Genomic DNA, 230,686 nt, shown 5'->3' with positions numbered 1-230,686 from the left:
AAAAACGGAGCCCGAAGGCTCCGTTTTTCATGCAACCAGCCGATCAGGCCAGTTTCTTGTGACGTACCCGGTGTGGCTGGGAAGCGGCATCGCCAAGACGCTTTTTGCGGTCGGCTTCGTACTCGGTGTAGTTACCTTCGAAGAACACCGCTTGCGAGTCGTCTTCGTACGCCAGGATGTGAGTCGCGACGCGGTCAAGGAACCACCGATCGTGAGAGATCACAATGGCGGCGCCCGGGAAGTCCAGCAGGGCTTCTTCCAGCGAACGCAGGGTTTCAACGTCGAGGTCGTTGGACGGTTCGTCGAGCAGCAGGACGTTGCCGCCCTCTTTCAGGGTCAGGGCCAGGTGCAAGCGGCCACGCTCACCACCGGACAAGTCCTTGACGAACTTCTGCTGATCGCCGCCCTTGAAGTTGAAGCGACCCACGTAGGTGCGCGACGGGATCTCGTAGTTGCCGATGCGGATCTGGTCGGAACCGTCGGAGATCTGCTGGAACACAGTCTTGCTGCCGTCCAGGTCTTCACGGCTCTGGTCAACGCAGGCCAGTTGCACGGTTTCACCGACTTCGATGCTGCCCGAATCCGGTTGTTCCTTGCCCATCAGCATGCGGAACAGTGTGGATTTACCCGCACCGTTACCACCAATCACGCCAACGATGGCGCCTTTAGGCATGGAGAACGACAGGTTGTCGATCAACACGCGATCGCCATAGCCCTTGGTAACGTTCTTGAATTCGATGACTTTGTCGCCTAGGCGAGGACCGGCCGGGATATAGATCTCGTTGGTTTCGCTGCGCTTCTGGAATTCCTGCGATTGCATTTCTTCGAAGCGTTGCAGACGCGCCTTGGATTTCGACTGACGGGCCTTGGCGCCTTTGCGCACCCACTCCAGCTCTTCCTTCATGGCCTTTTCATGGGCCGACTGCTGCTTGGATTCGGCGGCCAGACGGTCGGACTTGGCTTCAAGCCAGCCCGAATAGTTGCCCTCGTAAGGAATACCGGCGCCGCGGTCGAGTTCCAGAATCCAGCCAGCAACGTTGTCCAGGAAGTAACGGTCGTGCGTGATCGCAACCACGGTACCCGGGAAGTCGTGCAGGAAATGCTCCAGCCAGGCCACGGAGTCGGCGTCCAGGTGGTTGGTTGGCTCGTCGAGCAGCAGCATGTCCGGGGCGGACAGCAGCAGGCGGCACAGGGCCACACGACGCTTTTCACCACCGGACAGGTGTTCGATCTTCGCATCCCAGGCCGGCAGACGCAGCGCGTCGGCGGCGACTTCCAGCTGGCGATCCAGGTTGTGACCGTCGCCCGCCTGCAGGATGGCTTCGAGCTTGGCCTGTTCGGCGGCCAGTTTGTCGAAGTCGGCATCCGGGTCGGCGTATTCGGCGTAGACCTGATCCAGGCGAGCTTGCGCGTCCTTGATCACGCTGACCGCTTCCTCGACCACGTCACGCACGGTCTTGGTCGGATCCAGCAGCGGTTCTTGCGGCAGGTAGCCGATGTTCAGTTCCGGCATCGGACGGGCTTCGCCGTCGAACTCGGTGTCGACGCCAGCCATGATTTTCAACAGTGTGGATTTACCCGAGCCGTTGAGGCCGAGCACGCCGATCTTGGCGCCCGGGAAGAACGACAGCGAAATGTTTTTCAGGATTTCCCGCTTCGGCGGAACAACTTTGCCCAGCCGATGCATGGTGAAGACGTATTGAGCCATGGAGAACCTAGGGTCAGTGACTGATGAATATAAGCACGGGCGAAGCCCGGGCCAGGCCATACGCGCCGCCTGCGATTGATTGCTATCAATACGTGCGCGCGAAAAAAGCCTGAGTCTAAGAGCTGGAACGCTCCCGCGTAACCGGCAAAGCTACCTTAATGACGGAAGGCAGTCCAGCCGAGAGGGGCTGGCACTTTGCCACAACTCAAGGCATGCTAGCCGCCCTCCGGGCGTCCGGCTTATAGTGCACGTCGCGCCAATCCAGCCAAACCGCAGGATCACAGTTTGTCCAATGTCACTCCGCCTTCGTCCGTGAGCGCACTGAGTTCTGCGACCGGATCGCCCCTGCGCGGCACCTTGAAAGGTGCATTGGCGACGCTTGTCCTACTGTTGATCGGACTGCTGCTTTGGCAATTATTCGACCAACTGAGCGAAACCCAGAACAGCCAGCGCCAGTACACCATTGACTACACTGCCGATCTGGCCGCGCAAGTCAGCCTGAACATGACGCTCAACGCCCAGATCGCACTGAATCTGCTACCGATCGTCGAAAAACCGCAGACCGTTGATCAGCAACAGGCGCTGCTGCGCAAACTGCAGCAATCGCTACCTGATTTACTCAGCCTCGCGCTGCTCAGCCCCTCGGGGAAAATCCTCAGTGACAGCGCCAGCGACAGCCAGGATGCCGGCTACCTGAGCGAGCTGGTCCGGCGCAGTCACGCGCAGGTGCATTACTTCAGCAACGCCAACGACGGCTCGGTGGTGAACCTGTTGCTGCACCAGGCCAGCGGCAGCACGCGCGACTACTGGGTCTTGCGCCTGCGGCCGACGTTTTTCTCTTCACTGACCAAGCAGAGTGACACAGGAATCCGTCCGCTGTGGGTGGTGGAAAACCGCATCAACCAACAGATCGTCAGCCGCGACGACGGATTACCCTCGAACAAACCGGACACGGTAAACGCCAATGACCTGGCGAACAGCGTACTGGTCGTCCCCCTCAGTAACAGCGACTGGCAATTACGCGGGCTGTTTGACCGGCAACGAGTGTTCGAACAACTGCTGCCGGTGTTTATCGGCAAATGCCTGCTGGGTTTGGCCTTCTCGCTGTTACCACTCATCGCATTGTTGAATATGCGCCGACGCCAGCGTCAGGTGCACGACGGACGTCGGCGCTATCGGGACATTTTCGACGGCACCGGTGTTGCGCTCTGTGTACTGGATCTCTCCGGACTCAAAGCCTGCCTCGACAAGGCGCAACTGCACACCAGCGAGCAATTGCAGCGGTGGCTGGAAAACCCCGAACAACGCCGACAGTTGCTACAGGAGTTGCGCATCACCGAGGTCAACCAGGTCGCCTTGCACCTGCTCAACGTCCAGTCCAGCGAGCAAGCCTGGAAGCTGTTGATCGAAGGCGGGCCACTGGATGGCAACGCTATCGGCAACCAGTTGCTCGATGCCGTGCTCAACCAGCAGAAACAGCTGGAACTGGAGATCAAGCTCAGGGACACCCAGGGCCGCGACCAGCATCTGTGGCTGGTATTGCATTTGCCGCAAGCACAGCACGACGCCAAAGCGGTGATCCTCAGCATCAGCGATATCACCAGCCGTAAAATTGTCGAGTTGTCGCTGCTGGAGCGTGAAGGTTTCTGGTCGGATGTCGTGCGTACCGTCCCCGATCATCTCTACGTACAGGACGTGATCAGCCAGCGGATGATTTTCAGTAACCACCACCTGGGCCAGACGCTGGGTTACAGCAAAACCGAACTGCACCAGATGGGCGAATACTTCTGGGAGATTCTGCTGCACCCCGAAGATGCCGATCACTACCACCGCTTGCGGCAGGAACAGCGCCAGGCCGGTTACACCCAACTGATGCAGTGCCAGTTGCGCTTCCGTCACCGCGACGGCAAATGGCGGCGTTTCGAAATCCGCGAACAGGCGCTGGCGCGGGACAAACATGACCAGGTCACCCGCATCATTGGCGTGGCCAAAGACATTACCGATCAGATCGAAGCCAGCGAATCCTTGCGCGACAGCGAGCAGCGTTACCGGATGCTCGCTGAAAGCATCAGCGACGTGATTTTCTCCACCGACAGCAAACTCTCGCTCAATTACGTCAGCCCGTCGGTGAACGCCGTGCTCGGCTATGACGTTGACTGGATCTTCCAGAATGGCTGGCAATCAACCATCGCCAACCCGCAACAATTGACCGGCATCTACAGCCTGATGGACCGGGTCAGCAAAGCCCTGGATAAACCCGAGCAACTGGCGCAACTGCGCAGCCAGGTGCAAACCCAGCTGTTCCTGTTCGACTGCTTGCGCGCCGACGGGCGCAAGATCCCGATCGAACTGCGCCTGGTCCTGGTCTGGGATGAACATGGCGCGTTCGAAGGTGTGCTCGGGGTCGGTCGCGATATCAGCCAGCAGCGCCGCGCCGAGAAAGACCTGCGCATGGCGGCCACGGTTTTCGAGCACTCGACGTCGGCGATTCTGATCACCGACCCGGCCGGCTACATCGTGCAGGCCAACGAAGCCTTCAGCCGCGTCAGCGGTTACGAAGTGGCGCAGGTCCTGGACCAGTTGCCGAACATGCTGACCGTCGATGACCAGCAGGAAGCCCACCTGCGCTATGTGCTCAAGCAATTGCACCAGCACAGCACCTGGGAAGGCGAAGTCTGGCTCAAGCGCCGCAACGGTGAACACTACCCGGCGTGGGTCGGCATTACGGCAGTACTCGATGACGAAGGCGACCTCGCCAGCTACGTGTGCTTTTTCAGTGACATCAGCGAGCGCAAGGCCAGCGAACAGCGGATTCACCGCCTCGCCTACTACGACGCCCTGACCCACCTGCCCAACCGCACCTTGTTCCAGGACCGGTTGCACACCGCGCTGCAATCGGCGGAGCGGCAGAAGTCGTGGGTCGTGCTGATGTTCCTCGATCTCGACCGTTTCAAGCCGATCAACGACTCCCTCGGCCACGCCGCCGGCGACCGCATGCTCAAGGAAATGGCGACCCGCCTGCTCGCTTGCGTCGACGATGACGACACGGTGGCGCGCATGGGCGGCGATGAGTTCACCTTGCTCCTGCAACCGCGTGCCAGCCGCGAGATCGCGCTGAACCGGGCGATTCATGTCGCCGAGCAAATCCTTGCCAGCCTGGTGAAGCCGTTTGTCCTCGAAGGCCGCGAGTTCTTTGTCACCGCCAGCATCGGCATCGCCTTGAGTCCGCAGGACGGCAATGAACTGAGTCAGTTGATGAAGAACGCCGATACGGCGATGTACCACGCCAAGGAGCGCGGCAAGAACAACTTCCAGTTCTATCAGGCGGACATGAACGCCAGCGCCCTGGAGCGCCTGGAACTGGAAAGCGACCTGCGCCACGCCCTTGAGCAAAATGAATTCGTTCTGTACTACCAGCCGCAATTCAGCGGCGACGGTAAACGCCTGACCGGCGCCGAAGCCCTGCTGCGCTGGCGGCATCCACGTCGCGGACTGGTGCCACCGGGAGACTTCATTCCAGTGCTCGAAGAGCTTGGACTGGTGGTGGATGTCGGTGACTGGGTGATCAGCGAGGCCTGCCGTCAGCTCAAAACCTGGCACCAGGCCAAGGTCCGCGTCCCGAAAGTCTCGGTGAACATCTCTGCACGGCAATTCTCCGACGGCCAGCTTGGCACGCGCATCGCCACCATCCTCAAGGACACGGGCCTGCCACCGGCTTGCCTGGAGCTGGAGCTGACCGAAAGTATCCTGATGCGTGAAGTCAGCGAAGCCATGCAGATTCTCGCCGGGCTGAAAAACCTCGGCCTGAGCATCGCGGTCGACGACTTCGGCACCGGCTATTCATCACTGAACTACTTGAAGCAGTTCCCGATCGACGTGCTGAAAATCGACCGGACCTTCGTCGACGGCCTGCCGTCCGGCGAACAGGACGCGCAGATTGCCCGGGCGATCATCGCCATGGCCCATAGCCTGAACCTGGCGGTGATCGCCGAAGGCGTGGAAACCCACGAACAGCTCGACTTCCTGCGTGAACACGGCTGCGACGAGGTGCAGGGTTATCTGTTTGGCCGCCCGATGCCGGCGGCGCGTTTCGAAGCGCAGTTCAGCAATGATGCGTTGTTCATGTTTGACTGAAATCCTTGTGGCGAGGGAGCTTGCTCCCGCCGGCCGGTCCGCGCTCGGGCGAAGCAGCCGCAAAACCACAACCGTGCTGCACCTGACACACCACATTCACCCATTTTGGGATCGCTTCGCAATCCAGCGGGAGCAAGCTCCCTCGCCACAGGCGTTATTCGTCGCCCCAATGGCTCATGAACACCACTTGTCTGCGACATGATGTCCTTTCATATGCCAGACAAAACCCATTGGGTTAGAATGCTTTCCTTTTCTGCCCCCCCGATCCTTGAGGACCGCCATGTTCAGCCGTGATTTGACTATTGCCAAGTACGACGCCGACCTTTTTGCCGCCATGGAGCAAGAAGCTCAGCGCCAGGAAGAACACATTGAGCTGATCGCTTCGGAAAACTACACCAGCCCAGCGGTGATGGAAGCTCAAGGCTCGGTTCTGACCAACAAGTACGCCGAAGGCTACCCAGGCAAGCGCTACTACGGCGGTTGCGAGTACGTCGACGTGGTTGAGCAACTGGCCATCGACCGTGCCAAACAACTGTTCGGCGCCGATTACGCCAACGTTCAGCCACACGCCGGCTCGCAAGCCAACAGCGCCGTTTACCTGGCCCTGCTGCAAGCGGGCGACACCATCCTGGGCATGAGCCTGGCCCACGGCGGTCACCTGACCCACGGCGCCAGTGTTTCCTCCTCCGGCAAGCTGTACAACGCCGTTCAGTACGGTATCGACAGCAACGGCCTGATCGACTACGACGAAGTCGAGCGTCTGGCTGTTGAGCACAAGCCAAAAATGATCGTGGCCGGTTTCTCTGCCTACTCGCAGATCCTCGACTTCCCGCGCTTCCGTGAAATCGCTGACAAGGTTGGCGCCTACCTGTTCGTCGACATGGCTCACGTAGCCGGTCTGGTCGCTGCTGGCGTCTACCCGAACCCGGTGCCATTCGCTGACGTGGTCACCACCACGACCCACAAGACCCTGCGCGGTCCACGTGGCGGCCTGATCCTGGCTCGCGCCAACGCCGACATCGAGAAGAAACTGAACTCCGCGGTATTCCCGGGCGCCCAAGGCGGCCCACTGGAACACGTGATCGCCGCTAAAGCGATCTGCTTCAAGGAAGCGTTGCAGCCTGAGTTCAAGGCCTACCAGCAACAAGTGGTCAAGAACGCCCAGGCCATGGCCGGCGTGTTCATCGAGCGCGGCTTTGACGTGGTCTCCGGCGGTACTGAAAACCACCTGTTCCTGCTGTCGCTGATCAAGCAGGAAATCTCCGGTAAAGACGCCGACGCCGCTCTGGGCAAAGCGTTCATCACCGTGAACAAGAACTCGGTTCCAAACGATCCACGCTCCCCGTTCGTCACCTCCGGCCTGCGCTTCGGTACTCCGGCTGTGACCACTCGCGGCTTCAAAGAGGCTGAGTGCAAAGAGCTGGCCGGCTGGATCTGCGACATCCTGGCTGACCTTTCCAACGAAGCGGTGATCGATGCCGTTCGCGAGAAGGTCAAGGCCATCTGCAAGAAGCTGCCGGTATACGGCGCTTAATCAGCCCGCTTAACCGCAGCAAAAAGAAACCGGCCAGAGATGGCCGGTTTTTTTTCGCCTGCAAAACCGCTCAAGATCGGCCCTTACCGCACAACTGGTAAGACCGGTAAAGCCAATTCGTCATTTTCCGCTTGCAGCCCTCTGAAAACAGCGCCTAAACTGCGCCTGCACTGGACATACCGGTAAGACCACAATAATTAAGTCCTGAATCTGATGCGCACAGCGCACGGCACCCAGGACACTCACCAGGATTCCTCCCATGCTCAGATGGTGCTCGCGCTCAATCTTCCTTCAAGTTGTCCTTGGACTGGTGCTCGGCATCATCTGCGGACTGACCCTTCCCGAATACTCCGCCCAGTTAAAACCCCTCGGCGACGGCTTCATCAAACTGATCAAAATGCTTATCGGCCTGATCGTGTTCTGCGTGGTGGTCAGCGGTATTTCCGGCGCAGGCGACCTGAAAAAGGTCGGACGCATCGGCCTCAAATCGGTGATCTACTTCGAAGTGCTGACCACCATCGCCCTGGTGATCGGTCTGGTGTTCGCATTCAGCACCGGCATCGGCAGCGGCGCGAACATTCATCTGGATCAGCTTTCCACCGCCGACATGGGCGATATCGCCCAGCGCGGCCAGCACATGCACACCACCACGCAATTTCTGATGGACCTGATCCCGACCTCGGTGATTGGCGCCTTTGCCGACAACAACATCCTGCAAGTGCTGCTGTTCTCGGTCCTGTTCGGCAGCGCACTGAACCTGGTGGGTGAAGCAGCCTCGGGAATCTCGCGACTGATCAACGAGCTCAGCCATGTGATCTTCCGCATCATGGGCATGATCGTGCGCCTGGCACCAATTGGTGTGTTTGGTGCGATTGCTTTCACCACCAGCAAATATGGCCTGGACTCCCTGCAACACCTGGGCAGCCTGATCGGCCTGTTCTACCTGACGTGCACGGTGTTCGTGTCGTTGATCCTGGGTCTGGTGATGCGCCTTTCCGGCCTGCGGCTGCTGCCCTTTCTCAAGTACTTGCGCGAAGAGTTGCTGATCGTCCTGGGCACCGCCTCCTCCGACGCCGTGCTCCCGCAAATCATGCGCAAACTGGAGCACCTGGGTATCGGCAGCTCGACGGTTGGCCTGGTGATTCCCACCGGTTACTCGTTCAACCTCGATGGTTTTTCGATCTACCTGACCCTGGCCATCGTGTTCATCGCCAACGCCACCGGCACACCGCTGGCCATGAGCGATTTGCTGACGATCCTGCTGGTTTCGCTGATCACCTCCAAAGGTGCCCACGGCATTCCCGGCTCGGCCCTGGTGATTCTGGCGGCAACCCTGACCGCGATCCCGGCGATTCCGGTGGTGGGCCTGGTGCTGGTATTGGCGGTGGACTGGTTCATGGGCATTGGCCGGGCACTGACCAACCTGATCGGTAACTGCGTCGCCACCGTGGCCATCGCACGCTGGGAAAAAGACATCGATGTCCAGCGTGCCAACAAGGTACTGTCCGGCGAGCAGGGCTACACCTTCCAGTCACGTAAATCAGCACCGCCGGCGCATCAGCAAGAATTTTGACCGAACCTTGTGCCTGTCACTGGCAGGCACAACAATTGAGCGTTTTACCGTCTCTCATGGAGCAAACAGTGATCACCTCGTCGACAGTTGTAAATTCAGTGGTTGAAAAGCTCCGCGCCGCCTTGGCACGCGGGCAGTGGCGCTCGGGCGACATGTTGCCGGGGCAACGCGAACTGGCTGAACAACTGGGTATCAGCCGGCCTAGCCTGCGTGAAGCGGTGATCGTGCTGGAGACCCTCGGCCTGGTGCGCTCCATGCCCGGCAAAGGCGTGGTGGTGCTGGAGGCCAACCTGAACGACGCGCCAGCCAACGACAGTGGCGTAGCCGGCGCCAGTCTCGAGGATGTGCTGCAACTGCGTTACACCCTCGAACCGTTCATTGTCGGGTTGGTTGCCCAGTCCATCAGCAGCAAGGAAATCGGCCAACTGCGCCTGACGCTGATGGACATGCGCGAAGCCCTCGAAGCCAACGACAGCGAAGCCGGAATGAACGCCTACATCGCGTTCCACGAAGAGCTGTTCACCCTGACCTCGAACCCGATTTTCCAGAACGTCGTGCAGCAAACCAGCAACGCCCTCAAACAGAGCGCCGAGATGCTACGCAATTCCCCGGAACACTTGGCCGGGCGGCTGGAAGAAAACGAAGCCGTGGTCCGCGCGATCCGCAGCAAAAACAGCGCCCTGGCCAGCGCCGAAATGCGCCGGCACATCCTTCAGGAAGGACAGCGCATGGGTATTGAACTGAATATCCCGGACGACAATCTGGGCCAATAACTGTTTGTAGAATCCCCTATCGGCAACCGGACTGGAGACTGGCTATGAGTTCCTACGCCTTGAAGAATCCCGTTTTCTCGATTTCCGCCGCCCTGCCCTTGCGCCGCCAGAGCGAAAAGAAGCGTTGCGTCGATGACATCTATCCGCAGATTTTCGACGCCATTCTCGAACAACGCATCGCCCCGGCCAGCCGCTTCACAGAAGAAAGCCTTGGCCAGGCATTCGGGGTCAGCCGCAGTATCATCCGCCAGGTGCTGGCGCGCTTGTCCCATCAGCAGGTGGTCATCCTGCGGCCCAATCATCGTCCGCAAGTCGCGGCGCCCGATGCCGAACAAACCCGCCAGATACTCCACGCCCGCAGGCTGACTGAAACCACCCTGGTGCGACTGGCCTGTCAGCAACCGACTTCCCGGCACCTGCCGCAGTTACGCGAACTGATCGAACGCGAACGCCGCTGTATCGAACAGAACCAACGCGGGCCGGCGATTCGCCTGTCGGGTGAGTTCCACCTGCAGTTGGCGCACGTCGCCGGTAACGCGCCGCTGGCACAATTTCTCGGCAGCCTGGTGCCGCTGACATCGCTGGCTATCGCCTGCTACGAAGAACAGTCGCCCAGTCATTGTGCGTGGCAGGAGCATGCGGCGATTGTCGAGGCGATAGAGCGCGGAGACGCCAAGGCTGCCGTGGGGCTGATGACCGAGCATCTGGATCATCTTGAGAAGAAATTACTGAGCCCGGAATCGGCCCCTGATAGCGTCGCCGGTTAGATCGCCATCGCGGGCACGCCTTACGCCTTGTAGGAGCAAGGCTTGCCCGCGATGACGGCCTCAAACACGCGGAAGATATCCGACCTCACTCAGCTGCCACCCGCGCAAACCCGGCGCGAATTTTCTCTTCCGGCAATTCATCGGCAATAAACACGATCACGCTCTCGCGCCCTTCATCCTCGGCCCACTCGGTATCCCAGTCAAAACCGTACAACTTCAGTACGCCCTGAAACACCATGCGCCGAGGTTCGCCGAGGATGTTCAACACGCCTTTGTAGCGCAGCAGTTGCTTGCCGTGGTCTTCCAGCAGTTCGTTCATGAATTCGCTGAGCTTGTCGATATCCAGCGGTTTGTCGGTCCGCAGCACCAGGCTCGAGATGCGGTCGATAGACGGCGCCTTGCCCACCGGGCGCAGGCTGACACCACCGCCGAGGTCGGCATTGAGGTTGAAACCACGCACGTCGAGCAACTCGGCCAGATCGATCTTGCCGTGCTCAACCACGCGGATCGGCGCACGACGATTGATCCGGGTCAGGCGTTCGCTCAGCGCGCTGAACGTCACTTCGTCGACCAGATCGCGCTTGCTCACCAGCAAGCGGTCGGCAAAGCCGATCTGCGCCTGGGCGATGGTCTGGGTCAAGTGCTGCTCGGCGTGAGCCGCATCGACCAAGGTGATGATGCCGTCGAGGATGTAGCGCTCGCGCAGCTCTTCATCGATGAAGAAGGTCTGCGCCACCGGTGCCGGATCGGCCAGGCCGGTGCATTCGATCACCAGGCGGTCGAAGGCGATTTCGCCGCTGTCCAGACGTTCCAGCAACAGGTACAGGGCCTTGGTCAGGTCGGTGTGAATGGTGCAGCAGACGCAGCCATTGGACAGCGTCATGACTTGCACCGGCTCATCGCCCAAGAGTTGGGTGTCGATGCCGGCGTCGCTGAATTCGTTTTCGATCACGGCGATTTTCAGGCCGTGCTCGGCTTTGAGCAGGTGACGCAGCAGTGTGGTTTTGCCGGCGCCGAGGAAACCGCTGAGGACCGTAACAGGGATAGGGGGTAGCAAAAGAAGATCTCCCAAACGCTGAAAAAACTGTAGGAGCACAGCTTGCTGGCGATAGCGATCTTGAAGACGCCATCGCCAGCAAGCTGTGCTCCTACAGTCGTGTGTTACCTAGACCTCATGCATCAACAGCACTTCGGCCCACCCTTGCCACCGTAACGAGCCTCCTGGCGCTCCCGAAAGAACGCCTCGTAGCTCATCACCGGTTTGTCCGGGTGTTTGGTTTGCATATGCTCGACGTAGGTGTCGTAGTCGGGCATGCCGACCATCAGGCGCGCGGCCTGACCGAGGTATTTACCGAGGCGACTCAGGTCATTGAACATGCTTGCAACCCTCGATTACGCTTCTGGAATAGCCTGGAATGGCGATTCTTTGTCCGTGCGTTCTTTGCTGCCCCAGGCGGAGATACCGACCTTGATCGCATAGAACAGGATGCTGAAGACCACGAACAGGAACAGCGCCGTCAGCGTTGCGTTGGTGTAGGCGTTGTAGATCACGTGCTGCATCTGCGTGATGTCCTTGGCCGGGGCGAGGATCTGACCGTTGGCCAGGGCATCGCTGTATTTTTTGGCCAGCGACAGGAAGCCGATCGCCGGGTTGGCATCGAACAGCTTGATGAAGCCTGCGGTGGTGGTGCAGATCAGCAGCCAGGCGGCTGGCAGCAAGGTCACCCAGATGTAGCGCTGGCGTTTCATTTTGATCAGCACCACCGTGCCGAGCATCAGCGCGATACCGGCCAGCATCTGGTTGGAGATACCGAACAGCGGCCACAAGGTGTTGATGCCACCCAACGGGTCGATCACGCCTTGGTACAGCAGGTAACCCCACATTGCCACGCAACCGGCGGTCGCGATCAGGTTGGCGGTCCAGGACTCGGTGCGTTTAAGCGCCGGAACGAAGGAGCCGAGCAAATCCTGCAGCATGAAACGTCCGGCACGGGTGCCGGCGTCGACCGCCGTCAGGATGAACAGCGCTTCGAACAGGATCGCGAAGTGGTACCAGAACGCCATGGTGTTTTCACCCGGCAGAACACTGTGCAGGATCTGCGCGATACCGACCGCCAGGGTTGGCGCACCGCCGGCACGGGCCAGCACGGTGGTTTCACCGATGTCCTTGGCCACCGCTTGCAGGGCTTCCGGGGTGATCGCAAAGCCCCAACTGCTGACGGTTTGCGCGACTTGCATCACTTCACCGCCGACGATCGCCGCCGGGCTGTTCATCGCGAAGTACACGCCCGGTTCGATCACCGAAGCCGCCACCATCGCCATGATGGCCACGAAGGACTCCATCAGCATGCCACCGTAACCGATGTAACGGGCATTGCTTTCGTTATCCAGCAGTTTCGGAGTAGTCCCGGAGGCAATCAGCGCGTGGAAACCCGAGACCGCGCCGCAGGCAATGGTGATGAACAGGAACGGGAACAACCCGCCCTTCCACACCGGCCCGGTGCCATCGATGAATTGGGTCAGTGCCGGCATTTTCAGCACGGGCATGGTGATCAGGATGCCAATCGCCAAGGCGACAATGGTACCGATCTTGAGGAAGGTCGACAGGTAGTCACGCGGCGCCAGGATCAGCCAGACCGGCAATACTGCCGCGACGAAACCGTAGCCGATCAGCATCCAGGTGATCTGGATCCCGGTGAAGGAGAAGGCCTTGGCCCAGACCGGATCAGCGGCGATCTGCCCGCCCAGCCAGATCGAGCCGAGCAACAGCAGCACGCCGACGATGGAGATTTCACCGATGCGGCCCGGGCGGATGTAGCGCATGTACACGCCCATGAACATCGCGATCGGGATGGTCGCCATCACCGTGAAAATACCCCACGGGCTTTCGGCCAGGGCCTTGACCACGATCAGCGCCAGCACCGCGAGGATGATGATCATGATCAGGAAGCAGCCGAACAGCGCGATGGTCCCGGGGATCTGACCCATTTCTTCACGGACCATGTCGCCCAGGGAGCGACCGTTGCGGCGGGTCGACATGAACAGGACCATGAAGTCCTGAACGGCACCGGCCAGCACCACGCCGGCGATCAGCCAGAGCGTGCCGGGCAGGTAACCCATTTGCGCCGCCAACACTGGACCGACTAACGGACCAGCACCCGCGATGGCCGCGAAGTGGTGACCGAAAAGAATGTGTTTGTTGGTGGGCACGTAGTCCAGACCGTCGTTGTTGACGACAGCGGGGGTGGCTCGCAGCGGATTGAGCTGCATCACATTATTGGCAATGAACAGACTGTAGTAACGGTAAGCGACCAGATAAATGGCGACTGCTGCGACTACGATCCAGAGGGCGTTGATGGCTTCGCCGCGGCGCAGGGCCACAACTCCCAAGGCGCACGCGCCTACGACTGCCAGCACCAGCCAAGGTAAGTGGCGTAGCAGGCTATTATTATTTTTCATTTTTGATTCCAGCCAGAGTGGACAAAAAAGACAGCCACCCCGAGTTTAGCGCTACTGGCGCCAAAGACCATACCCCGACCTAGGTCTAGAGTCGTACCGACAGTGGCAGCCTGCGCGGATGCTGGTCTATAGTCAGCGAACACCCAGAGGATTGCGCCATGAGGGACCACCCCGCCAATCACCGCCGCTTCAAACGCATTGCCTTCGATGCCAAAACCGAGCTCAGCCAAGGCGAGCATCGGTGGGCGGTGAAACTGCTCGACCTGTCACTCAAGGGCCTGTTGATCGAACGTCCCGAGCCCTGGTTTGGGGACGAAGAGAAGATGTTTTCGGTCGACATTCACCTGAGCAGCGACACCGAGATCCGCATGGATGTGCAACTGTCCCATGACAATAACCACCAGTTAGGCTTCGTCTGTCGGTACATCGATCTGGAGTCTGTCAGCAAACTGCGGCGGCTGGTCGAGCTCAACACGGGCGATCAGGCCGAACTTGAGCGAGAGCTGGGTGCGCTGATCCACATTAGACCACTCTTGTAGGAGCTGCCGCAGGCCGCTCCTACAAGGGCTGGGTTTATTCAAATAACGCGTCCAAGGCCTGTTCCAGTCGCGTCACCGCGATGATCCGTAACCCGGCAGGCGCTTCCTTCGGCGCATTGCCCTTGGGCACGATGGCGCGTTTGAAGCCGTGCTTGGCGGCTTCCTTCAAGCGCTCCTGACCGCTTGGCACCGGCCGCACTTCACCAGACAAGCCAACCTCACCAAACACCAACAGATCATGTGGCAATGGCCGATTGCGCAGGCTGGACATCACGGCTGCCATCAACGCCAGATCGGACGCCGTCTCCAGCACCTTGACCCCGCCGACCACGTTGAGGAACACGTCCTGGTCGTGAGTCGGTATGCCTCCATGACGGTGCAGCACCGCCAACAGCATGGCCAGGCGATTCTGATCCAGACCGAGGGTGACACGGCGCGGGTTGGCCAGGTGGCTGTCGTCCACCAGAGCCTGAACTTCCACCAGCATCGGTCGCGTGCCTTCCCACGTCGCCATCACGACGCTGCCCGGCACTTCTTCCTGCGCGCGTGTGAGGAAAATCGCCGAAGGGTTGGAGACCTCCTTCAAACCCTTGTCGGTCATACCGAACACACCCAACTCGTTGACCGCACCGAAGCGGTTTTTCACCGCTCGCAACAGACGCAAGCGTCCATCCGACTCGCCTTCGAAATACAGCACCGTGTCGACCATGTGTTCCAGCACTCGGGGCCCCGCCAACGCGCCTTCTTTGGTCACGTGGCCGACGAGGAAAATCGCCGTGCCGCTCTGTTTCGCGTAACGCACCAACAGCGCTGCACTTTCGCGAACCTGCGATACGCCGCCCGGCGCCGATTGCAGTTGTTCGGTGAAAATCGTCTGGATCGAGTCGATCACCATGACCTTGGGCTTTTCCACCCGAGCCGTGGCGATGATGGTTTCGATGCAGGTTTCGGTCATGACTCGCAGTTGATCCTGCGGCAAGCCCAGACGTCGAGCGCGCATGGCCACTTGCTGCTGGGACTCTTCGCCCGTGACATACAGCGCCGGCATCCGGGTCGCGAGGTTGCACAGGGTTTGCAGAAGGATCGTCGACTTGCCGATCCCCGGATCACCGCCGATCAACACCACCGAGCCGTCGACCAGACCGCCACCGAGCACCCGATCCAGCTCACCGGACGCGGTGGAGAAGCGTGGAATTTCTTCGACACTGACTTCGGCCAGCGTCTTGATCTGCGCCTGCTGTCCGGCCCAGCCGGTGCGACCGCTGGGGGCAGCGGCACCGCCACTTTCCACCAGGGTTTCGGTCAGGGTGTTCCAGGCCCCGCATTCACCGCATTGGCCGGCCCACTTGGGGAAGGTCGAGCCGCATTCGGTGCAGCCGTACATGCGCTTTGCCTTGGCCATCTGAACTCCCGGAAAAAACCGCGATGATAGCTCAGCTGGACACGATCAGCGCGGCGCCGGGGTACGGATTTCACCCGCGGCCAGACGCGCGGCGCTGTTACCCAGCGGATCCTCGGCATTCAGGTCGGCACCCTTGGCAGCCAGGGCGTCGAGCAACTCGACCCGTTTGAACAGGCCCGCATACATCGCCGCTGTCTGGCCTGCGCCATTACGCTGCTCCGGGTTGCAATCGGTCGCCAACAGTCGCCGGGCTATTTGCACTTCGCCCTTGAAGATCGCCCCCATCAGCGCCGTGTTGCCACGCAGGTCCTGGGCGCAGGCATTGGCTCCGGCGCCGAGCAAGCGCTCTACCGCCGCAGACTGACCGTGGTAAGCCGCCAGGATCAACGCGGTGTAGCCCTTGCTGTCGCGAGTATCAAGGGAATAACCCGCCTCGATGAAAGTCTCGAGCATCGGCACATCGCCGCGACGAGCGGCGTCAAAGTAGTAATCCTGCAATTGCGCCTTGAGCGCTGCCGGATCCTTGGTCAGGTCGGCACCCGGCTCTGCATAAACGCTGCACGCCAGGCTGGCCAGAAACAGGCAAAGATACATTCGCATGGCACAGCTCCTGGGCTCTCGCACGGCACTGAGCCGCGCGAGAGCCGGTTGAGGCAATGACGATCAGTCGACCAGTTTGTCCGCGAGCGCCTTGACGCGACTCAGATCTCCCTTGGCGACCTTGGTCACGCCGGTGCCGTATTCCGGGTCAGCTTTATAGAGGAAGGACAGGATGATGTGCTTGCTTTCGTCATCCGTGGTGGCCAGCGAGCCACCAAAACTTTCGATCAGGTCGCTGCGCTCCTTCTTGCTGAACGAACGATACAGATCGCCGGCCTGCTTGAAGTTTTGCTCGCGCTGGATCTTCGCCTGCTGGGTCGTACCCGACAGCGCCGACTGGCTGTAGCGTGCCGCTTGAGGCTCCTCACGTGACTCCAGACGACTCGGCTGATAGTTCACACCGCCGTTGCTGCGACCCGTGTTCATCGCTCCGTCCTGGTTACCGTTGTTCACCGTTACTTTTGGCGCATTGATCGGTAACTGCAACGCATTGGCGCCCAGGCGATACAGTTGCGTATCGGCATAAGAGAACACTCGACCTTGCAACAAACGATCTTCCGAAGGTTCAATTCCCGGCACTAGATTGGCCGGCGCCATGGCAACTTGTTCGGTTTCCTGAAAGACATTAGCAGGATTACGATTGAGCACCATTTGTCCAACTTTTCGCTCAGGGATACCCGGCCAGATCTTGGTAGCATCCAAAGGATCGAAGTCAAACTTATACAAGTCTTGTGGTTTTAGAACCTGAATGTACAAGTCCCACTTTGGAAAGTCGCCTTTATTGATATGAGCCACCAAGTCATCGGTCATATGACTGTAGTCTTGCCCCTGAACCTTGGTAACCGCTTGTGGGTCAAGGTTATTAATCCCCTGCAAACTCTTCCAATGAAACTTCACATAGCTGACTTCGCCTTTGGCATTGACCAATTTATAGGCGTGAACTCCATTACCGTCCATTTCCCGGTAACTCGCCGGCGTACCGGAGTTGGAGTACAACTCGGTCAACGTCCGAGTGGCTTCCGGGACATGGGAAAAGAAGTCGAACCGGCGCGAGTCATCATCCAGGTTGGTGCGCGGGTCTGGCTTGAAGGCGTGGACCATGTCCGGGAATTTGATCGCATCGCGGATGAAAAAGGTCGGGAAGTTATTGCCGACCAGGTCCCAGTTGCCGTCTGCGGTATAGAACTTGGTGGCAAAGCCTCGTGGATCGCGCAAGGTTTCCGGGGAATGGTTGCCGTGCACCACCGCTGAAAAACGCACAAACACCGGCGTCGTCTGGCCAGCGGCAAAGACTTTGGCCTTGGTCAGATCACTGAGATCATCGGTTACCGTAAAACTGCCATGGGCACCCGTACCGCGGGCATGTACGACCCGCTCCGGGATGCGCTCGCGGTCAAAGCGCTGGAGTTTCTGGATCAGTTGCACGTCCTGCAACAGCACCGGGCCAGTGGCCCCCGCGGTCTGCGAGTTCTGGTTGTCGCCCACGGCAGCGCCGTTATCGCGGGTCAGGGTCGCCGCGTGAACGGAGAATGACAGCAGGCTGGCGGTCAAGACGCCGAATACACGGCGCTGGGAAAAAGCCCCTCGGCTAATGGCGGTGGTCATGTCGAACTCCTCTGGTTTTGTGTAGCGCATCCAGGTGCGCTGAACAGAGGCTAGTGACCAGATAGTCAAAACATAAATAGAAAGAACGCAATGCGTCGATTGAGAGTTTTTTCTGGTCTATCAGTGAGTTGGCGCATATTCACGCGCGATTGATGGCACTTTGTAAACTATTTGCCAGTAAGCGGGTCGATAGCAGCGAGCACTGTAAGTAGTTGTGTCGAGCAAGACCCGACTTGCTGATTTACACTGCGTTCACCAACCTCATCTGTAACAAGGAATAACCTATGGGCGTGCTCAGTGAGTTCAAGGCCTTCGCGGTCAAAGGTAATGTGGTCGACATGGCCGTCGGTATCATCATCGGCGCCGCGTTCGGCAAGATCGTTTCGTCGTTTGTCGGTGATGTTGTCATGCCGCCAATCGGCCTGCTGATCGGGGGTGTGGACTTCGCGGACCTGGCGGTCACGCTGAAAGCGGCGCAGGGCACGGTCCCGGCCGTGGTGCTGGCCTACGGTAAATTCATCCAGAGCATTATCGACTTCCTGATCGTCGCGTTCGCAATCTTCATGGGTGTTAAAGCCATCAACCGCCTGAAGCGTGAAGAAGCGGTGGCGCCAAGCCTGCCGCCGGTTCCGACCAAGGAAGAAGAACTGTTGAGCGAGATTCGCGACCTGCTCAAAGCGCAGAACAATAAGCCCTGAAGGCTGGGTTGCGTAATAAACGGCGCCTGATGGCGTCGTTTTTCATTACCAGTAATTTTCCACAGCCACCTGACCAGGTCGCCGAGTCAGACTCAGTTGCATGTCGCGCGCTTTCAGCAAGTTGCGCGTGTCATCGATCATCTGCGGGTTTCCACAGAGCATCACTCGCGAATGTTCGGCCGTAATGGCGACGCCAGCCACCCGCTCCAGCTCGCCATTGTTGATCAACTGGGTGATTCGCCCGCTCAATGCTTGCGGATGCGGCTCACGGGTAACCGTGGCGATAAATTGCAGTTTATGGGCGTGCTCCGCCAAATACTCACGCTCTTCCAACTCAGCAATCAGCGCCTGATAAGCCAGCTCCCGCGTTTCGCGCACGCTATACACCAGAATGATTCGCTCGAATTTCTCCCAGACCTCGAAGTCCTGCAGGATCGACAGAAACGGCGCAATACCCGTCCCTGTGGACAATAACCATAGATCACGCCCATCGACGAAGCGATCAAGGGTCAGGAAACCAAAGGCCTGACGGTCGACCATCAAGGTATCGCCTACCTCCAGACGACTCAGTTCGCTGGTAAATTCGCCACCCGGAACGACGATGGAAAAGAACTCAAGAAACTCGTCATGGGGTGAAGAGACCATGGAATAGGCGCGCCATACCGTACTGCCGTCAGCCTTGGTAACCCCTAGGCGGGCGAATTGCCCGGCACGAAAACGAAAACCCGGATCTCGCGTAGTACGTAGCGTGAACAGGCTGGACGTCAGTGGCTGGACATCGAGCAGGGTTTGTCGGGTGAACTTCTCTGCGCTGGCGGTCATGGGGCGCTCCATAGGTCTGATTGCTCCAGTGTCCCGCAAAGCCGGACGAAGAAACACCGCCGATTTGTAGTGGTATTAATCAACAGATGACTAACAGTTAACTAAAGAGTTAAAGGCAGGGTTCGCAACCTGAATATAAAGATAGTATTAATATCTCTACAGATGTCGGAGCAAATCGCATGATCTGTACAGGTACTGTTTCTCTAATAACCGGTTATTTATTTTGCGAACCTATCAAGAGCAAAAAACTCACTTCGCACCTGTAGGATTTACCCTACACTCGCAACGTACCAATTTTGGATCAAATAAACACCTACGAAGCGAAACACAGGGAGAAGTTTGTATGGATACTTGGAAGGAGACTCGGTTAAAACAGCTGATTTATGAGTCAAGCCTTGAAAAGGCTTACACGATAGCACTTGGCTTCTTTAATAATCTTGGCTACGAATATTGTGCGTTTTCAATGACTTCTCATGCGCCAAATCATTGTGACAATGACCTGAACCTTAATAATTACTCACCTGACTGGAACACACGTTATGAACAAAACAACTACTGCGCAATAGACCCAATAGTAGCTCATTGCAATCATTCAATGCTGCCCATTCTCTGGGACAGTGATACCTTCGCCAACGTCCCCGATCTACGGCGCGCACTCGCGGGTCAAGGCATGCAGCATGGTTGGTCGCTGCCGCTACATGAGCTGAACAACCATAGCAGCGGCATGCTCTGCGTCGCCCGAAGCCATTGCCGTATCACGGCTTACGAACTCTATGAAAACCTCGGTTATGCAACGTTCATCAGCCATAAGCTGCATGTCCTCGCAATGCAAAAGCTGGCCTGCAAGAATCCGGACGGCTTGAGCGCGACTCAATTATCGACGCGGGAAACAGATGTGCTGAAGTGGGCTTCGAAAGGCAAGAACGCATTGGAAACCGGGATAATCCTAAACATCACCCAACGTACGGTAAATTTCCACATAGGCAATGCGATCAAGAAACTGGGTGTCACCAACAAAATTTCTGCGGTGGTACAGGCCGCGAAGTGCAGATATATCTGAGCCTGACCTAATACCAGTGCTTGTCAGCGCTGACCACGACGGAAAACCTGCGAGTAATTCGACGGAAAAAAACGTACCATTTACGCCCCTTCTGAGTGATGAAGCGAACGACACCGCAACGCAGTCCACTCAGACGGTCCCGTCCAGCATTGAATACGTGCAAAACCGCGGGACACCCGTTGATTACCCAGAGTCCCCGCCCCATGCCCCTGCTCGAAAGCCCCTTCGCCCAACTTGACCTGATCCGCCAGCCCGAACAGCAGAACGAACCGCTGCAAGCCTTCGATGCGGCTGACGAGTATCTGCTTAATTTTCTGGCCGAACAGCAGTCGAATGCTGATACCCGGGTTCTGGTGCTCAATGACAGCTTTGGTGCACTGGCGGCGAGCCTTGTCGGCAAGGCTCAGGTCACCAGTAGCGGTGATTCGTTTCTCGCAGCCCAGGCATTGGAAAAGAACCTGGTACGCAATGGCCTTCCCTTTGATGTTGTGTCAGTGCTGCCGGCCAGTGCGCCACTGGTCGGTCCGTTCGATCGGGTACTGATCCGCGTCCCCAAAACCCTGGCGTTGCTGGAAGAGCAACTGATCCGCCTGCAAACGCAGCTGGCACCCGGCGCACAAGTGGTTGCTGCGGCCATGGTCAAACACCTGCCGCGGGCAGCCGGCGATCTGCTGGAGCGCTACATCGGCCCGGTGCAAGCGTCGCTGGCGGTCAAGAAAGCCCGCTTGCTGATTGCCACAGCCGATGCCAGGCAACCCGCGCAGTCGCCCTACCCGACTCGCTACACACTCGACGATCCGGCAATCGAGTTACTCAACCACGCCAACGTGTTCTGTCGCGAAGGCCTGGACATCGGCACTCGGGCGTTTCTCCCTCACCTGCCGAAAAACCTCGGTAACGCGCAGGTCGCCGACCTGGGTTGCGGCAACGGCGTGTTGGCCATCGCCAGCGCCCTGCAAAACCCTCAAGCCCACTACACGCTGGTGGACGAATCGTTCATGGCCGTGCAATCCGCTGCCGAAAACTGGCGGGCCGCCCTCGGTTCGCGCGAAGTCATCGTGCGCGCGGGCGATGGCCTGGCTGGGCAGGAGCCGCAGTCGCTGGACGTGGTGCTGTGCAATCCGCCTTTCCACCAGCAACAAGTGGTCGGGGACTTCCTCGCCTGGCGGATGTTCCAGCAAGCTCGCGAAGCCCTGGTGGTGGGCGGCGCGCTGTACATCGTCGGCAACCGTCATCTGGGCTATCACAGCAAACTGGCGCGTCTGTTCCGGGGTGTCGAGCAGGTCGCGGCAACGCCCAAATTCGTGATCCTCAAGGCCCGCAAATAACGGCCAACGCCCAGGCAAAAAAAACCCTCCAGTGGAGGGTTATAAATCCGTGCCGCAAAGCACGGGATGGGATGTTCGGGTCGATCAGTGAGTGGTCAGGCCTGCAGCATTCATGAACATGCGCATCAGGCTGGCTACGACAAACAGCGCCAGTACGCTGCCGGTCCAGATCATTACCAGCCAGCCAAGCCGCTGCCAGAGCGGCTTCTTTTCAGCCTGTTCGATTTCCTGCAAAGAATGTTTATTAACCATTGCCTCGGTCCTCGGTCTGGGTTTGATGGCGCCTGTCAAGACGCCATCGCGAGCAAGCTTTGCTCCTGCTAGTGATAACCGTCTTCGTGGGTCACCTTGCCGCGGAACACGTAGTAGCTCCAGAAGGTGTAGCCCAGAATGAACGGGATGATGAACAAGGTGCCGACCAGCATGAAGCCCTGGCTTTGCGGCGGTGCGGCGGCGTCCCAGATCGAGATCGACGGCGGCACGATGTTCGGCCACAGGCTGATTCCCAGACCGCTGTAACCGAGGAAAATCAGCACCAGGGTCAACAGGAACGGTGTGTAATGAGCGTTACGCGCCACAGCACGCAGTAAACCGTACATCGTCACCAGCACCAGGATTGGCACTGGCAGGAACCAGAACAGGTTCGGCAGGGTGAACCAGCGCGCAGCGATCTCGGCATGGGCCAGCGGGGTCCAGATACTGACGATACCGGTCACCGCCAACACCACGAACGCCAGCGGGCGGGCCAGGTCGTGCATTTGCTTTTGCAACTTGCCTTCGGTCTTCATGATCAGCCAGGTGCAGCCGAGCAGCGCATAAGCGACGATCAGTGCCACGCCACAGAACAGCGAGAACGGCGTCAGCCAGTCCAGCGTGCCGCCCGCGAACTGCCGATTGACCACCGGAATGCCGTCGATAAACGCCCCCAGCGCCACACCCTGGAAGAACGTCGCCGTCAGCGAGCCGCCGATGAAGCACTTGTCCCAGATGTGTCGTTTGTGGTCCTTGGCCTTGAAGCGGAACTCGAACGCCACACCGCGGAAGATCAAGCCGATCAGCATCAGGATCAGCGGCAGGTACAGCGCCGACAGCACCACCGAATACGCCAGCGGGAAGGCGCCAAATAGCGCCGCGCCGCCCAATACCAGCCAGGTTTCGTTACCGTCCCAGACGGGCGCGACAGTGTTCATCATCACATCGCGGTCACGGTGGCCCTTGATGAAGGGGAAGAGAATGCCGATTCCCAGGTCAAAACCATCCATGACCACGTACATCATGATCCCGAAGATGATGATCACGGCCCAGATCAGCGGAAGATCAATACCCATGACTCAATTCCCCTTGTTCAGGCTGGCGTCGCCGTTTTCGTCGCCTTCATCGGCAGCGGAAAGCGGACGGGCCGGAGTACGTTGCTGCCCGGGACCACCGTGGCTCGGTTCGGCACCTTCGTTGATCTTCGGCCCTTTGCGCACCAGGCGCATCATGTAGCCCAAACCGACACCAAACAGCGAGAAATACACCACGACGAACAGCGCCAGGGTAATGCTCATCTGCAAGAAACTGTGCATGGATGAAGCATCGGCAGTGCGCATCAGCCCGTACACCACCCACGGCTGACGACCGATTTCAGTGGTGAACCAACCGGCAAGGATCGCGATCAGGCCCGATGGCCCCATCCACAGCGCCAGGTAGAGGAACGCACGGTTCGAATACAGCCTGTCACGCTTGCGCAGCCACAGACTCCACAGACCGGTGAAGATCATCAGGAAGCCCAGCCCGACCATGATCCGGAACGACCAGAACACAATGGTCGAGTTCGGCCGGTCTTCAGGCGCGAACTCCTTGAGTGCCGGAACCTGTTTGTCCAGCGAGTGAGTCAGGATCAGGCTGCCCAGGTACGGAATCTCTACCGCGAATTTGGTCTTCTCGGCTTTCATGTCCGGCCAGCCGAACAGGATCAGCGGGGTCGGCTCATTGCCGACGTTTTCCCAGTGACCTTCAATCGCGGCGATTTTTGCCGGCTGATGCTTGAGCGTGTTGAGGCCGTGGAAGTCGCCGATCACCGCCTGAATCGGTGCAACGATCAAGGCCATCCACATGGCCATCGACAGCATGGTGCGAATCGCCGGGTTATCACGGCCGCGCAACAAGTGCCAGGCGGCTGACGAGCCGACAAAGAATGCAGTGGCCACAAAAGCTGCGGTGGCCATGTGCATCAAGCGGTAGGGGAACGACGGGTTGAAAATCACCGCCAGCCAGTCCACCGGAATCACCTGGCCGTTAACGATTTCGTAGCCCTGCGGGGTTTGCATCCAGCTGTTGGAGGCCAGAATCCAGAACGTCGAGATCAGCGTGCCAATAGCCACCATGACCGTGGCGAAGAAGTGCAGCTTGCGCCCGACCCTGTTCCAGCCAAACAGCATGACGCCGAGGAAACCGGCTTCGAGGAAGAACGCCGTGAGCACTTCATAGGTCAGCAGCGGCCCGGTGACGGAACCGGCAAAGTCCGAGAAGCGGCTCCAGTTGGTGCCGAACTGATAGGCCATGACCAATCCGGAGACCACCCCCATGCCGAAGTTGACGGCAAAGATCTTCGACCAGAAGTGATACAAATCACGGTAGGTATCGTTGTGGGTCTTCAGCCACAAGCCTTCGAGCACCGCCAGGTAACTCGCCAGGCCGATGGTGATCGCCGGGAACAGGATGTGAAACGAGATGGTGAACGCGAACTGAATTCGGGCGAGATCAAGTGCCTCCAAACCGAACATAAGTCTTCCTCTGTCTGGTAATACGGCTGCTGGCTGGGAGCCTGCACCCACCGCCCCCACGGTTATGGAGTGTGGCGAATTCAAATTCGTTGTTTTTTTTACAACCATCGCAACGCAGGGAGTCTGGCCATCTGGCCGTCAGAGCAAATCCACCAAGGGTTTTGATCTGGATCAAGTAACGATGAAAGAGTAGTCCCATTTTCAGCGCCCGACTGTGTGGTCTTTTGCCGCGTGACAGGTTGCCTCACCGTTCTGTTCAGGGCTGCGGTATTGGCTGTGGCGAAGACAGGACGCGGGCTTCAGGATAGGTGTCTAGCTAACTAAATTCTCCGCACACGCAACTTCAGGTTACAAGTTGGTGATAATCTCGATTTTTCCTCGCTCAGAACTACCCGCCGATGCCGACCCAAGCCCCGCTGTTGTTGCGCCATCACCGCCCATTCATTGCCTTCTGGCTGGCGCGGGTGTTCACCGCCAGCGGTTTCCAGATGCTTACCGTGGCCATCGGCTGGAATCTCTACCAACTCACCGGCAACGTGCTGGACCTGGGTCTGGTCGGGCTCCTGGAGTTCGCGCCACGGGTGTTGTTCATGCTCCACACCGGGCATGTGGCAGACCGCTATGACCGGCGCAAGGTCGCGGCCATCTGCCAGTCCGTGCAGGCGATGATCGCGCTCGCCCTGGCGATTGGCAGTGCCACTGACCACGTCACCCGCGAGATGATCTTCATCCTCGCGTTCCTGCTCGGCGCCGCCCGTTCATTCGAAATGCCGACCACCCAGGCCTTATTGCCGACGATTGTCCCCAGTGCACTGTTTCCGCGCGCGGTGGCCGCGTCCCAGTCGGCTCAGCAATCGGCAACCATCGTCGCGCCAGCGCTGGGTGGTTTGCTGTATGCCTTCGGCAGCGTCTGGGTGTATGGCCCGACGGTGATTCTGTACCTCATCGCCTGCAGCCTGATGCTCAACCTGCCCGCACGACAAACCCCGCTGAACAAGGGCAAGGCGACCCTGGATTCATTGCTTGCAGGGATTCGCTTCATTCGCAGCCGCCCGGACATTCTTGGCGCGATCTCCCTGGATTTGTTCGCGGTATTGCTCGGGGGCGCCACGGCGCTGCTGCCGGTATTTGCCAAGGACATCCTGCTGACCGGTCCCTGGGGACTCGGGCTGCTGCGCTCGGCGCCAGCGGTCGGGGCCTTGTTGATGTCGTTATGTCTGGCGCGGTTTGCCGTGGAGCGCAACGTCGGACGCGTCATGTTCACCGCCGTCGGGGTGTTCGGCGTCGCAACGATCGCCTTCGGTCTGTCGACCTCGTTCTGGTTCTCGCTGGCGGTGCTGGTGGTGCTCGGCGCCGCCGACATGATCAGCATGGTGATCCGCGCGTCCTTCGTGCAACTGGAAACCCCGGACGAAATGCGCGGCCGGGTCAGCGCGGTGAACGGCTTGTTCATCGGTGCCTCGAACCAGTTGGGCGAATTCGAATCCGGACTCACCGCCCACTGGTTCGGCACTGTACCGGCGGTGGTCATGGGCGGAATCGGTACGCTGCTGGTCACCGGGACATGGATCAAACTGTTCCCGACCCTGGCACAACGCGACCGCATGCATGTGCCGGTAGATGAAACGAAGGCAAGTGCCGAGCGTTTGCCAGGTGAACAAAGCAGCATTTAGGCGACGCAGGGCGGTACATAGTTAGTGCATAAGGTGTAATGTATCGCCTTACACTGACGCCATGATCAAATCCTTTCAGCACAAAGGCCTTCGTGGCTTCTATGAAACCGGTTCGACTCGTGGGATCCGCACCGATCATGCGAAACGCCTGGCCCGCATGTTGCCGTTCATGGATCGTGCACTGAGCCCGGGCGACCTGGACCTTCCCGGTTGGCGCCTGCATCCGCTCAAGGGCGATCTTCAGACCTATTGGTCACTGAACGTTTCCGGGAACTGGCGGCTGATTTTTCGCTTTATCGGTTCAGACATCGAACTGGTCGACTATCTGGACTATCACTGAACAGGAGGCAGGACATGCCTATGCACAACCCGCCACACCCTGGCGAAACACTTCTGCTGGATGTGTTGCCGGAACTCGGCGTCAGTATCACCGAGCTGGCCAAGCGGCTTGGCTACGCCCGCCCGCATTTCTCGCGGGTGCTTCACGGTCATGCCCCTATCAGCCCGGATCTGGCAGTACGGCTGGAGCGCGCCGGTATCGGCAAGGCAAGAACCTGGCTAGGCGTTCAGACTGACTACGATCTCTGGCAAGCCGAGCACCGCGAACAGCCCCCCATCGAGCGTTTCGCCGCCCAGGCGTGAAAGCCGCTACGCCAGCAACTCCCCCGCCACCGCAGCCCTGACGGCTTTGCCACACAGTCGTTCAACCAGCACCAAGGCAAACGCCAGGGCAGCGCTCGAACCTTGAGCGGTGATGCAGTTGCCGTCGATGACCACGGGTTGATCGACGAATGTGCAGCCGAGCAGTTGATGACTGGCCGCAGGCAGACAGGTCATGCGCCGCTGACGCAATACGCCAAAGGCTTGCAGCGCCAGCGCCGGCGACTCGGCGATACCGGCAAACATGCGCCCGGCGGCGGATTGATCCTGGACCAGCTGTAACAAGGGTTGATGAGCCGCCAGGCGCTGTGCGCCGACGGCGCCACCCGGCAAAACGACCAGGTCGAACGGTTGCGCCAACACATCGATCAGCATCGCGTCGGCGGTCAATCGGGTGCCACGGGCGCAGGTGAGCATGCGCCGTGACTCGATGCTCGCCACCACCACTTCGACTTTCGCCCGGCGCAACACGTCGATCAGTGTCACGGCTTGCAGGTCGTCGATACCTTCGGCAAGGGTAATCAGGGCTCTAAAGGTCATGGTCTGCGTCCACAGGGTGATCCTTAAAGCGTAGTCAGCTTTGTCGACAGATGTTCGAGCCTGCTGTTACCCAGTGAAAGTTACTTGATGTACAGCTGCGTCGATATCGTATTGCCCGGTGCATTGATCGAGGTATTGCTGAAGGTGAAAGTGCCTTCCTGCTTACCCGCCAGATCAAAGGTGTAGAGGTTGCCGACGATTTTGCTGGCCACCCCGGAGCATTCCGTCAAATTGCCGTTGCCATAGGCGCAGACAGGCGCCCGCACGCCATTGACTTCAAAGCCGTCCAGCGTTGCATTTGGCAGGCGGCCGTAGCCGATCTCCAGCACGTAGATCTTGATGTTGGGGCCTGCGTGATCGCACTTCGTCTTGTCCTGCCCTGGCGCAATATCTTCAATGCCGCAGGAGGTCGACTGGACCTTGAGCACCTTGACTTCGCTCAGCGGTGGTGCGGACGCTGCCAGTGCGGTGTGCGCACCGAGCAGCATGGCACCAGACAAGCCAAAAGCCAGAATCATCCTGTTCTTTATAGAAGACATATCCACTCCCAAAACCAGCGCGCAGTATGCCCCACTCCCTCAAACTGCAAAACATCGCCGACGATCAACGCCATTAGGCAGCCATAGCCGCACGCTGCTGGTATGATGCGCGGCTTTTTCCGACCGACAGAAAATACTCAGGCGCCTGGCACGGCCTGTGCTTTGCTGTTGAAGTCGATACATTCACGGCGCCGGGTGCGCCACGAGGAGCAGGCATGCTGGAAAGGCTGTTTCAACTCAAGGCACACAACACCAACGTGCGTACCGAGATTCTTGCCGGTATCACGACCTTTTTGGCCATGGCCTACATTCTGTTCGTCAACCCGAGCATCCTCGGCGAGACCGGCATGGACAAGGGCGCGGTGTTTGTCGCGACGTGCCTGGCAGCGGCCATTGGCTCGACGGTGATGGGCCTGATCGCCAACTACCCGATCGCGCTGGCGCCAGGCATGGGCCTGAACGCCTTCTTCACCTACACCGTTGTCCTGCACATGGGCCATACCTGGCAAGTGGCGCTGGGGGCGGTGTTCATCTCGGCGGTCATGTTTTTCCTGTTGTCGATCTTTCGCATCCGCGAATGGATCATCAACAGCATCCCGCTGGCCTTGCGCTCGGCGATTGCCGCCGGTATCGGTCTGTTCCTGGCGCTGATCGCCCTGCACAACGCCGGCATCGTGGTCAGCAACCAGGCGACCATGGTTGGCCTCGGCGACCTGAAACAACCGGCACCGATCCTCGCGACCCTGGGTTTTGCGCTGATCGTCGCCCTCGAAGCCCTGAAAGTGCGCGGTGCCGTGCTGATCGGCATCCTGGCGGTGACCATCGTTTCCATCGCCCTGGGCTTCACACCGTTCGGCGGCGTGATGGCGATGCCACCTTCGCTGGCGCCGACCTTCCTGCAACTGGACATCAAGGGCGCGCTGGACATCGGTCTGGTCAGCGTGATTTTCGCTTTCCTGTTCGTCGACCTGTTCGATAACTCCGGCACCCTGATCGGCGTCGCCAAGCGCGCCGGCCTGATGGGCAAGGACGGCCACATGCCGAAAATGGGTCGTGCACTGATCGCCGACAGCACCGCGGCCATGGCCGGTTCCCTGCTGGGCACCTCGACCACCACCAGTTACATCGAGTCGGCAGCGGGCGTCAGTGCCGGCGGCCGCACCGGCCTGACTGCCGTCGTGGTGGCCGTTCTGTTCCTGCTGGCGTTGTTCTTCGCACCACTGGCCGCCAGCGTACCGGCCTTCGCCACCGCACCGGCCTTGCTGTTCGTCGCCGTACTGATGACCTCCGGCCTGGCGGAAATAGACTGGGACGACATCACCGTTGCCGCGCCCGTGGTCGTTACCGCGCTGGCCATGCCGTTCACTTACTCCATTGCCAACGGTATCGCGTTCGGGTTCATTTCCTGGACCGCCATCAAGTTGCTGTCCGGCCGTGGCCGTGAACTGAACTCGGCGTTGGTGGTTCTGTCGATTCTGTTCGTGATCAAGTTGGGTTGGTTCAACGCATGACTTTCGATTCCCAGGCTTACACGGCTCAGCTCGAAGAAAAGGCCACGCGCTTGCGTGACCTGCTGGCGCCGTTCGATGCACCCGAACTTGCAGTGTTCGACTCACCGCTGGCGAACTTTCGCCTGCGCGCCGAATTCCGCTTGTGGCGCGAAGCCGGCGAGCGTCATTACGCGATGTTCTCCCAGGAAGACAAACGCACGCCGATCCTGATCGAAGAGTTCCCGATCGCAAGCCAGCGCATCAACCAGTTGATGCCGCAGCTCAAGGCCGCCTGGCAAGCCAGCGCCGCCCTGAGCCACAAGCTGTTTCAGGTGGAGTTCCTGACCACCCTGGCCGGCGATGCGATGATCACCTTGTGTTATCACCGCCCGCTGGACGAGCATTGGCACGCGGCCGCGTCGAAACTGGCCGCCGACCTCAACGTCAGCGTAATCGGTCGCTCCAAGGGCAAACGCGAAGTGATCGGCCATGATTATGTGGTCGAGAAACTTGAAGTCGGTGGTCGCACCTTCAGCTATCGCCAACCGGAAGGCGCGTTCACCCAGCCGAACGGTACGGTGAACCAGAAGATGCTCAACTGGGCTTACGACGCTCTGGGTGATCGTTGCGACGATTTGCTGGAGTTGTATTGCGGTAACGGCAACTTCACCCTGCCGCTGGCGACCCGCGTGCGCAAAGTGCTGGCCACCGAAATCAGCAAGACCTCGGTGAATGCGGCGCTGAGCAACCTCAGTGAAAACGCTGTGGATAACGTCACCCTGGTGCGTCTGTCTGCCGAAGAGCTGACCGAAGCGCTGAATGAAGTTCGCCCGTTCCGCCGTTTGCACGGCATTGATCTGAAGAGCTACGAGTTCGGTAGCGTGTTCGTCGACCCACCGCGCGCCGGCATGGACCCGGACACGTGCGAGCTGACCCGACGCTTCGAGAACATTCTGTACATCTCGTGCAATCCGGAAACGCTGGCGGCCAACATCGCCCAATTGCACGACACCCACCGCATCACCCGCTGTGCGATGTTCGATCAGTTCCCGTGGACGCACCACATGGAATCCGGGGTCTTGCTGACCCGGCGTTGATTGCATTCGCCCAATACAAAAAATCCGGCCGAAGCCGGATTTTTTATTCAACCGATCACTGCATCCACGGTGGAGGCGGTTCTTCGGTTTTACCTGGTGGGGCGTCGTCTGCGGCGCGAACCGCTTGCCGTCGCTCCTCGTCAAGGCGTGCGGCCTCGATCTCACGCATGATGCCGCCCACGTCCGCCAGCTCTTCCGGCTCGTCGAACTCACCGGTCAGGACGCTGGCCGGGTGCAGGGTGCCGGCTTCATACAGGGCCCACATTTCCTTGGCGTACTTGGTCCGCTTCAACTCCGGCGCAAAACGCCCGAAGTACGAGGCCATGTTGCCCACGTCGCGCTCCAGCATGCTGAACGCGTGGTTGTTGCCAGCAGCATCGACTGCCTGGGGCAAGTCGATGATCACCGGACCATCCGGGGTCAGCAGTACGTTGAACTCGGACAGGTCACCGTGCACCAGACCGGTACACAGCATCAGCACGATCTGTGAAATCAGGAAGGCGTGGTATTCACGCGCCTGATCCGCTTCCAGCACCACGTCATTGAGACGCGGCGCGGCATCGCCGTACTCGTCCGCCACCAGCTCCATCAGCAGCACGCCTTCCAGGAAGTCGAACGGCTTGGGGACTCGCACCCCGGCACTGGCCAAACGGAACAATGCCGCAACCTCGGCGTTCTGCCAGGCGTCTTCGGTTTCTTTACGACCGAACTTGGAGCCCTTGGCCATCGCGCGAGCCTGACGGCTGTTACGGACCTTGCGACCTTCCTGATACTCGGCCGCCTGACGAAAACTTCGTTTATTCGCCTCCTTGTAAACCTTGGCGCAACGTAACTCGTTGCCGCAGCGCACCACATAAACAGCTGCTTCTTTACCACTCATGAGTGGGCGCAGCACCTCGTCAACCAGACCGTCCTCGATCAGCGGTTCAATGCGTTTTGGAGTCTTCATCAGCTTTTATTGTGGGTCCTTTATTACCAAACACGCGAATGTCACTCGTTATACGGCAATCCTTCCCCGTCGGGGAGGGGTTGCCGACCTATGAACGTTGCAGATGCACCCAATGTGCCAGATTAATCAGGTAAACCCTGTTGAGCGACGAAGATCATAGCCGAGAGTCAGCCGCACGTTGGCGACTGGATCAGCAGGCATTTGCGACAGCGTCTGAGATCAGACAAGCCACTCTTTGTAGGATTTTTACCAATAGTCCTCAATTTCCGCCCCTGGCGGCCGAAGCCATCAAAGAGAAAGGAATTTGTCCGACAATCCGCGGGGCGTCAGCACTACGTGGGCTTAATAAGAAAAAAACTGGAGCGCGGATGAACATCAAACAAAAACTGACGTGGGCGTTTGCAATCATCGCCTGCTTGCCGGTTGTGCTGGTCGCCACCCTGGTGGTCATGAACCTGCGCAGCGATGCCAAAGATAACTTTGTCGACGGCAGCGGTCGAGAGATCCGCCAGGTCAGCAACGCCATGCAACTGTTCTTCGACGGCATCAGCCAGAACGTCAACTACCTGGCCTCCCAGCCGCTGATCAAAAACACCGACGCCAGTCTCAAAACCTACATGAGCGCCAATGCGACGGAAATTTCGCAAGGCGAGATGGACAAGCAGGTGTTTGCCTTGCTGCAAGACCTGGGCGCCAGTCATCCGTCGTACGCGTACGCCATCGTCGGCACCAGTGCCGGGGGTTACGTGTCCTGGCCCGATGACCCGAAACTGGCCAATTACGACCCGCGCCAACGTCCCTGGTACAAGGCAGCGCAAGCCAAACCGGGCAAACCGTTTCGCACCGAGGCTTATTACTGGGCTCAGGATGATGCGACTTACGTCAGCACCGTGCGCACCCTCGACAACAAGCTCGGCGCCAATGGCGGCGTGGTCAGCATCGACGTGACGCTCAAGCAGCTCACCGAGATCGTCAAACAGATCAAGCTCGGTGAAACCGGCTACCTGATGCTGATGGAAAACAACGGCACGGTGCTGGTCGACCCGAAACAGCCAGAGCACAACTTCAAAGCGCTGGGCAGCCTGGGCGACGGTTACGCGCAACTGGCCAAGGCTGGCAAAGGTCTGGTCGAAGTCGAGTTGAACGGCGAGCGCTACATGGCCAACGTCTGGCCGTCGGAGCAACTGGGCTGGACCTTCATCGGCCTGATCAAGCAAACCGACGTGATGAGCTCTGCCACTGCGCTGACTTGGCTGATCGCGATCATCGCCGCCGTACTGGCGGTATTCTTCGCCGTGGTCGGCGCCAGTTTCGCCAGCCTCATCGTGCGGCCGATCCGCAGCGTCGCCAGCGGTCTGGAAGGCATCGCCCAAGGTCAAGGTGACTTGACCCAGAACCTGCAGATCCGTGGCAGCGACGAAACCGCGCAACTGGCCAACTGGTTCAACCAGTTCCTCGCCGCGATTCGCAGCCTGATCCAGCACATCGGCGGCGCTGCGACCAAAATCCTTGCCAACTCGCAAAGCGCGACCCAAGTCTCCAGCGACATGGCCGACGCCGCCGGGCGCCAACGTGAAGCGGTGGACATGGTGTCCACGGCGTTCCACGAGATGGTCGCCACCGCCAACGAAGTCGCGCGCTCCTGTAGCCAGGCCGCCGAGTCGGCCGACAGCGGCCAGCGTCAGGCCCGCGAAGGTCAGCAACAGATCGATGCCGCCGTGCACAGCGTCGACAAGTTGAGCCAGGAAATCGAGCAATCGGCGCAGTCGATGCAGCAGCTGGAACGCGACAGCAATGACATTCAGTCAATCCTTGGCACCATTCGCTCCATCGCCGAGCAAACCAACCTGCTGGCACTGAACGCTGCGATCGAAGCGGCTCGCGCTGGCGAGCAGGGTCGTGGTTTTGCGGTGGTGGCCGATGAGGTTCGCGCACTGGCCAAACGCACGGCCGATTCCACCGCGGAAATCGACGGACTGCTCGGCAACCTGGCCAAGCGCACCAGCCAGGTCACCCAGCAAATGCACGCCAGCCTCGAGGTGTCGCAACAGTCGGTGAGCCGGATCGGCGAAGCGCGCAACAGTTTCGGGCAGATTCGCGAATCGGTGGATGTGATCCGCGACATGAACACCCAGATCGCCACCGCCGCCGAAGAACAGCATCAGGTCGCCGAAGACATCAACCGACACATCAGCCAGATCCATGGCGATGCGCAGTTGGTGGCCGAACTGGCCAACTCGGCACGGCTCGACTCCCAGAGTCTGGCGGGGTTGTCGAATGAGCTGGACGGGTTGGTGCGACGGTTCCGTACTTAATCACCTCGATCGCCCCAGCAGACACTGCCCCCTGTGGCGAGGGAGCTTGCTCCCGCTGGAGCGCGAAGCGGTCCCCATTCAGTCAACGCGGTCTATCAGGTAGGCCGCATTTTCTGGATTACGACTGCTTCGCCCGAGCGCGGACCGGCCGGCGGGAGCAAGCTCCCTCGCCACAATTACTGTTTGAACAACTCTCCCGGGGTAAACCCGAACAGGCTTTTGAACGCGGCAATAAACGCCGACGTCGAGTCATAACCGCTGGACAGCGCCGCCGTGGTCACGCTGTTACCGTCTTCCAGCAAACTCAATGACGACAACAGCCGCATGCGCTGGCGCCAACTGCGGAAACTCAATCCGGTTTCACGCTGGAACAGGCGCATCAAGGTTTTCTCCGACGTCCCCAATCGTTCGGCCCATTCATGCAACGTCACGTTCTGTTCAGGGCTTTCGATCAGTTCGTTACACAACCCAAGCAAACGCGGGTGACGTGGCAACGGCAGAGAGAAACCGACTTCCGGCAGGCTCGCCAGCTGATCCAGCAGCACCTCGACCAGGCGTGCTTCACGGCTGTCACCCTCTGGGTAGTCCACCGGCAGCAGGCAAAAACTCTTGATCAACTCACGCGCCAGCGGCGTAACTTCCAGCACCCGGCAACGCTCGTCCGCCCAGGCACATGCCTCACGCCGCACATAGAGACTGCGCATTTCCGCGCGCATCGAAGTCACCACCTGGTGTTCCAGGTCAGCCGGAATCCAGATCCCCCACTGCGGCGGCGCAAAGAAACTGCCCTCGGCGGTGTGTACGCCGAGCACACCACTGATGGCGTAGGAAAACTGCACCCAATCGTGGCGATGAGGTGGCGTCCACGAGCCGGCGCTGAGGCTCTCCGCACGGGCAAACAGCGGGCGCGGCAACGCTGTCAGGGTCGGGATGGTCCGTTCGAGGGAAATTTGTCCGTTAGCCGGCATTGGTTGGCCTTATGTCGCAAGACGGGCGAAAGTCTTGACCTTAGGCTAGGTCATCCCTTCTGACAATGCCTTCGGTGCCCGTTATGCATGCCTTCAAACACCTCAAACGCGTGGTCACCGACTGGTTCCTGTGCGGGATGCTGATCGCCACGCTGCTGTCCTGGGTCTTCCCGCACTTCGGTGCAACGGGGGGCGCGATGCATGCTGAGTGGGTGATCAACATTGGCGTGTTCCTGGTGTTCTTCCTGCACGGGGTCAACCTGTCGAGCGAGCAAATCCGCCACGGTTTGAAAAACTGGCGCCTGCACCTGATGGTCCAGGGCTTCACCTTTCTGGTGTTCCCGCTGATATGGCTGATAAGCGACAAGCTGCTGGGCTCACACATTCCGTCGCTGCTGATGCTCGGGTTCTTCTACCTGTGCGCCCTGCCCTCGACCATTTCCTCTTCCGTGGCCTTGACCGGCAGCGCCGGTGGCAACGTGCCGGCGGCGATTCTCAACGCGAGCCTGTCCAGCGTACTGGGAATTTTCCTCACGCCATTACTGGTGAGCCTGGTGGTGGGCAGCGGCGCTGGCGGCATCGACCTGGGTTCAACCCTGCTCGATCTCTGTGCCATGTTGCTGTTGCCGCTGGTACTGGGTCAGTTGCTGCGGCCGCCGTTCGGCAAGTTTTTCAGTCGCCACAAGCGCTACACCAACATCGTCGACAAACTGGTGATCCTGCTGCTGGTCTACGCGGCGTTCTGCAACTCGATGGTTTCCGGGATGTGGCAGCAACAGGGCAATACGGTGATTCTCAGCGCATTGCTCGGCAGTGCCATGCTGCTGGCGATCATTCTGTGGATGACCACCCGCACCGCCCGTGCCCTGAAGTTCAGCCCCGCCGATGAGATCGCTGCAGTGTTCTGCGCCAGTAAAAAATCCCTGGCCGCCGGTGCACCGATGGCCGCGCTGATCTTCGGTGCCAACCCGGGGCTCGGTCTGATCCTGTTGCCGATCATGATCTATCACCCGCTGCAGTTGATCGTCTGCTCGGTGATGGCCGAGCGTTATGCCAACCGCAATCGGGTATTGGCCGAACAACAAAACACTGCGGTTCTCAGCGCTCAATAATGGCGGTCACTCCCTGACCTCCGGCGGCGCAGATCGAGATCAATCCGCGGCCCTTCCCGGCGGCGTCGAGCAGCTTGGCAAGGTTGGCGACGATGCGCCCACCGGTCGCGGCAAACGGATGCCCGGCGGCCAGTGAACTGCCTTTGACGTTGAGTCGGCTGCGGTCGATCGAGCCTAGCGCGGCATCGAGGCCGAGCCGGTTTTTGCAGTAATCCGGGTCTTCCCAGGCCTTCAAGGTGCAGAGCACTTGCGCGGCGAAGGCTTCGTGGATTTCGTAGTAGTCGAAGTCCTGCAAGGTCAGGCCGTTGCGTGCCAGCAAACGCGGCACGGCGTAGACCGGCGCCATCAGCAATCCTTCGGCGCCGTTGACGAAATCCACCGCTGCCGCTTCGCCGTCGCGCCAGTAAGCGAGGATCGGCAGGCCGCGCTCTTTCGCCCACTCCTCACTGCCGAGCAGCACCAGCGACGCGCCATCGGTCAGCGGTGTCGAGTTGCCGGCGGTGAGCGTGCCTTTGTCGCTCTTGTCAAATGCCGGTTTCAACGACGCGAGTTTTTCCAGCGTCACGTCCGGGCGCAGGTTGTTGTCGCGGGTCAGGCCGAGGAACGGGGTCATCAGATCGTTCTGCCAGCCCTCGGCGTAGGCCGCGGCCATTTTCTGGTGGCTTTCCAGCGCCAGCTGATCCTGCTCGGCACGGGGAATGTTCCAGGTCTGCGCCATCAACTCGCAATGCTGCCCCATCGATAGCCCTGTGCGCGGCTCGCCGTTACGCGGAAACTCGGGGATCAAATGCCGGGGACGCAATTGCAGGAAAGTCTTCAGCTTGTCGCCGGTGCTCTTGGCACGATTGGCTTGCAGCAGAATCTTGCGCAAGCCGTCGCTGACACTGATCGGCGCATCGGATGTGGTGTCGACACCACCGGCAATGCCGCAGTCGATCTGCCCCAGGGCAATCTTGTTCGCCACCAGCAACGCTGCTTCCAGCCCGGTGCCGCAGGCCTGCTGAATGTCATAGGCCGGGGTGGTCGGTGACAGTCGCGAGCCGAGCACACATTCGCGGGTCAAGTTGAGGTCCCGGGAAAGCTTGAGTACCGCCCCCGCCACCACTTCGCCCATGCGCAGGCCATGCAGGTTGTAGCGTTCGATCAAGCCTTCGAGCGCCGCCGTCAGCATTGACTGATTACTGGCAGTGGCATACGGCCCGTTGGAGCGAGCAAAAGGAATGCGATTACCGCCGATGATCGCAACGCGGCGCAACTGAGTCATGAAAAGCTCCTATTCTGTGAAAGGCATAACCCACAAGCGTAGGCCTTATCTCGTGGGTCGAACGACTGATCGCGATTCATGGTCCACACCTTGAACCCCCACTGCCGGAGAGCCTTCCATGTCTGACCGCTATATCGACTTCGCCAATTCGGCCCTCGGCCACCGCCTGGTCGGGGCCCTTGGCCTGCCGTCGCCGGTTCGTCTGGAACGCTGGGAGGCCGGTCGCCTGCGGCCCGTCAATGGCGCGCTGTTGATCGGTGGCGGCCCGCTGTCACAGAACGTCAGCGCGTTCGCCAACAAACTCACCGAGCAGATTTACAGCTACGGCCCTGAACCCTTGCTGGCCCAGGCATGGATTCCGGGCCACGGTCCCAAGCTCAAGGCCGTGGTGTTCGACGCCAGTGACCTGATGCAGACCGGGCAACTCAAGCAGCTGCGTGAGTTCTTTCAGCCGTTGATGAAAAACCTCGAGCACAGCGCCCATCTGGTGATTTTCGGGCGCGCACCGGAAACCTTGAGCGACCCGTTCGCCGCCAGTGCCCAACGTGCACTCGAAGGCTTCAGTCGCTCGCTGGCCAAAGAGTTGCGTAGTGGCGGCACCTTGCAGTTGCTGTATGTGGGGGCCGGAGCTGAAGGCCAACTCGAAGGGGCGCTGCGGTTTTTCCTCTCGCCAAAGAGTGCTTATGTCTCGGGACAGGTTGTGCGGCTGAACGCTTGCGACACTCAGGTCCAGGACTGGACTCGCCCGTTGGCGGGGCGCACGGCGCTGGTCACGGGCGCCGCTCGCGGGATCGGCGCATCGATCGCCGAAACCCTGGCCCGCGACGGGGCGCAGGTGATGCTGCTCGACGTACCACCGGCCAAGACCGATCTCGATGCCCTCGCCGCCCGCCTCGGCGGCCACAGCATCACCCTCGATATCTGCGCCGAAGACGCCGCTGCGCAATTGATCGAGCAATTACCGAACGGCATCGACATTGTGGTTCATAACGCGGGCATCACCCGCGATAAAACCCTGGCCAACATGACACCGGAATTCTGGGATGCGGTGCTTGCAGTGAACCTGAATGCACCGCAAGTATTGACCAAAGCGCTGCTCGACGGCGGCGCCCTGCACGATAACGCTCGGGTGATTCTGCTGGCGTCGATCAGCGGCATCGCCGGCAATCGCGGGCAAGCCAATTACGCCGCGAGCAAGGCCGGACTGATCGGTCTGGCGCAGGCCTGGGCGCTACTGTTGGCAGCGCGCGGAATCAGCATCAACGCCGTCGCCCCTGGCTTTATCGAAACCCGAATGACCGCACAGATTCCATTTACCTTGCGTGAGGCCGGGCGACGCATGAGTTCACTGGGCCAAGGCGGACTGCCGCAAGACGTTGCTGAAGCCGTCGCCTGGCTGGCCCAACCCGGCAGCGGCGCGGTCAGCGGGCAGGCGCTGCGGGTGTGTGGGCAAAGTGTCTTGGGGGCCTGAACATGGAAACAGATTGGCATTCACAGAGCACTACACCGTACTTGCCCGAGTTGTATTGGCGGGCGGCGACGCGGCGCAAGATCACCGGCACCACCCTGCCCGAGGATGGCTTTCGTTGCTGGGTCAACGTTGACCTCAAGCGTTTGGCAGCCTATCGCAAGGTGTGCGGGTTTACCGATAACGGCCTGTTGCCACCGACCTATCCTCATGTGCTGGCGTTCGCCCTGCAGATGCAATTGCTCACTGCCAGGACGTTTCCGTTTCCGCTGCTGGGGCTGGTTCACCTGGCCAATCGCATCCGTATCCTGCGCCCCTTGGGCGCAGTCGCTCGAGTGCGGGTAAGCGTGCGGGTGCAGAACCTGCAACCCCACGCCAAGGGCGCGGTGTTTGAGTTGATCACCACGATTGACGACGCACTCGGGCCGCTCTGGGAGGCCGAAAGCCAGATGCTCTGCAAAGGCGTGAAACTTCCCGGCGAAGCAATTGAGCCGTCGACGGATTCTGCCCTGACCATGAACGAGGTCACCCGCTGGTGGGCGCCCAGTGAGATTGGCCGGCGCTACGCCAGGGTTTCCGGTGACTACAACCCGATTCACCTGAGCGCTCTCAGCGCCAGACTCTTCGGTTTCCCCCGGGCCATCGCCCACGGTTTGTGGATCAAGGCGCGCACCCTCGCGGCCCTGAGCGGGCATCTGCCGACGTCGAACATCGAGATTGCCGTGCAGTTCAAGAAGCCCGTGCGCTTGCCCAGCGAGGTCTGCTTGCTGACCAGCGTTGCCGGCTCAAACGGTGACTTCAAGGTGATCGGCGCCGGGGATCTGGAACACATGTCCGGCACCTGGCGACCGCTTGCCTGAAACGGCTCAGCCGCGCCGAATCAGCCGCGCCTGATAAAGAACACACCCGCCATAATCAACACCAGCCCGGCAATTTTGCCGGCGCTGACGGGTGCTTCGCGAAACCCGGCCCAGCCGAAATGATCCAGGGTCATCGCCATCCCCAGTTGCCCGGCCAGCACCAGTGCCATGAACAGCATGGCGCCGATGCGCGGTCCGGCGAAAGCCGCCGTGGTAATAAAAAATGCGCCGAGCAGACCACCGCTCCAGTGCCACCAGGTCAGGCTTTTGAGTGTCTCCAATGCCGGGGTTTCACGCTGGACCAGGACCAGCAGAAACAACGCCACGGTGCCGACAAAAAACGAAATCAGCGCGGCGGCCAGTACGCTCGACACCTGTTTGGCCAACTGGCCATTGATACCGGCCTGCAAGGGCAAAAACGCACCCGCGACAAAAGGCAGGCAAAGCAACCACCAGACGGGGGCCGGCATGCTGTTCTCCACTGAGTAAATGAGGCGCGCAGTATACGCCGCCCTCGGATGAACCGTGGGCGGCATTTGCGTGCAGCCACGCCTGATCGCCCCCGGTTAATTGTATATATATAACTTAAGTTTTTCGAAGTGCCTCACGGCTTTCAAGAAAACACCGCTCATTGATTTATAAGGATTTTATTATAAGAAAGCGCACCCTTTCATACCGTTGGTATTAGCCCTCAAGTACAACCCGATCCGCGATATATAAGTGGTTAATACCAAGTTGAGAATGGCATGAGACAGCACCTGCATTAGATAGATAAGCAACGGACGAGGCATTGCCAGCAACAGAACTGGCAGGCCATCGAAAACAGTGATCGTTGTGACAGGTGCAAGGAAACTTACTCATGAGCTCTCACGTTTTGTTGAAAACCAGTACTGCATTGGCGTTGGTCCTGAGTCTCAGCCTGACCGGTTGCAGCAGCGGCGGTGGCGGTCATCACAGCAGTCCCGGCAGCTCATCACCTGATAGCGCCGCGGGTGCCGCAGGTGCAGGCGGCTCCAGTGGTTCGGGTAGCAGCGGCGGTACGGACGGCAGTGGTGGCGGTACGGCGGGTACTGGCGGAACCGGTGGCACTACCGGCGACACGGCAGGTACTGGCGGAACCGGTGGCACTACCGGCGGCACGGCGGGTACTGGCGGAACCGGTGGCACTACCGGCGGCACGGCAGGTACTGGCGGAACCGGTGGCACTACCGGCGGCACGGCGGGTACTGGCGGAACCGGTGGCGCTACCGGCGGCACGGCGGGTACTGGCGGAACCGGTGGCGCTACCGGCGGCACGGCGGGTACTGGCGGAACCGGTGGCGCTACCGGCGGCACGGCGGGTACTGGCGGAACCGGTGGCACTACCGGCGGGACAGGCGGAACCGGTGGCGGCACCACCAGCCCAGCCCTGACAACCAGTACGCTGGTTTCCGATCTGGGCAATACCATCAGCGGTGTAGGTGCTGGCGTGAGCGATCTCGGCACTGCCGTCGCGCCCCTTCCGGTAGTCGGCGGCGTCCTCCAAAGTGCCGTCAACACCACGGGCAATGTGGTCGATAGCCTGGGCAGCGGCCTGAGCGGCGGGCTGGGAACACTGGCTTCCAACCCATTGGCGGTGAGTAGCACCACAGCGGTGGTCGGTAATGTCGTGACTGACGTCGGCAACGGCGTGACGGATCTGAGCGGCAAACTGTCGACAACCACTCAAAGCATTCCTCTGGTCGGCGGCCTGATCACCCAGGTTGCACCCGTGGTGAGTGGGGTAGGCAGTAACGTTTCCATGCTCGGCAACACCTTGAGCACAGTGACCAGCAGTGGTCCGCTGAGCTCGTTGAGCAATGGTGTGGGCACCAACACGCTGGTTCCGGTGGTCACATTGGCTGAAGGACTGACTGGAAAGGTCGCCAGTGCCACCGGGCTAAGCGCCCCGGTCAATGGTCTGCTCAACAACGTCAGCGGTGCACTCGGTGGTTTGGGCAGCAATGTCGCCACCTCGAGCACCAGCAATCCGCTGACCAACATCATCGGTGGCGCACTGGCTAACACGGCAACCACCACTGGCGCGGCCGGTGGCCTGACGAGCACGTCGGGTACGGCGGGTGGAGTGGGTGGTCTGACGGGCAGCGGGCTGCTGGAAACCGTCGGCGGTGCAGTCGTGAATGTCGCTGGCGGACTCAACGCCGGCAACACCAACCCAACGATCAGCTCTGCCGCAGTAACGGGAGGTTCGGCGGGTAACCTCGTGGCCGGGGCAGGCACGCTCCTGGGCGGTACAGGTGTCGCGAACACGGCAGCGACCGCGCCTCTTGTCGCAGTCGGCGCAACGGTCGGCGCTGTATTGAATCCGGTCACCAGCGGTGTCGCCACTCTGACTCAACAAGTGGCCGGCACCACGGGCCTGACTGCACCGGTCAATGGGGTACTCACTCAAACCGGCGCCGCCATCAGCGGTGCAGGCACCAGTATCACCGCTGCCGCCCCCAACCCGGTTGTCACCGCGGTCGGTAATACCGTGACCGCCGCAGGTGCCACCGTCGGCAGCCTGCTCACCGGCACGACCTCGGGTGGCACCACCACTGGTGGGCTCGGCGGACTTGGTGCGCTCGGCGGCTTGACCGGCACACTGACGGGTACCAAGTAGTCATTGCACCTGGCCGATTCGACGGCCATTCCTACAGCGCCTACGCTTGGTTGGAGACGGAGGATTCAAATGGGTCTTCCGTCTTTTTCTATGTTGGCGCAAGACCTCGGCTGTCTCCGAATCACGTCCTCAGAACCTGACGGGAACAGCTGATCGAAGATCCTTTCGCAATGCTGCGGTTTTGATCATGGGGTGTTCTATGCGCGCTTTGACTTGCTTGCTGCTGCTCAGCTGTTGTTCTGGTGTTTATGCCGACTCCCTCCCCGCTTTCCTCAATAGCAACGAAACCACCCGCAACCTGCCTGTCCCCAACCTGCCTGCCGATGCCTACCGTCCGGCCACGCCAAAGCTGCAAGTCCCGGAGCCTGCCGCCACCTCGGCACAACCCTTGACGATGGGCACCAAGGTCAGCGTGCGCACCGTGCAAATTGAAGGCGGGACCCTTTATCCATTGCGCGAACTGGGGGCCGTCTATCAACCGTTGCTTGGCCATGAAACCACCCTCGCGCAACTGATCGAAGCGACACGCAGCATCACCCGACGCTATCAGGAGGATGGTTATTTGCTGTCCTACGCGTTCCTGCCACAGCAAACCTTCGATAAAGGCGTGGTGCGCGTGGTGTTGGTAGAGGGCTATATCAAGGACTATCAATTGCAGGGCGATGTCGGTCGGGTAAAGAGCCTGCTCGACAAACTGGTGGCCAAGCTGCAGGCCGAACGCCCGCTGACGCGCAAGACTTTCGAGCGCTACACCACCTTGATGAGCCGCATTCCCGGCGTCACTGTACAAGCGCAAGTGCCGCCACCGGGCACTACCGACGGCGCGACCTACCTGATCGCGCAGACCAGTCGCAAACCGTTCGCCAGTAGCCTGAGCACCACCGAAGACAACCGCAAAGGCACCAAAGCCTTGCTCGGTATCAGCAGCAACTCGCAAACGTCGATGGGTGAGCAGATCACCCTCAGCGGTCTTTTTCCACCGGGCGATGACCACGAAAAATACTACCGCCTGGACTACAACCAGTTCCTCAATGCCGAAGGCACGCAGCTATTGTTGTCCGGTTCGCGCTACCGCGCCGACCCGGCGACGCTTGTGCAACTGGACAACGGCCTGCAACTCAAATCACACCGCGAAAACGATCGCTACTCCATTGGGTTCAGCCATCCACTGATTGCCTCACCCACCCAACTGCTCACGCTCACCACGCGCTTGTATGCGGTCGACGACATGACCCGCTACAAAGTGCTGGGTTATCCGATTACGGTCGATGAAAAAACCGATGTCCGCGCCCTGGCCTTCGAAGGTGATTGGCGCAAAGCCGATGACCGACAACTGCGCATCATCAGTGGCGGCGTGTACCAGGGCATCAATGGCATGGGTGCCAACACCAACAACCCGACCTATGACCTGGACTTCTTCCGCCTGCGACTCTCGGGTGTGCAAAGCAACAAGTTCTTCGACAACTGGCAAGGTGTGCTGTCAGCCGCGATGTACTGGACCGACGACACCCTGCCTGACAGTGAGCGTGCGGTATTCGGCGGGCAGAACTTCGGTCGTGGCTACCCCGACGACCAGGCCTCCGGCGACAAGGGCTGGGGCGCGGCTTATGAAGTCAACTACAGCTTCAATCGCGCCGGTAACTGGGTGCGCATCCTGCAACCCTACGTCGTACTGGACCGCGCGAAAACCTGGTTCAACACCCTGCCGATACAAGGCAGTAACCTGTCCTCGGTGGCCGTCGGCCTGCGCTTCGGTGACGCCAGGTACTACAACATCGCCCTAGAAGCGGGCAAGGCGATGTCCGATGAAGCACTGGACACTTTCAATCGGCGTACACGTTACAGCATCAGTTTCAGCTACCAGTTGTAGAGCCGCAGAAACAAAACGACCCGCTCATGGCGGGTCGCTTGGGTGACAGCCAATCAATCAGAAGTCGTAGCGAACCTTGGCGGTGAAGGTGTCTGCATTGAAGTCGGCTTTGGTCAGGTAATCATACGAACCGCCCACGCTCCACGCCCCGATCCGGTAGGTGGCGCCCAGACCCAGTTCATAACTGTCACGCGCAGGTTTCGCACCGCTGGTGGTGAACGGTGTGCCGCCGAGCACAAAGGTCGAGGTCGCGTTGGCCTGGTCACCGATGAAGTCGTGCCACGCCATGGCCTTGGCTTCGGGTTGGAGGCTGCCGGCGCCGACATCGAAGGCGGCAGCGAGGCGCGCACCGAGGCCCATCTCACCCACTTCATAACGCTGGCTGCCGACGCTCAACGCGGCCGAACTGCCCTTCTCGCGGTACGTATCGATCGCTACGTTGGCATAGCGCGCGCCGACCTGCGGCTCCAGCACTACCTGCTGATTGAAGCGCAAGGTGTAACCGGCCAACGCGTTCACGCCGAAGATATCACTGTCGTAATCGCCCTTGGCACGGGTGCCGGCGATGTAGCGTTTGGACTCGTTGGTGTTCCAGCCATAAGTCAGCGAGGTGTCGACAAAGAAATTGTCGTGAGTCCAGTTGCCGTAAAGCGTCAGCGCATTACCGATCACATCGGTCTTGCTCCCGGCGTCGGACGTCACGTTGCTGTTCAGGTAGCTGTAAGCGATACCCAGCGTGGTGTCGGCATTCAACTGACCGTCAGCGCCCACGGCGATACCCTGGCTGTTGGCGCTATAACCGGCGACACCGCCGCGCGAACCTTGATCGGCATCGCTGTTCAAGGCTTGCAGCCACACGCCTTTTTCGGCCAACACATCACCCGAGGACAAACCGCTGCGGGCACTGCTGGAGCGCGTGTTGATCACACTGTTGATCAACGACTGTCCGCTGACGGCAGCTTGGGTCGCACCGCCGCTGACGTCAGGAGTGAGCTTTTCAGCCAGTTTGGCCAGTTCGGCGTCGCTGCTGGCGTTGGCGAAGGCCTGGAACACTGGATCGTGTTCATCCAGCTTGGTCATCAAGCCATTCGAGACACGCGCTGCCGCACTGGCGGCGTTCGAGGAACCACCGGCATTCAGAACGTTTTGCCCCACGACGGCCTCACCCTTGGCATCGACCAGCGCCTTCACGTCGTTGCCCTCGACGCCGTAGCTCTTCACTTCCAGCAACGCCGAAGAAGACGAAACCGTCAGGTTTTCGCCGCCTTCCAGCTTGCCGGAGCTGATCAAGGTATAACGGGTACCGCCATTAGCCGTACGGAAGTCTTCGGAGCGCGCCTTCAACTCAAGACGAGCACCTGGGCCGATGTCTGCCAGGCCGGTGACCTTGAGCACCGGAAGATTGGGGTTGGTGTCGTTGCCCAGGAACATATGCAACACCGAACTCGGCTCTTCCATGTCGAATTCGCCGATGATCGTGGTGTGGGCCTGCTGTAGCGTCAGCTCGCCCTTTTCCACCGTGATGTAGCCAGCCTTGATGGTCGAACCGTCGAAGTTCACATCACCATTGATCTTCACGCCGGAAAGGCCCATCAGATTGCCTTTGACGTTACCGCCATTCCAGTAGAAATAGGCTTCTCCGTCATCGACCTGAATGGCCGCGTTACCGCCTTCGATCGAACCATACTGTTGATCGATCGACATGAAACGGCCACTGGCCGGTTGGTTGCTGACATGAATACCGAGGTTTTCGCCGGAGATCAGACCAGTGTTGTAAATGCTGAACGATCTGACACCAGGGGTCGGCGCGAACGTAGCACCATCCAGTCGCAACGCTTCTGCGTTGGCGCCCGTGGCGGTGATCGTGCCCTGGTTGATCACACTGTTACCGATGCGGGTACCAATCAGTGCCATCCCGGTCGCGTTCATTCCGCTGACAGCGATATCGCCCGAATTCAGGACGTTGTTGGTGACAACGCTGCCCTGATCCTTGATGCCAAAAGCCCCGTCACCATAGACCTTGATCGAGCCGTCGTTGATCAGGTTCAAAGGTGCGGCAATGGCAGGGGTGTGAATCGCGGCAGCAGCCACGGAAAGCGCCAACAACGAGCGGCGCAGGCAAGAGGTGTTCAATGCAGGTTCCCTTCAGAAGCCTATGGAAGACGCGTTTTTCAGCAGGCGCGCCCAGCTTCTTTCAGGCATCCATACCGGCCAACCAGCGGGAGCTGGTTCAGGCGCGGGCAATATACAGGTGCCATCATTTAGACACCATCAAAAAATGCCAAATGAATGACGTCAGTTTTTTCAATGGGTCAAGTGACCTGCACGCCGCCCAATGCACCGACGACCTTGTTGAAGGTGGCTTTCACCGAATCTCCTAGCGGCGCGATAAAGGAAACAACTACCAGGGCCACCATCGCAATGATCAGCGCGTACTCAATCGCCGAAGCACCCTCGGTCCGGCTCATGAACAGCTGGAATCGAATGGACAGATACTGCACAAAATGAAGGAACATACGACTTCTCCTGCAAGATGTAGAACACTCTGAAGGTTCTAAGGACTGACACGGTGCATCTTCGATTGCGGGAACAGGTTGTCCAGGGTCTCCAGAAGGCGAACGTGATAGATCGGTTTGCGAAACAGGTCCAACACCTGCAAGCGCAGCATGTCGCTGACGTCGTCCATGTCGGCATGGCCGGAGGTCACGATCACCGGCAAGTGCTGTCGGGATGTGTGTTCACGCAAACGGCGGATCAATGACATGCCACTCTCTTCGGGCATGCACAGATCGGTGATGACCAACGCGATATCGGGGTGACGAGTCAGATGCTGCAACGCGAGTTTGACCGAGGTTGCGGTGTAGCAACAAAAGCCCTCGCCCTCCAGCAATTCCGCAAGTTCCAACAGGGCGTCTTCTTCGTCGTCCACCAAAAGCAACTGTTGGCGCGCAGTTGAAGAAGCGTTCATGTGCGATTCCTGTCACTGAGTAAACAATCGGGTTCGCGCGCGGCCCCACTGGTCAGGCCACAACCGTCCCCCCCAGTGCAGTAATGACTTTGTTGAAAGTGTCATGAACCGACTTGCCCATATTTGGGATAAAGGCTACGACGATCAACGCCACCATCGCGACAATCAACGCATATTCAATGGCTGAAGCGCCCTCGGTCCTGGTCATGAACAACTGGAGGCGGATATACAGATACCGCACGAATTTAAGGAACATACGACTTCTCCTTATGCGCCGAGGACGCACATGTAGCGGGTGCACAACATGATTGCGCTTTGCCATCGGATCATTGCCAACAAACCCCGCGCCAGCAACTGTAATAAGCGATTAATCACAAAGTATTAACCGGAATGGTGGCGACTGGGGATTAACCGAAATGTCATACGGTTGTGAGTTATTTTTTTGACCGGTGATGGCGTTTTGATTTAGCTGCGCTACTTTCAAATAGCGAATTAGTTGCATGTTCATAGCTGCCTGATTGCGAATCAACTCGTTGAACGTCACGAGCCGATGGTGCAGCAGGAAAGGGAGAGCCGTCATGAACAGCCGCGTCACTATGGGTCTGGCTGGACTACTGTTAGTCGCAGCCGTCATTGTCGGGTACTGGGGGTTGGTGCTGAGCCGGCAACCGGTAGCAATCGAACCCGTCCCCCCCCCTGTCACCGTTGCGCTGGAAAAAACCGTTGCTAGCGCCGAAGACCAGACCCGCCAGGCCGTCGTCGTTCTGGTGCATGATGTCCTGCCGTTTACCCCCCTCACCGCCGCCGACCTGACCCTGGAAAAACTCCGCAGCGCCCCCGTCGGCAGCTTGAACAGCCTGGACCAGGCCGTTGGCCGCACACCCTGGCGGCGCCTGAGCGCGGGCACTTGGCTAAGCAACGAGAGTTTCGAGGCCGGCGGCGCGCTGGCACGAATGATCCACAGCGATGAACGCGCGCTGGCGGTGGCGGTAGACGAAGTCATTGGCGCTGCCGGACAACTGATCCCGGGGGATTACGTCGACGTGCTGTTGTTCTTGCGTCAGGACGCCATCAATACGCAGCACTCGGCGCAAATCGTCATTCCGGCCATGCGTGTACTCGGCGTTGGCGAACAATTTGGCTTGACCAACGAAGGCAAACCCGCCTCCCCCACCGCCAGCACCGACGAAAAACTCAAACAGGATCAACGCCGCATCGCGGCCCGCAGCGTCGTGCTGGCGGTACCCGAACAGCTTCTCAGCCGAATGATGCTGGCGACTCAGGTCGGCACCTTGCGCCTGGCCGTACGCAGCAGCGAAGAACAGCTCCTGGCCAAATACTGGGCCGGTGAAAGCGACTCATCCACCCGCCTGAGTAGCGCCAACAGTCAGCTATTCCAGTTCAATCAACTGGCCCAGGGCATTGCACCGAAAACCATCGTCCACACCCGCACGGTAGAGGTGTCGCGGCGCGGCATCGAGGTCATACGCGGCAATCAGGTCACCCAACAAACCCCTTGATTGCGCAAGGGTGCATGGCCTCAAAAACGGCAACTTCGACACACGCATCGGACTCTCACCATGAGCCAGAACCTGAGCCAGACGTTCCTTGCGATTACTCGCAACAGCACTGACCTTGAATGGTTGCAAGGCGCACTGGCGCCCTTGGGCCAAGTGGTCAGCGCCGGTGGCGGCAGCCTCGATGAACTGCTCGCGCTGGTCGACGTGACCTTCGCCAGCCTGGTGTTCATCGGCCTCGACCGCGACCATGTAGTGGCCCAGAGCGCGTTGATCGAAGGCGCGCTGGCAGCCAAACCGATGCTGGCCATCGTCGCGCTGGGCGACGGCATGGACAATCAGCTGGTGCTCAATGCCATGCGCGCCGGGGCCCGGGATTTTGTTGCCTACGGCTCACGCGCCAGCGAAGTTTCGGGCCTGGTACGACGCCTGAGCAAACGTCTGCCGCCTGTCGCCACCACTACCCAAATGGGTGGCCTGACAGTGCTCTTCGGCACCCAAAGCAACGCCGACGGCGCTCTGCTCGCCGGACACCTGGCCCTGGTGATCCAGAAGAGTGGCCAGCACACCTTGCTGCTCGACCTCGGCCTGCCCCGTGGTGACAGCCTGGCGTTGTTAGGCCTGGAGAGCTCGTTCCATTTTGGTGATGCATTGCGGCATCTGCGGCGCCTTGATGCGACGCTGATCGACAGCGCCTTCACCAGCGCCGAAGCCGGATTGCGAATCCTCGCCTACGCCAACAATGACGAACCGCTGGAGCGCACCAGCGCCGCCGAGCTGTACATGTTGCTCAGCGCCTTGCGACAACACTTTCAACACATCGTGGTGAACCTCACCGGCCAACCTGACAGCGAAGCCCTGCGCACCTTCGTCAGCCATTGCGACAAATTACTGTGGTACACCGACCAGAGCGTGCTCGACTGCCGACGCAACCTCACAGTGCTCAACCTGTGGCGCGAAAAAGGCATGAAACTTGAGCACGCCCAACTGCTGGTCGACCGTTATCTGCGCCACTCCGCCCCGGACGCCGACACCCTGGGCAAAACCTTTGGCCTCGAAGTCATCGCCGTCCTGGCCTACAGCCCAGAGGTTCGGCTCAACGCCAAAAACCAGGGCGTAACCCTGTTTGACCTGGCTCCCCGCGAGGTCCTGACCCAAAGCTTGCGCACCTTGGGCGAACGTCTGGCCAAGCACTCTGAAACGCTGGCAACCCCCAAAATCAGTTGGCTGAATCGCTTGCGAGGCCACAAATGAGCGGTGAAAAACTCTTCGGTGCACAGACTCAAAGTCCGATCGGCAACACCGACCACGAGGGCCTGAAGCTGGTGCTGCATCGCTATGTCATCGATGCCATCGAAGAGTCAGGGAAAAACCTGCTGGAAGGTTCGCGCCCGCTCCTTGCGCAATTCGTCACCGACAAGGTCGCCGAATACATCGCCCGTTTGCACCTGGCGATTTCGCGCTACGAAATGGAGCGTCTTGCAGAAGAAATCGTCGACGAACTCACCGGTTTCGGTCCACTGGAAGTGCTGCTGCGCGACCCCGCCGTGACCGAAATCCTGGTCAACGGCCCTCACCGGGTGTTCATCGAACGTGACGGTGTATTGCACCAAAGCGACCTGCGATTCATCGACGCGCATCATGTCGAACGGGTCATGCAACGGATCCTCGCGCCACTCGGACGGCGTCTGGACGAGTCATCGCCGATGGTCGATGCGCGCATGCCGGACGGTAGCCGGGTCAATGCGATCATCCCGCCCATCGCACTGGACGGGCCGTGCCTGTCGATTCGTAAATTTCGCAAGGACATGCTTAAAAGCAGCGACCTGATGGCGATGCAAACCATTGACCAGGCGATTTTCGACTTCATCGAAAAAGCCGTCGGCAAGCGCTGCAACATCCTCATCAGCGGCGGGACCGGCACCGGTAAAACCACGCTGCTGAACATCCTCAGTCAACTGATCGATCCTCACGAACGCCTGGTGACCATCGAAGATGTCGCCGAGCTGCAACTGGGCCACCCTCACGTCGTGCGCCTGGAAACCCGCCCGCCGAACGCCGAGGGCCACGGCGAAGTGAAAGCCAGTGACCTGATCCGCAACGCCCTGCGGATGCGCCCGGACCGGATCATCCTTGGCGAAATCCGTGGCGTTGAAGTGCTCGACGTACTGACCGCCATGAACACCGGTCACGACGGCTCGATGAGCACCGTCCACGCCAACAATGCTCAGGACGCGCTGTTGCGCCTGGAGACGTTAGTGGGCCTGACCGGGCGTCAAATCGCCGAGCGCACGCTACGGCAGATGATTTGCGCGGCACTCGACGTGGTGATTCAACTGACGCGCCTGCCCGATGGCCGACGCTGCGTCAGCGAGGTGGTGGAAGTGGTGGGGATCCGCGAGGACATCTACGTCACCAACACCCTGTTTCGTTTCGACCGACGGACCGGTTTCGGCTTTCTGCGCGAGGCGGTCAACCCCGCCGGCGACAAGCTGCGCCATGAGCTGGCTCTGCCCCTCAACTGACTTGACGAGGCTTGCGCGATGATCGGTCCGATACTGCTCAGCCTGATGTTCCTCGTGTTGCTGGGACTGTCGATCTGGCTGTTCTATCAAGGCCTGCGCAAGACCAGCAACGAACGCGTGCTGAATCGCCTTGCTCAGGGCCAACCGCATCTGATCGTCGAAAGCCCGGCGTGGGTCAACCTTGAGCGGACCTTTGTGCGCGCAGGCCTGGGCCGCCCGACGGAGCGTCTGCCGCTATGGCTGGGATTTTGGGTGTTTATCAGCCTGCTTGGTTTTGTGCTGGACGGCTGGCTGGGACTGCTGACACTGCTAGTCCTGCAACCGTTGATTCTGCGCCTGTACATTTCCTGGCGTTATCGGCGTCGCCTGAGACGAATGATCGAGCAGTTGCCGTCGTTGCTCGATCACACCATACGCAGCCTCAAATCCGGCCGCACTCTGGCCGACGCGGTAATGGGCAGTATCGATGCCAGCGCCAACCCGCTTAAAAGAGCGATGGGACGAATTCAGCGCAACGTGCAATTGGGGATCAACCTGCCCGACGCCGTGCACGACTTTGCCGAGTTTTACGACCAGGACGAGCTGCGCATGTTGGCCTTGGGATTGAAGGTCAATCACCGTTACGGCGGCAATGCCAGCGAGCTGCTGGAGAACCTGATGAAGCTGATTCGCGAACGCGAGCAAGGCGCCCGTCAGCTTCGGGCCATGACCGGCGAAACCCGAATGACCTCCTGGGTTCTGGGGGCCTTGCCCCTCCTCATCGCCAGTTACTTCATGCTGACCAACCCCGGTTACATGCTGAGCATGTGGCACGACCCTTCCGGCCAGCACATGCTGATCGCTGCGGTTGGCTTACAGATCGTCGGGTGCCTGGCGCTGTGGCGCATGTTACGGAGTGTCTGAGATGGTCTTACTGGTGAGCGCCTTGCTGTTTCTGGGAGCCATAGCGCTGGTGCTCGGCCATTTGCTGGAGCAGCGACGACGCGCGCGACACGTCACCCAACGCCTGCAAGGGCATGTGGCGCACGACAACACTTTCGGCAACTGGCTGCGGGCGCTCGGCAACAGCCGGTTTGGCCAGCGCTCGCTCAGCATCGACAGTGAAACCCAAACCTTGCTCGCACGCCTGGGTTGGCGCAAATCCAGCGAGCGCTCGTTATTCGCCGCATGCCAGGTCGGCACGCCTCTGCTGGTGTTCGGGCTCGCGGTGTTCTTTCAACAGGTGTTCTACCCCACTGCGCAAAACCACTGGCTTGCGCCGATACTGGGCGCCGGGCTGGGTTATCTCTTGCCCAAACGACTATTGGCCTATGCGGTAAAACGTCGGCAAAGAAACATTGCCATCGAGATCTCGACGTTCATTCCATTGCTGCGGATTCTCTTCGAATCGGGCATGGCCGTAGAGCAGTCACTGCGGGTGCTCAGCAGCGAGGCGCATAAACTGCTGCCGGAGCTGACCAGCGAACTACGGCTGATCCTGACTCGGGTCGACTCCGGCCTGGAACTCGGCCAGGAGCTGCACAAGACCGCGACGCTGCTGACGGTAGATGAACTCACCGACACCTGCGTGATCCTCCAGCAACTGATCCATCAGGGCGGCGGCGCCATGAAATCGCTGCTCACGCTCAAGCAATTGCTCGACGACCGGCGCCTGACACACCAACAGGAATACATCTCGAAAATGTCCGCCAAGATGTCCGTGGTGATGATGCTGTTTCTGTTTCCCGCCTTGCTGATCGTCTTGGCCGGCCCGGGGTTCACTGCTATTGGCCGGGCGTTTGGGTCCTAGAATCGCGTCATCAGTTCCTACAACTTTGAAATACGACGGATGAGCCACCAGCAGCTACCGAGCTTGCGCGGGAACCTGATTGCCGGTAAAGAGGCCCGTAAGCCTTGCAGTGAACAACAGACGCCATCTCTGACAAGCCAGCTCCAGATTCGGATTCACCCTACTCAATTAAGCAACTTGTCCGACATCCGTACTTGAGCCGACTCGCCACAGTCTCCCGTTTCCACGGAACGGGACACGGGCATGACCAAACTCATCCCCAAAAGCCAACTCGCCAGCCAGCGCGGCCAGGTGCTCGACAGCAGCCAGGCGGCCTATAACCTGCGCCAGGCCCTAAGTTCTCCAGACAATCTGCAAGGTTTCGACGACCTGCTGAGAGCCGTCGGCGTACATCGCTCCAACTACATGCAGGCGACCCATCAGAAAAAACTCATCGACGCAGTCAGCAGCGGAGACTGGCTGATGGTGGTGCCTCGCGTCGCCGCCGATAACGGCGGCGCCTCATGGAACGCCTTCAAACCAAAACCCGAACCGCCACCGGCGCAGCATCTGGTCGAAGATCACGCTTTCACCCTGCCCCAACCGGTCGAATCCGGGTTTCACATCATCCAGCGGCCGATGAGTCTCGAAACACTGGAACGCTCGCTGTACGAAAACTCGCCCAGCGATGCCTTGCGTAAAGTGTTCCGCTCACTCAACCGCCATCTCGGCGAACAGGTGAAACCAGGACAGATGGTGATCTTCAGCGATTCTCGGCATTACCTGTGTCGCCGCGAAGAAGCACAAATGATGATCGCCGCTGAAAAGACCAACGAAGCGCTCAAGGACCTAAGCGATGAAGAAGCGGCATTCATGGTTGAGCATCATGAGGTGATCGAGCCGTTTTTGGGGGTCGCCTCAGGAGCGCTGGGTGTGGCGTCCTTTATGGTTGGCCAGCATCTGGAAACGCTGCGAAACACCCTCACCGAGCTTGAGCGTTTACATCAGGAACAGTACCGGCAATACGGCCACCTGAAATCCCCCGTTTTTTTTGCGCAGCGTAAGCGACTCATGGCGAAACTGGATGCCAGTTTGGGACCTATGATGCGTAAGACTACGGGCATCCCGGATCACCCCAAACTCAAACGTGCGTTAGGACTATCCACTCGTCGAACGGTTCATCATTGGAGCAAAGCTGGCGCACCGACTCAGTTGCCAGGTTATGCCACTCATATCGAGGGTGTTGCGCGAGCCTCGAAGTACATGAAAGCGGGTGGTTATGTGGCGATTGGTTTGGGTGCCAGTTCTGCGGCAATGAAAATTCATGAGACGTGTCGAGCCGGGCGGGTGGAGGAGTGTCGGCAGGTGAAGTTTGTGGAGGGAGGAAGGTTGCTGGGAAATGTCGCAGGAGGCGCTGTCGCGAGCGCAATTGGAGTAACAGTGGCCGAGGGCACATGTTTAGCCATCGGTGCAGGGACTTATGGGGTGGGCGGTATGGTTTGCATGCTGGTTGTAAGCGGAATGCTGGCATCGCAAATGGGAGACAGTGGCGGTCAAGCTGGCGAATACTTCGGCGAGAAATTGTATGAGGTAACTGAGTAATGACGCTTGACCGAATTATAGGCTTGTCTGGCATCCCACTGTTCACACTATTTTTCCTGAACTACGCATTTATGGTCTATGTCGCGACCTACAAGCTTAAAGAGATGCAAAGTCACTTTAAACACTCCCGTTTTGTCGCATCTCACCGAGGTGACGCCAGTACTCCGCTCATCCTCAGAACCGGGAATTTAGTGTTGATATGGTCGCTGTTGGTGTTCAAGTTTTTCCGCAAAATGGACCCAAACTCAATCGAGGAAGTAAAGCACTTCCCAAGGAACCTGCGGCCTTGGGTCATGATTCCTGGTCACATCAATGCGTGCTGCATCGTTTGGGGGTTTGGAGTTTTAGTTTGGATCAATATTAAGGGCTACTTGTGATAGCTCTCCCCATTGATCAAATTCAACCAACTTTATGGATGATTGTTTTTCTTCTGATTTTTCTCAGCCAGGCAATCATATTGTTTGCCGCCTACTTCAAGCTCGATCACATTGAAAAATACTTCATCGCGTCTCATCTCGTGAGCATCAATCGAAAAAGTGTAGGCAACGGTCCGTTTGGACGGATGAACAGACTAAGGCTGATAGGTGCGTTAACAGGCAGTTTCTATCAGCATCAGATGTTGGACCCTTATGCGTTTATGGAAGCGGAAACCCTGCCGACGCGTCTAAGAATATGGGTGGGAATTCCAAGAAATCTGATACGCATCGCGATGACCTGTGCTGGACTTCTCTTGCTCTGGGACGGTTTGCTGTATATGCACACAACAATTACCAGTCCAATGGACGAGCTGAAACTGCTCTACACAGCCCTGTTGAGTGCCTTTCTTGTCCTGACGCTGATGATTTTATTGCTGCGGGCATACATCAGTATTTTCAAACTGGAAGAACTTGAATCACATCTCTGCAACTCCTACTTTGTAGGCCGCAATCGCCGAGTAATGGGTAATGGGTTGTACGGTCGTAGCTACCGACTGAGTCACCTATCGATAATGCTGCACGCGCAAGATGCATTTCTGCTGAGGTGCGACCCGCACTTAATCAATGACATCAAGCGCCTTCCCTTACACCTACGACGTTGGATCATCATTTCCCATCGAATGGTTGCCTATTCATTATTCGGTTTTTTTACCCTATGGGGATGGGGAACGTATTCCGGACTGCTGGACTGAGCCGCGGGCCACACACTTCTATTTGCTGTAAAGGTGTTCGTAGCGAACTCAAGATCGTCATCGCGGGCATCTGATCCTTACCCGCGATAAACGACAACAAGGTTTACCTGAAGCAACGCTCAGGGTTTGACGACATACTCCGCCGGTTCGTCAGGGTCCATATTGTCCAGCGCTCGATCTACCAACAGCCGGATCCCGTCGATCATCCTGCAAATACCTAGCGCCACATTGCGTCGAGACCCTTCGATCTCGAACGCCAGGTCAGCGGCTATGGCCTTGACCGAAGCCAGGTCCTCCGAAGCGTTCGCCAGCAGGCTTTCATTGTCGATACCCGGGTTGACCGCAAACAACCGGTCCGAATGCAGATCGCTGAAGCGCAGCTTCGAAAGGGTCGGTTTCAGGTAATGATCGAGTGCGCGATGGGCAGCGTCGTGGAGCTTTTTCGAGTCGGGGGAGTCGTAGGGGGAAACGTCGTCGTGTTCGGGGGGATTGGGAATGGATGTGGTCATGTCGGTACTCCGAATATGAAATGGATATACCAAGTAATTCGGGCCGCGACGCCCGGACGCTGAATTGGCAGCGACGTTTGAAGGCTAGACGTGGCGCTTCCGAGCGGCAACCTGAAAGACATGTCAGAGATTTCGATCAATCCCACGCGGAGCGTAGGAACGATCTCAAGTCCTACACACCCCAACCACTCAGGCCGGCTGTCAGGCCGCCGTGCTGTGCTTTTGATCCACCCGCCCCTTCGGGAGGCCGAGTGGAGGTGTTCATCAGGGGGTGGGCGCGCAGCGCCGTACGGCGCAGCCGGACACATCGAGAGGAGGTCGTCGCGAAGCAGACCGTAGGCGATGCCCCCTGATGGACACCGGAGTGAGGGAACGCCGAGCCTAGGCGAGGTGCCGTACGCTCGGGGCGAGACCTTTTGGTTACTTTTGGCTGGGCCGGCACTCCGGGCGTTTGCCAAAAGTGACCCGCTGTAAGAGCGGAACCGTCAGCAGCCATCACCGCAGAAACGGATATGTACACCAAAGCCTAGTGCGCCGTAACCCGCCCCCGCGTCCCCGCCCCACTAGGCGACAAAGCCAACGCCAACTGCGTCCGATTATGCATATGCGTCAACCGCAACACCTGCGACACATACAACTTCACCGTGTTCTCGGTAATCCCCAACTCACAGGCAATCTGATAATTGGTCTGCCCCTTGCCCACCAACCGCGCAACATCCAATTGACGAGGCGACAGCTGATCAAAGATCGCCGGCATCTGCTCCCGGTCAACCTCCCCCCCCGACGGCAAAAGCGGAGCACGACGAACTTTATCAAGGTCCTGATAAAGGTCATCGATCGATTCGGAAAGGTCTTGCAGCTTCTGATTCAAGTGCCCCAACTGCACACTCTTTTGCCGTTCCTGAAGCGCGACCTCCTGACGCTGCAAACCTTCCAGCAGCTCATCCAGGTCAATCGGCTTCTGGTAGTAATCGGCGATCCCAGCGCGCAGGGCCTTGATCACATCCTGCTTGTCGGCGCGTCCGGTGAGCATGATGGCTTCGAATGCCCGGTGCTTGCCGGCGATGCGTTGCAGCTCCTGAACCAGCTGAATACCGTCGAGCCCGGGCATGTGCAAATCACAGAGGACCAGGCCGATGTCGACATCTTCACTGAAGCGCGCGATCGCTTGCTGGCTGGACTCACAAGGGACGCAACGGTAACCGCTGCTTTCAAGAAACTCGCAAAGCTCTTCCACGATCAGCGGTTGATCGTCGACCACCAGCACTTTTACCGCAGAAGCAGGCTTGTTCACGTGCGCCTCCATGCCCTGTCCGAAGACTGTCACTTCCTGTACCGACAGCGGCGAGCTGTACAGGCCTGAACTGAAAGTAGACCTACTTTCCTACTATGTACATAGCGATATGTCGTGCCGCACGACTAGCGGATACAGGCCAGTGTCAGCAGCATGCCGATCAGCACAAAGGGCGCAAAGGGTGGTTTTCTTGACAGCTCGGGAGCGAGGTATTGAAGTCGGGCCCTAAGCCGTTGACTCATATGCGGCCAGACCTTTGAAGCAATCAATAGCCACACCAGGCCAGCCATTCCAGCGCCGATAAAACTGCCGAGCAAATGCAGGTTGTCGGTCGCCAGTCCGATCGTCGCCATCAGCTTCACATCGCCGGCCCCCAAGCGTCCCAACCCATAACCGGGCAAGGTAAACAACAGTGCCAGCAGCAATGCCCACCCGCCCTGAACGTCAGGCGCGCCCAGCCAGGTGGTGCCGGTCCACAACAGATAAATCAATGCCAACAACCCGACGCCCAAGGTCAGGCTGTTGGCAATATGCCGTTGCTGAACATCCTGTGCCGCGCAAAGCGCCAGCCAGATCAGTAGGACAAAACTCTGCATCCGGTAAAAATCGTCCGCTTTGGCTGAATGATTCTATGCTCATACCACGTAGTCGTTGTCAGGGTAGACGCACTCATGAAATCAGGCCTCCCCAGAAAGCAAAAAGGTGCTGTGGCGATTGAGTTCGCCTTGGTGTTCGTGATCTTTTTTGCGGTGTTCTACGCAATCGTCAGCTACAGCCTGCCGCTGTTGCTGGTGCAGTCATTCAACGAAGCCACGGCCGAGGCAGTCCGGCAAAGCGTCGCGCTTGATCCGAAGACGCCCAACTACCCAACGGCGATGGAGAACCTGGCAAACAGCGTTTTACAGCAGCAACTGTCCTGGGTGCCAAGCGCCTTCAACATCACCTTTGGTGTCGACGCCAAGGCGGCCTATAACGCAGGCACCGGATTACTGACGGTCAGCGTGACGTACCCCACCAGCAAGCTCAATCAAGTCATCCCGTTTCTCGTCCTGCCCGGTGTCGGCACCGTGCCCAATCTGCCGACGAACCTGACGGCACAATCGAGTCTTCAATTTTGACACCTGGGGAAAAGCTCTTTGGCCGACTGCTCAATCGTCCGCCATTCCAGGAGCCCGACACGCCCTACAGCCTGGTGACACAGAATGTCGGATTACACCTGCTGCTGAACCCACAGGGTCGGGTGCTGAAAATGAGTGGCCCCTTGCGTCATGCATTGGCGCAGCGTCCTCACGCCGACCAACCCCCACACCTGATCGATTACCTGCTGCCCCACAGCCATTTGGTCGTCGAAGGCATACCCGCTGAATGGCAAGGCCAAAACCTCGACCTGGATTTCGCCGGCCTCGGTGGCCAGACCCTGCACCTGCGCGGCTGGGTTCAGCCGACGCCTGACAGCTGGCTGCTGCAGTTGCTCGACATCGGTGATTTGCTGCACGAACGCCAACAAGCCCACAGCCGCGAGGAATGTCAGTCGTTCGCCGGACACATGAGCGAACAGCTTCGCCTGTGCAGCCTGATGCGCCTGCCCGAGGTGCTGACCGAGCAACTCCAAGGCCTGGCCCAGCGCTGGCACATTCCCTGTGTGGCCATCGCGTTGCTCGACGATCAGGAACAAGGCTGGCTGATCCACAGCCAGTACAACGCCCACGATGCGCCGCAGCTGTGGCAAACCGGCCAACCGCTGGGCACCAGCCTGGACAGCTTGAGCGGTAATACGCCGTTGCGCTTGAGCGTCGCGCATGGTTTCAGCGAGCACCCGCGGTTGCAGGGGACCTTCGGTAATACCGACGGATTTCTGGTGCCTTATCGGGACGATCACGGTGTCGCCGCCTGGTTGCTCTGTGGTTTTTACCCGGTGCAGCAACGTGCGCCGCAGCTCAGCGAGCGTGACTGGTCGCTGCTGGCCGCAGCGCTGGCCGGACCACTGCTGGGGCGTTTACGCGAGCAGCATCAACATCATCAACTGGAGCGACTCGAAGCCCTGCAAGGTTTGCTGGGCACCGGTTGGTGGGAGCTGTTCGGCAACATTGACGAGGTTCAACTGGCACCGCAACTGGCGTTCACCCTGCACCTGGAGAGTGCCCGTTTACCGCTGGCCCAGTGGCTGACGCTGATCCATCCGGCCGACCGCCAAGAGCTGGCCAGCCGCGTGCAGGACCTGCAACAACACGGCAAGACCTTGCTGCTGTGCGTGCGTCTGCACCGCGCTGACGACGCCCAGACGCCGGTCTGGTATCGCCTGCAAGGCCAAGCGCTAGGCGTAGGTGAACAGCGTCGGCTGGTGGGGTTCATGCTCGACATCAGCGACATCAAGAATCAACAGCAACAGGCCGCCGCTGCCCATGCCCGCCTGGACAACCTGATCGCCAGTTCGCCGGCGGTGATCTACGTGCAACGCTATGTCGAAGGCGCGCTGCAACCGAGCTTTTTCAGTGCCAGCTTGCTGCCGTTGCTCGGCTGGAACCTGAATGATTTAGCAGGCAACGCGCTGGTTGAGCGGGTTCATCCCGAAGACCGTGACCTGTATTTCGAACGCACCCGCCAACTGCTGCGCGAGGGCTCGGTACGCGCGCGTTACCGTCTGCGCGACCAGCGTGGCGACTACCACTGGCTGCTCGATGAAGCCCGGTTACTGCGCGATGACCTTGGGCTGCCCGTGGAGGCGGTCGGCTTGTGGCTGGATGTCAGCGAAGCGACCCAGGCCGCCGAACAGGTCAAACAGAGCGAGGAGCGCTACCGGATTCTGGTGGAAGATTCGCCCGCGATGATCTGCCGCTACCGTCCCGACTTGACGCTGACGTTCGGCAATCGGCCCTTGGCGACGTACCTGGAATGCACGCCCGAACAATTGCCGGGGGTTGATCTGGGCAGCTGGCTGTCGGCCGAACAGCGCGAAGCCTTTGTGCTGCGCCTGCGCCAATTGACGCCGGAGTTCCCGGTGAGCACCGCGGAAATCAGCCTGCAACTCCCCGGGCGCGAAAATGCCTGGTGGGTCTGGTCGGATCGCGGGGTGTTCGACGAACGAGGTCGCCTGATCGAAATTCAGGCCGTGGGCCGCGACAACACCGAAGTCCGCCGTTCGCAACAACAGCTCACGCAAAGCGCAAAAATGGCCACCCTGGGAGAAATGGCCACCGGGCTCGCCCATGAAATCAACCAGCCACTGAACGTGATGCGCATGGCCATCGTCAACGTGCTCAAGCGCTTGAGCAACGGCGATGTACAGATCGACTACCTGCAAGACAAACTCAAGCGCATCGACGCCCAGGTCCAGCGCGCCGCGCGGGTGGTCGATCACATGCGGGTGTTCGGCCGGCGCTCGGAAATCGAGCAACAGCTGTTCAACCCGGCACACGCGGTGGAAGGCACGCTGTCGTTGCTGGCCGAAGGCATGCGCGGCAAAGGCGTCGACTTGCGGATCAGCGAGTTCGGCTTCGAAGCCAATGTACGTGGCCATGTCGATCAGCTGGAGCAAGTGTTGATCAACCTGATGGTCAACGCTCGCGACGCACTGCTGAGCAAGCGCGAAAGCGACCCGGCGTTCAAGCCGTGGATTTCACTGTATGCCGAACGTGACCACAGCTCGCTGCGGCTGTGGGTCGAAGACAACGCTGGCGGTATTGATCCGCGTTTGCTGGAGCGAATCTTCGAACCGTTCTTCACCACCAAACCGGTCGGTGTCGGCACCGGTCTGGGTTTGTCGGTGAGCTACGGTATTGTCGAGAACATGGGCGGACGGTTGAGCGTGCGCAACTCGATCGAGGGCGCGCGGTTCTGTATCGAGTTGCCGATTGCGCTGGGTGATCAGATCACCAGGTAGGCTTTGCCTTTTTGGCCGCAGGTGAGGTTGAACCCCACATCGACTTTGTTGACGTCGATCCCCAGATTGAGCAGCAGGCTGTTCACCAGTGGATCGACCAAGGGCGCCAGCAGACCATCGATTGCGTTGATCAGCAGCGTTGTTACATCTGCCAGCAGCGATGACAGCGTGCTGAGCAGCAATGCCGTCAGACCATTAATCGTCGGTGTGTGCTGAATGAGTGTGATACCACCCAAGGTTGCGCTCAAACTACCAACCACACCCGATACCGAAACAGTGTGAAGCGGCAATGGCGGTACATTGATGTCCTTGGGGTTGTTGTAGGTGTAGTTAGGGTCACTGGCCCCGGCGATCGGGCTGTCGATCATGATTTCACTGCCACCGCCGGTAAACGGCGTGCGCGGCCCACAGGTGAGGGCCAATCCCTGGCAGGTCCTGCTGCCGATATCGACCAGGGTTAACGGTGTAAGCGCTGACAACGGCGAGGAGGAGAACCAGATTGCAGGGTTGATCTGGCCGACTTTGACGTTGAGCGTGGAAATGTCCGTGGTCGCGGTAAGACTTTTGCTGTTCGGACTGACGCATGAGTAATCGGTGACATAACTGCTCCCGACTCCCGCTTCAATCCCTACATCAAGGTTGAGGCCTTCAGGCGCTATTCGCAGGTCTGTTTGTGTGCAGGTTGACAACAGGCACCCGGGTGCCAGCAGCGTGTTGATAGAGACGACAATCGCGCTCAACAGCGTATTCACCAACTGCAACACCGCATTGATCAGAGAAAGGTCGACCGTTGTGAGCAGTCTTACCTGCGCCGTCTTCACATAGATCCGGTTCACGCCCAACGGGTCAGCCTTGGCTAGTTCCGGATCGCCCACGGCAGAAAACTGCGGCGGCTCAATCACTTTTACACGGGTTGTCACGCCCAGCAGCCCCAGTACGTTCACCGGTAGAACGGCGGTCACCGCACTGTTTTTATTCGCCAACTGCACAAAGCCCTGAACCAGCTGAAACAGCTGCACCGTGGCATCCAGGCCGGCCGTCGAGGTGCCCGTCTGAAGTTGCAGCACATCGCCAAGTTTGATCGGTGGTGCATTGCTGGCCCCCACCTGAAGACTGGTCAGCGCCGTCATCACTTCGGCCGTGGCACCGTTCTGACCTGCAACTGTTGCCGCGGCGTGTATGAATTGGGTGACCGTTCCTTGCGTGCTGAGCAATGCCGTGTAGTCGCCTGCGCTCACCCCCAGCTCGATGGCCAGCTGGTCCATGAATTTCAGCAGGTTGATATCGGCATTGGCCAGGCCATCCCAGCCCACGGCTGTCAGGTTCACGCTGCCGCCCAGAAGGCTCGAGAACAGCGGGTTCAAGAGATTCGACCTCGCGGTGTCGACACTGACGACCGAACTGCGAATGCTTAGCTGCGCCAGCGTCGGTTGCGGCGCCGCTGCCACCGCCGTGGCAGTCAGCGTGGTATTGGCATTGAGCGAAGCCCCACTGAACAATGCCTGAATACCCGCCGCCGCACTGGTCGCTACCACGTTGGTGGCAACCACCTGAATGGCCATCGATTGCGCGGCATTGGGGACGAAGGTGCGCAGGTTGGTCGGCGCCGTCGCCAGCGAACCGCAGGTGGTGGTCAAGGTGCTGGTGGGGCTGACGATGAACGCATTACGAACCGCGCTTTGCCCGGCATAACTGGCCGCCGTCAGGCCCGTCAGGCAGGTGCCGCCGCGGCTGACCGCTTCCAGCGCGGCGTTGTCCACCACCCGTTGCAACTTGCGCTGCTCCAGATAGAGCCGGCCACTGTCGACCACCAACAGCGCAATCAACAGCGCCAGGCCGAAGGTCATTGCCGCGAGCAAACCGATAGCGCCACGTTGCCCGGCGGGGCCGCGAAACTGCAAACTGGGAGACATCGAGCACTCCTTTGCCGGCGCACTGCCGAGCGCTACCTCCGGTGGTGCAGGCAGTGTAGTCAAGGCTCGAGCACGGCGCTGGCAACTTGCCAGCGCCGATGATTCAAGTGCTTTATTTCGGTGGGTAATTGCTCAATATCCGCCCTACCGTCGCGCGAATCGCGGCGCTGCGGTCGGCGGGCTGCGGCGATCTGCTGAGCAGTTGTTCATCACTGCCACGCCAGACCAGCTTGCCATCCTTGCCATCGAGCAGGTCGATCTGAAGTGTGGCGACCTTGTAAGAGACGTTGCGGGTTTCGTTGTACATCGGTGCGCCCCAGTAGCCGTTCCAGGGGCCACCCCAACCACCGCCATAGTTAGTGGTGATTTGCTGCTGGCGATCCTCGACGATCAGGTAGGTCCGTACATTGACGTCAGCCTTGGCACCGGTAGCGGCCGGGCGCAGACCACGCTGGTCGAGTTGATCGGCAACCGCCTGGCGAATGCGTTGTTCGGTGAGGTCGCTCTTGATCCGCGGATCGTCGGGACGGTATTGCACGGCAGGCTCTTTCCAGGCCCAACTGCGATAGGCGGCGAAATCGCGGCTGGCATCAAAATCGTGATTGACCTGGGTCGTTTGGCAGGCGCTGAGCAACACAGCGCAAGCCAGTAATGAGAGACGGCGGGACATGATTTTTCTCCGGGTCCAGGCAGGGAACCTAACTAGGAGGATACGCCGCTACCGCCTTTTCCACAGCTGTTCGTAACGCATCGCCACGCTCTATTTCGTTGCCCTGAAGGCCCGCTTCAGCGCTGGCACTCCAGACCGGTTGCCCGGTGCTGGCGTCGAACAAATCCACCCGAATCACCAGCACTTGCACCTGATAGGTACGAACGATCGGCACCGTGTTGTACATCCCGTAGCCATTGCCATAACGGTTATAACCGCCGTAGCCGCCATAACCGTAATCCTCCTGGACCTGCTTCAGGCGGGTTTCCTGATGCAGGTCGGCGCTGACCCACAGGTCCGCCGGACGATTGTCGTGCAGCGGACGCAAACCCCGTTGATCCAGCGCATTGCTGACCGCTTCGGCAATCTGCGCCGAGTCGGCCAAGACCGAACCGTTGGGCAACCGGCCATTGAGCCAGGCCCAGCTTTGGTAACGGCTGTAATCACGCGGCGCCGCTGGATAGGCGCTGCGGTCAAAGGTGTTGGCAGCATGCGGCGGGGCTGGCGGCAGCGGATTGGAGCTGGCGACATACGGATTGCTGCCCTGGCAGGCACCGAGCCCCAGACACAACATGATCAATCCCAAACGGCGTTTCATGATGCTCTCCACAGAAACCATGGTTCAGACCGGGCGACAGATCCAGTGCAGGTAACGCCCCAGTCCGGCAAAACTCGGGTGACGACGGTGGGCCAGCTCCATTTCCAGCAAGTCGATCAGTTCGGCACGGGCCTGAAACTCTACCGGCATGTAGTCATGAAAAACCCGCACTCCGCTCTGGGTTTCGACCTGCCACAAACCGTCCAGTTGCGTCGCCAGTTCTCGCGGATCCAGAGGCATCTGCGGGGTCAGGCTCTGCTTCTCGCCGGCCATGTCGTTCTTGCGCATCTTGCGGAAATGGCCCTTGAGCAAGTTGCGGTAAATCAGCGCATCGCGGTTATAGAACGCCAGCGACAGCCAGCCGTCTTTGGTCGTCAGTTGATGCAGCACCGGCAGAATCGCGTGGGGTTCGGCCAGCCACTCCAGCACCGCGTGGCACAGCACCAGGTCGTAAGGTTCGGTGAGTTGACCGAGCAGCTCTTGCCACGGCGCCTGGATAAACGTCGCCGCTTGCCCGGCCTCGGCGAAGCGCTGGCGGGCGCCTTCGAGCATCGGTTCAGCAGGCTCGGCCAGGGTCACCTGATGCCCGCGCTGGGCCAGCCACAACGACATGTGCCCAAGACCTGCGCCGATATCCAGCACCCGCAACGGTCGATCCGGCAGGGTTTCGGCCAGGTCGGCCTGCAGCACCGCCAGACGGATCGCGCCTTTGGCACCGCCGTAGATTTTTTCGGCGAAACGGGTCGCCAACTGATCGAAATGACGGTCGCTCATCAGCTGAACCGCCGTTCGCTGTCAGCCAGCTTGCTGCGTACTACCTGTTCCATGTCCAACCCCAGCTCGCTGCATAGCAGCAGTAGATAGAGCACGATATCGCCGACTTCCTGACCGGCATGCGCCAGTTTGTCCGCTGGCAACTGGCGCGACTGGTCTTCGCTCAACCATTGGAAAATTTCCACCAGCTCGGCCATTTCGACACTGGCGGCCATGGCCAGGTTCTTCGGGCTGTGAAATTGCCGCCAGTCGTTGCGGTCACGGATGCAGTGCAGGCGTTCGGTCAGTTCAACAAGGTTCATCGGGCTCTCCTGAAGGCGTATAGCTTCGGGCGGATGGCGGATGAAGGCAAGCACCGAACACTGCTGTCGTTTCGTGACAGTTCGCGAGCAAACCCGCCTGTGTGTTTAGACTTGAAGGGGTGGGTGGGACTAAAAGCCCGATTCTGACTCTAGCCAGTACAGAACGCAGAAGCTTGCCCAGTGGGTGCAGACGTTCAGTTACTATTCGCCAATTCAAACCACCAAACCTCTATGCTTCAAGGGCGCTCGCCAGCCCTGACAATGGCCAAAGCGCTCAGCGCCGGCACCCACTCTTTCATCAGGACGTACACATGCAGGTAGATAGCTTTTTCGAATGGCTTGGCCAGGCGCTGGGTTCGGTCATCCGGTTCATCGTCGATACGCTCAGTGGGTTGTTCAGCGCCTTGACTCACGCCAGCGGCAATTTTGTCGACGGGCTGTCACGAGCACTGGGCATGGAGCCCTCGATCATCAGCATACTCGTGCTGATCATCGGCTTGATGCTGCTGTACTCGGCGGTCCGCGCGTTCATGCGTGCATCGATCATCGCAGGGATTATCTGGCTGGTGCTGGGGTTGTGGGTGTTGAGCTGGGTGGTTCACTGAACAACACCTCGCTCACTCACGCACAACCTGTAGCAGCTGCCGAAGGCTGCGTTCGAGGGCGAAGCACTCGCCAAGCTGACGACGCGGTCATCCAGAGGGACCTTGGTATGCCATTCACGACGGCTTCGCCGCCGAACGCAGCCTTCGGCAGCTGCTACAGGTGAGGTGCCGAGCCCGAAATCCCTTGACTTACCGGCATCTGAGCAAGCTCCCTCCTCACAAAAAGCCCGCTTTCACAAGACCACTGACGCTTGGATCTGCCGCTACAATGCCCGCTCTCGAAAGGAGCCTGAATGTCTACGTTGATTAACGACTGGCGCGATCGTGCGACCCATCGCCGCGTCTGGGCACTTGCCGCGCCGATGATTCTTTCGAACATTTCCGTGCCGCTGGTGGCGCTGGTCGACAGCACGGTGGTCGGCCACCTGCCCCACGCACATCAGCTCGGCGCGGTCGCGGTGGGCGCCAGCCTGTACACCTTTCTGGCCTGGGCCATGGGGTTTCTGCGCATGGGCTCGACCGGGTTTGCAGCGCAGGCAGCCGGGCGCGGTGATGGCGCGGCATTGCGGCAGATCCTGCTGCAAGGCTTGCTATTGGCGATGGGGCTGGCACTGCTGCTCGGGATGCTGGGCGTACCGCTCAGTGGCGTGGCGTTGCACTTCATGCAGCCCTCTGCCGAGCTCGATCAACTGACCCGCGAGTTTTTCCACACCCGGTTGTTTGGCTTACCGGCAGCGCTGGCCAGTTATGCGCTGGTCGGCTGGTTCCTCGGCACCCAGAACGCCCGCGCACCGCTGGCGATTCTGCTGACCACCAACCTGGTGAACATCGCGCTGAACCTGTGGTTCGTCCTGGGTCTGCAATGGGGCGTTGTCGGGGCGGCCCGTGCTTCAGTGATCGCCGAATGGACCGGCGCCCTGCTCGGCCTGGCCATGACCCGTAACGCCCTGCGCGCCTACCCCGGGCATATCGCCTGGGCGGCACTGGCGCTGTGGCAGAGCTGGCGGCCGCTGCTGGCGGTCAACCGGGACATTTTCATTCGCAGTCTGGCGCTGCAATCGGTGTTCTTCATGGTGACCGTGCAAGGCGCACGGCTCGGCGATGCGACGGTGGCGGCCAATGCATTATTGCTGAATGGTTTGCTGTTGACCGCCCATGCCCTGGATGGCCTGGCCCACGCAGTGGAGGCTCTGTGCGGCCACGCCATCGGTGCCCGTGACCGCCAGGCCTTGCGTCGTTCCCTGGTGGTCGCCTGCGGCTGGTCATTGATTGCCAGCCTGGGTTTTGCGCTGCTGTTTTTCTGCGCCGGGCATTTGTTCATAGAGATGCAGACCAACATCCAGAGCGTGCGCGACACTGCGTTCGTCTACTTGCCGTACCTCGCCGCACTGCCACTGATCGCCGTCTGGAGCTACTTGCTCGACGGCCTGTTCATCGGCGCCACCCGTGCCCGGGAAATGCGCAACGGCATGCTGCTGACGGTGCTGCTATTGCTGCCATTTGCCTGGACACTGCAAGGGTTCGGCAACCACGGACTATGGCTGACCTTCCTGCTGTTCATGGTGCTGCGCAGCCTGATGCTTGGGGCATTCGCCTGGAACCTGCGCAAGAACGATGGCTGGTTCACCGTCTGAACATCGTGCTGCTCCAGCGCTCGTAGCAGCTGCCGAGCCCGCGAGGCTGCGTTCGGCTGCGAAGCAGTCGTTGAATCAGGCAGCGTGTTCTTTCAGGCAAACCGCGTACTCAGGATTTACGAGGACTTCGTCCGAACGCGGCCCGCCTCTAACGCCGCCTCGCGGGCTCGACAGCTGCTACGAGTGCAGTTCTTCATCGTGATTTGGCCTGCAGGACGCGGTGAGTTCAGGGCCGATAGCTTTGCCAGCGGTTGCGCAAGCTGTCGAGCCGCTCTTGCTGAGTGCGCCCCGGCAGGTGTGCTTCGGGTGTGGCTGACGGGTATTGCAAACGTAATCGCAGCCAGCCATCGAGCACAGTTTGCTCGCTGAAGCCGTGTTCGAGTCCTTCCTGCACAAAAGACCAGATCGCGCCAAAGTCGTGGCCCGTCGAGCGACTCCAGTACCACGCATGGCGCTCCAGCAGGCAGGTTTGCAACTTGTTCTGCTGGCGAAGGCTGAGGCTGTCTTCGATGGCCAGTTCACTGACGGCCAATCGCGGATTGACCAAATGCAACCAACCCAGACTGCCGATCGCCCGGTCCTCCCAGGTTCCACCGTGCCAGTACAGTTTATCGATCGGCCCCAGCCAGCGGCTCAACTCGCGGGCATCACTGGCATCAAAAAAGTAACTGGCGATAAAGGGGTTGTAGTAGCTGAGCAAGCCTTTGTAATGAAGCCCGAACGTGACCGTGAGCATACGTCGAAGGTGCCCGAGCAATTGCTCCGTGGATGCAGAGCTGACCAGCAGCAACCCCGGCCAGTCCGCCGGCTCGTCGTGGCAACATTGCATCAGCGGCGATTGCGCCGACAGTTCGATCAACTGCGGCCCCTGGTCGCGCAACGCATGCAGGTCGGTGTTCTCGAACAACGCATAACACGGTACGTCGGCAAACCGTTGCTGCAGGCTCCACCCTGCCTGCGGAGAACCTGGTACATCCAGCAAAAGCCATTGAGCCGACCGGGCAGCGATCATGCCGCACCACTTTGGCCAAGCCCTGCCACAGTGCGGCAGGTGCAGATCGCTTGCCGGCAATGGATGAAACTCCCCCCGCCGGGAATCAAACACAGCAACACCAAGGGCTGACTGCCCTGAACCAATGCCAACAAGTCATGGCGATCATCGGGCGACAATTCCTCCCGTGCCGGGAGCGCCTCCCCGGCCATTGAAGGCGGGGAGGTTTCGGCAGGCAACACGCTGTCGACATGCAACGGCGCCCCCTGAAATATGCCGGTGATCAACGGCTCGTCTGGGTCGCCCTCGATAAAGCTCACACAGACCTCAACCCCCGCCGTCAAACCGGCAACCGACTCTGCAGACAGCTGGGGCGAGACCGGCAGCCAACAATGGCTGGGCCGTGCACCCTCGCCCTGATAAAGCCAATCGAACTGCACGGCGATGCGTTGGGCCGCGTCGCTGCGAGGTTCGTCGACATTGACCACCCAGCCACGTTGCAGGCTGTTCATCCGAGGCTTCTCGCTTGGACGAAACGCTACGAACGGCGCCTCCCAGGGAATCGCATCAATGCGGTTGCGGTAGTACGGCAACTGCGCCTGACTGCCCGAATGCTCGACCCGGGTCAGCAACCACAGGTGATTCCAGTCAGCAAACGGATGGCCCGACAACGGCATCAGCATGCCGCTACGCAGGTTCGGCAGGTCCGTTTCGCCTGCTGCAACAGGTTTCGGCAATCCATCGTGATGTGCCCCATCGGCATGAGCATGAACCGTGAAACGCCTGACGGCGGGTGCCGTGCCTTGGGTATCAAAGGGTGTGCCGGCACCTGGAGACGAACTGCGCCGAGTGTCGGCAAAGATCAGGTAATGAGCGTGCTTGCGGTGCTGAAAGTGGTAGTGAATCCGCTCTTGCTCGCACAGGCGCTGAAGAAACGCCAAGTCCGACTCACGGTACTGGGTGCAAAATTCCCGCACGGGGTAGTCGTTTCGGAGTTCGAATCGACAGTTTTTTTCGTCTATGCCGTGTTCTTTCAGTACCTGCACCAGAATCTGCGGGACTGACAGGCCGCTGAAAATTCGCTGGCTGCAGCGTTGCGCCAGGAAGGCCAGCTTCGGCCCGAGGCACAGACGCCAGAGCGCCGGCACCGCGTCGTCATGAAGCGGGGCAAGGTCATGAATCTGTCCGTGGATACCGGTGCCCGCGCCTCCAAACCCCAGGTACGCCGAGCGAAACATCAGGCTCGCCATGTCCAGTCGCAGCTCATCGAACTGCAGATCCAGCTGAAAGACAAAGGGCTGGCTGATGGACTCGCAACCGGTAAAGGCGACAACGACAAAGGGTTGGGGCTGACCCGCTATCTCCAGACGAAATGACGGCTCGTTGACGGGATCGAACATCGGCGTTTCTCTACAGGAGGGACGGCCGGGGATTCTCGCTGAGAGACATGGCCGAGTAGAGTGCCGAAGTACAACTTAGGAAATGGCCTACGCGAAATGAAGACCACACAGCGTTGAAAGTGCGTGGGCACGGCAAATCGCTACAAAAATAAAGAAATGCCGTACCAGGTCCTCGGAAAACTCCGCACTACGCGGAGTATTTTCCGACAACCTGGTCACAGCGGTTCGCTACCTCAAGAAGACAGGTAAGACGAACGAGTCAGACCCAGGCGCAAGGCATCGAGGTACTGGGTGCGCTCGGTGGCACTGATTCGAGCGCTGGCCACTTTGTCGCGGTAGTGCGTCATCAGCTCTTCCGGCGACAAGTGCACGTAACGCAGCATGTCTTCGATGGTGTCATGGGTTTCGATACCGGCGTGGTAAACACTGCCGTCGGCATTCTGGTAGATGTTTACCGAGTCGGTGTCACCGAACAGGTTGTGCATGTCACCGAGAATTTCCTGGTAAGCGCCCACCAGGAAAATCCCCAGCAGGTAGTCTTCGCCATCATTGAGCCCGTGTACCGGCAGGCTGGTTTCGATGCTCTGCTCGTCGACGTATTGCTTGATCTTGCCGTCGGAGTCACAGGTCAGGTCTTGCAGCACGGCACGGCGCATCGGCTCTTCATCAAGACGGTGCAGCGGCAGGATCGGCAGGACCTGGCCGATCGCCCAGGTGTCCGGTAGGCTCTGGAATACCGAGAAGTTGCAGATGTATTTGTCGGCCAGCTTGTCGTTGAGTTCGTCGAGCACCTGACGGTGCGAGCGCTGACGGGCTTTCAACGAGTTGTGCAGGCGACGGCAGACAGCGAAGTAGCATTGCTCGGCCAGGGCTTTTTCGGCCAGGGTCAGCTTGCCATCGGCGTACTGGGTGGCCACGTCGCTCATATAGTGAGTCGCGCGCCAGTAGGTTTCGGTGACCATCTCGATATCGGTCGGGCCGAGCAGGTCGACCAGCCATTGCACGGTTTCCGGCAGCTCTTCCTTGTTCTCGATCATCGGCACGTCGTCGTTGTGTTTCTCGACGTCGGTGACCTGCACCACCAGCATGGCGTGGTGAGCGGTCAGCGAACGACCACTCTCGGAGAAGATGTTCGGATGCGGCAGGCTCTGCGCGTCGCAGAATTCCTTGAGCATGCCGACCACGACACCGGCGTAATCGTCCATGTCGTAGTTGATCGAGCTGGCGTTGCGCGAGTGGGTACCGTCGTAGTCGACGCCCAGGCCACCCCCCACGTCGATGTGATCCACCGGCAGGCCAAGGTTGCGCAGTTCGCCGTAGTAACGGATCGCTTCCTTGAAGCCGTGCTGGTAGTCCGCCAGGTTGGCGATCTGCGAGCCCATGTGGAAGTGCAGCAAACGAATGCCCTGATCCAGACCGGCCGCACGGAAGCGCTCGACTACCGACAGCAACTGGGCAGCAGACAGCCCGAACTTGGATTTTTCGCCGCCAGTGTCAGCCCATTTGCTCGATGCCAGGGACGACAGGCGAACCCGCAGGCCGACTTGAGGCTTGACCTTCAGCGAGGCGGCCTCTTCGATCACCAGGCCGACTTCGGATTCTTTCTCGATCACGATGAACACGTTGTGACCCAGCTTCTGGCCCATCAGTGCCAGGCGGATGAACTCACGGTCCTTGTAACCGTTGCAGACGATGGTGCCGCCCTTTGGCGCCAGGGCCAGCACGGCCAGCAGTTCCGGCTTGGAGCCGGCTTCCAGGCCGATGGACACGTTCTGAGTGGCGATGATGTTCTCGATCACCGCTTCCTGCTGGTTAACCTTGATCGGGTACAGCGCGGTGTACTTGCTCTGGTATTCCAGACGCTCGATATTCGCGTCGAAGGCGCCGGTCAGCTGACGGACACGGTCCTGCAGGATGTCCGGGAAGCGCACCAACAGTGGCAAGGACAGGCCGCTTTTGCGCAGCTGTGCGACTTGTTCGAACAGATCGATAGGTGCGCTGCTCGGGCCGTTCGGACGAACTTCTACGCGACCGGCGTCACTGATCGCGAAATACCCGGCCCCCCAATGGCGAATCCCGTAAACACTGCGGCTGTCCGCAACTGTCCATTGGCTGCCATCGTCTTTGCGTGTGCGTCGTACGGACATCGAAGTCCCCTATAAAGAAGTCAAAGAGCGCCACCCGGGTTGAGGGCTGGCGCAGTCTAAAGTGAAAAAATGACGATTAGCCTGCAAGCGGGATAGACCACACTTGCAGCGCTGAGTTTAGAAACCGGTCAGAACAGGCTCTGTGAAAACCATGGAGACGACGTTCAACCTGAATCGATCAGGACTGCATCAAGTCGGGGTGGTTTTCACAGAGGCTGCTAGCCGCCGGATTTCTTCGCTTTGAAACCGTGTTTGATCAGCTCTGCCAAGAGTAGCTCGACATGATCGCCCTGGATCTCGATGATCCCGTCCTTCAACGCACCACCGGTGCCGCAACGTTTCTTCAACGTCGTGGCAAGCTCCTTGAGCGCGTCTTCAGCCAGCGGCACGCCGCTGATCGTGGTCACCGTCTTGCCGCCCCGGCCCTTGCTTTCGCGGCGCACGCGCGCGATGCCGTCGCCGGCCGGGATAACGGTTTGTTTGCAGATGCAGGCTGCCACCGGCTGGCTACAGTCCGGGCAATGTCGACCTGCGTCGGTGGAAAATACCAGGCCACCAAGGGCGGCGAAGGATGCGGCTTTTTTGGCCACCGGCAATCCTCTTGGGAGGACAAAGACTGGTCGCAGCAACTTTGGCAAGTGCTATCGACCGCGAAGCCCCACTCAGGCAGGGGCAGCGCTATGGGCTAGTTAGCCCTGGGGCAAAGCTTGATCGCGAAGGATGTCAACGATAACGCGTGCCGTCAGACAGTACGCGGAGCCATTACGTTCTTCGCGAGCAAGCTCTGCTCCTACAAAGGTCGCGCAGTGTAACGGCAAAAAGCGCACTTGCTAAGAGCCAATCGGCGCCATTTTATAGATCTTTTGCGACGCCCTTCAGAGCGTCACCCCCGCGCGCGCGCAGATAGCGCTTCAACGCCGCCAGAGAGTCCGGGCAGTAAGGCTTCTGCGTGATTTCCTGCATCACCTGTTCGATGGGAATAAAGCGGGCCTGAAGCACTTCTTCCGGCTGCAGGATCAATGGTCCGTCCCAGACTGCCGAAAACGCCGAACACCACAAGCGGTTGCCGGTGTCCTCAAAGAAAAAATGATCATGGGCGGTCAGCTCGACCCCGCTGACGCCCAACTCTTCTTCCAGCTCACGGGCCGCCGATTCGGCATAGGTTTCAGTCGCCAGCACCATGCCGCCCGCCGCCACATCCCAGAACCCGGGATAGATGGCTTTGCTGAACGTGCGCTGATGCACGCACAGTTCACCGGCCGAGTTGAACAGCATGATGTAAGTGCCGCGCCCGATCAGCCCGCGCTCGCGCAAGTCCGAGCGCACCAACGAACCGAGCAGGTTGTCCTGCTCGTCGACCCAGGCGATCCGTTCGGCGTCCGAGGCCGCGCGGTGCGCAGCCTCATTCAGGTTATCGACCATGACTCAGCCCTGATTGAGCAATTGACGCAAATCGATAACTGCCGCGTTGGCCCGCGAGATGTAGTTGGCCATGACCAGCGAGTGGTTGGCCAAAATCCCGAAACCGCTGCCGTTGAGGATCATCGGGCTCCAGACTGTTTCCTGGGAGGCCTCCAGCTCACGAATGATCTGGCGCACGCTGACCGTGGCGTTCTTCTTCGCCAACACATCGGCGAAATCGACTTCAATGGCGCGCAGCAAATGCGACAGTGCCCAGGCCTGACCGCGCGCTTCATAGAATACGTCGTCGATCTGCAGCCAAGGGGTTTCCACCCGCTCTTCATCCAGTTGCGGCACCTGACCCGGCGCCAGGGTTTCGGTTTTCAGCGCGGTGTTCAGCTTGACCCGGCCAACACTGGCCGACAGCCGTTGCGACAGCGAACCCAAACGGGTCGCGACATCACCCAACCAGTTGTTCAGGTTGTCGGCACGCGCATAGAACTGCGCGTTTTTTTGCGTTGGATCGGACAGGCGAGCCTGGTAGCGGCTCAGGGAGTTGATGCCTTCCTGGTACTCCGACTCGCTGGACGGCAGCATCCAGCTCTTGTTGTCAAAGTTGAAACGCGGCTCGGCCTTGGCCAGATCGGCGTCTTCAGCCGATTGCGATTGCGAACGGGCAAAATCTTTACGCAAGGCGCGAGTCAGATCGCGTACCTGCACCAGTACCCCGTATTCCCAGTTCGGCATGTCGTCCAGCCACACGCCTGGTGGAAAACGGTCGTTGGAAATATAGCCACCCGGCTTGTGCAGCAAGGTACCGGCGACGGTCTTGAGGGTTTCGACCGTGGTGTAGCCGATGACCATCTGCTTGCCTTCCTTCTCGGCAGCCAGTTGCGCATTCTGCTGAACCGGGAACAGCGCAGGTTCATGGCTCCAGTACCAGCCCACGGCGAGGACCACCAGCAAATACAGGCCGATCAAGGTGGCCAATGCGCGGCTGAACAGCAGGCCACCTAAATAGCTGCGGGTTGCCGACTTGGGTTCGGCGGCACGTTCAGGCGCGCTGCCTGTGCGGTTCTTCCAGTCCAGCATGGCGATATCCTTTCAATCACTTGAGTTCGTCGGTTCGACCACAACCCTACTCCATCGTGCTTTGTCGCGAGCAGATTAAATCTGCCCGACAGACCGTGGATCGCACAGTGGCCGCGAATCGAGCAGCCACTATAAATGAAGCACAGCGTTGATCCTATGCGACCAGTCGGTCAGGAACTGAATAACGTCGCTTTACAGTTTATTGATGTACGACACTCATGGCATCGGAAAGAGGTGCTAGCATAGAGCCACCAGTCGACCTCAGCATGCACCCTAACTAGTAGTCAGGATATGACCGAGCCAGAAGACCCCAGCCGTGAGCGCCTCAAGCACCACTTTGCCCAGCGGGTAATTCATCAAGCACGTCAGATTCTTGAGATATGGCAGCGCCTGCAACGCTGTGAATGGTCAGGCGCCGACCTGGCAGAGCTGAGTGAAGCGAACCTGCGGCTGCTGCGTTTCGCCGAACGTTTCGAACAACCCGAGCACACCCACCTGGCGCACAGCATCAGCCAGTCGCTTGCAGCCGTCGACGCCAATCGCGGACGCCTGAGCAGCGGGCTGATCACCGACCTCAATCGTCTGATGCAGCGCCTGTCGCGCACTGGCCTGCGGCATGGCGACCAGCTCGAACAAACCTTTTTACCGCCACTGCGCAAGCCGATCTACGTGATGCTGCAAGATCACGACCGCGCCGAGCGACTGGCCAAGCAACTCGAGTTTTTCGGTCTCAGCGCGCAATCGCTGGACAGCGTGGCGGCGTTTCGCTCCTCGATGGTCGAGCGGTTGCCGGCAGCGATTGTCATGGACGTCGACTTCAGCGGCCCCGGCATGGGCCTGCAATTGGCAGCCGAAGCCCAGGAAGGCCTGGAACAGAAACTGCCGCTGCTGTTTTTCAGCCTGCTGGAAACCGACACCCCGACCCGCCTCGCGGCCGTACGCGCCGGCGGCCAGGAGTTTCTGACCGGCACCCTCGAAGCGTCGAGCCTGCTGGAAAAGATCGAAGTGCTGACCTGCGTCGCCCAGTACGAACCTTATAAAGTGCTGATCATCGACGACTCCCGTGCCCAGGCCCTGCACACCGAGCGCCTGCTCAACAGCGCCGGGATCGTCACCCGGACCTTGATCGAGCCGATTCAGGCGATGGCCGAGCTGGCGGATTTCCAGCCGGACCTGATCATCCTCGACATGTACATGCCGGCCTGCACCGGCACCGAACTGGCCAAGGTGATCCGGCACAATGACCGTTACGTCAGCGTGCCGATCATCTACTTGTCGGCCGAAGACGACCTGGACAAGCAGCTCGACGCCATGAGCGAAGGCGGCGACGACTTCCTGACCAAGCCGATCAAGCCGCGTCACCTGATCACCACCGTACGCAACCGAGCAGCCCGGGCGCGCAACCTCAAGGCGCGGATGGTCCGTGACAGCCTGACCGGCCTCTATAACCACACACATATTCTGCAATTGCTCGAAGACTGCAGCTTCCGCGCCCGCCGCGAGAACAAGCCATTGAGTTTTGCGATGCTCGACATTGACCATTTCAAGCGGGTCAACGACAGCCACGGCCACCCCATGGGCGACCGGGTGATCAAGAGCCTGGCACTGTTTCTCAAGCAACGCCTGCGCAAGACCGACTTCATCGGCCGGTATGGCGGTGAAGAGTTCGCCATCGTGATGCCCGACACCGATATCGAATCGGCCTATAAAGTGCTCGATGAAATCCGTCAGCGCTTTGCCGAGATCCACTACCCGGCCCAGCCGCAAGACCTCTGGTGCACCTTCAGTGCCGGCGTGGTGGACCTGCATGAAGAGTGCGACAGCCTGATGATGGCCAGCCAGGCAGACGAGGCGCTGTACCGCGCCAAGGACGCCGGACGCAATCGCGTTCAAGCGGCGCGGTCGTCGAATCAAAGTGCCACTTTTTCACCTGAATCCACTGATTCGGTCATAACCCTGTAACACAAACGCAATAACTTCAGGCACTTACCATTCTGTCGTTGGTAGAACCGCGATGCGCCTGAAGTTGCTGACCAATCTCAATACCCTGCTTCTAGTCGCGGTGTGCCTCGCACTCGGCGCCACACTCTGGTGGTCGCAAAAAGCCCTGGAGCGTCCTTATCTGTTGATGGAGCGCTACCTGGGCCTGTCGCAGCACTTTCAAAATCAAGTGGCGCGTAACGTCGAGGATTACCTGGCCAGCGGCGATGCCTTGCGCCTGAGCAGCGCCAGCCAGGCCATCGAAACCCTGCAAAAAGAACTCGACGAACTGCCGGCCGGTCTGGCTGACAGCGTGCGGCCGAGCCTTGCCAGCCTCGATGACTTCAGCAAGACCGACCTGTTGGCCGCCGGCAAACTGGCGGGTGATCCGCAAGCCTTGCTGCTCCAGGCCGAGCGCGAACTGGGCGCCAGCCTGGAGCAACTCAGCCAATACGCCACCAGCGCCAATACGCCTGCCGCTGCTGCCTATCTTCCACCGCTGCTCGTTGCCTCGCAGCATGTCGGCAAACTCTCGCTGGCCCGGGACAAACTGGTCAGCAGTGGCCGCAGCGAACTGGCGGTCGATGTCGAGCGTGAAGTCAGCAGCATCCGCACTCAGGCCGAGCTGATCGAAGCACTGCCGCTGCTTGGCGTGACCGCCAGCAAAGAATCGAATACCGATGATTTCTCGGCGATGATGGGCCTGGAGAACACTGAAAAAACCGCCGCCGAAGATGCCGGCACCGGTTTCAAGCGTGATCTTGCCAGCCTGCTGACCCGTTACCCCGCCGAACTCGGTCGCACCCGCGAACAGATTCAGAAACGCGCCGACCTCAGCGCCGCTACCCACCTGAAAATTGCCGCCGTGCAGCAGGCCATCGCCGGGCTGGAACCGACCGTGCGCGCGCAGCATGGGCAAATCCAGGGTGAAGTGCGGCTCATGCAGGGCGTAATGATCGGCCTGATCCTGCTGATCGCACTGCTGATCGACACCTTGCAACGTCGCCTCGCCCGGGTGCTGACCAATTTGGCGCCAGCGCTGTCGACCTGGGCTGAAGGCGACTTCAGTCGGGACATCCAGCTCGGCGCAACCAACCGTGAACTGCACGATATTCAAGAATCGCTGAATCGCCTGCGCGCTTATCTGGTGGATCTGGTCGGGACAATCCGGCTGAACGCCGAACAGGTTGCCGGCAGCAGCCGGGTATTGGCCGAACTGAGCAGCGACTTGCACAGCGGTGCCGAACATCAGGCCGGCGACACTGCGCTGATCCGCGACTCGCTTGGTGAGCTGGAAGCGACCATTCAGCAAGTCGCCGGCGATGCCAGCCAGGCTGCCGACGCCAGCCGTCACGCCGGTCTGGCGGTCGAGCACGGGCAAAAGGTCATTGGCTTGAGCCTGACCGGACTGCACGCGCTGGTCGGCGAAGTCCAGGGCAACGCACAAATGATCGAGCATCTGGCCGAAGAGTCGGCCACCATCGGCGGCGTACTGACGGTGATTCGCTCGATTGCCGATCAGACCAACCTCCTCGCCCTGAACGCGGCGATTGAAGCCGCCCGCGCCGGGGAAATGGGCCGCGGTTTTGCGGTGGTTGCCGAGGAGGTTCGCTCGCTGGCGCAACGCACCGCCGGCGCTACCGCAGAAATCCAGACGTTAATTGCCGGCCTGCAACAGGCCGCAAGACAATCGGTAGAAGGCATGCGCGCCCAGGTCGAACATGCCGAAGCCACCGCCAACCAGGCACAAGCCGCTGACGGCGCACTGGATAAAATCGTCGGGGCGATCCAGACCATTGCCGACACCGCGGTGCGCATCGCCGATGTCACGGCGCAACAAAGTGGCGCCGTCAGTGAAATCCGCGATCACAGCGAGCGAATTCATCAGTTGGGTGGGGATAACCTGGTGCGTATCGGTGAAGGCCGCAGTCAGGGCGAGAACCTGCTGGTGCTGGGTGGGCAATTGCATACCGCCGTTCAGGCCTTCCGCGTCTGACACCAACTCTGAGCGACGCTGATCTCTGTGGCGAGGGAGCTTGCTCCCGCTGGGTTGCGCAGCAACCCTGAAACCTGCCACTCGGTTGTTTCAGGCATACCTTGCTCTATGGCTTTGCGACTGCTGCGCCCGAGCGCGGACCGGCCGGCGGGAGCAAGCTCCCTCGCCACAATGAATCATCGAAACCCCTGACTCGGCAGTCATCGGCTCCGTCCGCTATCATGCTCCCACTTTCGATACGCGAGATTGTCATGCGCCGTCTGCTCTGCCTGATGCTGTTAGTGCTGGTCCTGCCGGTGAATGCCGCCGGCCTCTTGGACAGTCGCCCCAGTTCGACCCTGGGCTCGATCAATAACAGCGCCGACTTCCTGCCCGTGCGCGAAGCTTTTCAACTGAGCCTGGTGGAAAGCACACCGCAATCGATCAAGCTGCGCTTCGTCGCTACCGAGGGTTACTACCTCTACCGGCATCGTTTCCAGTTTCACAGCGAGCCCACCGACATTGGCCTGGGCGCCGCGCAACTGCCTTCAGGCGAAAAAAAGCACGACGAATACTTCGGCGATGTCGAGGTCTACCACGGCATTCTCGACGTCGACCTGCCACGCAGCAGCGCCGATCAGAGGGCTTTCACGTTGGCCGTCACCTACCAGGGCTGCGCCGATAAAGGCCTGTGTTATCCACCGGAAACCGAACGCCTGAAAATCGACGGTGCAGCCATTACCCCTCCAGCCAGTGCCGCAGGCTGGAGCTGGCGCGAACTGGCGCTGTTCTTCCTGGCGGGCCTTGGCCTGACGTTTACCCCTTGCGTGCTGCCGATGCTGCCAATTCTCTCCGGTGTGGTGTTGCGCGGTCAGGTCGGCGGACTGCGCGGTTTTAATCTGTCGCTGGCCTACGTCTTGCCAATGGCCGCCTGTTTCGCCGTGCTCGGCGCGCTGATGGGGCTGTTCGGCGCCCAGCTCAACCTTCAGGCACGCCTGCAATCGGCGTGGGTGTTGGCGCCGTTTGCCTTGTTCTTCGCGGTGTTTGCCTTAGCGATGTTCGGGGTGTTCGAACTGAAACTACCCCACGCGATCAGCAGCCGCCTGGACCGCATTGCCGGCCGCACCGAAGGGGGATCGCTGTGGGGCGCGGCCGTGCTCGGCGTGGTGTCGAGCCTGTTGGTCTCGCCGTGTGTATCTGCACCGTTGGCCGGAGCACTGCTGTATATAAGCGCCAGCGGCGATGCGCTGGGCGGCGCGCTGAAGCTGTTCGTTCTGGGCCTGGGGATGGGCGCGCCATTGTTGCTGGTCGCCACTGGCGGCGCGGCCTGGCTGCCGAAAAGCGGCCCATGGCTGATCTACGTGAAAAATGCGATTGGCGTGTTGTTGCTGGGGTTGGCAATCGGTTTGCTGAGCCGGGTATTGCCGGGGCCCATCACCTTGCTGCTGATCGGTCTGCTGGCGGTCGGGGTCGGCTTGTTTCTCGGGGCGCTGGAGCTTGGCTATAAACCGCCGCGAAAACGCCTCGGTCAATTGCTCGGGATACTCCTGGTGTTTTATGGGTTGGCGTGTTGGTACGGCGCCTTCAGCGGCCAGGCCGATCCGCTCAATCCGATCAGCCAGCCAAAAGTCATCAATGTTCCTGGCAGCGCTCAAGCGCAAAACCCGAGTGAATGGCAAACCATCAGCACCCCGGCGGAACTCGATCGCGTGCTCACTGAAGCAAAATCCGCCAACACCCCGCTGCTGCTCGACTGGTACGCCGACTGGTGCATCAGCTGCAAAGTCATCGAGCACGAGGTGCTTAACGACAGCAACGTCGTTGAACGCCTTAAAGGTTATCGACTGGTTCGCTTCGACATCACCGCCAGCAACGCTGAACAACGCGCCTTGCTCGATCGTTACAAGCTGTTCGGACCACCGGCGCTGATGTTTTTCGGCAAGGATGGCAAGGAACGTGGCGATGTGCGGGTGATTGGCGAGATCAACGCCAGGGACTTCGCCGAACGTGTCGCTAAAGCGAATGACCAGATTTAATCAGTTGGTCACATAAATCGCGCAATCATCGGTCATTGTGCTGCCTATTGCAGAGAACTGGACAGTCACAAACGCTTTGCGGCATAGTCGCCGGGTTCTGATAACTGCACACAGATAACAAGGAACAGCCGATGGCGACCCTACTGGTTTTGCACGGACCCAACCTGAACCTGCTCGGCACCCGCGAACCGGGCGTCTACGGGGCTGTGACCCTGGCCGAGATCAATCAGGACCTGGAACAACGCGCGCGCAATGCCGGCCACCATTTGCTCTACCTGCAAAGCAACGCCGAGTATGAATTGATCGACCGCATTCACGCCGCTCGCGGCGAGGGTGTGGATTTCATTTTGATCAATCCAGCAGCTTTTACGCATACAAGTGTCGCATTACGTGACGCGCTGCTGGCGGTGAGCATCCCATTCATCGAAGTGCATTTGTCTAACGTGCACAAACGCGAACCTTTCCGCCATCACTCTTACTTCTCCGACGTTGCGGTGGGAGTGATCTGCGGCCTTGGCGCCAGCGGTTATCGACTGGCCCTGGAGGCCGCCCTGGAACAGCTTGAAAGACAGGCAACGGCTTGAACAACAAGCGTTAAACGCCCCTGACCGACCCTTGGGAGTTGATGATTCATGGATATCCGTAAAGTTAAGAAACTGATCGAACTGCTGGAAGAGTCCGGCATCGACGAGCTCGAGATCAAGGAAGGCGAAGAGTCCGTACGTATCAGCCGCCACAGCAAAACCCCGGCTCAGCAGTACTACGCTCCTGCGCCAATGCACGCTCCGGCTCCGGCACCTGTCGCTGCTGCCGCGCCTGCTGCTGCCGCTGCACCTGCTGCTCCCGCTGCGCCAGCGCTGAACGGCAACGTTGCCCGTTCGCCAATGGTGGGCACGTTCTATCGCAAATCTTCGCCGTCCTCGCCGTCCTTCGTTGAAGTTGGCCAGAGCGTGAAGAAAGGCGACACCCTGTGCATCGTCGAAGCCATGAAGATGATGAACCACATCGAAGCTGAAACCAGCGGTGTGATCGAATCCATCCTCGTCGAAGACGGCCAGCCGGTTGAGTACGACCAACCGCTGTTCACCATCGTTTGAACCGCGGAGAGCCAACGATGTTGAAACCTGCGAAGTTGGAAAAAGTTCTGATCGCCAACCGCGGTGAAATCGCCCTGCGGATCCTGCGTGCCTGCAAAGAGATGGGCATCAAGACCGTCGCCGTTTACTCCAAGGCCGACAAGGAGCTGATGCACCTGGGCCTGGCAGACGAATCGGTTTGCATCGGTCCGGCATCGGCCGCGCACTCTTACCTGCACATCCCGGCGATCATCGCCGCTGCTGAAGTGACCGGCGCCACCGCCATTCACCCAGGCTACGGTTTCCTCGCGGAAAACGCCGACTTCGCCGAACAGGTGGAAAACTCCGGCTTCGCCTTCATCGGCCCGAAAGCTGAAACCATCCGCCTGATGGGCGACAAGGTTTCGGCCAAGCACGCCATGATCGCTGCCGGCGTACCAACCGTTCCAGGTTCCGACGGCCCGCTGCCGGAAGACGAAGAAACCGCTCTGCGCATTGGTCGCGAAGTCGGTTACCCGGTGATCATCAAAGCCGCTGGCGGCGGTGGTGGTCGCGGCATGCGCGTTGTGCACAAAGAAGAAGACCTGATCTCCTCGGCAAAACTGACCCGCTCCGAAGCTGGCGCGGCGTTCGGCAACCCGATGGTCTATCTGGAAAAATTCCTGACCAACCCACGTCACGTGGAAGTTCAGGTACTTTCCGATGGCCAGGGCCACGCTATCCATCTGGGTGACCGCGATTGCTCGCTGCAACGTCGCCACCAGAAGGTTCTCGAAGAAGCACCGGCACCGGGCATCGACGAGAAGGCTCGCCAGGAAGTCTTCGCTCGCTGCGTCAAGGCGTGCATCGACATCGGTTACCGTGGCGCCGGGACTTTCGAGTTCCTGTACGAGAACGGCAGCTTCTACTTCATCGAGATGAACACTCGTGTCCAGGTAGAGCACCCGGTTTCGGAAATGGTCACCGGCATCGACATCGTCAAGGAGATGCTCAGCATCGCCGCCGGCAACCCGCTGTCGTTCACCCAGGATGACGTGGTCATCCGCGGTCACGCGCTGGAATGCCGAATCAACGCCGAAGACCCGAAAACCTTCATGCCAAGCCCAGGCACGGTCAAGCATTTCCATGCCCCGGGCGGCAACGGTGTGCGGGTTGATTCGCACCTGTACAGCGGCTACGCCGTTCCGCCGAACTACGATTCGTTGATCGGCAAACTGATCACTTACGGGGCAACCCGTGAAGAAGCCATGGCGCGCATGCGCAATGCGCTGGACGAAATCGTGGTCGACGGGATCAAGACCAACATCCCGCTGCACCGCGACCTGACCCGCGATGAAGGCTTCTGCAAAGGTGGAGTCAACATCCACTACCTGGAACACAAGCTGGCTGCACAACACTAAAGCTTGATCCAGACCAACAAAGCCGCTTTCGAGCGGCTTTGTTGTATCCGGGATTACTGAATGCAGAACCCTTGTGGCGAGGGAGCTTGCTCCCGCTCGGTTGCGAAGCAGCCGCAAACCATCCAACAGTTGTGTCCCAGGTAAAACCGAGGCGCCCATTTTTGGACCGCTTCGCGCTCCAGCGGGAGCAAGCTCCCTCGCCACAGGTATATCCCTGGCAAGCCGGTCGTCTTCTGCGCCGCTCTCGCGTAAACTTACGCGCTTCTCGCAGCCCGCCAGGCTGCACATTACATTTTTCAAAGGTGCCCGCCATGCCTTGGCTGCAAGTCCGTCTCGCCATCAGCCCAGAACAAGCCGAAACCTACGAAGACGCCTTCCTTGAAGTCGGCGCCGTCTCGGTGACCTTCATGGACGCCGAAGATCAGCCGATCTTCGAGCCGGAACTGAACACCACCCCACTGTGGTCGCACACCCATCTGCTGGCCCTGTTCGAAGGTGGCACCGAAGCCGCCAGCGTGCTGGCTCACCTTGAGCTGCTGACCGGCAGCCCGCTGCCCGAGCATCACAGCGAAGTCATTGAAGACCAGGACTGGGAACGCAGCTGGATGGACAACTTCCAGCCAATGCGCTTCGGTCAGCGCCTGTGGATCGTCCCGAGCTGGCACGCTGCGCCCGAGCCTGATGCGGTCAACCTGCTGCTCGATCCGGGCCTGGCGTTCGGCACCGGGACCCACCCGACCACCGCCTTGTGCCTGGAATGGCTCGACGGCCAGGACCTGAAGGACTGCCACGTACTGGACTTCGGCTGCGGCTCGGGGATCCTCGCGATCGCTGCCCTGCTGCTGGGCGCCAAGGAAGCGGTCGGCACCGACATCGACGTGCAGGCACTGGAAGCCTCCCGCGACAACGCCGGGCGCAACAACATCGACCCAGCGCTGTTCCCGCTGTACCTGCCTCAAGATTTGCCGCAAGTGCAGGCCGACGTACTGGTCGCCAACATTCTCGCCGGACCACTGGTCTCCCTGGCCCCGCAACTCTCCAGCCTGGTCAAGCCCGGCGGTCGCCTGGCACTGTCGGGCATCCTCGCCGAGCAAGGCGCGGAAGTCGCAGAGGCTTATGCCAAGGACTTTGAGCTGGACCCGATTGCCAATCGCGATGGCTGGGTGCGCATCACCGGCCGTCGGCGCTAAAATGAGCGCCTGCATACTCCGGATAGCCGCATGACCGATAGCTTCGTCACCCAGTGCCCGCATTGCCAGACCAGTTTCCGCGTCAGCCACGCCCAATTGAGCGTCGCCCGCGGAGTGGTTCGCTGCGGCTCTTGCCTGCAAGTGTTCAATGCTGCACGGCAGTTGCTCGAGCAACGCATGGGCAAGGAAGCTATCGCCCTCACGACCCCGCCACCAGTTGAGCCGCCTACGCAGCGGGCCATCAGCCAGAAGCAGTGGACAGCCGCCGAACTGGATCTGGACAGCCTCGACCTTGACGAAGAACTCGCCAAGCTTGAACAACGGGAAATCCAGCCGACCAAAGAGTTCGGCCATCATGAGCGCAAGCACAAGGAAGACTCGCTGAGCGCCCGTCGGGATACGCCCGAAGGTGAAGAGCCTTGGTCCGACAGCCTGTTCAGCGATTCAGCCGCCGAACGCGCGCTGGCCAGCGAAAACACACACGCACCGGCCGAGAACCATCGATCGGCAGACATCGCCGACGAGCCGGAAAAACCCTCGCGCACCGAACCCTCGCTGTCGCTCGAACTGGTCGACCTGGACGATGAGCCAGAGGCACCGCAGCTGCGCCTGGACCAGCCATTCGAAACGCCAGAGCCTGCAACGAAACACGAACGCCTGTCCGCGACCGACGACGACCTCGACGACGAAGCGCACGAGGTCGAGCCCGTACGCAAGAAGCGCACGCGCAACGAACCAGCCATGCATGACGAGGTGCTGCAGGACCTGATCGACGACCCGCTGCAACTCGACTGGCAAAAACGCCGCTCACCCTGGGGTCGCCGATTCTTTTGGAGCCTGATGGTCCTGCTGGGCGCAGCAGCCCTTGCCGGCCAGTACATTGCCTATCACTTCGACGAACTGGCCCGCCAGGATCAATACCGCCCCTGGTTCCAGCAACTGTGCCCGCAGATTGGCTGCAGCGTGCCGTCCAAGGTCGATATCGCGAAAATCAAAAGCAGCAATCTGGTGGTGCGTAGCCACCCGGACTTCAACGGCGCGCTGATAGTCGACGCGATCATCTACAACCGCGCGTCGTTCTCGCAGCCATTCCCATTGCTGGAACTGCGCTTTGCCGACCTCAATGGCCACCTGATCGCCAGCCGCCGCTTCAAACCGGGCGAGTACCTCAATGGCGACCTCGCGGACCTCGCAGAAATGCCGCCGCAAACACCGATCCATATTGCCCTGGACATCCTCGATCCCGGCCCAAAAGCCGTGAACTACAGCCTGAGCTTCCACTCGCCCGAGTGAATCGCTTCACTCGGCGCCGGGTCTCGCGCCGTTGACGGCAATTTTCCGACTCCCGGCGCCTCGAACCAAACTGATGGCAATAACAGAATAACTGTTCAGATTTTATCCAATTCAGCCTTTATCCAGTCATCGAGAGCGGGTATCATGCCAACCCTTTTTCGAACTCTCATGATCCGACCCCACAACAGGGAAGTCCTATGTCGGCGGTACGCATCGGCCCATATACATTGCACAACGGCTTGATTCTCGCCCCGATGGCGGGAGTCACCGACCAGCCCTTTCGTCAGCTGTGCAAACGACTGGGCGCAGGGCTTGTAGTCTCGGAAATGGTCACCAGCGACATGAGTTTGTGGAACACCCGCAAATCGCGTCTGCGCATGGTCCACGAAGGCGATCCCGAGCCACGCTCGGTACAGATCGCCGGTGGCGATGCACAGATGCTGGCGGAGGCAGCACGCGCCAACGTCGAGTTGGGCGCCCAGATTATTGATATCAACATGGGATGTCCGGCCAAGAAGGTCTGCAACAAGGCCGCCGGCTCCGCGTTACTGAAAGATGAAGAATTGGTGACCGAGATCCTGCACGCCGTCGTGGCGGCGGTTGATGTGCCGGTCACGCTGAAGATCCGCACGGGCTGGGACCGTGCGAACAAGAATGGTCTGACGGTGGCGAAGATCGCCGAACAGGCAGGCATTACGGCACTGGCGGTGCATGGCCGGACCCGTGCCGATCTGTACACCGGTGAAGCCGAGTACGACACCATTGCCGCGATCAAGCAGGCGGTGTCGATTCCGGTCTTCGCCAATGGCGATATCGACTCGCCCGAGAAGGCCCGGCACGTGCTTGACGCGACCGGTGCCGATGGCCTGCTGATAGGCCGGGCTGCCCAGGGGCGGCCATGGATTTTTCGTGAGATCGAGCATTATCTGCGTACCGGCGAAAAACTCCCGGCACCGGAACTGATCGAGGTGGAACGTATTCTGCTTGAGCATCTGGCCGCGCTCCATGCTTTCTATGGAGATGTCATGGGCGTACGCATCGCCCGCAAGCATGTCGGCTGGTATCTCGCAACCCTGCCGGGCGCCAGGGAGTTTCGCGCCCACTTCAATCGTTTGGATGGTACGGAAACACAATGCGCCAACGTTCGGGAGTTTTTCGCCGAGCGCTACAAGAGCCTGACAGGGGACGGAGAAGGGGTGGCCGCATGACGATGATGACCGAGACTTTAGTGAGTGGAACAGCACCCGTGAGCGACAACGTAAATTTGAAACAGCACCTCAATACACCGAGCGAAGAAGGCCAGACCCTTCGCGGGAGTGTCGAGAAGGCGCTGCACAATTATTTCGCCCACCTTGAAGGCGCTGCCGTCACGGATGTGTACAACCTGGTGCTCTCCGAAGTCGAGGCTCCCCTGCTCGAAAGCGTGATGAACTACGTCAAGGGCAATCAGACCAAGGCCAGTGAGCTGCTGGGACTGAACCGCGGCACCTTGCGCAAGAAACTCAAGCAGTACGATTTGCTGTAAGCATTCAATCAAACCAGAAAGGCGCCCGCGTAAAACCGGTCGCCTTTTTTGCTGACTTCCTTTGCTTTTGATGGAAATTGAGATGACCGACCAGACCACCCGCCTGCCGATCCGCCGCGCCTTGATCAGCGTTTCCGACAAGACCGGGATCCTCGAATTCGCCAAGGAACTCGAAGCCCTCGGCGTCGAGATCCTCTCCACCGGCGGGACGTTCAAGCTGCTGCAGGACAATGGCGTAGCCGCTGTGGAAGTCGCGGATTACACCGGTTTCGCAGAAATGATGGACGGTCGGGTGAAAACCCTGCACCCGAAAATCCACGGCGGGATCCTCGGTCGTCGCGGTATCGACGACGCGATCATGAACGAGCACGGCATCAAGCCGATCGATCTGGTCGCCGTTAACCTCTACCCGTTCGAAGCCACCATCAACAAGCCAGGTTGCGACCTGCCGACCGCCATCGAGAACATCGATATCGGCGGCCCGACCATGGTCCGCTCCGCTGCCAAGAACCACAAAGACGTGGCCATTGTGGTGAACGCCAGCGATTACGCCAGCGTGCTGGAAAACCTCAAGGCCGGTGGCCTGACCTACGCTCAGCGTTTCGACCTGATGCTCAAGGCCTTCGAACACACCGCGGCCTATGACGGCATGATCGCCAACTACATGGGCACCGTGAACCAGGCGGCTGAAACCCTCACCACCGAAGGTCGCAGCGAGTTCCCGCGCACCTTCAACAGCCAGTTCATCAAGGCTCAGGAAATGCGCTATGGCGAGAACCCGCACCAGAGCGCGGCGTTCTACGTTGAAGCCAAGCCCGCCGAAGTCGGCATCGCTACCGCGACCCAACTGCAAGGAAAAGAACTGTCGTACAACAACGTGGCCGACACCGACGCTGCGCTGGAATGCGTGAAGAGCTTCGTCAAACCGGCCTGCGTGATCGTCAAGCACGCCAACCCGTGCGGCGTTGCCGTGAGCCCGGACGCTGAAGGCGGTATTCGCCAGGCGTACGAACTGGCTTACGCCACCGACACCGAATCGGCTTTCGGCGGCATCATCGCGTTCAACCGCGAACTGGACGCTGAAACTGCCAAAGCCATCGTCGAGCGTCAGTTCGTCGAAGTGATCATCGCCCCATCGGTCAGCGATGAAGCCCGCGCCATCGTTGCCGCCAAGGCCAACGTTCGCCTGTTGGCCTGCGGCCAATGGTCGGCGGATCGTGCCCCGGCCTGGGACTACAAGCGCGTCAATGGCGGCTTGCTGGTACAGAGCCGCGACATCGGCATGATCGACAGCAAAGACCTGAAGGTTGTGACCAAGCGCGCACCGACCGAGCAAGAGATCAACGACCTGATCTTCGCCTGGAAAGTCGCCAAGTATGTCAAATCCAATGCCATCGTCTACGCCAAGAACCGTCAGACCATCGGTGTCGGCGCTGGCCAGATGAGCCGCGTGAACTCTGCGCGCATCGCCGCCATCAAAGCTGAACATGCTGGCCTGCAAGTACAGGGCGCGGTCATGGCCTCGGACGCGTTCTTCCCGTTCCGCGACGGCATCGACAACGCCGCCAAGGTTGGCATCACTGCGGTGATCCAGCCGGGCGGCTCGATGCGTGACAACGAAGTGATTGCAGCCGCTGATGAAGCCGGTATCGCGATGGTATTCACCGGCATGCGCCACTTCCGTCACTGATTATTGCTCTTGTGGGAGCAAAGCTTGCTCGCGATGGGTTCACTGCGGTGCATCAGCGAGACCAAGGTGATGCCATCGCGGGCAAGCCTTGCTCCTACAGGTACGGCGTGACGGCAGATGTCGTACGCCGATAGGCGGGCAGCCGAGGCTGCCCCACAGAATTAGCGTCATCCGAGGTTTTTGAAATGAATGTTTTGATCATTGGCAGCGGTGGCCGTGAACACGCCCTGGCCTGGAAAGTCGCTCAGGATCCGCGCGTACAGAAAGTCTTCGTAGCCCCGGGCAACGCCGGCACTGCCATTGAAGCCAAGTGCGAGAACGTCGCTATCGACGTGCTGGCCCTTGAGCAGTTGGCCGACTTCGCCGAGAAAAACGTCTCCCTGACCATCGTCGGTCCGGAAGTCCCGCTGGTCGCAGGCGTAGTCGATCTGTTCCGCAAACGCGGCCTGGACTGCTTCGGCCCAACCGCTGGCGCCGCCCAGCTGGAAGGTTCCAAGGCATTCACCAAGGACTTCCTGGCTCGCCACAAGATCCCGACGGCCGACTACCAGAATTTCACCGAGATCGAGCCTGCCCTGGCTTATCTGCGTGAAAAAGGTGCGCCGATCGTGATCAAGGCCGACGGCCTGGCAGCCGGTAAAGGCGTGATCGTCGCCATGACCCTGAGCGAAGCCGAAGACGCCGTACGCGACATGCTCGCCGGCAACGCTTTTGGCGACGCCGGTTCGCGCGTGGTCATCGAAGAGTTCCTCGATGGCGAAGAAGCCAGCTTCATCGTCATGGTCGACGGCAAGAACGTGCTGCCGATGGCCACCAGCCAGGACCACAAACGTGTTGGCGACGCCGACACCGGCCCGAACACGGGCGGCATGGGTGCCTACTCCCCTGCCCCGGTGGTCACCAGCGAAGTTCACCAGCGCGTCATGGACCTGGTGATCTGGCCAACCGTGCGTGGCATGGCCGAAGAAGGCAACGTCTACACCGGCTTCCTCTATGCTGGTCTGATGATCGACAAAGCCGGCAACCCGAAAGTCATCGAGTTCAACTGCCGTTTCGGCGACCCCGAGACCCAACCGGTAATGCTGCGCCTGCAGTCGAGCCTGGTATTGCTGGTCGAAGCGGCGCTGGCACAGGCACTGGACAAGGTCGAAGCTCAGTGGGATCCACGTCCAAGCGTCGGTATCGTACTGGCTGCTGGCGGCTACCCGGGCGATTACGCCAAGGGCGCCGTGATCGAAGGCCTGGATGCCGCCGCTGCGCTGGAAGGTAAAGTCTTCCACGCCGGTACCGCACTCAAGGACGGCAAGGTTGTGACGGCCGGTGGTCGGGTACTTTGCGCCACCGCCATGGGCGCAAGCGTCGATGCCGCCCAGCAGCAGGCCTACAAGCTGGCCGCCAAAATCAACTGGGAAGGCTGTTTCTACCGCAAGGACATTGGCTACCGCGCCATTGCCCGTGAGCGTGGCGAAAATCAGGAATAAGCTATCCATTCGGCTAGGCAGGGGCCTATGGCCCTTGCCGTACTATTCCGGCGCCGCGCATAGTTATAATCTGGAATCAACCTACGAAGGGATTTCGCCGTGCGCTGGCTCAGGATTGCCATAGGCTTCACCGTCACTCTGCTGACCCTGCTCTGCATGCTCCCGGCCCAGGCCGCGCAAGGCAGTGGCTGGGCAGTATTGCTCGACGAACAGGCAGACCTGCAACTGAGCGATATCCGCTCGGCTCGCTACACCAACCAATTCAGCCCGATTGAACTCGACCAGATCACCGCCGCCGAACCCAGTGGCGCGTTGTGGCTGCGTTTCAAGCTCAGTCCCGGCAAACACGAACAACTGCTGCGCATCTTCGCCCCCGATTTGTCGCACCTGAACCTCTACGTTCTGGATGGCGACACGCTGGTCGAGCAATTGACCAGCGGCAACGAGCAACCGCAGAGCGAGCGACCACTCCCCAGCAGCGACTTCATGTTGCCGCTTCCACAAAGCGACAAACCCCTCGACGTCTATCTGCGACTGGTTTCCGAACACGAGTTGCGCCCCTATATCACCCTGCAATCTGCAGTGATGGTGGCGGCGAACCAGAACCAGACGCTGATCTATGGCCTGTTTTTTGGCTGCATCGCGATGCTGATCCTGTACAACCTCACGCGCTACGGCTATAGCCGCTCGCGCAGCAGCGTCTGGCTGGCAGCGTGCGAGGGACTGTTACTGCTCAGCCTGGTGCTGTTGTTGAACCTGGCTGGCCCATGGCTTCCCGACTGGCATGCCGTGCAAACACCCGGCGCCTACCTGGCGCTACTGCTGACAGCCCCTTGCGGCCTGATGTTCGCCTACCGCTTCTTTGCCCCGCTGGGCCCACATCCTCTAAACAAATTGCTGCTGGGGGACATCCTGTTCATTGTCCTGTGCAGCCTGCTGTTGCTGTTCGTCGACACTCTGCCGCTGAACATCATCACCTATGCGCTGGTGGCCCTGGCGGGCCTGAGCATGCTCTTTGTCAGCGCCTATCACTGGCAAAAGGGTTATCGGCCGGCACGCCTGTTCGTGGCTGCGATGGTGGTGTTCAACGTCGGCACGCTGATCATTCTGCCGGCGCTGCTGGGGCTGACCCTGGTTGCACCGCAAGGCCTGATCATGACCTTGATGGCCTTCATCTGCATCTGCGGCGTGCTGATGAGCATCGCCTTGAGCGAACGCCAGCGCAGCATCACCGAAGACCGCTTCAGCGTCAGCCGTGACCTGGCAGCAAGTAATGCCGAGATCAATGCCAAAGCCGAATTCCTGGCAAAGATCAGCCACGAAATCCGCACCCCGATGAATGGCGTGCTGGGCATGACCGAACTTCTGTTGGGCACCCCGCTGTCGGTCAAACAACGCGACTACGTACAAACCATCCATAGCGCCGGCAATGAACTGCTGACGTTAATCAACGAAATCCTCGACATCTCCAAGCTCGAGTCCGGACAAATCGAACTCGACGATGTGCAGTTCGACCTCAACGCACTGATCGAAGACTGCCTGAGCATCTTCCGCGCCAAGGCCGAACAACAGAACGTCGAGCTGATCAGCTTCATCCAGCCACAGGTCCCTCGCGTGATCAGCGGCGACCCGACGCGTCTGCGCCAGACACTGCTGAGCCTGCTGGAAAACGCCCTGAAGAAAACCGACGAAGGCGAAATCCTGATCGTCGTTGCCCTCGACGAACGCAGCCACAAACCGCGCCTGCGCATTGCCGTGCAAGACAGCGGGCAACCCATGGATGCCGAAGAACGAGAAGCCCTGCTGCATGCCGAACTGCACAGCAAGAACTTCCTTTCCGCCACCCGCCTGGGCGGTAACCTGGGGCTGGTAATCGCCCGCCAATTGATTCTGCTGATGCACGGCGAATTCGGCATCAAGAGCGGCAGCAATCAGGGCAGCACACTGTGGCTGACCTTGCCGCTGGACCCCGAGCGCCTCGAACACCCGACCTCCGATCTCGATGGCCCGCTGCAAGGCGCACGGGTGCTGGTGGTGGATGACAATGACACCTGCCGAAAAGTCCTGGTGCAGCAATGCAGCGCCTGGGGGCTGAACGTCAGCGCCGTACCTTCCGGCAAGGAAGCCCTCGCCCTGCTGCGCACCAAGGCGCACCTGCGTGACTACTTCGACGTGGTCCTGCTCGACCAGAACATGCCCGGCATGACCGGCATGCAACTGGCGGCGAAGATCAAGGAAGACCCGAGCCTGAATCACGACATTCTGCTGATCATGCTCACCGGCATCAGCAACGCGCCGAGCAAGGTCATCGCACGCAATGCCGGGATCAAACGCATCCTCGCCAAGCCCGTGGCCGGCTACACCCTCAAGACCACGCTGGCGGACGAACTGAGCCAACGCAGCAAAGGCCTGGCGGTCTCGCAGCAACTGCCGAGCGGCGCGCCTGCGGCGGTCAAGGTGCCGAGCGATTTCCGCATTCTGGTGGCCGAAGACAACAGCATTTCAACCAAAGTGATTCGCGGCATGCTCGGCAAGCTCAACCTTCAGCCGGACACCGCCTGCAATGGCGAAGAAGCGTTGAAAGCGATGAAGGCCCAGCGCTACGACCTGGTGCTGATGGACTGCGAAATGCCAATCCTCGATGGCTTCTCCGCCACCCAGCAATTGCGTGCCTGGGAGGTCGGCAACCAGCGAACTCGCACACCGGTAGTAGCACTGACCGCACACATCCTGGCCGAACACAAAGAACGCGCACGCCAGGCCGGCATGGATGGCCATATGGCCAAGCCCGTCGAGCTTTCACAACTGCGCGAACTGATCGAGCATTGGGTCGCGCAGCGCGATCAGCAGAATCAGGCAACGGCTCAAACGTCCTGAGCCGACAGACCCCGCAGCGCCTGATAGACTCCTCCTCGACTTCCCTCGCCAGTGAGCTTGCCCCATGCTCCACGTGTTGTTCAGTGTTTACCTGAAGATGCTGGTGCTCTACAGCCCCTTCTTCGTGTTGTCCTGCTTCATCAGCCTGACCCGCGGTTATTCGCGCAAGGAACAACGTCGACTGGCCTGGAATGTCGCCCTCGCGACCCTGGTTTCCAGCGTGCTGTTGTATTTGTTCGGGCGGGTGATTTTCAGCGTGTTCGGCATCACCGTAGACGCCTTCCGCATTGGCGCCGGCAGTGTGCTGTTCATTTCGGCACTGGGCATGGCTCAGGGCAAGTCAGCGGTCCAGACCGACAACGTGCAGCAAGACGTGACCATCGTCCCGCTGACCATTCCGCTCACTGTCGGCCCCGGCACCATCGGGGCCTTGCTGGTGATGGGCGTCAGCCAGCCGCACTGGGACGACAAACTCACCGCCATCCTCAGCATCGCCATGGCCAGCCTGACCGTCGGCGTGGTGCTGTACCTGTCCAACCGTATCGAACGGATTCTCGGTGACCAGGGTTTGCAGATTGTCAGCCGGTTGATGGGGTTGTTTGTGTGTGCACTGGCAGCGCAGATTATCTTTACCGGGGTCAAAGGGTATCTGGTGCCTTAGTTCGTCGTTCATCACGAGATTGCCCATCGAAAAACAAGGCCTTGTTGTTAAAGCACAAGGCCTTGCCAATGTTGATCAAACCAAACGACTCAGAGCTTCAGTTTCCTCACCAGGATCTTGTCTGAGTAAGCGTCGATTTTCTCGTGAACCCGTCCACGGTAGTTTTCAAACACCTCCCGATTGAAAGCAAAAACGCCGCCATCCGGGATGATGACCACTTCTTTGCCGAACTCACTCCAGAAAAAGAAGTCATCCTCAATCACGTTGGTGCTATAGCGCAATCCGTACAGGCAGACGACCACGTCGCCGGAATCAAGACGTTCGCAAGGTGCACATTTGAGAATACCCGACCCACTGTTCGCGACGTTGCCGCGAAAGAAGTTCCAGGCAAACTCGTCCAGCCTCAACGCCGCGTAAGTTTCCTCAACAAGCTGACCTAAGCGTTCCACCCCCAAGCGGCCGATGATGGTATGGCTGATGCTCAGCAGTTGATTGACATTCGACACCCTCAACGGCTCAGAGGGGACGATAGTTTTGAGTGTGAAGCCAGCCTTCAACAACCGCCCCTGGTAATAATCGAACCAGACTTTTTTTGATACTTGCCCTGGGTATTTATCAGTCGCTGCCAGTTCCGCATACAGCAAACAGTCCTGTATATCCTGTTGGTCCTGCGGGCAAACTTCGGACGCAAAGGATAACACGCAGCTACCCACCACTACAGCATCAGCAAGCACTGACATATTGAACACCCCGTTCATCTACGCTAAATAAACCACCCCCTATTGAAAGCCTCTTTCGGCCTTACTAGCCTGCAATCTTTTTAAACAGATCATCACCGAACTGGTTAATGTAGTTATGAACCTGCTGACGCTTTCGATCAAACGCACGTTTATTAAACTTTCTAATGCCTGCCGCTTGAAAAAGGTGAACCCCCTCTGTCTTGAAAGTAAAAAACAGAAATTCGCCATCGTAGTCTTTACTGAACACATCCAGGCCGCCCATGACCATTGCCATACCACCACCAGGGGCAACAATACAAGGAACTGCTTTGAAGCTGACAACCGAACTTTCCTTGCTTCCGGCGTCCACGATTTTCAGCGTTGCCTTATCGCCCTTGAGCTTGTCAAAGCCCGACGCTACCAGGTTCAATACATTTCCAGAGCCCGCACTGATGACAGTCTCAAGCACTTGCAGCAATGCTTCGTTCATGCTCAGCGTCAGCTTTTTGGAGTCATACTTCTTATACGTGTAGCTTTCTGTGACCCAGCCAATCGCCGACAAGGCTTCGTTATAAGCCATATATCGCTGCTCTTGCGAAGTTTCGACAGGCAGTTTTCTGACGACGGCTTCGGCAAAAGCCTGGCTATCCAGTGCATCCTGCTTATCATCTTCGCTAAGCCGTTCCTCAAATACCACAAGGGATGGGCCGACGACCGACGCATCAATTCCCTGCGCAGCACCATTCAGCGAAACACTGCCGCTCTTGGCAAACATCCTGAGTCGGGGACGCGCGAAAACTTCAGCTAACTGAGCCTCGATTCGCTCAAAGTATTTATCCTGCACAGCCTCAGAGAAAGGGACATCCGCAACATTAATTATTTCGTTTCCCATATGAACATCCTTAGTAAATACTCGCCGCTCCATGCGACAGAAACAAAACTAAGGCACTCGACTTCAATCGTCAAACGCATTCACAGAAGCAACTTATTCCAATAGTTACCAACCTCCATGCAGCTCCAACAGCAAGCCATAGCCAGAGCACATAAAAGTGCGCTATTTATTAGCGGTGTTAGTTGTGAAAACCACTGTGAAAACGCAGGCGACCTCGGCGTGAGGTCGCCGTTATTCAGGAGACCGGCTTGGTTGAATACCAGCGTGGCGTATAAACCCACTCACCACCTTCAGCGCGCGGGAACACGCAGGTGGTGGATGAACCAATCAGCACCATGGTCCGCATATCAACCTGATCAGGGGTCAACTGCCCGAGGGTCGTGACCCGCAGCGTCTGGCCCGGACGACCGATATCCCGCCCCAGCACCACTGGCGTTTCCGGCGTGCGATGCCGGGCGACGATTTCCAGCGCACGGCCCAATTGCCACGGACGCGAACGCGAGATCGGGTTGTAGAAGGCCAGAGCCAGGTCAGCCTCTGCCGCCAGGTCCAGACGCTTCTCGATGATCGCCCAGGGTTTCAGGTTGTCCGATAAAGACATCACGCAGAAGTCGTGGCCCAGAGGTGCACCGGCCTGCGCGGCGGTTGCCAGCGACGCAGACACGCCGGGAAGGATTTCCAGATCGACGCTGTGCCAGCTCGCATCGCTCGATTCGTGCAGGGCCTCCAGTACCGCAGCGGCCATGGCGAACACCCCCGGATCGCCGGACGACACCACGACCACCGAACGCCCTTGAACCGCGAGTTCAAAGGCGTGGCGAGCACGCTGCATTTCTTCGCGATTGTCGGTGCAATGCAGCACCTGATCGGCGCGGAATGGCCCGGCCATGCGCACATAGGTTTCGTAGCCAAGCACGTCATTGGCACGAGCCAATTCTGCCTTGACTGCCGGTACCATCAGTTCCGCTGCGCCTGGGCCCAGACCAATCACGGCCAAGCGGCCGCGAGGACGACCGATCAGTGACGGGTCCAACGGTCGGTCGGCAACAGCGATGGCGATCCCGTTGCTTGTATCGATAAACATCGATTGCCCGACAGCGTTTTCTGCCAGTTCAGCCACAGAACCAGCCGTCGCAAAACGCAGCGGCACACCCAATTCCAGCGCCGCTTCGCGCAGTGCCAGGCTGGCCATTTGCTGATCGCTGGCCAACAGGCATGCCAGCGATTGCACAGCAATTTCCGCCTGATGCAAGGCATCGCGTATCGCATTCGGCAGATCTGCAACGTCGGCGCTCACCGCGACCAGAACGTTTTGCGGGTAAATCCGTAATTCATTGGCCGCAGGTGCGCGTTCGGCGCTACCAATATGAATCGCCAGATGCGCTTGCGGATCCTGCGGCAACTGCGCTTGATCCAGCCACGGGGCAGCGCCTTCGATACGTACGCTCTCACCGGCCAGCAAATCCGAAACGAAGCGCTTGCCCAGTTCCAGATCGCCCAACGCATAGCCACTTGGCGGATTGAGCAGGCAAGTGCCAAAGCGCAACTCACCGCTGGTGGTGATCGCCGCAGCTACGCCCAAACCGTCAGCTATCTCGCGGGCCAGCACATTCACCCCACCCAGACCGCCCAACAGCGGCACGACCGCGCTGCCATCCTCGGCGACAGCCAGCACCGGCGGCTCAGCGCCTTTTTCCAGGAGCAATGGCGCCAGCGTGCGAATGACGATACCGGCGGCACACAAAGCAATGATCGGTGTGTCGTGTTGATAGAGCTGGCGCAGCGTCGCACCGAACTCGTGGTAAACGCGGTCCGCGCCGTCGACCCGTTCGGCCAGGCCGTGGATCAAGGCGCCGGGGTATAGCTGTTGGATCTTGCGTGCGGTCGCGAGGCTGCCATTGCCAAGAATGACAATCGCCGGAACTGAACGAGTCATCAGCCTTGCCACCTTTCGCCGGGAACGATGATCAACGAAAAATACGGCGAGGACATCGGCTCGACCTGATCCAGCGGCACGATTTTCTGATTGGCCATGGTGGCGCGCTCAACGTACAACGCACGCTCTGCCAGACCGAGTTCTTCCAGCACCTGACGCACCTTCGGAAAGTTGCGCCCCAACTTCATCACCACAGCCGCGTCGGCATCGGCCAAACGACGCTTGAGTTCTTCGTGCGGTAGCACCCCGGACAACACCGACAGGCTTTGATTGCGATACACCAGCGGCGCGCCCAGCACCGAAGCACCGCCAAGCATCGAGCAGACGCCCGGCACCACTTCAGCCTCGTAACGTTCGGCCAGACGATCATGCAAATACATATAGGAGCCGTAGAAGAACGGATCGCCTTCGCAGATCACCGCCACGTCACGCCCGGCATCCAGGTGCGCGGCGAGCTGTTCGCCGGCTGCATCATAGAAATCGCTGATCACTTGCTCATAGGACAGCGGCGGCGCCAAGGTCTCGGTGGTCACCGGGTAAACCAGCGGCAGCAGCGTCTGCGCGTCCTGCAAATGCGCTTCGATGATGCCGAACGCATTGCCTTTTTTGCCCTTGGCGACGAAGTACGCCACCACCGGCGACTCGCGCAACAGGCGCAAGGCCTTGACCGTAATCAGTTCCGGATCACCAGGCCCCACGCCAAGGCCGATCAAACGTCCAGGTTGCTGCATCATTCAATCTCCGTGGCGAGGGCATTGACCGCTGCGGCGGCCATGGCGCTGCCGCCCAACCGACCTTGCATGATCACAAACGGCACGCCACGGCTGTCAGCCGCAAGCATTGCCTTGGACTCGGCGGCACCGACGAAGCCCACCGGGAAGCCGAGAATCAACGCCGGTTTTGGCGCGCCGGCATCGAGCATTTCCAGCAAGTAGAACAACGCGGTCGGGGCGTTGCCAATTACCACCACGCTGCCTTCCAGATGCGGACGCCACAGCTCCAGAGCCGCTGCCGAACGGGTGTTGCCGAGTTCGCGGGCCAGCTCCGGAACGCTCTCGTCACGCAAGGTGCAAATCACCGGATTGTTCGCCGGCAACCGCGCCCGGGTCACGCCTTCGGAGACCATCCGCGCATCACACAGTATCGCTGCACCGGCGGCCAGCGCATCGCGCCCGGCCTTGCCCGCGCCTTCGGAGAATTGCAGACCGTCGATCGCATCGACCATGCCGCAGGCGTGAATCACCCGCACCGCGAGTTTTTCCAGATCGGCCGGAATCCGGGCGAGGTTGGCCTCGGCGCGAATGATCGCGAAGGAGTTGCGATAGATCTCCTGACCGTCGCGGATGTAATCAAGCATCAAGTGGGCTCCGTGGGCGGGCATCAAGCGCTGCGCCGGCCGCTTCAATAGTGAGGTTGCGTGCTTGCAGGGCGCCGAAACCCGGCTGCCCTGCATTGCGAAAATAGAGGTCGTAATGACCGGGGCTGACTGCCAGCAAGGTGACCGGCGCGATGTGCGCGGCGGCGCAGGAACGCGGGCAGCCGGACAGGTGAACGTGAACTCGGTCGCCACGACTTTGCAGCTGTGTGGACAATTGCAGGGCATCACCCTTTGTATCTGCCAGACCTTTGCCGCACCCGGCCGATCCAGTGCAGGCCACCAGATGGGCCAAAGCTTGATCGGCACTCACCAGAAAACCCAGGGCCTGCATTCCCTCACTGAGCGCCGGGGCATCCTGCGGGCGAATGTTCGGCAGCAGCAGGCTTTGCCAAGGGGTCACCCGCAGGCTGCCATCCCCAAACGCCTCGGCCAGAGACGCCGCGCCTTTGAGCATCGAAGCATCCAGCCGCCCCAGAGGCGGGACAGCGCCGACATAGACCAAGTCTTCCTGGCGCTGTGGATAAGTACCGATGTGCAACCCTGGGCGCGACTCGGGACGCTGCCAGTCACTGATCGGGGTCAACGGCACACGCTCGGCCAAGGCCTGCACTACCGACGCCAGCGAACGCTCGGCCAGCACCTGCCGCATGCGGGTCTGATCCGGCCGCGCCAGATCGAGAAACAGCTCCAACACCGCCACCACCAAGGTGTGACCGTCATTGCGCAACACCGCCCCTGCCGGTGTATCCGTGGGACAACCCGCCAGGCCAAACGCCAGCCATTGCTCGCCATTGCGTTCAACCGCGCTCAACCAGAGGTCATGCGGATGTTCGAGCATCGCCAGCGCCTCGCCGCCATCCAGTTGCACGGCAAACTTGGCCGACAGCTGATGGAAACGCTCATGGCTTTGCAAGGTGGCGAGGATCTGCTCGGCCAGCGGACGAGTATCGAACAGCATGTGCCGATCGATGCCGGCACCGGGGCTGAGCATCAGGTTGCGTACATCATCGCCGGCCGCCGTCTTTGGGCCCAATCCGGCGGCCAGCAGGCTGTCGATCAAGGGCCGGTGCTCACTACCAATTCCGCGAATTTGCAGATTGGCGCGGTTGGTCGCCTCAATCACTCCACCGGCATAACGCTCGGCGGCCTCAGCCACAGCCATAGCCTGGGCAGAGCTGATCGACCCGCCATTCAACTTGATCCGGCAAATGCCGCCGTCCGATGCCTGGACGATACGCAGCAACCCCGGACAGGCCGAGGGGCGTAAGGCGGTGTGCAGCTGACGTTCGTTCAAGGGGGCGACCGGCTAAGAGGTAGAAGCACTTCGCGAGCGAAGGCGCGGTATTATGCCTGCTTTGTCTGACGGCATGAAAAGCCTGCCCGTCGGAACACCCGGTTTGAGGAATATAAATGGCCCCTTGGCTGACAGTAGTGGGAATCGGTGAAGACGGCTTCAACGGCCTGGGCAAGAACGCTCGGCGCGCGCTGCTGGGTGCTTCGCGGATTTTCGGTGGCCAACGGCAACTGGATCTGCTGCCGGTTTACGTCCGTGGTGAGCGCCAGCCCTGGCCGAGTCCGTTTTCCCTTGAGCCAGTACTGGCGCAACGCGGTGAGCCGGTCTGTGTGCTGGCCAGTGGCGATCCGATGCTGTTCGGCGCAGGCGCCAGCCTGGCACGGCAAGTGCCGAGCGATGAAATGCTGATCCTGCCCGCGCCGTCCTCCTGCTCTCTCGCTGCGGCCCGGATGGGCTGGCCGTTGCAAGAAGTGGTCGCGCTGTCGGTGGTTGCCCGGCCAATCGCAGCGCTGAACGCTCAACTGTTCAGCGGCGTTCGTTTACTGGTGTTGAGCAACGACCGGCACAGCCCCGCCGCGATTGCCGCGCTGCTGCGTGAACGCGGTTTCGGGCCGAGCCGGATGACCGTCCTGGAACACCTGGGCGGCGCGAGCGAACGACGCGTCGACGGCATCGCCAGCGACTGGACCGACCCGGTCGTCGCCGACCTCAACCTGATTGCCATCGAGTGCCTCGCCGCCCCTGATGCGCCGCGTTTGTCGCGCCTGGCTGGTTTGCCGGATGCAGCCTTCAAGCACGACGGCCAACTGACCAAACGCGATGTCCGCGCCATCACCCTCGCCCGTCTCGCGCCGGTGCCCGGTGAACTGTTGTGGGACGTCGGCGCCGGCAGCGGCTCGATCGGCATCGAGTGGATGCGTGCACACCCGAGTTGCCGCACGCTGGCCATCGAGGCCGATGCTGGCCGCCAGCAACTGATCGAACACAACCGCGATGCCCTCGGCGTGCCCGGTCTGCAACTGACTCGTGGCAGCGCGCCGCAGGCGTTGACCGGTCTTGAGCGACCTGACGCTATCTTCATCGGTGGCGGCGTGACCCGTGACGGTGTGCTCGACACCTGTTGGGCGCAGCTCAAACCCGGCGGTCGGCTGGTCGCCAACGCGGTCACCCTGCAAAGCGAAATGACCTTGATGGCCTGGCGCGAACAACACGGTGGCGAGCTGACACGGATTCATATCGCTCAGGCGCAGCCGCTGGGAGAGTTCGACACCTGGCGCCAGGCGTTGCCGATCACCTTGCTGGACGTGGTTAAACCCTTCGATGCGTGACGAAACCGCCGAACAACCCGCGCCCCTGCGCAGTGGCCTGACCACTGGCAGCTGCGCCACCGCCACCAGCCTCGCCGCCGCGCGCCTGTTGCTCGGCGCGGTGAGCAGCGATGCTGTGGAGATTGTGCTGCCCAAAGGCAAACAGGTGCAGATGCGCCTGGAGTTTTGTCGACTGACTGCCGACGGTGCCGAAGCCGGAACGATCAAGGATGCCGGCGATGACCCGGACGTGACCCACGGTGCATTGCTCTACAGCCAGGTGCGCTTGGTTGCCGAACCCGGTATTCGTTTCTGCGCCGGCAAAGGCGTCGGCACTGTCACTCGCCCGGGGCTGATACTGAGTGTCGGCGAACCTGCGATCAATCCGGTGCCACGCAAGATGATCTCCGACCATCTGCTACTGCTCGCGCAAGAATTCAGCTACGGCGGCGGTTTTGAGGTGACGGTCAATGTCGAGAACGGCGAGGCCCTGGCGCTGAAAACCATGAACCCGCGATTGGGTATTCTTGGCGGGTTGTCGATCCTCGGCACCAGCGGCATCGTTCGACCGTTTTCCTGCGCGGCGTACATCGCCTCGATCCACCAGGGCATCGATGTCGCCAAAACCAACGGTTACCTGCACATCGCCGCCTGCACCGGCAACGCCAGCGAAGACACCATGCGCCGGGTCTACGACCTGCCGGAAATCGCCCTGATCGAAATGGGCGACTTCGTCGGTGCAGTGCTCAAACATCTGCGCAAAGTGCCTGTGGATAAACTGAGCATTTGCGGCGGCTTCGGCAAGATCAGCAAACTCGCCGCCGGGCATATGGATTTACACAGTCGCCATTCCAGCATCGACCTGCCGCAACTGGCCGAATGGGCCGCGGACGTTGGCGCTGACGCAGCATTGCAGCAAGGCATCCGCGAGGCCAACACCAGCCAGCAAGCGCTGGCGATGGCCAGCGCCGCCGGTATCGCCCTTGGCGATGCGGTGTGCCAGCACGCGCTGGATTTCGCCCGTAGCGTAGTGCCCAGGCAGGTTCAGATCGAAGTGTTTGCCATCGATCGCCAAGGTGGCATCGTTGGTCATGCCGGAGCTTTCCAATGAAACGTCTGTTGCTGCTCGGCGGTGTCACTGAAGCCCTGGCAATTGCCCGAACACTCGGCCCGCAACATATCTACAGCCTGGCGGGCGTGGGTCGGGTGCCGACCGACCTGAACTGCCAGGTACGAGTCGGCGGCTATGGCGGCGCTGAAGGCTTGACGCAATTCATCAAGGATCAAGGCATTGACCTGTTGCTCGACGCCACCCATCCCTACGCCGCGCAAATCAGCCGGAACGCCGCCACCGCTGCACAACAAAGCGGCATCCCGTGCTGGGCGCTACGCCGTCCGGCATGGCAAGCGCAGGCCGGGGATGACTGGCGCGAAGTCAGCGACTGGGCCGAACTGATCGAAGCGTTGAAACCGTTCAAGTGCCCATTGTTTACCTTGGGCCGCGAGCCGCTGCAGCACCTGGATGAAATCCCGCCCGAGCAGTTCTGGACCTTGCGCGCGCTGGAGGTTTATCCCGGCAACGAGCGCTGCGAAGTGATCGGCGCACGCGGACCATTTTTCATCGAAGACGAACGCGCGCTGTTCGAACGCCGGCAAATCGATGTGCTGATCAGCAAAAACAGCGGCAGCAGCGCCACCGAACCCAAACTTGAAGTGGCCCGCGAACGCGGGGTGCCGGTGTTGATCCTCAAGCGGCCAGAGTTGCCGGGGGTTGAGCGGGAGTTTGGGAGTGTGGCTGAGGTGTTAAATGCACTGAGTACACTCGGATAAAGCTGTACGACTTTACGGACAACATCTCAGGAACGAGCCGACTGTTTCATTTCCCTGCTCAAGCTTATGGTTCTCGGCATAAACCGCGCCGAGAATGAAAATGGCAATCACATTTACCCGTTTCGATCCCGTAGACTTTATTCAAAGCTCTGGAGAAATTGCCGCCTATCTTCAAGCCTGCATTGAAGAAGATAGCGGCGATGGCGAGCTTTTCCGCGAAGCCCTGTCAGATATAAGCCGAGCTCAAAACCTTCCACCCGCGACTTCCGCAGACAGACACGCAACTGATCAAGTGTCGATTATGGCCTGCAGCCGAAACGTCTTTCATACAATCATTGCTCGAATCAACCGAGACCCGGAATTCGCCCGGGCATTACAAAACGAAGCCGCTACACTCTTTCGAAACGGTGAGCCGGAACTCGCTCACCGCATTTTGCACTTGTTGATCAAGGCGCTGCGACACCACACCGCACGGCGGTTTTTTACTTATCGCCCCCGATCAGGCTAAATACCCGGCTTGATCACCCACCCAACCGGATATGACCCATGTCCCGACAACGGCTAGCATTTGCCTGGATCGCCTGCTTCGCAGTGCTGTTCAATATGCTCGCCATGCCGATGTCCGGCGCGATGGCGCAAGGTGCCAGTCAGTCGCCGGCCGAGCAGTTGTTGTGGGGCAGTTTCTGCTCGTCCAGCGGGACGAAAATGGTGGCGATTTCTCTGGGCAAACTTGAACAAAAAGCCCCTTCAAACGACGATCATTCAAATATGCAGCATTGCTGGTGCTGCTCGGGTTCGGCGCCTCTGATGGCGTTGCCGGGCCATGTTCCACAGCTGTATTTCGCGCGTTTCGAGGCCAATCGAAGCCGACCGGCGCCGACCCTCGACATCCCCACGCCACGCCAGCAATGGCCAAGCCTCAATCCCCGAGCCTCTCCTCTGGTCTGATTACCCTCGCAATTGATCTGCGTGTCTAATCGTTCTGGAGAACTGCCATGTTGAAGAAACTCATCGTTCTGGCCGCCTTGTTGTTGCCTGCGTGCTTTGCCAATGCCCATGAATACAAAGCCGGCGAACTGGAAATCGCCCACCCTTGGTCGCAAGAGCTACCGCCCAACGCGCCAACGGTTGCTGCCTATTTCGTGATTCACAACAATGGCAAAACCGCCGACCGCCTGCTCAGCGTTGCTTCGCCGATCGCAGGCATTGCCGAACTGCACGAGCACGTGATGCAAGGTGATTTGATGAAAATGCAGCAAGTGCCGAGCGTCGAGATTCCGGCTGGCGATGACATCACGTTCGCACCGATGGCTTATCACGTGATGCTGCTGGAGCTCAAAGACCGCAGCCTGCTCCGCGACGGCAAACGCTTCCCGCTGACCCTGCATTTCGAAAAGTCCGGCGATGTGACCGTCGAGGTCGCCGTACAGAAACAACCGCCCGCCGGCTCCGAAGCGCACATGCACGCCCAGTAATCACAGCCTGAAAAACCTGTGAACGCACGGCGCTCGCTCAGCGTCAGGCGGTCAGTGCCGCGCCGCACCTTGTTGAAGGTTGCGCGCGGTAGCTGGATCAGCCTGTTCGCCATGTTGATGATCTTTATCGGCCCACTGATTTCTCAGTCGATGCCGATGGATCAACGCATGCCGATGCCTATGAACGTGTCGATGGACATGAGCATGGACATGTCGGCGAACGCCCACGCCGAGCAAAACGCGCAAGCGGCTGCCGAACACTGCGCACCAAAACCCGATCACCACGCGCTCTGGGAAAAGTGCGGCTATTGCAGCCTGCTCTTCAACTGCCCCGCGCTGCCCGGCAGCCTGTCGTTCGCTGCCTTCGACACACCTTCCGCCCACAGTTTCATCAGCCCCTCCCCCCGCCTGGGCCATGCCCGGCAAACCGTATTCCCCGGCGCCCGCACCCGCGCCCCACCCATCGTCGCGTAAACACCCCTCCCTACTCATACGGCCGACTGTAGAGAACGACAGCCGCAGGCTGCTGGCCGTGTTGTTGACGACTGATTGATGGAACCTTTATGTCCAGGTTTTCTGCTGACACACGCTTGAGCGCTGCTCAGGCATTTTTCGCCCTGAACGCGCCACGCGCCCGTTTCAAGCAGGCCACTGCCATTCTGTGCGGCGCCCTGCTTTCCCCGTTGGCCAGCGCGGCCGAGCAACCGGTTGACCACAGCCAGCACACTGAAGAGCTGAGCCCAACGGTCATTACCGCGATCGCCCCAAGTTCGCCGCTGACCATCGTCACCAACCCCAAGGACCCGCGCCAACCGGTGCCGGCCAGCGATGGCGGCGATTACCTGAAGACCATTCCCGGCTTCGCGCTGGTTCGCAACGGCGGCACCAACGGCGATCCGGTGCTGCGCGGCATGTTCGGCTCAAGGCTGAACATTCTCACCAACGGCGGCATGATCCTCGGTGCCTGCCCTGGCAGGATGGACGCCCCGACCTCCTACATTTCGCCGGAAACCTACGACAAGCTGACCGTGATCAAAGGCCCGCAAACCGTACTTTGGGGACCTGGCGCCTCTGCCGGCACCATCCTGTTCGACCGCGAGCCGGAAAGCTTCGGCGAGCTGGGCACGAGGGTTAACGCCAGCCTGCTGGCCGGCTCCAACGGGCGTTTCGACAAGCTCGTCGACGCCGCTGCCGGTGGTCCATTGGGCTACATTCGGGTGATCGGCAACACCGCGCACGCCGACGATTACCGTGACGGCAACAACGACACCGTGCCGTCGCGCTACGACAAATGGAACGGCGATGTCGCCCTGGGCTGGACGCCGGATGCCGACACGCTGCTGGAGTTGACCGCCGGCAAGGGCGACGGCGAGGCACGTTCGGCCGGCCGTGGTATGGACGGTTCGCAGTTCAAGCGCGAAAGCCTGGGCCTGCGTTTCGAGAAGTCGAACCTTGGCGAAGTACTGGATAAAGTCGAAGCGCAGGTCTACTACAACTACGCCGACCATGTGATGGACAACTACACCCTGCGCACGCCGTCTGGTACCGGGATGATGGCCGGCCCAATGGCCTCCAACGTCGACCGCCGCACCCTCGGTGCACGGATCAAGGCCACCTGGCGCTGGGCCGATGTGCAGTTGATCAGCGGCATCGATGCGCAAACCAACGAACACCGTCAGCGCGCCGCCATGGGCATCGACACCTACAAAGACGTGCCGCGTAACAAAGATGCGGACTTCCATAACTACGGCGCTTTCAGTGAGCTGACCTGGTACGCGGCCGACCGTGATCGCCTGATCAGCGGGGCACGACTGGACCGTGCCTCGGCCAAGGATTTTCGCCAGACCATCGGTTCCGGGATGATGAGCCGACCCAACCCGACCGTCGACAAGAGCCGTGCCGATACCTTGCCGAGTGGTTTCGTGCGCTATGAGCATGATCTGGCGGACAGCCCGACCACGCTCTATGCCGGCCTCGGCCACGCCGAACGTTTCCCGGATTACTGGGAGCTGTTCTCGCCAAAATCCGGCCCTGCCGGTTCGCTCAACGCCTTCGATTCGATCAAGCCCGAGAAAACCACCCAGCTCGACTTCGGCCTGCAATACAAAACCCAGGACCTCGAAGCCTGGGCCTCGGGTTACGTCGGCGAAGTACACGACTACATCCTGTTCGATTACACCCCCGGCATGATGGGCATGACCTCTCGGGCCGAAAACATCAACGCGCGCATCATGGGCGGTGAACTCGGCGCAGCCTACAACCTCACCTCCCATTGGAAAGCCGATGCGACCCTGGCCTACGCCTGGGGCAAAGACACCACCCACGACACAGCACTGCCGCAAATGCCGCCGCTGGATGCGCGTTTCGGCCTGACCTACAGCGAAGACAACTGGAGCGCCGGCGCCTTGTGGCGAGTGGTTGCGGCGCAAAACCGCATCGAGCAGAACAAGGGCAACGTGGTCGGCAAGGATTACGACAAGAGCCCGGGTTTCGGTGTGTTCTCGCTCAACGGCGCCTACCGGATCGACAAGCACTGGAAGGTCAGTACCGGCGTCGACAACCTGTTTGGCAAGGCCTACGCCGAGCACTTGAACCTGGCCGGCAACGCCGGGTTCGGCTACCCGGCCAATGACCCGCAAGCGATCAACGAACCAGGGCGGACGTTCTGGACCAAGGTCGATATGAGCTTCTAAAGGCATCGCGGGCAAGCCTTGCTCCTACAGATTTGTGTCGTTCATAACATTCGTGATCGACATATCCCCGTAGGAGCAAGGCTCGCCCGCGATCGGTTGCGCAGCGACCGCAAACAAACAACAAAGATCCACGCCAAGCGGAGCACCTGATGAACCAACCCAAACCGAATTTCTACAACCTGGCCTGGCGCTGGCATTTTTATGCCGGGCTGTTCGTTGCGCCGTTCATGGTGATGCTGGCCTTGACCGGCATCGTTTACCTGTTCAAACCGCAACTCGACCCACTGATGTACGGCAGCCTGCTCAATGTGCCGGGCGGCCATCACACCGTCAGTGCCGACGAGTTGCTGCGCCGTGTCAAAGAGGCTTATCCACAGGGCCAGATCAAGCAGTACCTGCCACCGGTCAATGCCGAGCGCAGTGCGCAGTTTGTCGTTAAAAATGCCGGCGGCGAGCTCAACGTCTTCATCGATCCGTATCACGCCGATATCCTCGGCGAGCAGGACGCGAAGAAAAACCTGCAAGCCATCGCCCGGGCGATTCACGGCGAGTTGATGATCGGCACCGTCGGTGATCGGCTGGTCGAACTCGCGGCTGGCTGGGGCGTGGTGCTGGTGGTTTCCGGGGTGTTCCTGTGGTGGCCACGCGGGCGAACCGGTGCGGGGATCGTGTGGCCGCGATTCAGCAGTCGCGGACGTGTGCTCTGGCGTGACCTGCACGCCGTGACCGGGTTCTGGGGCGCGGCGTTTTTGCTGGTGATGCTGCTCAGCGGCATGACCTGGACCGGTTTCTGGGGCAAGCAATACGCTGAAGTCTGGAACCGCTTCCCGGCAGCCATGTGGAACAACGTGCCCAAGTCCGACCAAGAGGCCCGCAGCCTCAACACCGCAACGCGCCAGACCGTGCCTTGGGCCATGGAAAACACGCCGATGCCGATGTCCGGTGACCACGCCGAACACATGGCGCACAACGGCGACAGCAGCGCCCCGGCGGCGCCGACTATCAGTCTGCAAGACGTGCAGGACATCGCCGTTCAACGCCAGGTCGAGCCGGGTTACAGCATCACCTTCCCGACCACCGCCAGCGGCGTGTTCACCATCGCCGTATTCGCCGACGACCCGCGCAACGACGCCACCCTGCATGTCGACCAGTACAGCGGTGAAGTGCTGGCCGACGTGCGCTGGCAGCATTACGGCAACGTCGCCCGCGCCACGGAAATGGGCGTGATGCTGCACGAAGGCAAACTGTTCGGGCCGTTCAACCAGATCGTCGTGTTGCTGATCTGCCTGATGATCCTGCTCAGCGCCGTCAGCGGTGTAGTGATCTGGTGGAAGCGCCACCCACAAGGCAAGCTCGGTGTTCCACCGTTGCGTCATGACCTGCCGACCTGGAAAACCGGGGTGGTGATCATCCTCGCATTGGCGGTGATATTCCCGTTGGTGGGCGCTTCGCTGATCGTGGTGTGGCTGCTCGACCGCGTGCTCTTGTCGCGCTTGAACCGCCAGCCTGAATCGGCCTCATCTTCATCCTGAATACAGCGAGATGCGTGCAGCGACTGGCGCTGTAGAATGCCCGGCCAACGCACAGTTGCGGCTCTAGGACTGTTGTGGCGAGGGAGCTTGCTCCCGCTGGGTCGCGTAGCGGCCCTTAAATCAAAATCGGCACCTCCATTTGATCGTGAAACAAGCCATGGCGCCTGCTTCGCGGTCGAGCGGGAGCAAGCTCCCTCGCCACAGGGAACCATCGAAAGGAATGGCATGACCTCGCTGAACCTCACCCATCTCGCCTGGACACCGCTGGGCCATGGCCACTGTCATCACCAGTTCCAGCTGCGTGAGGCCAGCCTGCACGTGGCGGCCGGTGAGTTCGTCGGCTTGATCGGCCCCAACGGCAGCGGCAAGACCAGCCTGTTGCGCTGCGCCTACCGCTTCAGCAAACCGGAGTCCGGCGAGGTGCATCTGGCCCATCACAACGTCTGGAAGCAGTCGTCGCGCTGGTGTGCGCAACGCATTGCGGTGGTGTTGCAGGAGTTCCCCGATGCCTTCGGCCTGACCGTCGAGGAAGTGGTTGCCATGGGCCGCACACCGCACAAAGGCCTGTTCGATGGCGACACGCTGGAAGATCGCCGAATCGCCGAACAGGCACTGGAATCGGTGGGCCTCAAAGGCTTCGAAGATCACGCCTTCGCCACGCTGTCGGGCGGCGAAAAACAACGCGTCATTCTCGCCCGCGCCCTGGCTCAGCAACCGCAATTGCTGATTCTCGACGAACCGACCAACCACCTCGATCCACGCTATCAGCTCGAACTGCTGCAACTGGTCAAGCGCTTGCAGATCGGCACCCTGGCGAGCATCCACGACCTCAATCTGGCCGCGGCGTTCTGCGATCGGCTGTACGTGATCAACCACGGACGCATCGTCGCCAGCGGCACGCCAAAAGAAGTGCTGACCACCACGCTGCTGCGCGAAGTGTTCGGCGTCGAAGCGTTGATCGATGAACACCCGCTGTCCGGCTACCCCCGAATTACCTGGATAACCCAACATGACCTTGCGCACCCTGCTCCGCTCCAGCCTGTCCATCGCCCTGCTGCTGGGCAGCGCCCAGGCATTCGCCGAAGCGAGCCGCTACCCGTTGACGATACAGAGCTGCAACCGTGAAGTGACGTTCAAGGAGGCGCCGAAACACGCCCTCAGTCACGACATCAACATGACCCAGATGATGCTCGCCCTCGGCCTCAAGCCGCGGATGGTCGGCTACAGCGGGATCAGTGGCTGGAAAGCCGTGACCCCCGAGATGCAGAGCATTCTCGACGGCCTGCCGGAACTCGCCGCCAAGTACCCATCGGTGGAAACCCTGCTCAACGCCAACGTCGATTTCTTCTTCGCCGGCTGGGATTACGGCATGCGCATTGGCGGCGACCTGACCCCGCAAACCCTCGGGCCGCTAGGGATCAACGTCTATGAACTGAGCGAGTCGTGCGCCTTCGTAATGAAGCGCCCAGCGGCCAGCCTCGATGACACTTACAACGACCTGCGCAACCTCGGCAAGATCTTCGACGTACAGGATCGCGCCAACCGCTTGATCAGCGACATGCAGGCGCAAGTGGCGGAGGTTCGCAAAAACCTGCCGAGTGAAAAACCGCGGGTGTTCCTTTACGACAGCGGCGAAGACCGGGCCATGACCTCGGGCCGCCTGGGGATGCCGCAAGCGCTGATCGACGCCGCCGGCGGGCGCAACATTCTCGACGATGTCGACGCGAGCTGGACCCGGGTCAACTGGGAAAACGTGGTTGAGCGCAACCCGCAGGTGATCGTGATCGTCGACTACGGCGAAGTCAGCGCCGAGCAAAAGGAACAATTCCTGCTGAACAACAAGGCCCTGCAATCGGTGGATGCGATCAAGAACCAGCGCTTCATCGTCATCCCTTACGTGCAAGCCACACCGGGGATCGACAACGTGCTGGCGGTTGAAACCCTGGCCAAGGGTTTCCACGGCGAATGATCAATCGTCGTTATGCCTTGTTGCTGGTTGCCCTCGGCGCGCTGTTGCTGGTGTCTTGTGTGGTGTCGCTGGGCTTTGGCTCGGCACGAGTGCCGGTGGACGTGGTCTGGCGGATTCTGCTGCATCAGGCATTCGGGATTGGCGAGGTGAACTGGAGCGCCGGGCAAGAGCACATCGTCTGGCTGATTCGCGTACCGCGCATGTTGCTCGGCGCGTTGGTGGGCGCCGGGCTGGCGCTGATCGGCGCGGTGCTGCAAGCCGTCACGCGCAATCCGTTGGCCGACCCGCATTTGCTCGGCGTGACCTCCGGCGCGACCCTTGGCGCGGTAATCGTGGTGCTGCATGTGGGCGAGATCGTCGGCCTGCTGACCTTGCCGATCGCCGCGTTTATCGGTGCATTGCTGAGCATGCTGGTCGTGCTGATAATCGCCAACCGCAACGGTCGGCTGGACAGCGATCGGCTGCTGCTGTGCGGGGTGGCGGTGTCATTCGTGATGATGGCAGTCGCCAACCTGCTGCTGTTCCTTGGCGATCACCGCGCGAGTTCTGCGGTGATGTTCTGGATGCTTGGCGGCCTCGGGCTGGCGCGCTGGGAGTTGCTGGCAGTGCCGGCGGCCAGCGTGCTGCTCGGGCTGGTTTTGCTGCTGGGCATGGCCCGGCCGCTGAATGCCTTGATGGCTGGCGAGCAAACCGCTGTCACACTCGGTCTGAATGCTCGCACCGTGCGTTTACGGGTGTTTGTGATTGCGTCGCTGATGACCGGGGTACTGGTCTCGATCAGCGGCTCCATTGGTTTTGTCGGGCTGATGGTGCCGCACATTGCCCGGCGTCTGGTCGGGGCGGAACACCGCAGGCTGCTGCCGGTGTGCGTGCTATTGGGAAGTGTGTTTCTGGTGTGGGTCGATGTCGCGGCACGCATGTTGATCGCCCCGGAAGATTTACCAATCGGCGTCGCCACCGCAGCCATCGGTGGCCTGTTCTTCATCGGCCTGATGCGCCGCCGCTGATCCCGCACTGGCACGATCAATTGTGGCGAGGGAGCTTGCTCCCGCTGGGCTGCGAAGCGGCCCTGAAACCTGCGACTGCACTCCATCTGATACAACGCATGCGCCGGACTTGCGACTGCTTCGCAGCCGAGCGGGAGCAAGCTCCCTCGCCACAGGGTCGGCGCTCGGCTCTTGCTCCAAGGTGGCGCATCACAACGCACCAGCATGTCAGACACGTTCCTTCATGGTGCGCCAGCAAACCGCGTAACCGCTCTAACACGACATTTTCCTGCCTTTCTCCGACCAGGCACAGCCCTTGCTAAAGACCCTTCAGTAGTCCGCATCTGCCAACCAAGAAAACTCATAAGTTCATGGAGATCGCACAATGAAGCGTCGCAGTTTGATCAAGGCTTTCACACTCTCGGCAAGCATTGCCGCGATGGGCATGACCTGGACTGTCCAGGCCGCCGAGACCATAAAGGTCGGGATTCTGCATTCGTTGTCCGGAACCATGGCGATCTCCGAAACCTCGCTCAAAGACATGGCGCTGATGACCATCGATGAAATCAATGCCAAGGGCGGGGTCAACGGCAAGATGCTCGAACCGGTGGTGGTCGATCCGGCCTCGAACTGGCCGTTGTTCGCGGAAAAGGGCCGGCAGTTGCTGACCCAGGACAAGGTCGCGGTGGTGTTCGGCTGCTGGACCTCAGTGTCGCGTAAATCGGTATTGCCGGTGTTCGAAGAGCTCAACGGCCTGCTGTTCTACCCGGTGCAGTACGAGGGTGAAGAGATGTCGCCGAACGTCTTCTACACCGGCGCCGCGCCGAACCAACAGGCGATACCGGCGGTGGAATACCTGATGAGCGAAGAAGGCGGCAGCGCCAAGCGCTACTTCCTGCTCGGCACCGACTACGTCTACCCGCGCACCACCAACAAGATCCTGCGCTCGTTCCTGCACTCCAAAGGCGTGGCAGACAAAGACATCGAAGAGGTCTACACGCCATTCGGCCACAGCGACTATCAAACCATCGTCGCCAACATCAAAAAATTCTCGGCGGGCGGCAAGACCGCGGTCATCTCCACGGTCAACGGCGACTCCAACGTGCCGTTCTATAAGGAGCTGGCCAACCAGGGCCTGAAAGCCACCGACGTTCCGGTCGTGGCCTTCTCGGTGGGCGAAGAAGAACTGCGCGGCATCGACACCAAACCGCTGGTAGGCAACCTCGCGGCGTGGAACTACTTCGAGTCGGTGGAAAACCCGGTGAACCAGAAGTTCGTCGCCGACTGGAAAGCCTATGCCAAGAAACACAACCTGCCGGGCGCCGACAAAGCGGTGACCAACGACCCGATGGAAGCCACCTACGTCGGCATCCACATGTGGGCGCAGGCCGCCGAAAAAGCCAAGTCCACCGATGTCGACAAGGTCCGTGAAGCGTTGGCCGGCCAGACCTTCGCCGCGCCGTCGGGCTACACCCTGAGCATGGACAAGACCAACCACCACCTGCACAAGCCGGTGATGATCGGCGAGATCCAGGCCGACGGTCAGTTCAACGTGGTCTGGCAGACCGAGGGGCCGATCCGCGCCCAGCCGTGGAGCCCGTTCATACCGGGTAACGACAAGAAGCCGGAGTATGCGGTGAAGAGCAACTAAGCAGCAGGAACAAGCCTCCTACAAAACCCTGCAGGAGCGAAGCTTGCTCGCGATGGCGGTTCGTCAGACACACCGCCATCGCGAGCAAGCTTTGCTCCTACGGGGTCAGCCGTCGCCTTTCAGGACGTAGCCATGTCCCTTTATCGCCTGTTTCTCGCTATTGCTTTTGTACTATTGCCAATGGTCGCCCATGCCGGGGACGCCGAAGACTTTGTTGCGGCCAATCCGGTGCAGCAAGCCAAGCTGTTGGAAACCTGGGCCGCACAACCCGACCCGGCCCGCATCGAACTGATCAACGCCCTGCAACAAGGGCAACTGAGCGTCGACGGCGAAGTCAGGATCCTGCGCCTGAACAATCGTCTGCGGGGCTTGATCGACACCGCGCTAGCCAGTCATCAACTGCTCGCCGCTGACACCAAAGTGCGTTTGAGCGCCGCACAACAACTGCAAAAAAGCGCGAAACCAGCGCAACTGAAATTCCTCGACCAGCAACTGGCTGGCGAAAAAGACCCGAGCGTTCACGCCGCCCTGAGCCTGGCGCTGGCCAATCTGCAACTGGTGGACGCCGACCCGGCCGTGCGCCTCGCCGCAGTGCGCCTGCTGGGGGAAACCGGCGATCCGCTGGCCCGTACCCGCCTCGAAGGTTTGCTCCAACCCGGCGTCGAAGCCGACGCTACGGTGCACACAGCTGCCGAAACCAGCCTGGCGCAAGTCAAACGCAAACTGCTGATCGGAGAGCTCCTCGGCCAGGCCTTCAGTGGCATGTCGCTGGGCTCGATTCTGCTGCTGGCGGCCCTCGGTCTGGCGATCACTTTCGGCCTGCTTGGGGTGATCAACATGGCCCACGGCGAGATGCTGATGCTCGGGGCTTACTCCACGTACGTGGTGCAGTTGCTGTTCCAGCGCTTCGCCCCGCAAGCCATCGAGTTCTATCCGCTGATCGCTTTGCCGGTGGCATTTTTTGTCACCGCCGGCATCGGTATGGCGCTGGAGCGCACGGTGATTCGCCACCTTTACGGCCGACCGCTGGAAACCCTGCTCGCCACCTGGGGCATCAGCCTGATGTTGATACAACTGGTGCGTTTGTTGTTCGGTGCGCAGAACGTCGAAGTGGCGAACCCGGCCTGGCTCTCGGGCGGGATTCAGGTACTGCCTAATCTGGTGCTGCCATACAACCGCATCGTGATCATCGCGTTCGCGCTGTTTGTGGTGGTGCTGACGTGGCTGCTGCTGAACAAGACCCGCCTCGGTCTGAACGTGCGCGCAGTCACCCAGAACCGCAACATGGCCGCCTGCTGCGGCGTACCCACCGGGCGTGTCGACATGCTCGCCTTCGGCCTCGGTTCGGGCATCGCCGGGCTTGGCGGCGTGGCCCTGAGTCAGGTCGGCAACGTCGGCCCGGACCTCGGCCAGAGCTACATCATCGACTCGTTCCTGGTGGTGGTGCTCGGCGGCGTTGGCCAACTGGCTGGCAGCGTGCTCGCTGCGTTCGGCCTGGGGATCGCCAACAAGATTCTTGAACCACAAATCGGCGCCGTACTCGGCAAGATCCTGATCCTCGCGCTGATCATTCTGTTCATTCAGAAACGCCCGCAAGGACTCTTCGCACTCAAAGGACGGGTAATCGACTGATGAACCAGCCCCTGATGCTCACGGCCACGCAAAAGGCCGGCCCCAAAGTCACGATCGCAGTGGGCGCGGTGATTCTCGCGCTGTTGCTGGCGCTGCCGCTGCTGTCATTGCTGCCTGCCGACAGTGCATTTCACGTCTCGGCCTACACACTGACGCTGGCGGGCAAGATCCTTTGCTACGCCATCGTCGCCCTGGCGCTGGATCTGGTCTGGGGTTACGCCGGTTTGCTGTCCCTGGGTCATGGCCTGTTCTTCGCCCTCGGCGGCTATGCCATGGGCATGTACCTGATGCGCCAGGCATCGGGCGATGGCCTGCCGGCATTCATGACCTTCCTCTCGTGGACCGAACTGCCGTGGTACTGGACCGGTACCAGCAGCTTTATCTGGGCCATGTGCCTGGTGGTGCTGGCGCCGGGTTTGCTGGCGCTGGTGTTCGGCTTCTTCGCCTTCCGTTCGCGGATCAAGGGCGTGTACTTCTCGATCATGACCCAGGCCCTGACCTTCGCCGGGATGCTGCTGTTTTTTCGCAACGAGACCGGGTTTGGCGGCAATAACGGCTTCACCAATTTCTGCACGATCCTCGGCTTCGGCATCACTGAGCCGGGCACGCGCGCGGTGCTGTTCGTCGCCACGGTGCTGCTGTTGGTGGCCAGTCTGTTCATCGGTTGGCGCCTGGCACAAAGCAAGTTCGGCCGGGTACTGACAGCCCTGCGTGATGCGGAAAACCGCCTGATGTTCTGCGGCTACGACCCTCGCGGTTTCAAGCTGTTTGTCTGGGTCTTGAGCGCTGTGTTGTGCGGTCTGGCCGGTGCGCTGTACGTGCCGCAAGTCGGAATCATCAACCCCAGCGAAATGTCGCCGACCAACTCCATCGAAGCCGCCGTGTGGGTCGCACTCGGCGGGCGCGGCACGTTGATCGGGCCGCTGCTCGGCGCGGGTGTAGTCAATGGCATGAAGAGCTGGTTCACCGTGGCCTTTCCCGAATATTGGCTGTTTTTCCTCGGCGCGCTGTTCATCGTCGTGACCTTGTACCTGCCCAAAGGCGTGATCGGTTTGCTGAAAAAAAGAGGTGACCAATGAGAATCACTGCGACAGCAGAATTCATGCTTGAACCGGTCTTTTTTCCACCGGAGCCCAACAAGGACGCCGGCAGCAGCCGCGACGCCATCGGTCTGGGGCAACGTGTCGAAAAAGGCCTGAACACCCTCCACGGCACCATCCTCACACTTGAAGACATCAGCGTCAGTTTCGATGGTTTCAAGGCACTCAACGCGCTGAATCTGTACATCGGTGTCGGCGAATTGCGCTGCATCATCGGCCCCAACGGCGCTGGCAAAACCACGCTGATGGACGTGATCACCGGCAAGACCCGGCCCAGTCACGGCAACGCCTGGTTTGGTGAAACCCTGGACCTGACACGGATGAGCGAAGTGCAGATCGCCCAGGCCGGGATCGGCCGCAAGTTCCAGAAGCCGACAGTGTTCGAAGCCTTGAGCGTGTTTGAAAACCTAGAACTGGCGCAGAAAACCGACAAGTCGGTATGGGCCAGCCTACGGGCTCGTCTGAGTGGTGAACAAAAAGATCGCATCTGCGAGGTGCTCGAAACCATTCGCCTGACCACCTCGGTCAATCGCCCGGCCGGCCTGCTGTCGCACGGGCAGAAGCAATTTCTGGAGATCGGCATGTTGCTGATGCAGGACCCGCAACTGCTGTTGCTCGATGAACCGGTGGCGGGCATGACCGACGCCGAAACCGAATTCACCGCCGAGCTGTTCAAAAGCCTGGCCGGCAAGCATTCGCTGATGGTGGTGGAGCACGACATGGGCTTCGTCGGCTCGATTGCCGACCACGTCACGGTGCTGCACCAGGGCAGCGTGCTGGCCGAAGGGTCGCTTGCACAGGTGCAGGACAACGAGCGGGTGATCGAGGTGTATCTCGGTAGGTAATTTGTCCTTGTAGGAGCAAGGCTTGCCCGCGATAAGGTCCGCAGGACCTTCAATACGATCTGAGATTCTACGACTGCTTCGCAGCCGATCGCGGGCAAGCCTTGCTCCTACAGGGGACGGTGTGAACCACAAGGAATTTGAACATGTTGCACGTCGACAAGCTGCACCAGTACTACGGCGGTAGCCACATCCTGCGGGGCCTGAGCTTTGAGGTGAAAGTCGGTGAAGTCACCTGCCTGCTCGGACGCAACGGTGTCGGCAAGACGACCCTGCTCAAATGCCTGATGGGTCTGTTGCCAGCCAAGGAAGGCGCGGTGAATTGGGAAGGTAAACCGATCACCTCGTTCAAGCCGCATCAACGGGTTCATGCCGGCATCGCTTACGTGCCGCAAGGCCGGGAGATTTTCGGGCGGCTGACCGTGGAAGAAAACCTGCTGATGGGCCTGTCGCGCTTCCCGGGTTCCGAGGCCAGGGAAGTCCCGGCCTTCATCTATGAGCTGTTCCCGGTCTTGCTGCAAATGAAGCAACGCCGCGGTGGCGACTTGTCGGGCGGCCAGCAACAACAATTGGCCATCGGTCGCGCACTGGCCAGTCGGCCACGCTTGCTGATCCTCGACGAACCTACCGAAGGCATTCAACCGTCGGTGATCAAGGAGATTGGCGCGGTGATCAAAAAGCTCGCCGCACGAGGTGACATGGCGATCCTGCTGGTCGAGCAGTTCTACGACTTCGCCGCCGAGCTGGCCGATCAGTACCTGGTGATGTCCCGGGGCGAGATCGTCCAGCAAGGCCGCGGAGAAAATATGGAAGCCGAGGGTGTGCGCGGACTGGTTACGATCTAGTCTGTAGCGTCCTGACGATAATTAAAAATATATGACTGCTCTTGCGCAAAACGCACTGTTCACGCCCAGTTGGCACGCCGAGCTGGAGCTCGGCTACGCCCGCTTCGGCGACAGCACGCGCCCGGTCCTGCGTCGCCACAAAGGCCCGCTGCGGGTGCAAAAACACCTGTACGCCGAAGGCCCCGAGGTGTGCCAGCACATCATCGTCCACCCGCCCGGCGGCATTGCCGGTGGTGATCGGCTGGACATCACGGCCTGCGTCGGTGCCGACGCCTGGGCGCAGTTGACCAGCCCCGGTGCCGCCAAGTGGTATCGCGCCGCCGGGCCAGCCTATCAACGGCTCGACTTGAACGTCGCCGCCGGTGCCACGCTGGAGTGGCTGCCGCAGGAAACCATCGTGTTCAGCGCCGCTCAAGCTGAGCTCAGCACTTCGATTGAACTGCAAGGTGACGCCCGGCTGTTCTATTGGGACGTGGTGGCGCTGGGTCGCCCCGCCAGCGGCGAACGTTTCGAGCTCGGGCACTTTCAGTCAAAGCTGGAAATCCGCCGCGACGGCCAGTTGCTCTGGCACGAACGCCAGCGCATTGTCGGGAATGACGGCTTGCTTGATTCGCCGATAGGGCTGGATGGCCAGCCGGTGTTTGCGACGTTGCTGGTGACGGGTGAAATCGATAGCGATTTACTGGAGACCTGTCGCTCGCTGCCCAATGACGTGCGCGGGGATCTGACGCAACTGCCGGGGCTGTTAGTCGCCCGTTGCCTGGCCAGTGAAGCGCTGTTGGCGCGAGGCTGGCTGATTGATTTGTGGAAGTTGCTGCGCCCGGCCCTGCTCGGCCGTAAGGCTGTGCCGCCAAGAATATGGAGCACCTGAACACACATACCTGTAGGAGCAAGGCTTGCCCGCGATGGGGGCCGCGCGGTTCGACTGGAAGACCGCGTAATCGTTCATCGCGGGCAAGCCTTGCTCCTACAGATCGAGTGAATTTTTAACTGCCCAATACGGATTTTTAACGATGGACCTGACCCCACGCGAAAAAGACAAGCTGCTGATCTTCACCGCCGGCCTGGTCGCCGAGCGGCGTTTGGCCCGTGGCGTGAAACTCAATTACCCGGAAGCGATGGCCTACATCTCCGCGGCGCTGCTCGAAGGCGCGCGTGACGGCCAGACGGTCGCCGAACTGATGCACTACGGCACCACCCTGCTGAACCGCGAGCAAGTGATGGAAGGCATCCCGGAAATGATCCCGGAGATCCAGGTCGAGGCGACCTTTCCCGACGGCACCAAACTGGTCACCGTCCACCAACCCATCGTCTGAGGCTGCGCCATGACTTATCACATTCGTGATGCCGTATACGCCGACCTGCCGGCGATCCGCGACATCTACAACGACGCTGTCCTCAATACGACCGCGATCTGGAACGAACAGGCCGTCGACCTCGCTAACCGCCAGGCCTGGTTCAGCACCCGGCAATCCCAGGGCTACCCTGTGCTGGTGATTGTCGACGCCGACAACAGCGTGCTCGGTTATGCCTCATTCGGCGACTGGCGGCCGTTCGACGGTTTCCGCCATACCGTCGAACATTCGGTGTACGTGCGCAGCGATCAGCGCGGCAATGGCCTCGGCCCACAGCTGATGGACGTACTGATCGAACGCGCCAGGGACTGCAATAAACACGTGATGGTCGCCGCCATCGAAAGCGCTAACGCCGCCTCGATTCGCCTGCACGAACGGGTCGGTTTCATCACCACCGGGCACATGCCGCAAGTCGGTACCAAGTTCGGCCGTTGGCTCGACCTGACCTTCATGCAGCTGATCCTCAATCCGGGCGAGGAGCCGCCCGTCGCCAACAAGGAGTGATATGTCATGAACACTGCCCAACTGCGACGCGTGAACACCGAAAGCTTTGCGCACTACCGTCAGGGCTTGATCGATTTGCTGTTTGACGCCGTGCAGCACGGCGCCTCGATCGGCTTCATGGCCGACCTTGATGATGCCCAGGCCCGCGCCTACATCAACAGTGTCCAGGCCGGGCTCGAGGACGGCAGTCTGTTGCTGTGGGTAGTGGTTCACGATGAAAAGGTCCTGGCCAGCGTGCAACTGGCCCTGTGCCAGAAAGCCAACGGCCGCAATCGCGCCGAAGTGCAAAAGCTGCAGGTGCGCCATGACACGCGGCGACGCGGCCTGGCGCAACAACTGATGAATGCTGTGGAGCTTGCTGCGCGCCAGCACAAACGTGGCCTGCTGTACCTCGACACCGAAGCCGGCTCAGCGGCCGAAGCGTTCTATCAGTCCCTGGGCTACACCCGTGTCGGCGAGTTGCCCAACTACTGCCAAAGCCCGGACGGTCGCTACACCCCGACCGCCATCTACTACAAGACTCTGGGACAACCCGAATGATTCCTGGCGAATATCAGATCAAGCAAGGCGACATCGAGCTCAACGCTGGCCGTCGCACCCTGAGCCTGACCGTGGCCAACAGCGGTGACCGGCCGATTCAGGTCGGTTCGCACTACCACTTTTTCGAAACCAACGACGCCCTGACGTTCGACCGTGCCGCCAGCCGTGGCATGCGCCTGAACATCCCGGCCGGCACCGCCGTGCGCTTCGAACCGGGGCAGAGCCGCGAGGTCGAGCTGGTGGACCTGGCCGGGCATCGCCGGGTGTTCGGGTTCGCCGGCAGGATCATGGGCGACCTCGACTGAATCTGATCCCTGTGGCGAGGGGGCTTGCCCCCGTTCGAGTGCGAAGCGCTCGCACTCCGCGCTGACACGTTCGGTCTGGCACACCGCGACTGCAGGTTTTACGACCGCTACGCGGCCGGACGGGGCGGTGCGGCGTTCCGACAAGCCCCCTCGCCACAATAAATTTGTGCAAGGAACTGAAATGAAGATTTCCCGTCAAGCCTACGCCGACATGTTCGGCCCCACCGTCGGTGACAAGGTTCGCCTGGCCGACACCGAGCTGTGGATCGAAGTCGAAAAAGACTTCACCACCTACGGTGAAGAAGTGAAGTTCGGCGGCGGCAAAGTGATCCGCGATGGCCAGGGTCAGAGCCAGTTACTGGCCGCCGAAGTGGTCGACACGCTGATCACCAACGCGCTGATCATCGACCATTGGGGGATCGTCAAAGCCGACGTCGGCCTCAAGGATGGGCGCATTGCGGCGATCGGCAAGGCCGGTAACCCGGACGTCCAGCCGAACGTCACCATCGCGGTCGGCGCCAGCACCGAAGTGATCGCCGGCGAAGGGATGATCCTCACCGCGGGCGGTGTCGACACGCACATCCACTTCATCTGCCCGCAACAGATCGAAGAAGCATTGATGAGCGGCGTCACCACCATGATCGGCGGCGGTACGGGACCGGCGACGGGCACCAACGCCACCACCTGCACCTCCGGCCCTTGGCACTTGGCGCGGATGCTACAAGCGGCGGATGCCTTCCCGATGAACATCGGCCTCACGGGCAAGGGCAACGCCAGCCTGCCAGAGCCGCTGATCGAACAGGTCAAGGCCGGGGCTATCGGCCTCAAGCTGCACGAGGACTGGGGCACCACGCCGGCGAGCATCGACAACTGCCTGAACGTCGCCGACCAGTTCGACGTACAGGTGGCGATCCACACCGACACCCTCAACGAATCCGGCTTCGTCGAAACCACCCTCGCCGCGTTCAAGGGGCGGACCATCCACACTTACCACACTGAAGGTGCTGGTGGCGGCCACGCGCCGGACATCATCAAGGCCTGCGGTTTCGCCAACGTGCTGCCGAGCTCGACCAACCCGACCCGGCCATTCACCCGCAACACCATCGACGAACACCTCGACATGCTGATGGTCTGTCACCACCTGGACCCGAGCATTGCCGAGGACGTGGCCTTCGCCGAAAGCCGTATCCGCCGCGAGACGATTGCAGCCGAAGACATCCTTCACGACCTCGGCGCATTCTCGATGATCAGCTCCGACAGCCAGGCCATGGGCCGCGTCGGTGAAGTCATCACCCGCACCTGGCAGACCGCCGACAAGATGAAAAAACAGCGTGGCGCACTGGCAGGTGATGGCGAGGGCAACGACAACTTCCGCGTCAAACGCTACATCGCCAAGTACACCATCAACCCGGCTATCACTCACGGCATCAGCCATGAAGTGGGCTCGATCGAAGTGGGTAAATGGGCCGACCTGGTGCTCTGGCGCCCGACATTTTTCGGGGTCAAACCGACGCTGATCCTCAAGGGCGGCGCCATTGCGGCCAGTCTGATGGGTGACGCCAACGCCTCGATCCCGACGCCGCAACCGGTGCATTACCGCCCGATGTTTGCCAGCTACGGCGGCTCGCTACATGCCACCAGCCTGACGTTTATCAGCCAGGCTGCGCAGGAGGCAGGTCTGCCTGAGGCGCTGGGTTTAAAGAAGAAAATCGCAGTGGTCAAAGGGTGCCGCGAGGTACAGAAAACTGATCTGATCCACAACGATTACCTGCCGAAGATCGACGTCGATCCGCAGACCTATCAGGTCAAGGCTGACGGCGTACTGCTGTGGTGCGAACCGGCGGATGTGTTGCCGATGGCCCAGCGGTATTTTCTGTTTTGATTTCCAGTCAGGCATAAAAAACCCGGCACGAAGGGCGTCAATCTTCGTGCCGGGATGGCTGTAATGTCAGGTCAATCAGTTGCTCGGTTCAACCGTAAAGGGTATCTCCACCCTTTACAGCTTCGCCCGATCCATCGCCTGTTGGGTCAGGGTTTTGAGCAGTGTCTTCATTTCGTTATAGATCAAGTCCAGCTCGGCGGAATAGGCCTCGTGAGTCATGATCTGTCCTGGGGCAATCTCGCTTTCCGGTTTGCCCAGCTCTGCGGCGAGTACCCTCAGCTCCTCTTTCAGGCCGGCCTTTGCCTCAAGCGAAAGATCCTGTTCGGTCGCGCGCTTATCAAGCGCCATGAAAAACTCCGTCGTTGCATCGATTCGACGCCTGAACACCTTGAACGCGCGACGATTCGAGCCCTGGATGTAAGACGTCCAGAACGGCTGTTCACTGATTGAATCACGCAGCAAATCGCCGGCCTCCAGATCCAGTACCCGCCGATAGGCATCTTCGATCATCTCAGACGTGACGCCCGTGTACGTGCGGAACTGCAGATCACGGGATTGCCAGGGCAGATCCAGTCGCTCGGCCAGGTCCGTCATGTAGCCCAGATGTACCTGGACCTCATCGATGCTCCCCGTAACAACGCCATTGGCATCGATCACCATGTGTCGTTCACCGCCCGCCAGTCGTTTGGCGACCACTTGGTGGGCAATCCGGCTCAACTCATCCAGACGGGATTTGCCTCTGGCAAGCTGCACCAGTTCAGCCTCCACCAGGCCTGGACTCCCCAGCGCATAAGCTTCGTGGATCAGCACCTCCACACCCATTGAATTGAACAACTGGGCCCCGGCATCCACACAGTTGGTAGCCTCGTCCCTGCCGATGACAAAAAGGTTGCGCCGCAACTCACTGTCCTTGGACATCGCTTCCAGCATTCGCCAGACCTTGCTCGTCATGTCCACTCTGAATGCGTTGTCGTTCTGGAAATGGCTGGACTCGGTGAGCTTCCTGATCTTATTGAAAAAATGCACCGAGCCGAACTCATCCTCCACGCTGTTCCATATCTCCTGTTTGGCGACCCAATCTCGTCGCGTCAGGCCTGCCTCCCAATCAAGGCTGTCGCGCACACCACGAGGCGGATACGGACGATCGGGGTCCAGGCCGACGGACCTGATGTAGTTTCTGAGCGTGTTCAGAGTATCGGCCGACATCCACTGCCGTTCCCGGCTCACTACCGTCCGAGCCAACATCTCCGCCCCGACAGAGCCGGGCGTAGCCCTAGGGATGACCGTCAGTTCATTGCGCTGAAGATTCAAGTAAAAATGCCGGAATCGGGGTTGAGAAAACAATCCGTCCGGCCAGGTATCAATACCCGTCTCACCCAGCAATACCGTATGCAGCAGGCGCATGCCGCCGATATCCGGCACTCGACCCAACGGGTTTCCCTGAAGATCCAGACTTTGAAGCCGGGTAAGCCATCTCAAATACGTAGCGCCCTGCGCATCCAGCACTATCCGGTTATCGCCGAGGAACAACTCCGTCAGCCCTACCATTCGTCCCACCGAAGGAGGAAATTGCGTGAGCCGGTTGCGGGTGAGATTCAGCGAACGCAGGCGCGGAAAATGATCAAGAAAGGTGACGTGTGCGTCGGTCATCTCAGTGCCCAGCAAGTTCAGGCTGGTCACGTGCTGAAAATCGGCGTCCAGAGGGGGCATGGTCCCCAAGTGCCGCCCCATGGGCATATTGCTGAGGTCAAGCACTGCTCCCTGCAGAATCTCGTAAGAGTCCACATGCCTGGGCCCGGTTTGCTGCCAGCACTGACGAATGGCCTTGTAAAGTGAGTTTCTTGACTGCCATTCGGCAACGCCGGCAGGGCTGAACCTGTACGCTTCGGTCGGCGAATTCAGCCAGCGCTGGAAGTTGGTATTGAGGCGGTTGAATTCCGCTTCCAGCGCACTGGCCCGCAGCTCCGGGTCAGCCTCGTCGCCGGCACCGTCCAGATAAGCCTGGGCTTGCTCCTCCGTCCAGCCCGGCCGCACGCTCCTGACGCGTTCCTGCAACGTCAGGCGTCCGGTGAGCCGTCGAATGCCTTGAGGAAGAGGCATTCCACCGAGCAGCTTCATCGTCTCGGGATCATAGGCAGGCTTGCGCAGTGGGCTGTCCGCCAGCATCGGGCGCAGCTGGTCACGCGCCAAGGGTGCATTTTGAACGGTGTGCTTGAGTGTCGCGCCTTGATTGATTTCAAAACCCAGTGCTTTGCGTTCAGCGTCAGGCAGGGCATGCAATACCGAAGAAAACAGGTCATCCGCGCCGTGCAGATGGTTGTCCTCGGCATCCCGCACTTCATAACCGTTCTCCGTGCTGACCAGGACTTTGCGCAGATCCGCTTCTTCTGGGCCAATGCTGTCGCGCAGACGGCCAGTGAAAGAATGCTCGCGAATCTCGATGCGCACCTCCTGCGGCCAGTTCGGCAAGCTTTCCAGGCTATGCAGTGCCAGTTTTTCCGTATCCGGCGCCTGCAGTGAATCAAGGAACAGCCCTTCATAGGCACGCGCCAGACGCACCTCCAGCGAGGCGGCGCGCGCCTGCTGCCTGAGGTGCAAGCCAATACGCTTTTGCTCGGCCAGCACTCGCAAGTCAGCCGGATCAGCGGCGCTCAGTAGCTCCTCTGCCATGTTGGCGGGCAATTGCGTGAAGGTGTCCTGAAGCGTCCTGGCGTCGGCAATGTTTGACTGGGCGTTCTCAGGCAGTTTCCCCGTTTCCGCCCACACCTTGAACCGGTTGAGGGTGTCGACCAGCAACGCGGGCGGCGCTTCGTTTTCGACATGCAGCCGACGCAACACATCTTCTTCGATACCACTGGCGATACGGATGCGTTCAAGCATTGCATCATCGAACGCTTCTGACTTCGCCCCCAGCCCACGCATGAGCTCGGCCGAGGTCCACTCGACAGGGCGGTCGAGTTCGGTGTGCCAGGTACCGGCGCCATCGTGGTCAAGCTTTGGCTGGTAAGCTGCGGGCCGGTCCGGATGCTGCATCCTTGGCTCGCCGGTCAGTGGATCGTCCTGCACCGCGAAGTATTTGCCGTCGCGCGGCAGCAACTCCTTATCGCCGTGCGCGTGAAGGCCTCGCTCGTTGGGCGTCGAGTCGGAACTCAAACTGACTTGATGCTCATACGGGCTCAAGTCCGGGTTCCAGAGGCGGGTCTTGCCGTCAGCGAGTACGACCGGCTTCAATTGGTCGACAAATGCCGAAGGCTTGATCGCGGTCGCTGCGCCCGTCGGCAACACATGCCCTGCTCCCATGATTGCCAGCTGGGCCGCATTGATCAGGACGCCGGTCAACAATGCCGCCGCTTCGTCCTTGTCGCCCTTGCTCCAGTCTTCGATGCCCTCCATGGTTTCAAGCAGCATTTGCCCGATCATGACGCCCAGCATGGCCTCCCCCAGGCCCGGCACCAGCATCGCGCCGAAGTTGAACACGTTCCAGCCGATGCTTACGTAGCTGCTCAATCGCGCCCAACGGGCGTTGGCATCTTCATCGCCAGTGGGAACGGCAATGTGCCGCGAATCCGCGATGGCCTTATCGCACCGCCATCGGCCGAGCGCCGGCCAGAGCAAACCGTCAATCACGTTGGTGACCGGCTCGGCATCGGGGTTCTCCACCGCAGTCTCTCGCCACCACGGCCCCATGCTCAACGGTTCGCGCTGTTGCCAGGTGAAGGTGCTAAAGCGCTCTTTGACGCGAGTGAAAAACTGTCCTTTGTCTTTTTGCGGTACGAAGCGGCTGAAAAATTGTTGGTAGTCCGAGGAGCGCAACTGGCTCGTCAGCTCCTTCATGAAATCGGTGAAGGATTTATATTCCTTGAGAGGATGCTCAGGATCGTCGGGCACATAAGCGATCAAGGCACCGTCGAGCCGACTTTGATTATCGATATCTTCGCGGCGCAGCATCTCATCGACGGCACCGCTGGGACCGTTGGCAAAAAAGGCTTTGAGAAACTTGAACTGGTCAAATTCCTGCCCGGGCAAAATGAGCAGTTTGCGTGCCCAATCCATCATTATTCGTTGATGTGTCGGCTCCAGGGCGTCGTAAATCTTATTGATTTTCGTTGGATCTGCCACGGCACTGAACAACACGATACCCGACAGTTTCACGCCCATAAGGGACAGTCGATGAGACTGTAACGGGCGCTTGCCCATCGTGATGTTTGTCTGGTTGTCCCGCAGTTGCTGCAACTTGCCGTACGCATAAGAAGTGATATCGCCCTTCAAATATGCAATCAGCGCCGACTCATTGAACGCAGCTTTTTCGGTCCCGATGAAGTGTTGCTCAAGTGAGGCCTTTGCACCTGCCGCCGCAGGGGCCAGCAACCCTGTGATGTGCCGCTGATACTGCGCACCGAGATCCAGCTCCCGACAAAGGCTCGCAAAACTTTCGATGGTCAACGAATGACGTTGCAGCTCACCTTCGGCATCGGTGGTGAAAATTCCCGAGCCATCGCGAAAGGCGCCGGCACGGGTTTCAGCGTCCTCAAAGTTATGCAGCGCAGCCTCCAGCAACGTTGACTCCCTGAGCCGGCTGGCATTGTTGTCGATGCCAAACCCCAGCAGGGCGGGCACGTAAAGCCGAACCGTCGTGGCCCGCACATCCAGTTCCAGGCTCAGCTTTTCTTGCAGGGCCTGAATGAGCAAGGGCTCCGCGAACTCGTTGATGTCCTTTTTCAGATCACCCAGCGTGTCATCCAGATTGCCTTGCAATCGCCAGCGCTCGTTGCCGAGTTCCTTGAGGTATTGACGGTCAATGGCGCTTGCCTTGACGTACCACTCAGGGAAATCGACTGCCTGGGTTGCCGTCGCTACACGTTTAGACAGCGTAGGGCTTTTTATAAGCGCTGGAACGTTGGTTGCCAGGTAACTCAAATACCGATTGTCGCCTGCCGGATTATTGGCAGAAATATCCGACACAGATCCTTCTGATGATTCATTCATTTTCGCAACTGTCCCTGTGCGTTCATAAGAACGACCAGCTTATTCAATACCCCAGATAACAAAAGATTAAATAACTGCTGTAAAACCAGCATAAACGTCCAATAACATTCAACTTCAAAACCTGAAAAACAATTAAATACCACCCTGACAACCGCAGTGGCTGATCCTGCTCGTCAACGGTAGTTTTGACCCGGTCTTAAAGGCGCTAAAATGCGAGACCGTCAAGCGCTTACTGCGTGGAGCCTTCGACCATGCGTCTATCCGAATTCATCGTGACTCACGTCGAGCGTATCGTCGACGAATGGGAGCTGTTCGCCCGAACCATCGCCCCCGACCCTGATTCCATGGATCGGACGCTCCTGCGCGACCACGCCACATTGATCCTGCTGGCCGCTTCCCGCGACATGAAGACCGCCCAGACCGGCCTCGAACAAGCGGCCAAGGCCAGGGGCGAAGGCCCGGAAAAAACACCAAGCCTGGACAAGGCCGCGGCCAGTCATGGCGAGCTTCGGCATAACGTGGGGTTTGATCTGGTGCAGATGACCTCTGAGTTCCGGCATTTGCGGGCCAGCGTGATTCGCCTGTGGGTCAACAGCCTGGAGTCGCCGGACGTGGTGTACATGCAGGACATGATCCGTTTCAACGAAGCCATCGACGAAGCCCTGGCCGAGTCCACCGCAGCGTACGCCGAGCAGGTCAATCGTTCACGGGACATCTTCCTGGCCATTCTGGGCCATGATCTGCGCACCCCCTTGCAGGCTGTGAACATGTCCACCGAGATGCTGCTACGCAAGGCCAAACTGGACAGCGACGCCCAGACCTATGTGACAAGCATCAAGAGCAGTGCCCGGCACATGGCGGCGATGGTCAGCGACTTGCTGGAGCTGGTACGTAGCCGGCTGGGCAGCAGCCTGCCGATCGAACCGGCACCGATGGACCTGGCCGCCGCCGCAAAAGCTGCGCTGGACGAAGCCGGCGCCGGGCAGCCGGACTGCAACTCACAACTGATCGTCGAAGGCGACACCCATGGTATCTGGGACCGCACGCGCCTCAGCCAACTGCTGCAAAACCTTGTCGGTAATGCCTTGCAGCACGGGGCCAATCGACACCCAGTGACGCTGAGAATCATTGGAGAAAAAGATCAGGTGACGCTGACCATGCACAACCATGGCGAGCCGATTCCCGCCGAGGCACTGCCGACGATATTCGACCCACTGGTGCGCAGCGCCAGCGAAGAACTCACCGGCCCCTCTACCAGTCTTGGGCTCGGTTTGTTCATCGTCAAACAGGTGGTGGACGCCCACCAAGGCACGATCGAAGTCAGCTCCAGCGAGGCCGAGGGCACGACGTTCAGCGTAGTGTTGCCGAGAGTGTCGCGGGTGGTTTTGTAGTGGTGGACGTGAGTGAAGACCACGACTGTGGCGAGGGAGCTTGCTCCCGCTCGGCCGCGAAGCGGTCGTAATCCAGCAATCGCTTTCCATCTGAATACTCGCGGCGGCCGATATTAGGGTCGCTACGCCCGAACGCGGACCGACCCGCGGGAGCAAGCTCCCTCGCCACAGAAGCCCCCTCGCCACAGGTTCGGGGCTTGTCCCCTAACCAGGCTGCTACGAAAAGGGGCTATTCGACGACTAACCGCCCCAATCGCTGCCTGAGCATGCGATTCTCGGCGCGTAGTTGCTGCACTTCTTCAAGCAGGTCGAGCGCCAAGGCGACGCCTTCCCATTCCAGATCCAGGTCACGCCGTAACTTGGCGGCACGCTTGGCGACCGCCAGTTCATAGTCGTTGAAACGCCAATCCTTGGGCTGCGCGCCCTGAGGTTCGAGGATGCCGTGTTCGACGATTTCGATCACGTAGACGTCCGGTAAATCGGTCGCCTCACAGAATTCTGCCATGTCCAGTTGAACGATCAGGGGGTTGCTCATGATTGGCTACTCCTTCTCTTGACTCAAAAATGCTCCCGCGGATTGAAAGCGGCTTTCTTCGCCAGCTCCTGCCACAACGCCTTGACGTCATCGTCGATATGTTTGGGCATTACCGCCTTGAGCTGCACGAACAGGTAACCGCGCTGCCCGGCCTTGTTCAGCAGGCCGTGGCCTTTGGCGCGCATGCGCTGGCCGTTCTGGCTGCCGGCTGGAACTTTCAGGTTGATCTTGCCGGTCAGGGTCGGCACCGCGACCTCTGCACCCAGCGCCAGCTCCCACGGGGCCAGCGGCAAGGTGATGATCAGGTTTTCACCTTCAACGTCGTATTTCGGGTGCGGCGCAAAACGAATGGTCAGGTACAGGTCGCCATTGGCGCCGCCACCGACACCCGGTGCGCCCTGGCCCTTGAGTCGAATGCGCTCACCATCGGTGACACCCGCCGGAATCTTCACGTTCAGGCTTTTGCTGGTATTGCTGACGTGCTGGCCGGCCGCGTTGTACTGAGGCACCTGGAAGCTGACCTTCTTCGATTCGGTCGACAGGGTTTCTTCCAGAAAAACCGGTAATTCCATTTCCACGTCTTGCCCTCGACGACCGGCACTGCGACCAGACTGTCCACCCCCGAAACCCGGGCCACGGTTACCAAAAATCGAACTGAAGAAGTCCGAAAAATCGCCACTGTCCTGACCGCCGCCAAAACCACCCGCACCACCACGCCCCTGCCAACCCGGCGGGCCCTGGAACGGTTGTCCGTGCTGGCCGTATTTGCGCAAGTCGTCGTATTCGGCGCGCTTGTCGGCGCTTTTCAACGCTTCATAGGCTTCCGAGACATCCTTGAACTTGGCCTCGGCGTCCTTTTCCTTGCTGACGTCAGGGTGGTATTTGCGCGCCAGCTTGCGATAGGCGGCCTTGATCGCCTTATCGTCAGCGGTCGGCTCCACACCGAGAATCTTGTAATAGTCTTTGAAGTCCATCGAGGGAATCACCATCCGTTATCGATATCGCGCAGCCAGGCACAGCATGCACTGATTGGCTGCCGCAGGCTTGACCGATCTCAAGAATCTGATCGGGCAGCACATCTGAAGTTTATCGGCAGCCGGGGCGGATCACTTGATCACAGGGTGGCTGCCACGCCATGTCCGTATGTTTGGGGAACAAGGATAGTCTTTCAAGTGAGCGATGACCTTGAATTTAGCGGATAGTCGGCCTTCGATTCTGCGCCGCTCTGACATACACTGCGCGGCCGTTTTTTAACCGGAACCTGAAAGACATGAAAAACGCATCTCCAGCCCGTGCCTGCGGTATCGACTTTGGCACGTCCAACTCCACTGTCGGCTGGCTGCGCCCTGGCATGGAAACGCTGATCGCGCTGGAGGACGACAAAATCACCCTGCCGTCGGTGGTCTTCTTCAACATGGAAGAACGCCGCCCGGTGTATGGCCGGCTGGCGCTGCACGAGTACCTGGAAGGCTACGAAGGCCGCTTGATGCGCTCGCTCAAAAGCCTGCTGGGCTCCAAGCTGATCAAGCACGACACCAGCGTCCTGGGCACGGCAATGCCGTTCAAGGACCTGCTCGGGCTGTTCATCGGCCAGCTGAAGAAGCGTGCCGAGACCGCCGCCGGTCGAGAATTCGAAGAAGTGGTGCTGGGGCGTCCGGTATTTTTCGTCGATGACGATGAAATGGCCGACCAGGAAGCCGAAAACACCCTGGTGGACGTAGCCCGCGCCATCGGTTTCAAGGACGTCTCGTTCCAGTACGAACCGATTGCCGCAGCGTTCGACTACGAGTCGACCATCGAAAAGGAAGAGCTGGTGCTGATCGTCGACATCGGCGGGGGTACGTCGGACTTCTCCCTGGTGCGCCTGTCGCCTGAGCGACGCGGCCACGACAACCGTCACGACGACATCCTCGCCACCGGCGGCGTGCACATCGGCGGGACCGATTTCGACAAGCAACTGAGCCTGCAGGGCCTGATGCCGTTGTTCGGCTACGGCAGCCGGATGAAAAGTGGCGCCTACATGCCCACCAGCCACCACATGAACCTGGCGACCTGGCACACCATCAACTCGGTGTACTCGCAGAAATCGACCCTGGCGTTGGGCAGCATGCGCTACGACATCGAAGACACCAGCGGTATCGATCGCCTGTTCAAGCTGATCGACCAGCGCGCCGGGCACTGGCTGGCAATGGAAGTGGAAGAAACCAAGATCCAGCTGACCCATGCCGACAGTCGCCACGTGCCGCTGGACCGGATCGAACCGGGTTTGAGTGTCGAATTGAGCCGGGCGCTATTCGAATCGGCCATCGATAACCTGCTGGAACGGGTGCGCAACAGCGTGACCCAATTGCTCAACGATGCCAATGTGCGCGTCGACCAGGTGGATACGGTGTTCTTTACCGGTGGTTCGAGCGGGATTCCGGCGCTGCGTAACAGCGTATCGGCGATGCTGCCGAACGCGCAGCATGTTGAAGGGAATATCTTCGGCAGCATCGGCAGCGGCCTGGCGATCGAGGCGATGAAGCGTTACGGCACCCTGGCCTGACGCAACCCCTGTGGCGAGGGAGCTTGCTCCCGCTGGACTGCGTAGCAGTCCCCTCTTTTTCGGGATAAGGGGCCGCTTCGCGGCCCAGCGGGAGCAAGCTCCCTCGCCACAAGTAGATCATCTCAGGATCAAACCATCCCGATCAGCTTCAACTCGCTCTTCAGGTACGCGTAATAAATCGGCCCTGCCACCACCCCCGGCAGGCCGAACGCGGCTTCGAACACCAGCATTGCCAGCAGCAACTCCCAGGACTTGGCACTGATCTGCCCGCCGACGATCCGCGCGTTGAGGAAGTATTCCAGCTTGTGGATAAAGATCAGATAACCCAGCGCCGCCACCGCAACCCAGATCGACAACGACAAGCCGACGATGGTGATCAGCGTGTTGGACATCAGGTTGCCGATCACCGGCAGCAAGCCCAGCAGGAAGGTCAGCACGATCAGGGTTTTGGTCAACGGCAGCTTGATCCCGAACAGCGGCAGGATCACTGCCAGGAAGATCCCGGTAAAAAAAGTGTTGAGCAGGGAAATCTTGATCTGCGCAAAGACGATATTGCGAAACGCTTGAACCAGCAGGTGCAAACGGTCGAACAGTGCTGCCGCCAGGGGTTTGCGTTGGGTCAGGTCAGGGATGCGCTGCAAGGCGATGATCGCCCCCAGCACCATGCCGATCAGCAACGTGACGAACATGTGCGCGGCGTCTTTGCCGACCAGTTGCAGGTCGCTCAGGTGTTTGCTCAGCCACTCGCCGATGGCCACGCGAAATTCAGCGGCGCTGGCGGGCAGGTAAGCGTCGATGAATGGCGGTAACTGGCCACGCGCCTTGTCGACCACCAGCATGAATTTGTCCAGGGAAGCCCCGGGGTTTTCCGCTTCATGCAGCAGAAAACTGATAGCACCGGCAAAAATCAGCGCCAGTACGCTGACCACCAGCGTGCCAAGCAAGGCCACGGCCAGCCAGCGTGCACGCCGTCCTTCGATCAGTCGTTGCAACTGCGGGGTGAGCATGTTGACCAGTTCGAACACCAGTAACCCGGCCAGCAGACTGGGCAACAGTCGCAGCGGTATCACCAGCAACAGCCCACCAAAAATGATCACCCAACTGACCAACAGCAACACGTGACGCTGAGAAAACGTTGGCATACAGCCTCAAAACAAACGGCGTTAAAGGATTGGCAGTCTGCCAGCCTTCCGACATTGAAGCGAGCGGATGACTTCAGCACCCGTAGGAGCAAGGCTTGCTCGCGATGAACGATGACGCGGTCTGTCAGTTCCACCGCGGTGCCCCTATCGCGGGCAAGCCTTGCTCCTACAGAGGGGCACGGGGAGCGCAGCTTATTTTTTCTTCAGGCAATCGCTCATGAAGGTTTTGCGCGCATCACCTTTAAGCGCCTGTGCGGTAGCGGTGGCGTTGCAGGTTTTCATCTTCTCTTGTTGAGGGGTCATGGGTTTGGCCGCCTCTGCTGCCGGCGCGGCTTTCAGGCAGGTACTCATAAAGGCTTTGCGCTCATCACCCTTGAGGGCTTTCGCGGTGGCGTCGGCATTGCAGGTGGCCATTTTGTTCTGTTGTGCCGTGGCGGCAAAGCCTTGGGAACAGAGCAGCAGACCGATCATCAACAAAGGGATACGCAGCATCTTCATGGAGTTTTCTCCTTGTTACCGCGCCGATGGGCGCGGCCTCGAACGGAGTGTAGACAAATGCCGTTACACCTTCACCTTTCAACTATGACGACCTGCAAAAAAGCCGAAAGCGAGTTATCAGTGACTCGCTCCCGGCTCGAACAACGCTTCAAGAATGGCCGTTAACGGGACGAGATCGCTTTGTAGTAGCCCTCAAACGTCTCGAGGCGATTCTCGATAACCGAGGCGTTATGTCGCTCGAAAGAAACCGCTCGCTCATCAGGCGATACATAGGTAGCGCCTAGCTCTTTCAATGAAGTCCATTGGGCATAACCGCCTTTCTGATGCAGCTTGGGAATTTTTATCGCCCTGAGCGTCGAATCATCCGAGCCTCGGGGCGGAATAACGGCAGTGCCAGAAGGTGCATCGTCGATAAACGCATACTCGGCGACGGCAGGGCCAGGCTTCAGGCTCAGCACCGGTTCAGGATCGAACGTGAAGTAGCCCTCGCTGGTCAGATGGGCACAGGGAAACTCTGGCCAGGAATCGGCAGCAACCAATTGCTCCGGGTGGCTCAAGTCACCAATGACAACATATTGATGGTCAAAGTTGGTGGCTTTGACAATATGTATTTCAGATGTCCGGGGCTGGTTCGCGAGGATCGAGAACGTCACTTTCGAATTCTCCGAACAGTTCCCACCCTTGATGTTGATAGCGGCCTGTGCAGCTTCGGCAATGGTGAGCTCGGCCGTAGGCAAACCGGTAACCAAGTCGATCTTTCGGAGATTTTTCAGTGCGGCGATAGCCGATCCGCCTTTTTCCCAGATGCTCGGTAGTTGGTTGCCGGACAACGGGAGAAGCTCCTTGGCGCGGGTGATCGCACGCTGTGCCATGTTCAAATCGGCCATGGTCTGCGACGAGACTTCAATGACCTTCTCGGTTGCGCTCATATGCTCGCCCAGCATCTCCACGTAGCTATGCAAATCAGCCAGTGTGCCCGACGGAGCGTTGCCTGCTTTCGCTGCGAGGGCCAGCGATTCATATTGATCCGTACGTTTTGTTCTCTTCAGGTAACGAGCAGTCATTCCCAGCTCCCGCTGCGAATCCGACAAGGGCGTTGGTTCACCGTCCATGAACATGTTGTTCAGTAGTTCGGTGAATTGCTCAGGGGACAGCATTTTTTTCAGCTCGGGCAACAGTTCGACACTCTGGCGCATTGTTGCAGTCACCAAAGGGCTGTCGACTGCATCGTGAAACGCCCACTGGAGATAATTCAGGTCCTGTCCCGACAGGTTCTCATGTATTAATTTCAACCCATTCAAATAGTCTTTTTTTACCGACGGCAAAGGCTCAGAAGAATAGGCCCGCCCGACAAGGTCTTTAAAAACCTCCAGGGTATTCAGCGAATCCGACTCCACACCCTCCACATTGGATGCACCTCCACGCAGACGAAGCAAAGCGGGATTAAAAGCCGGTGGTATCGGGACCGGGAACTGCGCAAGTATCGTGGACAACCTGTCAGGCCTTACTGCGTGGTCACGTACGGCCTGCTTCAGTGTCTGAACGTCACTCCTGCGAATATTCAAACCGGTCAGTTCGGCATCCGGGAGTGCCTGCAAGATCGAGGAGTAGAGATCAGTCTCTGCGTGCAAGGCATGACCTTGATCATCGTAAGCCTGGAAGCTGCCATCTACGCGCGAGACTATCGTGCGTTTAAGCGTGGCGTGCTCTGTACCGATACTGTCCAGCACCCCGCCTTCGTACTCGAACAGCCTGACTTGAATGGACACATCCGAGGGCCAGCCCGGCAGGTTCTCAAGCGAATGCAGTACCAGCGTTTCGGTATCGAAGCTTTCGACCGACGCCAGGTAAAGCCCCTCATAAGCACGAGCAACTCTCACTTCCTCACGCGCATAGAGCGCCAGCCCCTTGAGTCGCGATGGCAAGCGCCCTTGGGCGACTATTTGCAGTTCCTCGGGTGTGGCGACCGCCAGCAACTCTTGCGCAACAGCGCCAGGCAGACCCGGCATTTCGGACTGAACCGCTTGTACCTGAGTACTCCAGCGCAACTCGTGCTCTTTGTAACGAGCATTGAACATGAAGTTTCGCTTGGCGCTGGCACGCCGTGCGATTTCCGCCCGAAGGATTTTTGCATGAGCCCCCGTAGTCGTGACCGACGCGCCGAAAACGTCTTCCATCAGTGTTTTTGTTTCACCTTCATCAAGGTGCGAAAGCAAGGTTGCAATCAGGTCGCCATCGTTCAAGCGGTCCTCGTTTATCCGCACAGGAACAGAATCGTTGGAGCCTGTCTGCCAAGTGACGCTTCCATCGCGCGCGACAAGTTGCAGTGGCCTTTCTCCGGGCCACACGCCATCCAGCAGTTGCAACTGTGTGCGTACATCGGCCTTCAGGTAGTGCTGTGGTTGTTCACTGCTGATCTGATCGATGAACGCCTGAATATCCCGATCAATCCTGAATCGCGTAACGGTATCGCTCAATAAGGGCAATGGCGGCTCATTGTCGATGTACATCCGGCGCATCGCGTCGACATGGGTGCGGCTGACCGTGCGGATGTCGTCGAACGAATCGGTCAAACCATCAAGCGGCGGCCCCATCCGCGCCATCAGCGTTTGCTCATCCCACGACTGAGGCTGCTCGCCTTCGATCACGAATGCCCCCGCCCCGTTACTCTCGACCACAGGTTGATAGGCATCTGGCCGGGTTGGATGCTGCACCCGGTGCTTGCCGGTTTGCGGGTCGTTTTTGAGTTCGAAGTGAGACGTATCGAGGCGCAGGATCGGCTTGCCGTCGTGCTGATGCAGCCACAATTCGTCGGGCTTTGAATCGGCAGCCAGAACCAGTGCCTTTTGCTGGTAAGGCTCAAGATTCTGCCCCCACAGACGTTGTTTGCCAGTGGCCAGGGTGACCGGTTTTGCCCCTTCGATAAACGGTGACAGCCTGGAGAACGCCAGGTCGCCAATCTTGATGCCGCCAGCAAACGCTGCCAGTTGAACCACGCTTTCGGTGAAGCCGATCAGCTGTTCAGCGGCCTCCAGATACAATCCTTCAGACAGATCGAGTACACCTTCAACCACTTCACTGACCAACTGATAAGCCGTATAGGCCAGCATCAATTCACCCAGAAAAGGCACGAAGGGGGTCACCACCAATAACGCGACATTGAAGATGTCCGAGAGCATTTTTTGCAGATTTTCAACCCACGCCCAACGCTCCGTACGATCAGCATCGGTAGTGGAAATGACCAACGCCCGGGCGTCGTTGAGAATTTTGTTTTGCTGCTGCTGATAGAGATAAACCCACAGGTCACCATTGAAACGGGTCTCGGTGTCGTTCTCGAACCGCATGACGCCATAGCGCAGGCGTGGGTTTTCTTCAGGCGTTTCTCGCCATACGGGCAGGTCCACTCCCCATTCTTTATCGTGCTGGGTGACCCGCACCAGTTGAGCATTGAGCGCGGCAAAAAAATGCCCACGCTGCTGATGGTCGACAAAGCGACTGAAGAACTGCTGATAACTGAGCCCGGACGAGGGCTGTGCAGGGGGCGACGCCTGGCCGGTATCACGTAACTGGCGAGTCAGCTCGCGGCTGAATTCGACGAGCGACGGGTACTCTTTCAACGGATGCTCGGGATCGTGCGGCACATAGGCAATGATTCGCCTGTTTGCACCATAAGGCGCATCGAGATCAGCGGCGATGAGCACAATGCCTTTCAGGAGCGTGTCGAGCATCGTCAGGTGATAGTAACGAACGGGAATACCGTCCAGGGTCAGGCCTTTAAGTCCCTTGATCATGCCCTGCACAACGACATACGCCAGCGCCCCGATGTCTTTTCTCAAGAGCGCCATTTGCAGGGCGATTTTCAGCGCGGCTTGCTGGCTTTTTATGACTCTGTGCTGCAACACCCCGCGGGCCAGACCATCGGTGGGGCGCAAGTAACTTTCCAAATAGTGTTTGTACCTGGCGCCAATATCCAACTCGCGACACAGCGCCGTGAATTGCTCAATGGACATAGCGCTTCGAATTTTCTTTATATCAAAGTGTCCCTGCGCATCGGGTCGGGAGATAAACTCCGACCCCGACAAAAACACCTCGGCACTTGAAAAGTTGTGCAGCGCCGCATCCAGCAAGGAAACTGTACGACTGCTCGCACCGCCATCAAAGTTATGGCCCCACGGAGACAACTTTACCTCGGAGTACAACTTCAGAAACGTTTCCCTGACGTCATCTTCAACCCCGTATTTTTCCTTTAACGCCTGACGCAGCACTGGCTCGGCAAATGAACGGACGTCTTGCAAATCCATCAGCATTTTGTCGACATCATTCTGCGACGACCAGCTTGCCTCCAGGGCGTTGAGCATGCTGAGGTGTTCGGCTTGGGAAGCGTTTCTGATCCACCCAGGAATGCCTGCACCGCCCACTTTTAACCTCCGAAGCCTTTGCGGCGTCGCCAGGGTCAGCCAGGCAGGAAGCGCACGTTCTATAAATTCATGGTGAATACTTGCCTGAGTAACGTGAGCAGGCGACGTACTGTTTGTTGACGACGAAACCATCTGACACTACCTGAATTAATTATTTGAATGAACAGCCCCTTAATAAATAGTGGCGCCGCATCGCTAAAAGCGTACAACGCTCGGCGGCCCATTAATGGAGTGCAAGTCTGATTAGACCGTAAGATATTTCTTGCTGAAGTTTCATGAATCGATATAACCAACAGCCGATTCAACGTGTCATCAAACCGTTCAAAAAACCTTGTATCGACGGTAGTGCTCGGGCGTACAACCGGCCTGGCGCTGAAACATCGCGATAAACGCCGACGACGTGCTGTAGCCCATATCGAAGGCGATCTCCTGAATGCTGCGCTGGCTGTCCAGTGCTTCGATCGAAGCGAGGAAACGCAGGCGTTGGCGCCACTCACCGAAGCTCATGCCCAGTTCCCGAACAAACTGCCGGGCCAGGGTTCGTTCGCTGACGTGGATCTGCTCGGCCCACTGCGCCAGTGGCCGATTGTCGCCCGGTGATGCCTGCAAGGTTTCGAGCACACTGAGCAATCCGGCGCTGCTGGCGTAAGGCAAATAACAGTTATGCACCGGCGCTTGTTGAAGCTGATCGACCAACACCTCGGCCAGGCGCTTGTCTGCCGGGCGCTCGGGGATCTTGACGTCGCGGGCAGCGAAGTCCTTGAGGATTGCCTTGAGAATGTCACTGATCGCCAGCGTGCAGGCCTGTTGCGGCAGATCGCGACACAGTGGCGGCGCGAGGCAAACCGCGCGGTAATTGATCGGCTGGTTGCTGTAGAAACTGTGCTCGGTCTGCGGCGGCACCCACACCGCGTATTGCGGCGGCGACATGAAGCGGCTGCCGCCGATTTCCATGTGCAATACGCCGTGGGCCGAATACTCCAGCGTGCCCCACTGATGACGGTGAGCCGAGGCAAAGCGGTGGGCATCAAAGTCGGCATAGCGGAAGTACACGGGGGCCGGCAGTTCGCTGAAATCCAGCAGATCGATGTGTTTACTGTTCATGCTGTCTGTCATCAGGGGCAGGTTGTCTGGATTGAAGTATAGGCGCGCATCCAGACAGGCGATAATCACCCCGTCATCAACGTTCTGGTTTTTCCCATGCAATACGCTTATCCCCTGCTGGCCATTTTCATCTGGGCCGGCAACACCGTGATCAACAAACTGGCGGTCGGCGCGATCTTCCCCGCCGAGATCGGTTTCTATCGCTGGTTGCTCGCCGGAGTGCTGTTCACGCCATTCATGCTCAAACCGGTGATACGTCATTGGACGGTCATTCGCCCGAACCTGGGCAAGGTCTTCGTCCTCGGCGTGCTTGGCATGGCGGTCTATCAAAGCCTGGCCTACTTCGCCGCAACGCTGACCTCGGCCACCAACATGGGCATCATCCTGTCGCTGATGCCGTTGATGTCACTGGCCATGGCGATTATCAGCCTCGGCCAACGGCTGACCGCCGGCGCGCTGGCCGGTGCGGTGCTGTCGTTTGCCGGCGTGCTGGTGGTGGTTTCGTCCGGCAGCCTGGGTGCGCTACTGGAACACGGGGTCAACCTGGGCGATGCGATGATGCTGATCGCGACCCTGGCCTATGCGGTCTACAGCACCTTGCTGAAAAAATGGCAGCTGCGTTTGCCGCCGCTGGTGCTGTTGTATTTGCAGGTGCTGGTGGCGGTGGTGGTGCTGTTTCCGCTGTTCCTGGCCTCGCCAAAAGTTGGCCTGACCTTGCAGAACATTCCACTGGTGCTTTATGCCTGCCTGCTGGCCTCGATGCTCGCGCCACTGGCGTGGATGCAAGCGGTGGTGCGTCTGGGGCCAAGCCGAACCACGCTGTTCTTCAACCTGCTGCCACTGATTACCGCATTGATTGCGGCGGTGGTGCTGCATGAGCAACTGGCGCTGTATCACCTAGTGGGTGGAGTGCTGACGTTGGGCGGAGTGATTCTTTCGGAGCGTTGGACCACGGTGTTGGGCCGCACCTGATCCCCTGTGGCGAGGGAGCTTGCTCCCGTTGGGCTGCGCAGCAGCCCCAAAACAGGCGACCGCTTCGCGGTCGAGCGGGAGCAAGCTCCCTCGCCACAAAAGCGGCTAGACCCCTGCCGCCTTCAGTCGCTGCGCATGCTCGACGAATAACCGCAGCGGATCGGCGCCTTTGCCCACCAGCCCCAGCGACTGGTTGACGATGTCGAAGTGATCCAGCGGGTATTCATCGCCAATCACCGTGCCCAAATGCGAGCTGTAACGCCCGACCATACCGTCGCAATGCCCCGCTTCGCGGACGAAGGTGGTGGCGAACAAGCGACAGCTGCGGTTGGTACCGTCGAACAGGTTACCGCCACGGTCGGTCTTGCCCGGTTGCAAGGTCCCGGACCACGAGTAATAGCGCACGCCGTTGACCAACTCTGGCCCATGCCCGCCCCAGGTCTCGGGCAACCCCTGTGGATAACGCTGATTGAACAGCGCGACCCCTTCGCTGGTCAGCGAGTCGTGCGAGGCATGAACATCCACCGGCCATTTGTGCCTGGGATGACCGGTTTCCAGCAGGCCCATCAACCACGCGACCAGTTGCAACAACGCACTCAGCACACGGCCTTTCGCACTGTTGGGCGGACAGTGTTTGTGCAGGTAGTCCGCCAGCTCCGAGCCATGGTTGGGCCCCGCTACCGACGTCACCGAGGCTATCCGGTCCGGGCGCTTGGCGGCAGCGTAACGGGCGGTCAGCGAACCTTGGCTGTGGCCAATCAGATTGACTTTGCTTGCACCGGTTTCGCGCAATATTTCATCGATTTGCACTAACAACTCTTCACCGCGCACTTCGTTGGAGTTGACCGGCGAAACCTGAACCGCGATCACTGTCGCCCCACCCCGGCGCAGCGCCGAAATGATCCCGTACCAGTAGGGATAGAACAGCAGCCGAATAAAGCCGAGCATTCCCGGGACCAGCACCAAGGGATAACGCGTGGAGGTCTCTTGCGACATGGGCAGACATCCTTGTGATCGAGTAAGAAGGCCCAAGGCGGGATGCAAGATGTCGCTCACGAGCATCGCCCCCCGAGGATGACACCTTCACGACCAGTCTATGACATTCCCAGCTCGCTACTTCACACCAATCACTCACACTTAAGTAGCGGACACACCGGCGACATGACGATTATATTCAGAGACGTGTAACAGCAGCGGTCTTAGCGCAGCCAAATAATCGCACACATTCTTAATACCCCCGAAAAAAAACAACGCCTTCTTATACTAACAACCACAGAAACACCCCGCAACAATCATCGAGTTACAAACGCACACTCGACATAACGCCTCAGTTGTTTATATTTCAAATCACAGACAAGAGGTCTGCAATCAAACAACAAGGACTCTATTTATGCATATTGAACAACGCCTCGAATTTCTTGATACGCTTCCTGTTTTACCAGCTTCGAGCTTTACACCTCGAATCGCTACGTTCAGCCCACCGATCGATCCAAACAAAGAAAGCGCTACAGTCGGCCCGGAAATGATGAACATTTACATACCCGGCGTCTCGGAGCAAAACCGTAAAGACGTTGACAACTGCAAGTTACTAGTTCAAAACGCCGCAACACAACTGTATGACCCAATCAAGCAACTGCACGAGTGGTACAAGTATTACACCGAGAGCCTTGCCAAACTTGGCTGGGTCACCCAGGCGTCCCAAACCAAGGATATAAACATCCGTAAAACCGGCCTCACCATGGATGCTGTAGCCTTTGAGATACTTCAGGGCCTGGTGGGTGCAAATGCCCCCCAATTGCTGGCGCTCGCTGGCAAAGCCGTGGAAGGCGTGAAAAATAATGAAGGATTGATCAATATTTACAATCGCAATGCCAAAATTGGCTATGAAGCCAAGTTTGACATGTCGCCAGTCTGGCAAACCCGCGAAGGTTCGCCAATGATGATTCTTAACTGCACATCCGTGGATGTCAGGGAAAGCACTCGGGGCATTCTCTGGTGGAAGTCGACCACTCAATCCACCGCTGTAAAATCGGCAGCATCGGCCGTTTATCTCAACGTGGGTATCTATGACCAAATACGTGCTTCCGTTCTTAAGAAGCTTGGCCAGGCTGCCGAAGACTTCCTGGAGAGCATTCCGGGTTTCTAATAATTACATTCAAGTGAATTGATGAAAACCGAGGCCAATGAGCACTCATGGCCTCCGTTCCCGTCAACCCGCTTTCATTTCATTTTCCCGGAGCTTTTATGAAGTCTATGACACCCGACATTTACGTCGTTGACGGAAACATTACACTTTTTTACGGCTCACACTCCGAAGGCTATAAAAAAGATATTTTGCATTCCAGCCTACTGGCGCAACTGATTGCCAACAGCACTCCCGATACTGAGCTCAATGCTTACCGAAAAACCCTGAACACCTTGTTCTGGACAGTCAACAGCTTCGAAAGCCGAACGATCAAGAAAGAACCTTCGAGCCTTTTGACCCTTGCAAAGACAGGTTTATCCAGCGCATTAATGGAAGGGCAATTACAACAACTTAGCAACGCATTTACCATCATAAAACAGCTGCCTGATGATTCCCCGATCATTGAGGCGATAGTGAATAAAATTCAAAGAAAATACATTCCCGACGTTAACCCCGGCAACTTTTTAGCCAGTGAAAACTCCACTTTCAGCATCAGCACGCTTCTGACAATTGTATTCGAAAACAAAACAACCCTTTCACTACAAATATCGTTCAAAACTTCCCGCTCCGTTGACATCACAATTCTCGATCAAGTGATCTCCCAAAAGACTATTCTTGGCGACCCCGAGACCTTCTTATGGTCTACCCATCTGCTGGAAGACAAGTACGACGCCATCAGAAGCCAAGTAACTGGAAAGCTGGGTAGCAAGGTAGACACCCACCTTTTTCACGTAAATCCAACTGCATTAATACACTAAATGAAAGACTGAAGCGCCAAAGGCATGCGGGGCATTAATGGCGTTTCGAACGCCATTGACGCTCAAAGCCGCTGTCGGGGCCTTCTTCAACCCTTGACGGTCTTCGGTGCCTTACCTGCCTTCATCTGCTCCAACAATGGTGCGCACTGATTCGGCTCACCGCCACTCGGCGCTACCAATGCCAGCAACCCTGCCGCCGGACCGGCAATCACGCCCAGCGCCACCATCCCCGCGCCCCGCAACATCAGCGGCACACCCTTCACACCGGTATCCGGCTTGATGAACTTACCGCGCACATACAGCGGCGAACGCAACGAGATCAGCCGCACGCCCTTGGACTCCGGCGTGATGGTCAGGTCGAGCTGCTCAGTGGCCATGTTCGCCGTGCCGTCGATGTAGACAATCGCGTTCTCGGTGTCGAACACAAACAGCCGGGAGGTCGCCAGACCGGTCTTGACGTCGAAGTCTGCCGCCGCGCAGTTGATCTTCACGTCCTGGTCGCCAAAGATTTTCCCGACCACATAATTGCCGACGTTCAGCCCGGCCAGTTCCATCAATTGACGACTGATCGCACCGTCATTCATCAACAGCTTCAGATCACCATTGGCGCTGCCCAGCAACGCGGCCACCGAGTTGCCGTGACCAGCGAGATCGGCGTCACCGTTGAGTTCCCCAAAGCTGGTTTTCATCGTTTCGAAGCTCGGGAACAGCTGCTTGAGTTTAAAGCCGCGCGCGGTCAGTTTCGCCCGCCCTTCCAACGGCGTGGCAAGGCCGTTCAGACGGATCTGCGCATCGAGCTTGCCGCCCGCTACGCCAAAGCGCAGAGGCTCCAGGCTGATCTGGCCATCGTTGAGCACCAGGTGCGTATAGAGATCGGTAAACGGCAGCTTCTCGCTTTGAACGATGCGTTTACCGGTGAATTCGACATCCGCGTCCATATCGCGCCAGCGCTCGGTATGGAACTCCTCGACCGGCAACACCTTGTCCGCCGGCTGCTTGCTTTCGCCGCCGCGAGCCTTTTGCTTGGCGTTGGAGTCGGCGCCGATCAACGGCGCGAGGTCGGCGAGCAACAATTGATTGGAGACCACCGCACCGCTGAGCTTGGGTCGTGGCTGGCTGGCGACATACGTCAGGTCGCCGTGAATATCGCTGCTGCCGATGGTGCCGTTGAATGCCTCGTAGTGGAACTTTGCACCATCCGACTGGCGCAGGTTGGCAATCAAGTGACCGTCGGTAGTGTAAGGCGGCGAAGCCGGCAGGGGTACGCCGGTCAAGGGATAAAGATTGCCGAGGCTGGTGCCGGCCAGCTTCAGGCGCAGGTCCAGCGCGCCGAGATTCAGCGGGTCGGTCAGGGTGCCGGCCAATTCGACGCTGGTATCGGCAATCTTCACCTGCGCGTGCAACGGGAACGGCTTGGCCGCGTCCTGTAATGCCAGCAGCCCGCCGACCTTGCCTTCGCCCGCCAGTTTCTGACCGTGGTACTGGCCTTTGACCTTCAGCGCGAACACATAGTCTTGCAGCGCCGAGCCCTTCTCCAGAGCTTTCTTCGCGGCTTTATCACCGACGATGTCGCTGAACGGGATCGGCTTGCCCAGCAGGTCGATCAGCAGGTCGAGCTGAGTGTTCAAGGTCTGGTCGTCGAGGGTGACGTGGCCCTTGTCGAAGCCAATCGCACCGATGTCTACCACCCAGCGAGACGGTTCGGCGTTCGGGTCTTTCGGATCGAACTTGAAGGTCCAGTTGGCACGACCATCGGCCAGACGTTGCAAGTCGGCATTGGGCTCAGTGAGGTCGATACGCGGGATCACCACCCGCTGCGCCAATAGCGCCAAAGGCGAAATCCGCAACTCGACGCGCTTGAGGCTGACCATTTGCGGCTTTTTCGACCAGTCCGGGTTACCCAGGCTCAAGTCCTCGGCCATCACATGCGGCCACGGCACCCAGGCGCGCCAACCGCCTTCATCGACTTCACGTTTCCAGGCCACCGTCAGGTTGCCGTTGATGGCAAAGGGGCGGTGCAGTTCTTCGGAGACTTTGCTGTTGAGCGGCGGTTTGATCCGGTTCCAGTCGAAGAACGCGATGATCAGCACCAGCACGGCCATCAGCAGCACGAGGCTGCCGACAACCCAGGCGAGAATTTTACGAGTGCGCGTCATTGCACAGAACTCCTGATTGCGACTCAGCGCCCTGACTGCGACGCCTGCATAGAAACGTTAGGCCAAAAATCGGCCGATTATAGGAGCTACGACTGGCAAATGACCCGCAGGTTTAACGCTCCTTCCATTCAGACATGAAAAAACCAACTTTCCTGACCGATCAGACAGCTCGCGTTACCCGCCCCCGCACTTTTTCGACCCGCAAGTGAGTCGAAAATACCCACCTCGGTGCAAAAGCGCTCCGCGGAAACGTCCGTTCTAGAGGCTTTCCGCCGAACAATCAATTCCGTTGATTATTACCATTGTCTTTATGAACTTTTATATCGACTTATCGAGAGTAGCATTAACTTCGTACCCACTTTATAGCCCTCCCAAGGAGCAACCGATCATGAAACGCCAAGTACTGCTTAGCCTGACCCTTTCGATGTTAGCCAGCACCGCTTTTGCCCTGCCAGCTGCCGATCAGGCAACTCCGCAAGTCAAATCCAGCCACTCGGTTTACAGCCAAACGGTTGCCGATGGTGCCAATGGTAACGAACGCCTGAAAGAAAAAGGCCTGATCACTCAGGACGGCTACGACAAGACACCACAAGGTCAGACCCTGGCTTCTGACGGTTCCGATCGCACTCCACAAGGTCAAACCCTGGCTTCCGATGGTTCCGATCGCACCCCACAAGGTCAGACCCTGGCTTCTGACGGCTCCGATCGCACCCCACAAGGTCAGACCCTGGCTTCTGACGGCTCCGATCGCACCCCACAAGGTCAGACCCTGGCTTCTGACGGCTCCGATCGCACTCCACAAGGTCAGACCCTGGCTTCCGACGGTTCCGACCATACCCCACAAGGCCAAACCCTGGCTGAAGGTGGTGGTGACCGTGTGATCGAACGCAACGCTAGCCTGAGCTAAGGCCATGCTGGCCCGGAAAAAAGCCCGATCTCCTGGATCGGGCTTTGACTTTATGTAGCTTGTACTCCCCGCCTCACCTTCCTTTACTCAAGTTCGACGCCAGCAAAGCTGATTTGCTAGAGTGCGCCGCTGTCCTTGATTAGAAGTCAGCCGCCTGATGCTGCCCCGCGCCGAACAGAAACAACAGACCCGCAACGCCTTGATGGACGCTGCCCGCCACCTGATGGAATGCGGCCGAGGATTCGGCAGCCTAAGCCTGCGTGAAGTGGCGAAAACCGCTGGTATTGTCCCGACCGGTTTCTACCGGCACTTTACCGACATGGATCAGCTAGGGCTGGAACTGGTCAGCGAAGTCGGCCAGACCTTCCGCGAAACCATCCGCCTGGTGCGCCACAATGAATTCGTCATGGGCGGGATCATCGATGCCTCGGTGCGAATTTTCCTTGATGTAGTCGCGGCCAACCGTTCGCAGTTCCTGTTTCTGGCGCGCGAACAATATGGCGGCTCGCTGCCAGTGCGCCTGGCCATCGGCAAACTGCGCGAAAACATCAGCTCGGACCTGGCCGCCGACCTGTCCTTGATGCCCAAACTGCAACACCTCAATTTTGCCGGGTTGTCGGTCATGGCCGACCTGATTGTCAAAAGCGTGTTCGCCACCCTCCCCGACATCATCGACCCGCCAGCCGAAGCCTTGCCCGCGCACCTGACGCCACAGGCAAAGATCACTCAACAACTGCGCTTTATCTTTATCGGTCTCAAACACTGGCAAGGGTTGGGCAGTACCGAGTAGCCAATGCTCGTTCCCACGCTCTGCGTCACTGCCGAAGCGGACGCAGAGCGTCCAGTGAGGCATTCCCGCGCAGAGCATGGGAACGATCAACATCTTTTTGCGCTACAAATTGGTGCATACAAAACCCCCGCGCACCAAACCCACCCGCACTTATTCAAAATCACGCAACATCCAGAAACACCTTCTACGCTCTGACAGGGTTTTCCTACGTCTCGTCCGATTGGCAAGCCCCTTGCTCTAGCCTGAGCATTGTCCTTTGCTGGAAGCCTTCCAATGCTGGTGATTCATCGCAGAATCGACCCTCAACCCGTCTGGGCCGCCGAGTTGCACCTGAACTTCGAGGCGCGCAGTAAAAGTCGCCTGCGCTGTTTCAGTGCCGAAGGTGAAGACGTCGGGTTGTTTTTGGAGCGCGGGCAGCCGCCGCTGTACGACGGCGAATGCCTGGAGGCCGAAGACGGCCGCATCGTCCGTGTCTGTGCCCGTCCCGAGCAACTACTGCATGTCACCTGCGCCAACGCCTTCGAACTGACCCGCGCCGCCTATCACCTGGGCAACCGCCACGTTGCCCTGCAAGTCGGTGATGGCTGGCTGCGCCTGCTTGACGATTACGTGCTCAAAGCCATGCTCGAACAGCTGGGTGCGCAGACCGCAAACATCGAAGCACCGTTCCAGCCGGAGCACGGCGCCTATGGCGGTGGCCATCACCATTCGCGGCACGGCGACGAGGACTTCAACTATCCACCGAAACTGCATCAGTTCGGCGTACGCATATGAACCCGGCCTGGGCGCTGCTGCGTCTGGCCAGCCCGCAATTGCCGATTGGCGGCTACAGCTATTCACAAGGCCTGGAAATGGCTGTGGATAACGGCCGCGTTAGCGACCCGGAATCGGCCAAACGCTGGATCAGCGATCAGTTGCTGTTGAACCTGGCGCGCTTCGAAGCTCCGCTGCTGCTCGCCCATTGCACTGCCGCCGCCAATGGAGACTGGCCACAGTTGCTGCAACGCTGTGAGGAACACCGCGCCAGCCGGGAAACCCGTGAGCTGCATCAGGAAAGCCGGCAAATGGGCTATTCGCTGCAGCAACTGCTCAACGGCTTACCGGAACTGGATGACGTCGCCCGCAGCTTTCTCACACAACGCAGCGAACCGCATCTGGCCCTCGGCTGGGCGCTGGCCGCCCGCGCCTGGCAGATCAGCCCGCAAGACGCACTCGCCGCCTGGCTCTGGAGCTGGCTGGAGAATCAATTGGCGGTGTTGATGAAAACCCTGCCGCTGGGCCAGCAAGCCGCGCAACGGCTCACCAGCGAACTGCTGCCGCTGCTGCAACAGGCTCAGCAGAACGCCTCAACCCTTGACCCCCAACACTATGGCAGCGCGGCTTTCGGCCTGTCCCTGGCGTGCATGGCCCATGAGCGCCAGTACAGCCGTCTGTTCCGTTCCTAGCGCCTGTTATTTTGGAGAATCACATGAACACACAACCTCTGCGCGTCGGTATCGGCGGCCCGGTCGGTTCCGGCAAAACCGCGCTGACTTTGGCGCTGTGCCTGGCGTTGCGTGATCGCTACAACCTGGCGGTGGTCACCAACGACATCTACACCCGCGAAGACGCCGACTTTCTGGTGCGCAACGAGGCCCTGGCCCCCGAACGGATCATCGGCGTGGAAACCGGCGGCTGCCCGCATACGGCGATCCGCGAAGATGCGTCGATCAACCTCGAAGCGGTGGATCAACTGAATCGACGCTTTCCCGGTCTCGATCTGATTCTGGTGGAGTCCGGTGGTGACAACCTGTCGGCAACCTTCAGCCCGGAACTCTCGGACCTGACGATCTACGTGATCGATGTCTCGGCCGGCGACAAGTTGCCGCGCAAGGGCGGACCGGGGATCTGCAAATCCGACCTGCTGGTGATCAACAAGATCGACCTGGCGCCGCTGGTAGGCGCATCGCTGTCAATGATGGACAGCGACACCCAACGCATGCGCGGTGGCAAGCCGTTTGTCTTCAGCAATCAGAAAACCGGCCAGGGCCTTGAAGAAATCATCGCCTTCATCGAGCGCCAGGGGCTGCTGACCGCAGCCTGAAACTTATCCACAGGCGTTATCAACAAGGAAGCTTACTCATGACACTCAAACGCATCTTCGCCGCCGCAGCCCTGCTGCTCACGCCCGCACTGGCCTTCGCCCACCCTGGTCATGGCGACAACGGTTTGCTGGCCGGCATCAGCCATCCGATTGGCGGTCTCGACCATTTGCTGGCGATGCTCGCCGTGGGATTGTGGGCCGCGCAACAAAAGGGCGCAGCACGTTGGGCACTGCCGTGTACCTTCGTCGGCGTCATGCTGATCGGCGGCCTGCTCGGGTTTGAAGGCTTGAACCTGCCGGCGCTGGAGAGCGGGATTGCCGCCTCGGTGCTCGCACTGGGCCTGGCGGTGGCATTGGCGGTGCGTCCACCGTTGAGCCTGGCGATTGGCGCGACGGCACTGTTTGCCTTGTTCCACGGCGTGGCGCATGGCCTGGAGCTGCCGGAGATGTCCAGCCCTTGGGCGTATGCCGCTGGCTTCGTCGCCGCGACCGCAACCCTGCATGCCGCCGGTTATGCGTTGGTGCGCGTATTGCCTCAGGCCGCTGCGCCGCTGGTTCGGTTGGCCGGCGCTGCTTCAGCGGCAACCGGAGTCTGGTTGCTCGCCGGCTGACTCTGTGGCGAGGGGGCTTGCCCCCGTCGGCCGGTCCGTGCTCGGGCGAAGCAGCCGTAAAAATAACGCGAATGCGATTTTAGGACCGCTTCGCGCTCCAACGGGGGCAAGCCCCCTCGCCACAAAAACAGCATCGTGCACAACTCCTGCTACCATGTCGCGCAAACACTCCTGCCGTGACGACGCCAGCCAATGCCCGATGCTCCCCGCTCCGCCTCCCAGCCTGAATTGACCGCCCTGTTCGCCACTGTGCAGCAGCACTTCCAGGACGTGATCGTGCCGCTCTGGCAAGGGCCCGGCTGGAACTCAGACATGGCGCTGCCGTATGAAGCGCTGGACGCCGAACGCCAGCCATTGCCGCCACAACGCTACCGGGCCATGGCCTGCGCGCGACAGCTGTACCTGTTCGCCAGCCTGATTGGTGACGTGCCGGCTGCCGAAGAGCGCGCCGCTGCGTTGTTTCGCTCCCTGCAACGGCATTTCCACGATGCCGAACACGGCGGCTGGTTCTACAGCATCGACGCCCATGGCGCGCCGCTGGATCAGCGTAAAGACCTCTACACCCACGCCTTCATTCTGTTTGCCTGCGCCCATTACTGGGCCAAGGTTCGCGAGCCATTGGTGGAATCGGTGCTCAATGCCGCGCTGGAAGTGGTCGCTCAGCGTTTCGCCACAGACGACGGCCTGTACGAAGCCAGCCTCGACCGCGACTGGTCATCGCTCAAGTCCGGGCCGTTGCAGAACCCGCTGATGCATCTGGCCGAAGCGTTCCTCGCCACGCTGTCAGTACGCGACGATGCCCCGGTCGAGGCCGCGCTCAATGCACTGTGCGGGGCGATGCAAAAGCACTTCATCGACCCGCAGCACGGGGTGATGATGGAGAAACCGCTGGGGGCTGTGGATAACTGGTTTGAGCCGGGGCATCAATTCGAATGGTTCTTCCTGCTGGAGTCATCGGCGTTGCTGCGCGGATCAAAACTGCACGCCTCGCTGATCCGCGCATTCCCGTTCACCGAACAATTGGGCGTTAATCAGCAAACGGGGGCAGTACGAGCAATGCTCGACCTTGAACTGGACGGCCGACCTCGGGATGAGACCCAGCGCATCTGGGCCCAGGCCGAGTACCTGCGCGCCCTGACCTTGCGTCCAGACAGCGAAGCCTTGCTTGAGCGTCAATTGAACGCCCTGCAACAGCGTTTCCTGCATACCGGTGGCTGGTACGAGTGCCTGGACAGAGATGGCGCGATCAGCCGCCAGGACATGCCGTCGACCACGCCATACCATTTGGCGACCTGTTATCGCGGGTTGATCGAATATTTCGGCTGAGTCTTCTGTGGCGAGGGGGCTTGTCGGAACGCCGCACCGCCCCGTTGGGCCGCGTAGCGGCCCTAATACTTGCCGACGCGATTCTTCAGGTAAATCCAATTGACCAGATTGCGGCGGCTTCGCCACCCAACGGGGGCAAGCCCCCTCGCCACAAGTCACCTTCCCGTCAGGCAATCCACTTGCGATCACCGGTAAAGCTGATGGTCAGCCAACGCGCCGCATCCGGTTTGCCGAGCTTCGCCGAAATCCGCTCACGCAGTTCATCCAGCGTGGCCACGCCATCAAGTCGGTAATCCGCCGGCAATACCACGTGAATCTCGATGAACCGCGCCCGTCCGTGCTTCTGCACATACGAGATGTAGTCGGCAAAACCATGCTCGGCCTTGGCCTCGTCCATCACCTGGCGAACCTTGTCATCCAGTTGATCCGGAACAATTCCCAGCACATCGCGTAACGCCGGCCTGAGGATTTTGAACGCCGGCGCGAGCATGCTCAGGGCCAGCAGGATCAGGATCGACGGGTCGACGTAAGCGGCCCACTGGCCGTAGCCCTGCGTCTTGAGCAGCAACGCGATGAGGAAGCTCACCAGCAAGCCGACCGAGAGCATCGCGTCCACCAGCCAACTGATGTTGTCGAACTGGATCAGCGAGGATTTCAACGTGCGATTGCGATAACGGACGTAGAAGAAATAGCCGAAACAGACGACGCTAAGCACCCCCGCAAAAGGAATCACCAGGCCCAGTTCGATCTCGCGGCCACCGTTGATGATGCCGAACATACCGCTGAGAAAGGCGTAGATCGCAATCAGCAGCAGGAAGCTGCCTTCGATCAGCAGCACCATCGGCTCAAGGTGCCAGAAGCCGAATTGAAAGCGCTGGTTACTTTCCTTGGCGATCAGCTTGGCGGTGATCAGCATCAGGACCTTGATGAAGGTCGCGATCAGCGAAAAAAACCCATCGAACAAAATCGATTGGGAGCCAGAAAAAAAACCCGTGACGATCGCGGCGATTGCCACGGCGAACATCAGGATGGTCGATTGCTTGAGCAGTACCTGCTCACCTCGGTTACTCACATTTCCTCCTTCTGAAACCCTGAAAACCGCGGTTTGCGGTGGGGGTTTCGAGAGGGAGTGTACCTTAATGCCATGTTTTGACCGATTTGCCACCATCGCGAGCAAGCTCGCTCCCACCTTAATCACTGGCGTTAACAGATCCAGTGAGGGAGCGAGCTTGCTCGCGATGAAGGTGACTCGGTTTAAGCCTTGCCACCGCTGCGATCGATCGCAAACCCGCCCCAGGTCTGGCTCACCGGCATCAATTCCAGACGGTTGATGTTGATGTGCGCCGGGGCATTGAGGACCCAGAAAATCGTCTCGGCGATGTCCTGCGGCTGGATCGGCTCGGCGCCCGAGTAAGTGGCGTCGTAGCGCGCCTGGTCACCGCCAAAACGCACCAGCGAGAACTCGCTTTCACACAGGCCCGGCTCGATGTTGCTTACGCGCACGCCGGTGCCTTGCAGGTCGCAACGCAGGTTCAGCGAGAACTGTTTGACGAACGCCTTGGTCGCGCCATACACGTGGCTGCCCGGGTACGGGTAGTTGCCGGCGATGGAACCCAGGTTGATGATCCCGGCACCGCGACCGTGGGCGATCAAGCGTGGCAGCAGCAGGCGAGTGCTGTACATCAGGCCCTTGATGTTGGTGTCGACCATGGTTTCCCAGTCGTCCAGATCGCACTTGGGCGCCGGGTCTACACCCAGGGCCAGGCCTGCGTTGTTGATCAGCCCGCGCAGCTTGGCAAACGACGGCGGCAGGTTGGCGATTGCTTCCTCCATGGCCTTGCGGTCACGCACGTCGAGCACCAGGCCATGGACTTCGGTCTGCTTCGACAATTCGGCGCACAGGGCATTCAGACGCTCTTCACGACGGCCTGTCAGTACCAGTTTCCAGCCGGCCTCGGCAAAACGACGGGCGCAGGCTTCACCAAAACCGGACGTCGCGCCGGTAATAAACAGGGTGTTGGACATCGTGTTCTCCTGGTTTGGGCTGATACGCAGCCGTTGGAATAGAAACTCAACCGGCAGCATGCCCGGCCCGGAGCGCAGCGGCAACCGGGTCATTGGTGGTTACGTCACAGGCTGCGCGCGCACTGGATCTGCGAGAAGCTACCGCCATTGAGGGTGACCACCGTGGCGCTGGTTTTCTCGATCTCGCCGGGGAGCGTCAGGTGCAAGTCCTTGAGGGCGCTCTGCGGGGTCCGCCAGAGAATGGTCTTGTACCTCACGTAACCGCTGGCTTCACCGCCGCCCGTGACCAGCCGGATCGTGCTGCCGCCGGGTCGATAGTAAAGGGTGGTGCTCGCCCCGGTGCAGACATACGCATAATCCTTTTGGGGTGTAGGCAGCAGACCACCGGACAATCCACCCACCAGGCTATACAACGCAGCGCTGATCACGAAAATACCGGCAAGCCCCGCCAACACCAATGCCAGCCCGTTGTAATCGCCGAACAGACGCCGCGGCGGCTCATCATTGGATGCTTCAATTGCAGGCGCGGGCGATGCAGTCAGGACCACCTCGGGTTTCACCACCGGCAACGTAACCGGGTCGCTGTCCGGTTGCTGGAACCTGACCGCTCGCGCGACCGGCTGCACGAGCGCAGGTTTGGGCAACCGCGCACGTTGCCGAAGAATGATCCGGGCCTGAAGAACCACATACACCCCACACAACAGGGGCACCACTTGATTGAGCGCAGGCGACTGGCTGTTGACCCAGCCCACGACCACCGGATCAGAGACCGCAATGTCCCCGGCGACATAGCCCAGCAGTGCCGCACCAAATGACACCAGCACCGGCTGACGCTGTAACAGCCGGGTAATCTGCAGGCTGCCGAACATCAGCAGCGGCACACTCAACAGCAAGCCCAGCACCAGATAAAAGACACTGCCCTGGGCCACCGCCGCCAGCCCGACCACGTTGTCCATGCTCATGATCAGGTCGGCAGTCAGCACCGTGACCACTGCACTGCCCAGCGTCTGCGGCGAGCCGTCCGACGAATCGCCCTCTTCGCCGGCCTCTTCCTCGGTCAGCAGCCGTATGGCGATCACCAGCAACAGCAGCGCGCCGATCAGCTTGAGCCACGGCACCAGCAGTAACCAGCCGGCCAGCGTGGTCAATAACGCCCGCAGGACGATGGCGCCGCTGGTGCCGATCAATACGGCCCGACGCAGCTGTTCCGGCGGCAACCCGCGACAGGCCAGGGCAATCACCAACGCGTTGTCGCCCGACAGGATCAAGTCCAGCAGGAACACCTCAAAGACCATGCTCAGCGCATGCAGCGCACCATCAAATAACATCGAGCGGTTTCCTGGCAAAAGACGGCGTCATCGGAACATCATCCCAGCGAACGGCTCAGGCCGGTGCCCTGTAAACAGATCATTCATGGCCGTTGCTACTTGCCGCTGGTCGTTGCCGGCCCGTTCCGGAACTGCTTGAGAAACGCAGCATCAGGCGTCAGCACCAACATCGGCTGACTGTCAGACAGCGCCTGACGGTAGGTCTGTAACGAGCGGTACAACTTGTAGAATTCCGGGTCTTTGCTGAACGCCGCCGAAAGGATCTGGTTGGCCGCCGCATCGGCCTCGCCATGGGTAATTGCCGACTGGCGCTGGACTTCCGAGAGCAACACCGTGCGATCACGGTCGGCCTTGGCCTGGATTTGCTGGGCCCATTCAAAGCCTTGCGCGCGCAGCTCCTTGGCTTCGCGCTGGCGCTCTGATTTCATCCGGTCGTAAATCGCCTGACTGGCCTCCAGCGGCAGATCGGCGCGGTGCAAGCGCACCTCCGTCACCTCGATGCCAAGTGCGCGGGCCTTGTCGGCGACGTCTTTCTCGATGATCGCGACTTCCTGCTGACGGGCCGGCGACAACAGCGAACGCAGCGATACCTCGCCCAATTCACGACGCAACGAAGAACTGACCATTTGCGTCAGCTGGGCATTGGCTTGATCCAGAGTCCCGACAGCCTGATAAAACCGCAACGGATCGCTAATGCGAAAACGCGTATGGGTCTCGACCTCGATCCGCTTCTGATCGCCGAGAATCACTTGTTCGGCCGGCGATGCCAGGGTTTGCAGACGGCTGTCGTAGAACACGATGGAGTCGCTGAACGGCACCTTGAACTTGAGCCCCGGCTCTCCGGCAACGCCCATCGGTGCACCGAAGCGGATGATCAGTGCCTGCTGTGATTCATCGACCACATAGGCCGACGCCGCCAATGCCCAAAGCGCTATCGCGACGCTGGCTGCGGCCAATCCTTTGACGGTGCGGTTCATGGCCGGGCGTCCTTTTGCTGCGGTTTGCCAGGCTCGCTCAGCGGCATGTACGGCACCACCCCGGACATGCCCTTGCCAGAAGAATCGATGATGACTTTGGAAGCCTTTTTCAGGACTTCATCCATGCTCTCCATGTACAGGCGCCAGGCGGTGACGTCTTTGGATTGCACGTAGCTGTTGTAAACCGAGAGAAAGCGCTTGGCCTCGCCCTCGGCCAGGTTGCCGACTTGCGCCTGATAAGCCTCGGCTTCCTGGGTGATACGCGCCGCGTCGCCACGGGCACGGGGAATCACGTCATTGGCATAGGCTTCGGCTTCGTTGCGGGCACGCTCCTGGTCGGCGCGGGCTCGCTGCACGTCGTTGAACGCATCGATCACCTGTGGCGGCGGATCGACCCGTTGCAATTGCACCTGAGTGACGAGAATCCCCGCCTGTTCGCGGTCCAGCAACTGCTGCAGCAAGTCCCGGGTTTCATCGGCGATCTGCGCACGCTTGTCAGACATCACCGACTGAATCGGCGTACGCCCAATCACCTCGCGCAGCGCGCTTTCGGCGGCGAGTTTCACCGAGCGCTCCGGGTCGCTGATTTTGAACAGGTAGAGTCGCGCGTCCTTGATCCGCCAGAACACCGTGCAATCGGCTTCGACGATATTTTCGTCACCAGTGAGCATCTGCTTGTCGCGCGCGCCATTGCTCGCTGCGCTCTGCACGCTGGTACTGGTGCCCAGTTGCAGCTGATTGACCTGAGTGATCTTGGGTAGCAGGACGGTTTCGACAGGATAGGGCAAGTGATAATGCAGCCCGGATTCGGCGGTCTGCTGCCAGCGCCCGAAGCGCAGCACAATGCCCTGTTCATCCGGCTGGACCTTGTAGATGCCGGAGCTGATCCAGGCCAGCAAAAGCAGCCCGCCGATCAATGCCAGTCCCCGTCCACCGAGATCCATCACGGCCAGGTCGTAGCCCATTCGTTTGAGCAGCCGACGCATAGGGCTGACGGGCTCGACAGGAGCAAAGGCGGGACTATCGGTCATGCAATGGCTCCATGTCGTCAAATGACGAGCGCCCATTCGGGGGCGCCAAGGTGCGCAGAGTACCTGAACCCAAAACCGCGAAAATGAAAACTCTGCCATGTTCGCTGTACAAAAAACGCTCAACTGCTGCCAAGCCTTGGCCGCCCTGGCTCGCAGCCAACTGCACGCACCTTATCCACAGCCCCGTCCACAGTCTTTGGGGGCAAGTACAAACCTTGAGACGCGCGATCTACAAGGCTTTGCGGGCAGATTTGAAAGTTTTTTGCTTGACCTGGGCACTGACAAGTGTAGCCAGCATCGGTCGGTGCGACCGAGCAGTCACCGAGACGATGGCTACACGCCAGTCATTACGGCCCTTTGCCGAGTCTTTCCAGAGTTTAACCACAGACTTATCCACAGGCTGTGCAACGACTGTTCAGGCGCCGGGCAGCGGCAACAAAAAGGTTGACAAGGCTTACTCAAGGCCGCTGAAAAATGCCTGATCAAAAAACAACCACAACCCTGCAAGCCACGCCGTTAAAGGCCTTCAGGCAGTTGCTCCCATGTTACCCACAGCCAGTTCCACAGCAAACGGGGACAAGTCAAAACTGTGGAAAAACAGCTATTTGCAGCGGCTTTATGTCGCGCCTTAACAGGTTGCGAATATTGTTTTCCACATTTTTCGCAAACACCTGTGGGCGCCTGAAAACATCCACTTTCGTAGCAGCTGCCGAGCCCGCGAGGCTGCGTTCGGCTCGGTCCGCGCTCGGGCGAAGCAGTCGTAAAATCAGACAATGTGTTCTTTCAGGCAAACTGCGTACGCGGGATTTGCGAGGACTGCGTCCTCGAACGCAGCCTCGCGGGCTCGGCAGCTGCTACAGGCCGCTATCGCGAGCACAGGGGATGTGCACGGTTTTGGGGATATAAAAAACCCCGGCGATTGCGCGCCGGGGTTTGTGCATAACAGCGATAACTCAGTGACCGCCGAGGTAGGCGTTACGCACCTCTTCGTTCACCAGCAGCTCCTTGCCGGTGCCGCTCAGGCGGATTTCACCGTTGACCATCACGTAGGCCCGGTCGGACAGCTTGAGCGCGTGGTTGGCGTTCTGCTCGACCAGGAAGATGGTCATGCCGGTGCCCGCCAGTTCGCGCAGGGTGGCGAAGATCTGTTTCACCACAATCGGTGCCAACCCCAGGCTCGGCTCGTCGAGCAACAGCAATTTGGGCCGACTCATCAATGCCCGGGCAATGGCGAGCATTTGCTGCTCGCCACCGGACATGGTCATCGCCCGCTGATTGCGCCGTTCCTTGAGCCGTGGAAACAGCTCGAACATGCGCTGCATGTCCTCGGTAGCGTACTGGTCGCCAATCGGGATCGTGCCCATCAGCAGGTTTTCCTCGACGGTCATGTCAGGGAATACCCGCCGCCCTTCCGGCGACTGCGCAATGCCGTTGGAGGCGATGTAATGGGACGACTTGTGGGTGATGTCCACGCCGCGATAGACGATCTGCCCACCGGCCGCCCGCGGCTGACCGAAGATCGACATCAGCAATGTCGATTTACCGGCGCCGTTGGAGCCGATCAGGCTGACGGTTTCGCCTTCGTTGATGTGCAGCGAGACCTTTTTCAGGGCCTGGATCGGCCCATAGAACACGTCGATCGCTTTCAGTTCGAGGATCGGTTGAGTCATACCAGCTCCTCTTCATCAGCACCCAGGTAGGCGGCAATCACTTTCGGGTCGTTGCGGATCGCTTGCGGGTTACCCTCGGCGATCACGTTGCCGTGGTCCAGCACCACGATGTGGTCGGAAATGCTCATCACCATGCCCATGTCGTGTTCAATCAGCACCACCGTAATGTCGTGGTCGTCGCGCAGATGCCGGATCATCGCGCTGAGCGCCTCGGTTTCCTGCGGGTTGAGGCCCGCCGCCGGTTCGTCCAGGCAAATGATCTTGGGCCGGGTGCACATGGCCCGGGCGATCTCCAGACGCCGTTGCTGACCGTAGGAAAGCTCACCGGCGAGGCGGTTGGCGCAGTCCACCAGATCGACCACCTCCAGCCAGTAGAAGGCATGGTCCAGGGCATCGCTTTCGGCCTTGCGGTAGCCTTTGGTGTTGAGAATGCCGGACACCAGATTACGGTTGACCCACATGTGCTGGGCCACCAGCAGGTTCTCGATCACCGACATTTCCCTGAACAGGCGGATGTTCTGGAAAGTCCGCGCCAGGCCGGCGCGGTTGATCAGGTGCGTGCCGCCGAACATCTTGTAGTGCAGCCGGTTGACGAAGCGTTTTGGCGACACGAAATCGGTCGCCTTGAACGGTTCCCCGAGCATCTTGATGACGTTGGTTTTCACGCCACGGGTGTTCAGTTCGATATGCCCGCCAGAGGCTTTGTAGAAACCGGTCAGGCAGTTGAACACCGTGGTCTTGCCCGCACCGTTGGGGCCGATCAACGCAAAGATCGAGTTACGCTTGACCTTCAGGCTGACGTCGCTCAGGGCTTTGATGCCCCCGAAGTGCATCATCAGGTTCTCTACCGAGAGAATGAATTCATCGCTCATGACGCGCTCCTCTCAGTCAAGGCACCCTTACGCGGGGTCACGCCGGTACGGCTGATACGAATCAGGCCGCGCGGTTTCCAGATCATCATCAACACCATGAGAATGCCGAACAGCAACACGCGGTATTCAGCGAAGCCGCGCAGCAGTTCCGGGGCGACGGTCAGCACGAACGCGGCGATCACCACGCCGACGGTCGAGCCCATGCCGCCGAGTACGACGATGGCGAGGATCAACGCCGACTCGAAGAAGGTGAACGAGGTCGGGTTGACGAAGCCTTGGTAGCTGGCAAAAAACACACCCGCCAGACCGGCTGTGGAAGCCCCCAGGGTAAAGGCCGACAGCTTGACCAGTACGTGGTTGAGGCCCATGGCGCGGCAGGCGATCTCATCTTCGCGCAATGCCTCCCAGGCACGCCCGACCGGCATTCGGGTCAGGCGGTGCTTGATGTACAGCACCAGCATCACGACCAGGAACAACACGGCATAGATGAACATGAACTTGATGTTCGGGTTGTATTCGGTCCCGAAGAACTCATGGAAGGGTATCCCGCCATCCTTCGCCACACGCGTGAACTCGATACCGAAAAACGACGGTGATGGCACCGGCATGCCGTTAGGTCCGCCCGTGAAGGACAGCCAGTTGGTCAGTATCAGGCGAATGATTTCACCGAAGCCCAGGGTCACGATGGCCAGATAGTCACCGTGCATGCGCAACACCGGAAAGCCGAGGATGCATCCGGCGAGCGCCGCCATGAGTGCCGACAGCGGCAACACGGTCCAGAAGCCCAGGCCAAGGTAGTGATAACCCAGTGCCAGGCCATACGCGCCGATGGCGTAGAACGCCACATAACCCAGGTCGAGCAGACCTGCCAGGCCGACCACGATGTTCAGGCCAAGGCCCAGCAACACGTAGATCAATCCGAGGATCACCACTGTCAGCAGGTACTTGTCGGCGAAGACCGGGAACACGATAGCGATCACGATCAACGCCGGGATGATGAAGCGCAGTCGCGACTTGAAATCAGGTGCCAGCACATGCACGCCGGAGCCGACGATTTCGAAGCGTTGCTGAACCTTCTCACCCTTGGCCGTCTGCATGAACAGGCTCAAGGCAAGACGCCCGATCATCACCGCCCCGACCATCCAGGCCACACGCGTCGGCTGCAGATTGTAGCTATAGCCTTCAAGCACTACGCCGACGATCGGGCCGAAGACAATCAGGGCAATCAACCCGGCCAGAACCGTGTCGATCAGGCTTTTTTTCACATCGATAGGTTTGTTATTAGTGTCGGACATGCTTACACCTTCGCCACAAGTGGGCGACCCAACAGGCCTTGAGGACGGAAAATCAGGATCAGTACCAACAGCGAGAAGCTGAAGACGTCCTTATAGTCAGAGTTGATCACGCCGGAAAACAGCGACTCGGAAACGCCGAGGATGATCCCGCCGAGCATGGCGCCAGGCAGCGAACCAATGCCGCCGAGTACCGCAGCGGTGAAGGCCTTGATACCGATCACGAAGCCTGCGTAGAAATCGAAGGTGCCGTAGTTCACCGTGATCAACACACCCGCCAGCGCAGCCATGGCCGCACCGATAATGAACACGTAGGAGATCACCCGGTCAGTGTTTATCCCGAGGATCGAGGCCATCTTGCGGTCTTGTTGGGTGGCACGACACATGCGCCCCAACTTGGTGTACTTGATGATGTAGGTCAGCAGGGCCATCCCGATAAACGCGGCGACCAGAATGAAGATCTTGGTGTAGGTGATCTGCACGAAACCGGTACCGATGTCGAATCGCAGCCCACCGCTCAGCAGCGTAGGAATACCCTGTTGCCGTGAGCCCTGAGCGATCTGCGCGTAGTTCTGCAGGATCAGCGAAACGCCGATAGCACTGATCAGCGGTGCCAGTCGGGTGGAGTTGCGTAGCGGTTTATAAGCGATGCGTTCGATGACCCAGCCATACACACCGGTCACGAAGACCGTGAACAGCAGAGTACCGAGGATCAACAGCGGAAAGGATTCGACACCGAAGTAGGACAGCAGAGCCAGGCTGATTGCCGCCAGGTACGCGGAAATCATGTACACCTCGCCGTGGGCGAAGTTGATCATGCCGATGATGCCGTAGACCATTGTGTAGCCGATGGCGATCAGGCCGTAGACCGATCCGAGGGTCAAACCGTTGATAACTTGTTGCAGGAAAATACCGTCCATCATGCACTCTCACTAACTCGAGAGGCCACCGCGAACCCGGTGTCGATGAGCCCTTGTGAGGCGCACCTGGCCAGGTTCATGTGGCTCAGAAGAAAAATACCGGGTCGACATGACTGCAGAACCCATGACTCAAGCCGGGCCCCACGAAGGATATCGAGAGGCCCGGGCCTGGCGGTGCGCTTATCTCACTTCTGTTTTTCCAGCTGGTGGTATTTGCCTGCGGCATCCCACTGGTAAACCACGTAGTCGGAGATTTTCAGGTCGCCCTTGCTATCCCATTCCTTCTTGCCCATCACGGTTTCCACCGGGTGCGCCTTGAGCCATTTGGCGGCTTCTTCACCTTTGTTCGACTTGGCACCGTTGAAGCCGGCAGCCAGGGCTTGCACCGAAGCGTAGGCGTACAGGGTGTAGCCTTCAGGCTCGTAACCGGATTTGCGGAAGGTATCCACGACAGCCTTGCTGTCTGGAATCAGGCGCGGGTCAGCACCGAAGGTCATGTACACGCCGTCGACGTAAGGAGCACCACCGGCAGTCGTGACCATTTCGTCGGTGACGATGCCATCATCGGACATGAACTTGACGTCTTTCAGGCCTTGCTCACGCAGTTGATGGACCAGTGGACCGGCTTCCGGGTGCAGGCCGCCGAAGTAAAGGACATCAGCCCCTACCGAACGGACCTTGGTGATCAGGGCACTGAAATCTTTCTCGCCGCGGGTCAGGCCTTCTTCAAGAACCGGTTTCACGCCACGCGCGGTCAGCTGCTTGGCCGTTGCGTCCGCCAGGCCTTTACCGTAGGTGTCTTTGTCGTTGATAACGGCAACTTTCTTGCCTTTCAGCACGTCGACGATGTAGTTGCCTGCGACGATACCTTGTTGGTCATCACGCCCGCACATACGCATCATGGCCGGCAGGCCACGCTCGGTGACCGTCGGGTTGGTAGAGCCCGGGGTGATTGCGATGATGCCGGCGTCGGAGTAGACCTCGGAAGCCGGGATGGTCGACGACGAGCAGAAGTGCCCGACCACGCCGATCACCTTGTCCTGGACCATTTTGTTCGCAACCGCCACAGCCTGTTTCGGTTCGCAGGCGTCATCGCCCTGGACCAGTACGATTTTTTCGCCGTTGATGCCGCCCTTGGCGTTGATTGCATCCGCCGCCGCTTGCGCGCCTTTCATGTATTGCAAGCCGAAGGAAGCGCTAGGACCGGTCATCGGACCTGCCACACCAAGTTTGACATCCGCCTGAACAAACGAAGAAACACCCAACGCAGCCGCCACTGCGAGAGCTACAAAGCCTTTCTTGTAAAACGTCTGGGACATGAGGTGGTGCTCCAAGGTTTTTTTTAATTGGCACTGCGACTTCACTGAATGCTCAGAGCAAGGGCCGTGCCATCGGTTTTTTATTCTTCAAAAAGTCGCTGCTTTATTGTTATTTCGACTGTTTCGGGCCCTTTTTTATTGGGCGTGCAACCGTCTAAACCGCGGAAGGTGAAACCATTTTCTTTTTGAGGCGCAACCCTTGTGCGCCATCATTGCAACCGCAGCGCCAAACGACGTGCAACCAGCCTGTAACAGCATGCGTCACCGAACTGCACACTGCTGGTGCGCAACTGCTACAAACCCGCACCATTACAGGCTAGTCGCTGCGCCAAAAAGCGCCGCTTCGCGCAACATATTTCCTCGCTCAAATAACAATCCGCAGGCACTGGCCCGCGTGATAGAGCGAAAAACCGGCCTCGTACAGACAACTGCGCAGGCCCACCCCGGCCAGTGGCTGCATGGGTGCGAAGGGAATCGGTAGCGCCTGAGGATTTCCGTTACACAAATAATCGGCGAAGGCTTTACCGACTACCGTGCCCGTGGTCACGCCACGGCCGTTGTAACCGGTCACCGCCACTAAACCTGGTGCTGGCTCGAACAAGCGCATCAAGTGATCGGGGGTAAAAGCGATGCAACCGGTCCAGGTACATTCCCAGTCCACCGGTTTGAGGTAAGGGAAATAATGCTGCTGAACCCGGTCGGCCCAGGCCTTGAGGAACCACGTTGGTTTCTGATTGCCGTTGCCCAGGCTGCCGAGCAACAACCGGCCGTCTTTGTCGCGACGGATGCTGCTGAGCACCTGACGGGTGTCCCAGGAACCCTGGCCACCGGGCAGGATCAGTTGCGCGGCTTCTTCAGTCAGCGGCGCGGAAGCCACCTGATAGTAATAACCGGGGAAGAAATTACGCCGCAGTTCAGTCCAGTCGCCTTCGGTGTAGGCGTTGGAGGCGATCACCACCTGCTCGGCCATGACCGAACCGGCGTCGGTTTGCACCGACCAGCGTTGGCCCTGCCGTTCGAGTCGGGTCACTGCTGAATGATCGAACAGCTGACCACCCAGATCCGCGGCAGCCTTGGCCAGACCGCTGGTGTAAGCCATCGGATTGAGCGTGCCGGCGCGACGGTCGAGTAATGCGGCGGCGATCTTTTTGGTACCGGTAGCCTGCTCGCACGCCGCACCGGTCAACAACTCCACGGGCGCGCCGCGGCGCTTCCATTGTTCTTCACGACTGCGCAGATCGGCTTCGCCACGGGCGTTGTGCGCCATGTGCAGCGTACCCTCGCGACGCAACTGGCAATCGATGTTGTATTTGTCGATCAGGCTGAACACCAAAGCAGGCGCCGCGCCAAGCATGCGATTGAGCTGGCTGCCGATCGCTTCGCCGAACCCGGCTTCGATCTCGTCCGGGGGAATCCACATCCCGGCATTCACCAACCCGACGTTGCGCCCCGAACCGCCCTGCCCGCAGCGCTTGGCCTCGAGTACGCAGACGCTTTTGCCCTGCTCCAGCAAATGCACCGCCGCTGATAAACCGGTGAATCCGGCGCCGATCACGCAGACATCCGCCGTCACCTCGCCCTTGAGCGCCGCCCGGTCAGGCCGTTGCGGCGTCAGTTTTTCCCATAAGCACTCTTCGCGTAACGGCATCGCCAGACTCCGATCAGAAACCCAACAAACAACAAAGCAAAGCATCGCGGGCAAGCCTTGCTCCTACGGGACTTGTGCCGATGGAACCAAATTTGTAGGAGCAAGGCTTGCCCGCGATGAGGCCCTTCAGTCGAAGGTAATCCCCTGGGCCAGCGGCAACTCCAGTGAGTAGTTGACGGTGTTGGTCTGGCGACGCATGTAGCCGCGCCATGCATCGGAGCCGGACTCGCGACCGCCGCCGGTTTCTTTCTCTCCTCCAAAGGCGCCGCCGATTTCCGCGCCGCTCGGACCGATGTTGACGTTGGCGATGCCGCAGTCGCTACCCACTGCCGACATGAACTGCTCGGCCTCACGCACGTCAGTGGTGAAGATGCACGACGACAGACCTTGTGGCACCGCATTGTTCAGGCGCAGCGCTTCGGCGAAGTCTTTATAGCCAACCACGTACAGAATCGGCGCGAAGGTTTCGCTGCGCACCACATCGCTCTGCTCCGGCATTTCGACGATGGCCGGCGAAACGTAGTAAGCGTTCGGGAACTTGTCTTCGAGCTGACGCTGGCCGCCAAATACCCGGCCGCCTTCGCTCAAGGCTTGTTCCAGCGCGTCCTGCATGTTGTCAAAGCTGTGTTTGTCGATCAGCGGGCCGACCAGGTTGCCTTCCAGCGGATGGCCGATGCGCACTTTGGAATACGCCGCCTTGAGGCGGGTGACGATCTCTTCCTTGACCGACTCGTGGGCGATCAGGCGACGCAGGGTGGTGCAACGCTGACCGGCGGTGCCGACTGCACTGAACAGGATCGCCCGCACCGCCATGTCGAGGTCGGCGCTTGGGCCAAGGATCATCGCGTTGTTGCCGCCCAGCTCCAGAATGCTGCGAGCAAAGCGTGCGGCGATTTTCGGTGCCACTTCACGGCCCATGCGGGTGCTGCCGGTGGCACTGATCAAGGCCACACGCGGGTCGTCCACCAGCGCTTCACCGGCATCGCGGCCGCCGATGATCACCTGGCTCAGGTACTCCGGCGCATCGCTGAAATTCTTCAAGACGCGCTCGAACAGCGCCTGGCAGGCCAGTGCGGTGAGCGGGGTTTTCTCCGACGGCTTCCAGATCACCGAGTTGCCGCAGACCAGCGCCAGCGTGGTGTTCCAGGCCCAGACCGCGACCGGGAAGTTGAACGCGCTGATCACCCCGACCACGCCCAGCGGATGCCAGGACTCACGCATGTGGTGGCCCGGACGTTCGGAGGCGATGGTCAAACCGTAGAGCTGACGCGACAGACCGACGGCGAAGTCGCAGATGTCGATCATCTCCTGAACTTCACCCAGACCTTCCTGAGTGATCTTGCCGGCTTCCCAGGACACCAGCTCGCCCAGATCAGCCTTGTACTCGCGCAGCACTTCGCCGAACTGGCGCACCAGTTCGCCACGACGCGGCGCCGGAACCTTGCGCCAGAGGTCGAACGCATGCTCTGCGCGACTGACCTGCTGCTCGACTTCAGCAGCGCCTTCCCAGTTCACCGAGGCAATATGGCTGCCGTCGATCGGTGAATGCACGGGCTGTTTGCCGTTCTGGTACAGGGCCGGGTTCACCCCCAAGCGATCAAGCAATGCGGCAACCATGGGTCACTCCTTCAACGTGAAAAGCAGAAAATTCACAGCCCGCTGACGAGGGGCTTCAAGCCTATAGTTGTAGCCGCACCGAGACTTGCCAACAAACGACGATTAAGCGAGATATCATTCCGTTTATTCATGCAAAGCGTTGCAACAAGAACAAGGGCCCTCCCATGCTGAATAAACGCCATTTGCCATCGATCACTGCGTTGCAGTGTTTCGAGGCGGTCACGCGTCACCTGAGCTTCACCCGCGCCGCCGAAGAGCTGAACCTGACCCAGAGCGCCGTGAGCAAACAGGTCGCGCAACTCGAAGAGCTGTTGCAGCACCTGCTGTTTCGCCGGGTACGTCGACGCCTGCAAATGACTCCGGCCGGGGATTTGTACCTGGTTGAAGTGCGAAAAATTCTCTCGCAAGTCGAGATGTCGACCCACTACCTGCGTTCCTACGGCGGCGAGACCGAAGTACTGCGCGTGTCCACGCCTTCAACCTTCGGCGCTCGTTGGCTGGTGCCACGCCTGAAAGGCTGGCGCCTGCGGCATCCGCATATTCATCTGGACCTGTGCAACGAACACGAAGCCGACGACTTGCTGCAAGGGCGCAGCGACCTGGCGTTCTATTTCGGCCAGGGTTCGCGGCCCGGCACCGAGTGTCTGAAGCTGTTCGGCGAAGAGCTGGTGCCAGTCTGCGCACCGGGCAGCCTGCCGGAGCAGCCTTTCAACGACCCGACACAACTCAGCGATCTGGTGCTGCTGCAAAGCGCCTCGCGCCCTCAGGCCTGGCACGACTGGTTCGACAGCCAGGGTTACCAGACCGAGCACAGCTATCACGGTCCGCGCTTCGAAACCTTTTATATGTGCATCCGCGCCGCACAAGTCGGCTGCGGTGTCGCCCTGTTGCCGCGGTTTCTGGTGGAAGAGGAATTGGCCGACGGTAAATTGGTCATCCCCTGGCCACACGCAATGCCCAGCAGCGATGCCTATTACCTGGCCTACCCCGAACACTCGGCAGAAGTGCCCAAGGTGCGCGATTTTGTCACCTGGATGCTGGAGCAGATCGATAACCCGGACACGTCGCAGAATTGAGGCCTTACACAAAACCTGTGGCAAATGGAATTTGTGGCGAGGGGGCTTGCCCCCGCTGGGTCGCGCAGCGGCCCAAAAACCTGTAATTACATTGCATCAGGCATACCGCGCTCATCGGATTTGGGAGTGCTGCGCACTCCGACGGGGGCAAGCCCCCTCGCCACAGGTAGCGCTCCACGCTAAAAAATGCTGGCAATACAGCCCGCCGATATGCGCCACTAGCCCTATTCATTGAAATAGCTGAAACGTCGCTACCCTCGGCGGCTGCCAGCCTGGAGATTCCCGTTATGAGCGAGAGTGTGTTTGCCGATCGCATCGTGCAGAACTTGCTCGACACCGACTTCTACAAACTGACCATGATGCAGGCGGTGCTGCACAACTACCCCAACGTTGAAGTCGAATGGGAGTTCCGCTGCCGCAACAGCGAGGATCTGCGCCCATACCTGGCGGAGATTCGTTTTCAGATCGAGCGTCTGGCTGAACTGAGCCTGAGCAACGATCAGTTGAGTTTCCTGGAGCGCATCAGCTTCCTGAAGCCGGATTTCCTGCGCTTTCTCGGCTTGTTCCGATTCAATCTGCGCTACATCTACACCGGCATCGAGAACGGCGAACTGTTCATCCGCCTGCGTGGGCCATGGTTGCATGTGATTCTGTTCGAAGTGCCGCTGCTGGCGGTGGTCAGCGAAGTGCGCAACCGCTATCGCTACCGTGAAGTCGTCATGGAGCAAGCGCGCGAGCAGCTCTATCGCAAGTTCGACTGGCTGAGCGCCAATGCCAGCGCCGATGAGCTCTCGCACCTGCAGGTGGCAGATTTCGGCACTCGCCGGCGCTTCTCCTACCGCGTGCAGGAAGAAGTGGTGAACGTGCTCAAGCACGACTTCCCCGGACGCTTTGTCGGCACCAGCAACGTGCACCTGTCCCGCGAACTGGACATGAAGCCGCTCGGCACCATGGCTCACGAATGGATCATGGCGCACCAGCAACTTGGCCCGCGACTGATCGACAGCCAGAGCGCCGCCCTTGATTGCTGGGTTCGCGAATACCGCGGCCTGCTGGGCATCGCCCTGACCGACTGCATCACCACCGATGCCTTCCTGAGCGATTTCGACCTGTATTTCGCCAAGCTCTTCGATGGCTTGCGCCATGATTCCGGGGACCCGATTGCCTGGGCCGAAAAAGCCATCGCCCACTACCATAAGCTCGGTATCGAGCCGATGAGCAAGACGCTGGTGTTCTCCGACAGCCTGACGCTGCCAAAATCGCTGGAAATATTCCGCGCGTTGCATGGTCGAATCAATGTCAGTTTCGGCATTGGCACCAACTTGACGTGCGATATTCCGGGTGTCGAGCCGATGAGCATCGTGCTTAAAATGGCAGCCTGCAATGGTCAGCCCGTCGCCAAGATTTCCGATGAGGCCGGCAAGACGCACTGCAAAGACCCGAATTTCGTCGCCTATTTGCGACATGTGTTTCAAGTACCTGCCGCCCTCTCTGGCACATCAAGCAAGGAGTGAATTCATGCAAGCCGTACAGCGTGAGATTGCTGAACAGCTCAAGGTCCAACCGCCCTTCGCCGATCATGCAGCCCTGGAGGCTGAGATCGCACGGCGGATTACCTTTATCCAGGATTGCCTGGTCAATTCCGGACTTAAGACGCTGGTGCTGGGCATCAGCGGCGGCGTCGACTCGTTGACCGCCGGCCTGATGGCCCAGCGGGCCATGCGCGAGTTACGTGAGCGCACCGGTGACGCGGGCTACAAGTTCATCGCCGTACGCTTGCCGTACGAAACCCAGTTCGATGAACACGATGCGCAAGCCTCGGTGGACTTCATCGCCCCGGATGAGCGCCACACCGTGAACATCGGCCCGGCAGTCAAGTCGCTGGCCAGTGAAGTCGCGGCCTTCGAAGGCAAGCACGCGGTCTGGGTGGACTTTGTATTGGGCAACACCAAGGCGCGGATGCGCATGGTTGCGCAATACACCATCGCCGGCGCCGCCCACGGTCTGGTGATCGGCACTGATCACGCAGCAGAAGCGGTGATGGGTTTCTTCACCAAGTTCGGTGACGGCGCCTGCGACCTCGCACCGCTGAGCGGCCTGGTAAAAAACCAGGTCCGGGCCATCGCCCGCAGCTTCGGCGCGCCGGAGTCGCTGGTGGAAAAAATCCCGACCGCCGACCTTGAAGACCTGTCCCCCGGCAAACCGGATGAAGCGTCCCACGGCGTGACCTATGCCGAGATCGACGCGTTCCTGCACGGTGAGCCAGTGCGTGAAGAGGCGTTCAGGATTATTTGCGATACGTATCGCAAGACCCATCACAAAAGGGTGATGCCGTTCGCGCCGTAAGTGGTGGCAGGTAAATAAACAAAAGCCCACTGGAGGAGTGATCCTTAGTGGGCTTTTTATTGCATTAATGATGCTGCGCGCCTGCTCTCAGGCCCCGTCAGGTCGATCAGGAACAGGCGTATCGTGCAGATCAAGGCAATGGCTTGTCAGAATCAATACCGTAGATAGTCCAGTCAGGTGACTTGATCATTGTTTGATGCTCTAAACCTCGACTTTTTCCTCCATCGTGGCAACCCCTTGAGCGTCAGCCTGGTGTCGAGTGTCGCCCATGTATTGGCGACAAGGTTGCCCCTGCAGTCCATCACGTCAGTGATTTGCAGTGTTACTCCCGATGCTTTCACGGTATAAACACCGGCTCGACCTTCAGCGGGTCGAGGTCCGGGATGGAGGCGTGTGTTTGGGGAGCGATAACTTGAGCGGTCATGAGCAATGTCCTTCTCGCAAGAGTCGCCGCAACGTCAGCGGCAGCGTCGACGCTCATCCAGCGCTCGGCTCAGACGCGCTGACCATTGTCAGCGCGTACCTGATCAACACTCTGTTACTTCGCTGGCTCGACCTTGCGCACTCGATAGAGATTTGACTTCGGCGAGCCCTCGCCCGGCACGTATGCTACGTAGTGATATTCCCTGACCTCTGGGACCATATTTATCGTATGTTTCCATTTGCTGTCTGCGTTGACAGCAACAGGGATTTTCACTTCGCTGAGAAGCTCAAGAAGGATGATTTCCCCGTTTGCTGGCCCCGTACCCTGCAGCGTGATCTTCTGTTCGGAGGTTGCGCCATAAGGAGGGATCGTCTTCGTATCGTCAGTCGCCGAATCGATGATGGGTGTTCCAACAGCGAATACCGCCAGCCACCAAAGCATGGGGGATTCGGCATCCTCGGCACTCAGCGACAAGTGATAGTAGCGGACGTTCAAACCACTCAGGGTAAGCCGCCAGTAGCCGTTCAGGTCAGCAACGACAGTTTTCAGCTCATCGAAAACGTCACGGAGGGTGACCGCTGCCCTGGGCTGAGCAGTGCCTGTGAATGTGATCTTGGTGGTGGTCATGGCGCTGCCACGGAGGACTGGTTTGCCTTGAGCGTCTTTGGCAGCAATGATGACAAGCTTCCCGTCCGACGGACCGGGCACCACGAAAACGTTATAGATCTCCGACTCCAGCTCGCTCTCGACGCCCTTCACCGTGATGTTTTGATCACCAAGCTCCAGAGGCGCCAGTTGATAGTGCAGAAACCCCAGTTCATTCGTTGGAGCCTTGTGCTTCCATACATTATTGAGAAAAATATCGAGTTGCTCGAACTTACCTGCCTTGATTTTCAGATCGAGCGCTGTAGCTTTGGTGATCGATTCATGGGGGACATCATTGTTGCTGGAGTCTTGGGCTGATTCGATTACGGGGCTTTCCGTTTGCACTGGCTGTACAGTAACGGTCCAGATATTCGATTCCGGCAGGCTGCCGTACTTGCCTTTGGCTTTGAAGGTATGGACTGTCTGGCTCAGGTTTTTCGCCTCGTACGTCCAGGCAGCGTCCGCCGTAATGGCCTCGTCCAGCAAAGTGTCTCCATCATAAATCTCGACTTTTTCACCCTCGGCCACCGTGCCGCTGAGATTCACCGTGGTGCCCGTGGTGGTGTCGGGGTTAGTGAGCGGATCTCCCTTGGAGTCCGTCGCGGCGGTGATCTCGGGCGTCACCTCTACCGCCTTCACGGTAATGGTCCAGATACTCGATTCCGGCAAGCTGCCGTACTTGCCTTTGGCCTTGAAGGTATGGACCGTCTGGCTCAGGTTTTTCGCCTCGTACGTCCAGGCAGCGCCCGCCGTAATGGCCTCGTCCAGCAAAGTGTCTCCATCATAAATCTCGACTTTTTCACCCTCGGCCACCGTGCCGCTGAGATTCACCGTGGTGCCCGTGGTGGTGTCGGGGTTAGTGAGCGGATCTCCCTTGGAGTCCGTCGCGGCGGTGATCTCGGGCTTCACCTCTACTGCAGTTGCCTTAACGGTATAGCTTCGCACCTCCGAGAGGTTAGCCTTGCTCTCGTCATCAACCTGATCAAACGCAACCTTGTACTGAAGCGTCGCGTCTGTTCCATCACCAAACAGCTTCAGCTCACTGAAAAGAACAATCGCCTCGATGTAACGAAGAGTGATCAAGTCCTGATCGACCTGCTCCTCGAACAGGGTTAACTCGTAGGAATCACCGTTCTTGTCCTCGCCCTTCAGCACGATCCAAAGCCATTGCCCTTCGGCAATCAGCGGCCAGATATCAATGCGCACCGTCCGGTCGTCGGTGTCGGTGGTCAGGTCCAGTACGGGCCCGGTACCGTCGTCATCCTTCCCGAAGATCACGCCTGCCTTCAGCTCCTCCGGCGGAAGGTCGAGCACCTTCAATTCGAGCACCTCGGACGTTACCGGGCCTTCGCCGTCACGATAGACGGTGTAATCCACCTCAATCATCTGGTTCAGATTAAAAGCGACGACCTCAGGATCCAGATTCAAGGCCCTGAGGTTTGCTGGCCCAAACGGTAAAGGGTCGCCTTTATTGCTGATGTACGAACCGCGCTTTTCATCAGCGTTCCAGCCCTTGAGCCTGGCGACGACCCCATCGGTCTCCCGAAACCCCTGCTCGCTCCGTTTAATTTCTGCCCTCAGTTGTTTTACGCCTCCGTTATGGACCAGCATCGGGTCCAGGCTGTTGCCAACCGGCGCCGGCCTGATGCCCGGCTTTACAGGCGTGTCCGGGAAGTCAGAGCGTATTTTTGGAGCATCTTCTTGAGCAGTCATGAGCAATCTCCATCTCGCAAGAGTCGCCGCGACGTGAGCGGCAGGGCTGGCGCTCATCTAACACCCGGCTCCGAGACGCTGACCACTGTCAGAAATAACAGGTAGGCCGTAGTTTCCGACCAGCGGCAGGAATTACATAGCTAGAGCGCTGAGCGGGTTTTGCCCGCGCATAAACGAAAAAACGCCCCGGAGGGGCGTTTTTCATGACGGCTGGGCCTGCCTGATTACTTCAGGACGACAGCGCCTTTCATCATCGAGTTGTGGCCCGGGAACGAGCAGAAAAACTGATAGCTTTCGCCAGCGGTCAGCTTCGATACATCGAAGGTCACCGAGTCTTTCTCGCCGGCACCGATGATTTTGGTGTGGGCGATGACGCGAGTGTCACCTTCTTTCAGGTAGTTCTTGTCGATGCCGGCGGCCATGCCATCGGTAGTGATGCCAGCCATGTCTGCGGTTTTGCTCAGCACCCAGTTATGGCCCATGACGTTCTTCGGCAAGCTGCCGGAGTGGGTCAGGTTGACGGTGAAGGTCTTGCAGCTCTTGTCGATGGTGATTTCCTTGGTGTTGAAGGACATCTGATCGGTGGAGTCGACATCGACCTTGCACTCTGCAGCCATCAATTGGCTGCTGGCCAGTGTCAGCAGGGATACCGCAACGAGTTTGGCAAACATGGTGAATCTCCAAGGCAGGGTTAACAAAATCCGTAGGGCATAAAGACTGCCTGAAATTTCTGCAAGTGCCTATGACCTGAATCAAGAATTGTATACAACTTTCGGGCTATGACATTGATCGAAACAATTAACCGGCCAGACCTCTGGCGCGCACCTATGATCGGTTTGTCATCCCACTCTGGAGCGCCTGTCATGTCCTTCAATAGCCTGTTGTGCAGTTTGCTCGCCGCCTACGCCTGTGGCGCCAGCGGTACCTATGAAAGGCCTCGCTGCGAGGAATAGCCCTTGGAACACCCAAGGTCTGCCATTACTCTGGGGTCATCACTGACCATGGAGTAAGGCATGTCTTTAGCGTCTGTTTGTGTATTTTGCGGCGCCAGCACCGGCACTGACCCGGCGTATCGGCAAGCGGCGATCGCCCTCGGCCAGGCGCTGGCCCGGCGCAAGCTGACGCTGGTGTATGGCGGTGGTGCTGTCGGCTTGATGGGTATCGTGGCCGATGCGGCACTGGCGGCGGGTGGCGAAGTGATCGGGATCATCCCCGAAAGCCTGAAGAACTCGGAAATCGGCCACACCGGCCTGACGCGTCTGGAAGTGGTCGACGGCATGCATGCACGCAAGGCGCGCATGGCCGAGCTGAGTGACGCGTTTATCGCTCTGCCGGGCGGCCTCGGCACCTTTGAAGAGCTGTTCGAAGTCTGGACCTGGGGCCAGCTCGGTTACCACGGCAAACCGCTGGGACTGCTGGAAGTGAACGGCTTTTACAGCAAACTCACTGCATTTCTTGATCATGTCGTCGGCGAAGGCTTCGTTCGCGAGCATCACCGTGACATGCTGCAAATGAGCGAATCGCCGCAGGATCTGCTGGATGCGCTGGATGCCTGGCAACCGGTGGTAGCACCAAAATGGGCCGGGCAAAAACCCAGCTAACCCCTGACCCCCGTTTAAAGGCAGAATACGCGCCGCTCAACCTCACCTTCGACCCCAGAGGATCGCCCATGGCTAAACCTAATTACTCCTTCGCCAAACGTCAAAGAGACTTGGCCAAAGAGCAGAAGAAAGAGGAAAAGTTGCAACGCAAGAAAGCTGCCGCCGATGAAGAAACCGGCGCACTGAACCCCGATGCAGAAGGTGAAGTGGTTGCTGATGACGCTGTTGAAGCACCGAAAGATCAGGCGCCCGACGCCTGAGACCCACAGGGTTTGATGTTCTGATCAAACCCACCGGATCTGTGTCCAGGGTCGGCAGTCATGCTGCCGACCCTCACAGCCTCCACAATCGATTTGCACAAATCCCCAAAGCACAACCCACCCGACATTGGTCGTCTGAGAACCTGTGGCGAGGGAGCTTGCTCCCGCTCGGCTGCACAGCAGCCGTAAAACCAGCGAATGCGTTTTACCTGATACGCCGCGCGTGCAGGTTTTGGGTCCGCTGCGCGGCCCAACGGGAGCAAGCTCCCTCACCACAGGAAACCTGCGCATTCAAGAACCGCGTTCATCCAATGGCATCACGGTTACCTGCACTTCCGGATCATGGCTGCCGCCGCCCAGAATCACCCCACGCAATGGCGAGACATCGGAGAAATCCCGGCCCCAGGCCAGCGTGATGTGCTCCAGCGCCGGTTGCACGTTGTTGGTCGGGTCGAAATCAACCCAGCCCAGCACCGGACAGAACACCGAAACCCAGGCATGAGATGCGTCGGCGCCGATCAATCGGGGCTGGCCCGGTGGTGGCTGGGTCAGCAGGTAACCACTGACGTAACGCGCCGCCAATCCGCGGGAACGCAGGCAGGCGAGCATCAGGTGCGCAAAGTCCTGACAGACCCCGCGCCGACGTTCCAGCACTTCCACCAGTGGCGTCGCGACCTGAGTTGCCTCGGCGTCAAAGGTGAACTCGCTGAAGATTTTTTCCATCAACGCCTGAACGCCGAGCATCAATGGACGGCCCAGCGCAAAACAGCTTTCGGAGAACTCGACGAAGCTGCTCTTCAAGTGCACATACGGCGACTCAAACCGATAGCGGCACGCATCCATTAGCTGCGGCGCAATCGGCTGACTGCTGTAGGTCAACGCGCTACGGGTCATGTCCCAGGCCGGCGATTGATTGAAATCGTGCACCGGCCGGGCCAGCACTTCGACGGTCAGCCGGGCATTGACCAGCAGTTCGTCGTGAGGCCTTTCAAACGCCAGCCGGGTCAGCGGATTGCCAAACACGTCCAGCTCATCGCGGCGCGAAGTCGGCTCCGGGCTGATCTGCAATTGCTGATCGATGCAACGCTGCCAGGCGCAATGCCGTGGCCACAAATGAGCGAGTTGCTGGGCCAGCGAGACCGGGCTGTCATAGTGATAATGGGTGTCGTGGAGAATCTGGTAACGGGCGCTCATCAGACGGACACCGTGCGCTGGCTGACATCATCGACATGGGCGAAGTGCCGCAACGCGAGACGATCAGACACCTGATTGCTGACATCGGCGATTTCTTGCAGCAGATCCGCCAATCCACTGAGGGCTGCGCGGACGCTGGCTTCGCCGAACAACCCGTTCTCCAGGCAACCGAGATCGAATCGCGCCAGACGCTCGACCAACGAAGGCAACGCCAGATCGCGCGGTAGACCAAAATCATCGTTCAGGCGTTTGAGGGTCCGGGCCACCAGTTTCAACTGGAACAATACGCCGTGAGGATTCTGCTCATCGAGCAGCAACACATCGAGCACCGGAATCAATTGCGCCACCGCCAGGTAGCGGGAGCGGTAGGTGATGCTGCTGTTGCCCAGCTCCAGCAGCCATTCCAGCCCGGCTTGATCGAAAGCCCCGGCGCCGCGCAGGAACGCGGCCAGGCTGCTGCCAAGAAACTGCAATCGCTCGATCCGCCGCCCGATCATCAAAAAGCGCCAGCCTTCATCGCGGGTCATGTCGTCCAGCGCAAAGCCCGACAGCGCCGCGAGCGACATGACCAGGCGGTTGAGGAAATCCAGCCGCTCGCCAAAATCCGGCTCTTCGGTTTCCAGCTCCATGGCATCGCGCTGCAACTCCACCAACGCCTGCCAGTTCTCTCGCGAGAGTTTGCCGCGCACCTGGGAGGCTGCCCACTGCAAGCGTTGCAGGTTGGAGCGCAGGCTGAAGGCCCAGTCATCACCGCACAGTGCCGTCAGCAATCGCTCAGGCAATTCACCTTCGTCGGGCAATAACAACAGGCTTTCACCGAGATCGACCGCGGCCTGCAAGGCTTGCGGATCGTCGCCGTCGACGTAACGCGTGAGCATGATCCGCAGCAGCCGCGCACTGTCGTCGCAGCGCTCGCAATAGCGGCCGAACCAGAACAGGTTTTCGACCACCCGCGACGGCAGGTAGGGATCGCGTCGCACCAGATCATGCACACCGAGGGTTCGCTGGGTTTTCCATTGCTCGCCGATCGGCGCTCGCTCACCCAACACCCAGGTGTCCTTGCTTGCGCCGCCGCGCTGCATCGACACCACCTCGGCATCAGGTTCCGCCGCAACCCGGGTCAAGCCGCCGGGCAGCACCCGATAGCCGTCTTGACTGGCCACTGCGTAAACGCGCATGCCAATCGCCCGGTGCTGCAACTGGCCGTCTTCGGCTTGCCAGATTGGCGCCTGCGACAGCTGCGCCAGTTCTTGCGCCACATAGGCATAAGGCCGTGCCTGCATGCGCTCAGAGAGATCCTGGCGCTGTTTTTCACTCAAGTCACGGCCCAATACCGAGGCAAAGCTCTGCGAGGGGAACGCCGGTTTGATCAGCAGTTCAGGCATTTTCTCCAGGGCCTGCGCCAACACCGGAGGCTCGCCGCACCACCAGGTGGCAATGGACGGCAGGATCAGTTCTTCGCCGAACAGGAATTGATTGATCTTCGGCAAAAAGCCCAACAGCCCCGGCGACTCCAGTACGCCACTGCCCAAGGCATTGGCCACCAGCACCCGCCCCTGTCGAACCGCGTCAAGCAGGCCCGGCACACCAAGCGCCGAGTCGGTGCGCAACTCCAGCGGATCGCAGAAATCATCGTCGAGCCGACGCATGATCGCGTGAACCCGACGCAGGCCGCTGAGGGTTTTCAGGTAGACCGTGGCATCGCGTACGGTCAGGTCACCGCCCTCAACCAATGGATAACCCAGTTGGCGAGCCAGATACAGGTGTTCGAAATAGCTCTCGTTGAATCGTCCCGGCGTCAGCAACACCACCAGCGGCACTTCATCGGCACTCGGTGCCTGACGTGCGAGGGTTTCCTGCAAGGTACGGAAGAACCCGGCCAAATGCTGCACCTGCAAATCACGGTACAACTCCGGAAAGGCCCGCGACACGATGGTGCGGTTTTCCAGCGCGTAACCGGCACCGGACGGCGCTTGAGTCCGATCCGCCGTCACCCACCAGCGCCCATCGGGCGTGCGCGCCAAATCTACTGCGTACAGATGCAGAAAAGCCCCGTCCGGCGGCTGAATGCCCTGACAGGGCCAGAGGAAATTGTTATGACCGAACACCAGTTCTGCCGGCAGCAGGCCTTCGGCAATCAAGCGCTGCGGACCATACAAATCCGCCAGTACCGCGTTGAGCAAACGCGCACGCTGGGCGATCCCGGCGGACAATTGCTGCCACTCATCAGCCGCCATCACATGGGGCAGCAGGTCCAGTTCCCATGGACGATCAGCGCCTTTGGGGTCGGCGTAAACATTGTAGGTGACGCCGTTTTCCTGAATCTGTCGTGCCAGCAAGGCTTGCCGCTGCAGCAGTTGCGCGGGCGTGCTGCGTTGCAACTGATCGAACAGCCGTCGCCAGTGCGGGCGCACGGCGCCGCTATCGTCGAGCAACTCGTGATAGGTGCCCGGCGTAAACGGGTAACGGTCAAGCAGGTCAGGCATGGAAAGCTCGGCAGCCAGCAATGAAAAGTCAGATTAACGCAGACCTTTGACGCCCGGATAGACGAAAAATCCGGACGTCGTGTCTGATTCAGAAGCGTCGCAAATCGAGCGTCATCGGCAGCTCGTCGTTAAGGGCCAGCGTTGGCACCGGCAAGGTTCCCGGGCTGTGGCCGAGACGGAAGAACCGCGCCATCCGCCGGCTCTCGGCCTCATTGGCGTTTACCGGCAGGCTGTCATAGTTGCGCCCGCCCGGGTGGGCGACGTGGTACTGACAACCGCCCAGCGAGCGTTGCATCCAGGTGTCGAGCAGGTCGAACACCAGCGGCGCGTGCACCGGGATGGTCGGTTGCAGGCAGTTCGCCGGTTGCCAGGCGCGAAACCGCACGCCCGCGACAAACTCGCCGACCCGCCCGGTCGGTTGCAGCGGTACCGGAATGCCGTTGCAGGTCAGCACATAACGCTGCGGTGCCAGGCCTGTGAGCTTGACCTGCAAACGCTCCAGCGACGAGTCGACATAACGCACCGTGCCGCCAGCCGAGCCCTCCTCCCCCAGCACATGCCACGGTTCCAGCGCTTGCCGCAGTTCCAGCTCGATGCCGCTGACCGCGTAATCGCCGACCTTGGGAAAGCGGAATTCCAGATGCGCCGCAAACCACTCGGCGCGCAGCGCATAGCCGGCGGCGTTGAGGTCGACGATCACATCGGCGAAGTCCTGCTCGATAAAGTGCGGCAACAGGAAACGGTCGTGCAACTCGGTGCCCCACCGCGCCAGCTTGGCCGGCGCATACGGCTCGCGCCAGAACCGCGCCACCAGCGCCCGCAGCAACAGTTGCTGAGCCAGGCTCATGCGTGCGTGGGGCGGCATTTCGAAGGCGCGCAGTTCCAGCAGACCGAGGCGCCCGGTGGCGCCATCCGGCGAATAGAGTTTATCGATGCAGAACTCGGCACGGTGGGTGTTGCCCGTGACGTCGATCAGCAGGTTGCGCAGCAAGCGGTCCACCAGCCATGGCGCGCACTCTTCGCCGGGTTTCGGCATCTGCGCGAAGGCGATTTCCAGCTCGTACAACGCATCGTTGCGCGCTTCGTCCACCCGCGGGGCCTGGGAAGTCGGGCCGATGAAAAGACCGGAAAACAGGTAGGACAGCGACGGGTGGTTATGCCAGTAACTGATCAGACTGCGCAACAGATCCGGACGCCGCAGAAACGGTGAGTCGGCCGGCGTCGCACCACCGAGGACAAAATGGTTACCGCCGCCCGTGCCGGTGTGCCGACCGTCGATCATGAATTTCTCGGTGGTCAGCCGGGTCTGGCGCGCCTCTTCGTAGAGGAATTCGGTGCGCTCCACCAGCTCGTCCCAACTGGCGGACGGCTGCACGTTGACTTCGATGACGCCGGGATCCGGAGTAATGCGGAAGTTGCTCAGACGTGGATCGCTCGGCGGTTCATAACCTTCCAGCAACACCGGGCAATGCAGTTCTTCGGCGGTGGCTTCGATGGTGCTGACCAGTTCGAGGTAATCCTCGACGCGTTCCAGTGGCGGCATGAACAGGTACAACCGCCCTTCCCGAGCCTCGGCGCAGAGCGCGGTGCGGGTCAGCCAATCGGCGGACTGGTCGACTTTCGGTGTGCGCTCATCGATGGTGGCCGGCTCGCCATGGGCCTGCAAACTGGCGGCGTCGGGCAGCTCCGGCAAATCCTGATTCGGATCGACCGGGTGCACGAACGGATACTCTGCCGCCGTCACCCACGGTTGCGAAGCCAGCGGCAAGCGATAGCCCAGTGGTGAATCTCCCGGCACCAGTCGGCAATGACTGTCACGCAGGTACCAGCGACCGCTCTGCCATTGATCGCCCTTGGCCGTGCGCGCCAGCGGCAGTACCTGGCCAATCACCTTGTCCAGACCTTGGCTGAAGACCTTGTGCAGGCGCGCGCGCTCGAGTTCGTCGCTCAGCCGTGAGTCTTCAGCGCTGACGTTGACCGGCAACGCACCTTCGCGCCAGAGGTAGTAGAGGTTGTCTTCGTAGGCCGGAAACACAAAGCGCGCAGGCAGTTTCAAACGCTCGGCGACACTCGCCAGAAAACGCCCGGCCAACTTGCCATCGGCGCCGTAGTCTTGCTGCTCATCGGCAATCAGCGCGCTGTTGTTCCAGATCGGCACCCCGTCTCGCCGCCAGTAGCAGTTCAACGACCAACGCGGCAGTTGCTCGCCGGGGTACCACTTGCCCTGACTAAAGTGCACCAGGCCCTTGGGTCCGTAATGCTTGCGCATGCGCTGGAACAGCTCGGCGGACAGTCGGCGCTTGTCTGGCCCGAGCGCGGCGGTGTTCCACTCGGCACCGTCCGGGTCGTCGATGGAAACAAACGTCGGCTCGCCGCCCATGGTCAGGCGCACGTCGCCTTCTTGCAGGTCGGCATCGATCTGCCGGCCCAGCGCCTGGATCGCCAGCCACTGGTCTTCGGTGTAGGGTTTGGTAACGCGTGGGGCCTCCCAAATCCGCTCGACCGACATTTCGTGGCTGAATTCACACGCGCACGGTTCGACCAGGCCACTGATCGGCGCCGCCGAGGACGGATCAGGGCTACAGGCCAACGGAATATGCCCTTCGCCGGCAAACAGCCCGGAAGTAGCGTCCAGGCCGATCCATCCGGCGCCGGGCAGATAAACCTCACACCAGGCGTGCAGGTCGGTGAAGTCGACCTCGGTGCCGGAAGGACCGTCGAGGCTTTTGACGTCTGCGGTGAGCTGGATCAGGTAACCGGAAACGAATCGCGCCGCCAGCCCGAGGTTGCGCAGCAGTTGCACCAGTAACCAGGCCGAATCGCGGCAAGAGCCCGATGCGTGTTCCAAGGTGTATTCCGGGGTTTGCACGCCCGGTTCCATGCGGATCAGGTAGCCGATGTCTTCGCTCAGGCGCTGGTTGAGCGCCACCAGAAAATCCACGGCGGGCAGCGGCGTGCGGTCGATGCCGTCAAGGTAGGCCTTGAACGCCGGCGTCAGCGGCAGGGTTTCCAGGTACGGCGCCAGCTCACGCTGTTCGTCTGCGGCATAAGCGAAAGGAATTTTTTCCGCGTAGGGCTCAAGGAAGAAGTCGAACGGATTGAACACCGCCATCTCGGCCAGCAGATCGACTTCGATCCGCAGCTCCGTGGTTTTCTCCGGGAACACCAACCGCGCCAGGTAATTGCCCTGGGGGTCTTGCTGCCAATTGATGAAGTGCTGCTCTGGCGACACTTTCAATGCATAGGAAAGAATCCGCGTACGGCTATGGGCCGCCGGGCGCAAGCGAACGATCTGCGGACCGAGCTCGACAGCGCGGTCATAGCGGTAATGCGTGACATGGTGCAATGCGACATGAATCGACATGGCGTGCCTCCTGCGAGCCTTGAGCGTAACGGAAAGCGCGCAAGACTTATGCCAGAGCGGCGGTCATTGCGCTTTATCGTAAGACCCGGTGCAGTGCAGCACCAAAGCGGCGCCAAGGTGGGTGCCGTGGTGCGAGGGTTGCACATATTTGTGGCGAGGGTGTGAGGGTGGGTCGTGAATCTATCCAGTCAACGGGCGTTGCGCTTGGCAATCACGGCTTCGCGCAGATGCCGCACTTCGAGCAGCTTCTGGCGCATTTCGCGGTGGCGTTTGCTGTTGAGCAACAACAATCCCAATAACGGGAAGAGCACTGCCGAGCCATAGACCAGCACGTGGAGGTGGTACTGAATCATCGGCAATACGAACAGCAGGCAACATCCCAGGTAACCCGCCACCAGGGCAGTGGCCCACGGGCGTCCGCGCGCAATCATCACGTTGCCAAACACTATCACTGCAACCAGCACCAGTATGGCAAGCCCGGAGTAGCTGGATTTGAGCTCTGGATCAACGCCGCGCAAATATGTCACACCCGCCAGGGAAACAGCAGACGACCCGGAAAAAATCGCCATGAATATTGTCCCCATGAACACCGGGAAATAGCGGGTGAGATAGCGCGTCAATGGAGGAAAATCGTTCATTTCATTCTCCGGGGCTTGCGGTCGGCAAGGGCAGCCCCAGCCCAACCGCCGCCAGAAAAGAATAACGCGCACGCTCTGGATCACCGCGAAAATAGGTACTCGAGGCCAATGAGATGGCCGCGAAAAGGGAAAAGCAGGCGAGAAAGAATGCACAGATGAACGTAGGGAAATACTGAGCCAAAAAAGCGCTCAACGAACCTTGGCGCTCCATCATTCAAGCTCCTCAATACAAACCTACCGCGACGGTACGAATGTTCCCCGACAAAGCGCTCCCGAAAAAGCCAATGGCCGCACCGAGAGAATCCCGGACTTGTGTCACCGTGGCGTGGTTGATTTCACTCTCGATGCGCTGGCGCGCCATGAACTGGGAGTGGTTGGAGTCCATGCCGATGCCGAGCAGGGGGCTGCTCATGGGTGTTCTTCCTTGAAGTGGAGGGTGGTCATGCCGGCCTCATCGCGGGCAAGCCCGGCTCCCACATCTGGAATGCATTCCCCTGTGGGAGCTGGCTTGCCTGCGATGGCAATTAATGGGCGCCACCTTAACAAACAAGTTCTCCACCGCTGGCACGCGGCGGCAATCTATCCAGTCAACGGGCGTTGTGCTTGGCAATCACGGCTTCGCGCAGACGGCGCACTTCGAGCAACTTCTGGCGCATTTCGCGGTGGCGTTTGCTGTTGAGCAGCAGTAACGCCAGCAGCGGAAACAGCAAAGTCACGGCATAAATCAGAGGGTGCGGCCCATATGCGATGGCGGGCAATACACCGAGAAAACAAATGGCCAATAGCGCCACCAGCGGCCTGACCCAATTCGGACGCCCCCGCGCGATCATAAAATTACAGTGCACGATGACCAGGGTGAGCGCGATGCCACCCAGGAAGGTGTACTTGGCACTGTCGGCCATGGAAAGGTTCTGAAAATAGCTTTCGAAAAACAACGGGACCGCAAAGACCAGGGTGAAGACGGAGGCAAATATCGCGCCCATGAAGACCGGGAAGTAGCGGGCGAGATAGCGCGTCAATGGAGGAAAATCGTTCATTTCATTTTCCGGGGCTTGCGGTCGGCAAGGGCAGCCTGGCGCTTTTTGCGAATCATCACGAGTTGACGGCGCATTTCGCGATGGCGCTGACTATTCAGCAACAACATCCCGAGCAAGGGAAACAGCAGGCCAGTTACATAAGCCGCCATATGCGGCCGGTAGCCGTAGGTAGGCAGGACTGTCAGAAAGCACACAGCGTAGAAAGCGACAATGGCCCAACTTCCCCAAGTGCGCCCTCTGATCATGACGAAATGGCTGAACGCCAAGAGCAGCCCCAGCCCAACCGCCGCCAGAAAAGAATAACGCGCACGCTCTGGATCACCGCGAAAATAGGTACTCGAGGCCAATGAGATGGCCGCGGAAAGGGAAAAGCAGGCGAGAAAGAATGCACAGATGAACGTAGGGAAATACTGAGCCAAAAAAGCGCTCAACGAACCTTGGCGCTCCATCACTCAAGCTCCTCATACAAACCTACCGCGACGGTACGAATGTTCCCCGACAAAGCGCTCCCGAAAATACCAATGGCCGCACCGAGAGAATCCCGGATTTGCGTCACAGTGGCGTGGTTGATTTCACTCTCGATGCGCTGGCGCGCCATGAACCGGGAGCGGTTGGAGTCCATGCCGATGACGAGCAGGGGGCTGCTCATGGGTGTTCTTCCTTGAAATGGAGGGTGGTCATACCGGCCTCATTGCGGGCAAGCCCGGCTTGTATGTTTAGACTTGAAGGGGTGGGTGGTGAAAGCACCCAGATGACGAGCCGTGGTACCTATCGGTTTTTATGCTGGGCTTTTAATGCCTGCCGAAGATGGCGGATTTCCACGAGTTTAATACGCATATCTCGCTGAACGGCACTGTTGAGTATCAATAGGCCAAACAGCGGAAAAACCAAAGCAAGGCCATAAAGAACGGCGTGGAGTTTGTATTGAATCATTGGAAGCACAAACAAAAAGCACGCGAAGTAAATACCCACGGTTACCCACACCCAAGACGGTCGCCCCCGCAAAACCATGAAATTGCTGTGGACCGTTAACAGGGTCAGAAACGCTCCGGCAAGCATGATTGAAAAGCCCAAACCTCCAGCGAGAGGAGCATCACGAAAATAGGTCGCAAAGGAAAGCGCGGTAGCGAAGCCCAAGGAAAAATAGGCCGCAAATACACCACCGATAAAAGTAAGGAAGTAGTGCCTGAAAAAATCACGAAGCGTCATCAGCTCGCTCATTCGCCGACTTCCTCATACAACCCCAATGCGATGGTTTTTACGTTGCCCGTATAAGCACTCCCACCAAAGCCCGCCGTTGCGCCTAAGGCATCTTTAATTTGGGTCTTGGTGCTGTGCTTAAGTTGAGTCGGGGTAAAACGCTTGGGCAGCTCGCCCGACAATTGCTTGAGCTTGAGCATCTTCGATGTCAGGCGGGGGTCATTGATGGTCAACAGTTCTTTTGTGAGCTTCGCTCTTTCCTGGCGATTCAACCCACGAAGCACCTCACGCAGGCTCTTACCTGTGGCCGCCTTAGCGACATTGACGAGTTTGATCGTCGTCAGGGCGGATGCTCCTACTCCAACTAGCGATACTGCGTCCAAAACAGTTGAGGCATTCTGATACCACGCCTCGCTGTCGAGCCAATCATTTCCCTCGGGCCTGGCGACCTCAAGAACTGTTCGAGTAATACCATTGAAACACTGGAGTCCGCTTGCTCCAGCAGCGGCGTACCCGACCACAACAATGACGGAGCTCGCGCCAGCACTGAAGGGAACCAAAATGGTTCCGCTGGCAATCGCAGCCCAACTGAGGACAGCACCTAAACACGAAATACCGGTATTCATTGCCTCGCCAATCAGGCGGGACTCACGTGGATTACTTACCACATGTTCAGCAAATTGCGTGGGGGCAATGTACTTCTGCGCCTCCCGCAGAATTACGCGCTTGGGCGTAATGCTACAGATGGGCTTGAATTCACGCAGAGTGATCACGTTAAAGTCGGCGTCGATATACACGACACCCGCGCCGACAATGCCGGGGTCGGCATCGATGGCCGCGAACAGGCGCGGCAGGTTGAGTTCACTCTCGATGCGCTGGCGCGCCATGAACTGGGAGCGGTTGGAGTCCATGCCGATGCCGAGCAGGGGGTTGCTCATGGGTGTTCGTCCTTGAAGTAGATAGTGGCCATGCCGGCCTCATCGCGGGCAAGCCAGGCTCTCACCTCTGGAATGCATTCCCCTGTGGGAGCTGGCTTGCCTGCGATGGCAATTAATGGGTGCCACCTTAACAAACAGGTTCTCCAGCGCCTAGAAAGCAAAACGCCAGCACGAGGCTGGCGTTTTGCTTGCTAGGCTGCGATCAACGCGGCACGACTGGCTTGCGCGCAGGTTTTGGCCCTTTGCCTTTGGCGGCGTCCTTGCGTTCCTTCGCGGCCTGTTGGTTGCGGGCGAACGCCGCGGCCTTGGCCTGTTCACGCTTGTCCCACGGGTTACCGCCATCGCTGGCACGCGGCGGCAAGCCGGTGTGCTGCGTGAGGATCTTGGTGGTCTTTTCGCCAGCCACTTTATGGCTACCGGCTGGCGTCGAGTTCTTGCGACGGGCGCTCTGGTAACTGTCGGTGGCCGGCTGGTGCAGCGGGATCAGCTGGTTCTTGCCTGGCCCGATCAGGTCGGCGCGGCCCATGCGGGTCAGCGCTTCACGCAGCATTGGCCAGCCTTTCGGGTCGTGATAACGCAAGAACGCCTTGTGCAGGCGACGCTGCTCTTCGCTCTTGACGATGGTCACCGCGTCACTCTTGTAAGTGACCTTGCGCAGCGGGTTCTTGCCAGAGTGATACATGGCGGTGGCGGTGGCCATCGGCGACGGGTAGAACGCCTGCACCTGATCCGCACGGAAACCGTTGCCCTTGAGCCACAGGGCCAGGTTCATCATGTCTTCGTCGGTGGTGCCCGGGTGGGCGGCGATGAAGTACGGAATCAGGTACTGCTCTTTCCCGGCCTCCTTGGAGTACTTCTCGAACATCCGCTTGAACTTGTCATAGCTGCCGATGCCCGGCTTCATCATCTGGTTGAGCGGACCTTCCTCGGTATGTTCCGGGGCGATCTTCAGGTAACCGCCGACGTGGTGGGTCACCAGCTCTTTGACGTATTCCGGCGACTCGACCGCGAGGTCGTAACGCAGGCCGGAGGCGATCAGGATCTTCTTCACACCCGGCAAGGCGCGAGCGCTGCGGTACAACTGGATCAGCGACGAGTGATCGGTGTTGAGGTTCGGGCAAATGCCGGGGAACACGCACGACGGCTTGCGGCACGCGGATTCGATTTCCGGGCTCTTGCAGGCAATGCGGTACATGTTCGCGGTCGGGCCACCGAGGTCGGAGATCACGCCGGTAAAGCCTGGGACTTTGTCGCGGATCTCTTCGATTTCGCGAATGATCGACTCTTCGGAACGGTTCTGGATGATCCGGCCTTCGTGCTCGGTAATCGAGCAGAAAGTACAGCCGCCGAAGCAGCCGCGCATGATGTTCACCGAGAAGCGGATCATGTCGTAGGCCGGGATCTTCTCCTTGCCATACGCCGGGTGCGGAACACGTGCGTAAGGCATGCCGAACACGTAGTCCATTTCTTCGGTGGTCATCGGAATCGGTGGCGGGTTGAACCAGACATCGACTTCGCCGTGCTTCTGAACCAGCGCGCGGGCGTTGCCCGGGTTGGTTTCCAGATGCAGCACGCGGTTGGCGTGGGCGTACAGAACGGCGTCGTTACGAACCTTTTCTACCGACGGCAGACGGATCACGGTCTTGTCGCGGGTCATTTTCGGGCTGGCCAGGATCTGTACGACCTTGGCTTCGCTCGGATCCTCAACCGGACCCTTTTCCTGCTCGATGGCGCAAGCCTGGGTGTCCTGGGTGTTGACGTACGGGTTGATGATCTTGTCGATCTTGCCCGGACGGTCGATGCGCGTGGAGTCGACTTCGTACCAGCCTTGCGGCGTATCACGACGGATGAACGCGGTGCCGCGCACATCGGTGATGTCTTCGATCTTGTGACCGTAGGACAGACGCTGGGCAACCTCAACGATCGCCCGCTCGGCGTTGCCGTACAGGAGGATGTCGGCGCAGGCGTCGATCAGGATCGAGTTGCGCACCCGGTCCTGCCAGTAATCGTAGTGCGCGATGCGGCGCAGGGAAGCCTCGATGCCACCGAGAACGATCGGCACGTTCTTGTAGGCTTCCTTGCAGCGCTGGCTGTAAACCAGGCTGGCGCGATCCGGACGTTTGCCCGCCAGGCCACCAGGGGTGTAGGCGTCATCGGAACGGATTTTCTTGTCGGCGGTGTAGCGGTTGATCATCGAGTCCATGTTGCCGGCCGCGACACCGAAAAACAGGTTCGGCTCGCCGAGCTTCATGAAGTCGTCTTTGGACTGCCAGTTTGGCTGGGCAATGATCCCGACGCGAAAGCCCTGGGACTCCAGCAGCCGGCCGATGATCGCCATGCCAAACGACGGGTGGTCAACGTACGCATCACCGGTGACGATGATGATGTCGCAGGAATCCCAGCCAAGCTGATCCATCTCCTCCCTGCTCATTGGCAGGAATGGCGCTGGACCGAAACATTCGGCCCAGTACTTGGGATAGTCAAATAACGGCTTGGCTGTTTGCATGACGATGACCGGTGTTGAGATGAAAAATCGCGGGCGCGGAATATAGCACAAAATTTAACCAATTCCGACGGCTATGGTCGGAAATTGCAGAGCCGGATTCGCAACAAGCTCCTGAGGCATGACACCGCTCTTGTGGCGAGGGAGCTTGCTCCCGTTCGGCTGCGAAGCAGTCGTAAATCCTGAACTTGCGGTATCACAGATAAACTATGGGGGCCGCTTCGCTGCCCAGCGGGAGCAAGCTCCCTCGCCACAAAGTCGCTGCTCAGGTTACTCATCATCGTCGAAGTTATAGCTGCCCGGCGCGAGGTTTTCGAATCGGGTGTATTTGCCGATGAAGGCCAGGCGGATAAAGCCGATCGGGCCGTTCCGCTGTTTACCGATGATGATCTCGGCGATGCCTTTATGCTCGGTCTCCGGGTGATACACCTCGTCCCGGTACACGAACATGATGACGTCGGCGTCCTGCTCGATCGCTCCAGATTCCCGCAAGTCGGAGTTCACTGGACGTTTGTTCGGCCGCTGCTCGAGGGAACGGTTGAGCTGGGACAGCGCCACTACCGGACAGTTGAACTCCTTGGCCAGGGCTTTCAAGGAACGGGAGATCTCGGAAATCTCGTTGGTCCGGTTGTCACCGCTGGAACCCGGGATCTGCATCAGTTGCAAGTAGTCGATCATGATCAGACCGATCTCACCGTGTTCGCGCACCAGACGACGGGTCCGCGCACGCATTTCCGACGGGCTGATGCCGGCGGTATCGTCGATGAACAGCTTGCGATCGTTGAGCAGGTTGACCGCCGAGGTCAGGCGCGGCCAATCGTCATCTTCCAGGCGACCGGCCCGGACCTTGGTCTGGTCGATCCGACCCAGCGAAGACAACATACGCATGATCAGCGATTCGCCTGGCATCTCGAGCGAATAAACCAATACGGCCTTCTCGCTGCGCAACACGGCGTTCTCCACCAGGTTCATCGCAAAGGTGGTTTTACCCATCGATGGACGGCCGGCGACGATGATCAGGTCAGACGGTTGCAGGCCGCTGGTCTTCTCGTCGAGGTCGGTGTAACCGGTCGACAGGCCGGTGATGGCGTTGTCGGTGTTGAACAAGGTGTCGATGCGGTCGATGGCCTTGGTCAACAGGTCATTGACGCTTACCGGGCCACCGGTTTTCGGGCGCGCTTCGGCGATCTGGAAGATCTGCCGTTCGGCTTCGTCGAGAATCTCGGCGGCGGTGCGGCCTTCCGGGTTGAAGGCGCTGTCGGCGATTTCGGTGCTGATGCCGATCAGTTGGCGCAAGGTCGCTCGCTCACGAACGATCTGGGCATAGGCCTTGATGTTGGCGACCGACGGCGTGTTTTTTGCCAGTTCGCCCAGATAACCGAGACCGCCGACTTGCGAGGTCTGACCTTCCTTGTCCAATTGCTCGGCAAGGGTCACGACGTCGATCGGCGAGTTCTGATCGGCCAGCTTGGCGATCGCACGGAAGATCAGGCGGTGGTCATGTCGATAGAAATCACCGTCCGAGACCTGATCAAGCACGCGCTCCCAGGCGTTGTTGTCCAGCATCAGACCACCGAGCACGGCCTGTTCGGCCTCGATGGAATGCGGCGGCACTTTCAGCGCGGCGGTTTGCAGATCGTATTGCTCAGGAGCGGAGATATCGTTCATGGCCACTTGGGTTCTTTAGGAAAAGCAGGGGTTGTAAAAAATCAGGAACTGCAGAAAGACAAAGGGCACGACCTGTAAACAGGATCGTGCCCGATGTTACCGGCAAGCACCCAAGGGTGCCAGCCGACAAGTACTTCTTAAGCTGCTACCACGACAACGCGTACGGTGGCTTCAACTTCAGCGTGCAGGTGCACGGCTACGTCGAATTCGCCTACGTTGCGGATGGTGCCGTTCGGCAGACGAACTTCGCTTTTTGCAACTTCAACGCCAGAGGCGGTCAGTGCATCAGCGATGTCGTGGGTACCGATCGAACCGAACAGCTTGCCTTCGTCACCGGCGGTGGCAGTGATAGTCACTTCCAGCTCAGCCAGTTGGGCAGCGCGGTTTTCAGCCGAAGTTTTACGGTCTGCTGCGGCTTTTTCCAGCTCAGCGCGACGCTCTTCGAACGCAGCCAGGTTGGCAGCGGTCGCAGCGGTAGCTTTGCCGTAAGGCAGCAGGTAGTTACGACCGTAACCAGCCTTAACGTTCACTTTGTCACCCAGGTTGCCCAGGTTGGTGACTTTTTCCAGAAGGATCAGTTGCATGTGAAAATCCTCTTAACTTTTAACCTTCACCGTTCGCGCTATCGACGTCTTTCGGCGTCAATCGACCGCGAAAATCAATCAGGCTGTCGACAATGGCCAGGACCACCAGCAACGGATAGATCAGCTGCATAAACAGCAACAGCGTTACGTACAACCCCACCAGCCAAAACCTGGCCAGTCGCTTTTCAGCCACCAGCCCATGAATCAGGGCCAGCCCGGCGAACACCAGCGGTACGCTGCACAACGGCGTCAACATGGCCAGCTGGGAACCGAAGTTCGGCCCCAGAAGCATGCACGCCAGCAGCAACATCGCCGGCCCCAGCGGGATTCGGATGGCGCGAAACTCGCGACCAAAACCACCGGGGTTGTACAACAACGCCTGCCAGTAGCGCCCAACAATCAGGCTCAGCACACTGACGATTTGCAACAAGGCCGCTATCAGGCCGGTCAGGACCGGGGCAATCAGGGCGGCGAGACGTGCTCGCTCCTCTACCGACAATTGCTGGTAGAGGTCACCGAGGGCCAGCGGCAGGATCTTTACCAGTTCCTGCGACAGCATCTCGATCTGGGGGCGGTAAGCCGCGCCCAGCACCACTGAAAACACCAATCCCATCGCTATGCTGACCAGCAGCACGCGGTTCCAGGACTCACTTGCGCGCAAAACCAACGCAAGGCCCGAAGACCCCAGCAACACCATGAGTGCGCGTGGATCATCGGAATACAGCCACCAGATCAATGCCGGCAGTATTCCCAGAGCAAGAACGCCAAGGGCGTCCTTCAATCCGCGCCGCAGCAGCACAAGGCTCCCTGCGGCAGCACCCAACCAGTACAACAACGGCAATGCCGCGCATCCAGCCACTACGAGAGTGGCCTGCATACGACCGCGCATGATGAACTCAGCTATGGCGCGCATGCATTCAATCCTTTGCTACGTGTCGACTGCCCGGTCTCAGCGGCCGTGGCTGTCGGTGTAGGCCAGCAGGGCCAGGAAGCGGGCGCGCTTGATAGCGGTGGCCAGCTGACGCTGATAACGAGCTTTGGTACCGGTGATGCGGCTTGGAACGATTTTGCCGGTCTCGGATACGTAAGCTTTCAGAGTGTTGAGATCTTTGTAATCGATCTCTTTCACGTCTTCAGCGGTGAAGCGGCAGAATTTACGACGACGGAAGAAACGTGCCATGTAATAGGCTCCTCAAAAGGTCCGTGGATTACTCGTCAGCGTTATCGCTGTTGTCGCTGTCATCACTGTCAACGCTTTCAGCGCCTTCGTGCTCAGGACGGTCGCGACGCTCACGGCGCTCACTGCGGTTTTCTTCAGCCTTGAGCATCTCGGATTGGCCGGTAACGGCTTCTTCGCGACGGATGACCAGGTTACGGATCACTGCATCGTTGTAGCGGAAGTTGTCTTCCAGCTCGGCCAGGGCCTTGCCAGTGCACTCAACGTTCAGCATCACGTAGTGAGCCTTGTGAACATTGTTGATTGCGTAGGCCAGTTGACGACGGCCCCAATCTTCCAGACGGTGGATTTTGCCGCCGTCTTCTTCGATCAGCTTGGTGTAACGCTCAACCATGCCGCCGACTTGCTCGCTTTGATCCGGGTGGACCAAAAAGATGATTTCGTAATGACGCATGAATGCTCCTTACGGGTTGTAGCCTGCCGCTCAAAAGCGGTCAGACAAGGAGTGAATGACACTTATGGACTTGCCGGCGATGGACACATGCGTGCCTGCCGTCACAGCAAGGGGCGCAATTGTAGAGAAGGGACAGAAGCGGCGCAAGGCAATTGGTGATTATTTGAACAATCACCACAGCATGATCATTCCCACGCAGAGCGTGGGAATGATCATTGCACCTGGCTCAGGACTTCTTGGCGGTCGCGGCGGCTTTGACGCCGCGCTGGCGCAGGGCTTCGAACAGGCACACGCCGGTAGCCACGGAAACGTTGAGGCTGCTGACGCTGCCGGCCATTGGCAAACGCACCAGATAGTCGCAAAGATCACGCGTCAGGCGACGCATTCCGCTACCTTCTGCGCCCATGATCAGGATGGTCGGGCCGGTCAGGTCTTGCTGATACAGATCCTGCTCAGCCTCCCCCGCCGTGCCGACAACCCACAAGCCGCGTTGCTTGAGCTTTTCCAGGGTGCGCGCCAGGTTGGTCACGGCCACCAACGGAATCACTTCCGCGGCACCACAGGCGACTTTACGCACAGTCGGAGTCAGGGTGGCTGACTTGTCTTTCGGAACGATCACCGCCAAGGCACCCGCCGCGTCGGCAGAACGCAGGCAAGCACCGAGGTTATGCGGATCGGTCACGCCGTCGAGCACCAGCAGCAGCGGCGCACCTTCGGTACGGTCGAGCAGCTCGTCGAGCATTGCCTCGCCCCAGACCTGGCTTGGACTTACCTCTGCCACCACGCCCTGGTGCACGCCTTCAACCCAGGCATCGAGCTCACGACGCTCGGCCTGGCCGACCGCAACGCGGTTTTCGCTGGCCAGTTCGATCAGCGTCTGAACGCGCGGATCACTGCGGCCTTCGGCCAGCCAGATCTGCTTGACGCGTTTCGGGTGGTGACGCAACAACGCTTCTACGGCATGCACGCCGTAGATTTTTTCCAACTGACTCATGACTTGGCCTTAGGTTTACGCGCCCCGCCGCTTTTGGCTGGAGCCGAGCCCGCTTTTGGCGGGCCTTTACGGTGTTTACTTGGTTTGGCTGGTTTACCGCCGGAGGCCTTTTCAGGCGCCGACCGCCCGGTCTTTCCCCCAGACGCCGCTTTACCGCCGCTCTTCGCTTCGGCCAGCAACGCCTGTTTCATTTCACGACTTTTACGTACTTCGGCGTTTTTCGCTGCGGCATCGCTCGGGCGATAAGCCTCGACCGCTTTTTCCTTCGCCGGACCACGACGACCGGTTTTGGCCGGTGCCGGTTCAGCAGCCGTCTTGGCGGCAGGCGCCGAGGTCTCTGCACCACGCTTCTTGCGGCCAATCGGCGCGCTGATGGTTTTTTCAGCCATCTCGAAGTCGATCTTGCGCTCGTCCAGGTCAACCCGCATCACGCGCACTTCAACGGTATCGCCGAGGCGGAAGCTGCGACCGGTACGCTCACCGGCCAGGCGGTGATGCACAGGGTCGAAGTGGTAGTAGTCGCCCGGCAAAGCGGTCACGTGGACCAGACCTTCGACGTAGATATCGGTCAGCTCGACGAACAGGCCAAAACCGGTCACCGCGGTAATCACACCCGGGAACGACTCGCCCACGCGATCTTTCATGAACTCGCACTTGAGCCAGTTCACCACGTCGCGGGTTGCTTCGTCGGCACGACGCTCGCTCATCGAGCACTGCTCGCCGAGCTGCTCCAGCGCCGCTTCGTCGTACGGATAAATGCGCGCTTTCGGAATGGTCATCGCCCCGGCACGACGCACGTGTGGCGTGTCTTGCTTGGAGTGGATGACACTGCGAATCGCCCGGTGCGTGAGCAAGTCCGGGTAACGACGAATCGGCGAGGTGAAGTGGGTATAGGCTTCGTAATTCAGGCCGAAGTGGCCCTGGTTATCGGCGCTGTACACCGCCTGGCTCAACGAGCGCAGCATGACGGTCTGGATCAGGTGGAAATCCGGACGATCCTTGATCCCGGCCAGCAACGCCTGGTAATCCTTCGGCGACGGGCCGTCCTTGCCTTTGTGCAGGGACAGGCCAAGCTCGCCGAGGAAGGCGCGGAGTTTTTCCAGACGCTCCGGTGGCGGACCATCGTGAACCCGGTAGAGCGCAGGGATTTCGTGTTTTTTCAGGAACTCGGCGGTGGCCACGTTGGCCGCCAGCATGCATTCCTCGATCAGCTTGTGCGCGTCGTTGCGCACAGTCGGACGGATTTCGGCAATCTTGCGCTCGGAACCGAAGATGATTCGGGTTTCCTGCGTTTCGAAATCGATTGCGCCACGCACGTGACGGGCTGCCAGCAACACCTTGTACAGCGAGTAGAGCTGCTTGAGGTGCGGCACCACGTCGGTGTATTCGCCACGAAGCTGACGAGCTTCGGTGGTTTTCGGTTGTTCCAGCATTGCGCTGACCTTGTTGTAGGTCAGGCGAGCGTGGGAGTGAATCACCGCTTCGTAGAAGCAGTAGTCGGTCATCTCACCGGTTTTGGAGATAGTCATCTCGCAAACCATGGCCAGGCGATCGACATGCGGGTTCAGCGAGCACAGGCCGTTGGACAGCTGCTCAGGCAGCATCGGCACTACGCGCTCGGGGAAGTACACAGAGTTGCCGCGCACCTGGGACTCGGCATCCAGCGCCGAACCGATCTTCACGTAGCTGGAAACGTCGGCAATCGCCACGTACAACTTCCAGCCACCGGAGAACAGCCGCAGCTTGCCCGGTTTCGCTTCGCAGTAGACCGCGTCATCGAAGTCGCGAGCATCTTCGCCGTCGATGGTAACGAACGGCAGATGACGCAGGTCGATGCGCTTCTCTTTGTCTTTCTCTTCGACTTCCGGCTTGAGCTTGGCGGCTTCTTTAAGCACCGCTTCCGGCCAGACGTGGGGAATGTCGTAGGTCCGCAGGGCAATATCGATTTCCATGCCCGGCGCCATGTAGTTGCCGACCACTTCCACCACGTCGCCTTGCGGCTGGAAGCGTGGGGTCGGCCAGTGCGTGATCTTTACTTCAACGAATTGGCCGATATTGGCGTTGGCGTTACGACCCGGGGTGACCAGCACTTCCTGCTGGATCTTCGGGTTGTCGGCCACCACGAAGCCGATGCCGCCTTCCTCGAAGTAACGACCGACGATGCTCTCGTGAGCACGCGAGACCACTTCGACGATCACGCCTTCGCGGCGACCACGACGGTCCAGACCGGAAACCCGTGCCAGCGCACGGTCGCCGTCGAACACCAGACGCATCTGCGCCGGGCTCATGAACAGGTCGTCGCTGCCGTCGTCCGGGATCAGGAAACCGAAGCCGTCACGGTGACCGCTGATGCGGCCCAGGATCAGGTCGAGCTTGTCTACCGGCGCGTAAGTGCCGCGACGAGTGTAAATAAGCTGAGCATCGCGCTCCATGGCGCGCAGGCGGCGGCGCAGGGCTTCGATCTGGTCTTCTGTGGTCAGACCAAACTCTTCTACCAGTTGCTCGCGGTTAGCAGGCGAACCCCGATCAGCAAGGTGCTGAAGGATCAGTTCGCGGCTAGGAATAGGGTTTTCATATTTTTCCGCTTCACGAGCGGCCTCGGGATCGAGGGACTGCCAATCGGCCATTAGAGAGTTTTCACCTTGTCTATATGCGGGTTAGTTTGGCATAGGCGTAATGAAACGGGAAATTTCAGGCTCCTGGAGGCCCTAAAAGGCCCTTCCTCCGCCTGGAAAGACAGCATCAAGCACCGCTCGTAAAATTTTCCAGGTTTTTTTGAGTTCAGGGGTTTACAGTTAAAAGGACGCTCCGTATAGTGCGCGCCATCGACGACGCAGACGCATCTCGATACTGCCCAGATGGTGAAATTGGTAGACACGCCAGCTTCAGGTGCTGGTGACCGCAAGGTCGTGGAAGTTCGAGTCTTCTTCTGGGCACCAATTTCGAGCTTGAGATTAGTTCAATTTCAAGGCTCACACAAAAACCCGCGAAAGCGGGTTTTTGCATTCTAGCCATTTGATTTATTAAAACTAAATCAGGGGTTTACAGATCAAAACGCTCTCCGTATAGTGCGCCACATCAACAGCGGCAACGTTGCTGATACTGCCCAGATGGTGAAATTGGTAGACACGCCAGCTTCAGGTGCTGGTGACCGCAAGGTCGTGGAAGTTCGAGTCTTCTTCTGGGCACCAATTCAAAGTTCAAGGTCAGCGATCTTGAATCTCACAAAAACCCGCGAAAGCGGGTTTTTGCGTTTCTGGCTTTCGGAAAACCAAAGCCCCGCATCCACAACCATAATCCCGACGCGATCCGTAGCAGCTGGCGAAGCCTGCGTTCGGCTGCAAATCAGTCGTAGAACCTAAGTGCAAGTTCGACCTGAATGACCGCATTCTCTGATTTCACGACTGCTTCGCAGCCGAACGCAGGCTTCGCCAGCTGCTACAAGAGCCTGTCGCAGTCGCGCTAACAAGCACGCACCCGCCCTGCAAGACGCACTTGAGAAACAATATCGTTTATCATTGTTGCAAGTTTTTGCAATGCGACAGTGAGGAACCCAGCCAATGATGTTTCGAAATACCCTGCGCCGCGGCCTGACCATCACTCTGCTGGGGCTGACCCTGGCAACGCCATTCACCCAAGCCGCCGAAAAAGTTTCCCTGACGCTCTACAACGGTCAACACAAGGAAGTCGGCGACGCTGTCGCCAAAGCCTTCGAAGCCAAGACCGGCATTCACGTCAATGTACGCAAAGGCAGCAGCAACCAACTGGCCAGCCAGATCGTCGAAGAAGGCAATCGCTCGCCTGCCGACGTGATCTACACCGAAGAATCGCCACCGCTGAACAAACTCGGCGAACAAGGCCTGCTGGCGAAGACCGACGCCGCCACGCTGGAAGTACTGCCCAAGGATTACGTTGCCGGTAATGGCACCTGGATCGGCATCACTGCCCGGGTCCGCGTGGTCGCCTTCAACCCAAAACTGATCGATGAAAAAGACCTGCCCAAATCGGTGATGGGATTCTCCGATCCGAAGTGGCAGGGCAAAGTTGGCTTCGTGCCAAGCAGCGGTGCGTTCCAGGAACAAGCCGTGGCAATCATCAAGCTGCACGGGATGGACGCCGCCGAAGAATGGCTGACCGGCCTGCGCGCTTTCGGCAAGGTCTACAGCAACAACATGGTGGCGCTGAAAGCCGTGGAGAATGGCGAAGTCGCCACCGTGCTGGTGAATAACTACTACTGGTTCGCCTTGCAGCGCGAAAAGGGCACGCTCGACTCGAAACTGCATTACTTCACCGGCGGCGATGTTGGCGGCCTGATCACCGTGTCCAGCGCTGCCGTGCTCAAGTCCAGCAAACACCCGCAAGAAGCCCAGCAACTCCTCGCCTACATGGCCAGCGAAGAAGGTCAGCGCGTGATCACTCAAACCACCGCCGAATACCCGCTTCGTAAAGGCCTGGAATCGGACCGCGGACTCAAGCCGTTCAGTGAGCTGCAAGCGCCGAATGTCACCCCTGCCGACCTTGGCAACGCTGAAGCCGCACTGGACCTGGAACGCGACGTTGGCCTGAACTGATGAGTGCATCGCTGAGCGCCTCCGCATCACGCGGGGGTTATGTGCCACGGCGTAAACGACCATCGATCTGGCTGTTGTTGCCGGTATTGCTATTGGTCTGCCTGAGCCTGCTGCCGCTGTTGTATGTCGGACTCAAAGCCTGGCAAGCCGGCTGGGCGCAAGCACTGCATCTGCTGTGGCGGCCGTATGTGTTTGGCCTGTTGCGCAATACGCTGCTGCTGATGGTCGGCGTGACGGTTGCCTGCGCGATCATCGGCCTGTCGCTGGCCTGGCTGCTGGAACGCAGCAACTTGCCGGGTCGGCGCCTGTGGGGCGTGATCCTCTGCCTGCCGTTCGCCGTACCGGCCTTCGTCAGCAGCTTCACCTGGGTGTCCCTGAGCGCCAGCTTCGAAGGCCTGGGCGGGGCGATTCTGGTGATGACCCTGTCCAAGTACCCGCTGGTGTTTCTGCCGGTGGCAGCGACGTTGCGCAATCTCGACCCGGCACTGGAAGAGTCCGCCCGAACCCTGGGACAGAACCGCTGGGGCGTATTCTTCAAGATCACCCTGCCCCTGCTCTGGCCTTCGCTGCTGGCCGGGTCGTTACTGATTGCCCTGCACATGCTGGTGGAGTTCGGCGCGCTGTCGATCATCGGCCTGCAAACCTTCACTACCGCGATCTATCAGCAGTTCGAGCTGGAGTTCAGCAACGCCAACGCGGCGATGCTTTCGGCAGTGCTGCTTGCGCTGTGCCTGATTCTGCTGTGGCTGGAGCTGCGGGTTCGCGGCAAAGGTCGGCATGTACGAATCGGCCAAGGCGCGGCGCGACATGCCGAACAGGTTCGGCTGGGCGCATGGTCTGCGGCCGGGCAGCTCTATTGCCTGGCGCTGGCGATCATCGGCAGCGGAATTCCGCTGGGAATGTTGGCGTACTGGCTGGCTGTCGGCTCTTCGGCCGCTTTCCCGGTGGCGGCGATCAGCGAAGCCTTGCTCTCGTCACTGGCGTTGTCGTTGGGCGGCGCAGCGCTATGCCTGGCGCTGGCAGTGCCGGTTGGCTTGCTGGTGGTTCGCTATAAGGGTCGCCTGGCGCTGTGGGCCGAGCGCCTGCCGTATCTGCTGCATGCGCTGCCAGGATTGGTAATCGCGCTGACGCTGGTGTACTTCGCCCTGCACTATGTGCCGGCGCTGTATCAGACCTCGGGCTTGCTGCTGATCGCCTATGCGTTGTTGTTCCTGCCGCTGGCCCAGGCGCCGATTCGTACGGCGCTGAACAAGGCGGCACCGCAACTCGAAGAAGCAGCGCGGACGCTCGGCGCTTCGTCGCTCAGCGCCTTTGTGCGGGTGACGCTGCCGATCATCTTCCCGGCGCTGGGTGCCGCGTTTGCGCTGGTGTTTCTGGATGCGATGAAGGAGCTGACGGCAACGCTGCTGCTGAGTCCGACCGGGCTCAACACCTTGGCCACAGAGGTGTGGGCACACACCGCGAATGTCGAGTTCGCGGCAGCGGCGCCTTATGCGGCGCTGTTGATTCTGGTGTCGGGATTGCCCGTCTATCTACTCACGACGCGGATGTATTTGAGCCGCTGATAAGCATCGCGGGCAAGCCTTGCTCCTACAGGTGTTGTGTCATACCCCTTGTAGGAGCAAAGCTTGCTCGCAATGACGTCAGCCCGACCAACAAAAATCTTAAGCCCGAAACTGCCCCAAGCTCGCTTTCAGCTGCGCCGCCAGGCTGTCCAGCACCTTGCCGCTGGCTGTAGTTTCCACCACCGCCTGAGCCGCACGCTCGGCCTGAGCATGAATGGTCTCGACCCGCCCACGCACCGCGTGCGCACCTTTGGCCTGATGAGCTGCGGCCTGAGTCGCCAGACCGATGGCCGCATGTACCTGCTCGACGGAAACCTGCACCGATTGCTGCAAGCGCGCACTGTCGCGCAATACCAGCAAACCTTCGCTGGCCTGACGCCCCGCCTGCCCGATCGCCGCTACGGCCTCGCGAGCGCCTTGTTGCAACGCCCCGATGTGCGCCTGAATGTCGCCAGTCGAGCTTTGAGTCTTGCTGGCCAGCGCCCGCACTTCATCGGCCACCACCGCAAAACCACGCCCGGTCTCACCCGCCCTCGCCGCTTCGATCGCCGCGTTCAGTGCCAGCAAGTTGGTCTGCTCGGCGATCCCGTGAATCACCTCGAGCACCACTTCAATCTGCTCGCTCTGCTGCGCCAGACGCTCGATGACTTTGGCCCCGGTATCGACTTGTCCAGCCAAGGCTTCGATCAAGCTGCCAACCTGCGCCGAGGTGCGAGTGTTTTCATCCGTTGCTTGACGAATATCCACCACCTGTTGCAACGCCGCCTGCATCGCGTGGCTTTCAGCCTGCGCCTCGTCAGCCATTTGCGACAAGGCACGCAAGCTCTCCGCCACTTCATCGCGCTGGGATTTCGCCGCCGCATCGGCGCCGGCATTGCGCTTGCTCATGGCACCGATTTCCACACCGGTGCGCTGGGCCACATCACCCGCCTCGCGAACGATCGGCTGCAACTTATCCACAAAGCGGTTGACCGCCGACGCCATGTCACCGATTTCATCTTTGCTGTTGATCTGCACGCGCTTGGTCAGGTCGCCATCACCCGCGGCCAGATCCTCCATTGCCGCGATCAACAGCTTCAGGCGATTGACCACCCGTCGTCCAAGCACGACCGCCAGTAGCAGCAAGACCCCAAAGCCGACCAACGCCAGCGCCATGCCGATCCGCCAGCGCAAGGTCGCCGCAGCTTCCTGAACGGTGTTGGTGGTATTGGCTTTCATTTCGGTGGCCGTGGACTGCGCCGACTGCAAACGCGAGCGCATGGCCGTGGCGCTATCAGCTGCAGCGCCCTTGAGGCTGTCGCCGACCAGCTGATCACTGCTGGCGATCAGCGCCGAGAAGCGCTTGTCGAGGGCCAGCAGGTCTGTTTCCACCGTCGCGGTGGAGACCCCCATCAGCACCTTGCCGATTTCCACGCCATTGGGGTTGATCGAGGCTTCGAGGTAGTAGACCGAAGGATCGTGTTTCGCCGCATCCAGCACTTTATCCAGCGCCCGCTCACCCTGGCCTTTTTCCAAAAGGGCCTGGTTGATCGGGTTTTCCCGGTTCAGATAGCGGGTCAGGTGCTGGCCGGTGGCGTCGTCATACACCACGAACAGTACGTTCGGATTGCGCTGGGCCCGACGGGCGAACTCGGACAGCGTTGGAACGTCGCTGTCCCACATCGCGCGGGGCGCGACCGACGCCAGGAGCTGAGCCATGTCATTGGCCGAGTCCTTCAGGTCCTTTTCCAGGGCCGCACGCAGTTGCGCCTGCTCGTCCTTGAGTCGTGAGGACAGGCCGGCGGTCAGGCGCTGACGGGTACTGGTGGAGAGGTTATCAAGACTTGAGGTGACTTCACGCCCGGCCTGCTCGAGTTCGCCAGAGAGCTTCTGGCTATCGACGCCGAGACGATTGCCCAAATCAGCTTCCAATGCGGTCACTGTGCTCCGGGTCAGTGCGACAGCCACCAACACTTGCACCAACAGGGCGATACCAAGGGTAACGAACACGGGCCGCAACAAACGGCTTTGTAACAGTGAGAGAACGGCCGACACAGGAAATCCCTCTACTTGCACGCCATTAAATTGATGGCACTCTGGAACAGAGATTCACAGCAAAGGTCATGCCGCCCGACAGGCATAAATGACAAAGGGCCCGATTAAGGGCCCTTTGTTTTTTACATCAACGACTTATCAAGCAAACGGGTGACGCAGAACGATGGTCTCGTTGCGGTCCGGGCCCGTCGAAATAATGTCGATCGGCGCACCGACCAACTCTTCGACGCGCTTGATGTAGTTGCGAGCAGCCTGAGGCAACTCTTCCAGGGTCTTGGCGCCCAGGGTCGACTCGGTCCAGCCCGGCATTTCTTCGTACACCGGCTCAAGACCGATGTAGCTGTCGGCGTCGGTCGGTGCGTCGATCACTGCACCATCCTGGTTTTTGTAGCCCACGCAGATGTTGATGGTCTCAAGACCGTCCAGTACGTCCAGCTTGGTCAGGCACAGGCCCGAGATGCTGTTGACGTCGATGGCGCGACGCAGGATGACGGCGTCGAACCAGCCGCAACGACGGGCACGACCGGTGGTAGCACCGAATTCATGGCCACGCTTGGCCAGGAACGCACCAACGTCGTCGAACAGCTCGGTCGGGAACGGGCCCGAACCCACGCGAGTGGTGTAAGCCTTGGTGATGCCGAGGATGTAATCCAGGTACATCGGGCCAAAACCCGAACCGGTCGCGATGCCGCCAGCGGTGGTGTTGGAGCTGGTGACGTACGGGTAGGTACCGTGGTCGATGTCCAGCAGGGAGCCTTGGGCGCCTTCGAACATGATGTCTTTGCCGTCGCGACGCAGGTTATGCAGTTCGGCGGTGACGTCGAGCATCATCGGCTTCAGCAGCTCGGCGTATTCCATGCACTCATCCAGGGTTTTCTGGAAGTCGATGGCCGGCTCTTTGTAGTAATTGACCAGTACGAAGTTGTGGTAGTCCAGCAACTCGCCCAGCTTGGCGGCGAAACGCTCGCGGTGGAACAGATCACCGATGCGCAGGCCACGACGTGCAACCTTGTCTTCGTAGGCCGGGCCGATGCCACGACCGGTGGTGCCGATCTTCAGCTCGCCACGGGCCTTTTCACGAGCCTGGTCCAGCGCTACGTGGTAAGACAGGATCAACGGGCAGGAAGGGCTGATACGCAGGCGCTCGCGCACCGGTACGCCCTTCTCTTCCAGCTTGATGATCTCGCGCAGCAGGGCGTCAGGTGCAACCACCACGCCGTTGCCGATCAGGCACTGCACGCCATCGCGCAGCACGCCCGACGGGATCAGGTGCAAGACGGTTTTTTCGCCGTCGATCACCAGCGTGTGGCCAGCGTTGTGGCCACCTTGGTAGCGCACTACGGCGGCAGCATGTTCGGTCAGCAGATCAACGATCTTGCCTTTGCCCTCATCACCCCATTGGGTGCCCAGGACTACGACATTCTTACCCATAACACTTGTCCTCATTCGCGCAAACTTGGTGCCGGCAGCCGCCGGCAGGGAAACTCAAGAAGCCAGCGGCAATACTTGCCAAAGCCCGTTCTGCTGAATCAATTGCCGGTCGCAGTCCGCATCACGGGCGGCGGCCAATGGTTGCCCAGGCAATGCCTGAACGACACGCTGACCCTCACTGCGCAACTGGCAAACCTGCTGCCAGAGTGCTGCATCCGTACTGTCAGGCATCCAGATACCGCCAGACGGTAGCTCGATTTCAGCACGCCCCAGGGTCACCAGGGTTTTCAAATCGGTAGAGAAGCCAGTCGCCGGACGGGCACGACCGAAGTCGGCGCCGATGTCGTCGTAACGACCGCCCTGAGCAATGGACTGGCCAACACCCGGCACGAATACCGCGAACACCACGCCGGTGTGATAGTGATAACCGCGCAACTCGCCCAGATCGAAGTACAGCGCAAGATCCGGGAAACGCACGGACAAACGCTCGGCAATCGCCAGCAAGTCGTCCAGCGCCGCCAAAACAGGCGCCGGCGCGTTAGCCAGGCGTTCGCGAGCGGCAACCAGCACTTCACGACCGCCGCACAGATCAACCAGTGCCCGCAGCATGCCCGACAAATCGGCAGGCAGGCCTTCGGTCAAGGTAATGACCTCATCGATGGCCTTGCGTTGCAGGGCATCGAACAATTGTTGCTCGACCTCACCGGACAAACCGGCGGCACGCGCCAGGCCACGGTAGATGCCGACATGGCCAAGATCCATGTGCACATCCGGCACATCGGCCAGTTGCAGCATGGCCAGCATCAGGCTGATGACTTCCACGTCGCTGCTCGGGCTGGCATCGCCGTACAACTCGGCGCCCAGCTGGATCGGGCTACGCGAGGTCGACAACGCCCGCGGTTGCGCATGCAGCACGCTACCGGCGTAGCACAGACGGCTCGGGCCTTCGTGACGCAAGGTGTGCGCATCGATGCGCGCCACTTGCGGCGTAATGTCGGCACGGAAACCCATCTGCCGGCCCGATTGCGGGTCGATGACCTTGAAGGTCCGCAGATCGAGGTCCTGGCCTGCGCCAGTCAGCAGGGATTCCAGGTACTCGATATGCGGGGTCACGACGAACTCGTAACCCCAGCTCTGGAACAGATCCAACACCCGACGACGCGCGACTTCAATGCGCGCCGCCTCTGGTGGCAGTACTTCTTCGATGCCATCTGGCAGCAGCCAGCGGTCTACCGTTGCCATTACGCCATTCCCCTATGATCCGGGCCGCCAGCCCTCGGGCCGGCCTTGAGTGAAGCAGAAAATGTCTGAACCATACGCATAAGTCACGCGCATGAACAACGCGGCGATCGGCCTGGAATCGGCCTCGCCAAACACTTTCCTCGAAAAACCTGTCGAGTTGTTCAACCCGAGTCTTGCAATAAAAAACCGCAATCAAACGTGCAGACGCAAAAAAGCCGGGAATTTCCCGGCTGCCGCATCATACACACGTTTTCTCAAAGGATCACCCCGCGAGAGGCTTTAGCCGCCCGGCGGGGTCCCCCGAGATCAGTGTCGGATCAAGGCTTGGCTTTTTCCAGGTAACGGAAGAAGTCGCTGCTTGGGTCCAGAACCATGACGTCGGTTTTGTTCGCGAAGCTTTCACGGTAGGCACGCAGGCTACGGTAGAAACCGTAGAACTCCTGATCCTGGCCGTAGGCCTTGGAGTAGATCGCTGCGGCCTGGGCATCACCGTCACCGCGAACCTCTTCAGATTCACGATAGGCTTCAGCCAGCAGTACGCGGCGCTGACGATCGGCGTCGGCACGGATGCCTTCGGCCAGCTCGTTACCCTTGGCACGGTGCTCGCGCGCTTCACGTTCACGCTCGGTGCTCATGCGTTCGAACACGCTGCGGTTCACTTCCTTCGGCAGATCGATAGCCTTGACCCGAACATCGACCACTTCGATGCCCAGCTCTTTTTCCGCCATCTTGTTCAGCGAAGCCGTGATATCCGCCATCAGCGCATCACGCTCACCGGAAACCACTTCGTGCAGGGTGCGCTTGCCAAACTGGTCACGCAGGCCCGATTCCAGGCGACGCGAAAGGCGCTCGTCTGCAATTTGCTTGAGGCCGGAAGTCGCGGTGTAGAAACGCTCGGCATCCTTGACGCGCCACTTGGCGTAGGCATCAACCATGACGGCTTTCTTTTCCAGCGTCAGGAAACGCTGTGTCGGTGCATCCAGCGTCATCAGGCGTGCGTCGAATTTACGCACCTGGTTAACGTAAGGCACTTTCACATGCAGGCCCGGCTGAACATCAGTCTGAACCACGCGCCCGAACTGCAGCAGCACCGCACGCTCGGTCTGAGCCACGATGTAGAAACAGTTCCAGGCAGCGATCGCCACGACGACGCCGACAATAAGGGCGATCAGCGATTTATTGCTCATCAGCGACTCTCCCTGGTACGTGCCGGCTGCTGCAGATCAGTTGCCGAGCGCGCGTGCCCTTCATTGCTGGTCGCGGCTGCGCTGGTTACCGGCGCTGCACCACTACGACCACTGTCGATCATCTTGTCCAGCGGCAAGTACAGCAGATTGTTCTGGCCATTCTTGTTGCCGGTCACGAGAACCTTGCTGGTATTGCTGAAGACTTCCTGCATCGTGTCCAGGTACAGACGCTGACGAGTGACTTCCGGTGCCTTGCGATATTCGGCGACCAGCTTGGTAAAGCGATCCGCTTCACCCTTGGCACGCGATACCGTTTCGTCGCGGTAACCGTTGGCATCTTCAATGATGCGCTGGGCCTGACCACGGGCTTCCGGCACGACGCCGTTGGCGTAGGTTTCAGCCTGGTTGCGCGAACGCTGCTCATCTTCACGAGCGCGGATCACGTCATCGAAGGCTTCCTGGACTTCACGCGGTGCAGCGGCGCTCTGAACGTTGACCTGAGTGACGGTGATACCGGTGCGATAGGTATCGAGGAAGCGTTGCAGACGCTCCTTGATTTCGCTGGCCATCAACTCACGACCTTCGGTCAACACCTGGTCCATGGCGGTGGAACCCACCACATGGCGCAAGGCACTCTCGGTCGCGTGTTGCAAGCTGATTTCCGGCTGATCGACGTTCAGCACGAAGTCCTGCAGATTGGTGATCTTGTACTGCACGGTCAGTGGCACTTCGACGATGTTCTCGTCTTCAGTGAGCATTTGACCCTGCTTGGTGTAGGCACGCTCACGCGTGACGTTTTCCATGTACTTGCGATCGATCGGCGGGAAGTAGATGTTCAGGCCCGGCCCGACGGTTTCGTAGTACTTGCCGAAGCGCAGCACCACGGCTTGCTCCTGCTCGTCGACGACATAAACCGCGCTGTACAGCCAGACGACCGCCAGCACGACAAGGCCGATGCCGAGCAGGCCGTAACCGCCGCCCTTGCCCGAACCACCGCCATCATCACCGCGTTTCTTGCTACCACCGAACAACCCATTCAGGCTTTCCTGCAGCTTTCGGAAGGCCTCGTCGAGATCTGGTGGCCCCTTGCGGTCGCCATTATTGCGGCGTTTACCACCCCAAGGATCCTGATTATTCGAGTTGCCACCCGGCTCATTCCAAGCCATAGCGCTCTCCATCTGATAAAGCAAAGACGCACCCACGGCGCGCCGACCAATGCTACAGAATGCCTGCCACAGCGGCACAACCGCTTTTTCAGGCTTTTATTGCAAAGTGTGTTGCTCGATGAATTCCAACGGCTGCATTCCTTCGCGGCTCACCAGTCGATTGAGCTCGACTCGCGGCAAACGAACGGCCAGCAAACAGATGCCTTCGTCGTCGTGTTCTTCTTTCTGTACGGCGCCGAGCGCAAAGAACTGCGCACGCAGTCGAGCAAAACGCTGCGGCAAGCGCAAGGTGCCGACGAACAAATCGTTGCCGAGCAATTCCGCAATCGCCTGCTTGAGCAGGTCCAGACCCTGACCGTCGCGCGCCGACAACCATACCCGTTGCGGCTTGCCGTCGGCATCACGCTGGATCTGTGGCTCTACGCCCTCGAGCAAATCGAGTTTGTTATAGACCTCAAGGATCGGCAAGTCTTGTGCACCGATCTCGCCGAGCACCGCCATGACCTGTTCGATCTGGGCCATGCGTTCTGGCTCGTGAGCGTCGATCACATGCAGCAGCAGGTCAGAGTTGCTCGACTCTTCGAGCGTAGCCCGAAATGCCTCGACCAGTTTGTGCGGCAAGTGACGGATGAAGCCCACAGTGTCGGCCAGTACGATTGGACCGAGGTCGGCGAGTTCGAGCCGGCGCAAGGTCGGGTCGAGGGTGGCGAACAACTGGTCTGCCGCGAACACGTCGGAATCGGTGACCGAGTTGAACAGCGTCGACTTGCCGGCGTTGGTATAACCCACCAGAGAAACCGAAGGAATATCCGCACGCTGACGACCACGACGAGCCTGATCACGCTGGCTGCGGACCTTTTCCAGACGCCCCTTGATCTGCCGCAGGCGAACCCGCAGAAGACGCCGGTCGGTTTCCAACTGGGTTTCACCCGGACCGCGCAGACCGATACCGCCTTTCTGTCGCTCAAGGTGAGTCCAGCCGCGAACCAGTCGCGTACTCATGTAATCAAGCTGGGCCAGTTCGACCTGGAGCTTGCCTTCATGGGTGCGGGCGCGTTGGGCGAAGATATCGAGAATCAGACCGGTACGGTCAATCACGCGACACTCGAAAACACGTTCGAGGTTACGTTCCTGACTGGGCGTGAGGACGGAATTGAAAATAACCAGATCGACCTTCTCGGCTTTGACCTGGTCGCGCAGTTCCTCGACCTTGCCACTGCCAATCAGGTATTTGGCGGTTGGCCGATGACGCGGCACGTTAACAAACGCGACGGTCTCGGCGCCGGCCGAAATTGCCAACTCCTGAAACTCCTGCGGATCTTCGCGCGCCTCAGGGTCCTGACCATCCAAGTGAACGAGAATGGTTCGTTCACCACCACCGTGGCGCTCAAAGAACAAAGGAGACTCCTATCAGGCGTTACCTGGCTCAGCGTCAGCTTGTTCGGATTCGGTTGCGCTAGGCAGACGAATTGGACGAACCGGCACCACTGTAGAGATCGCGTGTTTGTAGACCATCTGGCTGACGGTGTTTTTCAGCAGGATAACGAACTGGTCGAACGACTCGATCGTGCCTTGCAGTTTGATTCCGTTGACCAGATAGATGGAAACCCCCACTTTCTCTTTACGCAATGTATTCAAGTAAGGGTCTTGTAGCGAATGCCCTTTTGACATGTGCCGCACTCCTTTAAGGATTCAATAATAAAAATAGGTAAAAAAATGGCTTAGGCCGTCACACCCCCAAGGATAGACGGCAATTGCAAGGACTCAGCTCAATATGGAGACCGTTCCCAGGTATTTCAAGGCGCGTGGCAGATTGTCGCAATCGAGGCTGTCCAGCCAGTGTAAATCAGCCCAACTGCGTAGCCAGGTGAACTGGCGCTTCGCCAATTGGCGCGTGGCAATGATCCCACGTTCCTGCATCTCGGCTGACGTCAGCTTGCCATCCAGGTAATCCCAGACTTGTCGGTAACCTACAGCGCGTATAGACGGCAACCCGGCATGCAGGTCACTTCTTTTACGCAGGGCTACGACCTCGTCAATGAATCCCTGTTCCAACATTTGTGTGAATCTTTGTTTAATACGCTCATGCAGTACCTGACGATTCGCCGGAGCGATAGCCAAGTTCGCGACAGTATAGGGCAATTGTGGGCGACCCGAAGCGCCTGCTTCAGTACTTTGCGCAGATTGTCGCGCGCGGTGTTCGGTCATACTCTGGCCGCTGACCCGATAAACTTCCAGCGCCCGACTGAGTCGCTGCGGGTCATTGGGGTGAATTCGTGCTGCCGACACCGGATCAATGACCGCCAACTGATCGTGCAGGGCTTGCCAGCCAAGGCGTGCAGCCTCTTCCTCGATTTCAGCGCGGATCTGCGGATCGGCCGCAGGCATATCGGCCAGACCTTCGAGCAAAGCCTTGTAATAGAGCATTGTGCCGCCGACCAGCAGCGGAATATTGCCGCGTGCGGTGATCTCGGCCATGGCCTGCAGGGCATCCCGGCGAAAATCAGCCGCCGAATAGGCCTCGACCGGATCAAGAATGTCGATCAACCGATGAGGAAACTCGGCCAACAGTTCCTTCGAAGGCTTGGCCGTGCCGATGTCCATGCCGCGGTAAACCAGCGCCGAGTCGACGCTGATCAACTCGCACGGCAGGACCTTGGTCAGCTCGATAGCCAGATCGGTCTTGCCCGCAGCGGTCGGGCCCATCAGGAATATCGCTGGAGGGAGTTGGCTCATCAACGACCGCGCAAGAACAGTTTGTCCAGATCATCCAGGCCCAGTTGGGTCCAGGTTGGTCGGCCATGGTTGCATTGACCACTGCGCTCGGTGTTTTCCATGTCCCGCAGCAGACCGTTCATTTCCGGCAAGGCCAGGCGTCGGTTGGCGCGAATAGCGCCATGGCAGGCCATGGTTCCGAGCAGTTCGTTCAGGTGTGCCTGAATCCGGTCGCTGGTGCCGTATTCCATCAGGTCTGCCAATACGTCGTGAACCAGACGATTGGCCTCGGCCTGCTTGAGCAACGCCGGAATCTGCCGGATCGCCAGGGTTTCCGGGCCCAGACGCTGAAGTTCAAAACCGAGGCGCTGGAACCAGCTGACGTGTTCTTCGGCGCAATCGGCTTCACGCTGACTGACTGCAATCGACTCCGGCACCAGCAGCGGTTGGCCGCTCAGGCCTTCGCTGGCCATCGCGACTTTCAGCCGCTCGTACATGATCCGCTCATGCGCCGCGTGCATGTCCACCAGCACCAGCCCCTGGGCGTTTTCCGAAAGAATGTAGATGCCTTTGAGCTGTGCCAGCGCATACCCCAGCGGCGGAATATCGCCCTGACCGTCTGGCAGCGCCGTGGCGTTCGCTTCCGGCAATGGCGCAAAAAACTCGCGATAGGCAGCCTGCGCTTCGGCCACCGGCACGCCCGACTGCGGACGCGGTGTGTATTGATACTGATAACCGGCGCCGGCGCCCGAGCCTGCCGTCGTATTAAAGGACGGCTGTGCCTGCGGCTGCTCGAGCAACGCATTGGCCGCCAGACGCATTTCACCTTGCGGGCCGAACTCGCCGGCTTCGATTCCGGTCGGCCTGACTATGGCTGTCGCGACAGGCGCAGCCAAATGATCTTCCGGACGCACGTCGCCCAAGGCGCGGTGCAAGGTGCCATAGAGGAAGTCGTGGACCATGCGCCCGTCACGGAAGCGCACTTCATGTTTGGTCGGGTGCACGTTGACGTCGACGCCCGCCGGATCGACTTCGAAAAACAGCACGAACGTCGGATGCCGACCGTTGAACAGCACGTCGCGATAGGCCTGGCGCACCGCGTGGGCCACCAGTTTGTCGCGCACCGCACGGCCATTCACAAAAAAATACTGCAAGTCCGCCTGGCTACGGTTAAAGGTCGGCAACCCGACCCAGCCCCACAGATGAAGGCCATTGCGCTCGATCTCGATGGGCAGCGCCTGCTCCAGGAAGCCCGCTCCGCAGATCGCCGCCACACGCCGGGCGCGAGCCGCGTCGTCATGGGCTTCGTGCAGGCTGAGGATGGTCTTGCCGTTATGGCGCAGATGGAACGCCACGTCGAAGCGCGCCAGCGCCAGACGCTTGATCACTTCTTGCAGGTGATCGAATTCGGTTTTTTCGGTCTTGAGGAACTTGCGCCGCGCCGGAGTATTGAAGAACAAGTCGCGCACTTCAACCGAAGTACCCACCGGGTGGGCGGCCGGCTGGACGCGAGGCGCCATGTCTCGGCCTTCGGTCTCGACCTGCCAGGCTTGATCGGCACCTCGGGTGCGGGACGTCAGGGTCAGGCGCGCCACGGAGCTGATCGACGCGAGGGCCTCACCGCGAAAGCCGAGGCTCATCACCTGCTCGAGGTCTTCGAGATTGCGAATCTTGCTGGTGGCATGTCGCGCCAACGCCAGCGGCAAATCATCGGAGGAGATCCCACTGCCATCGTCGCGAACCCGCAGCAGCTTGACGCCGCCCTGCTCGACATCGACGTCGATACGTTTGGCACCGGAGTCGAGACTGTTTTCCAACAGCTCCTTGATCACCGAAGCCGGACGCTCGACCACCTCACCGGCGGCAATCTGGTTCGCCAGTCGCGGGCTGAGCAGCTCGATACGCGCTGCGGTGTTCACGGCATCGTTCATTCCTTGGCCGCCAATTCGGTGCCCGGGATGTTCAGGTGCTGGCCGATTTTCAGTTCGTCGGACTGCAGGCCGTTGGCGCTGCGCAGAGTCGCCGGCGAGACCTGATAACGCACCGCGATCATCGCCAGGGTTTCACCCGGACGCACCGTGTGGTCACGCGGCCCCTGGGCGATCTTGCCGGAATCACGCAGCCAGGCGATGTAGGTGCCCGGTGGCGGGTTCTGCTGGAAGAACTGGCGCACACCCGCGCTGATCGAACGGGCCAGCGCTTGCTGGTGACCGGACGCCGCCAGTTTCGAGGCTTCGTTGGCATTGGAGATAAACCCGGTTTCCACCAGGATCGATGGAATGTCCGGCGACTTCAGCACCATGAATCCGGCCTGCTCGACGCGTTGTTTGTGCAACGAGGTGACCCGGCCAATGTTGCTCAAGACCTTCTGGCCGACGTTCAGGCTGGAAGTCAGCGACGCGGTCATCGACAGATCAAGCAGTACGCCGGCAAGCATCTTGTCCTTGTCGTCGAGGCTGACGTTGCCGGCACCGCCGATCAGGTCGGAGCGGTTTTCGCTGTCGGCCAGCCAACGCGCGGTCTCGGACGTTGCGCCGCGCTCGGACAAGGCGAATACCGAAGCGCCGAACGCTGCAGCGGAGGGTGCCGCGTCGGCGTGAATCGAGACGAACAGGTCGGCGCCCTTCTTGCGGGCGATCTCGGTACGGCCACGCAATGGAATGAAGTAGTCGCCGGTACGGGTCAGCTCGGCCCGGAAGCCTTTCATGCCGTTGACCTGGCGCTGCAGCTCGCGAGCGATGGCCAGCACCACGTCTTTTTCGTGCTGGCCACGGGAACCGGAAGCCCCCGGATCCTCGCCGCCGTGTCCGGCATCGATGACCACGATGATGTCGCGCTTACCGGCCGGAGCAGGCGGCAGCTTGATTGCCGGCTCAACCGGAGCCACCGGTACCGCTGGCACAGTGGCAACGGTTGGGGCCGGGGTCGGTGCGGGCGGTGGCGCGGCATCGGCGGCGTTGTCGAACAGGTCGACCACCAGGCGATTGCCGTACTGCGCATTTGGCGCCAGCACGAAGCTCTTCGGGGTAACGGCTTTTTTCAGGTCGATGACCACCCGCAGATCGGTCGGCGTGCGCTGAGCCGAACGCATGTCGGTAATCGGGGTATTGGCGGTAGAGACCTTCAGCGGCGCGCCAAGGACGGCGCCATTGATGTCGATCACCAGACGATCCGGGGACGTCAGGGTAAAGACGCTGTGCTGGACCGGGCCGGACAGGTCAAACACCAGTCGGGTGTTATCCGGCGCCCGCCACAAGCGAACACTGTTGACCTTTGTCGCGGCCACAGCGTCGACGGCCAGTGCCGTAAGCAGCATTCCTACGACAGCAACCAACGCGCGAAAGCGCATACCTAACCCCATCATTTATTTGAATTCCAATGCCAAAGAGGCACACCAAGACTCGCCACGCAAACCCTGGGGCGACAGATTCAGCGAACGCCCGCTGTCATGCGGGCTAATGGTAATGGTCAGGTCGGGCTTTGGCAAAAAGCCTGCACCCTTCTGGGGCCACTCGATCAGACACAGTGCATCGTCTTCTAGATAGTCACGAATGCCAAGAAACTCCAGCTCCTCCGGATCGACCAGTCGATACAGGTCAAAATGGAAGGCGCGAATGTCGCCGATCTCGTAGGGCTCGACCAAGGTAAAGGTCGGACTTTTTACTGCGCCAACATGCCCCAAACCGCGAATAATGCCCCGCGACAGGGTGGTTTTACCCGCCCCAAGGTCACCGTCCAGAAAGATGATGCCGTGCCCTTTGGTCACTTGAGCGATACGGTTGCCCAACGCGACCATGGCGTCTTCATTGGCCAGATACAGGGTTACTTCAGACACGGTGCTTGCTCCTCCAGCAACTGACGAATGGCGGGAATCAGATCACTGGCCGCCAGCCCACGGCCCGTTTTACCTTCACGCTCGCCGGCGTTGGCGTGCAGCCAGACCGCCAGGCAAGCTGCATCGAATGCATTCATGCCCTGGGCCAGCAAGGCGCCGACCAGTCCGGCCAGCACATCCCCCAGACCCGCGGCAGCCATGGCCGGGTGGCCTTGATGACACAGCGCCAAACGACCATCAGGGCTGGCAATCAGGCTGCCGGCCCCTTTGAGAATGACGGTGGTTGTGTATTTTTTGCTCAATGCATGGGCCGCGGCGGGGCGATCGGCTTGAACCTCGGCCGTGGAAAGCCCCAATAACCGCGCCGCCTCCCCCGGATGCGGAGTGATCACGCAATCCTTTGGCAGGCGCACATCACCCCGGCTCAGCAAATTCAGCGCATCGGCGTCCCAGACCTGCGGTAACGGGGCGTTGGCCGCTGCCGACAACAAACTGCGACCCCACGCGCCCTTGCCGAGCCCCGGTCCGACCACCAGCACACTGGCCTGGCCGAGCGGGTCCATGAGTTGGTTGGCCGAGTGAACGCCCAGCACCATGACTTCGGGCGCCCGCGCCAATGCGGCCGGTACATGTTCACTGCGGGTCGCCAGAGACACCATGCCCGCGCCGCTGCGCAGGGCACTTTGGGAGCTCAAGAGAATGGCACCGCCGAAACCCCGATCGCCACCGATCAGCAGGACGTGACCGAATCGGCCTTTGTGAGCGCTCGGTGCCCGAGCTGCCAGCCGCGGCAGGTTGTCTGGATTCAGGCGATAAGCACTGACGGTGCTTTCAGCAACGATCTGCGTGTCGGCTTGCAGATCGTTGAACTGCAACTCCCCCACCTGATCCGCCGCATCGCCGGTGAACAGCCCAAGCTTGAGGCCGATGTACGTCACGGTGAGGTCGGCCTGAACCGCAACCCCGAGGACTCGCCCGGTATCGGCGCACAGACCGGACGGGATATCCACCGCCGCAACGGGCAGGCCACAGGCATTGATCGCCTCGATCGCAGCAACATAGGGTTCGCGCACCTCACCGCTCAGGCCGGTGCCCAGCAGCGCATCCAGCACCACCCCACGCAGTTCGATGGCAGGTGACCAGGCCTCGACGACAACCCCGGCGGCCAGCGCTTCGGCATATGCCAGCGCGGCATCGCCCTGCAAGCGCGACGGTTCAACCACCGCCAGCACTCGCACCTGCCAACCGGCACGCAACGCCAGTACCGCCACCAGATAACCGTCCCCGGCGTTATTGCCGTGGCCCGCCAACACACTGAGCTCAGTGGCCGTCGGCCAGTGCCGGACCAACGCTCGCCACGTGGCACGAGCCGCCCGATGCATCAATTCGAAGCCCGGTGTCCCGGCCGCAATCAGCCGCGCGTCGAGCGCCCGGACCTGTGCGGCGCTGTACAGCGCGTCGGGTAAATGGTGTTTTGTCTGCGGCATGCGTCTTCAGGCTCCGATGTCTGGCAGAATTATACGCACCTCAGCTCCGGTTTCCCCTGTCTCATGCCTGCAATTACCACAGATCTTCCTACTCTCGCCCAATCGATCAAAGACTGGGGCCGCGAGTTGGGTTTTCAACAAGTCGGCATCAGTGGTCTGGACCTGGCTGAGCATGAACAACACCTGGAGCGCTGGCTCGAAGCCGGCTACCACGGCGAAATGGATTACATGGGCGCCCACGGCAGCAAACGCTCGCACCCGGAAGAGCTGGTGCCGGGCACGTTGCGGGTGGTTTCACTGCGCATGGACTACCTGCCGGGCGACACTGAAATGGCCAAGCGCCTGGGCCAACCGGAAAAAGCCTACATCTCGCGCTATGCCCTGGGCCGCGACTATCACAAGCTGATCCGCAAACGCGTGCAGCAATTGGCCGAGAAGATCCAGCAGGTCATTGGCCCCTTCGGCTACAGGGCTTTCGTCGATAGCGCCCCGGTGCTGGAAAAAGCCATCGCCGAACAGGCGGGTCTCGGCTGGATCGGCAAAAACACCTTGGTACTGAACCGCAAGGCCGGCAGTTACTTCTTTTTGAGCGAGCTGTTCGTCGACCTGCCGCTGCCGGTCGACCCGCCTCACAGCACCGAGCACTGCGGACGCTGCACGGCGTGCCTGGACATCTGCCCGACCAAGGCCTTCGTCGGCCCCTATGTATTGGACGCCCGCCGCTGCATTTCGTACCTGACCATCGAGCTGAAAACGGCGATCCCCGAAGATTTGCGGCCGCTGATCGGCAATCGGGTGTTCGGTTGCGATGATTGCCAGATCGTCTGCCCGTGGAACCGCTTCGCCCGTCCGTCCGGCGAAAGCGACTTCAAACCGCGACACAACCTCGACAACGCCGAGTTGGCCGAACTGTTCATGTGGGATGAAGAGAAATTTCTGAGCAGCACCGAAGGCTCACCGCTGCGCCGCGCCGGTTATGAACGCTGGCTGCGTAACCTGGCCGTCGGACTTGGCAATGCGCCTTCAACGATTCCGGTGCTGGAAGCCCTGAAAGCGCGCGCGGAATATCCGTCAGAGCTGGTGCGCGAGCATGTGCAATGGGCGCTGAAACAACACGGACTCGCGTAGGAGCTCTGGTGTCAGGCTTCGTCGTTGTAGACGAACTTGGGCATTTCCCAGTGGAAACGAATCGCCAGCAAGCGCAGCAGGAAGCCGCCAAACAAGGTGATCAGAATCGCCTGTTCGTCGGGTAATTGCAGGTAAAGACAGAGCATGTAGCACCACGCGGCAGCGAACGAGACGCTGGCGTAGAGCTCGCGACGGAAGATCAGCGGGATGTCGTTGCAGAAAATGTCGCGCAGGATGCCGCCGAACACTCCGGTGATCACCCCGCTGACCGACGCCACCAACATGCCGTGGCCCGTTTCCAGCGCAATCATGCAGCCGATCAGGGTAAACGCCACCAACCCTACGGCGTCGAGTACCAGAAACAGCGAGCGCAGATGGCGCATCCAGCGTGCGGTAAAGACCGTGAGCATTGCCGCAGCCGAGGTCAACACCAGGTATTCCGGGTGTTTGACCCAGGTCAGCGGATAGTGCCCGAGCAGCACGTCACGCACCGAACCACCGCCCAGCGCCGTCACACAGGCGATCAGCACCACGCCAAACCAGTCCATGCCACGCCGACCGGCAGACAACGCGCCAGTCATGGCTTCAGCGGTAATGGCAATCAGGTAGAGCATCAGCAACATGGCGGCGGTCCTTACGAGAAGGCGCGCAGTCTACTCAGATCGTCGGGGCACCAAAAGAGGGCGGTGAGCGAATATAAACCCCGTGGCGAGGGAGCTTGCTCCCGCTGGAGTGCGAAGCACTCCCAACCTAGGCTGCCTGATAAACCGTAGCTGCCAGACTTACGGCTGCTGCGCAGCCGAGCGGGAGCAAGCTCCCTCGCCACATTAGCCCCCCCAATATCATTCAATCAGAACTTGATGAAATGCGTGCGGTAGTGCTGCAACTCGGCGATCGACTCGCGGATATCGTCCAGCGCCAGGTGCGTGCTGCCCTTCTTGAAGCTGTCGCGTACGTCCGGAGCCCAGCGTGCGGCCAGTTCCTTCAAGGTCGAGACGTCGAGGTTGCGGTAGTGGAAGTAGCTTTCCAGCGCCTTCATGTGCGTATAGAGGAAGCGCCGGTCCTGGCAAATGCTGTTGCCGCAGATCGGCGATGCGCCCTTCGGCACCCACTTTTCCAGGAAGGCGATGGTCTGGGCTTCCGCTTCAGCCATACTGATGCGGCTGTCGCGTACCCGCTGGGTCAGGCCGGAGCCACCGTGTTGACGGGTGTTCCACTCGTCCATGCCCGCCAGGATCTCGTCGCTGTGGTGAATGGCGATGACCGGGCCTTCGGCCAGGGTGTTGAGATTGCTGTCGGTGACAATAGTGGCCATCTCGATGATGACATCGGTGTCAGGGTTCAGACCGGTCATTTCCAGATCGATCCAAATCAGGTTCTGCGGGTTTTGCATGTGTCGGCTCCTCGGCGTAGGCATGCAGTTTAGCCTAGAGGACTCTCGGGGCGTGCTAAACTCGCGGCCGTTTTACCTAATCGCTGCATTATCCACACGGAACACCCATGGCCAAACGCCAACTCAATCGTCGTCAAAACTGGCGCATCGAAAAGATTCAAGGTGAGCGCGCTGCCCGCGCCGCCAAACGCGAATCCTCCGCCGTCGAAGCGCTCGAGGGCGGCGACCTTGGCCCCGAGCAGACCGGCCTGGTGATCGCTCACTTCGGCGTTCAGGTCGAGGTCGAAGCCCGCGACGGCGAACTGGCCGGCCAGGTGTTCCGCTGCCATTTGCGGGCCAACCTGCCTGCGCTGGTGACCGGAGACCAGGTGGTCTGGCGTGCCGGCAACCAGGGCATCGGCGTCATCGTCGCGCAATTGCCGCGTAAAACCGAACTGTGCCGTCCCGACAGCCGTGGCCAGCTCAAGCCGGTAGCGGCTAACGTCGACATGATCGTGATCGTCTTCGCCCCGCTCCCCGAACCTCATGCCAACCTGATCGACCGCTACCTGGTCGCTGCCGAACACGCCGGTATTCGCCCGCTGCTGTTGCTCAATAAGTTCGACCTGATCGACGAGCAGAATGCCCCGGCGCTGAATGCCTTGCTAGCGGTCTACCGCACGCTGGGTTACCCGGTGCTGGAAGTCTCGGCGCACCATGGCAATGGCATGGAGCAGTTGCAGGAACAACTGGACGGGCGCATCAGTGTGTTCGTTGGTCAGTCCGGCGTCGGCAAGTCCTCGCTGGTCAACAGCCTGCTGCCGGAAGTCGAAACCCGTGTCGGCCCACTGTCCGAGCTGTCCGGCCAGGGCACCCACACCACCACCACCGCGCGGTTGTTCCACTTCCCCGGCGGCGGTGAGCTGATCGATTCCCCGGGTATTCGGGAATTCGGCCTGGGCCATGTCAGCCGTGCCGACGTCGAAGCCGGTTTCATCGAGTTCAACGACTTGATCGGCACCTGCCGCTTCCGCGACTGCAAGCACGACCGCGAACCCGGTTGCGCCCTGCTCAAGGCACTGGAAGAAGGCCGCGTGCAACAGCAGCGCATGAACAGCTACCGCTCGATCATCGCCAGCTTGCCCGAAACCAGCTATTAACCAGAGCGCTCAGCAGCCCCGATACTGAAGGCTGCTGAGTGCCCACTGGCGCACCGACAGACAATAAAAAGCCGCGATCATCGCGGCTTTTTATTGGGTCACTGCTTGGGTGGCCCGGCCGGTTTGGCCAGGTCGCCGGCTTTCGGTGCCGGAGCGTCGAACAGGTTCAAGCGTTCCCGAAGCTCATGTGCCGGCAAGGGTTCCTTGTCCGCCGGCAAGGCGTTCGGATCGGCAGGGACGGCCGGCACCTCACTCGGAGCGCCCTGCCCCGGTATCGGTGTTGGTGCCGGTTCCGCGCCTTGTTCACCCTCGATGGCGCGCTGGGCCTTCTTGGTCAGCACGACGATGTCGATGCGGCGGTTGACCGGATTGAGCGGATTTTTGCGATCGAACAACGTCGACGAAGCGTAACCCACCACCCGCGCCACTTGCTGTTCCGGATAGCTGCCCGCGACCAACGCCCGGCGAGCGGCGTTGGCACGGTTGGCCGAAAGCTCCCAGTTGCCGAATTCACCGGTGCCCGCATAAGGCTTGGCGTCGGTGTGGCCACCGATGCTGATCTTGTTCGGCACCGCTTTGATGGTGTCAGCCATGGCCAGCAGAATATCTTCGAAGTACGGTTTCAAGCGCGCACTGCCGGAGTCGAACATTGGCCGATTTTCGGAATCGATGATCTGGATGCGCAAGCCATCCGGGGTGATTTCGAAAAGAATCTGATCCTTGAACTTCTGCAGCTGCGGGTTTTCTTCGACCTTGTTCTGCAGCTCTTGCAGCAACAGTTCCAGACGCTCGTGCTCGACCTGTTCGGCCATGCCTTCGACCTGCTCGGTATCGACGGTGACCTTGTCCGGTTGCGGCTGCGACTTGACCTCGGGGTTGAGAGTCTTGTCCGGCGCCAGCACCGGCGTGCCGCCCAGGTCGATAATGAACGGCGTACCGCTTTCAGAGAAGCCGATCGGGTCCTTGAAGTAACCGGCAATGGCAATCTTCTGTTCCGGTGTGGCGGTGGATAGCAGCCACAGCACCAGGAAGAACGCCATCATTGCCGTCGCGAAGTCAGCGAAGGCAATTTTCCACGCGCCCCCGTGATGCCCGCCAGCAATGCGCTTGACGCGCTTGATGATTATCGGCTGATTATTTTCCATGTTAAGTGCTCTGTCTCACAAATACTGTTCCTTTCTGGCGGTGCCTGTTGTCGCCATACGGCGTTGCCGCTCCTCGCCATAGCGGGCTATGACTCGTCGCGGCGCCTTGTCTGGCAACAACAGACACTCGCCAAAAAAGGAGCGTATTTGCAAGACAAAGCACTAACGACCGCGAACCGCTTGTTCCAGCTCAGCGAAGCTCGGACGGTGTGCCGGGTACAGAACCTTGCGCCCGAACTCCACCGCCAGCGATGGCGGCATGCCGGAAGCTGAAGCCACCAGTGAAGCCTTGATGGCTTCGTAGATATTCAGCTCTTCCTTGGCATCGTGAGCCAGGGAGTGCGCCAGCGGGCCAAAGAAACCGTAGGCCGCGAGAATACCGAAGAAGGTACCGACCAGTGCGGCACCTACGTGCAGACCGATGGACTTCTGATCGCCCTCACCCAGCGAGGCCATGGTCACCACGATACCCAGTACCGCCGCAACGATACCGAAGCCGGGCATGGCATCGGCGATACCGTTGACCGCGTGGGATGGGTGCTCGAGGTCTTCCTTGAGGCTGAACAGTTCCATGTCGAACAGGCCCTCAAGCTCATGCGGCGCCATGTTGCCGGACGACATGATGCGCAAGTAATCGCAGATGAACGCGGTCATGCGGTCGTCTTTGAGAACCGCCGGGTACTTGGCAAAAATCGGGCTGGCAGCGGCGTCTTCAATATCGCCTTCAATGGCCATCATGCCTTCGCGACGGCTCTTGTTGAGTATCTCGTAGATCAGGCCCAGCACCTCCAGGTAGAAGGTGTGATTGAAACGCGAACTGAACATGCCCAAGGATTTCTTGAGCACGTGCATCGTCATGTGACCGGGGTTGGCCTGAAGGAATGCACCCAGCGCCGCACCGCCGATGATCATCACCTCGAAAGGCTGAATCAGGGCGGCAATCTTGCCGTGGGAAAGCACGTATCCGCCGAGCACGCTCGCGAATACGACGATGATGCCGATAATTTTAGCCATAGGTAGAAGGTACTTACTTAAGTCGGGTTCAAGGTCATATTCGGAAGTTAAAAAATCTCTTCTTCTACTTATCGGCAAAACTGCGCCAGACTATAGCCAGTTAAGGCGAAAAGCTAATTTGGCCCGCTCCGGGCGTGTTTAATGCAGACGATGATCGCGCCCAACCATGGCTAATGAAACGACCGTTCCAACTGCTAGACCGACCACACTCGAAGGCTGGGTCAAGCTGCTCGATGGCGTAACCTTGCCCGTGCCGCGAGCCAGCCATGATCGCGTCTGCAAGGCTATCGCCGACAATCGCAGCTCGTTGCGCGATATTGCCGAACTGATGCAAGGCAGCCCGGCCCTGGCCCTCAGCGTCATCCGCGAAGCCAATCGCCACACCCACGGCAGCATGAGCGAGCCCAGCGAGAACCTGGAAGTGGCGATCAATCGCCTCGGTCTCAAGCGCACCGAAGAACTGCTCGCGCGCCTGCCCGCCCTGCCCGAGAACGAAATCCCGCCGGCCCTGCGCCAACTTCAATTGATCAGCCTGCACGCGACCCAACAGGCCAACGGTTTTTTTGCCAGTCGCCTGGCGCGGCTCTGGCAGGACATCCACTGGGGTAGCTTGCTGTTCCTCTCGCCGTTCTGGCCACTGGCCCTGACCTTCCCGCAACTGCTGGAAGACTGGGAACTGCGGGTCCTGCACAAGCGCGAGCCAGCACGCAAGGTCGAAAAAGAACTGTTCGGCGTACGCCTGCTGGAACTCGGCCAGGCACTGGTGGAAGTCTGGCGCCTGCCCATCTGGGTAGGACAAGGCTATCGATTGCTGCTGGATGAACAACGCGAGTTGGCGAAAGTCGTGCATATCGCCCGCGACGCCGAACACCCGTTGCGCCAGCAAAACCGCCTTGATGACGACCCGACGCTGCGCCGCTGGCTCAACCAACCGGCCAACACGGTATTGCTGGCCAACGGCCTGGCGTTATCGGCACAGCAAGCCTGGAGCAGCCCTCACTGCCTGCGCTGGCAGTTTCTGACCAGCCTCTACCTGCAAATGCCGATGGACGAGGTCCAGCAGCAACTGCACCAGCAAGCGGCACTCAGCGCCCGCAACCATGCCATGCCGGACCTTTGGCATCCCGCCGGGGCATTGCTCTGGCCGTGGGACGAGCGACGCCTTCATCGCGGCCAGCTTCCGGCGCCAGCCCCCACCGCCGAAGACCTGACAAAGTGGCGCAAGCAATGCGCAGAACTGCTGGCGGAGCCGAGCCGCTTTACCAATGCCATGCACCTGACCACCTTCGCCCGGGACGCGCTGGTTGCCTGCGGCATGCGTCGGGTGATGATTCTGATGGCTGATCGCACGCACAGCCAATTGCGCGTGCACCAGATTCACGGCCTGCCTAAAGAAGCCGCGATGCTGAACTTTGTGGTCAGCCAGAGCACCGTGCTGCAACGCTTGCTCTCGCAACAGGCTCAGGTGCGGCTGACGCCAGTCAACAACGCACAGTTTTCAGCCTTGCTGCCTGCCAGCCTGCGCGCACTGTTCGGTGGCGAGCACCTGCTGCTGCGCTCACTGGTCAACAATGGCCGGGTGATCATGTTGGTCGTGGCGGACCAGGGCGGCGGTCCCTTTTCGGAAATCACCGTGCAAGCCTTCGGCAAAACCGCACAGTGCATCGAAAAAGCCCTGCACAGCTTTAGCCACCGCTAGGGCCTGTCATCAATTATTTCCTGTGCCGCGTTGTCGCCTGAAAGCGGGCCAGGCAAGGCGCAGTCCGCAGATAAGGGTCGTTTCCTTGCCAAGGACTGCAACGCAGTCTGACCCGCTTTCAGGCACAACCCGAAGGGCCGGGCCTGCTGTGGCGCAGGGCAGCGTTGCTCGGAGCTTATTTGGAATGACCAAACCGCGCTCCTCGCGCCTTGCCCTGCACCACAGCAGACCCGGCGCGGCACAGGAAATAATTGATGACAGGCCCTCATAGCCGTTGCGCTACAATCCTTCCCTTTGTGCTCTGGAGACCTCACATGTCTGACTTCTCTGGCTTGTCGCTGGTCATCGAGCCGAGCGACCTGCTCGCCCGTCTCGATGCTCGCGAACTGATCCTGATCGACCTGACCAGCAGCGCCCGCTACGCCGAAGGCCATATTCCCGGCGCGCGCTTCGTCGACCCCAAACGGACTCAACTGGGTCATCCGCCGGCACCGGGCCTGCTGCCGCCACAGGCTGCACTTGAAGCCCTGTTCGGCGAACTGGGGCATAACCCGGACGCGGTCTACGTGGTCTACGACGATGAAGGCGGCGGTTGGGCCGGACGCTTCATCTGGTTGCTGGATGTCATCGGCCACAGCAACTACCACTATGTGGACGGCGGCCTGCTGGCCTGGCTGGCGGAAGGCTTGCCGGTTTCAACCGAGGTTCCAGCGGCTGTCGGCGGCCCGGTTGCACTGACCTTGCACGACGAGCCCACCGCTACCCGCGAATACCTGCAAAGCCGTCTTGGCGCCGCCGACCTGGCAATCTGGGACGCACGCGGGCCGCTGGAATATTCCGGCGAGAAAGTCCTCGCCGCCAAGGGCGGACACATCCCTGGCGCAGTCAATTTCGAATGGACCGCCGGCATGGACAAGACGCGCAACCTGCGTATCCGCACCGACATGCCGCAGATCCTCGAACAACTCGGGATCAGCAAAGACAAAGAAGTGATTACCCACTGCCAGACCCACCATCGCTCTGGCTTCACCTATCTGGTGGCCAAGGCGCTCGGTTATCCGCGGGTCAAAGGCTACGCCGGCTCCTGGGGCGAATGGGGCAACCACCCCGACACGCCTGTTGAGATTCAAGGTTCTTAAGGACAGTTAATGAAAAAGCGTTTGTTTATCCTCAGCCAGTACCTGCTGCCTCATCACCTGCTCTCGCGTCTGGCCGGCTGCATCGCCGAATGCCGCGTGCGCTGGTTCAAGAACGCCTTCACCGCCTGGTTCGCCAAGCGTTATCAGGTGGACATGTCGCAAGCGCTGGTCGAGGACCTGACCGCTTACGAACACTTCAACGCGTTCTTCACCCGCGCACTGAAAGATGGCGCCCGCCCGCTGGACCAGACCCCGGGCGCAATCCTCAGCCCGGCTGACGGTGCCGTCAGCCAGCTCGGCCCGATCGAGCATGGTCGAGTGTTCCAGGCCAAGGGCCACAGTTTCAGCGTGCTGGAATTGCTCGGCGGTGATACGGCAAACGCTGCGCCGTTCATGGGCGGTGATTTCGCCACTATTTACCTGTCGCCCAAAGACTACCATCGCGTCCACATGCCGCTGGCCGGCACCCTGCGCGAAATGGTCTACATTCCGGGCCGGATCTTCTCGGTCAACCAGACCACCGCGGAAAACGTTCCAGAGTTGTTCGCCCGTAACGAGCGCGTCGCGTGCATCTTCGACACCGAGCGCGGGCCAATGGCTGTGGTATTGGTCGGTGCGATGATCGTCGCTTCGATCGAAACCGTCTGGGCCGGGCTGGTAACGCCACCCAAGCGCGAACTGAAAACCTTCCGCTACGACGAAGCTGCCCGCGCGCCGATTCACCTGGAAAAAGGTGCCGAGCTGGGTCGCTTCAAACTGGGTTCGACGGCGGTTGTGCTATTTGGCCCGAATCAAGTGAAGTGGGCTGAAGAGCTGGCGGCTGGCTCGCCAGTGATGATGGGCCAAGGCATGGGCACTCCAAAGGCATAACCAAAGGCCTGCGATCTTTTGACACCTGCGAGATCGCGAAGATCAAAAGATCGCAGCCTGCGGCAGCTCCTACGCACAGAAAAAACGCCACTATTTACGGCGTTTTTTTTGGCGCTTGATTCGGTTCAGAGCTGACCGTCGCGGTCTCTGAAGCCCAGCAGATACAGCACGCCATCCAGACCCAGGGTCGAAATCGCCTGCTTGGCCGACTGTTTGACCAGCGGCTTGGCACGGAACGCCACGCCCAGACCTGCAATTGCCAGCATCGGCAAATCGTTGGCACCGTCGCCGACGGCAATGGTCTGCTCCAGACGCAAGCCTTCCTTGTGCGCCAGCTCACGCAGCAAATCGGCTTTGCGCTGTGCATCGACGATTGGCTCGACAGCCACACCGGTCACTTTGCCGTCGACCACTTCCAGTTCATTGGCGAACACATAGTCGATGCCCAGCTTGGCTTGCAGCTGTTTGGCAAAGTAAGTGAAACCGCCCGACAGAATGGCCGTCTTGTAGCCCAGGCGCTTGAGTTCGGCGAACAAGGTTTCAGCGCCTTCGGTCAGGCGCAGGGAGGCCCCGATCGAGTCCAGCACGCTGACGTCCAGCCCTTTGAGCAAGGCCAGGCGCTCCTTGAAGCTGGCGCGGAAATCCAGTTCGCCGGCCATCGCCCGCTCGGTGATTTCCGACACCTTCTCGCCCACCCCGGCAGCCTTGGCCAGCTCGTCGATAACTTCGGCTTCGATCAGTGTCGAATCCATGTCGAATACCGCCAGACGACGATTGCGACGGAACAGCGAATCTTCCTGGAAGGCGATATCGACGTTCAGCTCCTGGGCCACGCTGAGGAACTCGGCACGCAGGGCCTGCGGATCGGCCGCTTCGCCACGCACGGAAAACTCAATGCAGCCCTTGCCCTTGTCAGCTGGAGTGTCCAGTGGCATACGTCCGGACAGACGGTCGATGTGATCGATGTTCAGCCCGTATTTGGCAGTGATCGAACTCACGCGCTGCAACTGCTCGGCCGTCACTTTGCGGGTCAGCAAGGTCACAATGTGGCGTTTCTTGCCTTGAGCGCCGACCCACAGCTGGTAATCCTCTTCGGAGACCGGCGTGAAACGCACCTGTTGCCCCAGCTCGTAGGCCTTGAACAGGATGTCCTTGAGCACCGACGAACCCTGTTCGGTATCGGGAATTTCAACCAGGATGCCGAACGACAACGTGTCGTGGATCACCGCCTGACCGATGTCGAGAATGTTCACACCACCCTGGGCCAGTACACCGGTAATGGCCGCAGTCAGACCCGGACGGTCGACTCCCGTGATGTTTATCAGGACGATTTCGCGCAAGGCGCACCCCCGCAAGTGGAAAAAAACCGCATTCTACCCACTTTCAGTGACCATCGGGCACAGCGAGCGCTTTGCCGGTCTGGGGCCTGTCGCTATACTGCGCGTCAACTTCACGGACAAAAGAGCCGAGCTCAGTGAACCGGCCTACGCCAGTTAAAACCGATAACTTCTTTCTGCTGATCTTCCGGGCACTGCGCCATCGCCGTGTACCGATTGCATTGCGCATTGCCAGCCATAACGTGATCCTGGTCGCATTGGCCCTGGTGATCTACGCCTGCGTGATGGGTCTGCAGTTCAAACAGGCCATGCACGAGCAAGCGGATGCCCTCGGCCAGAGCCTGACTACCCAGACAGCGATGTCGGCGACCGAACTGTTGGTGTCCAACGACATCCTCAGCCTCAACGTATTGCTGAACAACCTGACCAAGAACCCGTTGGTGGCTCACGCGGCTATTTATAGCGTGGACAACCGGATTCTCGCCGAGGCCGGACAGCGCCCCAAGCATGGCTTGCTGGGCGAAGCCGAAGGCATGTACGAGAGCAAGATCACCTTTCAGGACGTGACGGCCGGTCAACTGCGGATCAGCCTGGACATGGCGCAGTTCCAGCAGCCGATGACCATCAGCCTGCAAAGCATGGGCATTCTCAGCGCGATCCTGCTGGCGTTGTCCCTGGCCCTGAGCTTGCGCCTGGGTCGGCACATCTCCACGCCGCTGCTGCAATTGCGGGTGTGGCTGCGCGACATTGACGAACACACCCCGGCGACTCAGCGCCAGGACGAAATCGGTGACCTGGCCCGCCAGCTCCACAGCAGTTATGCACCTGAAAAGGTCGAGCCTGAACCCGAGCCAGAGCCAGAATTCGACGATTTCGAAGACACTGAAGAGGCCGAACCGAGCTTCGAAGTGCGTAACCTGCGCGACCCAAGCTTCGACGAGAGCGCTCCGGTGGCCGGCCCGAAACCGGCAGCACGGCACGTGGTCAGCGCTGAAGAAGACGAACTGGACGAAGATGATCCTTTTGCCGACCTTCGCGACACCGCTGCCGCCGCGCCCGTTGCCAAGCCGCAACTCAACAAGCCTGCTGCCCCTGCGCAACCGCAGCACAGCGCGGTATTGGCGGTGCAGCTGGGTGCTCAGGAGCAACTGCGCCGCCTGCCGCGCGCACGCCTGACCGAACTGCTGGAGCGTTATCGCGACTGCCTGGACCAGGCGGCTTCGCTGTATGAAAGCGAACTGCACACCCTGAACGATGGCAGCACGCTGATGCTGTTCCACAGTGAAGACAGCGGTGACGACTACCTGACTAATGCCATCTGCTGCGGTGAGTTGCTGCGTGCGCTCGGCCACCAGCTGCAGATCGAAGTCGCCGACAGCGGCATCACCCTGCAATTGCAGCTGGGCCTGACCTTGGGCGATGGGCTCTTTGGCCTCAGCCAGATTGATCTGCTGCTGACCGAAACCGCTCAGGATGCGCTCGCATTGTCCCAACACAGCCGAAACCTGCTGCTGGTGGAGCGCAAGATCAGCGACGACGTACTGATCCGCCAACGTGCGCGGATCCGCCCAATCGCCAGCCCTGAAGGCGCTTGCTGCGTCGAACGGTTGATGGAGCCCTACCCGTCGATGCTGGAGCGGCAACTGGCGCGCATGCACGAGACACGCGCCAAGAGCTAAACCCGGCCGCGAACCAAAAAGCCCGCAGACGAGTGATTGTCTGCGGGCTTTTTCATGGCCGACGGCATAGAAGCCGTATGCGTAGCAGCTGCCGAGCCTGCGAGGCTGCGTTCGAGGCGGACCGCGATCGGGCGAAGTCCTCGCAAATCCTGTGCACGCGGCTTGTCTGAAAGAACAAGTTACCTGGTTTCACGACCGCTTCGCGGCCGAACGCAGCCTCGCTGGCTCGGCAGCTGCTACATGCGTTGGCCCCGCAGCACGGTGCTGCCTGCATTCTCCCTTCCAACCGCCAGAAACAACAAAGCCCGCATCAACGCGGGCTTTGTCTGTACGGCATTCACCTCAGAACCTGAACACTTCCATGTCCGTGCGAATCGGTGAAGCCATCGGGATCTTCGGTTTCTCCGGTTCAGCCGGCGCCGCTGGTTTGGACGCAGGTTTACGCGGTGCTTCGACAACCGGTGGCTGATTGGCCAGCGGCTTGAGCGCAACCGACAGCTGCTCGGCCAAACGTTGCAGCAATATGCCCTGGGCCTGCACCTGAGCGGCCGTACCACTGGCGTGCGGCTCTTGCAGATGAATGATGCGGTTGTCACGCACCTGGCCACGACGGTCGATCAAACGCCACTGGGCATCGAGGATCGCCGGCTGCGACTCACCCGAATCCAGGCGAGTGATCGACAGCAAAACCTGTACATCCGGGGTGAAACCCAAGGTCGCCGGTGCCAGCACTACGCGCTGGCTGTCCAGATGGCCGGCCACCTGGCGCAACAGAAGCTGATTGATGTCCGAAGACAGGCTGCCCGCCCAACGACCGTCGGTGGACGCTTGCAGGCTGCCATCAGGCTGGCGCTGCAGCAGGGTTTCACGTTGCAGGTAATCGGCGATCGATACCGGGCCCAACAAAACCGCCATGCCCGCGCTTTGCGCAGGCTGAGCCGGACTTCCGCTGTCCAGCTGATACAGCGACACCGGCTGGTGAACGCTGCAACCCGCCAGGCCAAATACGCCAGCGAGCAACAAAAGTAGAGGAAGGCGCAGAACAGTCATCATCCCATCCAAGTGACGGCCAACGAGCCGGTCACAGTGAAAAATACTCAATCAATATGAAGAACGCAGGACCACGCCCACGTTTGAAAGGCCATATCATCCGTGAATATGGCCTCCGACTCCAGCGCGAAAGCATCGATCTACGGGTTAAATCGTAGATCGAGCACGCTGGACCGCTTAATTGATAGCTTCTACCAATAGTGCATCAACGCGCTGAAAGCCCCGTGGCAGCTTGTTGCCACGGCGTCCGCGCTCACCTTTATAGTGTTCGAGGTCATCGGCTTTAAGCGACAGCGTGCGCTTACCGGCCTGCAATACCAGGGTCGCGCCTTCCGGCAATACCGCGATGTCGGTGACATATTCCTCGCGACTGGCCACACGTTCGCCGGAGATACCGATGATCTTGTTGCCTTTGCCCTTGCCCAGCTGCGGCAGATCGCTGATTTTGAAAATCAGCAAGCGACCTTCGGTGGTGACCGAGGCCAACCAGTTCTGCTCACGGTCAGCGACCGGACGCGGGAGAATCACCTTGGCGTTGTTCGGCAGGCTCAACAGCGCCTTGCCAGCCTTGTTCTTGGCTTGCAGGTCTTCACCCTTGACCACGAAACCGTAACCGGCGTCCGAGGCAATGACATACAGCCCATCGTCTTCAGGCATCAACACGCATTCGAAGGTCGCGCCGGGCGGCGGCGTCAGACGCCCCGTCAGCGGCTCACCCTGGCCACGGGCCGATGGTAGCGTGTGCGCCGGCACCGAATAACTGCGACCGGTGGAATCGATGAACACCGCAAACTGGTTGGAACGACCGGCCGCTGCGGTCTTGAAGCCGTCCCCGGCCTTGTACGAAAGCCCGGTGGCGTCGATGTCGTGGCCCTTGGCCGAGCGCACCCAACCTTTCTCGGACAGCACTACGGTGACTTTTTCGTTCGGCAGCAGATCGTGCTCGGTCAGCGCTTTGGCTTCGGCACGCTCGACAATCGGCGAGCGGCGGTCGTCGCCATAGGTTTCGGCGTCTTTGATCAGCTCGCTGCGCACCAGCTTCTTCAGCTTGGTTTCGCTGCCCAGCAAGGCTTGCAGCTTGGCTTGTTCCTTGAGCAGTTCATCCTGCTCACCGCGCAGCTTCATTTCTTCGAGTTTCGCCAACTGACGCAGGCGAGTGTCGAGAATGTAGTCAGCCTGGATTTCGCTCAGGGCAAAGCGTTCGATCAGCTTGGCTTTGGGGTGTTCCTCGGTACGGATGATGTGGATCACTTCATCCAGGTTGAGGTACGCGATCAGCAAGCCGTCCAACAGGTGCAGGCGACGCTCGACCTTGTCCAGGCGAAATTGCAAGCGGCGGCGCACGGTCTGAACCCGGAACTCCAGCCACTCCACCAGCAACGCCCGCAGATTCTTCAGCTGCGGTTTGCCGTCCAGGCCAATGATATTGATGTTGACCCGGTAGCTCGACTCCAGCTCGGTGCTGGCAAACAGGTGCTGCATCAACGCTTCATGATCGACCCGGCTGTTGACCGGAATGATCACGATACGGCATGGGTTCTCGTGGTCCGACTCATCGCGCAGGTCCGCCACTTGCGGCGCCTTGGACGGCTTGGCCTGCATCATCGCGGCAATCTGTTCCAGCACTTTGGCGCCGGAGACCTGATGCGGCAGCGCGGTGACGACAATGTCGCCGTCTTCGATGTGATACACGGCGCGCATGCGCACCGAACCGCGACCGGTTTCGTAGATTTTCAGCAGGTCGGCGCGCGGTGTGATGATTTCCGCTTCGGTCGGATAATCCGGGCCCTGGATGTGCTCACAGAGCTGCTCGACCGTGGCTTTCGGTTCATCGAGCAAACGCACGCAGGCCGTGGCGACTTCTCGCAGGTTGTGCGGCGGAACGTCGGTGGCCATACCTACGGCGATGCCGGTGGTGCCGTTGAGCAGAATGTTCGGCAAACGTGCTGGCAATACCAGCGGTTCGTCGAGGGTGCCGTCGAAGTTCGGGCCCCAATCCGCCGTGCCCTGGCCCAGTTCGCTGAGCAGCACTTCGGAATAACGCGACAGGCGCGCCTCGGTGTAACGCATGGCGGCGAAGGATTTCGGATCGTCCGGCGCACCCCAGTTACCCTGCCCGTCCACCAGCGTGTAGCGGTAGCTGAACGGCTGGGCCATCAGCACCATGGCTTCGTAGCACGCCGAGTCGCCGTGCGGGTGGAACTTGCCGAGCACGTCACCGACCGTACGCGCGGACTTCTTGTGCTTGGAGTCAGCGTCCAGCCCCAACTCGCTCATGGCGTAGATGATACGCCGCTGTACAGGTTTCAAGCCGTCGCCGATGTGCGGCAAAGCACGGTCCATGATCACGTACATGGAGTAGTTGAGGTAGGCATTTTCGGTGAAGTCGGCCAGTGAACGGCGTTCAACGCCGTCCAGGCTGAGATCCAGGGAGTCGCTCATGCGGGCCTCATCAGTTCGTTGTCTGGCGCAGCAACAAGGTGCCACTGCGCTGGGTAAATTCAAGTTTTTTCAGGATACTCACGACTTGGCGTCCCAGCCGCCTTGCGGCGCGGCAAAGCGCCAGACAATCGGCCGGACTTCGCCATCCGCGCGAGCACCATTGTTGTTGTCGATGCCGATCCAGGCGCCATCAACGTCGACCACCAGTGCTTCGGCCAGACCGTAGGGCTGTGAATAGCGTCGATGTTCCTGCAAGGCTTCAGCCGCAAATGACCAGCAGCGCTCGACCTTGGCGCTCAGCGCATCGCGACGGCAGATTTGAAAAGCATTGCGTTCCAGGGTGAAGAGCTTGCCGTTGAACAGTGCCAGATCCGCAAAATCCTTGGATACCGGCTTGGCGTTGGGAAATGGCGCGGGCTGCATTTCCTTGCCAGCTTCGCTCAACAGCACACAGCTGCCGTCACAATCCCAGACGGTCTGTTGGCGCTTGACCAGCAACAAACCACGCCGCTCGCGCTCGGCCGCCAGCCATAGCTGATCGCCTTGCGGACTGATCGCCAGTCCTTCGAACAGCGCGTTGAAATGCAGCAACATGCCGCTGGCTCGCGCTTCGCGAACCATGATCGGTGAAATTTTCAGCCACGCGGCTGGCCCCTGTACCGGCACTTGCAGCACCGCAGCATGGGCTTCGCTGACGATGTAGCGGTTACCGGCCTTGTCGCAAGTCATTCCCTCGAAATCCAGGCTTCCACCGCGCACGAACGATGCCGCCCAGGTGCGCGACTTCAGCCCCCAGGGCAACCCGCTGTCAGGCACCGGCGGCACATTGATGCGCACGGTTTCGGCCTGCCAGACCCGCTCGCTGCTATCGAGCCGGTAGATCTGATCATCATCACGATCGGAAACCGCCCACAGGTCTTTGCCGCATTGCGCCAGCCCCGACAGGTTACCGCCGCGCATGCCCTCCACGGCGTGCTCGGAAACCAGCGTCAGTTCCGGCGCAGGCTGCGCCGCAACGGCGGACGCCAACAGCAGCAACGCGAGGGCGAAACCGCTCCGCATCAGCCCAGAACCTCGGCCAGGTTGCCTTTGGATTCCAGCCAGGACTTGCGGTCGCCCGCGCGTTTTTTCGCCAGCAGCATGTCC

The 230,686-nt window shown here is 59.7% G+C and carries 194 protein-coding genes, 2 tRNA genes and 4 pseudogenes (1 of these 200 running past the window's edge); 96 read left to right on the top strand and 104 right to left on the bottom strand.

Features of this window, described 5'->3' with window-relative positions; all coding sequences use genetic code 11:
• Nucleotides 1–43 precede the first annotated feature (43 nt).
• Nucleotides 44–1,708: an energy-dependent translational throttle protein EttA gene (ettA, locus tag AO353_RS14030; protein WP_054595502.1), complete on the bottom strand. Its 1,665-nt coding sequence runs from the start codon at nt 1,706–1,708 to the stop codon at nt 44–46.
• Nucleotides 1,709–1,993: 285 nt separating this feature from the next.
• On the opposite strand from ettA, the gene AO353_RS14025 reads away from it, so the two are divergent.
• From AO353_RS14025 to AO353_RS14005, 5 genes are all read left to right on the top strand, one after another.
• The gene (locus AO353_RS14025; protein ID WP_054595501.1) at nt 1,994–5,842 is read left to right on the top strand and encodes an EAL and GGDEF domain-containing protein; all 3,849 of its coding nucleotides are present in this window, start codon (nt 1,994–1,996) and stop codon (nt 5,840–5,842) included.
• Between the two features lie 280 nt (nt 5,843–6,122).
• Nucleotides 6,123–7,376 carry a serine hydroxymethyltransferase gene (gene glyA / locus AO353_RS14020; RefSeq protein ID WP_054595500.1) on the top strand — a complete coding sequence of 418 codons (1,254 nt, stop codon included), beginning with the start codon at nt 6,123–6,125 and terminating at the stop codon, nt 7,374–7,376.
• Nucleotides 7,377–7,635: 259 nt separating this feature from the next.
• A complete protein-coding gene (locus AO353_RS14015; RefSeq protein ID WP_019691600.1) occupies nt 7,636–8,949 on the top strand; it encodes a C4-dicarboxylate transporter DctA in 1,314 nt (437 codons plus the stop codon).
• 68 nt (nt 8,950–9,017) lie between these two features.
• Nucleotides 9,018–9,722, top strand: a complete 705-nt coding sequence (locus AO353_RS14010; RefSeq protein WP_054598230.1) for a FadR/GntR family transcriptional regulator — start codon at nt 9,018–9,020, stop codon at nt 9,720–9,722.
• Between the two features lie 44 nt (nt 9,723–9,766).
• Complete coding sequence (locus AO353_RS14005) at nt 9,767–10,489, top strand: GntR family transcriptional regulator (protein ID WP_054595499.1); 723 nt, start codon at nt 9,767–9,769, stop codon at nt 10,487–10,489.
• A gap of 85 nt (nt 10,490–10,574) precedes the next feature.
• On the opposite strand, the gene yjiA is transcribed toward AO353_RS14005, so the two are convergent.
• The 3 genes from yjiA to AO353_RS13990 all read right to left on the bottom strand — a co-directional run bounded on the left by yjiA (nt 10,575) and on the right by AO353_RS13990 (nt 13,948).
• The gene (gene yjiA / locus AO353_RS14000; RefSeq protein WP_054595498.1) at nt 10,575–11,546 is read right to left on the bottom strand and encodes a GTPase; all 972 of its coding nucleotides are present in this window, start codon (nt 11,544–11,546) and stop codon (nt 10,575–10,577) included.
• 122 nt (nt 11,547–11,668) lie between these two features.
• Nucleotides 11,669–11,866 (bottom strand): YbdD/YjiX family protein, encoded by a 198-nt coding sequence (locus AO353_RS13995; RefSeq protein ID WP_010448516.1) that lies wholly within the window; start codon nt 11,864–11,866, stop codon nt 11,669–11,671.
• Between the two features lie 15 nt (nt 11,867–11,881).
• Nucleotides 11,882–13,948: a carbon starvation CstA family protein gene (locus AO353_RS13990; protein ID WP_054595497.1), complete on the bottom strand. Its 2,067-nt coding sequence runs from the start codon at nt 13,946–13,948 to the stop codon at nt 11,882–11,884.
• 158 nt (nt 13,949–14,106) lie between these two features.
• Here AO353_RS13990 and AO353_RS13985 point away from each other — a divergent pair, with 158 nt between their 5' ends.
• Nucleotides 14,107–14,487, top strand: coding sequence for a PilZ domain-containing protein (locus AO353_RS13985; RefSeq protein ID WP_054595496.1), 381 nt, complete (start codon nt 14,107–14,109; stop codon nt 14,485–14,487).
• Between the two features lie 34 nt (nt 14,488–14,521).
• Here AO353_RS13985 and radA read toward each other — a convergent pair whose 3' ends face one another.
• The 3 genes from radA to katB all read right to left on the bottom strand — a co-directional run bounded on the left by radA (nt 14,522) and on the right by katB (nt 18,094).
• Nucleotides 14,522–15,889: a DNA repair protein RadA gene (gene radA, locus AO353_RS13980; protein ID WP_019691594.1), complete on the bottom strand. Its 1,368-nt coding sequence runs from the start codon at nt 15,887–15,889 to the stop codon at nt 14,522–14,524.
• A 45-nt stretch (nt 15,890–15,934) separates the two neighbouring features.
• Nucleotides 15,935–16,489 carry an ankyrin repeat domain-containing protein gene (locus AO353_RS13975; RefSeq protein WP_054595495.1) on the bottom strand — a complete coding sequence of 185 codons (555 nt, stop codon included), beginning with the start codon at nt 16,487–16,489 and terminating at the stop codon, nt 15,935–15,937.
• A 63-nt stretch (nt 16,490–16,552) separates the two neighbouring features.
• Nucleotides 16,553–18,094, bottom strand: a complete 1,542-nt coding sequence (katB, locus tag AO353_RS13970; protein WP_054595494.1) for a catalase KatB — start codon at nt 18,092–18,094, stop codon at nt 16,553–16,555.
• Nucleotides 18,095–18,378: 284 nt separating this feature from the next.
• On the opposite strand from katB, the gene mscL reads away from it, so the two are divergent.
• Nucleotides 18,379–18,792, top strand: coding sequence for a large-conductance mechanosensitive channel protein MscL (gene mscL / locus AO353_RS13965; protein ID WP_019691591.1), 414 nt, complete (start codon nt 18,379–18,381; stop codon nt 18,790–18,792).
• 45 nt (nt 18,793–18,837) lie between these two features.
• On the opposite strand, the gene AO353_RS13960 is transcribed toward mscL, so the two are convergent.
• Nucleotides 18,838–19,614 carry a ferredoxin--NADP reductase gene (locus tag AO353_RS13960; RefSeq protein WP_054595493.1) on the bottom strand — a complete coding sequence of 259 codons (777 nt, stop codon included), beginning with the start codon at nt 19,612–19,614 and terminating at the stop codon, nt 18,838–18,840.
• Between the two features lie 343 nt (nt 19,615–19,957).
• Between AO353_RS13960 and AO353_RS13955 the strand changes: the two genes are divergently transcribed.
• A complete protein-coding gene (locus AO353_RS13955; protein ID WP_054595492.1) occupies nt 19,958–20,674 on the top strand; it encodes an autoinducer binding domain-containing protein in 717 nt (238 codons plus the stop codon).
• A 203-nt stretch (nt 20,675–20,877) separates the two neighbouring features.
• Nucleotides 20,878–22,002, top strand: a complete 1,125-nt coding sequence (locus AO353_RS13950; RefSeq protein ID WP_054595491.1) for a methyltransferase — start codon at nt 20,878–20,880, stop codon at nt 22,000–22,002.
• An 84-nt stretch (nt 22,003–22,086) separates the two neighbouring features.
• Here AO353_RS13950 and AO353_RS29750 read toward each other — a convergent pair whose 3' ends face one another.
• The 3 genes from AO353_RS29750 to AO353_RS13940 all read right to left on the bottom strand — a co-directional run bounded on the left by AO353_RS29750 (nt 22,087) and on the right by AO353_RS13940 (nt 24,770).
• On the bottom strand, nt 22,087–22,254 hold the full coding sequence (locus AO353_RS29750; protein ID WP_081013729.1) for a DUF2474 domain-containing protein: 168 nt from the start codon (nt 22,252–22,254) through the stop codon (nt 22,087–22,089).
• A gap of 68 nt (nt 22,255–22,322) precedes the next feature.
• Nucleotides 22,323–23,330, bottom strand: coding sequence for a cytochrome d ubiquinol oxidase subunit II (cydB, locus tag AO353_RS13945; protein ID WP_054595490.1), 1,008 nt, complete (start codon nt 23,328–23,330; stop codon nt 22,323–22,325).
• Nucleotides 23,331–23,333: 3 nt separating this feature from the next.
• A complete protein-coding gene (locus tag AO353_RS13940; protein ID WP_054595489.1) occupies nt 23,334–24,770 on the bottom strand; it encodes a cytochrome ubiquinol oxidase subunit I in 1,437 nt (478 codons plus the stop codon).
• Between the two features lie 398 nt (nt 24,771–25,168).
• Between AO353_RS13940 and AO353_RS13935 the strand changes: the two genes are divergently transcribed.
• From AO353_RS13935 to AO353_RS13925, 3 genes are all read left to right on the top strand, one after another.
• The gene (locus tag AO353_RS13935) at nt 25,169–26,443 is read left to right on the top strand and encodes an MFS transporter (protein ID WP_054595488.1); all 1,275 of its coding nucleotides are present in this window, start codon (nt 25,169–25,171) and stop codon (nt 26,441–26,443) included.
• Nucleotides 26,444–26,504: 61 nt separating this feature from the next.
• The gene (locus AO353_RS13930) at nt 26,505–26,783 is read left to right on the top strand and encodes a type II toxin-antitoxin system RelE/ParE family toxin (protein WP_054595487.1); all 279 of its coding nucleotides are present in this window, start codon (nt 26,505–26,507) and stop codon (nt 26,781–26,783) included.
• 14 nt (nt 26,784–26,797) lie between these two features.
• Nucleotides 26,798–27,085: a HigA family addiction module antitoxin gene (locus AO353_RS13925; protein WP_173860029.1), complete on the top strand. Its 288-nt coding sequence runs from the start codon at nt 26,798–26,800 to the stop codon at nt 27,083–27,085.
• A 6-nt stretch (nt 27,086–27,091) separates the two neighbouring features.
• On the opposite strand, the gene AO353_RS13920 is transcribed toward AO353_RS13925, so the two are convergent.
• Nucleotides 27,092–27,643: a DJ-1 family glyoxalase III gene (locus tag AO353_RS13920; RefSeq protein ID WP_054595486.1), complete on the bottom strand. Its 552-nt coding sequence runs from the start codon at nt 27,641–27,643 to the stop codon at nt 27,092–27,094.
• Nucleotides 27,644–27,723: 80 nt separating this feature from the next.
• The gene (locus tag AO353_RS13915) at nt 27,724–28,182 is read right to left on the bottom strand and encodes a DUF4879 domain-containing protein (RefSeq protein ID WP_054595485.1); all 459 of its coding nucleotides are present in this window, start codon (nt 28,180–28,182) and stop codon (nt 27,724–27,726) included.
• Between the two features lie 215 nt (nt 28,183–28,397).
• On the opposite strand from AO353_RS13915, the gene AO353_RS13910 reads away from it, so the two are divergent.
• Both AO353_RS13910 and trmA read left to right on the top strand, forming a co-directional pair.
• Nucleotides 28,398–29,693 carry an NCS2 family permease gene (locus AO353_RS13910; protein WP_054595484.1) on the top strand — a complete coding sequence of 432 codons (1,296 nt, stop codon included), beginning with the start codon at nt 28,398–28,400 and terminating at the stop codon, nt 29,691–29,693.
• Entirely contained in the window at nt 29,690–30,769 is a 1,080-nt protein-coding gene (gene trmA / locus AO353_RS13905) for a tRNA (uridine(54)-C5)-methyltransferase TrmA (RefSeq protein ID WP_054595483.1), read from the top strand. Before AO353_RS13910 ends, trmA begins: the two co-directional genes overlap by 4 nt.
• 55 nt (nt 30,770–30,824) lie before the next feature.
• Here trmA and AO353_RS13900 read toward each other — a convergent pair whose 3' ends face one another.
• Nucleotides 30,825–31,718 carry a PA4780 family RIO1-like protein kinase gene (locus tag AO353_RS13900; protein WP_054595482.1) on the bottom strand — a complete coding sequence of 298 codons (894 nt, stop codon included), beginning with the start codon at nt 31,716–31,718 and terminating at the stop codon, nt 30,825–30,827.
• Nucleotides 31,719–32,086: 368 nt separating this feature from the next.
• On the opposite strand from AO353_RS13900, the pseudogene AO353_RS32145 reads away from it, so the two are divergent.
• Both AO353_RS32145 and AO353_RS32140 read left to right on the top strand, forming a co-directional pair.
• A pseudogene (locus tag AO353_RS32145) lies at nt 32,087–33,175 on the top strand (cache domain-containing protein); the annotation flags it as partial.
• A gap of 90 nt (nt 33,176–33,265) precedes the next feature.
• On the top strand, nt 33,266–34,033 hold the full coding sequence (locus AO353_RS32140; RefSeq protein WP_371917654.1) for a methyl-accepting chemotaxis protein: 768 nt from the start codon (nt 33,266–33,268) through the stop codon (nt 34,031–34,033).
• 176 nt (nt 34,034–34,209) lie between these two features.
• On the opposite strand, the gene AO353_RS13890 is transcribed toward AO353_RS32140, so the two are convergent.
• Nucleotides 34,210–35,001, bottom strand: a complete 792-nt coding sequence (locus AO353_RS13890) for an AraC family transcriptional regulator (RefSeq protein WP_054595480.1) — start codon at nt 34,999–35,001, stop codon at nt 34,210–34,212.
• Between the two features lie 83 nt (nt 35,002–35,084).
• On the opposite strand from AO353_RS13890, the gene AO353_RS13885 reads away from it, so the two are divergent.
• Nucleotides 35,085–36,113, top strand: coding sequence for a bile acid:sodium symporter family protein (locus AO353_RS13885; RefSeq protein ID WP_054595479.1), 1,029 nt, complete (start codon nt 35,085–35,087; stop codon nt 36,111–36,113).
• Here AO353_RS13885 and AO353_RS13880 read toward each other — a convergent pair.
• Nucleotides 36,100–37,377, bottom strand: coding sequence for an acetyl-CoA C-acetyltransferase (locus AO353_RS13880; RefSeq protein ID WP_054595478.1), 1,278 nt, complete (start codon nt 37,375–37,377; stop codon nt 36,100–36,102). The two genes, AO353_RS13885 and AO353_RS13880, sit on opposite strands and share 14 nt — an antisense overlap.
• A gap of 118 nt (nt 37,378–37,495) precedes the next feature.
• Between AO353_RS13880 and AO353_RS13875 the strand changes: the two genes are divergently transcribed.
• Both AO353_RS13875 and AO353_RS13870 read left to right on the top strand, forming a co-directional pair.
• Nucleotides 37,496–38,848, top strand: coding sequence for a 3-oxoacyl-ACP reductase (locus AO353_RS13875; RefSeq protein ID WP_054595477.1), 1,353 nt, complete (start codon nt 37,496–37,498; stop codon nt 38,846–38,848).
• Nucleotides 38,849–38,850: 2 nt separating this feature from the next.
• Complete coding sequence (locus AO353_RS13870; protein WP_054595476.1) at nt 38,851–39,705, top strand: MaoC family dehydratase; 855 nt, start codon at nt 38,851–38,853, stop codon at nt 39,703–39,705.
• Nucleotides 39,706–39,725: 20 nt separating this feature from the next.
• On the opposite strand, the gene AO353_RS13865 is transcribed toward AO353_RS13870, so the two are convergent.
• On the bottom strand, nt 39,726–40,175 hold the full coding sequence (locus tag AO353_RS13865) for a DMT family transporter (protein WP_054595475.1): 450 nt from the start codon (nt 40,173–40,175) through the stop codon (nt 39,726–39,728).
• A 389-nt stretch (nt 40,176–40,564) separates the two neighbouring features.
• On the opposite strand from AO353_RS13865, the gene AO353_RS13860 reads away from it, so the two are divergent.
• Both AO353_RS13860 and AO353_RS13855 read left to right on the top strand, forming a co-directional pair.
• Nucleotides 40,565–42,346 carry a collagen-like triple helix repeat-containing protein gene (locus AO353_RS13860; protein ID WP_054595474.1) on the top strand — a complete coding sequence of 594 codons (1,782 nt, stop codon included), beginning with the start codon at nt 40,565–40,567 and terminating at the stop codon, nt 42,344–42,346.
• Nucleotides 42,347–42,545: 199 nt separating this feature from the next.
• Nucleotides 42,546–44,216: a ShlB/FhaC/HecB family hemolysin secretion/activation protein gene (locus AO353_RS13855; RefSeq protein WP_054595473.1), complete on the top strand. Its 1,671-nt coding sequence runs from the start codon at nt 42,546–42,548 to the stop codon at nt 44,214–44,216.
• Nucleotides 44,217–44,273: 57 nt separating this feature from the next.
• On the opposite strand, the gene AO353_RS13850 is transcribed toward AO353_RS13855, so the two are convergent.
• The 4 genes from AO353_RS13850 to AO353_RS13835 form a co-directional block, all read right to left on the bottom strand.
• The gene (locus tag AO353_RS13850; protein ID WP_054595472.1) at nt 44,274–46,349 is read right to left on the bottom strand and encodes an autotransporter outer membrane beta-barrel domain-containing protein; all 2,076 of its coding nucleotides are present in this window, start codon (nt 46,347–46,349) and stop codon (nt 44,274–44,276) included.
• Between the two features lie 179 nt (nt 46,350–46,528).
• The gene (locus tag AO353_RS13845; RefSeq protein ID WP_054595471.1) at nt 46,529–46,732 is read right to left on the bottom strand and encodes a Flp family type IVb pilin; all 204 of its coding nucleotides are present in this window, start codon (nt 46,730–46,732) and stop codon (nt 46,529–46,531) included.
• A 38-nt stretch (nt 46,733–46,770) separates the two neighbouring features.
• On the bottom strand, nt 46,771–47,184 hold the full coding sequence (locus AO353_RS13840; RefSeq protein WP_054595470.1) for a response regulator: 414 nt from the start codon (nt 47,182–47,184) through the stop codon (nt 46,771–46,773).
• Nucleotides 47,185–47,236: 52 nt separating this feature from the next.
• Complete coding sequence (locus AO353_RS13835) at nt 47,237–47,440, bottom strand: Flp family type IVb pilin (protein WP_054595469.1); 204 nt, start codon at nt 47,438–47,440, stop codon at nt 47,237–47,239.
• Between the two features lie 322 nt (nt 47,441–47,762).
• Between AO353_RS13835 and cpaB the strand changes: the two genes are divergently transcribed.
• From cpaB to AO353_RS13795, 7 genes are all read left to right on the top strand, one after another.
• A complete protein-coding gene (gene cpaB / locus AO353_RS13830; protein ID WP_054595468.1) occupies nt 47,763–48,704 on the top strand; it encodes a Flp pilus assembly protein CpaB in 942 nt (313 codons plus the stop codon).
• Nucleotides 48,705–48,764: 60 nt separating this feature from the next.
• A complete protein-coding gene (locus tag AO353_RS13825) occupies nt 48,765–49,955 on the top strand; it encodes an AAA family ATPase (RefSeq protein WP_054595467.1) in 1,191 nt (396 codons plus the stop codon).
• On the top strand, nt 49,952–51,226 hold the full coding sequence (locus tag AO353_RS13820) for a CpaF family protein (RefSeq protein WP_054595466.1): 1,275 nt from the start codon (nt 49,952–49,954) through the stop codon (nt 51,224–51,226). The genes AO353_RS13825 and AO353_RS13820 overlap by 4 nt, the downstream gene beginning before the upstream one ends.
• 18 nt (nt 51,227–51,244) lie before the next feature.
• The gene (locus tag AO353_RS13815) at nt 51,245–52,129 is read left to right on the top strand and encodes a type II secretion system F family protein (protein WP_054595465.1); all 885 of its coding nucleotides are present in this window, start codon (nt 51,245–51,247) and stop codon (nt 52,127–52,129) included.
• 1 nt (nt 52,130) lies between these two features.
• Nucleotides 52,131–53,015 (top strand): type II secretion system F family protein, encoded by an 885-nt coding sequence (locus AO353_RS13810; protein ID WP_054595464.1) that lies wholly within the window; start codon nt 52,131–52,133, stop codon nt 53,013–53,015.
• Nucleotides 53,016–53,258: 243 nt separating this feature from the next.
• A complete protein-coding gene (locus tag AO353_RS13805; RefSeq protein ID WP_054595463.1) occupies nt 53,259–54,596 on the top strand; it encodes a hypothetical protein in 1,338 nt (445 codons plus the stop codon).
• Between the two features lie 373 nt (nt 54,597–54,969).
• A complete protein-coding gene (locus tag AO353_RS13795) occupies nt 54,970–55,764 on the top strand; it encodes a hypothetical protein (RefSeq protein WP_237142983.1) in 795 nt (264 codons plus the stop codon).
• A 119-nt stretch (nt 55,765–55,883) separates the two neighbouring features.
• Here the strand turns inward: AO353_RS13795 and AO353_RS13790 are convergent, their stop codons facing one another.
• The 3 genes from AO353_RS13790 to AO353_RS13780 form a co-directional block, all read right to left on the bottom strand.
• Nucleotides 55,884–56,273, bottom strand: coding sequence for a DUF6124 family protein (locus AO353_RS13790; RefSeq protein ID WP_054595460.1), 390 nt, complete (start codon nt 56,271–56,273; stop codon nt 55,884–55,886).
• A gap of 526 nt (nt 56,274–56,799) precedes the next feature.
• The gene (locus tag AO353_RS13785; RefSeq protein ID WP_054598228.1) at nt 56,800–57,567 is read right to left on the bottom strand and encodes a response regulator transcription factor; all 768 of its coding nucleotides are present in this window, start codon (nt 57,565–57,567) and stop codon (nt 56,800–56,802) included.
• 125 nt (nt 57,568–57,692) lie between these two features.
• Nucleotides 57,693–58,163: a prepilin peptidase gene (locus AO353_RS13780; protein WP_054595459.1), complete on the bottom strand. Its 471-nt coding sequence runs from the start codon at nt 58,161–58,163 to the stop codon at nt 57,693–57,695.
• A gap of 75 nt (nt 58,164–58,238) precedes the next feature.
• On the opposite strand from AO353_RS13780, the gene AO353_RS13775 reads away from it, so the two are divergent.
• Together AO353_RS13775 and AO353_RS13770 are read left to right on the top strand one after the other, a co-directional pair.
• A complete protein-coding gene (locus tag AO353_RS13775; protein WP_054595458.1) occupies nt 58,239–58,685 on the top strand; it encodes a TadE/TadG family type IV pilus assembly protein in 447 nt (148 codons plus the stop codon).
• The gene (locus tag AO353_RS13770; RefSeq protein ID WP_054595457.1) at nt 58,682–61,447 is read left to right on the top strand and encodes an ATP-binding protein; all 2,766 of its coding nucleotides are present in this window, start codon (nt 58,682–58,684) and stop codon (nt 61,445–61,447) included. Before AO353_RS13775 ends, AO353_RS13770 begins: the two co-directional genes overlap by 4 nt.
• Here the strand turns inward: AO353_RS13770 and AO353_RS13765 are convergent.
• The 5 genes from AO353_RS13765 to AO353_RS13745 form a co-directional block, all read right to left on the bottom strand.
• Nucleotides 61,432–63,360: a pilus assembly protein TadG-related protein gene (locus AO353_RS13765; RefSeq protein WP_054595456.1), complete on the bottom strand. Its 1,929-nt coding sequence runs from the start codon at nt 63,358–63,360 to the stop codon at nt 61,432–61,434. The genes AO353_RS13770 and AO353_RS13765 overlap by 16 nt on opposite strands.
• Nucleotides 63,361–63,472: 112 nt before the next feature.
• The gene (locus AO353_RS13760) at nt 63,473–64,030 is read right to left on the bottom strand and encodes a DUF4136 domain-containing protein (RefSeq protein ID WP_054595455.1); all 558 of its coding nucleotides are present in this window, start codon (nt 64,028–64,030) and stop codon (nt 63,473–63,475) included.
• A gap of 28 nt (nt 64,031–64,058) precedes the next feature.
• Nucleotides 64,059–64,667: a DUF4136 domain-containing protein gene (locus AO353_RS13755; RefSeq protein ID WP_054595454.1), complete on the bottom strand. Its 609-nt coding sequence runs from the start codon at nt 64,665–64,667 to the stop codon at nt 64,059–64,061.
• 24 nt (nt 64,668–64,691) lie between these two features.
• Entirely contained in the window at nt 64,692–65,441 is a 750-nt protein-coding gene (locus tag AO353_RS13750) for a methyltransferase domain-containing protein (protein WP_054595453.1), read from the bottom strand.
• The gene (locus AO353_RS13745) at nt 65,441–65,743 is read right to left on the bottom strand and encodes a MazG-like family protein (protein WP_054595452.1); all 303 of its coding nucleotides are present in this window, start codon (nt 65,741–65,743) and stop codon (nt 65,441–65,443) included. Before AO353_RS13745 ends, AO353_RS13750 begins: the two co-directional genes overlap by 1 nt.
• Nucleotides 65,744–66,054: 311 nt before the next feature.
• On the opposite strand from AO353_RS13745, the gene AO353_RS13740 reads away from it, so the two are divergent.
• Together AO353_RS13740 and AO353_RS13735 are read left to right on the top strand one after the other, a co-directional pair.
• The gene (locus AO353_RS13740; RefSeq protein WP_054595451.1) at nt 66,055–66,348 is read left to right on the top strand and encodes a hypothetical protein; all 294 of its coding nucleotides are present in this window, start codon (nt 66,055–66,057) and stop codon (nt 66,346–66,348) included.
• 293 nt (nt 66,349–66,641) lie between these two features.
• A complete protein-coding gene (locus AO353_RS13735) occupies nt 66,642–67,982 on the top strand; it encodes an MATE family efflux transporter (RefSeq protein WP_054595450.1) in 1,341 nt (446 codons plus the stop codon).
• 226 nt (nt 67,983–68,208) lie between these two features.
• Here AO353_RS13735 and AO353_RS13730 read toward each other — a convergent pair whose 3' ends face one another.
• The 6 genes from AO353_RS13730 to AO353_RS13705 all read right to left on the bottom strand — a co-directional run bounded on the left by AO353_RS13730 (nt 68,209) and on the right by AO353_RS13705 (nt 75,013).
• Nucleotides 68,209–68,994, bottom strand: a complete 786-nt coding sequence (locus tag AO353_RS13730) for a DUF4123 domain-containing protein (RefSeq protein WP_054595449.1) — start codon at nt 68,992–68,994, stop codon at nt 68,209–68,211.
• A complete protein-coding gene (locus AO353_RS13725; protein WP_054595448.1) occupies nt 68,991–70,373 on the bottom strand; it encodes a contractile injection system protein, VgrG/Pvc8 family in 1,383 nt (460 codons plus the stop codon). Before AO353_RS13725 ends, AO353_RS13730 begins: the two co-directional genes overlap by 4 nt.
• Nucleotides 70,374–70,606: 233 nt before the next feature.
• Nucleotides 70,607–72,520: an arginine decarboxylase gene (gene speA, locus AO353_RS13720; RefSeq protein ID WP_054595447.1), complete on the bottom strand. Its 1,914-nt coding sequence runs from the start codon at nt 72,518–72,520 to the stop codon at nt 70,607–70,609.
• Between the two features lie 218 nt (nt 72,521–72,738).
• On the bottom strand, nt 72,739–73,110 hold the full coding sequence (locus AO353_RS13715) for a translation initiation factor Sui1 (RefSeq protein ID WP_054595446.1): 372 nt from the start codon (nt 73,108–73,110) through the stop codon (nt 72,739–72,741).
• A gap of 262 nt (nt 73,111–73,372) precedes the next feature.
• A complete protein-coding gene (locus AO353_RS13710; RefSeq protein WP_054595445.1) occupies nt 73,373–73,942 on the bottom strand; it encodes an NUDIX hydrolase in 570 nt (189 codons plus the stop codon).
• A 3-nt stretch (nt 73,943–73,945) separates the two neighbouring features.
• Complete coding sequence (locus AO353_RS13705) at nt 73,946–75,013, bottom strand: DUF2333 family protein (protein WP_054595444.1); 1,068 nt, start codon at nt 75,011–75,013, stop codon at nt 73,946–73,948.
• A gap of 291 nt (nt 75,014–75,304) precedes the next feature.
• Between AO353_RS13705 and gcbA the strand changes: the two genes are divergently transcribed.
• From gcbA to AO353_RS13635, 14 genes are all read left to right on the top strand, one after another.
• Nucleotides 75,305–76,975 carry a diguanylate cyclase GcbA gene (gcbA, locus tag AO353_RS13700; protein ID WP_054595443.1) on the top strand — a complete coding sequence of 557 codons (1,671 nt, stop codon included), beginning with the start codon at nt 75,305–75,307 and terminating at the stop codon, nt 76,973–76,975.
• A gap of 52 nt (nt 76,976–77,027) precedes the next feature.
• Nucleotides 77,028–78,989, top strand: coding sequence for a methyl-accepting chemotaxis protein (locus tag AO353_RS13695; protein WP_054595442.1), 1,962 nt, complete (start codon nt 77,028–77,030; stop codon nt 78,987–78,989).
• A 251-nt stretch (nt 78,990–79,240) separates the two neighbouring features.
• The gene (locus AO353_RS13690) at nt 79,241–81,004 is read left to right on the top strand and encodes a protein-disulfide reductase DsbD (RefSeq protein WP_054595441.1); all 1,764 of its coding nucleotides are present in this window, start codon (nt 79,241–79,243) and stop codon (nt 81,002–81,004) included.
• 131 nt (nt 81,005–81,135) lie between these two features.
• A complete protein-coding gene (gene aroQ / locus AO353_RS13685; RefSeq protein WP_019693755.1) occupies nt 81,136–81,588 on the top strand; it encodes a type II 3-dehydroquinate dehydratase in 453 nt (150 codons plus the stop codon).
• A gap of 48 nt (nt 81,589–81,636) precedes the next feature.
• Nucleotides 81,637–82,101, top strand: coding sequence for an acetyl-CoA carboxylase biotin carboxyl carrier protein (gene accB / locus AO353_RS13680; RefSeq protein ID WP_054595440.1), 465 nt, complete (start codon nt 81,637–81,639; stop codon nt 82,099–82,101).
• A gap of 17 nt (nt 82,102–82,118) precedes the next feature.
• Nucleotides 82,119–83,480 carry an acetyl-CoA carboxylase biotin carboxylase subunit gene (accC, locus tag AO353_RS13675; protein WP_019693757.1) on the top strand — a complete coding sequence of 454 codons (1,362 nt, stop codon included), beginning with the start codon at nt 82,119–82,121 and terminating at the stop codon, nt 83,478–83,480.
• A gap of 311 nt (nt 83,481–83,791) precedes the next feature.
• Nucleotides 83,792–84,670, top strand: a complete 879-nt coding sequence (gene prmA, locus AO353_RS13670; protein WP_054595439.1) for a 50S ribosomal protein L11 methyltransferase — start codon at nt 83,792–83,794, stop codon at nt 84,668–84,670.
• Between the two features lie 30 nt (nt 84,671–84,700).
• The gene (locus AO353_RS13665; protein ID WP_054595438.1) at nt 84,701–85,963 is read left to right on the top strand and encodes a DUF3426 domain-containing protein; all 1,263 of its coding nucleotides are present in this window, start codon (nt 84,701–84,703) and stop codon (nt 85,961–85,963) included.
• Between the two features lie 197 nt (nt 85,964–86,160).
• Nucleotides 86,161–87,171 (top strand): tRNA dihydrouridine synthase DusB, encoded by a 1,011-nt coding sequence (dusB, locus tag AO353_RS13660; RefSeq protein ID WP_054595437.1) that lies wholly within the window; start codon nt 86,161–86,163, stop codon nt 87,169–87,171.
• Nucleotides 87,168–87,488 (top strand): DNA-binding transcriptional regulator Fis, encoded by a 321-nt coding sequence (gene fis, locus AO353_RS13655; RefSeq protein ID WP_007921650.1) that lies wholly within the window; start codon nt 87,168–87,170, stop codon nt 87,486–87,488. Before dusB ends, fis begins: the two co-directional genes overlap by 4 nt.
• Nucleotides 87,489–87,570: 82 nt before the next feature.
• On the top strand, nt 87,571–89,178 hold the full coding sequence (gene purH / locus AO353_RS13650; RefSeq protein WP_054595436.1) for a bifunctional phosphoribosylaminoimidazolecarboxamide formyltransferase/IMP cyclohydrolase: 1,608 nt from the start codon (nt 87,571–87,573) through the stop codon (nt 89,176–89,178).
• 185 nt (nt 89,179–89,363) lie between these two features.
• A complete protein-coding gene (purD, locus tag AO353_RS13645) occupies nt 89,364–90,659 on the top strand; it encodes a phosphoribosylamine--glycine ligase (RefSeq protein ID WP_054595435.1) in 1,296 nt (431 codons plus the stop codon).
• 99 nt (nt 90,660–90,758) lie between these two features.
• A complete protein-coding gene (locus tag AO353_RS13640) occupies nt 90,759–93,536 on the top strand; it encodes a hybrid sensor histidine kinase/response regulator (RefSeq protein WP_054595434.1) in 2,778 nt (925 codons plus the stop codon).
• Between the two features lie 64 nt (nt 93,537–93,600).
• Nucleotides 93,601–94,197 (top strand): MarC family protein, encoded by a 597-nt coding sequence (locus tag AO353_RS13635; protein WP_054595433.1) that lies wholly within the window; start codon nt 93,601–93,603, stop codon nt 94,195–94,197.
• Nucleotides 94,198–94,286: 89 nt separating this feature from the next.
• Here the strand turns inward: AO353_RS13635 and AO353_RS13630 are convergent, their stop codons facing one another.
• The 6 genes from AO353_RS13630 to cobG form a co-directional block, all read right to left on the bottom strand.
• On the bottom strand, nt 94,287–94,937 hold the full coding sequence (locus tag AO353_RS13630; protein WP_054598227.1) for a hypothetical protein: 651 nt from the start codon (nt 94,935–94,937) through the stop codon (nt 94,287–94,289).
• 64 nt (nt 94,938–95,001) lie between these two features.
• Nucleotides 95,002–95,808, bottom strand: coding sequence for a hypothetical protein (locus AO353_RS13625; RefSeq protein ID WP_054595432.1), 807 nt, complete (start codon nt 95,806–95,808; stop codon nt 95,002–95,004).
• Between the two features lie 235 nt (nt 95,809–96,043).
• The gene (gene cobJ, locus AO353_RS13620; protein ID WP_054595431.1) at nt 96,044–97,744 is read right to left on the bottom strand and encodes a precorrin-3B C(17)-methyltransferase; all 1,701 of its coding nucleotides are present in this window, start codon (nt 97,742–97,744) and stop codon (nt 96,044–96,046) included.
• The gene (locus AO353_RS13615; RefSeq protein WP_054598226.1) at nt 97,744–98,475 is read right to left on the bottom strand and encodes a precorrin-2 C(20)-methyltransferase; all 732 of its coding nucleotides are present in this window, start codon (nt 98,473–98,475) and stop codon (nt 97,744–97,746) included. The genes cobJ and AO353_RS13615 overlap by 1 nt, the downstream gene beginning before the upstream one ends.
• The gene (locus AO353_RS13610) at nt 98,475–99,101 is read right to left on the bottom strand and encodes a precorrin-8X methylmutase (protein ID WP_054595430.1); all 627 of its coding nucleotides are present in this window, start codon (nt 99,099–99,101) and stop codon (nt 98,475–98,477) included. The genes AO353_RS13615 and AO353_RS13610 overlap by 1 nt, the downstream gene beginning before the upstream one ends.
• Complete coding sequence (cobG, locus tag AO353_RS13605) at nt 99,094–100,416, bottom strand: precorrin-3B synthase (RefSeq protein WP_237142982.1); 1,323 nt, start codon at nt 100,414–100,416, stop codon at nt 99,094–99,096. The genes AO353_RS13610 and cobG overlap by 8 nt, the downstream gene beginning before the upstream one ends.
• 116 nt (nt 100,417–100,532) lie before the next feature.
• Between cobG and AO353_RS13600 the strand changes: the two genes are divergently transcribed.
• The 23 genes and pseudogenes from AO353_RS13600 to ureC all read left to right on the top strand — a co-directional run bounded on the left by AO353_RS13600 (nt 100,533) and on the right by ureC (nt 122,864).
• The gene (locus AO353_RS13600; protein WP_054595429.1) at nt 100,533–101,744 is read left to right on the top strand and encodes a bifunctional cobalt-precorrin-7 (C(5))-methyltransferase/cobalt-precorrin-6B (C(15))-methyltransferase; all 1,212 of its coding nucleotides are present in this window, start codon (nt 100,533–100,535) and stop codon (nt 101,742–101,744) included.
• Complete coding sequence (locus tag AO353_RS13595; protein WP_054595428.1) at nt 101,737–102,834, top strand: cobalt-precorrin-5B (C(1))-methyltransferase; 1,098 nt, start codon at nt 101,737–101,739, stop codon at nt 102,832–102,834. The genes AO353_RS13600 and AO353_RS13595 overlap by 8 nt, the downstream gene beginning before the upstream one ends.
• Complete coding sequence (locus AO353_RS13590) at nt 102,831–103,553, top strand: cobalt-precorrin-6A reductase (protein WP_054595427.1); 723 nt, start codon at nt 102,831–102,833, stop codon at nt 103,551–103,553. Before AO353_RS13595 ends, AO353_RS13590 begins: the two co-directional genes overlap by 4 nt.
• Nucleotides 103,554–103,653: 100 nt before the next feature.
• Entirely contained in the window at nt 103,654–104,061 is a 408-nt protein-coding gene (locus AO353_RS31085; protein ID WP_146016095.1) for a DNA-binding protein, read from the top strand.
• A 38-nt stretch (nt 104,062–104,099) separates the two neighbouring features.
• Nucleotides 104,100–104,501 (top strand): DUF2946 domain-containing protein, encoded by a 402-nt coding sequence (locus AO353_RS13585; RefSeq protein WP_054595426.1) that lies wholly within the window; start codon nt 104,100–104,102, stop codon nt 104,499–104,501.
• A gap of 47 nt (nt 104,502–104,548) precedes the next feature.
• Entirely contained in the window at nt 104,549–105,028 is a 480-nt protein-coding gene (locus AO353_RS13580; RefSeq protein ID WP_054595425.1) for a copper chaperone PCu(A)C, read from the top strand.
• 54 nt (nt 105,029–105,082) lie between these two features.
• Nucleotides 105,083–105,502, top strand: coding sequence for a DUF2946 domain-containing protein (locus tag AO353_RS13575; protein ID WP_054595424.1), 420 nt, complete (start codon nt 105,083–105,085; stop codon nt 105,500–105,502).
• An 89-nt stretch (nt 105,503–105,591) separates the two neighbouring features.
• A complete protein-coding gene (locus AO353_RS13570) occupies nt 105,592–107,721 on the top strand; it encodes a TonB-dependent copper receptor (RefSeq protein ID WP_054595423.1) in 2,130 nt (709 codons plus the stop codon).
• Nucleotides 107,722–107,870: 149 nt separating this feature from the next.
• Nucleotides 107,871–109,253: a PepSY-associated TM helix domain-containing protein gene (locus AO353_RS13565; RefSeq protein ID WP_054595422.1), complete on the top strand. Its 1,383-nt coding sequence runs from the start codon at nt 107,871–107,873 to the stop codon at nt 109,251–109,253.
• Nucleotides 109,254–109,478: 225 nt separating this feature from the next.
• Nucleotides 109,479–110,261, top strand: a pseudogene (locus tag AO353_RS13560) (ABC transporter ATP-binding protein); the annotation flags it as partial.
• Nucleotide 110,262: 1 nt separating this feature from the next.
• Nucleotides 110,263–111,222, top strand: a complete 960-nt coding sequence (locus tag AO353_RS13555; protein ID WP_054595421.1) for an ABC transporter substrate-binding protein — start codon at nt 110,263–110,265, stop codon at nt 111,220–111,222.
• Nucleotides 111,219–112,229 carry a FecCD family ABC transporter permease gene (locus AO353_RS13550; protein ID WP_054595420.1) on the top strand — a complete coding sequence of 337 codons (1,011 nt, stop codon included), beginning with the start codon at nt 111,219–111,221 and terminating at the stop codon, nt 112,227–112,229. Before AO353_RS13555 ends, AO353_RS13550 begins: the two co-directional genes overlap by 4 nt.
• 364 nt (nt 112,230–112,593) lie before the next feature.
• Nucleotides 112,594–113,859: an urea ABC transporter substrate-binding protein gene (gene urtA / locus AO353_RS13545; RefSeq protein WP_054595419.1), complete on the top strand. Its 1,266-nt coding sequence runs from the start codon at nt 112,594–112,596 to the stop codon at nt 113,857–113,859.
• Between the two features lie 132 nt (nt 113,860–113,991).
• On the top strand, nt 113,992–115,491 hold the full coding sequence (gene urtB / locus AO353_RS13540; RefSeq protein ID WP_054595418.1) for an urea ABC transporter permease subunit UrtB: 1,500 nt from the start codon (nt 113,992–113,994) through the stop codon (nt 115,489–115,491).
• Complete coding sequence (gene urtC, locus AO353_RS13535) at nt 115,491–116,570, top strand: urea ABC transporter permease subunit UrtC (RefSeq protein ID WP_054595417.1); 1,080 nt, start codon at nt 115,491–115,493, stop codon at nt 116,568–116,570. Before urtB ends, urtC begins: the two co-directional genes overlap by 1 nt.
• On the top strand, nt 116,567–117,436 hold the full coding sequence (urtD, locus tag AO353_RS13530; protein ID WP_054595416.1) for an urea ABC transporter ATP-binding protein UrtD: 870 nt from the start codon (nt 116,567–116,569) through the stop codon (nt 117,434–117,436). The genes urtC and urtD overlap by 4 nt, the downstream gene beginning before the upstream one ends.
• Nucleotides 117,437–117,579: 143 nt before the next feature.
• Entirely contained in the window at nt 117,580–118,278 is a 699-nt protein-coding gene (gene urtE, locus AO353_RS13525; protein ID WP_054595415.1) for an urea ABC transporter ATP-binding subunit UrtE, read from the top strand.
• 31 nt (nt 118,279–118,309) lie between these two features.
• The gene (locus AO353_RS13520) at nt 118,310–119,149 is read left to right on the top strand and encodes an urease accessory protein UreD (RefSeq protein ID WP_054595414.1); all 840 of its coding nucleotides are present in this window, start codon (nt 118,310–118,312) and stop codon (nt 119,147–119,149) included.
• A gap of 142 nt (nt 119,150–119,291) precedes the next feature.
• Entirely contained in the window at nt 119,292–119,594 is a 303-nt protein-coding gene (ureA, locus tag AO353_RS13515; protein WP_019693787.1) for an urease subunit gamma, read from the top strand.
• A 9-nt stretch (nt 119,595–119,603) separates the two neighbouring features.
• Nucleotides 119,604–120,137: a GNAT family N-acetyltransferase gene (locus AO353_RS13510; protein WP_054595413.1), complete on the top strand. Its 534-nt coding sequence runs from the start codon at nt 119,604–119,606 to the stop codon at nt 120,135–120,137.
• Nucleotides 120,138–120,143: 6 nt separating this feature from the next.
• Nucleotides 120,144–120,677, top strand: a complete 534-nt coding sequence (locus AO353_RS13505) for a GNAT family N-acetyltransferase (RefSeq protein WP_054595412.1) — start codon at nt 120,144–120,146, stop codon at nt 120,675–120,677.
• The gene (locus AO353_RS13500) at nt 120,674–120,982 is read left to right on the top strand and encodes an urease subunit beta (RefSeq protein WP_019693790.1); all 309 of its coding nucleotides are present in this window, start codon (nt 120,674–120,676) and stop codon (nt 120,980–120,982) included. Before AO353_RS13505 ends, AO353_RS13500 begins: the two co-directional genes overlap by 4 nt.
• Nucleotides 120,983–121,163: 181 nt before the next feature.
• Entirely contained in the window at nt 121,164–122,864 is a 1,701-nt protein-coding gene (ureC, locus tag AO353_RS13495) for an urease subunit alpha (RefSeq protein ID WP_054595411.1), read from the top strand.
• A gap of 114 nt (nt 122,865–122,978) precedes the next feature.
• On the opposite strand, the gene AO353_RS13490 is transcribed toward ureC, so the two are convergent.
• Nucleotides 122,979–127,850, bottom strand: a complete 4,872-nt coding sequence (locus tag AO353_RS13490; RefSeq protein ID WP_054595410.1) for a dermonecrotic toxin domain-containing protein — start codon at nt 127,848–127,850, stop codon at nt 122,979–122,981.
• A 251-nt stretch (nt 127,851–128,101) separates the two neighbouring features.
• Between AO353_RS13490 and AO353_RS13485 the strand changes: the two genes are divergently transcribed.
• Nucleotides 128,102–129,241: a sensor histidine kinase gene (locus tag AO353_RS13485; RefSeq protein WP_054595409.1), complete on the top strand. Its 1,140-nt coding sequence runs from the start codon at nt 128,102–128,104 to the stop codon at nt 129,239–129,241.
• Between the two features lie 229 nt (nt 129,242–129,470).
• On the opposite strand, the gene AO353_RS13480 is transcribed toward AO353_RS13485, so the two are convergent.
• The gene (locus AO353_RS13480) at nt 129,471–129,776 is read right to left on the bottom strand and encodes a chaperone modulator CbpM (RefSeq protein WP_054595408.1); all 306 of its coding nucleotides are present in this window, start codon (nt 129,774–129,776) and stop codon (nt 129,471–129,473) included.
• A 23-nt stretch (nt 129,777–129,799) separates the two neighbouring features.
• Nucleotides 129,800–130,750, bottom strand: coding sequence for a DnaJ C-terminal domain-containing protein (locus AO353_RS13475; protein WP_054598224.1), 951 nt, complete (start codon nt 130,748–130,750; stop codon nt 129,800–129,802).
• Nucleotides 130,751–131,046: 296 nt separating this feature from the next.
• Here AO353_RS13475 and AO353_RS13470 point away from each other — a divergent pair, with 296 nt between their 5' ends.
• A complete protein-coding gene (locus AO353_RS13470; protein WP_054595407.1) occupies nt 131,047–132,321 on the top strand; it encodes an Hsp70 family protein in 1,275 nt (424 codons plus the stop codon).
• 128 nt (nt 132,322–132,449) lie between these two features.
• On the opposite strand, the gene AO353_RS13465 is transcribed toward AO353_RS13470, so the two are convergent.
• The 4 genes from AO353_RS13465 to AO353_RS13450 form a co-directional block, all read right to left on the bottom strand.
• Nucleotides 132,450–133,463: an AI-2E family transporter gene (locus AO353_RS13465; protein WP_054595406.1), complete on the bottom strand. Its 1,014-nt coding sequence runs from the start codon at nt 133,461–133,463 to the stop codon at nt 132,450–132,452.
• 192 nt (nt 133,464–133,655) lie between these two features.
• Entirely contained in the window at nt 133,656–133,961 is a 306-nt protein-coding gene (locus AO353_RS13460; protein ID WP_019693799.1) for a PsiF family protein, read from the bottom strand.
• 161 nt (nt 133,962–134,122) lie between these two features.
• Entirely contained in the window at nt 134,123–138,511 is a 4,389-nt protein-coding gene (locus AO353_RS13455; RefSeq protein WP_054595405.1) for a dermonecrotic toxin domain-containing protein, read from the bottom strand.
• A gap of 189 nt (nt 138,512–138,700) precedes the next feature.
• Complete coding sequence (locus AO353_RS13450; RefSeq protein ID WP_173859974.1) at nt 138,701–139,483, bottom strand: AraC family transcriptional regulator; 783 nt, start codon at nt 139,481–139,483, stop codon at nt 138,701–138,703.
• A 96-nt stretch (nt 139,484–139,579) separates the two neighbouring features.
• On the opposite strand from AO353_RS13450, the gene AO353_RS13445 reads away from it, so the two are divergent.
• Nucleotides 139,580–140,455, top strand: a complete 876-nt coding sequence (locus AO353_RS13445; RefSeq protein ID WP_054595404.1) for a DMT family transporter — start codon at nt 139,580–139,582, stop codon at nt 140,453–140,455.
• A 105-nt stretch (nt 140,456–140,560) separates the two neighbouring features.
• Here AO353_RS13445 and AO353_RS13440 read toward each other — a convergent pair whose 3' ends face one another.
• The gene (locus tag AO353_RS13440) at nt 140,561–141,451 is read right to left on the bottom strand and encodes an esterase/lipase family protein (protein ID WP_054595403.1); all 891 of its coding nucleotides are present in this window, start codon (nt 141,449–141,451) and stop codon (nt 140,561–140,563) included.
• A 394-nt stretch (nt 141,452–141,845) separates the two neighbouring features.
• On the opposite strand from AO353_RS13440, the gene AO353_RS13435 reads away from it, so the two are divergent.
• Nucleotides 141,846–142,601 carry a hypothetical protein gene (locus AO353_RS13435; protein ID WP_054595402.1) on the top strand — a complete coding sequence of 252 codons (756 nt, stop codon included), beginning with the start codon at nt 141,846–141,848 and terminating at the stop codon, nt 142,599–142,601.
• 47 nt (nt 142,602–142,648) lie between these two features.
• Nucleotides 142,649–143,398: a hypothetical protein gene (locus AO353_RS13430; protein WP_054595401.1), complete on the top strand. Its 750-nt coding sequence runs from the start codon at nt 142,649–142,651 to the stop codon at nt 143,396–143,398.
• A gap of 86 nt (nt 143,399–143,484) precedes the next feature.
• On the opposite strand, the gene AO353_RS13425 is transcribed toward AO353_RS13430, so the two are convergent.
• Nucleotides 143,485–145,554 carry an AsmA family protein gene (locus tag AO353_RS13425; RefSeq protein ID WP_054595400.1) on the bottom strand — a complete coding sequence of 690 codons (2,070 nt, stop codon included), beginning with the start codon at nt 145,552–145,554 and terminating at the stop codon, nt 143,485–143,487.
• 388 nt (nt 145,555–145,942) lie between these two features.
• Here AO353_RS13425 and AO353_RS13420 point away from each other — a divergent pair, with 388 nt between their 5' ends.
• From AO353_RS13420 to AO353_RS13390, 7 genes are all read left to right on the top strand, one after another.
• Nucleotides 145,943–146,461: a hypothetical protein gene (locus tag AO353_RS13420; protein WP_054595399.1), complete on the top strand. Its 519-nt coding sequence runs from the start codon at nt 145,943–145,945 to the stop codon at nt 146,459–146,461.
• 157 nt (nt 146,462–146,618) lie between these two features.
• On the top strand, nt 146,619–147,251 hold the full coding sequence (locus AO353_RS13415) for a TetR family transcriptional regulator (RefSeq protein WP_054595398.1): 633 nt from the start codon (nt 146,619–146,621) through the stop codon (nt 147,249–147,251).
• A gap of 273 nt (nt 147,252–147,524) precedes the next feature.
• On the top strand, nt 147,525–148,025 hold the full coding sequence (ureE, locus tag AO353_RS13410; protein WP_054595397.1) for an urease accessory protein UreE: 501 nt from the start codon (nt 147,525–147,527) through the stop codon (nt 148,023–148,025).
• Nucleotides 148,022–148,696, top strand: a complete 675-nt coding sequence (locus tag AO353_RS13405) for an urease accessory protein UreF (RefSeq protein ID WP_054595396.1) — start codon at nt 148,022–148,024, stop codon at nt 148,694–148,696. The genes ureE and AO353_RS13405 overlap by 4 nt, the downstream gene beginning before the upstream one ends.
• A gap of 23 nt (nt 148,697–148,719) precedes the next feature.
• Entirely contained in the window at nt 148,720–149,334 is a 615-nt protein-coding gene (ureG, locus tag AO353_RS13400) for an urease accessory protein UreG (RefSeq protein ID WP_054595395.1), read from the top strand.
• Between the two features lie 38 nt (nt 149,335–149,372).
• Nucleotides 149,373–149,945 carry a HupE/UreJ family protein gene (locus AO353_RS13395; RefSeq protein WP_054595394.1) on the top strand — a complete coding sequence of 191 codons (573 nt, stop codon included), beginning with the start codon at nt 149,373–149,375 and terminating at the stop codon, nt 149,943–149,945.
• Between the two features lie 192 nt (nt 149,946–150,137).
• Complete coding sequence (locus tag AO353_RS13390) at nt 150,138–151,271, top strand: AGE family epimerase/isomerase (protein WP_054595393.1); 1,134 nt, start codon at nt 150,138–150,140, stop codon at nt 151,269–151,271.
• A gap of 166 nt (nt 151,272–151,437) precedes the next feature.
• Here the strand turns inward: AO353_RS13390 and AO353_RS13385 are convergent, their stop codons facing one another.
• The 12 genes from AO353_RS13385 to AO353_RS13330 form a co-directional block, all read right to left on the bottom strand.
• Nucleotides 151,438–152,343 carry a cation diffusion facilitator family transporter gene (locus tag AO353_RS13385; protein ID WP_054595392.1) on the bottom strand — a complete coding sequence of 302 codons (906 nt, stop codon included), beginning with the start codon at nt 152,341–152,343 and terminating at the stop codon, nt 151,438–151,440.
• 182 nt (nt 152,344–152,525) lie between these two features.
• Nucleotides 152,526–153,296, bottom strand: a complete 771-nt coding sequence (locus AO353_RS13380; RefSeq protein ID WP_054595391.1) for an SDR family oxidoreductase — start codon at nt 153,294–153,296, stop codon at nt 152,526–152,528.
• Nucleotides 153,297–153,400: 104 nt separating this feature from the next.
• Nucleotides 153,401–154,624 carry a YjbE family putative metal transport protein gene (locus tag AO353_RS13375; protein ID WP_054595390.1) on the bottom strand — a complete coding sequence of 408 codons (1,224 nt, stop codon included), beginning with the start codon at nt 154,622–154,624 and terminating at the stop codon, nt 153,401–153,403.
• Between the two features lie 95 nt (nt 154,625–154,719).
• Nucleotides 154,720–155,601: a protease modulator HflC gene (gene hflC, locus AO353_RS13370; protein WP_054595389.1), complete on the bottom strand. Its 882-nt coding sequence runs from the start codon at nt 155,599–155,601 to the stop codon at nt 154,720–154,722.
• Complete coding sequence (gene hflK / locus AO353_RS13365) at nt 155,598–156,632, bottom strand: FtsH protease activity modulator HflK (protein WP_054595388.1); 1,035 nt, start codon at nt 156,630–156,632, stop codon at nt 155,598–155,600. The genes hflC (AO353_RS13370) and hflK (AO353_RS13365) overlap by 4 nt, the downstream gene beginning before the upstream one ends.
• 953 nt (nt 156,633–157,585) lie before the next feature.
• Entirely contained in the window at nt 157,586–158,302 is a 717-nt protein-coding gene (locus AO353_RS13360) for an ABC transporter ATP-binding protein (RefSeq protein ID WP_054595387.1), read from the bottom strand.
• Nucleotides 158,299–159,174 (bottom strand): ABC transporter ATP-binding protein, encoded by an 876-nt coding sequence (locus tag AO353_RS13355; protein ID WP_054595386.1) that lies wholly within the window; start codon nt 159,172–159,174, stop codon nt 158,299–158,301. Before AO353_RS13355 ends, AO353_RS13360 begins: the two co-directional genes overlap by 4 nt.
• On the bottom strand, nt 159,171–160,469 hold the full coding sequence (gene livM, locus AO353_RS13350; RefSeq protein ID WP_054595385.1) for a high-affinity branched-chain amino acid ABC transporter permease LivM: 1,299 nt from the start codon (nt 160,467–160,469) through the stop codon (nt 159,171–159,173). Before livM ends, AO353_RS13355 begins: the two co-directional genes overlap by 4 nt.
• A gap of 2 nt (nt 160,470–160,471) precedes the next feature.
• A complete protein-coding gene (locus AO353_RS13345; protein WP_054598222.1) occupies nt 160,472–161,386 on the bottom strand; it encodes an ABC transporter permease subunit in 915 nt (304 codons plus the stop codon).
• A 185-nt stretch (nt 161,387–161,571) separates the two neighbouring features.
• Nucleotides 161,572–162,705, bottom strand: coding sequence for a branched-chain amino acid ABC transporter substrate-binding protein (locus tag AO353_RS13340; RefSeq protein ID WP_054595384.1), 1,134 nt, complete (start codon nt 162,703–162,705; stop codon nt 161,572–161,574).
• A 364-nt stretch (nt 162,706–163,069) separates the two neighbouring features.
• Complete coding sequence (locus tag AO353_RS13335; RefSeq protein ID WP_054595383.1) at nt 163,070–164,353, bottom strand: NAD(P)/FAD-dependent oxidoreductase; 1,284 nt, start codon at nt 164,351–164,353, stop codon at nt 163,070–163,072.
• 126 nt (nt 164,354–164,479) lie between these two features.
• Nucleotides 164,480–165,970 (bottom strand): aldehyde dehydrogenase family protein, encoded by a 1,491-nt coding sequence (locus AO353_RS13330; protein WP_054595382.1) that lies wholly within the window; start codon nt 165,968–165,970, stop codon nt 164,480–164,482.
• Between the two features lie 164 nt (nt 165,971–166,134).
• On the opposite strand from AO353_RS13330, the gene AO353_RS13325 reads away from it, so the two are divergent.
• The 3 genes from AO353_RS13325 to nadE all read left to right on the top strand — a co-directional run bounded on the left by AO353_RS13325 (nt 166,135) and on the right by nadE (nt 169,392).
• Nucleotides 166,135–167,046, top strand: a complete 912-nt coding sequence (locus AO353_RS13325) for a LysR family transcriptional regulator (protein ID WP_054595381.1) — start codon at nt 166,135–166,137, stop codon at nt 167,044–167,046.
• A 287-nt stretch (nt 167,047–167,333) separates the two neighbouring features.
• Nucleotides 167,334–168,560: a nicotinate phosphoribosyltransferase gene (gene pncB / locus AO353_RS13320; RefSeq protein ID WP_054595380.1), complete on the top strand. Its 1,227-nt coding sequence runs from the start codon at nt 167,334–167,336 to the stop codon at nt 168,558–168,560.
• A 4-nt stretch (nt 168,561–168,564) separates the two neighbouring features.
• Nucleotides 168,565–169,392, top strand: a complete 828-nt coding sequence (gene nadE / locus AO353_RS13315; protein ID WP_054595379.1) for an ammonia-dependent NAD(+) synthetase — start codon at nt 168,565–168,567, stop codon at nt 169,390–169,392.
• Between the two features lie 538 nt (nt 169,393–169,930).
• Here the strand turns inward: nadE and AO353_RS13310 are convergent.
• Nucleotides 169,931–172,174, bottom strand: a complete 2,244-nt coding sequence (locus AO353_RS13310; protein ID WP_054595378.1) for a hypothetical protein — start codon at nt 172,172–172,174, stop codon at nt 169,931–169,933.
• Between the two features lie 224 nt (nt 172,175–172,398).
• Complete coding sequence (gene azu / locus AO353_RS13305) at nt 172,399–172,845, bottom strand: azurin (protein ID WP_054595377.1); 447 nt, start codon at nt 172,843–172,845, stop codon at nt 172,399–172,401.
• Nucleotides 172,846–173,187: 342 nt separating this feature from the next.
• On the opposite strand from azu, the gene AO353_RS13300 reads away from it, so the two are divergent.
• The gene (locus AO353_RS13300; protein ID WP_054595376.1) at nt 173,188–173,775 is read left to right on the top strand and encodes a TIGR00730 family Rossman fold protein; all 588 of its coding nucleotides are present in this window, start codon (nt 173,188–173,190) and stop codon (nt 173,773–173,775) included.
• 68 nt (nt 173,776–173,843) lie between these two features.
• The gene (locus AO353_RS13295) at nt 173,844–174,035 is read left to right on the top strand and encodes a hypothetical protein (protein WP_054595375.1); all 192 of its coding nucleotides are present in this window, start codon (nt 173,844–173,846) and stop codon (nt 174,033–174,035) included.
• A gap of 291 nt (nt 174,036–174,326) precedes the next feature.
• Here the strand turns inward: AO353_RS13295 and AO353_RS13290 are convergent, their stop codons facing one another.
• The 19 genes and pseudogenes from AO353_RS13290 to rnr form a co-directional block, all read right to left on the bottom strand.
• The gene (locus tag AO353_RS13290) at nt 174,327–175,229 is read right to left on the bottom strand and encodes a transglutaminase family protein (RefSeq protein ID WP_054595374.1); all 903 of its coding nucleotides are present in this window, start codon (nt 175,227–175,229) and stop codon (nt 174,327–174,329) included.
• Complete coding sequence (locus tag AO353_RS13285) at nt 175,229–177,715, bottom strand: circularly permuted type 2 ATP-grasp protein (RefSeq protein ID WP_054595373.1); 2,487 nt, start codon at nt 177,713–177,715, stop codon at nt 175,229–175,231. Before AO353_RS13285 ends, AO353_RS13290 begins: the two co-directional genes overlap by 1 nt.
• Before the next feature lie 88 nt (nt 177,716–177,803).
• Nucleotides 177,804–181,079 carry a DUF2126 domain-containing protein gene (locus AO353_RS13280; RefSeq protein ID WP_054595372.1) on the bottom strand — a complete coding sequence of 1,092 codons (3,276 nt, stop codon included), beginning with the start codon at nt 181,077–181,079 and terminating at the stop codon, nt 177,804–177,806.
• A 188-nt stretch (nt 181,080–181,267) separates the two neighbouring features.
• The gene (locus AO353_RS13275; RefSeq protein ID WP_054595371.1) at nt 181,268–181,717 is read right to left on the bottom strand and encodes a hypothetical protein; all 450 of its coding nucleotides are present in this window, start codon (nt 181,715–181,717) and stop codon (nt 181,268–181,270) included.
• 1 nt (nt 181,718) lies between these two features.
• Nucleotides 181,719–181,931: a hypothetical protein gene (locus tag AO353_RS13270; protein ID WP_173859973.1), complete on the bottom strand. Its 213-nt coding sequence runs from the start codon at nt 181,929–181,931 to the stop codon at nt 181,719–181,721.
• A 9-nt stretch (nt 181,932–181,940) separates the two neighbouring features.
• Nucleotides 181,941–182,048 (bottom strand): annotated as a pseudogene (locus AO353_RS32135) (NAD synthetase); the annotation flags it as partial.
• 256 nt (nt 182,049–182,304) lie between these two features.
• Complete coding sequence (locus AO353_RS13260) at nt 182,305–182,754, bottom strand: hypothetical protein (RefSeq protein ID WP_054595369.1); 450 nt, start codon at nt 182,752–182,754, stop codon at nt 182,305–182,307.
• On the bottom strand, nt 182,751–183,206 hold the full coding sequence (locus tag AO353_RS13255) for a hypothetical protein (protein ID WP_173860755.1): 456 nt from the start codon (nt 183,204–183,206) through the stop codon (nt 182,751–182,753). The genes AO353_RS13260 and AO353_RS13255 overlap by 4 nt, the downstream gene beginning before the upstream one ends.
• A pseudogene (locus AO353_RS31350) lies at nt 183,203–183,331 on the bottom strand (NAD synthetase); the annotation flags it as partial. The pseudogene AO353_RS31350 and the gene AO353_RS13255, both read right to left, overlap by 4 nt.
• Nucleotides 183,332–183,522: 191 nt before the next feature.
• On the bottom strand, nt 183,523–183,975 hold the full coding sequence (locus AO353_RS13245; protein ID WP_054595366.1) for a hypothetical protein: 453 nt from the start codon (nt 183,973–183,975) through the stop codon (nt 183,523–183,525).
• Nucleotides 183,972–184,892 carry a hypothetical protein gene (locus AO353_RS13240; RefSeq protein WP_054595365.1) on the bottom strand — a complete coding sequence of 307 codons (921 nt, stop codon included), beginning with the start codon at nt 184,890–184,892 and terminating at the stop codon, nt 183,972–183,974. The genes AO353_RS13245 and AO353_RS13240 overlap by 4 nt, the downstream gene beginning before the upstream one ends.
• Nucleotides 184,893–185,094: 202 nt before the next feature.
• Nucleotides 185,095–187,398: a YgiQ family radical SAM protein gene (locus AO353_RS13235; RefSeq protein WP_054595364.1), complete on the bottom strand. Its 2,304-nt coding sequence runs from the start codon at nt 187,396–187,398 to the stop codon at nt 185,095–185,097.
• Between the two features lie 267 nt (nt 187,399–187,665).
• The gene (gene dnaB / locus AO353_RS13230; RefSeq protein WP_019691515.1) at nt 187,666–189,063 is read right to left on the bottom strand and encodes a replicative DNA helicase; all 1,398 of its coding nucleotides are present in this window, start codon (nt 189,061–189,063) and stop codon (nt 187,666–187,668) included.
• Between the two features lie 137 nt (nt 189,064–189,200).
• A complete protein-coding gene (gene rplI / locus AO353_RS13225) occupies nt 189,201–189,647 on the bottom strand; it encodes a 50S ribosomal protein L9 (protein ID WP_008157007.1) in 447 nt (148 codons plus the stop codon).
• A 19-nt stretch (nt 189,648–189,666) separates the two neighbouring features.
• Entirely contained in the window at nt 189,667–190,560 is an 894-nt protein-coding gene (locus AO353_RS13220; protein WP_054595363.1) for a hypothetical protein, read from the bottom strand.
• Between the two features lie 36 nt (nt 190,561–190,596).
• Complete coding sequence (gene rpsR / locus AO353_RS13215) at nt 190,597–190,827, bottom strand: 30S ribosomal protein S18 (RefSeq protein WP_002551829.1); 231 nt, start codon at nt 190,825–190,827, stop codon at nt 190,597–190,599.
• Nucleotides 190,828–190,855: 28 nt separating this feature from the next.
• On the bottom strand, nt 190,856–191,278 hold the full coding sequence (gene rpsF / locus AO353_RS13210; protein WP_054595362.1) for a 30S ribosomal protein S6: 423 nt from the start codon (nt 191,276–191,278) through the stop codon (nt 190,856–190,858).
• A 226-nt stretch (nt 191,279–191,504) separates the two neighbouring features.
• Nucleotides 191,505–192,272, bottom strand: coding sequence for a 23S rRNA (guanosine(2251)-2'-O)-methyltransferase RlmB (gene rlmB, locus AO353_RS13205; protein ID WP_054595361.1), 768 nt, complete (start codon nt 192,270–192,272; stop codon nt 191,505–191,507).
• Nucleotides 192,269–194,899 carry a ribonuclease R gene (gene rnr, locus AO353_RS13200; protein WP_054595360.1) on the bottom strand — a complete coding sequence of 877 codons (2,631 nt, stop codon included), beginning with the start codon at nt 194,897–194,899 and terminating at the stop codon, nt 192,269–192,271. The genes rlmB and rnr overlap by 4 nt, the downstream gene beginning before the upstream one ends.
• A gap of 225 nt (nt 194,900–195,124) precedes the next feature.
• On the opposite strand from rnr, the gene AO353_RS13195 reads away from it, so the two are divergent.
• From AO353_RS13195 to AO353_RS13180, 4 genes are all read left to right on the top strand, one after another.
• Nucleotides 195,125–195,211, top strand: a tRNA-Leu gene (locus AO353_RS13195).
• Nucleotides 195,212–195,376: 165 nt separating this feature from the next.
• Nucleotides 195,377–195,463: transfer RNA gene (locus AO353_RS13190), tRNA-Leu, on the top strand.
• 369 nt (nt 195,464–195,832) lie between these two features.
• A complete protein-coding gene (locus tag AO353_RS13185) occupies nt 195,833–196,843 on the top strand; it encodes an extracellular solute-binding protein (protein WP_054595359.1) in 1,011 nt (336 codons plus the stop codon).
• Nucleotides 196,843–198,408 (top strand): ABC transporter permease, encoded by a 1,566-nt coding sequence (locus AO353_RS13180; RefSeq protein ID WP_054595358.1) that lies wholly within the window; start codon nt 196,843–196,845, stop codon nt 198,406–198,408. Before AO353_RS13185 ends, AO353_RS13180 begins: the two co-directional genes overlap by 1 nt.
• A 99-nt stretch (nt 198,409–198,507) precedes the next feature.
• Here AO353_RS13180 and AO353_RS13175 read toward each other — a convergent pair whose 3' ends face one another.
• From AO353_RS13175 to AO353_RS13120, 12 genes are all read right to left on the bottom strand, one after another.
• A complete protein-coding gene (locus AO353_RS13175) occupies nt 198,508–200,442 on the bottom strand; it encodes a methyl-accepting chemotaxis protein (protein ID WP_054595357.1) in 1,935 nt (644 codons plus the stop codon).
• Between the two features lie 138 nt (nt 200,443–200,580).
• Nucleotides 200,581–201,873, bottom strand: coding sequence for an adenylosuccinate synthase (locus AO353_RS13170; protein WP_054595356.1), 1,293 nt, complete (start codon nt 201,871–201,873; stop codon nt 200,581–200,583).
• A 54-nt stretch (nt 201,874–201,927) separates the two neighbouring features.
• Nucleotides 201,928–203,115: an ATP phosphoribosyltransferase regulatory subunit gene (locus tag AO353_RS13165; RefSeq protein WP_054595355.1), complete on the bottom strand. Its 1,188-nt coding sequence runs from the start codon at nt 203,113–203,115 to the stop codon at nt 201,928–201,930.
• Nucleotides 203,116–203,432: 317 nt separating this feature from the next.
• A complete protein-coding gene (gene hflC, locus AO353_RS13160) occupies nt 203,433–204,302 on the bottom strand; it encodes a protease modulator HflC (protein WP_019691508.1) in 870 nt (289 codons plus the stop codon).
• Nucleotides 204,302–205,468 carry an FtsH protease activity modulator HflK gene (gene hflK / locus AO353_RS13155; RefSeq protein WP_054595354.1) on the bottom strand — a complete coding sequence of 389 codons (1,167 nt, stop codon included), beginning with the start codon at nt 205,466–205,468 and terminating at the stop codon, nt 204,302–204,304. Before hflK (AO353_RS13155) ends, hflC (AO353_RS13160) begins: the two co-directional genes overlap by 1 nt.
• Nucleotides 205,469–205,564: 96 nt before the next feature.
• Complete coding sequence (gene hflX / locus AO353_RS13150; RefSeq protein WP_054595353.1) at nt 205,565–206,866, bottom strand: ribosome rescue GTPase HflX; 1,302 nt, start codon at nt 206,864–206,866, stop codon at nt 205,565–205,567.
• Between the two features lie 12 nt (nt 206,867–206,878).
• On the bottom strand, nt 206,879–207,139 hold the full coding sequence (gene hfq, locus AO353_RS13145) for an RNA chaperone Hfq (RefSeq protein ID WP_019691505.1): 261 nt from the start codon (nt 207,137–207,139) through the stop codon (nt 206,879–206,881).
• Between the two features lie 93 nt (nt 207,140–207,232).
• Nucleotides 207,233–208,204, bottom strand: a complete 972-nt coding sequence (miaA, locus tag AO353_RS13140) for a tRNA (adenosine(37)-N6)-dimethylallyltransferase MiaA (RefSeq protein WP_054595352.1) — start codon at nt 208,202–208,204, stop codon at nt 207,233–207,235.
• Nucleotides 208,204–210,102 carry a DNA mismatch repair endonuclease MutL gene (gene mutL, locus AO353_RS13135; RefSeq protein WP_173859975.1) on the bottom strand — a complete coding sequence of 633 codons (1,899 nt, stop codon included), beginning with the start codon at nt 210,100–210,102 and terminating at the stop codon, nt 208,204–208,206. The genes miaA and mutL overlap by 1 nt, the downstream gene beginning before the upstream one ends.
• Nucleotides 210,103–210,110: 8 nt before the next feature.
• Entirely contained in the window at nt 210,111–211,547 is a 1,437-nt protein-coding gene (locus AO353_RS13130; protein WP_054595350.1) for an N-acetylmuramoyl-L-alanine amidase, read from the bottom strand.
• Complete coding sequence (tsaE, locus tag AO353_RS13125; RefSeq protein ID WP_054595349.1) at nt 211,548–212,018, bottom strand: tRNA (adenosine(37)-N6)-threonylcarbamoyltransferase complex ATPase subunit type 1 TsaE; 471 nt, start codon at nt 212,016–212,018, stop codon at nt 211,548–211,550. It lies immediately after the preceding gene.
• Entirely contained in the window at nt 212,006–213,505 is a 1,500-nt protein-coding gene (locus AO353_RS13120) for an NAD(P)H-hydrate dehydratase (protein ID WP_054595348.1), read from the bottom strand. Before AO353_RS13120 ends, tsaE begins: the two co-directional genes overlap by 13 nt.
• 63 nt (nt 213,506–213,568) lie before the next feature.
• Between AO353_RS13120 and queG the strand changes: the two genes are divergently transcribed.
• Complete coding sequence (queG, locus tag AO353_RS13115) at nt 213,569–214,633, top strand: tRNA epoxyqueuosine(34) reductase QueG (protein WP_054595347.1); 1,065 nt, start codon at nt 213,569–213,571, stop codon at nt 214,631–214,633.
• Nucleotides 214,634–214,644: 11 nt separating this feature from the next.
• Here queG and AO353_RS13110 read toward each other — a convergent pair whose 3' ends face one another.
• Both AO353_RS13110 and orn read right to left on the bottom strand, forming a co-directional pair.
• The gene (locus AO353_RS13110) at nt 214,645–215,256 is read right to left on the bottom strand and encodes a trimeric intracellular cation channel family protein (RefSeq protein WP_054595346.1); all 612 of its coding nucleotides are present in this window, start codon (nt 215,254–215,256) and stop codon (nt 214,645–214,647) included.
• A 227-nt stretch (nt 215,257–215,483) separates the two neighbouring features.
• Nucleotides 215,484–216,026, bottom strand: a complete 543-nt coding sequence (gene orn, locus AO353_RS13105; protein WP_054595345.1) for an oligoribonuclease — start codon at nt 216,024–216,026, stop codon at nt 215,484–215,486.
• 107 nt (nt 216,027–216,133) lie between these two features.
• Here orn and rsgA point away from each other — a divergent pair, with 107 nt between their 5' ends.
• A complete protein-coding gene (rsgA, locus tag AO353_RS13100) occupies nt 216,134–217,165 on the top strand; it encodes a small ribosomal subunit biogenesis GTPase RsgA (RefSeq protein ID WP_054595344.1) in 1,032 nt (343 codons plus the stop codon).
• Nucleotides 217,166–217,263: 98 nt separating this feature from the next.
• Here rsgA and motB read toward each other — a convergent pair whose 3' ends face one another.
• Both motB and motA read right to left on the bottom strand, forming a co-directional pair.
• Nucleotides 217,264–218,310 carry a flagellar motor protein MotB gene (gene motB / locus AO353_RS13095; protein ID WP_054595343.1) on the bottom strand — a complete coding sequence of 349 codons (1,047 nt, stop codon included), beginning with the start codon at nt 218,308–218,310 and terminating at the stop codon, nt 217,264–217,266.
• Nucleotides 218,311–218,472: 162 nt separating this feature from the next.
• Nucleotides 218,473–219,324, bottom strand: coding sequence for a flagellar motor stator protein MotA (gene motA / locus AO353_RS13090; RefSeq protein ID WP_054595342.1), 852 nt, complete (start codon nt 219,322–219,324; stop codon nt 218,473–218,475).
• A 166-nt stretch (nt 219,325–219,490) separates the two neighbouring features.
• On the opposite strand from motA, the gene AO353_RS13085 reads away from it, so the two are divergent.
• From AO353_RS13085 to asd, 3 genes are all read left to right on the top strand, one after another.
• The gene (locus AO353_RS13085; RefSeq protein ID WP_054595341.1) at nt 219,491–221,023 is read left to right on the top strand and encodes an HDOD domain-containing protein; all 1,533 of its coding nucleotides are present in this window, start codon (nt 219,491–219,493) and stop codon (nt 221,021–221,023) included.
• Nucleotides 221,024–221,337: 314 nt separating this feature from the next.
• Nucleotides 221,338–222,162 (top strand): rhodanese-like domain-containing protein, encoded by an 825-nt coding sequence (locus AO353_RS31285; protein WP_054595340.1) that lies wholly within the window; start codon nt 221,338–221,340, stop codon nt 222,160–222,162.
• 9 nt (nt 222,163–222,171) lie between these two features.
• Nucleotides 222,172–223,032 (top strand): archaetidylserine decarboxylase, encoded by an 861-nt coding sequence (gene asd, locus AO353_RS31280; RefSeq protein WP_054595339.1) that lies wholly within the window; start codon nt 222,172–222,174, stop codon nt 223,030–223,032.
• Between the two features lie 125 nt (nt 223,033–223,157).
• Here asd and serB read toward each other — a convergent pair whose 3' ends face one another.
• Nucleotides 223,158–224,372 carry a phosphoserine phosphatase SerB gene (gene serB / locus AO353_RS13070; RefSeq protein ID WP_054595338.1) on the bottom strand — a complete coding sequence of 405 codons (1,215 nt, stop codon included), beginning with the start codon at nt 224,370–224,372 and terminating at the stop codon, nt 223,158–223,160.
• A 134-nt stretch (nt 224,373–224,506) separates the two neighbouring features.
• On the opposite strand from serB, the gene AO353_RS13065 reads away from it, so the two are divergent.
• Entirely contained in the window at nt 224,507–226,048 is a 1,542-nt protein-coding gene (locus tag AO353_RS13065) for an AhpA/YtjB family protein (RefSeq protein WP_054595337.1), read from the top strand.
• Nucleotides 226,049–226,390: 342 nt separating this feature from the next.
• Here AO353_RS13065 and AO353_RS13060 read toward each other — a convergent pair whose 3' ends face one another.
• The 4 genes from AO353_RS13060 to parE all read right to left on the bottom strand — a co-directional run.
• Nucleotides 226,391–227,098, bottom strand: coding sequence for a PqiC family protein (locus AO353_RS13060; RefSeq protein WP_054595336.1), 708 nt, complete (start codon nt 227,096–227,098; stop codon nt 226,391–226,393).
• Between the two features lie 177 nt (nt 227,099–227,275).
• Nucleotides 227,276–229,540, bottom strand: coding sequence for a DNA topoisomerase IV subunit A (gene parC / locus AO353_RS13055; protein ID WP_054595335.1), 2,265 nt, complete (start codon nt 229,538–229,540; stop codon nt 227,276–227,278).
• A 78-nt stretch (nt 229,541–229,618) separates the two neighbouring features.
• The gene (locus tag AO353_RS13050) at nt 229,619–230,602 is read right to left on the bottom strand and encodes an esterase-like activity of phytase family protein (protein WP_054595334.1); all 984 of its coding nucleotides are present in this window, start codon (nt 230,600–230,602) and stop codon (nt 229,619–229,621) included.
• Nucleotides 230,602–230,686, bottom strand: partial view of a DNA topoisomerase IV subunit B gene (parE, locus tag AO353_RS13045; protein WP_054595333.1) — the 3' portion only. The gene runs 1,820 nt beyond the window's last position; the window shows 85 of its 1,905 coding nt (coding positions 1,821–1,905); its start codon lies beyond the right edge, outside the window; its stop codon occupies nt 230,602–230,604. The genes AO353_RS13050 and parE overlap by 1 nt, the downstream gene beginning before the upstream one ends.

The organism is Pseudomonas fluorescens (assembly GCF_001307155.1).
GTDB lineage: Bacteria > Pseudomonadota > Gammaproteobacteria > Pseudomonadales > Pseudomonadaceae > Aquipseudomonas > Aquipseudomonas helvetica.
The sequence above is the reverse complement of the archived record's forward strand: the minus strand, read 5'-3'. Positions and strand labels throughout refer to the sequence as shown.

Coding starts and splice junctions, on each gene's coding strand:
- hflK (WP_054595354.1), bottom strand. CDS start 205,468: ATGGCTTGGAATGAGCCGGGTGGCAACTCGAATAATCAGGATCCTTGG.
- AO353_RS13050 (WP_054595334.1), bottom strand. CDS start 230,602: ATGCGGAGCGGTTTCGCCCTCGCGTTGCTGCTGTTGGCGTCCGCCGTT.
- AO353_RS13775 (WP_054595458.1), top strand. CDS start 58,239: ATGAAATCAGGCCTCCCCAGAAAGCAAAAAGGTGCTGTGGCGATTGAG.
- AO353_RS13270 (WP_173859973.1), bottom strand. CDS start 181,931: ATGATGGAGCGCCAAGGTTCGTTGAGCGCTTTTTTGGCTCAGTATTTC.
- AO353_RS13615 (WP_054598226.1), bottom strand. CDS start 98,475: ATGCAGCAACCTGGACGTTTGATCGGCCTTGGCGTGGGGCCTGGTGAT.
- AO353_RS13910 (WP_054595484.1), top strand. CDS start 28,398: ATGCTGGAAAGGCTGTTTCAACTCAAGGCACACAACACCAACGTGCGT.
- AO353_RS13950 (WP_054595491.1), top strand. CDS start 20,878: ATGCCCCTGCTCGAAAGCCCCTTCGCCCAACTTGACCTGATCCGCCAG.
- prmA (WP_054595439.1), top strand. CDS start 83,792: ATGCCTTGGCTGCAAGTCCGTCTCGCCATCAGCCCAGAACAAGCCGAA.
- purH (WP_054595436.1), top strand. CDS start 87,571: ATGACCGACCAGACCACCCGCCTGCCGATCCGCCGCGCCTTGATCAGC.
- urtE (WP_054595415.1), top strand. CDS start 117,580: ATGTTGCACGTCGACAAGCTGCACCAGTACTACGGCGGTAGCCACATC.
- AO353_RS13450 (WP_173859974.1), bottom strand. CDS start 139,483: ATGAACAGTAAACACATCGATCTGCTGGATTTCAGCGAACTGCCGGCC.
- AO353_RS13900 (WP_054595482.1), bottom strand. CDS start 31,718: ATGAAGACTCCAAAACGCATTGAACCGCTGATCGAGGACGGTCTGGTT.
- AO353_RS13325 (WP_054595381.1), top strand. CDS start 166,135: ATGCTGAATAAACGCCATTTGCCATCGATCACTGCGTTGCAGTGTTTC.
- rpsR (WP_002551829.1), bottom strand. CDS start 190,827: ATGGCACGTTTCTTCCGTCGTCGTAAATTCTGCCGCTTCACCGCTGAA.
- AO353_RS13245 (WP_054595366.1), bottom strand. CDS start 183,975: ATGAGCGAGCTGATGACGCTTCGTGATTTTTTCAGGCACTACTTCCTT.
- AO353_RS13435 (WP_054595402.1), top strand. CDS start 141,846: ATGCATATTGAACAACGCCTCGAATTTCTTGATACGCTTCCTGTTTTA.
- AO353_RS13710 (WP_054595445.1), bottom strand. CDS start 73,942: ATGGTCGATAACCTGAATGAGGCTGCGCACCGCGCGGCCTCGGACGCC.
- glyA (WP_054595500.1), top strand. CDS start 6,123: ATGTTCAGCCGTGATTTGACTATTGCCAAGTACGACGCCGACCTTTTT.
- accC (WP_019693757.1), top strand. CDS start 82,119: ATGTTGAAACCTGCGAAGTTGGAAAAAGTTCTGATCGCCAACCGCGGT.
- AO353_RS32140 (WP_371917654.1), top strand. CDS start 33,266: ATGGCCGACGCCGCCGGGCGCCAACGTGAAGCGGTGGACATGGTGTCC.
- gcbA (WP_054595443.1), top strand. CDS start 75,305: ATGACCGAGCCAGAAGACCCCAGCCGTGAGCGCCTCAAGCACCACTTT.
- AO353_RS13705 (WP_054595444.1), bottom strand. CDS start 75,013: ATGCTGGACTGGAAGAACCGCACAGGCAGCGCGCCTGAACGTGCCGCC.
- AO353_RS13395 (WP_054595394.1), top strand. CDS start 149,373: ATGACACTCAAACGCATCTTCGCCGCCGCAGCCCTGCTGCTCACGCCC.
- speA (WP_054595447.1), bottom strand. CDS start 72,520: ATGTCCGTACGACGCACACGCAAAGACGATGGCAGCCAATGGACAGTT.
- AO353_RS31285 (WP_054595340.1), top strand. CDS start 221,338: ATGTCTGACTTCTCTGGCTTGTCGCTGGTCATCGAGCCGAGCGACCTG.
- AO353_RS13880 (WP_054595478.1), bottom strand. CDS start 37,377: ATGACTCAGTTGCGCCGCGTTGCGATCATCGGCGGTAATCGCATTCCT.
- AO353_RS13335 (WP_054595383.1), bottom strand. CDS start 164,353: ATGCCGTTACGCGAAGAGTGCTTATGGGAAAAACTGACGCCGCAACGG.
- ureE (WP_054595397.1), top strand. CDS start 147,525: ATGCTGGTGATTCATCGCAGAATCGACCCTCAACCCGTCTGGGCCGCC.
- AO353_RS13590 (WP_054595427.1), top strand. CDS start 102,831: ATGAAACGTCTGTTGCTGCTCGGCGGTGTCACTGAAGCCCTGGCAATT.
- AO353_RS13355 (WP_054595386.1), bottom strand. CDS start 159,174: ATGAGCGATGAATTCATTCTCTCGGTAGAGAACCTGATGATGCACTTC.
- AO353_RS13870 (WP_054595476.1), top strand. CDS start 38,851: ATGGAAACAGATTGGCATTCACAGAGCACTACACCGTACTTGCCCGAG.
- radA (WP_019691594.1), bottom strand. CDS start 15,889: ATGGCCAAGGCAAAGCGCATGTACGGCTGCACCGAATGCGGCTCGACC.
- aroQ (WP_019693755.1), top strand. CDS start 81,136: ATGGCGACCCTACTGGTTTTGCACGGACCCAACCTGAACCTGCTCGGC.
- AO353_RS13835 (WP_054595469.1), bottom strand. CDS start 47,440: ATGTTCCTTAAATTCGTGCGGTATCTGTATATCCGCCTCCAGTTGTTC.
- AO353_RS13735 (WP_054595450.1), top strand. CDS start 66,642: ATGTCTACGTTGATTAACGACTGGCGCGATCGTGCGACCCATCGCCGC.
- AO353_RS13570 (WP_054595423.1), top strand. CDS start 105,592: ATGTCCAGGTTTTCTGCTGACACACGCTTGAGCGCTGCTCAGGCATTT.
- AO353_RS13510 (WP_054595413.1), top strand. CDS start 119,604: ATGACTTATCACATTCGTGATGCCGTATACGCCGACCTGCCGGCGATC.
- AO353_RS13120 (WP_054595348.1), bottom strand. CDS start 213,505: ATGCCGCAGACAAAACACCATTTACCCGACGCGCTGTACAGCGCCGCA.
- AO353_RS13110 (WP_054595346.1), bottom strand. CDS start 215,256: ATGTTGCTGATGCTCTACCTGATTGCCATTACCGCTGAAGCCATGACT.
- cydB (WP_054595490.1), bottom strand. CDS start 23,330: ATGGGTATTGATCTTCCGCTGATCTGGGCCGTGATCATCATCTTCGGG.
- AO353_RS13555 (WP_054595421.1), top strand. CDS start 110,263: ATGACCTTGCGCACCCTGCTCCGCTCCAGCCTGTCCATCGCCCTGCTG.
- AO353_RS13755 (WP_054595454.1), bottom strand. CDS start 64,667: ATGAAACGCCGTTTGGGATTGATCATGTTGTGTCTGGGGCTCGGTGCC.
- AO353_RS13580 (WP_054595425.1), top strand. CDS start 104,549: ATGTTGAAGAAACTCATCGTTCTGGCCGCCTTGTTGTTGCCTGCGTGC.
- cobJ (WP_054595431.1), bottom strand. CDS start 97,744: ATGACTCGTTCAGTTCCGGCGATTGTCATTCTTGGCAATGGCAGCCTC.
- AO353_RS29750 (WP_081013729.1), bottom strand. CDS start 22,254: ATGGTTAATAAACATTCTTTGCAGGAAATCGAACAGGCTGAAAAGAAG.
- AO353_RS13665 (WP_054595438.1), top strand. CDS start 84,701: ATGACCGATAGCTTCGTCACCCAGTGCCCGCATTGCCAGACCAGTTTC.
- AO353_RS13565 (WP_054595422.1), top strand. CDS start 107,871: ATGAACCAACCCAAACCGAATTTCTACAACCTGGCCTGGCGCTGGCAT.
- AO353_RS13520 (WP_054595414.1), top strand. CDS start 118,310: ATGACTGCTCTTGCGCAAAACGCACTGTTCACGCCCAGTTGGCACGCC.
- AO353_RS13595 (WP_054595428.1), top strand. CDS start 101,737: ATGCGTGACGAAACCGCCGAACAACCCGCGCCCCTGCGCAGTGGCCTG.
- ettA (WP_054595502.1), bottom strand. CDS start 1,708: ATGGCTCAATACGTCTTCACCATGCATCGGCTGGGCAAAGTTGTTCCG.
- AO353_RS13725 (WP_054595448.1), bottom strand. CDS start 70,373: ATGTTCGATCCCGTCAACGAGCCGTCATTTCGTCTGGAGATAGCGGGT.
- AO353_RS13180 (WP_054595358.1), top strand. CDS start 196,843: ATGAGTGCATCGCTGAGCGCCTCCGCATCACGCGGGGGTTATGTGCCA.
- AO353_RS14005 (WP_054595499.1), top strand. CDS start 9,767: ATGAGTTCCTACGCCTTGAAGAATCCCGTTTTCTCGATTTCCGCCGCC.
- cpaB (WP_054595468.1), top strand. CDS start 47,763: ATGAACAGCCGCGTCACTATGGGTCTGGCTGGACTACTGTTAGTCGCA.
- hflC (WP_054595389.1), bottom strand. CDS start 155,601: ATGAACCGCACCGTCAAAGGATTGGCCGCAGCCAGCGTCGCGATAGCG.
- AO353_RS13420 (WP_054595399.1), top strand. CDS start 145,943: ATGAAACGCCAAGTACTGCTTAGCCTGACCCTTTCGATGTTAGCCAGC.
- AO353_RS13610 (WP_054595430.1), bottom strand. CDS start 99,101: ATGCTTGATTACATCCGCGACGGTCAGGAGATCTATCGCAACTCCTTC.
- AO353_RS13780 (WP_054595459.1), bottom strand. CDS start 58,163: ATGCAGAGTTTTGTCCTACTGATCTGGCTGGCGCTTTGCGCGGCACAG.
- AO353_RS13480 (WP_054595408.1), bottom strand. CDS start 129,776: ATGAGCAACCCCCTGATCGTTCAACTGGACATGGCAGAATTCTGTGAG.
- AO353_RS13855 (WP_054595473.1), top strand. CDS start 42,546: ATGCGCGCTTTGACTTGCTTGCTGCTGCTCAGCTGTTGTTCTGGTGTT.
- AO353_RS13240 (WP_054595365.1), bottom strand. CDS start 184,892: ATGAGCAACCCCCTGCTCGGCATCGGCATGGACTCCAACCGCTCCCAG.
- AO353_RS13890 (WP_054595480.1), bottom strand. CDS start 35,001: ATGCCGGCTAACGGACAAATTTCCCTCGAACGGACCATCCCGACCCTG.
- azu (WP_054595377.1), bottom strand. CDS start 172,845: ATGTTTGCCAAACTCGTTGCGGTATCCCTGCTGACACTGGCCAGCAGC.
- AO353_RS13455 (WP_054595405.1), bottom strand. CDS start 138,511: ATGGTTTCGTCGTCAACAAACAGTACGTCGCCTGCTCACGTTACTCAG.
- urtD (WP_054595416.1), top strand. CDS start 116,567: ATGAGAATCACTGCGACAGCAGAATTCATGCTTGAACCGGTCTTTTTT.
- fis (WP_007921650.1), top strand. CDS start 87,168: ATGACGATGATGACCGAGACTTTAGTGAGTGGAACAGCACCCGTGAGC.
- AO353_RS13235 (WP_054595364.1), bottom strand. CDS start 187,398: ATGCAAACAGCCAAGCCGTTATTTGACTATCCCAAGTACTGGGCCGAA.
- ureG (WP_054595395.1), top strand. CDS start 148,720: ATGAACACACAACCTCTGCGCGTCGGTATCGGCGGCCCGGTCGGTTCC.
- AO353_RS13170 (WP_054595356.1), bottom strand. CDS start 201,873: ATGGGTAAGAATGTCGTAGTCCTGGGCACCCAATGGGGTGATGAGGGC.
- AO353_RS13260 (WP_054595369.1), bottom strand. CDS start 182,754: ATGAACGATTTTCCTCCATTGACGCGCTATCTCGCCCGCTACTTCCCG.
- AO353_RS13465 (WP_054595406.1), bottom strand. CDS start 133,463: ATGCCAACGTTTTCTCAGCGTCACGTGTTGCTGTTGGTCAGTTGGGTG.
- AO353_RS13275 (WP_054595371.1), bottom strand. CDS start 181,717: ATGAACGATTTTCCTCCATTGACGCGCTATCTCACCCGCTATTTCCCG.
- mscL (WP_019691591.1), top strand. CDS start 18,379: ATGGGCGTGCTCAGTGAGTTCAAGGCCTTCGCGGTCAAAGGTAATGTG.
- orn (WP_054595345.1), bottom strand. CDS start 216,026: ATGCAAAACCCGCAGAACCTGATTTGGATCGATCTGGAAATGACCGGT.
- AO353_RS13625 (WP_054595432.1), bottom strand. CDS start 95,808: ATGGGAAACGAAATAATTAATGTTGCGGATGTCCCTTTCTCTGAGGCT.
- rnr (WP_054595360.1), bottom strand. CDS start 194,899: ATGGCCGATTGGCAGTCCCTCGATCCCGAGGCCGCTCGTGAAGCGGAA.
- AO353_RS13985 (WP_054595496.1), top strand. CDS start 14,107: ATGAGGGACCACCCCGCCAATCACCGCCGCTTCAAACGCATTGCCTTC.
- AO353_RS13600 (WP_054595429.1), top strand. CDS start 100,533: ATGGCCCCTTGGCTGACAGTAGTGGGAATCGGTGAAGACGGCTTCAAC.
- ureC (WP_054595411.1), top strand. CDS start 121,164: ATGAAGATTTCCCGTCAAGCCTACGCCGACATGTTCGGCCCCACCGTC.
- AO353_RS13460 (WP_019693799.1), bottom strand. CDS start 133,961: ATGAAGATGCTGCGTATCCCTTTGTTGATGATCGGTCTGCTGCTCTGT.
- AO353_RS13550 (WP_054595420.1), top strand. CDS start 111,219: ATGATCAATCGTCGTTATGCCTTGTTGCTGGTTGCCCTCGGCGCGCTG.
- AO353_RS13630 (WP_054598227.1), bottom strand. CDS start 94,937: ATGTCAGTGCTTGCTGATGCTGTAGTGGTGGGTAGCTGCGTGTTATCC.
- AO353_RS13860 (WP_054595474.1), top strand. CDS start 40,565: ATGAGCTCTCACGTTTTGTTGAAAACCAGTACTGCATTGGCGTTGGTC.
- AO353_RS13930 (WP_054595487.1), top strand. CDS start 26,505: ATGATCAAATCCTTTCAGCACAAAGGCCTTCGTGGCTTCTATGAAACC.
- AO353_RS13805 (WP_054595463.1), top strand. CDS start 53,259: ATGACCAAACTCATCCCCAAAAGCCAACTCGCCAGCCAGCGCGGCCAG.
- AO353_RS13915 (WP_054595485.1), bottom strand. CDS start 28,182: ATGTCTTCTATAAAGAACAGGATGATTCTGGCTTTTGGCTTGTCTGGT.
- AO353_RS13085 (WP_054595341.1), top strand. CDS start 219,491: ATGGCTAATGAAACGACCGTTCCAACTGCTAGACCGACCACACTCGAA.
- AO353_RS13220 (WP_054595363.1), bottom strand. CDS start 190,560: ATGCGCGCCATAGCTGAGTTCATCATGCGCGGTCGTATGCAGGCCACT.
- AO353_RS13185 (WP_054595359.1), top strand. CDS start 195,833: ATGATGTTTCGAAATACCCTGCGCCGCGGCCTGACCATCACTCTGCTG.
- AO353_RS13490 (WP_054595410.1), bottom strand. CDS start 127,850: ATGAATGAATCATCAGAAGGATCTGTGTCGGATATTTCTGCCAATAAT.
- urtB (WP_054595418.1), top strand. CDS start 113,992: ATGTCCCTTTATCGCCTGTTTCTCGCTATTGCTTTTGTACTATTGCCA.
- AO353_RS13885 (WP_054595479.1), top strand. CDS start 35,085: ATGCATGCCTTCAAACACCTCAAACGCGTGGTCACCGACTGGTTCCTG.
- AO353_RS13405 (WP_054595396.1), top strand. CDS start 148,022: ATGAACCCGGCCTGGGCGCTGCTGCGTCTGGCCAGCCCGCAATTGCCG.
- rpsF (WP_054595362.1), bottom strand. CDS start 191,278: ATGCGTCATTACGAAATCATCTTTTTGGTCCACCCGGATCAAAGCGAG.
- AO353_RS14015 (WP_019691600.1), top strand. CDS start 7,636: ATGCTCAGATGGTGCTCGCGCTCAATCTTCCTTCAAGTTGTCCTTGGA.
- AO353_RS13740 (WP_054595451.1), top strand. CDS start 66,055: ATGCAGGTAGATAGCTTTTTCGAATGGCTTGGCCAGGCGCTGGGTTCG.
- AO353_RS13840 (WP_054595470.1), bottom strand. CDS start 47,184: ATGAACGCTTCTTCAACTGCGCGCCAACAGTTGCTTTTGGTGGACGAC.
- AO353_RS13935 (WP_054595488.1), top strand. CDS start 25,169: ATGCCGACCCAAGCCCCGCTGTTGTTGCGCCATCACCGCCCATTCATT.
- AO353_RS13430 (WP_054595401.1), top strand. CDS start 142,649: ATGGCCTCCGTTCCCGTCAACCCGCTTTCATTTCATTTTCCCGGAGCT.
- rplI (WP_008157007.1), bottom strand. CDS start 189,647: ATGCAACTGATCCTTCTGGAAAAAGTCACCAACCTGGGCAACCTGGGT.
- AO353_RS13690 (WP_054595441.1), top strand. CDS start 79,241: ATGCGCCGTCTGCTCTGCCTGATGCTGTTAGTGCTGGTCCTGCCGGTG.
- purD (WP_054595435.1), top strand. CDS start 89,364: ATGAATGTTTTGATCATTGGCAGCGGTGGCCGTGAACACGCCCTGGCC.
- AO353_RS13825 (WP_054595467.1), top strand. CDS start 48,765: ATGAGCCAGAACCTGAGCCAGACGTTCCTTGCGATTACTCGCAACAGC.
- AO353_RS13130 (WP_054595350.1), bottom strand. CDS start 211,547: ATGATGGGGTTAGGTATGCGCTTTCGCGCGTTGGTTGCTGTCGTAGGA.
- AO353_RS13340 (WP_054595384.1), bottom strand. CDS start 162,705: ATGTCCCAGACGTTTTACAAGAAAGGCTTTGTAGCTCTCGCAGTGGCG.
- AO353_RS13810 (WP_054595464.1), top strand. CDS start 52,131: ATGGTCTTACTGGTGAGCGCCTTGCTGTTTCTGGGAGCCATAGCGCTG.
- rsgA (WP_054595344.1), top strand. CDS start 216,134: ATGGCCAAACGCCAACTCAATCGTCGTCAAAACTGGCGCATCGAAAAG.
- AO353_RS13975 (WP_054595495.1), bottom strand. CDS start 16,489: ATGCGAATGTATCTTTGCCTGTTTCTGGCCAGCCTGGCGTGCAGCGTT.
- AO353_RS13750 (WP_054595453.1), bottom strand. CDS start 65,441: ATGAGCGACCGTCATTTCGATCAGTTGGCGACCCGTTTCGCCGAAAAA.
- motA (WP_054595342.1), bottom strand. CDS start 219,324: ATGGCTAAAATTATCGGCATCATCGTCGTATTCGCGAGCGTGCTCGGC.
- AO353_RS13875 (WP_054595477.1), top strand. CDS start 37,496: ATGTCTGACCGCTATATCGACTTCGCCAATTCGGCCCTCGGCCACCGC.
- AO353_RS13295 (WP_054595375.1), top strand. CDS start 173,844: ATGGCTAAACCTAATTACTCCTTCGCCAAACGTCAAAGAGACTTGGCC.
- AO353_RS13475 (WP_054598224.1), bottom strand. CDS start 130,750: ATGGACTTCAAAGACTATTACAAGATTCTCGGTGTGGAGCCGACCGCT.
- AO353_RS13280 (WP_054595372.1), bottom strand. CDS start 181,079: ATGTCGATTCATGTCGCATTGCACCATGTCACGCATTACCGCTATGAC.
- AO353_RS13765 (WP_054595456.1), bottom strand. CDS start 63,360: ATGTCTCCCAGTTTGCAGTTTCGCGGCCCCGCCGGGCAACGTGGCGCT.
- urtA (WP_054595419.1), top strand. CDS start 112,594: ATGAAGCGTCGCAGTTTGATCAAGGCTTTCACACTCTCGGCAAGCATT.
- AO353_RS13310 (WP_054595378.1), bottom strand. CDS start 172,174: ATGACTGCTCAAGAAGATGCTCCAAAAATACGCTCTGACTTCCCGGAC.
- AO353_RS13360 (WP_054595387.1), bottom strand. CDS start 158,302: ATGACTCAACCGATCCTCGAACTGAAAGCGATCGACGTGTTCTATGGG.
- hflC (WP_019691508.1), bottom strand. CDS start 204,302: ATGAGCAATAAATCGCTGATCGCCCTTATTGTCGGCGTCGTCGTGGCG.
- AO353_RS13845 (WP_054595471.1), bottom strand. CDS start 46,732: ATGTTCCTTCATTTTGTGCAGTATCTGTCCATTCGATTCCAGCTGTTC.
- AO353_RS13820 (WP_054595466.1), top strand. CDS start 49,952: ATGAGCGGTGAAAAACTCTTCGGTGCACAGACTCAAAGTCCGATCGGC.
- AO353_RS13390 (WP_054595393.1), top strand. CDS start 150,138: ATGCCCGATGCTCCCCGCTCCGCCTCCCAGCCTGAATTGACCGCCCTG.
- AO353_RS13500 (WP_019693790.1), top strand. CDS start 120,674: ATGATTCCTGGCGAATATCAGATCAAGCAAGGCGACATCGAGCTCAAC.
- AO353_RS13920 (WP_054595486.1), bottom strand. CDS start 27,643: ATGACCTTTAGAGCCCTGATTACCCTTGCCGAAGGTATCGACGACCTG.
- AO353_RS13290 (WP_054595374.1), bottom strand. CDS start 175,229: ATGAGCGCCCGTTACCAGATTCTCCACGACACCCATTATCACTATGAC.
- urtC (WP_054595417.1), top strand. CDS start 115,491: ATGAACCAGCCCCTGATGCTCACGGCCACGCAAAAGGCCGGCCCCAAA.
- AO353_RS13925 (WP_173860029.1), top strand. CDS start 26,798: ATGCCTATGCACAACCCGCCACACCCTGGCGAAACACTTCTGCTGGAT.
- AO353_RS13990 (WP_054595497.1), bottom strand. CDS start 13,948: ATGAAAAATAATAATAGCCTGCTACGCCACTTACCTTGGCTGGTGCTG.
- AO353_RS13060 (WP_054595336.1), bottom strand. CDS start 227,098: ATGACTGTTCTGCGCCTTCCTCTACTTTTGTTGCTCGCTGGCGTATTT.
- AO353_RS13790 (WP_054595460.1), bottom strand. CDS start 56,273: ATGACCACATCCATTCCCAATCCCCCCGAACACGACGACGTTTCCCCC.
- AO353_RS13300 (WP_054595376.1), top strand. CDS start 173,188: ATGTCTTTAGCGTCTGTTTGTGTATTTTGCGGCGCCAGCACCGGCACT.
- AO353_RS13730 (WP_054595449.1), bottom strand. CDS start 68,994: ATGATCGCTGCCCGGTCGGCTCAATGGCTTTTGCTGGATGTACCAGGT.
- AO353_RS13695 (WP_054595442.1), top strand. CDS start 77,028: ATGCGCCTGAAGTTGCTGACCAATCTCAATACCCTGCTTCTAGTCGCG.
- AO353_RS13635 (WP_054595433.1), top strand. CDS start 93,601: ATGCTCCACGTGTTGTTCAGTGTTTACCTGAAGATGCTGGTGCTCTAC.
- AO353_RS13940 (WP_054595489.1), bottom strand. CDS start 24,770: ATGTTCGGTTTGGAGGCACTTGATCTCGCCCGAATTCAGTTCGCGTTC.
- AO353_RS13415 (WP_054595398.1), top strand. CDS start 146,619: ATGCTGCCCCGCGCCGAACAGAAACAACAGACCCGCAACGCCTTGATG.
- AO353_RS13375 (WP_054595390.1), bottom strand. CDS start 154,624: ATGTTATTTGATGGTGCGCTGCATGCGCTGAGCATGGTCTTTGAGGTG.
- queG (WP_054595347.1), top strand. CDS start 213,569: ATGCCTGCAATTACCACAGATCTTCCTACTCTCGCCCAATCGATCAAA.
- asd (WP_054595339.1), top strand. CDS start 222,172: ATGAAAAAGCGTTTGTTTATCCTCAGCCAGTACCTGCTGCCTCATCAC.
- ureA (WP_019693787.1), top strand. CDS start 119,292: ATGGACCTGACCCCACGCGAAAAAGACAAGCTGCTGATCTTCACCGCC.
- dusB (WP_054595437.1), top strand. CDS start 86,161: ATGTCGGCGGTACGCATCGGCCCATATACATTGCACAACGGCTTGATT.
- AO353_RS13470 (WP_054595407.1), top strand. CDS start 131,047: ATGAAAAACGCATCTCCAGCCCGTGCCTGCGGTATCGACTTTGGCACG.
- rlmB (WP_054595361.1), bottom strand. CDS start 192,272: ATGAGTCAGTTGGAAAAAATCTACGGCGTGCATGCCGTAGAAGCGTTG.
- hfq (WP_019691505.1), bottom strand. CDS start 207,139: ATGTCAAAAGGGCATTCGCTACAAGACCCTTACTTGAATACATTGCGT.
- accB (WP_054595440.1), top strand. CDS start 81,637: ATGGATATCCGTAAAGTTAAGAAACTGATCGAACTGCTGGAAGAGTCC.
- AO353_RS31085 (WP_146016095.1), top strand. CDS start 103,654: ATGGCAATCACATTTACCCGTTTCGATCCCGTAGACTTTATTCAAAGC.
- AO353_RS13330 (WP_054595382.1), bottom strand. CDS start 165,970: ATGGTTGCCGCATTGCTTGATCGCTTGGGGGTGAACCCGGCCCTGTAC.
- AO353_RS13445 (WP_054595404.1), top strand. CDS start 139,580: ATGCAATACGCTTATCCCCTGCTGGCCATTTTCATCTGGGCCGGCAAC.
- AO353_RS13505 (WP_054595412.1), top strand. CDS start 120,144: ATGAACACTGCCCAACTGCGACGCGTGAACACCGAAAGCTTTGCGCAC.
- AO353_RS13955 (WP_054595492.1), top strand. CDS start 19,958: ATGGATACTTGGAAGGAGACTCGGTTAAAACAGCTGATTTATGAGTCA.
- katB (WP_054595494.1), bottom strand. CDS start 18,094: ATGACCACCGCCATTAGCCGAGGGGCTTTTTCCCAGCGCCGTGTATTC.
- dnaB (WP_019691515.1), bottom strand. CDS start 189,063: ATGAACGATATCTCCGCTCCTGAGCAATACGATCTGCAAACCGCCGCG.
- miaA (WP_054595352.1), bottom strand. CDS start 208,204: ATGAGCCAACTCCCTCCAGCGATATTCCTGATGGGCCCGACCGCTGCG.
- AO353_RS13960 (WP_054595493.1), bottom strand. CDS start 19,614: ATGACCGCCAGCGCAGAGAAGTTCACCCGACAAACCCTGCTCGATGTC.
- AO353_RS13815 (WP_054595465.1), top strand. CDS start 51,245: ATGATCGGTCCGATACTGCTCAGCCTGATGTTCCTCGTGTTGCTGGGA.
- AO353_RS13995 (WP_010448516.1), bottom strand. CDS start 11,866: ATGTTCAATGACCTGAGTCGCCTCGGTAAATACCTCGGTCAGGCCGCG.
- AO353_RS13865 (WP_054595475.1), bottom strand. CDS start 40,175: ATGCCGGCCCCCGTCTGGTGGTTGCTTTGCCTGCCTTTTGTCGCGGGT.
- AO353_RS13285 (WP_054595373.1), bottom strand. CDS start 177,715: ATGCCTGACCTGCTTGACCGTTACCCGTTTACGCCGGGCACCTATCAC.
- AO353_RS13345 (WP_054598222.1), bottom strand. CDS start 161,386: ATGGACGGTATTTTCCTGCAACAAGTTATCAACGGTTTGACCCTCGGA.
- livM (WP_054595385.1), bottom strand. CDS start 160,469: ATGTCCGACACTAATAACAAACCTATCGATGTGAAAAAAAGCCTGATC.
- AO353_RS13760 (WP_054595455.1), bottom strand. CDS start 64,030: ATGTCCCGCCGTCTCTCATTACTGGCTTGCGCTGTGTTGCTCAGCGCC.
- pncB (WP_054595380.1), top strand. CDS start 167,334: ATGAGCGAGAGTGTGTTTGCCGATCGCATCGTGCAGAACTTGCTCGAC.
- AO353_RS13585 (WP_054595426.1), top strand. CDS start 104,100: ATGTCCCGACAACGGCTAGCATTTGCCTGGATCGCCTGCTTCGCAGTG.
- AO353_RS13440 (WP_054595403.1), bottom strand. CDS start 141,451: ATGTCGCAAGAGACCTCCACGCGTTATCCCTTGGTGCTGGTCCCGGGA.
- AO353_RS13425 (WP_054595400.1), bottom strand. CDS start 145,554: ATGACGCGCACTCGTAAAATTCTCGCCTGGGTTGTCGGCAGCCTCGTG.
- AO353_RS13165 (WP_054595355.1), bottom strand. CDS start 203,115: ATGGCAACGGTAGACCGCTGGCTGCTGCCAGATGGCATCGAAGAAGTA.
- trmA (WP_054595483.1), top strand. CDS start 29,690: ATGACTTTCGATTCCCAGGCTTACACGGCTCAGCTCGAAGAAAAGGCC.
- hflK (WP_054595388.1), bottom strand. CDS start 156,632: ATGACCGATAGTCCCGCCTTTGCTCCTGTCGAGCCCGTCAGCCCTATG.
- parC (WP_054595335.1), bottom strand. CDS start 229,540: ATGAGCGACTCCCTGGATCTCAGCCTGGACGGCGTTGAACGCCGTTCA.
- AO353_RS13745 (WP_054595452.1), bottom strand. CDS start 65,743: ATGAACCTTGTTGAACTGACCGAACGCCTGCACTGCATCCGTGACCGC.
- nadE (WP_054595379.1), top strand. CDS start 168,565: ATGCAAGCCGTACAGCGTGAGATTGCTGAACAGCTCAAGGTCCAACCG.
- motB (WP_054595343.1), bottom strand. CDS start 218,310: ATGGAAAATAATCAGCCGATAATCATCAAGCGCGTCAAGCGCATTGCT.
- AO353_RS13380 (WP_054595391.1), bottom strand. CDS start 153,296: ATGTCCAACACCCTGTTTATTACCGGCGCGACGTCCGGTTTTGGTGAA.
- AO353_RS13485 (WP_054595409.1), top strand. CDS start 128,102: ATGCGTCTATCCGAATTCATCGTGACTCACGTCGAGCGTATCGTCGAC.